The sequence below is a fragment of the Rhizobium sp. CIAT894 genome (assembly GCF_000172795.2).
Taxonomy (GTDB): Bacteria; Pseudomonadota; Alphaproteobacteria; order Rhizobiales; family Rhizobiaceae; genus Rhizobium.
This window is the reverse complement of the sequence record NZ_CP020950.1, coordinates 115,344-346,029: the sequence shown is the minus strand read 5'-3', so window position 1 is coordinate 346,029 and position 230,686 is coordinate 115,344. Positions and strand designations below refer to the sequence as shown.

Here is a 230,686-nt window from a genome sequence, read left to right as displayed (position 1 = left end):
AGTCGCGTTGCAACTGGAGTCGGCATAGGCTGGTGGTCGGATGCGATTCACCGATGGTGTCGAGAGATTGATTAAGATGATATGGCGCTGGGCCCCCTCCATGAACACGCATGGGCGGTGAACCGGCGATCTATGTGACTGAGAGCCCCGGCTTTTACCTGATCGTTCATACGATGCCGGTGCCGTCATGCAGGTCGTATCGGTGAAAAGGAATTGCCGTTTCATGAGCGTGCCTGCTCCTACTCCCCAGAACGAACCCGGCTGCTCGTGTCGGCCACGTGGCCGGAACGGGATTGGCTCCGGAGCCTTTCAACGATGCCCGGTAAAACTTCGAGCACCCGGTCGACATCCTCGTCACAGTTATCGCGCGAGAACGAGAAGCGGATTGTTCCGTGCGCCATAGCATGAGGGATATCCATTGCCCTCAAGACATGGCTCGGCTCCAGCGAACCGGAGGAGCAAGCAGAGCCGGAAGAGCAGGCGATGCCATAGCGGTTGAGAAGAAGGAGCATACTGTCTCCTTCGACACGTTGAAAGGCGATGTTCGCCGTGTTCGGCAACCTCTTAAGCCTATCGCCGGTTACGAAGGCGCCTGGAACACGCTGGACAATGCCGTTCTCCAATCGATCTCGGAGCGACTTTATTCGGGTCCTCTCGTCGTCTATTGATTTCAGGGCGAGTTCGGCGGCCTTGCCTAGACCGACAATCCCGGCCGTATTTTCTGTCCCCGCGCGTCGGTCGCGCTCCTGATGACCTCCCTTGATCAGTGAGGAGAAAGATAAGCCCCGCCTAAGATAGAGTGCACCGATGCCTTTTGGTCCATGGAATTTGTGTCCGGACAACGAAAGCATGTCGATTGCAGTAGGTTGGAGGTCCATTGGAACCTTGCCGACCGCCTGGACCGCGTCGGTGTGGAAAAGTGCACCGATTCTCTTGGCCATCTGGGCAAGCTTAGCGACCGGGAAAATGGTTCCCGTCTCGTTGTTCGCCCACATGATCGAAGCAATCGCTACACGATGAGTGAGGGCGGTCTCATAGGCGTCAAGATCGAGACGTCCATGTCGATCCACTGGGATCCTGTGTACCTTAATGCCGCGCGTCTTCTCCAGATGGCCGCAGAGTGTCAGCACCGCTGAATGCTCGACTGCGGAAGTCACGATCTCTGTGCGCTCAGGCATCACCTCCAGCGCCGAAAGGATCGCCGCATTGTCGCTTTCCGTCCCCCCCGAGGTGAACACGATCTCATGATCGAACTCGGCGCCGATCAGCGCTTGCAATTGCCGGCGCGCCTTCCTCACCGCCTCGCGGATGGAGGAGCCAAAAGCGTGCGTCGACGAAGGGTTTCCAAACTGATCCGCAAAGAACGGCAGCATGGCTTCAACCACTTCAGGATCGACTCTGGTCGTTGCATTATTGTCGAGATAGATCGCTCTCATGGGTGGATCTCGACTGAGGGGAAGCGGTGACAATGCTGCGGCGTCTTGCACATGCTGTTGTTTGCTAGCCTCGGGCAAGCAGCGCGGGGTGGAGTCGTGCGATGGCGCGTCACGCGATCTTGTTGGCATCGATAACGTCGCATCGCCGCCATCAGCAGGAAGGGAAGAACGTTGTGCGCTCGCGCCTTTTCCAACGGTTGGATTCGCCGCGGCTGCTTAACTAGATGGCTCGCCAGCTTAGCTTGTCGCTGAGAACTGAACTGTTGCAGGCTGCGGCGATTTTTAGACCCTGTCCTACGCGATTGCCGGCTACAACATCGATTTCGACCCTGCCAATTTCTCCAGGCCTCAGATTTCTGTTGTGACGGTCTGATCGTCCTCCTCTGCCGGAGCGAGGCTTTCGACGACCAGTACTGTATAAACCGCTGACACGTCTTCGACGGCTTGAACGAGTGTCGTCCGTCTACTGCCAGATCTAGCGAAGTGAGCGACTTGGTCATAAAATCAAGCCTCTTGACACGCACGCGTCTTCGCTCACCTTTCCTCGGCGCGGAACTGCTTGCAGAGGGGGCGTCTCCTTTGGAATCCTGGCCCGGATGCCCGCCAAAATATTTTGCTGCCTCAGGATAATCCGTTGATGAGCAGACCTTTTTCTCCGGCAGCAAACCGCTTAAAAAGCCTGCTGTCTCCTGACGGACGGTTTGAGGCGCTTCGGCGGGCTTTAGGGTTATGAGTTCGGCCAGCGCTGGCGAGAAGGCGGTCGCTGGGTTGGAACGCAAGGACGACGGCGTCACCAGAAACGCTTCCACCGTTGGATCGACTCCAATTATCAATTCAGGCCCTCTACTGTAGGAAACTGCCCCGGTCTCGCTGAGGGGATTTTCCTGCACGCCGTCGTTCTCCGGATTGAAAAAGGAAACCATGACCTTTTCGCAATAATTCCGCATGGCTCTCTCGCTTTCTCGGTGATCAGCCGAAGGATTTGCCGCAAGTGCAGTTCTGGTGCGCATTGGGATTGTCGAAGACAAAACCGGAGGTTTCTGGTCCCGTCACGAAGTCGATCGTCATGCCGTTGATGTGTGCTTGGGAGTCTGCGTCAACGAACACCTTGACCCCATTTGTTTCGATCACCGCGTCGCCCTGGCCCTGGACGCTTTCTAGCCCCACCAGGTATTTGTAGCCGGCGCATCCACCTGCCTCGACCGCGATGCGAAAGCCTTCCGCCTGCTCGGCTCGGGAAAGCGTTACGTTCATGATGGCGGCGGCATTCTCTGTGAGCTTGATCATGGGATGATTCCTTTTTGTTCGATGGCGCATTTTCGGATTACCGTGCATGCGTCGTGCCAAGCGGTGAGGAAGGCCAAGAGTTCGATCAGCCCGCGTGTTGTATTCCTGCGTCGTCGAACATCGGAGATCTCGAAAGCGCGCCAACTCCAGAACGTCTGCCCGCGTATCTCCGTCTATCATTTTCGGTTGAGGCTCTCGTTGCCGCCGCACCGAAATCCCAGCGGTTCGGCGAAAATGAATGGGAGGCGACAACTGCTTCTAGATTTGTCGCTTGCGCGACATAAAAATTCTGCACGAGTTTCGTGATTAACCGCTTAGCCCCTAAGCGCTTGGGCTATGGAACAGACATCTAATCTTTTCTAGCGTCAGCGGGAGACCCCCCGGCTTTGCCGGGGAGGCAGTAGCAGTTTGACAGTTCCGGCAGTCCATCGATGAAGGTTTGCAGTGTCGCCACCACGCAGACACAAGGACCAACACCGATGGACGCTTATGAAAGCCTAAGCCACAGCGTATTTGAGTGCAAATATCACGTTGTGTTCATACCGAAATACCGGCGCAAGACGCTCTATGGAACATTGAGGCCGCACCTTGGAAAGGTATTCCGCCAACTTGCGCAGCAGAAGGAGTGCCGAGTTGAGGAAGGGCACCTGATGCCTGACCACGTGCACATGCTTTTGTCGATCCCGCCGAAATATGCGGTGAGCCAGGTTGTTGGCTACATGAAGGGCAAGAGTGCGATCCACCTTGCCAGGACCTATGCCGAGCGTAAACGAAACCACGCTGGGCAGCACTTTTGGGCGCGGGGCTATTTTGTCTCGACCGTTGGGAGAGACGAGGAAGCGATCAGGCAATACATTCGCAACCAGGAGAAAGAGGATTTGAGGCTGGAGCAACTTGAAATGTGGAAATGATCCGCCTTTAGGCGGTTCCAGCCCGTCGGGACGCAATTGCGTCCCGCTCAAGCCGCTTTGAGCGGCTCATATACTAAAGCCCCCGGCTTTGCCGGGGGATATTTACAACGTCAGCTTAAGCGGCCGGAACAACTTTTGAAGCTCCCGTGACGAGGCTGCGGTCGCCAGCCCATATGAAGTCGATCCTCCATGGAGAGGAGCACAATGTCACATGTGCCTCAGTTCCGCGGTTTTTGGGAAAAGGGCATCACCTACGGTACAAAGGACTTATCCCTCCGCGGCCGCCAGTACAAACCGTTTCTCCCGCCGGCGTTGCGCGGACGAGGGGATGTTCATCGCCTCGCGATATTTGGCGACTGTGCGGCGAGCAATGTCGACGCCTGTTTCCTTGAGCCTGGCAACGATGCCATCGTCGGACAGCACATCATGGAGCGTCTCTGCGGCAATAAGTGCCCTTATCTGATGGCGCACAGCTTCGGCCGAGTGCGCGTCACCGCCTTGTGAGGACGGGATCGCGACGGTGAAAAAATACTTGAGCTCGAACACGCCGCGGGGCGTGAGAATGTATTTGTTCGACGTTACCCGACTTACAGTGGACTCGTGCATGTCGATCGCGTCAGCGATGGTCTTAAGATTGAGTGGGCGAAGATGAGCAATGCCATCTTCCAAAAAGACATCCTGGTGGCGCACGATTTCGGTCGCCACCTTAAGGATCGTCGTGGCGCGCTGATCGAGACTCCGAACCAACCAGCTCGCGTTTTGGAAGCATTTGTTGAGGAATGACTGATCTTTCGAGCTTTGGGCGGTTAGGCGAGTAACTTGCGCAAAATAGGTTTGGTTGATCAGTACCTTGGGCAAAATCTCCCGATTAAGCTCGACGTGCCATCCGCCTCCCGGCGAGGGTAGGACGAAGACGTCGGGTATTATGGATTCCGACCTCGCGGACTGGAACTGGTTTCCAGGCTTTGGGTCAAGTGCACGGATTTCGTTCAACATATCGAGAAGGTCGTCTTCATCGACCCGGCAACGTCGCTTCAGTGCTCGAAAATCGCGTCGCGCAAGCAACTCGAGATTTGCGACCAGAGCTGCCATGGCCGGGTCGAACCGGTCTCGTTGGCGCAACTGAATCTCGAGGCATTCGCCCAGACTTCGCGCAAATATGCCCGGCGGGTCAAATAGCTGCAAAGCCTCAAGAACCCGCTTCACTCCAGCCTCAGGGCTATTTAGCCTCTCTGCTAGCTCCAGAAGGTTCACTTGCAGATACCCAGTGTCATCCAGATGGTCGGCAAGCGCGCCAGCAATCAGCCGCTCCTGGGGTGTGAAGGCAGTGAGGGCGATCTGATGGGCGACATGTTCGTGCAATGTCTCAGTTGAGGCGGCGAACTCATCCAGGGAAGGCCTTTCCCCCGGCGAAAGGTTGCCTGTGTCACGGATTGATTTCCAGGGACTAGACAGCTCAGGCATGTCCGTCCTGGCCGGTCCATCAACGTGGTCTTCGCGTGCGCTGATATTTGGATCATCTGCCGCAGTTGGCGATACGCCAGGAGCCCCGCCGTCATTCGACGCCAGGTCGAGAAATGGGTTCTTCTCGATTTCCTGTTCCACGAACTGATTCAGTTCGGTGTGCGCCAGCTGCAGCAAGCGAATAGACGCGATGAGCTGGGGCGTAATAACCAGCGATTGCTGCTGACGCTGATGAAGGCTTGTAAAGGACTTCATGGTTCGAGCAAAACTCCTATCGTTCGGCGCAGGTGTGCACGACAAGTCGTAGCTCCTGGTCGTTGGCTTCAATGCTCATGCGAAGGCTGGGGCCTTAAGGCATTTCAAAATGTTTTGCGGCGAAGAAACGCCATACGGATCGGTTGCGCAGTTGTCGCCAAAGCCTTCTTCCTCGAACCACCCCTCCACGACGCCATTATTGATCACGGCAGCGTAGCGCCAGGAGCGCAGACCGAAACCGAGATTGTCCTTGGCGACGAGCATACCCATTTTGCGAGTGAATTCTCCCGAACCGTCCGGGATAAGCTTGACATTTTTCAACCCCTGAGACTTGCCCCAAGCATTCATGACGAAGGCATCGTTGACGGAGAGACAGTAGATGTCGTCAATGCCATTCTTCTTAAACTCGACATAAAGACTTTCGAAATCAGGCAGTTGGAATGTGGAGCAGATTGGCGTGAAGGCGCCCGGCAGCGAAAAAAGGATTACCCGCTTACCGCTGAAATAGTCGTCGGTCGTCTTGTCTTCCCAGCGGTAGGGGTTGGGACCGGATATAGACTCGTCGCGAACCCGCGTGCGAAAGGTGACAATAGGGACCTGCTTTTCCATGGTCATCAATGAAGCTCCTCTAGGAAAATTTATTTGCGGCCTCTCAGTCACGGCTAACACGAATCCGACCTCGGCCCACACGCCGGGGCATGCAAGCGTCATGCCATTTGGCCTGAAGGAGATGGACTTGCGGTCAGCACAGGGCCTTCGTCGCCGCACTCGTGCGCTGCTTGTGCGGGCGAGCGAATTGTGAAGCCGTTGTGCCGCGCTGACCGGGCGCTGTTTCGGCTACTTCCGACCGCATCTCGATCAAGGTTTCTCTGCCGCCGTTTAGAACCTTAGCATGCTGCCCGCCAGTCCGGTTGCGGCGGGAAGGCGCGGGTCACAGGGTTTGAGGTTCTGCTCGTGCGTATGTCTACCCGCGCACGTTTTCTTGTTTGAAACTGCACAAGAAAGTTTGAGGTCCGACAAAAAGGGGGCGCCAGGCTCGGACCGCGCATCGAAAAATGGTGAAACGCAAACATAATTTCGTCACAGAAGACGACGATGATGGATATCCGCAGGTTGGGGGCGTGAAGAGCTCGCAGCCGCCAATATCGATCGGCTGATGCCGACCGGCACCCGGGTCGCGCTATGTAGCCTTTGGCCTACGAGCATTTGTTGCTCGGCTGACGTCGCCGCGGAGCTGATATTTTGTTCCTCTCACCGCTCAGCTCGCTGGCGACGTGCTGGGCGCCCGGCGCCGATGGCGACGCCACCCACCTGCCCGGCGGCTCCCGAGCTGCAAGCCGGCGGCTCCGGGACTAGAAGTTTTCTCGCCCGGAATGCTCGATTGGTAGCGCCCGACACGTCCGTCTGCATCCCGACAATGCCGCCTAGTTCTTTACGCTGGCGCGCCAGGCCGGCCTTTCCAATACGCGGGTGGTAATTACCCGCTGATTTTCTTTGCGAGCGCATCCATGTCGGGCACGGTGATATGCCGGATGTTCTCGATGCGGATGACGCCCTCTTTGCGAAGCCGGGTCAACTGGCGGCTGACGGTTTCGATAGTCAGCCCGAGAAAGTCGGCAATCTCGGCACGCGATAGCGGCAGATCGAAGGCAGTGCTCGTCGCCGTCTCGGCGTGGGCGGCAATGAGGTGGAGCAGGCTTGCGACCTTCTCCTCGGCGGTCCGCCGGCCGAGCGTCAGCATCCATTCGCGCGCGGCATCCAGCTCGTTCAACGCCTGAGCGTGCAGGCTAAGCTGCAATTCCCTAGTCTCCAATATCATGCGTTCGAGCAAATTGCGGGGGAACACGCAGATCTCCGCATCGGTCGCGGCCTCGGCCGACAGCGTGCTTTCGCGCACGAAGGGCCGGCCGACGAAATCGGGGGCGAATTGCAGGCCAACGATCTGCTGGCGCCCGTCCGACATCACCTTGCAGAGCTTCACCACGCCGCGCGTGATGTTCGAATAGAAAGAGTTTTCCGATCCTTGTGCAATGATCTCGCAGCCTGCGTCGACCTTGCGGCGCAGCGAGTGGCGGCCAAGTTCGCTAAGCTGGCCAGCCGACAAGGCGCCGCAAACGACGCCGTGCCGCGCCTGGCAGGAACGGCAAGCAACGGAAGTGCCAATCACGAGAACCTGACTGCGTGCGACGTCCATGTCCTGATACCTTCGAAAACCGCCTACGCCGGACATGCCCGAGACGACTACGCGGCCGTTGCGACTTCGGCTATCCCTATTTCTTCCAGCGCGTCTTTGATGGCTATCAATTTCATCGGGATTGCGATTTGATCCAGATCAAATCTTCGTACCCACGCTCTTGCCGTGCCAGCAGGGCAGTTTGTGGATTTGTTTCGGACGGCATTTTCGGCCCGCCGCTTGAGCGGGCTTTCTGCGGCCATCGCCTTCCGTCTCGGCGGACGGCAGGCCACCATATCCATTGCTGTCAGGCAACACCCAATCGGCAGATTGCCGCCGCGATGACTCTTAGGGTGGTGTCGTCGGGCTGGTAGAACTGACATTCAGGACAAAGGAGTTGCACGCTTCGAGCTGTTCCCGGAATTCGACCGCTAGCTCGATGCCACAATTCAAAGCTACCCACCCTCAAGCTATCCCACTGCATCGCAGTACATCAGGACATTCGTTACTCGTCGCGCTGTCTCTGGCCCCCGGCTGTGGTGGCTGGAAAAAGTCGCACCTGAATAGATGGCATCCGGCACCTGATGTCGGGTTTTGTTAGATACGCGACACGGCCCTGATCAGCCAATCTTTGTTCTGCCTCGAGCCAAAGCGCTGAAAGGCAATTGAAAAATTTCTTTCCGGCCAAATCAATCAAGTTGGCATGAACTTTGGAAGTTCTTCTTGCGGGGCGGCAAGGACTGTCGGCCGGTACTCATTTCTTTGGTGACCGCCATGGAGCGGAGGAAATCAATATGCATCTGTGCTCAGAACGCATTTACCGGAAGAGAGGAACCCGTGAAAATCCGATGTCGACCGGAAGGGCGGGCGAGGCATCCAAGAAATTTCGACTTCGGCCAACAAAGCAGCGTGGATTTCGAGCCGCACGGCGATCTGATCGCTGCATCGCATGTCATTGGCGCCTCGCGCTGCTGAGATTGGAAATCTGGCGCTCAACGATTTTGCTCGTTCCCTCTCCGAGGGGAATTCGTTCTCGGCGAAGGGGCTTTGATGACAGGCGAAAAGCAGTGGCTACCATTAGGGTTCCAGAACATGTCCCTCCCGAAATGGTGAAGGACTTCAGCCTGTTCACGTCGCCGGGCATGGAGCGCATGCCAAACGGGGATCCGCACGCAGCTGTCGCTTGCCTCCATAATGGACCGAGAATCTTTTATTCTCTCTGCAATACGCGCGATGGCCGAGGTACCTGGGTCATCGTTCGCGCTCAGGACCAACGCAAATTGCTGCAGGACACCGGAACCTTTTCCAGCCATCGGAGCCTTTTCGCCTCGGCGCTTGGCGAAAACTGGCCGCTAATCCCGCTTGAACTCGACCCCCCGGCTCACAGCGTGTTTCGCTCACTTCTCAATCCGCTGCTTTCGCCCAGGCGGATAATGGAGCTTGAACCGGCGGTCCGTGATCGGGCGATTGCGTTTATTTCCAAGATTTCCGCGTCGAGCACAAGCTGCGACATCTTGACGGACTTCGCCTTTCCTTTTGCGGTTAGTATCTTCCTCCGTTTGCTCGGCTTATCCGATGAGCGCCTCAATACATTCGTGGGCTGGGGGAAGGACCTGCTCGACGGCGACGGCATCAGACGAACCGCAGCCGCCCGAACAATTTTGGCGTTCATCGATGAACTTGCAGCGATGCGCCGCAAAGAATCGGCCGACGATTTCATGACCTTCGTCGTGCAGGCAAAGGTCGACGGCCGCCTGCTGAGAGACCAGGAAATCCATGGAATAGGCGTGCTTCTATTCGTCGCGGGACTGGACACTGTGGCAACGGCGATCTGCTTTGACCTGGCCTATCTCGCGCGCAATCCGACAGAACAGGAATTGCTGCGGAGCAAACCGGATCGAATTGTGCTCGCAGCCGAAGAACTGCTTCGCGCCTATTCGACCGTGCAGATGATCCGTGTGGCGACGAAAGATATCAATTTCGAAGGCGCGCCGATCCGTAAGGGGGACTACATTTCCTGCGCCACGATGATTGCCAATCGTGATCCGGTGGAATTCGAAAATCCGAACACGATCGATTTGGCACGAGAAGACAATCGCCACACCGCTTTTGCGTACGGTCCCCATCGCTGTCTTGGATCACACCTTGCCCGGAGAGAGATCGTCATCGGCCTGGAGGAGTGGCTGTCGCGCATCCCTGACTTCCGTATCAAGGATGGTACGGCGCCCATCACCTATGGGGGCCACGTGTTTGGAATGGAGAATCTGATCCTGGACTGGTCCTGATAATTGAGAGGAGGAAAGACATGGAGTACCGTATGCGCGTCATAGTGCACACTTCCAAATGCCAAGGTCATGCAAGATGCTGGGCCCAAGCGCCCGAAATATTCAATCTTGACGACGAGGGATACATACTGCCCGGTGCAATCGATGTCGAGGAGAGGGACGAACTTTTCGCGTCGCGAGGCGCTCGATCCTGCCCTGAACGTGCGCTGGAGATAGATTGCGTTTCGGATGCGTTGCTCGATCGCCTTTTGTTCAACCAACATTGTGGGGGTTGAAACGCAACGCAACTGGTGCATGACGGCGCCGTCGCTGTCCAAACACCTTACCCGCAGCTCTCCCATTGGTGTCTACTTCTAACGGCAGTTGTTTACATGCATGCCTAAGCAGAGGGAGGGTTTTTCCTTACGTCAGCCGAGCAGTTGAAAGCTGGGTGCGTCACTGGATGGGTAAGCGCCCCGATATCAGATGTGCGACAAGCGATGAAACACAAAAAAAATTACCGAATTGCTCGACCGCGAGGCGCTCCGCGACTGCCTCTATCGGTGTTGCCGCAGGATAGACCGCGCCGATGAAAGGGCGCTGCGCAGTTCCTACTGGCCCGATGCACGTGACAATCACGGGACCTATTCCGGTTCGGCCGAGGGCTTCATCGAGTTCGCCCTTGGTGTCTTCAAGACGGGACCGCGCAACATCCATCAAATCACGAACATTCTGATTGAGTTCAGCAGCCCGGAAAAAGCCGCCGTCGAAAGTTACTTCGCCGCACTGCAACGCGCACCGGACAAGGCCGGAACGCTAAGTCAGGCCCTGATCTGCGGCCGCTATTGCGATCTGTTCCTGAAAAAGGGAGGGGATTGGAGAATTGCCGAACGGACGGTGGTCTATGATCTAGTCGAGGAGCAGATCTTGGCCGCGGCATCCGAGACTGAGCAGTTCGGCCACCGGCAGCCGATCGGAGCATCATGTCCCGATGACCCCGTCTACGCATTTAGGAAGACTGCATTCCTTCAAGAGGATGAAAGTGAGACTTGATCGATCAGGATTCAGCCTCGAGATCGTCAACGTTGGTCAGGGTACTTTTACGTGCGCATGCCGATGGTTTCGGAACTTGAACGCGCGGGCAAGATAGACCTCACCGCGGTGCGCAGCCGGGTGCCAATGGGTCGCGTGGCGCGTCCAGACGAAATTGCCCGAGCGGTGCGCTTTCTCGCCAGCGCGCAAGCGTCTGTGGTGACCGTCGACGGTGGCTGGAGATCGTTTAATAACCGGGGTAGGCGCACCCGGCATGCCCGGGACGCCACGAGCCGAACTCTTCCCTCCTGCCGAGCACTCCACCGCGCGAATTGCGCTTGTCATGGCGGGGCGGACTGCATAGGCGCTGCCGTTGTGCGCCGCTTTGCGGAAAACGGCGACGCGCTTACCAGAACACTGCCGGAGCTGCTCGGAGTTTTCTCCCTCGTCTGCGGTTGATTGGCGCGCATGCGGCGCTGCCGATTTGTTGAAACGCGACGCGATATTGTTCGGGCGCTGTTGATGCAGTTGCATTTAGGCTCCGAGCAAATAGGAAAACTTTTCCTAGGCTCTTTTTGCAGCTGGCACGATTTTTGGATCTACCACATGCCGAGAGATTGAGTTTTGTTTATCAGCAATGGGCGCCGAGTCGACCGTAATGGTGAAGTGGGGCTTCATACGACCGTATGGGCCTCCCGAAGCCGCCTTATACTTCTTGACAAGCTGGAAAATCGCCAGCGATGGGTTGGGCCAAATGAAAGGCTCGAAGAGGAGGAAAAGAGCATGAACGGCGTTATGTTTCGGACCGTCCACCGCGGTCTGCCATTGGCGAAGAAGACGTCAAACTGCAACAAGTGCGACGTGTGTCTGTCCCGGCTGCAAATTCAGGTGCGATGTCGCCCCTCGTACCGAGTGATGTCGCTCGTGCACTACTTTAAGCCGTTATTAAAGCGTTCTCATCAGGTGTTTGTAGCCGACGACGGGAGTATCTGGATCGGGAAGGAATCCCAGAAATCAAGAAAGATCATCCAATCTCCTCCGCCTTGGGTCGCCGGTTTGGTTTCGAAACTGGACGGCGAGCATACACTACCAAGGATACTGAGCGAGCTTAAATCAGAACGGTATGACGTCACCAAATGCGACGTTCACGATTTCGTCTCTGCCCTTGCTAGCTGTGGCCTCATTGAAGAGAGCTGAGCCACTTAAGTTGGAGACTGGGGTCAATCGGGCAATGGTTGCCCCATGTCCGGCCGCGGCGTTGGAACTGGCTAAAAGGGTTTCTCATCAAGGGCGATCACGCAACGAGCGTTCGACGACAAAATGGGGTTTCGATGAAAGAGATCATGCGGAAGATTGTCGAACAGCCCTTTGATGTCGAATTCCAGAACCCAATCGTACTTCCAGCACCGCTGACGCGTTACCCCAACGGCATCCAAAGCCGACTTCATCGGCCTGTAGCCATAGGAGTCTGGCAAGAAGAGCGGCTCTAAATCCGGCTCAATCATCTGCTTGACCACCATCTGCGCGATCCGATCACTGACCGTCGGCACACCCAAAACCCTTTCGCCTCCGGTCTTCTTTGGAATGGAGACGACGCGCACCGGCGGCGGAAAGTAAGCCCCAGCCACCACGGCTCTTTATCGCAGCAGTTCGGACTGGTTTGAGACCCGCTCCTGAAAGCCGATCCCGGAGGGCCATCCTCCATCATTCACGCAGCTTCACGTTACGGGGTTAGCTCATACTGAACTCCTTCCGTGCCTCTGCAGCACACTTTCGTCGATGAAGATCAGCTGTTCTGGATCGAGATTCAGTTGGCCGTCGAACCAGACACGCCGGCGCTTTAGGACATCCGGCTGGTTCCGCAAAGCCAATTTTTTCGCCGATACCAAGCTCGACGAATACCTCAAAGCCCTTCTCTGTGTAGTACCGCACTTCATTCGGCACGATCATAGTGCGGAATTCAGAAGAGTATTTTTCGCGCACGAAAACGATTTGTCTAGACATGTTCCGCCTCGATTTCGGAGAATACTTTCGGTTAAAGCGCTTCCACAATATTTGGATGCGTTATTCTTGTTCCAAGAAGACGCTTGTGCTCGCTAATATCGATCCGGGATGGACGAAATACGTCGCGCAACGCGGTGATACTCGCGTACGGGTCTAGCGAACCACAAAAAAATACGTCTATCGCGACCATGCGTTCTTCGTGCCAGGTATTTACGCAAATGTGCGATTCAGCGAGAATTGCGAAACCCGTGACGCCCCCATCTTCGCTATATTTTCTATAACTCGATTCCAACATCGTTGCGCGGCAGTCATGAACGGCTTGCGCTACCGCCGCCTCAATCGCTTCAGCATTTCCCGTATTTTCTGCATCCCACATATCGATAAAGAGATGGGTTCAGGCGCATACTCGGTCTGAGCTAGGGTAATTTATTCCGCCTTTAGGCGCTCCGTTCAGCATATATATGCTCCGCTTCTTGATCGTGTCCAATGGAGTGGTGTAGCTGGATTTCATAGCCATCGGTGATTTCCGGTAGGGTCGGGTTGCTTAAAGCCAACCTGACACCACCGATGACCGACGACATGATGAACCTGCGCTCACTCGTTGAGAAGAGCGCCGATGCCGATTTGCTGCGCGAGATGATCGGCTTTGCTGCCGAGAAGCTGATGGCGCTGGAGGTCGGCACGAAGACCGGCGCGGGCTATGGCGAGAAGAATGGCTTCCGACTGGCCCAGCGTAACGGCTTTCGCGACCGGGATTGGGAGACACGGGCGGGCACCGTCGAGCTGCGCATTCCCAAGCTTCGCACAGGCAGCTATTTCCCGAGCTTTCTCGAACAACGCCGGATGGCCGAGAAGGCCCTGACGGCGGTCATCGAAGAAGCCAATATCCAAGGCGTTTCGACCCGATCCGTCGATGACCTCGTCAAGGCCATGGGCATGAGCGGCATCTCCAAAAGCCAGGTATCCCGGCTGTGCGTGAGCGTCCGGCGAATGCATTTTTGCGGTCTACGAGGCGCGTTTTAGAACTTGCGGCTTAGCTCATCGGCCATGATGCGCTCGATCATTTCGGGATCGCATTGTTCATCGACAAGGAACTGGCGGATTCCACCATCCCACGTCCGTATGTCGGCCAAGAGATCTCGAAGGTCGTCAATTCCATTTTCGGTCAGGCCTTTTGTGCCATCTTCACTGCCATCGCGGACATATATCAATTCGCCCTCGGCGATATTGTCCGAGTTGGCGGTCACCTCCTCGATTAATTCGAGGTTCTCGCCGATCATGCCGGCGACTTCTTTCAGCGTATAGATGAACCTCGAGCGTGCCATCACGCAGCCTCGTATCGGTCTTTCGCTGGCGCCCACTGCGACGGCAGCAGTTCCTCAAAGCGATCTTTGGGGTGATCCTGGATCCTGGTCAGGACGTCTGTGAGGTAGGTCTCGGGATTGTGGCCATGGAGTTTGGCCGTTTCTATAATGGTCAGGATGTTGGCGATGCGCTCGCCGCCTTTATCCGAGCCGGCAAATAGCCAGTTTTTTCTTCCGATTCCAAGCGGACGCATGGCTCGTTCAGCTATGTTGTTATCGATTTCGACACGGCCATCGTCGATGTAAACGCTCAACGCTGTCCATCGCGAGAGGGCATATCGCATCGCTTCAGCCAGCTTCTGCTTCTGTGGCAGCGCCGAAAGCGTCTCTTCTATCCAGCGCTTGAGGTCCGCCAGAAGGGGCCTGGCGTGTTGCTGGCGCAGTGTACGCCGCTGGTCAGCCGACATGCCGCGGATACGATCCTCGATATCGTAGAGCGCACCGATGCGCGACAGCGCTTCGTCAGCGATCGGGGATGGCTTCAGCTTGATCACATCATGGAACTTGCGGCGCACATGCGCCATGCAGGCGGCCTCGACGATCTGGTTGCCGTAGAGCTTCTTATAGCCACCATAGCCATCCGCGTGCATCACGCCGCTGAAGGCAGCGAGATGGTCGGCCGGATGCGCGCCCTTGCGGTCGGGGCTATAGTAGTAGGCAATGGCCCTTGGAGTGGGGTCTCGATAGCCGCTGCCATCGAAGACATAGACCCACACCCTGCCGGTTTTGGTCTTTCCTCGCCCAGGGTCGAGAACATCGACCGGGGTATCGTCCGTATGTATTCGGTCGACCGCCGCAATATGGGCCCTGATCAGCAAGACGAGTGGCGTCAGCAGAACGGACACACGGCCGACCCAGTCCGCCATGACAGAGCGGGAGATGTCTATTCCCAGCCGGTCGTACATCTCGGATAGGCGGTAGAGCGGGATGTGATCGTCGAATTTGGCGACCATGATATGAGCGAGCAATCCCGGTCCGGGCTTGCCTCGCTCGATCGGCAAGGTCGGCATTTCGCCAGACACCGTCGTATCGCAGTCCCTGCAGATCATGCGCTTTTCGATATGGCGGACAATCTTTACGGACGCCGGCACGTGCTCCATCACCTGGACCATCTTGTCAGCAGCCTTCAGGAACGATGTGCCACCACAGGTCGGACAATTGCAGGGTGCTGCATAGACCAGCTCTTCGGTTGGAAGACCATCCGGCAATGGTTTGCGCTTCGGCTTGTCTAGTGCGTCATCCAACTCCGGCAAAGGAGCTTTCCCGGAGCGCATCTCAGCCTCGGCACGGGAGGCCTCGATCTCCTCCAGCATCAGTTCAAATTGCTCGATCTTCCGGTCGATCTTTTCCGAAGAAGCGCCATGCTGCCGATGTCGGAGCAACTCCAGCTGCGCGCGCAGAAGCCCGATAATGGAGTCGCGCTTGCAGACTTCGGCTTCTTGGCTCTCAAGTTTCCCCGCCTGTTCAGCAACGAGCGCGCGCAATACAGATAGCTCGTCCTGACTGTCCAGCGGCGTTGTTTCCATGCCCGCATACATAGCCGATTTGCGCCGGAAACGCTAGCATCATGCCCCGGATGTCCTTGCAAAATATAGCTTTTAACCCGTTCGACCGGGCGCGGAAGTCCACGCAGGTCGGCGCCAGTCGATCCCCTCCACAAGCATCGAAAGCTGAGCCTGCGTCAGGGGCGCAACGCCATCTTTCGCCGTCGGCCAGGGAAAGTATCCGCGTTCCAAAATTTTGTAAAACAGGCAGAACCCTTGGCCATCCCACCATAAAAGTTTGATCCGATCAGCGCGTTTTCCGCGGAAGCCGAAGATCGCGCCAGAACCCGGCGCCTCCTTTATGACCGCCTCAACCAACGCCGACAGTCCATCAATGCCACGCCGCATGTCGGTCACTCCGCAGGCCAGATAAACCCGCACATTTCCAGAAGGCCCGATCATGCTGCCTCCACACAAGCAACAAGCGACGATAGCACTTCGAGATCCATGTCCGCTGCAATTCTCAGTAAGCGGCCATTCCTCAGGACGATTTCAACGTCTTTGCATCTCGACCGAGCATCGCTCCTCTTGGAACCGTCACTCACGCTCTCCGATGCTCCGATAAGCGACACCGGGATGAACGATGGGGTCTGTGGAGGGTTCAATTCGGGTCGCGAGAACTTCTTTCGCCAAGCGTATATCTGTTGCGGAAGAACGTCGTGCCGGCGCGCTACATCCGAAACGCTGCCATCCACGCCGAACGCTTCTTGCAATATCAAAAGCTTCAGTTCAGTGGACCATCGACGTTGTCGCTCGGCACCCGTCAGGATCTCAACCTTGGCCATTCATACCCTGTTACGTCACAAATGAATCATCTGTGTCGTAACTTGCGCCAATTCCGCGCCGAACCAAAATCCGCTCACCGGACGCTCACGGCTGTGCGAGGAGATCGATGCGAAGGTGAAGGTCTTCCTCGACAGGCCCATCGAAGGAGAATGGCCCTACCTGTGGATCGATGCGACCTACCTCAAGGTTCGGCGCGATGGTCGTATTGTCTCCGTCGCCGTAATCATCGCCGTCGGCGTCAACACCGACGGTCGACGCGAGGTGCTCGGCATGGAGATCGGCACGTCCGAGGCCGAGGCGACCTGGACCGAGTTTCTTCGAAAGCTGACCAGGCGGGGTCTGCGTGGCGTGAAGCTCGTTGTCTCCGATGCGCATGAGGGCATCAACGCCGCAGTATCGAAGGTGCTCTCCGCCACCTGGCAGCGCTGCAGGGTCCACTTCATGCGCAATGCCTTGGCTCATGCTGGAAAGAGCGGACGCCGAGTTGTCTCCGCCTTCATTGCCACGGCCTTCGCTCAGGACACGCCGGAGGCGGCAAGCGCTCAGTGGCGCAACGTCGCCGACCAGATCAGGCCAAAGGTACCGAAGCTCGCTAGTCTTATGGACAGCGCCGAGCAAGACGTGCTCGCCTACATGACCTTTCCCAAGCAGCATTGGGCCAAACTTCACTCGACCAACCCGATTGAGCGATTGAACGGCGAGATCAAGCGGCGGACAGAGGTCGTCGGCATCTTCCCCAACGACGACGCCATCGTGCGCCTGGTCGGTGCGCTGCTGCTCGAACAGAACGATGAATGGGCCGTCCAGCGATCCCGCTACATGACACTTGAGACAATCGCCACAATGAGCGATGATCCCCTCATCAGCCTGCCAGCAGCAAGCTGACACTCATCCGGCCCTCTGGGATGAGCCGTGGTCGTCTAAGCTACACCACGTCCTGGGACATGATCCGCTTCTTGCTTTTGCATTGGGTGTGCAGGCGGCATAGCCATGATCTCCGTGGTGGCTTGGAGAATATCCTTTACGGCGGATTCGTCTGGGTTTGTACCGCCGGCAATTGGATAGATCTCAGAGGCTTCGCCAAAATTCCTTAACAACGACAGCATGGGACCGGGCGACACCGCCCAATCCAAATAGGTATATTCATTCCCCTGAACCGTGTTTCTCAAAGGGTGTTGGACGGCCCAGTTCATGCTGATTGTGATCAGAGCGCCCGTTTTCCGCCAGCTTTCTAAGGCCGAAAACAATTGCTGCCTTTCAGCAGCTCCCTCGCCCATGCCAAATAGGAGGGATACCCCAACCTTGATTCCGGCTTCGGACAATATCTCAACTGCTTTGTCCGCGCGTTCCATCCACGAACCCTTCTTGGTGGCGATGTTCTTGTGAAGACCTCCAACAAGTTCTGGGCGCGGTGTCTCGACCCCGATGAAAAGATATTCCAGGCCCATGCGGCCTAGTCTTCGTGCAAGGGCTGGGTTATTAACGATTTGGTCAATGGTCGCTTGTCCGCCAAGCCGCACAGGATTTTCGATTGGGTCGAATACCTTTTCAAACTGGGCTACGAGGGCCGAATTCCATCCAAGAAGAGTTGAGTCTTCAATGAACGCCGAGACAGGAAAGTTTTCGCCGTAATCTGCCTTGACTACGCGGCGGGCTGCTGCGAGTTGGCCGCATAACCGGTGGGGGCTTGTCTTGAACTGTCGAGGAGGCCCGACAACGCTGATCCTCTCACTGCAGAAGATACAATCATAGATACATCCACGCCCGATGTCGCTGAAGACGTGCGCGGTAGGCGCGCCACCAAACACGTCAAACCTAGTTGTAACTCCGAACATTTCGGCTGGGGATGGCATCCCATTACAATCGAGCGGCATGCCCGAAGAGCACACAGTGTGGACCTGATCGTCCATGATTGTGCCGGCGATCCAGTGCCCCGGGGTGGTCGTCAGGTGGCCCAATAAGAATTTCGCCTCCCTTGGCGAAAAACCTCTTGCTTCCAAGGAAGCTACGACGCACCCAATTTCCGCGATAAAGTGTTCACCATCTCCGGAGAGCACGATGTCGAAACAGTTGGAAACTTTTCCGTCAGCAATTAGCCGCAGAGGGGACGCCAGATGATGTCTTACACGATTTTCGTCATCCCGATATATTGTTTCGGTGGCGTGGCGACCGCCAAGAACGATACAAACGTCATCGCCTAGAAACTCTCTGATGTATTTCGCTGTCTCAATCGCACCACGGAAGCATATCGACATCGCTCCTATGAGAACTAAATTGGGCCGGACCCGGACTAATAGCGGCGTTAGCCTTCGCTGCACATCGTCCATGTCAGATAGCAGAAGCGTTGATTGTCGCCTGTCACTCCTGGTGCCGCGCCAATTGCTTTCGCCCCATGCACCTTTCGCCTTGGATGCCAGTGACGCAGCATATCTGCAGGCATTGTAGAGGCTTGCCGGATCGGCGCTTGATAATGCCATTTCGCCCGCCTCGCCGTGAGAAAACTGGGGAGCAGAACACGCGATTATACGTAAGCCCACGGGCTTCCTCCACTATCTGTAATATTTTTTTAAATGATTCGGGCGGTTAAGCGATCTTTTCTCCGGTATTAGACTCGGTCGTATCCGATGGAATAAGTATTGATACAGCAAATATGGCTAGTATAGCCGCGAAGCACGCAGAATACACCAAGTGGTAATGCCCGGTATATTTGATAATCTGTCCTCCGCCGAAATTGCCTAAGAGCCCGATTTAAAAGAAGTTAAGGATAACAGGCAGTTGTGATTCCCTATTGGTGCTAAATCAAATGGGGTTTCGATGAGCTGGACTGCTATCGCTCGCCCTGAGCATAACCGAGACGTGCTTCGTTTTCCAAGTGATTTTAAGGACCGGGAATGGGCGTTGATCAAACCGCTGATCCCGCCAGCGCGTCGTGGCGGGCGGCGTCGGACGACGAATATGCGCTCGGTCGTGGAGGCGATCCTCTGTATCGCCTCGAGCGGCTGCCAATGGCGCATGCTGCCGGGCGATTTTCCGCCGGTTTCGACAGTGCGCGGTTATTTTTACGCTTGGCGCGCGATCGGACTGTGGCAGAGCATCAACCAGCTTCTGGTGATGGCGGCGCGGGAAATCGAGGGGAGGCGCAACCGACGGCAGGGATTATCGACAGCCAAAGCGTAGCGACGGCGCACCCCATGTCCGCAAGGCGATCCGCCGCCGTTTTCCGTGGCTGCGCCACATCTTCGCAGATGGTGGCTACGCCGGAGCCAAGTTGAGGCGAGCAATGTGCGGCCATGGTGACTGGACGATCGAAATGGTCAAGCGTTCGGATCACGCCAAGGGCTTCGTCGTCCTGCCCAAGAGATGGGTGGTGGAAAGAACTTTCGCCTGGCTTGGACGCTGCCGCCGTCTCGCCAAGGATTGGGAGAAATCGATCGAAAGCGCAACCGCATGGGCGCAAATCGCTTCAATCAGAATGCTCACAAGGCGCATCGCAAGATATTGGATATACGAATGAACTTTTGAATCGGGCTCTGAGACGCGGGTGCGCTACGACTATCGTCGCGTGCATGTGCTTTTGAACGCGAGGGTTGGGGCACCAATATCAAGCGAACCTATCGCATTTACAGAAACTTGGGACTGCAGCTGCGGAATAAGACTGATCTGAACCTGATCTGAACCCTTCAAACTGGACCAGTTTTGGTTAGAGTTTTCCGGTGCATTTTCCTGGCTGGGAAAGGACCAGAAGACGATGAAAGCATCGCAGTTTTCGGACGCTCAGAAGGGGTTCATTCTGAAGCAAGGTGATGAAGGGGTGTCTGTTGCTGAAATCTGCAGGAAGGCGGGGATCAGCCAAGCGACTTATTTCAACTGGAAGAAAAAATACGCGGGCATGCTGCCACCGGAGATGAAACCGTTGAAGCAGCTCGAGGACGAGAATTCGCGCCTGAAGAAGATCGTCGCGGATCTAACGCTGGACCGCGAGATGTTGCAGGATGTCATCCGCCGAAAGCTCTAAGGCCTGCTCGGAAGCGGGAGATGGTGAAAGGCATGTGCCGCGATTGGGCGATCTCGATCCGGCGTGCTTGTGGAGCGTTGAACTTCGATCGATCAACTCACCACTATACCTCTCGCCGTGCTGATCAGGCCGGTCTGGAACGTCGTATTCGCGAGATCTGCGAGATCCGTGTGCGGTACGGCTATCGCCGCGTGCATGTGCTGTTGGAACGCGTGGGTTGGGGCACCAACATCAAGCGAACCTACCGCATTTACAGGGACTTGGGGCTACAGTTGCGGAACAAGACACCGAAGCGGGGGGTAAAAGCCAAGCTTCGCGAGGATCGGCACATGGCCGTCGGACCCAACGACGTCTGGGCGATGGACTTCGTCCATGACCAACTCGCAACGGGTAAGAAACTGCGCGTGCTGACGGTGGTCGACACCTTCTCGCGCTACGTGCCGGTGCTTGATCCACGTCATAGCTATAGAGGCGAAGACGTTGTGCAAACCCTTGAACGGGTGTGCCAAAAAGCCGGCTATCCGAAAACGATCCGTGTCGACCAAGGGACGGAATTCGTGTCGCGCGACTTGGACCTGTGGGCCTATTCCAAGGGCGTGACGTTGGACTTCTCACGCCCCGGCAAGCCAACTGATAATGCCTTCATCGAAGCGTTCAATGGCCCTTCCGTGCAGAATGCCTGAACCAGCATTGGTTCCTGACCCTTGCGGATGCCCGCGAAAAGATGGAGGATTGGCGTAGATACTACAATGAGGAAAGACCTCATGGTGCGATCGGCAACAAGGTGCCGATCTCGTTGGTGAATTCAGGGTGCGCAACCAGCCCGCCTCCCTGAATGAAGCCGGAAAACTCTAGCATCCGGTGGTCCAACGTTTGGGAGCGGTTCAAAAACCGCCGAGGCTCTAATCGCCGTCAGTGGCAGGTCAGGATCGAAAGCTTCAACATTTTTCGATTGGGAGCTGGGTGCGATTGTCTCCAGTTTTCGGATCCGTTGTCCTGCTGATAGTCGCGGTCGACCTAGCGGTGCAAGTGATGCCATCACGACACCGTCTGTCAGCTTTGTCTGATCGGCGACATTAGGTTTTGTTTGGCAGTTTCCTGTGGTGGTTCGGAGTAACTTTCTGAAACCCAACAAAAAGATCTTTCCTTTGGCTCGATCGGCCCACATGGCACGGGTTTTGAAGATTGCCATGCGAGGCGGCGCGAGCTGCCTGCCTTTTACGCAGCGATGGATGGAACGAAAGAAGGAAGGCGATATGTCAGATTTGCGTCAAATCGCATTTTACGGCAAAGGGGGGATCGGCAAGTCCACCACCTCCCAAAATACGCTCGCAGCGCTTGTCGACCTCGGGCAGAAGATCCTGATCGTCGGATGCGACCCGAAAGCCGACTCCACCCGGCTGATCCTGAACGCCAAAGCACAGGACACGGTTCTGCATCTGGCAGCGCAGGAAGGTTCGGTGGAAGACCTTGAGCTCGAGGACGTGCTCAAGGCCGGCTACAAAGGCATCAAGTGCGTGGAGTCCGGCGGTCCGGAACCGGGCGTCGGCTGCGCCGGGCGCGGCGTCATCACCTCGATCAATTTCCTTGAAGAGAACGGTGCATATGACGATGTCGACTACGTCTCCTATGACGTGCTCGGCGATGTGGTGTGCGGTGGCTTTGCGATGCCGATCCGTGAGAACAAGGCCCAGGAGATCTACATCGTGATGTCCGGCGAGATGATGGCGCTCTATGCCGCCAACAACATCGCCAAGGGCATCCTGAAATATGCCCATTCCGGCGGCGTGCGGCTCGGCGGCCTGATCTGTAACGAGCGCCAGACGGACCGCGAGCTCGACCTCTCCGAGGCGCTGGCTGCCAGGCTCAATTCCAAGCTCATCCACTTTGTGCCGCGTGACAACATCGTCCAGCACGCCGAGCTCAGGAAGATGACGGTGATCCAGTACGCGCCGGACTCCAAGCAGGCCGGGGAATATCGGGCGCTAGCCGAGAAGATCCATGCCAATTCGGGCCAAGGGACCATTCCGACCCCGATTACCATGGAAGAGCTCGAAGACATGCTGCTCGACTTCGGCATCATGAAGAGCGACGAGCAGATGCTGGCCGAACTACAGGCCAAGGAGTCAGCGGTGGTTGCGGCTCAATAACTGCCGCTGTCGACAGGACGCGCTGGCCCTTGCGCCAGCGCGTCCTTCCAAGAAAGCCGCTTCGGCGACGACGACCTAACCCGAACCTTGAAAGGGGGCAGGGGCCCATGAGCCTTGATTACGAGAATGACAGCGTTTTGCATGAACAGCTCATTGCGGAAGTATTAGCGCAATATCCAGACAAGGCGGCGAAGCGCCGCAAGAAGCACCTCAGCGTCGCAACGAGCGGCGACGAGCCTGGCGATGAGCCGAAGGCCCTTTCCGAATGCGACGTCAAATCGAACATCAAGTCCATTCCGGGCGTGATGACGATCCGCGGCTGCGCCTATGCCGGTTCCAAAGGCGTGGTATGGGGGCCGGTCAAGGACATGGTCCACATCTCGCACGGGCCGGTCGGTTGCGGTCATTATTCCTGGTCGCAACGCCGCAACTACTACGTCGGCCTGACGGGCATCGACACGTTCGTGACGCTGCAGTTCACCTCAGACTTCCAGGAAAAGGACATCGTGTTCGGCGGCGACAAGAAGCTTGAACAGGTCATCGACGAGATCGAGGAGCTTTTCCCCCTCAACAACGGCATCAGCGTGCAGTCGGAATGCCCGATCGGGCTGATTGGCGACGACATTGAGGCGGTGTCGCGCAAGAAGGCCAAGGAGCACGAAAAGACGATCGTGCCGGTGCGCTGCGAGGGCTTCCGCGGCGTCTCGCAATCGCTCGGCCACCACATCGCCAACGACGCCATCCGTGACTGGGTTTTCGACAAGAACGAAGTCGAGTTTGAGACCGGCCCTTACGATGTCAACGTCGTCGGCGACTACAATATCGGTGGCGACGCGTGGGCTACGCGCATTCTATTGGAGGAGGTGGGGCTGCGCGTGGTCGGCAACTGGTCGGGTGATGCCACGCTCGCTGAGGTCGAGCGCGCGCCAAAGGCCAAGCTGAACCTCATCCACTGCTACCGCTCGATGAACTACATCTGTCGGCACATGGAGGAAAAATACGGCATCCCGTGGATGGAATACAATTTCTTTGGTCCGTCCCAGATCGAAACCTCCCTGCGCGAAATAGCCAAGCACTTCGGTCCGGAAATCGTCGACAAGACCGAGGCTGTCATCACCAAGTACCGGCCCCTGGTCGATGCTGTCGTCGACAAGTACCGGCCGCGCCTCGAAGGCAAGACGGTGATGCTCTATGTCGGCGGCCTGCGTCCTCGCCACGTCATCACGGCCTATGAGGACCTCGGCATGCGGATCGTCGGCACCGGCTACGAGTTCGCCCACAACGACGACTATCAGCGCACCGGCCATTATGTGAACAAGGGTACGCTGATCTATGACGACGTGACCGGTTACGAGCTGGAAAAGTTCATCGAAGGCATCCGCCCCGACCTTGTTGGGTCCGGCATTAAAGAGAAGTATCCGGTGCAGAAGATGGGCATCCCCTTCCGCCAGATGCACTCCTGGGATTATTCCGGCCCGTATCACGGCTATGACGGCTTCGCCATATTCGCCCGCGACATGGATCTGGCCATCAATAATCCGGTGTGGGATCTCTACGACGTCCCCTGGAAAAAAGAGGCCGCGCCAGCTGAGGCGGTTGCGGCCGAATGAGAGCCTGGCCTGTCTTGGGAAGGGGCAGGCCAGGCTCTTCCCATCGGACTTGATCCGCACTCGTGACAGATGACATCCCATTGCCGCCACCGGTGCGGCGCGATGAAAAGAAAGGTGCTTACTATGCCGCAGTCGGCGGAAAAAGTTCTCGACCATGCTCCCCTGTTCCGCGAGCCGGAATACAGGCAGATGCTCGCCGAGAAGAAAGCCAATTTCGAATGCCCCCACCCGGATCAGGTCGTTGCCGATCAAAACGACTTCACGAAGACCTGGGAGTATCGCGAAAAGAACCTGGGCCGCGAAGCCCTGGTCGTGAACCCGGCCAAAGCCTGCCAGCCGCTCGGTGCCGTCTTCGCAGCCGCAGGCTTTGAGCAAACGATGTCCTTCGTCCACGGCAGCCAGGGCTGCGTCGCCTATTACCGTTCGCATCTGTCGCGTCACTTCAAGGAGCCTTCATCGGCGGTCTCGTCCTCGATGACGGAGGACGCGGCGGTGTTCGGCGGGTTGAAGAACATGGTCGACGGGCTCGCCAATACATACAAGCTCTACGATCCGAAGATGATCGCCGTCTCGACCACCTGCATGGCCGAAGTCATTGGAGACGACCTCCACGGCTTCATCGAAAACGCAAAGAACGAAGGGTCGGTCCCGCACGACTTCGATGTTCCTTTCGCCCACACGCCTGCCTTCGTCGGCAGCCACGTCGATGGCTATGACGGCATGATCAAGGGCATTCTAGAGAACTTCTGGAAAGGCAACGAGCGGAAGGAGGTTGCTCAAGCCATCAACATCATTCCCGGCTTCGACGGCTTCTGCGTCGGCAACAACCGCGAACTGAAGCGCCTGCTCGACATGATGGGCGTATCCTACATCTTCATCCAGGATGCCTCCGACCAGTTCGACACGCCGTCTGACGGTACGTACCGCATGTATGACGGCGGCACGAAGATCGAGGACTTGAAAACGGCGTTGAATGCCGAAGCGACCCTGTCGCTGCAGCACTATAACACGCGCAAAACGCTGGAATATTGCAAGGAGGTCGGTCAGGTTACGGCTTCGTTCCATTATCCGCTGGGTGTTCAGGCGACCGACGAATTCCTGATGAAGGTCTCGGAGATTACCGGCAAGGAAATTCCTCCGACAATCGGCCTGGAACGCGGCCGTCTCGTCGACGCTATGGCAGATAGCCAAGCCTGGCTGCACGGGAAGAAATACGCGATCTACGGCGATCCTGACTTCGTCTACGCCGTTGCCCGGTTCGTCTTGGAAACCGGCGGTGAGCCGACCCACTGCCTTGCTACCAACGGCACGTCGGCCTGGGAAGCCGAGATGAAGGCGTTGCTCGCATCCTCGCCCTTCGGCAAGGATGCCCAGGTCTGGGCGGGCAAGGACCTGTGGGCGTTGCGCTCGCTGCTCTTTACCGAGCCGGTTGATCTGATGATCGGCAATTCCTATGGCAAGTATCTCGAGCGCGACACCGGCACCCCATTGATCCGGCTGACCTTTCCGATATTCGACCGGCACCATCACCACCGTTTCCCGCTCATGGGCTACCAGGGCGGCCTGCGCGTCCTGACGACGATCCTCGACAAGATCTTCGACAAGCTCGATCGCGAGACGAGCGAGCCGGGTGTGACGGACTATTCTTACGACCTGACCCGCTAGGAGCGGCGGCGGTCGGCCTTGTGAGGCCGGCCGCCTTCATCTGAACTTGGAGACCGCAATGCCCTTGCTCAATGCTAAAGTCCAGGATGTCTTTGACGAGCCTGCCTGCGAGAAGAACCGCAGCAAGGATTCCAAGGCGCGCAAAAATGGCTGTTCGAAGCCGCTGATCCCCGGGGCGGCAGCCGGCGGATGCGCTTTCGATGGCGCCAAGATCGTGCTGCAGCCGATCACCGACGTCGCGCACCTGATCCATGGGCCTCTCGGCTGTGAGGGCAATTCCTGGGACAACCGCGGATCGGCTTCTTCAGGTCCAACGCTCTGGCGCACAAGTTTCACGACCGACCTCACTGAAACCGAAGTGGTGATGGGGCACGGCGAGCGGAAACTTTTTAAAGCAATCCGCGAGATCAAGGAGGCCTATGCTCCACCGGCGGTTTTCGTCTATTCGACCTGTGTGACAGCATTGATCGGCGACGACATCGAGGCCGTCTGCAAGCGGGCCGCGGAAAAATTCGGCCTTCCGGTGGTGCCGGTCAACGCACCGGGCTTTGCCGGCTCCAAGAACCTTGGCAATAAGCTCGCCGGTGAAGCGTTGCTCGATCATGTGATCGGCAGCGTAGAGCCGAACGACGTGACCGCCTACGACATCAATATCATTGGTGAGTTCAACCTATCCGGCGAGTTTTGGCTGGTGAAGCCGCTTCTTGACCGGCTGGGGATCAGAGTAAGGGCCTGCATTCCAGGAGACGCCCGATATCTTGACATTGCTTCTGCGCATCGCGCCAAGGCGTCCATGTTGGTGTGCTCGACAGCACTCATCAACCTCGCCCGCAAAATGGAGGAGCTCTGGGATATCCCGTTCTTCGAAGGCTCCTTTTACGGAATTACCGACACCTCGGAAGCACTCAGACAGATCGCCAAGCTGCTCGTGATGCAGGGGGCGGATCCCGAAATCCTCGAGCGCACCGAGGCATTGATCGCGGAGGAGGAGGCGATTGCCTGGATGAAACTCGCAGCATATCGACCAAGGCTTGAAGGCAAGCGCGTGTTGCTCAACACCGGCGGCGTCAAGTCCTGGTCGGTTGTCCATGCGCTGATGGAGGTGGGCATCGAGATCGTGGGCACCTCGGTCAAGAAATCCACGCCTAAAGACAAGGAACGTATCAAGCAACTCCTGAAAGACGAAAACCACCTGTTCGAGTCGATGGCGCCGCGCGAGCTTTATAACATGCTCGCCGACGGTAAAGCCGACATCATGTTGTCTGGCGGGCGCACGCAATTCATCGCGCTGAAGGCCAAGACACCTTGGCTCGATATCAACCAGGAACGCCACCACCCCTATGCCGGCTATGACGGCATGGTGGAGCTCGTTCGCCAGATCGATCTTGCTATTTACAATCCGATCTGGATGGAGGTGCGGGAGCCGGCACCGTGGGAATGCCAGCATGCGGTGGAAGAAGAACTGACGAATACCAAGAGCGAGAACGAGACTGGGTACGCCATGCAAAACTTTGTCGGCGCGGTCGCCGGCAGCTTCGGCAAGCGTTGAGGAAAGCCGATGGTTCAAGTCTTTCCCCAGACCAAATCAGCTGCGGTCAATCCGCTGAAATCGTCGCAGCCGCTCGGCGCCGCGCTCGCCTTTCTTGGCGTCGAGCGTGCCGTGCCGCTGTTCCACGGCAGCCAGGGCTGCACCAGCTTGGCGCTGGTACTTTTAGTCCGGCACTTCAAGGAAGCCATTCCCTTGCAGACAACGGCATTGGACGCAGTGGCGACGATCCTTGGCGGCGCAGGCAATCTGGAAGAGGCGATCCTCAATCTCAAGAGGCGCGCAAAACCCAAGCTGATCGGAATTTGCACGACAGCCCTGGTGGAAACCCGCGGCGAAGATTTCGCAGGCGATCTCGCCAACATCAAGCGGGATCGTGCCGATGAGCTCGCGGGTACGGAGGTTGTGCTGGCGAATACCCCGGATTTCGAGGGAGCGATCGAAGAGGGATGGGCGAAGGCCGTCTTCTCTATGGTCGAGCGCATCACCACTCCAGGCGAGCAGAGCCGCCACCAAAAGAAGATTGCGATCCTACCAGGATGGCATCTGACAGTCGCTGACATCGAGCTTCTGCGCGAAACGGTCGAAAGCTTCGGTCTGAAGCCGGTGATCCTGCCGGACATTTCCGGCTCTCTCGACGGCACGGTGCCCGACGATCGTTGGGTTCCGACCACCTATGGCGGTACTCCCGTCGACGAGATACAAGAGCTTGGCACGGCGGCGCAATGTATCGCGATCGGCGAGCATATGCGCCGCCCCGCAGAGCTACTGCGGACCCGGACGGGAGTCCCTTACGCATTGTTCCAGTCGCTGACAGGATTGAAACGAGCCGACCGGTTCGTCTCGTTTCTTTCTGAGATTTCTGGTGCACCGGTGCCAGCAAACATCCGCCGTCGCCGAGCACAGCTGCAGGACGCCCTGCTCGACGGACATTTCCATTTCGGAGGCAAGAAGATCGCAATTGCTGTGGAGCCGGACCAGCTCTACCAATTCGCTACCTTCTTCACTGGCATGGGCGCCGAAATCGCGGCAGCGGTCACCACGACCGGCACCTCAAAAATACTCGCGGAAATGCCGGCCGAATCGCTCCAGGTCGGTGATCTTGGCGATCTCGAAGAACTTGCCGTCGGCGCTGATCTTCTCGTCACGCATTCGCATGGACGACAAGCGGCGGAGCGCCTTGGGATTCCGCTCATGCGGGTGGGCTTCCCGATATTCGACCGACTCGGCGGCCAGCATAAGCTCACAAGTCTCTATCAGGGAACGCGCGACCTGATCTTCGATGTTTCCAACATCTTCCAGGCCAATCAGCGCGCGCCGTGTCCGGGATCGCTTGATCCCTCCCGCAAAGGAGAACTGCCTAGATGATCGCCGCTCGTCGCCTTTCCCTCGTCCCTGACGGGGTTCACTCGTCAGCTCCAAAACGGAAGGCTGGCGCGTTGCGCGTCGCAATCGCCACTCAAGATATGAAATCTCTCGACGCCCATTTCGGATCGGCAAAACGTTTCGTCGTCTATGATGTGAGTCCCGACGACTGGAAACTGGTGGAAGTCCTGGACTTCGAAGACGTTTCCGACCAGAGCGGAAAGCATCGGAACGAGGACGTCGATCGTATTAACCCGAAGGTGAAGGCGTTGGAAGGTTGTCACCTATTGTTCTGTCTGGCGATCGGTGGGCCATCGGCAGCCCGAGTTGTTTCGGCCAAAATCCACCCAATTAAAGTATCCGATCCTCAACCGATCGAAGATGTTTTGTCGCGAACTCGGGCGATGCTCAGGACTACTCCGCCACCCTGGTTACGCAAGGTGCTAACCGAAGCAGGCGCCATTGAAAAGAAGCCTTTCGATGAGGAGGACTAAGAAATGGGTACATTGACAGGAAGTACGGATGGCCCTGCTGTCAACGAGGATGGGGATCTCGCCACCCCTTTTCTCAGATGCCTGATAAGGCTCATTCGCGCTCAGGATGCCCATGGGGCGTGGGAAGGCAAATCGGACACTGACCTGCTGGCCGACTTCATCCTCACCAAGGAGCAGCGCCGTAAGATCCCGATCATAGGCGATCCGGATCCTGATGTGCTGTGGAGGCTACAGAATTTTTACAGTTGCGTGGGGCTTGTGATCGAAGAGTGCACAGGCCTGTTGGCATCGCCGATCATGACGATCGGCCATGAGGGCTTCGGCCGCTTGCTTTTGACGACCGGACGGTTGGTCGTTCTGTCGAAGACCCTGCGCGATGTCCACCGGTTCGGCTTTGAGACGCTAGGCAAGCTCGCCGAGACCGGCACGAAAATGGTCGATGACGCGATTGAAGTTATCGAAACCTATCCCGACGTGGCGCGGGCATCATGAAATCAATTTTCGCGGAAAGAGATCATGTCAGACATTGTGGAGCAGCTGAAGAAGGTCCGCAAGCTGCAGTCCCGCGCCGCCGCTGCGAAAATCTCAGCATTTGCAATGGCCAGAACGAGAGTTCGATGGTGAGCTCACTGGCATGATCATGGCTCTCAACCACGCGGCGGTTGCCGCCTGAAGAACTGCCAGACTCTCGTTGCCGCAGACGACATTGCTTCGCAATCTCGCGAACAAATCAGGAGAACGGTGTTGCGTTTCACAATCTTTTGCGGCCTCCTGCTGCTCGTCGTCTGGGCGAAGGCACTAACGAGTTACTTCGTCTGGCATTCCATCCACGAAGTCATCGTTGCAATGGTGGCTAGTTTGTTGCTTCTTCAGTGGGCGTATATCGCAAGCCTGCTCTTTTCCATCTGGCAATCCAGCCGTAATTACAGGAGTCGCCAAAGGGCTAGACGATCCGATCATCGCTAGAACGTGGTGTCAGCCACAGCCTATCATGAGGGCGAAAACCTCGGCGTTCTTTGGAACGCCTCTCATCAAATCAGATCCAACCATGAGTCAACGGAATTCGAACCTGCCGGATGACGTGGATGCGTCGAGAGCCCTATCGCCGCGCAAGCTCTGCAACCTCGGCCGTGCCATGATGACGTGTAACAGGTGCCCTGCTCATGCCCTATCTGTGGTGGCTCCGACTTCATTCGCGGCGGCGAGACCGCAGCGAAGTGCTGGACTTATGTTCCTGCGTCCTTCCGTGTCGTGCATCATGTCCAGCCCCGCTTACCTGCAGAGCAAAATTGGCCCTTGTTTAGATAGTCGAGGCCGCACTGCCAGAACACAGCGAGGCGATTTTGTCTTGTGGCCAGGTATGTGAAAGACGCTCATGCGAGCCAGCAGCACTGGACAGGAAAGGTCAGCATTTGAATTTAAAAAGGTACCTTGATCCAAAAGTGGATGTGCTCGCTTCAGTAGCTGAATTGGATGGTCTGTACCGCGTCCAGAGGACCATAAAAGAAACGTGAGTTATAAGGCTGAGCCTATGAATTTCATGAGAACGGAGCAGGGGCTTCTCTGCGTTTCAATAGCCGTTACCATCCTCCTTGCCTGCATCGGCATTTTGTTCGGGATTATTTCAGGATCGTTCGCAATCATATTCGATGGTGTCTACGCATTGACGGACGCTGCCATGACTATCGTAGCTCTGCTTGTTACAAAGCTTATCGCGTCATCCGAAGCGCGCTCCAGCAAAGGAAAAATTACCGAGCATTTCACGATGGGGTTCTGGCATCTTGAGCCCATAGTCTTGGCTCTCAACGGCATTCTCATAACCGGGTCGGCTGTTTACGCACTTGTCAACTCAATCGGCAGCATTTTGCATGGGGGACGTCCGCTCAACTTTAGTCAAGCGATCGTCTACGCCGTCGTAACACTCGGTGTGACAGCCACCATGGCGGTTATTGGTGATCGAGCTAATCGTAAGATCAAATCTGATTTCGTTGCCCTGGATACGAAAGCTTGGCTGATGTCCGCCGGGCTAACGATCGGGTTACTCGTCGCGTTTGCCATCGGATATTTCATTCAGGGGTCTTCTTACGAATGGATCTCGCCGTTTATTGACCCGGTCGCGCTGGCATTAATCTGCATTGTGATCATTCCCATTCCGGCGGGCACGGTTCGGCGAGCGCTCGCCGACATACTGCTTGTTACGCCATTAGATCTCAAACAACAAGTTGACGCGGTCGCCAAAACAATCATCGAACGACATGGATTCATATCCCACCGGGCTTATGTGGCCCGGGTCGGCCGAGGTCGGCAAATCGAGCTACATTTCGTTGTCTCAGAGGACTTCCCGGCGAGGAAATTGCAGGAATGGGATAAGATCCGTGACGAAATCGGGCTCGCGATTGGTAACGAGGGTCCGAGTCGTCGGCTCACCATCGCCTTTACAACCGATCCTGAGTGGGCAGATTAGGATTTTGAACCGAATTTGGAGCCCTGTACACGCAGGCATTCCATAACGGGCGTGATCCTCGAACCGGATGCATAGCTCGGCGTTTTTTCCAGCCACCATGCGTCAATTTCAGGGTTCGTACCAATCTTCGGTCAATGCGGCCAGTTTCGATGCCGAAGTTTTCCGTTATGCCTCCAGGCGCGATACTCGATTCAGCGAATAGGGTTGGCTGAACCCAGATCGCGCCTTTGCGTTTAAGCTCCACAGGCGGTTTCGCCGTCTTGATCTTGTTGAGATCCTGCCGGAGGCCGATTGTCTCGCGTTCTTTGAAACGAGCGACGCCTATGTCCTTGTACTGGCTCAGGAGGGCGCGGCCCAGCTGCCCAGGTTCTGATAGATGTCATCGCGCAGCTGTCGGACCTGTCGATTGAGCTCACCAAGTTGCGCAGGCGTATGGTCGGAAATTTCCAGAAGAGCGTCGCCCAGGCAGCCAGCTCGCGACCTCAGCTCCGGCCCGCGTAACCCGCCGGGTGATGCTGCGGGCGGCAAGGGTCATCAGCGACTATGGTTCCGCGAACGCGACGAGGCGCCCGCGGATAGCCGTCGGCAACATGAAGTCGCCTCGTAGGTCAGACCTTGTGCAGAAAATCGACCACGCCGGTATCGAGATCATAATAGGCGGGCACGATCTTCACCTTGCCTTCCTCGACCAGGCAAGAAACAATCGCACTTTCGGTGAGGATGCGCTCGGCGCCGTTGAAGGCATTGGCATGGACGGTCTTGTCGACAAAATTGTCGCCGCGATCGGTCTCCGCCAAAGCCACGGGCAGGATCGGCTGGGTCATCTTGCCGATTGAGCCATCGAGCTTGGTACCCTTGGACACGACCTCGCAGGCGGCGGAGACCGCCCCGCAACGCTTGTGGCCCATGACGACGATCAGCGGCGCATGCAGATGTTCGGTGCCATATTCGATCGTGCCGAGCACATCGGTGTCGACCACGTTTCCGGCATTGCGGGCGACGAAGAGTTCGCCGAGCGTCACGCCGCCGAATACAAGTTCCGGCACGACACGGCTGTCGGAACAGGTCAGCACGATCGCCCAAGGTGCCTGGCTCTTGGCGACCTCCTGCCGGCGCTTGGAAATATTGGCGGCGCAGGCTTCCGTGTCGGCGATGAATTTCTTGTTGCCTTCCTGGAGTTTTGCCAGTGCTTCATCCGGCAGGAGGGCGGGAGCGTTCGAGGCGAATGCCGGCATGGTCATGTCAAAGCCTGCAGTCATGACGGCCACGCCTCCGATGCCGGCAAATTTCAGCAGGGAGCGACGGCTGAGTGGGGAGGAATTGCATTCAAAGCACATGGTATCGGTCCTTTTGCAATATCCGGGATGGCTGCGGAGAAATGGGACCTGCTCCAAGTCATGTTCGGCAATTCTCCGGGAATCGGAGAATGGCCGATTGGTTATGCCTTGATATGGCACTCATCAAGCGGAATTTTGACGCATCGGAGGAGCTAAGCCAATCCTGGAGTATCGCCCCGGCCGTACGGTAGATCAACCCGGCCCTGACGGGTTCTGGCGAGGGATGCTCATGCGCGGCATATTGGGTTGCAAGGGACCCTTTGGGCGCTGCCTTCTGCTTTCTTTAGTGGCTCCGCTGCCGCCGGCGGGATCGCATTCATTAACTCACTCGGGAACCTAGGAGCATTTGTGGGGCCGTTCGTTATAGGGTATCTCCGTAGTCAGCCCGGAGGTTTTTCCACAGGCCTATACGCTTTGGCAATTATGGGCCTAGTTGCGACAGTCATGTCGATTTTCCTCCTGCGCCTCCTGCGCCAAACTCGATAGAAACAACCAGATGTTCTTGTGTTTGTTGTCACGTGAGCCGAGCCGGTTAGCTGCACAACGAGATGCGGCTCGGGTCAGCGAGGAAACCAACAGCAAGAGCTCGCAAAATTCCTCAGCGTCACCGGCCGCCGTCTTCGCACCCAAGGCCGAAACCGGCAATGCCGCTCATGTCGGCCCACCGATGCCGGGCGCCATCTCGCGCGTCTTTGTGTCGCCCGGACAGGCGATCAATGCCGACGATGTGCTGGTGTCGACCGAAGCGATGAAGGTGGAAACGGCAATTCACGCCGAGGAGAACGGCACGATCGCCGAAGTTCTCGTCAAAGCCGGCGACCAGATCAATGCCAAGGACCTGCTTGTAACTATCGCGGCCGGTTCAGCGTAAAGTTCCATAACGTTGATTATGCTATTTGGTGTTGTAGCGGCTATTTAGTAATGCGACAGTTGGGCCAGTTAGAGATGCGACAATCTCGCCTCTCGACGACTGGTCAATGCCAATGTCGGGAGCAAGGATGACGACCTTCAGCCTGGTCGAGACCATGAGCGGTCGGAGTCGTCATGTCCTTTATGATCACCATGTCGCAGAAAGAATTGCATCGCCTCGAACTCATCCAGAAGATCCGTGACGAACGCCTGAGCGTTGTGCAGGCCGCCGAACGGCTCGACCTCAGTCGAAGTCAGGTCCATCGGCTGCTGCAGGCCTATGACCGGGATGGTCCGGCCGGGCTTGTTTCCAAGAAGCGATCGCGACCGAGCAACCGGCGCCATAGCGAGGAGTTTCGCAATGCGGCGCTGAATCTGATCCGTGAACGCTATCTGGATTTCGGTCCGACGCTGGCGCGTGAGAAGCTGATCGAGCTGCACCGGATCTCGGTCGCCAAGGAGACCCTGCGGCAATGGATGACCGAGGCCGGCATCTGGGTCTCGCGTCGGGAACGCAAGAAGCGGGTTTTCCAGCCACGCGGCCGACGTGATTGCTTTGGCGAACTGGTACAGATCGATGGCTCGCATCACTGGTGGTTCGAGAACCGTGGGCCCAAATGCGGCCTGCTCGTCTATATCGACGACGCCACCGGCAAGCTGCTGCATCTACGGTTTGCCGGCTCGGAGAACACCTTCGACTATCTGCACGCGACCAAGGCCTATCTGCAGCAATGGGGCAAACCGCTGGCCTTCTACAGTGACAAGCACGGCGTCTTTCGTTCGACCCATGCGTCGGAGAAGGACCGGACGAGCGGCCTGACACAATTCGGCCGCGCGCTTTATGAGCTGAACATCGACATCATCTGTGCCAATACCCCGCAGGCCAAAGGCCGCGTCGAACGTGCGAACCAGACACTGCAGGATCGGCTGGTCAAGGAAATGCGGCTGCGCGGCATCGACACGATCGAGGAAGCCAACGCCTATGCGCCTGAGTTCATTGCGGATTTCAACGCGCGTTTTGGCAAACAGCCGCGTAATCCGAAGGACATGCACCGGCCGTTGGCCGACCACGAGAACCTCGATGGCGCCATGTGCCGCAAGGAAGTTCGCACGCTGTCGCAGGCTTTGACGCTGCGCTATGACAAGGTGCTGTTCATCCTTGATCCGACAGATCTTTCCAGGTCCCTGGCGGGTAAGAAGGTCGTCGTTTGCGACTATCCGGACGGGCGCCTCGAGATCATGCACGAGAGCTTTGCCCTGCCCTACCGAACCTTTGACACGTTACGCTCCGTGCATCGCGCCGAGGTCGTCGATAACAAGCGGTTGGACGACATGCTGTCTGTTGTCGCCGAGCTGCAGGCTGGGCGGGAGCAGCAGCGCAGCAAGGGCGGACCACGGCGAACTGGGCAGACGGACCATATGTTCGGCATTCGCGATGGCAGCACGGGGAACGGCTACCAGAAACGTGGACGCAAGCCGAGAACGGATTACATGAACGATCCGGCGGTGATCGCACGGCGGGAGAAAGCGTTATTGAGGCAGCCGGCTGCGGAATAAAGGGCGTCAATGCACGCCGATATCGCTTTGCGTATCTGACTCCAATTGCAGGCAGGCGGACCAAAGCGGCGTCTTGTGGAAGGCTCCGTCTTGAAGAAGCGTGAGCCCTTCTCGTGCCTCATAAAGCAGGCCCAGCCAGCACAGGCGCCGCAGGACGCCATATTGGAGATCGGATTTGAGCTCCCAGGCTTCCAGGGTCATTTCGGTGGCGGACAGAGGTGCCGTGTCTGGATAGAGGATCTTCACGACGTCCAAAGGCGTACAGCCTTCTCTCGCCTTGATATTGAGAAGATTGAGGAACATGCGCCACCAGCGTAGGCGCGCTTGCACCTCAGCTTCCCGCTCGGTGGCATGGACATACGAGTAGAGATAGTCTGTGGCCACGAGATCGAAGAAGGCTTGCGGGTTCACCAGAAACTCCCGGCCGCGTCTGGTTGGCAGCAGCACATCCTTTTTCCGGCGAAGAAGCTTCAGATGGCGGGTCGTGTCCCGCACGACCCAGAGCGGCGGCATGTCGCTTTCGTTCAGCACTTTGTTCATGCTGTAAAGGTCTTCAGCTGTGAAGTCGGGCCACAGGAAGTTCACAGCGGCCCAATGTACGAATTTGCGGTTCATAGCACCGGTCGCGGTCAATCCTATGCCACCCTCACCGTCAGCATAGGCAACGGACAGAAGCATGCCGCGGAAGAGGTGACAGCGCGGCGACATCGACGTCACCCTGCAGCTTGATTTCCGGAAGCATCGTGCAGCTTTGATCCCTACCCGCTCAATTCAGATAAAAGCGAGTATCAGCCGGCGACTGAACAATTGCTATTGAGAAAGCTAAAGCCGAAGAGGTGTTCTTTCACCCGCCCCCGCTCCGCCCTTTCAACCCGGCCCAGCCGGTCGGATCGGGGGCTGATCATCGGTGCCAGTGTCGCGTTTCTAACTGGCCGACAGCGTCGCAGCCCTATTCGGCTTTGACAGGTGTTGTAGCCGCAAAGTTGAAGTGTCCTGATTCTGCAAAGTTGGAATGTCACACTCTCCCCGTTTTGATGACGGCGGAGATTGCAGATGGGATTGATAGCGATGAGCGAGCGTGATCTGCAGCGGATCGCGGTTTTGTCGAAGGTTGCCGACGGCCGCATGACGATGGTGTCGGCGTCGCATGTGCTTGCTCTCAGCGAGCGCCAGGTGCGGCGGCTGTTGGATCGCATCAGAACGACCGGTGCGGCATCGATCCGGCACAAGGCGATCGGCCGGCCGTCGAACAACCGGATCAGCGATGGTGTTCGCGATTATGCGGTGACGCTGGTTCGTGAACGTTATGCGGATTTCGGTCCGACGCTGGCGGCCGAGAAGCTTGCCGAGCGCGATGGATTGCGTGTGTCGCGCGAGACGTTGCGCGGCTGGATGACGCAGGCCGGATTGTGGCTGTCACGCAAGCAGCGGCGGACGTTTCATCAGCCGCGCTTGCGGCGCGAAGCCTATGGCGGGCTGGTGCAGATCGACGGGTCCGAGCATCGCTGGTTCGAGGATCGTGGAGATCCGTGCTCGCTCCTGGTGTTTGTCGACGATGCGACGGGCCGGTTGATGCAGTTGCGGTTCGTGCGCTCTGCCTTTTATTCCGACAAGCACTCGGTCTTCCGGGTGACGAAGAAGGAGGCCAAGGGTGGTCAGGGCATGACCCAGTTCGGGCACTCTCGGAGCTAAATATCGAGATTCTCTGTGCAAACTCCAGCCAGGCCAAAGGCCGTGTCGAGCGGATGAACCGGACGCTGCAGGATCGTCTGGTCAAGGAATTGCGACTGGCAGGCATCGACAGCATGGAGGCAGGCAATGCATTTCTGCCGGGCTTCATGGTGGACTACAATGGGCGGTTTGCGATTGTCCCTGCCCGATCCGATGACCTGCACCGGCCGGTAAATCTTGCACCGGATCGGTTGAAAGAGATCCTGTGCAAACGCGAGCAGCGCTATGTCGGATCGCAGCTGACGTTTTCGTTCGAGCGTAAGCGGATCATGCTGGAGGAGAGCGACGTGACGCGCGGATTGGCCGGCCGCTATGTCGAGACCTATGCCTATGCCGACGGCCGCCTCGATGTACGATGGAAGGGACATTCCCTGCCCTACAAAACCTTCGACAAGGACCAGCGGGTGACGCATGCGGCGATCACCGAGAACAAACGGCTCGGCGACGTTCTGTCTTATATCAAGGAGCGTCAGGAGCAGCCGTCGAAGCCGGTGGTGATGACCAACAGCGAGATGAACGGCTATGTGCGACGTGCTCACGGTCCGGGACGGCGGAAGGATTTTACGAACGATCCGGCCGTCATCGAACGCCATAAAGCTGCGCTGGCAAAGCGCGATGCTGCCGAGTGAGGCGTCGATCGCATCGTCTTAAAGCTAAAGCCGATGGGCGCCCCTCACCCGCCCCCGCTCCGCCCTTTCAACCCGGCCCAGCCGGTCGGATCGGGGCTGATCATCAGAGCCAGCGTCGCGTTTCTAACTGGCTGACAATGTCGCCCCTCTAATCAGCTTTGACAGCAATTGTAACCGCAAAGTTAGAATGTAAGAACGACTGGCATCTATTGCTCGATCCATCTCCACCCTATTGCAGGAAAAGGTAAATGTCGCTCTGCATGCCTGATGGCCCCAGAGTGGCCGTGTAGGGCACACCATGGATACTGAAGTTGGTGGGTTTGTCCGCGCTCGGCAGCAAGTCAAACAAGTACATTGCAGGCAGAAGGTCATCTGGTACCGGTTGATTGCCGTGTTGCCAGCTCGGAGGGACAAATCCTCCCAAGTCGTCCACAGGCAGCGTGTACTGTGGGGTGCCGAAGATCGATGCCCCCAAGCTTTGCTCCCATGGTGCGTCTGGCGGATTGACGCTTTGCACCGGTGAATAGGCAGCTGACGGCAAATCCTGCCGGAAGGTCGCTGTATTCCAGCTATCGGGAAGCTGGCCGGGTTGACCCACTCCATGCCAAAACTCTGCGGGATCGGCGATCTGTGTGGAGGACTCCGGTTCAGCCGCCGCAGCCCCCGCTCGAGCACTGTTGGTCGCGGTGCTCAGACGTCGTTGGAGTTGCTCCCGATCGGCGACGAGGTTGTCGAGGTGCAGCACGGCTGGCCGGTCTCTTCGCGCCAGACGTCTAACGAGCGCCCGCGTGCCGTCAACCACGAAGACTCCGCAATCATAGTCGTTCCGCTGTTGGGTCATGCGGACGGGCTCCAGACGGGTACCCAACCTTTGTGCGAGCATTGCTGCAAACTCGTCGTTCTGGCCCCGGAAGGAGTCATAGTGATAGGCAGCCGGCCCCTCGCGGTTGCGACGGTCAACGAGTAGCAGCGACCAATGGGTGCCGCGGTGATCAGGATCCGAAGCACTGGCATCGCTCACTGGAAGGAACAGGAAGTCGGCTGTATCTCTTCCATTCTGATCATTAACGATGCGCTGGAAAGCGCTCAGCGCGGTGCTCTCATCGCCCAGGCGCAGATGATAATGGGCTATCAGGGGATCGATAAGCCGCGTCCTGGCTGCGAGATCCGGATCGTTTCGCTGCAAGTCCTGCATTAGCAGCTCATAATCCGTCTGGATATGCTGGTCGCCCAGCCATTCGGTATGGTCGAGCGACAATCCGCTGCGGCTTTCGATCGGTGGATCAACCTGCTGCAGCGGCGAAGTTGATCTGAACTCGGCACGTGAATCCGAACGGCCGTCCAGACCGGCCGGTTCGCGGCCACTTGCCGGCTCAGGGGACAACCCCGACGCTGCGTTCGCCTCAACGACTTGCTGGTACTGCCGAAGCCGCTTGAAAGAGATAGTGTGTTTTCCCATGTCTTCGGTGAAGTCTTGGTAATCTTTTTTCAACGACCATTGCTGCTGATCACTGCCGTTGAGCCGGCTCGCTATGCTCTCCCTACCCCTGGTTTGCAGCCAATCACTAAACTTTCGTTGAGTGCTGGCCAGTCTCCAGACGACTCTCCTCTGCGAAGTCGAGTCCGGTCCGAGCTTACTCAGCTCTTCGTTGGCGAAGCTATCAATCATGAGGGCGTCGTCGGGATAAGGATTATGCTGTTTCAACTGCGACTCAGCGCCTAGATACTGCCGCAGCCGATCGAAACTCACGCTTATTCTTTTTCCTTCAGCGTTGGTAAAGTTACTGTAATCGTCCTTTAACGACTGTTGCTGCTGATCACTGCCAGTCAAGCGACTGCCTATGCTCCCCCGACCCTTCTTTCGGAGCCAATCACTAAACCTCCGTTGATTGCTGGCCAGATTCAAGACTACTTTCCTCTGCGAAGTCGAGTTCGATCCGAGCTTGCTCAGCGCTTCCTTGGCTAGGTCATCAATGATGCGGGCGTCATCGGGATAAGGATCATGCTGTTTCAACTGCGACTCGGCGCCTAGATACTGCCGCAGCCGATTGAAACTCACGACCACTTTTTTTCCTTCCTCCTTGGTAAAGGCCCTAAAATCCTCCTGCAACGACCGTTGCTGCTCATCAGTACCGGTGAGTCGGCTGACCATGCTCTCCCTGCCCTCCCTTTTGAGCCAATCGCTAAATTTTCGTTGGTTACTGGCATTTTTCCGGGAAGTCGAGACCGGTCCGAGCTTACTCTGCTCTTCGTTGGCCAAGGCCTCAATAATGAGGGCGTCGTCGGGATAAGGATCATGCTGCTTCAACTGGGACTCGGCGCCTAGATACTGCCGCAGCCGATCAAAACCCACGTTTATTCTTCCTTCAGCCTTGGTAAAGCCCCTAAAATCGTCCTTCAACGACCCTTGCTGCTGATCACTGCCAGTCAGGCGACTGGCTATGCTCCCCCTACCATTCTTTTGGAGCCAATTACTAAACCTCCGTTGATTTATGGCCGTAATCCGGACAACATTCCTCTTGGAAGTCGAGTCCGATCCGAGCTTGCTCAGCTCTTCGTTGGCTAGGTCATCAATGATGCGGGCGTCGTCGGGATAAGGATGATGCTGTTTCAACTGGGACTCGGCGCCTAGATACTGCCGCAGCCGATCTAAACTCACGACCACTTTTCCCTCGGCCTCGGTAAATTTCCTAAAATCCTCCTGCAACGACCGTTGCTGCTCATCAGTACCCGTGAGTCGGCTGACTATGCTCTCCCTGCCCTCCCTTTTGAGCCAAGCGCTAAATTTTCGTTGGTTACTGGCATTTTTCCGGGAAGTCGAGACCGGTCGGAGCTTACTCCGCTCTTCGTTGGCCAAGGCCTCAATAATGAGGGCGTCGTCGGGATAAGGATCATGAATTCGGCGGCCCATCAGGCGCGGCCCAGGTCCAACGGCTTGGAGTTCTTGCCCCTCAGGCGAGAGCCTCCTGAAATGAGACAGTGCTGAGTTAAGACGCTTACGATCGTCCCCACCGTTTGCCCAGTAATCCGCGATATCACCGGCTAGCGAATCTGGATCGTTTAAAAGCCGAGAAGCCATCGAATCTCTGTTTTCTGCTCGGAGCCAACGAGCGAACCTCCTAAGAATCCCTAAATTGTTCTCGACGGTAGCCTCGGGAACCCTTCCGTCCCCTCGGCCGACGCTACCGTCGGGTAGAATTTCGTAGTTTCGGACTGCTTCCGCGAACTGGTTGATGCGGGTCTCGTCATCAGGATGCATGTCTCGGTCGGCGGGGCGACCACGCTTGGCGCCGACGCGAACCTTGGTTGAGGCCACGTGAGTCTCCGTTGCGGCATCGACGTCTTGCTGCCCGCGCAAGTCGCTCGGATCCTGTTCCAGGTCTCGGCTCTCTGAATAGTAGTCGTCGATCCAGGCGTCCGTCTCGAAAGCTCCGGTCACGCCTTCGATCCACCCACTTACTTCGCGAGAATCGTCATCGCGCGGCTGGTTCCGTCTTGGGTACATCGATGCCGGTCCTCCGGAAATTCAAATTTGGAACCTCGATCCTAATGCCTGCCGACCGCCGCCCAGCATGCTAAAGCCAGATCCAATCATGCCCTCAAGGCATGGCCGAACACCATATGGCGACGGCTTGCCGACAATCGTCTGCACTCGACCATCAGGCCGACACAGAGGCTCGCCAGCTTGCCGCTTGCCATGCGGAGCCCGCTAAAATTGGCCTTCATTTAAGCAGTTCGAGTGATGTGTTGGACATGCAGCGTGAAGGGTGCCGTCAGAATTTCCGATTCCAACCAATCTTTCCGCCGGCCTTTCTGATTTCGCCGCCTCAGGCAACGGAACCATTGCGGTGTAGCTGCTTGCAGAACCCGTTGCACGCCTGATAGTTATGCGACCTATGGGGCGGCGATCAGGATGAGACGCCGTATTGCCTCACCCAAGAGTGTTCCCGGAGAATAATGTCGTTGGCTCACTCGATGTTTTCGAATGCCTCACGGGTTGTTCCGATCGTATCCCCGCACCTGGTGCAGGTGACGGAGGTAGCGAAGCCGCTCGCGAGCGCGCCTCTCAATAGCGCTGTAGCGAGCGGGCGGCTTCGCGGGCGGTCATCATGTTTTCCGGTGGGGTCGGTTGTCGAAGGCCAACCTGGCGGTAAGAGCGCGGATGACGATCCTGTATTGTTCGGTAATGATCTCACTGCCCGACCTCTATACTTTCCGTCTGCCGCGCGGCATCGGCGAATGGCCCGAACACCAGCGCATGGCCTGTGTACTGCGCCAGATTTTCATTCGGCGCTGCACGGTCCGAATGAGGCCGTCGGGATACACGCCGGGGCATTTGACCTGCAAGCGTTCAAGCAACTCTCGCGAAGTTCGCCAAGGCTCCGCCTCGAACCATTCCTCGAGTTCGGCAGTGACGGCGAGTAGAGGATCGGGCCTCCGCCGCTCTCGCTTGGCCGCTGGCTTGGAGCTGGCAGTCGGTTTCACTTCACCACCACGCCAAGCAATCCGTAAGCCAGAAAGAAAGTCTTCGAGCGTCAGGTACATCGCCTTGAGCCAAAGGCATGTATCCTCCGGCGTGCGTGGGTCGTCAAGCAGCCGCTGGAAGAGTGTGGCAGGACGATGATAGCGCTTGATCACCTTGGCTCCGTCACGGTGCTTTTCTTTCAGCTTGAATGATGGCTGAAAGAAATTCACGAACAACCGCATTGACGAATAAAGCTTGGCCAGCTCCCGAGTGGCTCGCAGCCCCTCGAAGCGTCGGTATCCAACGATCTTGCGCACGATTGCGCCATTCTTCTGCTCGACAAATGCCTGATCATTCTTTCGGTAAGGGCGGCAACGGGTAAGTTCGATATTATCGCGCAAGCAATACTCATGAACACTCTCGTTCATGAACACACTGTCGTTATCGGTGTCGAAGCCCAGCAGCGGGAACGGCAGCAACTTGCGCAGTTCGGCCAACGCAGTGATCAGTACCGTTTGCTCGCGAACCATCCTTGAGGACCCGATCAATCGTCGCTGGGCTCATCGTCAAGAGTCGCCGGCGCGTCTCGCTATTCATATCGCCGTGTCCATGACGTTCCATCGCTTCGATTAGTGTTGGCAACAGGGGGTGTAGTCGCTTGCCGCAAATTCGATCCGACGCCTCCCAAACAACGACGAGCGCTGCCCGCACGTCGTCGCCGTAAACCCGGCGCCCTGGCCGAGGACCACCCTTCGCCGGTTTGCGTTCTCCTCGCAGCAGTCGCATCGCATGCTTGCGATGAAAGCCCGTGAGCGCCACGAACTCGTCTAACATCCTCGCCTTCTCGGCCCGCCCGCCTAACACATAGCGACAACTGATCGCTGCCACCAATTCCGCACGTGTCGCCATGCTGACCTTCCTCATCACAGCTCCCGAGGTTGATTCGGCGGGAGCAATTTAGATGAGGCAATAACCCATTCTCAGGGAGCAGTTCAGGCGAGGCAATGCGCGCGACAAACTGGCGGTGCCTTTGATTGTCGCGAATGAGGCTGGCCTGCCGCGCCGGCGTTTGACCCCCATGGGTGGAACGTCGTCGATAGCTTTCAACGTTCATTTCGAATGATCGTTGCGTGATGAACAAGTCGGTCCACCGCGGCACCCGCCCGCAGGCATTAGTTGCAGGATACGGGTCGGCATCGAGCACCCAACTCACACGTTGGCTCATGATCGCTGTATGAAATGCATCCGGCGCCATGGGCGGGTTTCGTCCTGGCCTGAAGCCATAGTAGAACCCGCAAAGGGTAGGCCGTCATAGACGGCACTAAGCACTTCAGCGACCGCGCCAGCATCCTTCGCACCCGAGGCTCTTCCCGCATCCGTATCTGTCTACACCTCAGATGCGACAGCCGTCGCCTCTTGGGATGCTGGCCAAACGTCACGTTTTGAAGGAAGACTGGCGACGTGCACATTCGATGTCGCCCCCGGCACTGGGGATCGTCTCATCTGGGTTGGCGCGCTGCACGTGGCCGCGTAAAAACGGATTCTCTCTCAACGGTTTGGTGCTTTTCAAGAACGACTGGCATCTATTGCTCGATCCATCTCCACCCTATTGCAGGAAAAGGTAAATGTCGCTCTGCATGCCTGATGGCCCCAGAGTGGCCGTGTAGGGCACACCATGGATACTGAAGTTGGTGGGTTTGTCCGCGCTCGGCAGCAAGTCAAACAAGTACATTGCAGGCAGAAGGTCATCTGGTACCGGTTGATTGCCGTGTCGCCAGCTCGGAGGGACAAATCCTCCCAAGTCGTCCACAGGCAGCGTGTACTGTGGGGTGCCGAAGATCGATGCCCCCAAGCTTTGCTCCCATGGTGCGTCTGGCGGATTGACGCTTTGCACCGGTGAATAGGCGGCTGACGGCAAATCCTGCCGGAAGGTCGCTGTATTCCAGCTATCGGGAAGCTGGCCGGGTTGAGCCACTCCATGCCAAAACTCTGCGGGATCGGCGATCTGTGTGGAGGACTCCGGTTCAGCCGCCGCAGCCCCCGCTCGAGCACTGTTGGGCGCGGGGCTCAGACGTCGTTGGAGTTGCTCCCGATCGGCGACGAGGTTGTCGAGGTGCAGCACGGCTGGCCGGCCTCTTCGTGCCAGTCGTCTAACGAGCGCCCGCGTGCCGTCAACCACGAAGACTCCGCAATCATAGTCGTTGCGCTGTTGGGTCATGCGGACGGGCTCCAGACGGGTACCCAACCTTTGTGCGAGCATTGCTGCAAACTCGTTGTTCTGGCCCCGGAAGGAGTCATAGTGATAGGCAGCCGGCCCCTCGCGGTTGCGACGGTCAACGAGTAGCAGCGACCAATGGGTGCCGCGGTGATCAGGATCCGAAGCACTGGCATCGCTCACTGGAAGGAACAGGAAGTCGGCTGTATCTCTTCCATTCTGATCATTAACGATGCGCTGGAAAGCGCTCAGCGCGGTGCTCTCATCGCCCAGGCGCAGATGATAATGGGCTATCAGGGGATCGATAAGCCGCGTCCTGGCTGCGAGATCCGGATCGTTTCGCTGCAAGTCCTGCATTAGCAGCTCATAATCCGTCTGGATATGCTGGTCGCCCAGCCATTCGGTATGGTCGAGCGACAATCCGCTGCGGCTTTCGATCGGTGGATCAACCTGCTGCAGCGGCGAAGTTGATCTGAACTCGGCACGTGAATCCGAACGGCCGTCCAGACCGGCCGGTTCGCGGCCACTTGCCGGCTCAGGGGACAACCCCGACGCTGCGTTCGCCTCAACGACTTGCTGGTACTGCCGAAGCCGCTTGAAAGAGATAGTGTGTTTTCCCATGTCTTCGGTGAAGTCTTGGTAATCTTTTTTCAACGACCATTGCTGCTGATCACTGCCGTTGAGCCGGCTCGCTATGCTCTCCCTACCCCTGGTTTGCAGCCAATCACTAAACTTTCGTTGATTGCTGGCCAGTCTCCAGACGACTCTCCTCTTGGAAGTCGAGGCCGATCCGAGCTTGCTCAGCTCTTCGTTGGCCAAGGCATCAATCATGAGGGCGTCGTCGGGATAAGGATGATGCTGTTTCAACTGCGACTCAGCGCCTAGATACTGCCGCAGCCGATCGAGACTCACGTTTATTTTTACTTCAACGTTAGTAGTAAATTCCCTAAAATCGTCCTTCAACGACCGTTGCTGCTCATCACTGCCAGTCAGGCGACTGCTTATGCTCCCCCGACCATTCTTTCGGAGCCAATTACTAAACCTCCGTTGATTGCTGGCCAGATTCAAGACGCCTTTCCTCTTGGAAGTCGAGTCCGGTCCGAGCTTGCTCAGCTCTTCATTGGCGAAGCCATCAATCATGCGGGTGTCGTCGGGATAAGGATCATGCTGTTTCAACTGCGACTCGGCGCCTAGATACTGTCGCAGCCGATCGAAACCCACGCTTATTTTTACTTCAACGTTAGTAGTAAATTCCCTAAAATCGTCCTTCAACGACCGTTGCTGCTCATCACTGCCAGTCAGGCGACTGCTTATGCTCCCCCGACCATTCTTTTGGAGCCAATCACTAAACCTCCGTTGATTTATCGCCATATTCTGGACAACTTTCCTCTTGGAAGTCGAGTCCGGTCCGAGCTTGCTCAGCTCTTCGTTGGCCAAGCCATCAATCATGAGGGCGTCGTCGGGATAAGGATTATGCTGTTTCAACTGGGACTCGGCGCCTAGATACTGCCGCAGCCGATCTAAACTCACGACCACTTTTCCCTCGGCCTCGGTAAATTTCCTAAAATCCTCCTGCAACGACCGTTGCTGCTGATCAGTACCCGTGAGTCGGCTGACTATGCTCCCCCTACCCTCCCTTTTGAGCCAATCGCTAAACTTTCGTTGGTTACTGGCATTTTTCTGAGAAATCGAGACCGGTCCGAACTTACTCAGCTCTTCCTTGGCCAAGCTATCAATGACGCGGGCGTCATCGGGATAGGGATCATGAATTCGGCGGCCCATCAGGCGCGGCCCAGCTCCAACGGCTTGGAGTTCTTGCCCCTCAGGTCCGAGCCTCCTGAAATGAGACAGCGCTGAGTTAAGACGGTTCTGATCGTCCTCACCGCTTGCCCAATAATCCGCGATATCAACGGCTAGTGAATCTGGATCGTTTAAAAACCGAGAAGCCATCGAATCTCTGTTTGCTGCTCGGAGCCAACGAGCGAACCTCCTAAGAATCCCTAAATTGTTCTCGACGGTAGCCTCGGGAACCCTTCCGTCCCCTCGGCCGATGCTACCGTCGGGTAGAATTTCATAGCCTCGGACTGCTTCCGCGAACTGGTTGATGCGGGTCTCGTCATCGGGATGCATGTCCCGGTCGGCGGGGCGACCACGCTTGGCGCCGACGCGAACCTTGGTTGAGGCCACGTGAGTCTCCGTTGCGGCATCGACGTCTTGCTGCCCCGAACCCCTCTCCGGCGCCAGCGACTGCGGCGTCACTCGCATCGAACCGCCCACGGATCTGCGACGCGGCACACGGTCGCCGGCGTCACTATCGTGCGAACCGAGGCGTAAGTCGCTCGGATCCTGTTCCATGTCTCGGCTCTCTGAATAGTAGTCCTCGATCCAGGCGTCCGTATCGAAAGCTCCGGTCACGCCTTCGATCCACCCACTTACTTCGCGAGAATCGTCATCGCGCGGCTGGTTCCGTCTTGGGTACATCGATGCCGGTCCTCCGGAAATTCAAATTTGGAACCTCGATCCTAATGCCTGCCGACCGCCGCCCAGCATGCTAAAGCCAGATCCAATCATGCCCTCAAGGCATGGCCGAACACCATATGGCGACGGCTTGCCGACAATCGTCTGCACTCGACCATCAGGCCGGCACATGGCTTGAGAGGCTCGCCAGCAGTTTCGGGTGATGTGTGGAACATGCAGCGCGAAGGGTGCCGTCAGAATTTCCGATTCCAACCAATCTTTCCGCCGGCCTTTCTGATTTCGCCGCCTCAGGCAACGGAACCATTGCGGTGTAGCTGCTGACAGAACCCGTTGCGCGCCTGATAGTTATGCGACCTATGGGGCGGCGATCAGGATGAGACGCGCGCGACAATCTGGATGAGATTCTTATGTCGCGGTCGGGATGAAGTTATCATGTTGATTGTCGCTGGCAAGAGCTTCATCGTGGTCTGATTGCCGCTCCGCGACAAACTGTGCGGTGCCTTTGATTGTCGCGAATGAGGCTGGCCTGCCGCGCTGGCGTTTGGCCTCCATGGCGGAACGTCGTCGACAGCTTTCGACGTTCATTTCGAATGATCGTTGCGTGATGAACAAGTCGGTCCACCGCGGCACCCGCCCGCAGGTGTCAGGCGAAATGAGAAACTGACCCCCTAACGAAATGAAGAACTGCCCCCTCGTGTGACAACGAGGAGAGATGGATGACAAGTGCGATTTCAGCGCATCCTGCATCGTGGGGAACGATGCAGGGCGAAGATATGCTTGAGGCAGATGAGGTGGTGGCAATGTTGCGGCTGCACGAGCTTGGTTGGGGTGCCAAGCGTCTATCGAAGGAATTTGGATGTGCTCGCAACACTGTCCGTCGATATCTTCGTGAGGGTGGAGCGGTACCCTTCAAGAAGCCGGTTCGGAGGAGTGCTTTTGATGGCCTTGATGATTGGCTTCGTGAACGCTTCTTTCGCCATGATGGCAATGCCGATGTGATCCGGCAGGAGCTGGCGAGCGAGCATGGAATTATCATCGGTTTGCGTTCGGTAGAGCTTCGAGTCCGGGAATGGCGGCGGGAACTCAAGGCGCAAAAGCGTGCGACAGTGCGGTTTGAAACGCCGCCTGGTCGTCAGTTGCAGATCGACTTCGGGCAGACGCGTGTCTGGATCGGTGACGAGCGGCTTCGGGTAAACGTCTTTGTCGCCACGCTAAGCTATTCCAGACGCATTCATATCCGTGCCTCATTGAGAGAAGGGCAGACAGATTGGTTCGAGGGGATGGAAGGCGCGTTTCTTCGGTTTGGCGGCGTTCCCGTTGAGGTTTTGCTGGATAATGCGAAGGCACTTGTCGAACATCACGACGCGGTTAGCCGGGAGGTTCGCTTCAATGCGCGACTCTGGGCGTTTGCCCGTTACTGGGGCTTCGCGCCACGCGCTTGCGCTCCCTACCGGGCGCGAACAAAGGGGAAGGACGAGCGCGGGGTCGGGTACGTCAAGAAGAATGCTATCGCTGGTCGCCGGTTTGAGAACTGGGCTTCGTTCGAGGCGCACCTTGACCGATGGATACGAGAGATCGCAGACCGACGAGAACACGGCACGACTGGTGAAGCACCAATTGAACGCTTTGCTGCGGAGGCCGAAGCCCTTCGGCCGCTATCCGGCCGCGTACCGTTTGGACAACTACGCGACCTCGTGCGCAAAGTGCAGGCGGACTGCGCCATCGATCTCGACACAAACAGCTATTCCGTACCCTGGCGTCTCATCGGCGAGAGCGTCCAAGTCGTTGTATTGGCTGGCCGTGTAATTATCCGTCACGCTGGCCAGGTTGTGGCCGATCATCCTCTCTGCCAGGGACGGCGACAACGGATCGTCGACCGGGATCACTTTGTTGGCTTCGCGGGTAGCGAAGGACTGGTTCGCACCGCTCCAGTCGAGCTGGCACCAGCCGCCTTGCTGCGACCTCTTGCGGAATACGAGGCCGTTGTTGGAGGTGGCTGGTGATGACGACCGTCGATCACGATTTACTCATCGCGACACTCGATCGGCTAAAGCTGACGGCGATCCGCGATCAACTCGACACGTTGCTGGACGAGGCGCTCGAAGATGACGTTGCGCGAAGCTCTGGCGTTCCTGGTCTCACGAGAGATTGCCCGGCGCGATGAACGGCGCATCTCGATGTCGAGCAAGTTGGCGCAGTTCCCCTTCGTACGCGAACTCGATGGCTTCGACTTCGAGGCACAGCCCTCGCTGGATCGAGGACAGATCAGGGAGCTGTCAACCTGCCGCTGGATTGCTCACGGCGACACCGTCCTATTCCTCGGACCTCCGGGCACCGGTAAGACGCACCTTGCTGTCAGTCTTGGCCGAGAAGCAATCCGCCAGAACTACAACGTTCAATTCGTCACGGCGGCCACTCTGGTTGCGATGCTCGCCAAGGCCCATAACGATGGCTCATTGGACAAGCAGTTGACAATCCTATCGCGGCCGAAACTGCTGATCATCGACGAGCTGGGATATCTGCCCTTCGAAGCTAACGCCGCCCACCTGTTCTTCCAACTGGTCTCTCGCCGCTATGAAAGGGGATCGATCCTGATTACCTCCAATCGATCGGTCGGAGAGTGGGGGAGCGTCTTTGGAGACCCTGTCGTCGCCACCGCGATATTGGACCGCCTGCTGCACCATTCGACGGTGATCACCATCCGAGGTGATAGCTACAGGCTTCGCGAAAAGCGCCGTTCCGGCCTTCTGCAGAAGGCCGGAACAGCGCTTGAGACAAACGAAACAGCAAATCAATGAAGGGGTCAGTTCTTCGTTTCGCCTACGGGGTCAAATCTTCACTTCGCTTGACAGCAGGCATAGTTTGATAGTTGCAGGATACGGGGTCGGCATCGAGCACCCAACTCACACGTTGGCTCATGATCGCTGTATGAAATGCATCCGGCGCCATGGGCGGGTTTCGTCCTGGCCTGAAGCCATAGTAGAACCCGCAAAGGGTAGGCCGTCATAGACGGCACTAAGCACTTCAGCGACCGCGCCAGCATCCTTCGCACCCGAGGCTCTTCCCGCATCCGTATCTGTCTACACCTCAGATGCGACAGCCGTCGCCTCTTGGGATGCTGGCCAAACGTCACGTTTTGAAGGAAGACTGGCGACGTGCACATTCGATGTCGCCCCCGGCACTGGGGATCGTCTCATCTGGGTTGGCGCGCTGCACGTGGCCGCGTAAAAACGGATTCTCTCTCAACGGTTTGGTGCTTTTCAAGAACGACTGGCATCTATTGCTCGATCCATCTCCACCCTATTGCAGGAAAAGGTAAATGTCGCTCTGCATGCCTGATGGCCCCAGAGTGGCCGTGTAGGGCACACCATGGATACTGAAGTTGGTGGGTTTGTCCGCGCTCGGCAGCAAGTCAAACAAGTACATTGCAGGCAGAAGGTCATCTGGTACCGGTTGATTGCCGTGTCGCCAGCTCGGAGGGACAAATCCTCCCAAGTCGTCCACAGGCAGCGTGTACTGTGGGGTGCCGAAGATCGATGCCCCCAAGCTTTGCTCCCATGGTGCGTCTGGCGGATTGACGCTTTGCACCGGTGAATAGGCGGCTGACGGCAAATCCTGCCGGAAGGTCGCTGTATTCCAGCTATCGGGAAGCTGGCCGGGTTGAGCCACTCCATGCCAAAACTCTGCGGGATCGGCGATCTGTGTGGAGGACTCCGGTTCAGCCGCCGCAGCCCCCGCTCGAGCACTGTTGGGCGCGGGGCTCAGACGTCGTTGGAGTTGCTCCCGATCGGCGACGAGGTTGTCGAGGTGCAGCACGGCTGGCCGGCCTCTTCGTGCCAGTCGTCTAACGAGCGCCCGCGTGCCGTCAACCACGAAGACTCCGCAATCATAGTCGTTGCGCTGTTGGGTCATGCGGACGGGCTCCAGACGGGTACCCAACCTTTGTGCGAGCATTGCTGCAAACTCGTTGTTCTGGCCCCGGAAGGAGTCATAGTGATAGGCAGCCGGCCCCTCGCGGTTGCGACGGTCAACGAGTAGCAGCGACCAATGGGTGCCGCGGTGATCAGGATCCGAAGCACTGGCATCGCTCACTGGAAGGAACAGGAAGTCGGCTGTATCTCTTCCATTCTGATCATTAACGATGCGCTGGAAAGCGCTCAGCGCGGTGCTCTCATCGCCCAGGCGCAGATGATAATGGGCTATCAGGGGATCGATAAGCCGCGTCCTGGCTGCGAGATCCGGATCGTTTCGCTGCAAGTCCTGCATTAGCAGCTCATAATCCGTCTGGATATGCTGGTCGCCCAGCCATTCGGTATGGTCGAGCGACAATCCGCTGCGGCTTTCGATCGGTGGATCAACCTGCTGCAGCGGCGAAGTTGATCTGAACTCGGCACGTGAATCCGAACGGCCGTCCAGACCGGCCGGTTCGCGGCCACTTGCCGGCTCAGGGGACAACCCCGACGCTGCGTTCGCCTCAACGACTTGCTGGTACTGCCGAAGCCGCTTGAAAGAGATAGTGTGTTTTCCCATGTCTTCGGTGAAGTCTTGGTAATCTTTTTGCAACGACTGTTGCTGCTGATCAGTACCGGTGAGTCGGCTGACTATGCTCTCCCTGCCCTCCCTTTGGAGCCAAGCGCTAAACTTTCGTTGATTGCTGGCCATATTCCAGACAACATTCCTCTTGGAAGTCGAGTTCGATCCGAGCTTGCTCAGCGCTTCCTTGGCTAGGTCATCAATGATGCGGGCGTCGTCGGGATAAGGATGATGCTGTTTCAACTGCGACTCGGCGCCTAGATACTGCCGCAGCCGATCGAAACTCACGACCACTTTTTTTCCTTCCTCCTTGGTAAAGGCCCTAAAATCCTCCTTCAACGACTGTTGCTGCTCATCACTGCCGGTGAGCCGGCTGACTATGCTCTCCCTGCCCTCCCTTTTGAGCCAAGCGCTAAACTTTCGTTGGTGACTGGTATTATTCCGGGAAGTCGAGACCGGTCCGAACTTACTCAGCTCTTCCTTGGCCAAGCTATCAATGACGCGGGCGTCGTCGGGATAAGGATCATGTATCTGGCGCCCCATCAGGCGCGGCCCAGGTCCAACGGCTTGGAGTTCTTGCCCCTCAGGCGCGAGCCTCCTGAAATGAGACAGTGCTGACTTAAGACGGTTCCGACCATCCCCACCGCTTGCCAAATAATAATCCGCGATATCAACGGCTAGTGAATCTGGATCGTTTAAAAGCCGAGAAGCCATCGAATCTCTGTTTTCTGCTCGGAGCCAACGAGCGAACCTCCTAAGAATCCCTAAATTGTTCTCGACGGTAGCCTCGGGAACCCTTCCGTCCCCTCGGCCGACGCTACCGTCGGGTAGAATTTCGTAGTTTCGGACTGCTTCCGCGAACTGGTTGATGCGGGTCTCGTCATCGGGATGCATGTCCCGGTCGGCGGGGCGACCACGCTTGGCGCCGACGCGAGCCTTGGTTGAGACCACGTGAGTCTCCGTTGCGGCATCGACGTCTTGCTGCCCCGAACCCCTCTCCGGCGCCAGCGACTGCGGCGTCACTCGCATCGAACCGCCCACGGATCTGCGACGCGGCACACGGTCGCCGGCGTCACTATCGTGCGAACCGAGGCGTAAGTCGCTCGGATCCTGTTCCATGTCTCGGCTCTCTGAATAGTAGTCCTCGATCCAGGCGTCCGTATCGAAAGCTCCGGTCACGCCTTCGATCCACCCACTTACTTCGCGAGAATCGTCATCGCGCGGCTGGTTCCGTCTTGGGTACATCGATGCCGGTCCTCCGGAAATTCAAATTTGGAACCTCGATCCTAATGCCTTCCGACCGCCGCCCAGCATGCTAAAGCCAGATCCAATCATGCCCTCAAGGCATGGCCGAACACCATATGGCGACGGCTTGCCGACAATCGTCTGCACTCGACCATCAGGCCGGCACATGGCTTGAGAGGCTCGCCAGCAGTTTCGGGTGATGTGTGGAACATGCAGCGCGAAGGGTGCCGTCAGAATTTCCGATTCCAACCAATCTTTCCGCCGGCCTTTCTGATTTCGCCGCCTCAGGCAACGGAACCATTGCGGTGTAGCTGCTGACAGAACCCGTTGCGCGCCTGATAGTTATGCGACCTATGGGGCGGCGATCAGGATGAGACGCGCGCGACAATCTGGATGAGATTCTTATGTCGCGGTCGGGATGAAGTTATCATGTTGATTGTCGCTGGCAAGAGCTTCATCGTGGTCTGATTGCCGCTCCGCGACAAACTGTGCGGTGCCTTTGATTGTCGCGAATGAGGCTGGCCTGCCGCGCCGGCGTTTGACCCCCATGGGTGGAACGTCGTCGATAGCTTTCAACGTTCATTTCGAATGATCGTTGCGTGATGAACAAGTCGGTCCACCGCGGCACCCGCCCGCAGGCATTAGTTGCAGGATACGGGGTCGGCATCGAGTACCCAACTCACACGTTGGCTCATGATCGCCGCATGAAATGCATCCGGCGCCATGGGGGGGTCGTCCGGGCCTGAAGCCATAGTAGAACCCGCAAAGGATAGGCCGTCATCGACGGCACTAAGCACTTCAGCGACCGCGCCAGCATCCTTCGCACCCGAGGCTCTTCCCGCATCCGTATCTGTCTACACTTCAGATGCGACAGCCGTCGCCTCTTGGGATGCTGGCCAAACGTCACGTTTTGAAGGAAGACGGACGACGTGCACATTCGATGTTGCCCCGGCACTGGGGATCGTCTCATCTGGGTTGGCGCGCTGCACGTGGCCGCGTAAAAACGGATTCTCTCTCAACGGTTTGGTGCTTTTTCAAGAACCACTGGCATCTATTGCTCGATCCATCTCCACCCTATTGCAGGAAAAGGTAAATGTCGTTCTCCATGCCTGATGGCCCCAGAGTGGCCGTGTAGGGCACACCATGGATAGTGATGCTGGTCTGGGGTTTGTCCGCGCTCGGCAGCAACTCAAGCCAGGACATCGCAAGCCGAAGGCCAGCCTGTGCCGGTTGATTGCGGTGTTGCCAGCTCGGAGGGACAGCTCCTCCCAAGTCGTCCACAGGCAGCGTGTACTGTGGGGTGCCGAAGATCGATGCCCCCAAGCTTTGCTCCCATGGTGCGTCTGGCGGATTGACGCTTTGCACCGGTGAATAGGCGGCTGACGGCAAATCCTGCCGGAAGGTCGCTGTATTCCAGCTATCGGGAAGCTGGCCGGGTTGACCCACTCCATGCCAAAACTCTGCGGGATCGGCGATCTGTGTGGAGGACTCCGGTTCAGCCGCCGCAGCCCCCGCTCGAGCACTGTTGGGCGCGGGGCTCAGACGTCGTTGGAGTTGCTCCCGATCGGCGACGAGGTTGTCGAGGTGCAGCACGGCTGGCCGGCCTCTTCGTGCCAGTCGTCTAACGAGCGCCCGCGTGCCGTCAACCACGAAGACTCCGCAATCATAGTCGTTGCGCTGTTGGGTCATGCGGACGGGCTCCAGACGGGTACCCAACCTTTGTGCGAGCATTGCTGCAAACTCGTTGTTCTGGCCCCGGAAGGAGTCATAGTGATAGGCAGCCGGCCCCTCGCGGTTGCGACGGTCAACGAGTAGCAGCGACCAATGGGTGCCGCGGTGATCAGGATCCGAAGCACTGGCATCGCTCACTGGAAGGAACAGGAAGTCGGCTGTATCTCTTCCATTCTGATCATTAACGATGCGCTGGAAAGCGCTCAGCGCGGTGCTCTCATCGCCCAGGCGCAGATGATAATGGGCTATCAGGGGATCGATAAGCCGCGTCCTGGCTGCGAGATCCGGATCGTTTCGCTGCAAGTCCTGCATTAGCAGCTCATAATCCGTCTGGATATGCTGGTCGCCCAGCCATTCGGTATGGTCGAGCGACAATCCGCTGCGGCTTTCGATCGGTGGATCAACCTGCTGCAGCGGCGAAGTTGATCTGAACTCGGCACGTGAATCCGAACGGCCGTCCAGACCGGCCGGTTCGCGGCCACTTGCCGGCTCAGGGGACAACCCCGACGCTGCGTTCGCCTCAACGACTTGCTGGTACTGCCGAAGCCGCTTGAAAGAGATAGTGTGTTTTCCCATGTCTTCGGTGAAGTCTTGGTAATCTTTTTTCAACGACCATTGCTGCTGATCACTGCCGTTGAGCCGGCTCGCTATGCTCTCCCTACCCCTGGTTTGCAGCCAATCACCAAACTTTCGCTGATTGCTGACCAGCTTCGAGACGACTATCCTCTGCGAAGTCGAGTCCGATCCGAGCTTGCTCAGCTCTTCGTTGGCGAAGCTATCAATCATGAGGGCGTCGTCGGGATAAGGATTATGCTGTTTCAACTGCGACTCAGCGCCTAGATACTGCCGCAGCCGATCGAGACTCACGTTTATTCTTTTTCCTTCAGCCTTGGTAAAGGCCCTCAAATCGTCCTTTAACGACCGTTGCTGCTGATCACTGCCAGTCAGGCGACTGGCTATGCTCCCCCGACCCTTCTTTCGGAGCCAATCACTAAACCTCCGTTTATTGCTGGCCAGATTCAAAACGCTTTTCCGCTTGGAACTCGAGTCCGATCCGAGCTTGCTCAGCTCTTCCTTGGTGAAGCTATCAATCATGAGGGCGTCGTCGGGATAAGGATTATGCTGTTTCAACTGGGACTCGGCGCCTAGATACTGCCGCAGCCGATCTAAACTCACGACCACTTTTTTTCCTTCCTCCTTGGTAAAGGCCCTAAAATCCTCCTGCAACGACCGTTGCTGCTCATCAGTACCCGTGAGTCGGCTGACTATGCTCTCCCTGCCCTCCCTTTTGAGCCAAGCGCTAAATTTTCGTTGGTTACTGGCATTTTTCCGGGAAGTCGCGGCCGGTCGGAGCTTACTCCGCTCTTCGTTGGCCAAGGCATCAATAATGAGGGCGTCGTCGGGATGGGGATCATGCTGTTTCAACTGCGACTCAGCGCCTAGATACTGCCGCAGCCGATCGAAACTCACGCTTATTTTTTTTCCTTCAGCGTTGGTAAAGTTACTGTAATCGTCCTTTAACGACTGTTGCTGCTGATCACTGCCAGTCAGGCGACTGGCGATGCTCTCCCTGCCCTCCCTTTGGAGCCAATCGCTAAACCTCCGTTGATTGCTGGCCATATTCCAGACAACATTCCTCTTGGAAGTCGAGACCGGTCGGAGCTTACTCCGCTCTTCGTTGGCCAAGGCATCAATAATGAGGGCGTCGTCGGGATAGGGAACATGAATTCGGCGCCCCATCAGGCGCGGCCCAGGTCCAACGGCTTGGAGTTCTTGCCCCTCAGGCGAGAGCCTCCTGAAATGAGACAGTGCTGAGTTAAGACGCTTACGATCGTCCCCACCGTTTGCCCAGTAATCCGCGATATCACCGGCTAGCGAATCTGGATCGTTTAAAAACCGAGAAGCCATCGAATCTCTGTTTTCTGCTCGGAGCCAACGAGCGAACCTCCTAAGAATCCCTAAATTGTTCTCGACGGTAGCCTCGGGAACCCTTCCGTCCCCTCGGCCGACGCTACCGTCGGGTAGAATTTCGTAGTTTCGGACTGCTTCCGCGAACTGGTTGATGCGGGTCTCGTCATCGGGATGCATGTCCCGGTCGGCGGGGCGACCACGCTTGGCGCCGACGCGAGCCTTGGTTGAGACCACGTGAGTCTCCGTTGCGGCATCGACGTCTTGCTGCCCCGAACTCCGCGACGACGTCTTGCCGCTGCTCAATCCGAACGCCTTCTTGAACCCTGACGCCATGCGCGACGTAAATCCGCGGCGTTTGCCCTGCGGCGCCGCGGCGACTTCGCCCGCCTCCGCCATATTGCTCGATGTCTTGCTCCCCGAGCCGCCGAATCGCAAGCTGCTGGAGCCCGCCCGAGAGACGTCTATGCTGTGGCGGGCGCCGCTCAACGAGTTCTCCGGCGCCAACGACTGCGGCGTCACTCGCATCGAACCGCCCACGGATCTGCGACGCGGCACACGGTCGCCGGCGTCACTGTCGTGCGAACCGAGGCGCAAGTCGCTCAGATCCTGTTCCACATCTCGTCTCTGTGAATTGTACTCCCGGATCCAGGCGTCCGTATCGAAAGCTCCGGTCACGCCTTCGATCCACTCACTTACTTCGCGAGAATCGTCATCGCGCGGCTGGTTCCGTCTTGGGTACATCGATGCCGGTCCTCCGGAAATCAAATTTGGAACCTCGATCCTATTGACGCCGGACGGCTCTCCTTCCCGTCGAAGCAGGACGAACAGTCGCCGATAGCCGAAACGCCGACGCTCGTTTGCAAGGTCACGCAGCTTTGCCCGCAGCGCCACCTCCGGCGGTCGGCAGGACCGATAACGCACCGTCTTGCGGTCGGCGGATATGATCTGGCAGGCCCGCCGCTCCGAAAGACCCATCACGGCCTTCAGATGCGTGACGGCTTCACGCTTGGCGGCAGGCCCTACCATTTTTTTTTGCAAGAAGCTCGCGGAGCGCGGCCGCATCCAGCATCTGTTCGGCCAGCAGCTTTTTCAGCCTGGCGTTCTCGTCCTCAAGCGCCTTCAGCCGCTTGGCCTCGGACACTTCCATACCACCGTATTTGGCTTTCCAGTTGTAAAACGTCGCTTCCGAAATCCCGTGCTTACGGCAGAGGTCGGCCGCCTTCGCGCCTGCCTCCTGCTCCTTCAGTACCGCAATTATCTGCTCTTCGGTAAACCTCTGCTTCTTCATTCGTCCGTCCTTTGATGGGCCGGACTCTAATCAATTCTGGAGGAAATTCGCAGTGGCAGGTCACCTTCACCACCTAAGGGGTCACGTGGCTCCGCTTTTCCAAAGCATCTTAGAATATCGATTTTGCATGATGGCGACCAGTCCGGTTGCACTAGCATATGCGTAATCTGCAATTGGAGACCAACAACGGTGAAAACAGAACAGGCCCGCGGGGCGGTAAATTTTCCGAGACGCCTCTAACATTCAAGCTAATCTTAGCCCTGCCGCGGCGCAGACACCTCCGACGGACTGTCAGCCGATTCGACGATGGTCTGGCGAAGGGAGCCACGCTTTCGCGGATCCTCGAGGCTTGGGCTGAGGTAAAGGGATCAGGAGCGGCGCATGCAACGCGCACCGCCCGCTTCATCGAGTCTAGCAGTCACGTATCCGCTTTATAGGCCGGACATGTGAGCGCACCGTTCCCATGTGAAGCGACTGAAAAGAATGCGCTTCATCACACCTTTCACTCTCAGGAGAGACCGCCATGGATAACTCAGAACGATCGCTGCGCTACAACATTTCCGAGGAAGATGATCGCACCCGGGCCATGGCGGGGTGGATCGAGAATATGACCGGGGCACAAACGCTTACGGGCATGCCGTCCCGATCAACGCCAGATCCCCATGCTCTTTCGCCTTCGTCGCCAACGCGACCATACTCGCTCTCTTCCGAACCTCCAATTAAGGTGCTCGACAGATCGACATTTGCCAGAAAAGTAAGGGAATTTTACGGTGATGAAATCAAGCACATTTCCGTCAATCCACAAGAGTACTCGCCCTTCGTGTCCTCTAAAGCCCTGCGTACGGCTACCATCGCTCGACTCTACGGCGGCACCGACAATGATACGCCCAGCGCGCGATATTTCAGCTATGATCTGGGAGAACGAAGCGTTGGGCTTTTAAGAACAGAGGATGGATTTAGCATCGAAAACGAGCCGTGGCGGGAACTATTTCCCGGTCGAAGAAGAATCACGTCGATTGTAGACCTTCGCGTTACTCATCCGCTTGTCGAGAACGCAGGCGATATTCTGCTCGAACATCAACTTCAACTCGACGGCGAACAGCCGTTGATCATGTCACGTCCCGCTACGCCGGAGATGGGAACCCGTCTAGAGCAGATGGGTTTCGTTAATGTGGGTGAAAATCGCTGGGTGCTCGACCCTACGCAACATCCCGACAAGTGGACAAAGAATAGCAAGGGTGGATGGCAGCGCGCCGACAAACCTTGGAGTTATCTCTCTAAAACCGTGGAGTATCTTAGCGACGATGAAGCAGGTGTCGAGGAGCATTCGAGTGACGCCAGTGTCGAGACAGATTCATCCGATGATGACCCGTCTTGGTACTTCGAACACCTCAATTTGAACCGCGGCTAAAAGCTTGCCTCATCGTGAGGACTTTTTGCGCCGCCGGCTGAGTTGATACGCCCTTGTATTACGGGAGGACGCAGGCGAAGATTAGAGACTGCAATAATTGCTGCGACTCTCTGCGACGGCCCGCCTCATGCTGCACTCCGATCCTGCCGCGATGCAGATTGGCGGGGCTGGCTTCTGGGTGGTCCGCAACGATATCGCCGTTGGGGGTATCTTCTGATAATGGCCGTCGGGTTCGAAAACCTTCTGGTTGAGCCCCTAAAAGATCACCCAGGTACTCCCCAGGCGCCTCATGAATAACGACACCGAAGCGCTTGAACTCGAATCGCTCGTATCCGGACCCGTCGCCAAGCCCAAGGCGACCGTCCGACACGATGTCGATGAATGATCGACGTGCGAGCTGACCGGAAACCGCAAGGTCCGGTCGACATCATCGGGACGCGCCCATGGGCCCCATCGGCACGCGTCGGCGAATAGCGGCGAGATCCGTCTCGTCGGCGCGTTCCAGTTCTCGACCATCGGCGTGCGCACATAGCCGAGCTCTTATGGCCGTCAGGCCCACTCGACGCGACGCCAACTCGCATGCCAAACTTTTCGTGATCAAGATCAGGCCCCTTCCAGGCAGCGTAGCCGTTGCGTCTGGGGCGCCCAGCAACCCGCCCAGCGAGGCCACATTGAAGATCGCAGGGCCGCGCGGCAACGCCGCACCGCACCGTTCCGCTTCCAGGAAGATCCACGGCAACGACAATGTCGCCGTTTGTCGCAAAGGCATCGACCAGAGCGCGGCCAATCCCGCCTGCAGCGCGTGTAATGACGGCGGGTGTCTGCTTGCTTCATGGATTAGCTTCTCCTGCTCCGGCGTATGCGATCTAACGCTAAAGGAGCCAGATGACAGCAAGTTAGCACCACGTCCCGGAAAAGAAGAGTTCGGCACCAGCTGAACGCGCCGCTATTCCGCCTCGGCTTTTCATGCTCTTTGCCGCTTCCGAGCGTATAGACCGGGTCGTTAGAATGCGATGTTCCGATCGGCTGCCTGAAACCGAACCGCTCAAACTCTGGCGACGCCGCCTGCTGTGTCTGCTCCTCGAGCCAATCATAGACCACTGTGCGGTCGGCAATTCTCCACTCCCCTTCCCTTTTCAGAAAATGGTCGCAATATCGACCACATAGGAGAAACCTGGCAACGTTTGATCCGGCCGCAGTCCGGCCCTCGTTGGAGCGCAGTGAAGTAGCTCTCGACAGGTGCTTCAGCCGGGCTGATAAACTCAATCAGAACGTTGGTGATCTGGTGGATGTTGCGCGGTTCGGTCTTGAAGACACCAAGCGTGAACTCAATGAATCCCTCGGCGGAGCCCGTGTACGCTCCGTGAACGTCCTGCGCATCAGGCCAGAAGGAGCTGCGCAGCCCCGCCTCGTCCGCCCGTCTATCCCGCGGCAATACCGATAGGACAGTCGCGGATCGTTTCGCGATCATGCAATTCGACCCATTTTCGTGGTCCATGGCCCGTCGCAAGTCTGGTCTTGAGTTGAAAATGGCGTTCTATGCATCTGCGAACGGACATTCGCGCCGTCGGCGCTTGACTTGGCCTCGCAATGCCACTTCCCAGGGAACGTCTGTGAACTCAAACAGCGTGCGTAGGACAGCAACTCCCGCGCAATCAAGGACCATTGGTGCGTTGGATTTTGTCTGCAAGAACAGCCAGGGCCTCTCTGCGCTTGTGTGGAAGGTAGCTAACGGTCCATTCGGCGACAATGCGATCGACGAGTTCGCCAGAAAGAGCCCAATGTCGACTGGATCCCCGTTTGCGGCCGCCGGGGCTGCCGGTGCCTGTCTCGGCGAAGTCTCCTCCAAAGCCTGTATCCGAACGATCCTGCCTGGCTCCCAATCGGGCTCGTCTGACCGAGCGGGAGCGGCTGATCGACGCGAGGGAGAAATCTGGGGCCAGGCGGCTCGCCTCTCGGCGTCACCCCACGTTAGGCTGGTTATGCCATCCGCGGGCATCAAATCGGGGTGAAAGAAAGTTCTAAGCCTGGTGTGGTCGAGCGGCCCGACCTGCCCTCCTCAACTCAAGCACTCGAGGCGAGCCGCCATTTTACCGGTGTAGGTCTATTGTCGAATGCCTGACAACCCTATGTCGGGTCGCAAATGGAGGGAACCGGACAAAAAACTCTAACCAATTGAAAACTAACGCAATTTTCATTGGCATGGCCCTTGCTTCTTGAACCGCGACGTTAAGCAGCAACGGAGCCTTTAATGCCCCCACCAATGATTTCGCTCAAGAACCTGACCAGCACGACAACTATGAACCAACTGCTGGCCACAGCGAAGTCCACTGCTTGCGCCGCGTCATTGTGCGGTTCGTCCGCAAAGCCGCACCACGTCGAGCCGGCTGTCTGGGAGAAAATCACGGACCTTTCCTGCTATTTAGAAAAAGCGCACTACTATTTCGCGCGCATGCACGTCGTAGCCGCACCAGCTTGCAATATCCAGTGCAACTACTGCAATAGTAAATACTGCGCCAACGAAAGCCGGCCTACGCCTGACCAGGCGCTGCGAAAGGTCGTTGCGGTCGCCAATGAAGTCCCTCAGCTTTCCGTGCTCTTTATCGCCGGACCAAGCGATGCCTGTTATGACCGGAAGAAGACAAAGGCGACATTTGCACGCGGAGCCACAGAGGTCCCCGATATCAAGCTGTGTCTTTCAACCAACGGTCCGGCAGTGCCAGACCGTGTCGGCGAGCCTGCTGACATAAATGTTGATCACTTGACGATCACCATCAAAATGGTCGATCCGAGAGCCGGCGCGAAGATATCCGCGCCACTGCAGGGCCGAGCCGCAGCTCAGCAGAAGCCCGGATACAAGCAGACCCCGCGAGCACATAGGCATCCAAGTCTCGATATTCGTCCAACATGCCTGGCACTCTCGGGCGCAGCAGCGCTGAGCTCTTGGTCATCTCCCCGCGCAAAATCCCCGTTTGCTCTCTTTGATGCTTCGGGAGCATCCCGATCACCGCTTCTGTGTCAGTCTGCTCCCGTCTCCAACGCTGCGGCGACCTCCTTGCGCAGCCATTTATGCTGCGGGTCGTGATGGCACCGCTCGTGCCAGATGAGCATGACCTTGTACGGTGCCGGCTCGAGGGGTGGATCAACAACCCTAAGCGGCAGCATCGCGGAAACTTGGGTCGCAACGCGGCGCGGGACGAGCAATACCAAATCCGTCCCCGAAGCCACCACCGCTGCCGTGAGAACGCTGGAAAAAAGTATGGGACTACGATCCTCTCGCAGGTTGGGCAAGTGGTCGTAGATCGGGCCGAAATGGTCGGGGGAGTCCGTACTGATGGCAGCGTGACGCAAGGTCGCGAAGTTGTCGATCGTCCATTCCTGCGCCAGCGCGGGATGGTCGTGGCGCAACAAACACGCGAAGCGGTCTGTATAGAGACTGCGCCGAAAATAGCCAGGCAGTTGCACGTCAATATGCCCAACGGCCAAATCAATATCACCTTGCTCAAGCCCCCGCACGGCACGATCAAACGGCAAACAGGCGAGTGTGTCGAGATGAGGGGCACGCTCGCGTAACCACGGCAGGAGGCGCGGTAGTACAGCCAAAGCTTGATGATCGGGGATCGCCAGCGTTGCCCCCCTCCCCCATTCTTTTGAGATTACGCTGCGGCTTGTCACCATCTCTCGGATCGTACGCAGTGCCGACGGCAGCCTTTGAGCCAAGTGTTCGCCTTGCGGCGTTGGGATCAAACCCGTTGAAGACCGCACCAGCAGGTCATCATTGAACATGCCGCGCAGCCTTCCCAGTGCCCGGCTCATCGCCGGTTGACTCCGCCCGATGTGCTGGCCCGCGTGCGTCACGTTCCGGTATTCGAGCAGAGCCTCGAGCGCGACCAGGAGGTTGAGGTCTATTGATGCCAAGTTTATCTGGTGTCCAGTGAGGCGCTCTCCTCTCCAATCTTGCAACATCTTTCGCCTATAAGCGAGTTGATCCGTCACCTCTTTTTCTACATAGCGTTTCATGACGTTCATTCCTCAACAATCAATTCCGGGTCCAACGTTTTCGAGTTCATCTCGGCGGTGGAGCGCGGGTGACAACCTCATGGCATTGTGCCATCACGCGTCCAAGGGGCGGCCAGATCTGTGTGACGATGGCGATCACATGGAACATCGGGGTGTCCCACAGGAATATAGCGCCCGTGTCGACTTCCCCGAGCCCGTTGCAACAGTCTCGGATCCGATGCTGGGGTGCTTGGGTGAAAGAGGCGCACGCGCTCGAGCACAGCGTTGCAATAGGCCTCGGTCGCATAATACGCGATGCGGTCGATGTCGCTCAGGTGAACACCTGCAGATGCGAGGCAATATTGAATCGAACGCATTGGTAACTTGTTGGAGTGCTTGATCCGGTTAAGGCGCTCCTCCTCGACCGCCGCTATCACTCGCCCGTCGCGAACGGGAACCGCAGCCCCATCGTGCATAAAGGTGCTCGGTAGATCGGACGAATTTTCGTAATCTTTGCTTAGACCGCCACTGAGCCCTAGACACAGCATGTTGCTCTCCAGTTCGTTTCGGAAGGTAGGTCGCTCTGGCCTGGCCACCGGCCTTCGTAGTTTCATAGGGTGGCGCTTGACAGTGCAGCTAGAGCTCACGGGGTCGAAGCCGATACCATTAGTGACCGGCGCGGCGACATTGCCGACAACCGATCCTGCGCAACCTTCTTGATCATTGTTGCGACGCCGCACAGAAACCCGGGCCGAAGCGCTTGCAGCAGAACTGCCTAACCTATCCACATCACTCAATCCTTCATATTTCGGCCCGACAGCCGCAAGAAAACATCACGAGGTTTGGTGGCCCTGCAAAAGGCGCAGACCAAGTCCTCGCGGCTGCGAGCGCGCCTGCTCTGGCTTCTAGTGATTGTGGGAGATGCACTCACAGGTTAGTCGACCAGGGAACAGTGCTTCTTGTGAGAGCCCTATCAGCACTGAAACGGGAGAAGCAACGGTGAAGATTCTGCCCGATCACGACCAGCGTAAGATAACAATCGAGGCCAGGCAACTGACAGAGGGCTCCAGGTCGAATTTCCAGCATCGTCTCCGCACCTGAGGACCCATTTTTTTAGAACTCCACATAATCTACACAGCGCTCTTCAGCGTTTTCTAAGGGCAATCGTTTTGAGCAGTAAAATCGTTTTTGTGGATGGAATGCGTGCAAAAAGGAATGGGTGGATTCATAGCAAGGCGAGCGGCACTTTCAAACAGCGGCCGTGATGATCAACGTTTACGGCAAATCCGCCTCCGACGTCGGTGCCGACGACCGATCTCCGAAATCCTCGTGTATCGTCGTACCCGCAACACTCCTTCTCTACTCTGGTTTTCAGCCGATAAACCTAGCCGCAGCTTCGCCAGTCGGCACGTCGATAAGCGTGATCGGGCTTGCTGCAAGGAAACGGCGTTGGTTGTTGGTCGGCGCTGCCGCATCCAGCACCGCAAAACGTGGTGCGTTGGATCGCGTCATGATCCGTCGGGCGTAGGTGCGCAGCATCTGGTCGTTGAAGCGGCAGCCGATGAAGAAGAGCCTCTGTTGGTGCGCCGCTCCTTCACCGCTTCGCTGACCCACCTGAGCGGCGGAACTCCTTCCGTCGCTGATGAGGCCGTTGATGGCCTGCTCGCCCGGCCTTCCGGTGGGTCGGCCGGCATCGAGACAGGCGATTATTACGCGGCGGGCGCGGCGCGCGAGGTTTCGATGCGCTTCAGTCCATCGGTGATGGCCGCGAGCCCTTCCCGCAGCGTCTGCCCTATAGTGCCCGGACCGATGTCGATTGGAGGATTGTCAAGCATGGCTACAATGTCGCTGCCGTTGAGATAATCGAGCTTCTTCTGGACTGTGGTTCGGACACGCTCGGTCGCGCTCGACAGTGCCTCACCGTTGCGTTCGGTGATGGCGGAGAGCTGATCTGAAAGCTCTCCTCCGAACTGCAGGAAGATGTCGTCGACATACCTCCACGTTCCGCCGCGGGCTTCCACATCGACCATCTGGTTGATCTTGCTCTTTACCTCATCCCGCAGCGTCAAGGCAGTGTCGAGATGAGCCTGCCATATAGCTATGATACTTTCGACCGAGTTCTCGATGGATTTGGTCCTTTCGGGCTGGTCTGCGATGCCAAGAAGGACCAGAAGTTGATCATCGTTACCGAGCCGCGGGACCACCGCTGCGATCAGACGCTCCACAACCGCGCGCCTACGGGCTGCATCGCCTAGTTCCTTCGGCCATTGCGACGACACTATCTTCGCAATCCTCTCAGAATTCGCGTTCTCTAGCGGATAAGAAAGCTGTCGCTCCTGAGCCTTTGCCTTGATCAGACGGAACAAGGACTCTACTACCTCGTCTTGATCGAGAGCGCCCGTTGGAACTCTGTTCAGATCGATCCCATTCACCACGACCTCTTCGCGGCGGTCGCCGTTTGTCTCGCCCTGCCCCGCCCCATCGGGCATGTCATCCACATATTGAAGATTTCGCAGATTCTCAGGATAGGCCAGCATCAACAGAAGTCGGCCGGCGAAGTTGTGCAGCGTTGCCTCCTGCTCTTCCGGAGGCGTCGCAGCCAGCACACGTTGCAGCCAATCCGCGATCTTCGTGGTCAGATGGGACAACTCTGCGGTCTGTCCCGCGCCAATTTGCGCGCTGAGACTTACTGCGTGATTGGAAATGGTCGCGGCCGCGGCGGCAATGCCCTCCTTCACTTCCGGGAGAAGCTGCTCCAGGAGCTCAGCCCCGCCTTCACGCTTGCTTCTCTCTTCAGTTTCTTCAACACTCCCTGCAGAGTTCCCTTCCGCGCTATCGAGCGCCGTCATCGGCCGATTGAATTCTTCAGAGTCGTCGGGTGGAAGAAATTGGGAGTTCTCCTCGGCGTTCATCTCAAACTGCTGAATGTCTTCTTCAGTTAAGATTCCTGCTTCCTGCATGTCAGGCAACCTCATGCGGAAGTTCACGAAATACTTCTTCATCACCTTTTGGACCTGCGGGAACCCGGCCTTTCCACCATCAGCCAACTTGACGAGGATAACGCCGTTTTCGTTCATCCTGCCCGTGCCTCTCCGCAGAAGCGAAAAGTTCTCCTTACTACTATCCTCATCATCTTCAAAAGGCATGTTTTTCAAAGTTTGTGCCAATCCATTGAGCTTTTTCTTACTCACCAGGACAGCAGGCTTCCGCAGATCGCCAACCGTGCCGACCGCAAAGCAGAACTCCAAATCCGCTCTGTTCTTCGTCTGGTCGATCAACTGCAGAAATTTCTTCGCTCTTGTCCTATTGTGCTTCATTCCGGCCATTATATCTCTCCAGTTTCCTGTTCTAGATCAGTGTACGTCGGTTGATAGGGTGGGACAGGATCTGATCACCCAACTTCCCGAAGATCTGCCTGATGGAGGTGACCGCGCTCTCCAGCGGTCTAGTCGAGCGGGAAAGCGGCGCGCCGAGATCAAGCGACGATCGCCGCCAGTCGCAGCCGTGACCGCCTCCGATCCGGCCGGCAACCGACATGCCGACCTCTCCCGCCGCAGACCTGCGTGGGCGTCTCGTGACCCCATAGGGCTTTCCCAGCGCCAGTCGGATGCTATCCCGGCGTTCATAAGAAATCTGGACATCGGAATTCTGACAGCAGATTGCGGGACAACGGGCTCATCACGCTGTCAGGCTGGAGGTTAAAAACCGCCCAATGGCGACCGGACACCAGTCGTACCTGAATAAGGTCCCCTCCTCCCAATGGCTGCTTATCCGCCTCATTTAAGAGGCGAAACAGCGCCCAATGGCCGCTCTTGGAGAGGGTGGCGCCTTGAAAACCGATGAAAGCGACGGAAGCGCCGCCGACGCCGCCGGCCGTAGGCCAATGGAAATGCATGGCCGCGGCGGCCGTTCCTCGTCGATGTTCGAGGCGCTGGCCGTCGATGTCTACCACCACCTGGTCTGTCAACGGATCGGTCTCGGCGACGGTGAGCAGGAATCCAACTGACACCTGGCCGGCATCATCGAACATGGTGTCGCGGATCGTGGCTGCCCGTTGGAACTGGGCCAAGGTATTGCGGCCGATAGGGAAATCGACACCGCTCGTTGGCCGAAACTGCCACGAACCTTTGGATTTGTCGACGAATGGGGAAAGGTTCTCGGCGAAGAAAGTGTCGATCTCCGCCTTGCGGCCGAACAGCCGGGCGAAATCGCTCAAAGGGATATCCCGGCGGGATCCGCTCGCGAAGGGATACCGTCCTTCGGTAGCCCGTCGGCACAAATCGCCGGGGCCGCCCGCCCAACCGCTCGCCAACCCGCGCCTCATGCCGCTGACGGTTAGGTCCGAGCTGTGGCGGCTGAGGCCGAGGATCCATTGCCGGATGGGTTCGGGCAGATCGGCCGCCCCCGCCTCGATCTGTTGGATGGCGACGCCCGCCTGCCCGTTGTGTTCCAAGATGTTCGAACCCGCCAGCCCCTGCGCCTGGCTGAGGGAGCGATACAGTTCGCCGAGATCCCGGAGAGCACTGTCGATCGGCGCCTGCGCGCCCGCTTGGCTGTTCGACGGCACTTCGACCAGCTGGTGCAGCCACCGGAAATGATCGCCCATATAGAGCTGGACGTGAGCTTCAGGCGTGTCCGCGGCCGGTTGAGACCGGAACAGTGCCTCGAGCTCGCTTGGCAACACCTCGCCCTGGGGGACACTGTCACCTTTCGTCAAGCCGTCCTCGGGAGCCGGTGGTTGCTTGAGCTTTAGCTCCTGCGCCGCCGCGAAAAGGAACAGGCGCATTGGTGACGTCGGCGCGGACAGCGTGTTCAAGGTGCGCAGCGCGTCATCGATACCCCCAGACGGGCGGATGGACATATCGCCAATGAGCTGGTCCCAGCGCAACGCGAACTCCTGAGCGTAGAGATCCGCCGCCGAACGCCGCAGCTTCTGGCTCACATCACCGGCTGCAATCGGCGCGACTACCTGTGAGTCGAGAACCCAGCCTTCTGCAGCGACAGCGTCAGCCACTTGCGGCAGCAATCGCAGGAAGGTTCCGTAAAACCCCGCCCTCGTGTAGATGCCAGGAACCCCCTCGCTGAGCGGCTGTCCCGATTTGCGAGCCAGGACGCCCTGCGCCAGCGGCCCGGCATGGTCGGCCAGACGCCAGGTTGGCGCCCGCGAGGCTTCGGGACTGGTCGCGATGATGTCGAGGACGCGGCGCGCCATCGAGACGGTCTGGAGCTTCGCGCGGCTCCTCTCGATCAGTTCGCCATTAAGCTCACTATGGGGCAGCGGCCCTTCCATGAGTGCATCCAGGTGATCAGCGAGCGCGCTGCGCAGGCCGGCATCGGCTTCGGCCGGAAACATCACTCGCCAGTCGGCAGCCATCCAGTTTTTGACGACCGCGCGCTGGAGCGGACCCTGCTGACCCAGCATCAGGTAAACCTTTAACGCCTGGTAGACGAACTGATCATCGTCGTGCCGCTCGACCAATAAGGTTTCCAACCGGAACATCAGCCGCGGCAGCAGGATGGTGTTCACGGCGCGGCGGTACGCCGCGAGCGTCTGAACCTTGATTTTCTTACTTTGGTCGAGACCCGAACTTGATAGGCGGCCGCCCGCGCTGTCGCCGTTGGCATCACGCAGCCGCTGAAGCAGTGGCAGGATGGGTCGAAGATCGCCACTCTCAACCCGGTCGAGCTTCAGCTTTTCAGCCCCTCTGGCATAGCTGCCAGCCATTAGGCGAACGCTCTCGATCAGCTGAACATTCCGAATATAGCTGAACGTCCATAAGACGCTGGCGGTAACAATGACCGCCGCTATCATCGTGTAGGCGCCATACCGGATCCGCCGCTGGCGCCGATCGAAGCGGTGATTGGCATCGACGAGCCCAGCTTCGGCGAAAACGACTTCGCGCAGCAGCCGGCTGATGAAATAATTACGGCCCGGGCCACGAAGCGCTGTACAGGGCGGCTGAGCGATCTCGAAGGTCTGAGATCTGGCGTTCGCAACTCGATCGAAGGGCATGCCAATTTGCGTGCCGCTTAAGAAGTAGACGCCGCGGAGCATAAGCGGTTCCTGGAACGAATTCCCGCCAAAGGCTTCCTTCAAGAACTGTTGCGTCAGGTGCTTGAGGCTAGCGACCTGCTGTGGGAAGCCGAACATGAGCGCACGACGCTGGAGGTTGCTTTCGTGCTGCATTCGTTCAAGCAGCCTTTCGTTTAGGCGGCCAACAAGCGCATCGTATGCTGCGGCAAACGCCATCGGATCGCCTTCGTCCTCCGACGCCTCTTGCGCAAAGGTGAACCCCCACACCGCCTCCCGCCCCTCGCGACCCAGATCGTCGAAGAATTCAACAAATCCCGCCAGCAGATCGCTCTTAGTGAAAAGCACATAAATCGGCAGTTGCAGGCGAAGCTCCCTGTACACTTCGAGGAGCCGCTCACGGATACAGCGCGCGCGATCGGCGAGCACTTCCTCGGATGTAGAATTCAGCTCGCTGATTGCGATCGTGACTAAGACACCGTTCAGCGGCTGCCGTGGCCGGGAGCGTCTGAGCATACGAAGCAAGCCACGCCAAACCGCTTTGTCCCGGTCTGCATCACCCTCCTGTACCGTGTAGCGCCCAGCAGTGTCGACGAACACCGCGTCATCGGTGATCCACCAGTCGCAGTTTTCCGTACCCGCTAACCCACCGGCGGCTCTCAGACCGGACCTCGCCGCCATCGGAAAGCTGAGCCCGGAATTGACTATTGCTGTGGTCTTCCCCGAGTTGGGCGGACCGATCATCACATACCAGGGCCGCTGATAGAGCCACCGCCTGCTGATACCTCCTGCGTAGCGGCGCCCCTTGAGTGTGGTAAGGGTCTCGCGGAAACGATGACGAATCGCCTCCAGCTCTCTTTCAGCAAGCGTGCTGGCTTGCCCCACACTTCGGTCGGAAGGCCTTGGGTCTCCCTTCTTCTGCTCGGCCCCACCCGCGTCCAGCGCTCCCGACACTCGTGATTGGACGAGGTCTTCAAAATAGGCCTGAACCTTGTAAAGCTGGGACTGGATCAAGTAGATCACGGTGTATCCGACCGGAATCAGCATCGATGCCGCGATCTGGCTGCGAAGGCTGTCAAGCGGCGCAAATCCTCCGACCGAGATATGCGGTCCGAGCGTGAAGATTAAGGCACATACGATCGCCGCCCCGCCGACACGGAGCCATTGCCACCTAAGCGCTTTCTTGATTGACTGCATGGCTTGTCTTCATTGTGTCTTTGTGATGATGATTTGAATCCGACGGTTCCGCGCGCGGCCCTCGGGCGTGTGGTTCGAAGCGACCGGTTCTCCGCTCCCTCTGCCCTCTTCTCGCACGCGGCCTGGGTCATCCATCATGGATTTGATAATCTCGGCAGCTGCGCGCGCACGCGCGAGCGAAAGGGAATCGTTTGAAGGGAAGGCGAGTGATTGCACCGGAATGGCGTCGGTGTGCCCGGTCAGGAGGACCGATCCCGACTCACCGTTCAGAGAACGACCAATTCGTAAAAGAAGCGGCAGGAACATTTTCTTCACTTCCGGACTAGCAGAATCGAACATCCCGGAGGCGCGAATGATAACGACGATCTGCTGTGGGTCCTCGGACACAGTGACAAGCCCTTCGCGGATTTCGGGCTCGAGGAAGTTACGCAGTCGGTCGCTGCTCATAACAACCTTTGGTGGCAATGCGATTCTCGCCGATCTGACAACGCCGTTCGGCGGCAATGTCGCGATATCGTTGAAGACAGCGTCGGCGCGGGCATTTAATGCATGCAGGAGTCCGGTATAGATCGAGAGGAGTAATCCTGCCCCAAACGCTACGACGGCCCAGATTGGAACGATTGTGCGGCGTGGCTTCGGATTATTTGAGTTCCTCCGCCAGTGCGGGGATAGTTCGCGCTCGAAGTCACCACGGGCTGCTCGGATCAGGCGGTAGACGTCTTCGCACAGCACACTGAGCTCTGCGGCTCCTCCCGCAGTGACGCGGTAGCGGCCTTCGAAGCCCAACCTCATGCAGTAGTAGAGCAGCTCCAGCAGTTCTATATTGATGGCCGGTTCATTTTTCAATTGCGTCAGCAGATCGAAGAAGCGCTCGCCGCCCCAGGTATCGCTGAACAGCGATCCCACCAAGCTGCGCGTCGTCCAGACGCTGTTGCTGCCCCAGGCTGTGTTCAGAACGATGTCATCGATGGTCGCGCAGAGGGCGTATTTGCAGACCTTGATCGCTCGCGAGGGCAATCCGAGCGGCGTGATCCGACGCTCAAAAGCATCGATCTCCCGCAGCACCCTAAGGCGCAGTGCTTCAACGTCGATATGGCTAGCACTGCTCTTGAGCTGAGCGCTGAGACCCAGCAGCGCCGCCGCGGCCGCGACCAGTGGATTAAGTCGGTCGAGCGCAAGCATCTCCCAGGTAAGTTCGTCCGCCACTGGCGATGACGGCGAAGGGACAGCCAACTGCTCCTCGGCGTGAAGGAGGACGAGTGGCTGGGATTTTGGCATCGTTTCCTCAATCACCATCATCAACCCGCCCACTTCCCTTCGGAGCGGACGCTCTCATCGTGGGATCGGCGGGCGGGTCGACTACGCTCTCGCACTGGGCGCGCGAAGTCGGCGCCGAAGCTCCGGAGCAAATCGGTTTCGATGCTCGATACGACGTCATTGAAGACGCGCACGTACGCACTCCGGTTTCGCGCCTTATGGTTGCGGTGCAAAAGGGAACGGGGCCGCCCCATCGCCTTCTCGATCCCTGCTAGGGACAAGCGTGCACGGACGCTGGACAGAGCCTTCTGCACAGCCGCGAATGACACGTCATGCGTCCCACGGTCGGTGAAGGCTTGCTCAACGGCCGGGTCTCCGCGGAGGGACCCGCTGGAGTCATTGCACAGAACTGCGCGCAACGCCTCACCGACATCGGGAACGAGACTCAGGGTTTTTTCGTCGGAACTCTTATTTCTGAATAATTGTTCGCCAGCTCTCGCTCGGAGAGTATGCTGTGCAGCGCGGCGGAATACAGAAGCATTTTCCCTGCACGATCCAGCACGCTTACGATGCCGGCATTCCGGACATCTGCCAATGATAAGCCGCAGGCGGCAAGGAAAGCCGTGACCGCCGCTCGATGATTCTTGGCGAGATGATTGCTCCACCTTGGGTTGCGTCAAGATGGGGGCCCGATCTGGCACACTGTCTGCGTAGATATCCCACGGACTTCTCATCATGCCCGCCAGCGCGTCTAAACGAGTGCCTAAGAACGGCAATGGTAGGAACTCGCCGTCCCTCAGGTCCAGCAGCGCTTCTTCACCCCGGGTGCAATTGCCCGCCAGGAGCGACGAGGCCGTTTCGAGGGGGCCAAGAAGACTCAACTCCTCACTTGTCGCTGCAAGTTGTCCCTCCGGTTCGGCGGCACTCTCCGCAATGGATATCGAAGGCGACACCGCGACGACATCGGTCATATAGGCGCCGATCTGAATAACATCGCTGGTTTTCCGGGCGACCGGCGCCTCTGACGGAAGCGGCATCGCCTCGTCATTTTGACATGTGTCGTCGCGGCCTCGGTCGATCAGTACGTATCGCCGTGCCATGCACTCGATTGAGCAGTGGGATTTCGAGACCATCTGCTGATCATCCGGCAGAACCAGGCTGTTGCCTGCTCGGCTGGTAGTCAGTCCACCAGCCGCGTCGCCCGGCACGAGATATTCCGGAAAACTACATCTATTGCTGTGTACACGTAGCGTGAGGGGCATTGGTGGGCTAACTCAAATGTGGGTTCTGTCCGGCTCGGATGGCCCAGAGAGCCATTTCGAGATTTGGGAAGTCGCCAGCAACGTGCAGCGCCAAGCCGGCGGATTGGGGCATATCCTTCCAGAAGCGGCTATTTTGATCGATCTCGAAATAGCTGAATCCAACATGGAACGGGATCTGACGCGGCGCGACCGGTAGGGGATTGATGATAATGCCGGGCAGTGCGACATTGACGAGTTCCGTGATTTTCTCCGCCGGGCCGATCTTAATCTGAGACGGGAACTCGCGCCGGAGGCGCTCGACCTCAATATCAGCCCGAGCAGCCAGCACGAAGCTCGAGGTCGTAAAGAGAGAGCGGTCGGCCACCTCGGCCACATGGACACCGTATTTTTGCCGCTGCAGCGGTACGGGGACCGCAGTCTGCTCAATCACTGCACCCAGCGAAGCCCGGATCGACTGCATCACTGGCAAAAACGCCTCCGCGAGAGAGTCGTGCTTGTAAACACCAAGGGTCGGGGCACGTTTATCGACGCGGGCGAACGTGGCTAGTTCACCCGCCAACTGGAGCATGAGAACATACAGCGATTCCGGATTTACAACGGCGGCCTTGGATAGGTGGCAGAAGTACGGCTCGTACCGATTGATCGCCTGCAGCAGAAGGAAGTCCGCGAGCTCTGCAACCCGGTTCGTTCCCGACTGGGAGACCCGAGTGGCCAGAGCTTCACCACGATGGTGAAGCAGGCCGGTGATCTCAGTGATGTAGTTCGAGAGGACCCGGGAGCTGGCGCAGTCGGGGGTTGGCGGCACGTGCGTTTCGTCCAGAATGATCTGTCGGTCGGCCCGGACCTCTATGATACGGGCGATTGGGATGCAAGTGTAGCCAGACCGGTCTGCCGCGTCCGGCAGCAGTCGAAAATCCAGCCTCGCTACGTCGATGGAGGCGCTGCCTCGCTCGCCAGCGTTGGTGTCGACAACATCCTCAGTGGAGACTGCGAAGCGGATAGGTACGTCAATTCCCGCTTGCGCGTCGGTTTCAAGAGCGCCGGGTTGATAAAACGGTACCGCCAAGTGAATAAGCGAATCTCGAAAATCCGGCGGAACGTCGTAGGGAGTTGGCTGGTTGGCTTCGTCAGGAATACTGAAGGGCATCCCGTCCTCCAAGACGCCGCGAGCCGCTTCGATGGCGATCTTACCGAGACCAAGCAGCTCTCGATTGAGCCGCAGCTCGCTGATACCCCACCCGTACCCATGCAAAACCGCCGTCCTGCTGCGCACCAGCTGTTCGACGTGACGATCGGCCTGCTGAAAATGCTGCGGGCGGAGGAACAAGCCCTCCGACCAGACGACCCTATTATTCCACGACATTCAAGACTCGCCTCGCGTCCACCTGACAGAACGGCTTTCTCCGTAAAAGTAGCAGAGCTTCACTGCCCCCTTGCATGCACATCTGATATCCAACAATGCGCTGGTAGAAGGGCATCGCGTGTCGGGACAGCTCAGATATGCAAGCGCCGAAGCTCATCAGGATTGGTCATGAGCCCCCTTGCAGCGCGACAAGCAAGGGGTCTCATCTAGACTGTCGCTCAGTAGCCCGTTGCCCTCAGAGCCTTATTGGTCGTTCATGTTCACACTGACCTACAACGCGCCAATTCGCCTGTCCTGTCACTCGTACGGGATGAATCTCGCAAATGACCGCCCGGAAGCCTTGAGACCCGGCGCCGCAAGTACGGGGCCAAAAGAGCAGCGCAACAGGCAAGGTGACACGTGATGCGCATTGCCTCGTCGAAAATGTTCCTGAATACGCTGAGGCAGTGCCGCCGCCAACATCGTCTTCACGCGCCGCCGCCCCTAAAGCACCTTGACGACCAGTTTAGCGATTAGACAACCACCTCCTGGACACGATCCACGAACCGGTTGCAGTCCCGGTTCGCGCCAGGTGCGGGATAGCAGCCCTGGCGGCATGGATCATTCATGCGGCGAAGATAGGCATTTCCACATTTGGTGATGCCCAATAGCTAGCGAATGGGATATGCGCTGCGCCTCATGTTGGCGCGCGAGCACATGCAAGATGGCACGGTGGAGATCGACCGTTTTCATCTCGGTGAGCGACCGAGAATGGATCCGGACGGTCTACCGCCTGGACGGGGCCGAAAAGGCCTTTCGATACATGCAGGGCGCGCGACGGCGAAAGGGATCGAACCGCAACCTGCCTGATGGGCGGTGAGGCGTTCATGGCGATTGGCAAGAGCTTTGCTACGCATGAGAACGTAAAGCATTCGAGCCGCGAATTCGTCCAAGTCGCCGTCCACTCGGTGGGAGGTTTCAAGTCCCGGGTCCGCCGCACCATTGCCGGCGTCTTTCATCATATCAGCCCGCAGCATGCCTTGTCTTTCCACGAGATCGGCTTCCGCTGGTCACAGCGCATTGTTACGGGCCAGGCAGTGCGGATACTAGTCACGGGTGCCGCCGGCGCTGCGATTGCTGCAAGTCTTTCGCGCTATTACCGGCCGGCAATGCGCAGAAGTCCGGATGCCGGGATCATCGTTAAATCTCCCAGCCTTTTGTGATAAGGCCGCGTTGTTTAGCGGAAGCCAGCAAGGAGTTCGAAGACGAAGGCCGACCTCACTGGCGCCGCAATTGGCGACAGTTGCCACTACCCTGGTATCGTTGGGCCAATCCCACCATAGAAGAGATCATGTCGATGTTTCGTCGTAACCGGCTTGCGCGGCACCGGCGGCCGTCAGCGTTGATAGCAATCCGTGCCGATCGCCACATCAAGCACGGACCTCCGGTCTGGAGAACGGGTCGTCGCTGCATCTCTCGAAGGATCGCCGCTGTCGTTATGGGTTCACGCAGGAGCTGCGCCATAGCCGCTCACTAACCGGATGCGAGCATATCACCTGTGCATGCAATCCAATACCGGGACTGCGCTAGTTTGAATCGCGGGCTCTTCTCCGTGGTTTTTGAGGTTCTGCTGCAATGATGCGTTTACGCTACCAGTTATCAACGGCCTGGCCATGTCTTCGGGATCTGCCGGCCTCCCGTCACCTGAGCTCGATTCCGCAGAGCCGCCCCATGCCACAACAGCAAAAAACGGGACCCACGGTGATTGAGCGGCGTCCGAACGAGGCTCGGCAAGCTGGAGCGGTCGATGGTCGCAGTCGCGCCCCTTGCACTCTGGTTAAGTCGCTTGAGCCCCTGATAAATTCTGACCTTCCGTCAGCAGTCGGTGCCCGACAGCTGACCCCTTGTTTCCTGAAGGCCATATCCCAGGGGGGTGAGCATGGTTGACAGGGACCCTCGGACTAAGGGGCAGGGCTCTTCGCGGCCGGATGAGGGCCGGCACCCAGCGGATCAAAGAGCGCAGTCTTCAGTGGCGCGTGTCGATCAAGTGGCCGACAACTTCAATTCGGACGACATCTGGCAAGAGAATTCGGTATTGCGTTACGTGGAAAGGCTAAGCGTCGACCAGCCAAGCCCGCCGACCGAGCTTCAAAGCCCTGAAGAACAAACCCCGCAAATGATGGCTGACATGACGGAACTGACGAGAGTTCCGGTCGTCCCGGCAGAGACCGCGTTCAACCTCACGAGGACAACAGATGAATACAATAATGCCGATCGCACTATTCACCTCGTCGAGGGCCAGCCGCTGGAGACTGGCCCTCAGCGCGGGGGGCTGCATGGCCTTGGGAATTTAGAAGCCTCAGCGGTTGCCGGGCCCACCGAGGTGCCGGGTGGAAGAGAGGAGCATTCGGCCATGTCCGAGGTGCCCGCGGAGCCCAGCGATCCGACCGGTGGCGGGCGCAAGAGGCGGACTACTGAGAAGGACGCAGATCCCAGGCCCAGCCGCAGGCAGACGTTATATGCTCAAAGGCCGCTGGCGTTGGCGCCTGATCTCAGCGCCGCGAATGCCGGCATAATCGTGGGGGCCTCAACGGGCGATCTCGTCAATCGAGCGGCGTTCCGGACGGTGTCGGCCCAGGACCAGGCGAGGCTGGACGAAATCGCCAGGCAGACACCGCGGCAGTCGAGGCAGAGCAAGGGGGCGTGGGCGGACGCGCTGAAGGCGGCCCATCCCAATCTCAGCGCCGCCGATGCCGCCGTAATCGTGGGCGTCGTAAAGCGGGTTATCGCCAGGAGGGCGGCGTATCGAACGGTGTCGGCCCAGGACCGGGCGAGGCTTGACGAGATCAAGGCGGCGACACCGCAGCTGTCGGGGCAGAGCAAGGGGGCGTGGGCGGACGCGCTGAAGGCGGCCCATCCCGATCTCAGCGCCGCCGATGCCGCCATAACCGTGGGCTCTTTTAAGGACGATATTGCAAGGAGGACGGCGTTCCGGACGGTGTCGGCCCAGGACCAGGCGAGGCTGGACGAAATCGCCAGGCAGACACCGCAGCTACCGGGGCAGAGCAAGGGGGCGTGGGCGGACGCGCTGAAGGCGGCCCATCCCGATCTCAGCGCCGCCGATGCCGCCATAATCGTGGGTGCCGTAAAGCAGGATATTGCTAAAAGGGCCGCGTTCCAGACGGTGTCGGCCCAGGACCAGGCGAGACTGGACGAAATCGCGGCGGTGACACCGCGGCTGCCGGGGCAGAGCAAGGGGGCGTGGGCGGACGCGCTGAAGGCGGCCCATCCCGATCTCAGCGCCGCCGATGCCGCCATAATCGTGAATGCCGTAAAGCAGGATATTGCTAAAAGGACAGCGTTCCAGACGGTGTCGGCCCAGGACCACGCGAGGCTGGACGAAATCGCCAGGCAGACACCGCAGCTACAGGGGCAGAGCAAGGGGGCGTGGGCGGACGCACTGAAGGCGGCCCATCCCGATCTCAGCGCCGCCGATGCCGCCGCCATCGTGGGCGCCGTAAAGCGAGTTATCGCCAGGAGGGCGGCTTTTCAGACGGTGTCGGCCCAGGATCAGGCGAGGCTGGACGAAATCGCTAGGCAGACACCGCGGCTGCCGGGGCAGAGCAAGGGGGCGTGGGCGGACGCGCTGAAGGCGGCCCATCCCGATCTCAGCGCCTCCGATGCCGCCATAATTGTGGGTTCCGTAAAGCATAATATTGTAAAAAGGGCGGCGTTCCGGACGGTGTCGGCTCAGGACCAGGCGAGGCTGGACGAAATCGCCAGGCAAACACCGCGACAGTCGAGGCAGAGCAAGGGGGCGTGGGCGGACGCGCTGAAGGCGGCCCATCCCGATCTCAGCGTCGCCGATGCCGCCACAATCGTGGGCGCCTTAAAGGACGATATCGCCGTGAGGGCAGCGTTCCGGACGGTGTCGGCCCAGGACCAGGCGAGGCTGGACGAAATCGCGGCGGTGACACCGCGGCAGGGGCGGAGCAATGCGGCCTGGGCGGACGCGCTGAAGGCGGCCCATCCCGATCTCAGCGCCGCCGATGCCGCCACCATCGTGGGCGCCGCAAAGGACGAAATCGCCAGGAGGGCGGCGTTCCGGACGGTGTCGGCCCAGGACCAGGCGAGGCTGGACGAACTCGCTAGGCAGACACCGCAGCTGCCGGGGCAGAGCAATGCGGCCTGGGCGGACGCGCTGAAGGCGGCCCATCCCGATCTCAGCGCCGCCGATGCCGCCGTAATCGTGGGTGCCATAAAGCAGGATATTGCTAAAAGGGCGGCGTTCCGGACGGTGTCGGCCCAGGACCAGGCGAGGCTGGACGAAATCGCGGCGGCAACACCGCGGCAGGGGGGGAGCAATGCGGCCTGGGCCGATGCGCTGAAGGCGGCCCATCCCGATCTCAGCGCCGCCGATGCCGCCACCATCCTGGGCACCTTTAGGGACGATATCGCCAGGAGGGCGGCGTTCCGGACGGTGTCGGCCCAGGATCAGGCGAGGCTGGACGAGATCAAGGCGGCGACACCGCAGCTGCCGGGGCAGAGCAAGGGGGCGTGGGCGGACGCGCTGAAGGCGGCCCATCCCGATCTCAGCGCCGCCGATGCCGCCATAGTCGTGGGTGCCGTAAGGCGCGATATCGCCGTGAGGACGGCGTTCCAGACGGTGTCGGCCCAGGACCAGGCGAGGCTGGACGAAATCGCTAGGCAGACACCGCAGCTGCCGGGGCAGAGTAAGGGGGCGTGGGCAGACGCACTGAAGGCGGCCCATCCCGATCTCAGCGCCGCCGATGCCGCCATAATCGTGGGTGCCTCGAAGAAACGGATAGCCAGGAGGGCAGCGTTCAAGGTGATATAGGACGGCTCATGACTCATCACCACATTCCCTAGGAACTGCACCATCATGTGCGTTGGTTGTCCACCACGGGATTGCATGAGCATGTGAGAGCGCCGAATTTTTCTTCAGTCTGGAGGCCAATACCTGGCTCGAGATCGATATTTAGGGGCACGACGGCCGGCGCATTCCGGCTGACTAACACGCCGAGAGCGACCTCGTCTTCGACGGTCGGGAGCGCAGAATGTCGGCTCGCATGCCGCTGCGACCATCAGCCCGCTCCTCGCAAGATTGGCGCCAAGGCCGCCGTCGAACGATGGCGACGAGGCAAGTTTTTCCAAAACTTTCTTTAGCATAGAGGTAGAAGGATCGCTACAGCGGGGTTGCAGTGCGCGGGCGGCTAGGGTGACTAAGTGCGTGCACTCCACGACCGTCAAACGGGGTCGGTGTCCGTCAATTCGAAATCGCAGGGATCTGCACGAGAGACCGCGTGGTTGCCCTGCACGACTAAAGGAAGCAGGGTCGACAGTCACGTTGGGATGCGGTAGGTGCGCGATAGAACGGGGGATTGGCGGCGGGACTCGATTCTTTTTAGAAGATCACGCAAAGCCGCATCACACCCATTGTCAAAAGTAAATACCGCGACGATGGTTATTAAACTTCGACTTCCGTCGAAAACGGCAATGGCGCTCACGAAGGAGGCCGGCCGCTGCGAAACCCCGCCATCTCCGCACCCCACTCCTTCGCTCCAACTGGGAGCAAAATGAATGAGGCAACGTGCGAATCTCGGGGAGCATCGTTACATGCGGTCAATACGGATCTCATCCAGATTGTCGCCCTATATGCCTCGTGCGGCGGTCCGGCGGAGCGCAGGAGATATAATGCCGTTGAAGTGCTCGAGCCGTTCTACCACTGACGCCGGGTCGCTGCACGCGCGATGGACCCGCCGGCTGGCCGCTCGTTCGATGAGGGTCCGCGCGCCGACACCCCCAAGAGCGATCGCCGAGGACGCCATCCACCTTATGCAGCAACTGGCGCGGAGGCGGCCGCGCGAAGACTTCGTAGTTGGAGGCCTTCAGGCTCACGTTTGCAACGGTACTCCGCAGGTTGCCCTTTGCAACGACTGCCCGACGATGTCAATTCAATCTGGCTGAGCTTGTACCGTCAAGTTTATCCAGTTTGGGGTTCGCTCCAGCGGTGGGTTGCGCATCCGCGGCGGCATCGGCGGGTTTAGGTGCGGAGACCATTCCGGCTGCGCAGCACTGCATCACGTCGCGGGTTGCCGATCTGGGCGAACTCTGCAGGGTTAGTCAGCCGAGGCCAGAGTGCTTGGCTTGCCACGCTCCTCGATAACCCGATCCAGTCCACAGGCGACCGCAGGCCGGAGAGCGAAGTATCGGCGACGAGAGTCCGGCTTTCCTCACGACCATCAGAAGCCTGAACCCGCGCCAACGATCATTGGCAGCCAGCGGGATCAACACCAACGCTTGCCTTTCGCTCGTTTCCGGCCACGGCGCTTGCGCATCGTGAGCTTCTCCTCCCGATGGACCCGGAAGAGCTTCTTGTTGTTCACAAGGGTGTCCCTCGCGCCTGAGCAGCACATAGCTGCGTCAAGATCCGAAGCGGCGGCATTCACGCCCCAAGCATTCACGACATATACGAATGTCGATTGTGCATGAGCAATCGCGTCTGCTCATTGCTAAACATTGAGAAACAGAGGCGCGACGATCTTTTATGTCGGGAAAACTGGGATTTGGGTCATGCTCGATGCAGATCATCTATTAAAACCGATCAGCGACGGCAACGCATGCGGGGATGCTCTCGATTACGATTTGAGCTTCCTGGAGCTGGAGATAGCGTCGCATGGCAAGCCGCACCAGCAGATAGGCGACTCCATCGCCACCGAGGAGGCTCCCGATTGGACAGAGGTGTGGCGGCTTGGCCTCGACCTTTCTGCCCGCACTAAGGATCTAAGAGTCGGCATCTTGCTCACACGATCCGCCCTCAGTCAGTTCGGCTTCTCTGGTCTAAGTCGGGGGCTTGAGCTGCTCGCGGCCTATGTCGAGCTCTACTGGTCAGAGCTACATCCGCGACCGGATCCAGAAGATGACGAAGATCAGACCGTTCGCCTCAACGCTCTAGCGAGCCTCTGCGATCTCTCCGGGCTCTTGGCAGAAATACGCCAAGTCCCACTCACCTCCTCCAGGCAATTCGGGACTTTTACGCTCCGCGATTGGGCTGGTGCGCTACGGTCCCAATCTACGGAAATTGATCGTTCGACCATCGAGCACGCCTTCATCGACACCGACCCACTGCAGCTCGAGCAGATCAGCACTGGTCTCCACGCCAGCCTGGCAGCCGCCACCCATCTAGACGCGAGTGTTCGGCAGCACGTCGCGAGTGACGAGGCCGTTCGATTCGACCCTCTGATAGTGCTACTCACCCAGGCCAAGGATCTGGTCGACGCCCATCGGAAAAGGGCCCAGCCTGCAGCCCCGGCATCTCCATTGCCAGACTCTAGCAAGGCCTCTTACCCCGAAGTGATCCGCAACCGCGATGACGTTGTCGAAATTCTTGGCCGCATTTGCCACTGGTACCAGGTGAATGAGCCCGCGAGCCCACTGCCAGCCCTCCTGGAGCGCGCGCAGCGACTTGTCTCGAAGGACTTCATGGCTCTTATCAAAGAGTTGGCGCCAGAAGGGGTTGCCCAATACCGTTCGATTGCCGGTCTGGCGGTCGGCGAGGGCACGTGACGTGCGCAATCTTCCCTATCAGGAGAGTGGAACACATGACAAAGGCGAGTAGTCAAAAGTTCATCGCGCGGGTTCGTCCGCCTCGCGTACAGATCGAATACGACGTCGAGACCTATGGCTCTCAGAAGAAGGTTCAGCTTCCCTTCGTGGTCGGCGTGATGTCCGACCTCGCCGGCAATGCTGCCGAGCCGCTTGCCCCTGTCGCGGAGCGCAAGATGATGGAGATCGATATCGACAATTTCGATGATCGGCTCAGATCGCTGAGGCCCAGGGTGGTGATGCGGGTGCCGAACCTATTGACCGGAGAAGGCCAACTCGCTGTCGACTTGACGTTCGAGCGGCTCGAAGATTTCTCGCCGGCGGCCGTGGCGCGCAAGGTCGACAGCCTTAGCAGGCTGCTCGAGGCGCGAACGGAGCTCTCCAATCTGCTGGCCTATATGGACGGGAAGAACGGTGCCGAAGAGTTGCTCACCCACTTCCTCGCGGATTCGGCACTGCTAAGCGCCCTCGGCAATGGCATCGAGACTGAGAAGCCTGATGCAGTGGTTGCCGCTCCGCCATTGGCATCCCCAGACACAGAGGAGAACTGATCATGATGCCTGCAGATGCCACAGATGTACAGGTCGCCACCGTTGATCTCGGCGATTTCACCCGCATGCTTCGATTCGAGTTCAAGATCCGCTCGGACCACTCCCGTGACTTGGTGGAGAGTGCCGTCCGAACACTGGCCGAGCAGGCACTTCAAAACACGTCGCTGATCAGCGACGATGTCGTCACGACTATCCAAGCAATGATTGCTTCGATCGACCAGAAGCTTTCTGCACAACTCAACGAGATCCTCCATCACGAAAATTTCCAGCGCGTGGAATCAGCTTGGCGGGGCTTGCATCACCTTGCCATCAACACCGAAACCGATGAAACGTTGAAGATTCGCGTTCTCCCAGTTTCAAAGGTGGAGATGTCCCGAACTCTGCGGAAATATAAGGGTGTCACCTGGGATCAGAGTCCGCTATTCAAAAAAATTTACGAAGACGAATACGGCCAAATCGGCGGTGAACCCTATGGCTGCCTGATTGCCGACTACTATTTCGACCATACCCCACCGGACGTAGAGTTGCTTTCGGGACTGGCGCAGATCGCGGCGGCGAGCCACTCACCGCTTATATCTGCCGTCTCACCACATCTGCTGCAGATGGATTCTTGGCGTGAGCTTGCGAACCCGCGTGACATCACAAAAATCTTCCTCACGCCCGAACATGCCCCTTGGCGGGCGTTCCGCGAGAGCGAGAACTCTCGGTACGTGGCCCTGACCTTACCACGCACCCTTGGCCGGCTGCCCTACGGGGCCAAAACCAACCCGGTCGATGAATTCGCCTTCGAGGAGGACACAGACGGCGGCGACAGCGAGAAATACCTTTGGACGAACGCAGCCTACGCCATGGGCGTAAATATCACGCGCTCGTTCAAGCTCTATGGCTGGCTCTCCAGAATTCGTGGCGTCGAATCCGGCGGCCTGGTCGAGGGTCTGCCGGTACATACCTTCCGCAGCGACGACGGTGGCGTCGACCTAAAATGCCCCACTGAGATCGCGATCAGCGACCGCCGTGAGGCCGAACTGTCCAAAAACGGTCTTCTACCGCTGTTGCACCGCAAAAACACGGACCTCGGCGTATTTATTGGCGCTCAAACTATTAACAAGCCGGTCAAATACGAAGACCCCGACGCGTCAGCGAACGCCGAACTCAGTGCCCGGCTACCCTACATCTTCGCAACCTGCCGCTTCGCACATTATTTGAAGTGTATGGTCCGGGACAAGATTGGCACGTTCAAGGAGCGCCACGAGGTCGAGGAGTGGCTCAACCAATGGATTCAGGGCTATGTCCACCCCTCGCCCGAGCTTGGGAGCGAAGAGAGTAAGGCACAGCAGCCGCTCTCCTCAGCCGAGGTCAAGGTGGAAGAGGTCGAAGATAATCCCGGATATTACGTTGCGAGATTTTACATGCGGCCACACTACCAGCTCGAAGGCCTAACCATCTCTTTGAGACTTGTCTCGCGCCTGCCATCCGCCCGCAAGGACTGAGAAAACCCGCAGATGATTGTGCTCCGTTCTCGGCGCCAAAACTCCGGAATAGCTGCCCCGGGCTGGCCGATGCAATCCAGGCCCAATCAGATCAACGAGAAAAGGAAAGTCCATCATGGCGTTCGACGCGGTTATAAAATTCACGCAAGCGTCCAAGGACGGCATTTTGCCCAAGGGCGAATCTATCATTCTAAAGGACGGTATCACCCTAGCGGACGAATGGAGCTTTTCACTCGAAAACAAGCTGAACATTGGGCCTCATACCGCCGGGGCGGGCGCGGGCAAGGCCGAATTCGAGGTCTTCACTATCAAGAAGCAGGTGGATACGTCATCGCCCTCTCTGTACGTTGCCTGTGGTCGCGGCGCCCACTTCAATAGCGTCGAACTGAAACTTTTCAAAGCGACGGGGAGCGGACAAGCTACATCAGAATCGAACCTGTTCTTGCACTGGAGTTTCAACATGCTGGTAGTCGAGAAGGTCGAGTGGTCCTATGCGGAAGAGGCCCCCGAGGAGACGATCACATTCCGGTTCGGCGCCTGCAAGGTCATTTATTACAGGCAGGATGAAAAAGGCGCTCTTACCAAAGCTGGCGAGGGCATCTGGAACCAAATCGCGAACAGCACCGACTTCAATAGGCTCGTCGGCTGATGGGGCCATCGGCAACCCGGGAATATTCGGGGCTGCGCGCGAAAACGACAGATCGACTCGTCGCCATTGCACCTGGAGATTGTAACATGGGCAGAGATGTTAAGCGGGATCTCGTGCAACCATCCCTCCTGGACCGGCTTACGGACGATGAGCCGCGCAGCTCGTGTGAAGCGCAGGACAAGCGCAGCTTCTCTGTTCGCCAACTGGAAGAGGTGATTCTACGCGATGTTTCCTGGTTGTTGAACACCAATCAATTGGGTGCAACCGTAGATCTACAAGCGTACCCTCACGTAGCGGCCAGTGCACTTAATTATGGTGCCTGGCCTCTCAGCGGACAAATTCGCGAAGGCATGGATAAGAGCGCATTGCGCGAAGCGATAATCGAGAGCCTTCAGCGCTTTGAGCCGCGTCTCTTACCGGACACCCTGAAGGTCACGGTCCTGGACGATGGTCAGGGTTGCGGCACTTTTCGCTTTAGGATCGAAGCCGATCTGTGGGCGCAGCCATTGCCGGTGCGAATGGTGATGCGTACGGAGGTAGATTCCGAGCTCGAATCCGCCCGCGTTCATCTCGGTACAGAGATAAGCTGATGGATCCCCGGCTCCTGCGACTGTACAACGACGAACTTGCTTATATGCGCGAGATGGGGGCCGAGTTCGCCCGTGCATTCCCGAAGGTCGCCGCCCGGCTCGGGATGGAATCAGCGGAGGTCGCCGACCCCTACGTCGAGCGGCTTCTGGAAGGCTTCGCTTTCATGGCGGCGCGGGTGCAATTGAAGCTTCAGTCTCGCTTTCCGGAATTCACCCAGCACCTCCTGGAGATGGTCTATCCGCATTTTCTACCGCCGCTCCCCTCGATGACGATCGTCCGTTTCGAGCCCGACCAGGATGCCGGACGACTTGAAAATGGATACCTCGTGCCGCGGGGAACCAAGCTTTTGGGCCGTCTTGCTCCGGGCGCCGTCACACATTGCGAGTTCCGCACGGCCCATGATGTGCATCTCTGGCCAATTGTGGTGAGCGCTGCCGATTATTTTTCGACGCCGGGGCAGATCGCCGCACTGGATCTTCCGGCCCGGCAAGATGCGAAGGCTGCTTTGCGACTACGCCTTCGCACCACCAATGGCATGCCGTTCAATAAACTCGGACTAGAGGCTCTCACACTGCACCTAACAGGCCCCGGTGGCATCGGCGCCGCACTCGCCGAACAGCTTCTCGGTGACGCATGCAATATCATAGCCCGTCCGGTCGGCCGGCCTATCCCTTGGCAGGAAAAGATTCCGGTTCATGCGCTGCAGCAACGCGGTTTGGAGCCGAGCTGTGCTCTCCTGCCCGAGGTGCCACGCTCTTTCGACGGGTACCGTCTCCTACAGGAGTATTTCGCCCTCGCGGAGCGGACGTTGTTCGTCGAGGTTAGCGGGCTGGCAGACGCAGTAGCCCTGTCAACTGCCGAGACCCTTGAGATCGTCTTCGCACTCAGACGTGTCGAGCCACGGCTGGAACGACAGCTCGGGCCCCAAAATATCGTTCTCTTCGCAACGCCCGCGATTAATCTCTTCGAACGCCAGGCAGATCTCGTCCACGTGAGCGACAAGAACACCGAGCATCATGTGATTGTTGACAGGATGAGGCCGCTCGACTTTGAGGTCCACTCGATCCTCGAGATGAGCGGAGACGGGGCGAAAAACGAAGCGGCTCCCGTGAGGTTCTACCCGTTCTATAGCATCAGCGCGCACGGTCAGGAGGAGCAGCATTCCAGATACTACGCGATCCGCCGGGAGCAGCGCCTCATGTCGGAGCACCAGCGTCTAAATGGCGCGCGGACTGGCTACATCGGCAGCGAAACGTTCGTTTCTCTAGTTGATCGCCAGGCGGCTCCCTATTCGGCGGAACTCCGGCATTTGTCTGTAAACTGCCTGTGCTCGAACCGGGATCTGGCGCTGCTGCTGCCGATCGGCCGGGACGAGACAGACTTCACCCTGGAAATCGGCGCTCCAGTTACCGCCACCCGGTGCGTATCGCCCCCGAGCCGACCGCGCCACTCCTTCGCCAATGGCGATATCACTTGGCGATTAATTAGCCATCTTTCACTGAACTACCTCTCGATCAGCAATTCCGATAGGAACGACCACCGGGGCGCAGAAGCGCTACGTGAACTCCTCCGCCTCTACGTCGATCCAGTCAATGCCTTCGCCTCACGGCAGATCGACGGGATCCGGGAGATTCGGTCCAGGCCTGCGGTCAGGCGATTGTCCAGCGGTGGACAAGCCGCCGTAGCACGTGGGATTGAGGTTGGTATCATCCTGGACGAAGCGGCCTTCGAAGGCGTTGGCATCTTTCCGCTCGCCTCCGTGCTCAACCAGTTCTTCGCGAAATACGTATCCATCAACAGCTTCACCGAGATGGTCGTCTCGACGCTACAGCGCGGGGAGGTAATGCGATGGCCGACGATGGCCGGCCGCCGGGCGATCCTTTGATTTCGGGGGCACTCGGCGACTTCCTAAGCTCGCTCAGGGCCGAACCGCATGCCTGCGACTTCTTCCAGGCTCTGCGGCGGATCGATGCAATCTGCTCAGATCGGCCTCGGCTGGGAGAATCGAGCGGTCCCAGCCTGGATCGCGTGCGGATCGCCCAGCAGCCCTCCCTTGCATTTCCGACTCGATCGATCGCGGGCGTGACTGCGCACGAGGAGAACGACCCCGTAATCTCCACCTACGCCTTCGGCTTGTTTGGACCCCACGGTCCCCTCCCATTGCATCTGACGGAGTACGCCCTTCTCCGGCAGCACAACGCCGCGGATGAGACGCTGATCCGATTTGCTGATACCTTTCATCATCGAATGGCCTCGTTCTTCTTCCGCGCATGGGCGGAGGGCGAACCGACCGTGAGCTATGACAGGCCACAAGAAGATCGATTTGCCCTTCAGCTCGGCGCGCTAGCCGGCTTCGGGATGACCTCCCTGCGCGCGCGGGATGCTATGCCTGATCTGGCCAAACTCCACTTCACCGGCCGTCTCGCCTCACACACCCGCAACGCCGAGGGGCTCGCTGCCATCCTCGCCAGCTTCGTCGAGGCGCCGGTTGATATCCGTGAATTTGTCCCAAAGTGGGTGGATCTGCCCCGCATATCGCTCTGCCTCCTGGGCCGCGACCCGGCCACGGGCACGCTGAACAGCAACGCTATTGCAGGTGCGAGGGTCAGAGTGTGGCACCATCGGTTCCGACTCATTGTGGGTCCCCTCAGCCTGGCTCATTACGAATCGCTTCTGCCCGCAGCTCCCGGCCTTAAGTCGATAGCGGAGATCATCTGCAACTACCTTGGAGATGAACTTGACTGGGAGATTAACCTCGTTCTCCGTCAGGAGCAGGTCCCGGAAGTGCAGTTGGGTCGCTGCGGCAGACTCGGATGGTCCAGTTGGATGGGCAAGAGGAAAACGCGCCAGCACGCCGATGACTTGACAACTACCCCGACTGACCGGGACCCACCGGCTGCCGCATGGCGCTCTCCTGAAACGGACATCCATGATGCGGCGGGCCCGCTCGACCTTCTTTTCGGGCGGGGAGAAGATCTCCTTGGCGAGATCGATCTGGAACGGGTGAATGGCCCACGTAACCTCGATACCAAGTGCGGCGGCACGGCGGGCGGCGGCTTGGAAGGCCCGTTATGACAAGCATCGGAAGCTCGACTCTCTTCAGTAAGCTCAACGCAAACTGCAATGGGACCGCCAAGGCCCTTTGCAAAATTCGCCGTGACGCCTCTTTGGAACGTTATCGCCATTTTGACGCCCTTGAGGCTTCAGCAGCGGAGAGGCCTATCGAGCCGACGATCGCGGCGAAACTCGACCACCGTGGTTGTCCGCTCGGGCGCTGCGCCCTGGGCCTGGTTGAATCTTCCAGGAGACACGTCGTCGCTAGCACCGCCGGAATCCGCCAACTCATCGATGTTACAAGGCCGCATGGCGAGATTTGGGTGGGACTTAGCGTGGGTGAGTTCCAAGAGACCCACACGCTTTCTTCACCCCGCCCTCCCCCGCTTGGCTCTGACGATGCGGGCCAGCAAGACATCTTGGCTGAGCAACGGTCGGCGATTTCGATGCACGAAATAAACGCTTTTCGGCATCTTCGCCGATGGCTTCGGCAGCATCCTACTCACGCCATCGGGCGCAACCGCGCCTTCTCATCAAATCTGCGGAACACACACCACCATGGTCGAGTCAAGAATCGAGAGTCTCTTAAGGCACAATCGTTTTGTTGCGGTCACTTCGGCCGCGTCCGAGTTGAATGAAATCTCTCTCCGGCGGCTCAGTGGCACCGAGCGGCTGGGGGAACCTTTCCTCTACGAGGTGAAGCTCGCCAGCCGCAATCCAGTTCAGAACTTTGCTACGATCCCCGGTCAAAACCTGACAATCGGCCTTAAGCTCAAGGACTCGCAAACGCGCTTCTTCAACGGTGTTGTTACGCGCTTCCAATATCTCGGCCTCGACGATACCGAGCACCTCAACTACGTGGCGCAGGTGCGGCCGTGGATTTCATTGCTCGAGCATCGCTCTAACAGTCGGGTCTTTCAGAACAAGACGAGCATCGAGATCATCACCACGATTTTTCGAGAACATAAAGGCAATTTCAAGAATCAGACCGCCCGACGGTTCCCACAGCGCCCATATTGCGTCCAGTACGATGAAACGGATCTGGCCTTCGTCAGCCGCCTCATGGAGCAGGACGGCATCTACTACTATTTTGAACATGCTGAGGACCAACATGACCTGGTGCTGGTCGACAACGCCGCGAGTCACATGGCCTGCACGCCTGAGATCGTAGAGACCCACCACAATCTCAGGCCTGCCCGAAGTCTTTACCAAGAAGATGTCATCCTGCATTGGGACGAGGTCGTATCGCTACAGCCGAACAAGGTCGTTCTCAGGGACTATGACCATGAGAAGCCGATGGCAGAACTGACGTCTGTCGCGCGTGTTCCTCCCGTGAGGACAGGCGGCATTCCGCCATGCAAGCTCACGGGAAGCGCCATCACCCGACCGCGGGAGAGCGTGGCGGTCAGAACGGGCGAGACCTCGTCGGCAAGCAGCGGCTGCACGGCAATGCGGGAGGTCTTCGAGTATCCAGGCCAGTATACAAAAAAAAGCGATGGCGATTTCTACGCCACCATCCGTGCCGAGGAACTCGCCTGCAACGCTTATCGCGCGCGGATCGAAAGCACTGCGCGCCAGATAACGACCGGGTCATTATTCAAGGCGGCAAATCCCTTCTACTACGGCCAGGTCGGTTCCCGCCCGAAACCCACCGATCGCTTTCTGGCAGTCGGACAGGACTTCACTGTCATCGGTGAGGTGGGGGACGATCTCACTGCGGACACCGTGGGGGGGAAGGGCGAGCGGTTCCTCTATCACAGCAACGTAGAGATTATCCCCGCGACAACCCAGTACCGACCGAGGCGCCGCACACCGGCGCGGTTGATTCACGGACCGCAGACGGCCGTCGTCGTGGGCCCCGAGGGCGAGTCGATCGCGACGGATAAGTACGGCCGTGTGAAGGTTCAGTTCTTCTGGGACCGAGAAGGCGGAAAGAACGAGAACAGCTCCTGCTGGATTCGGGTGGCCCAGAACTTCGCTGGTAAGGGTTTTGGCAACCTGGTCGTCCCACGGATCGGCCATGAGGTCGTGGTTGATTTCATCCACGGCAATCCCGACACGCCCCTGGTGACCGGCGTCGTATACAATGGCTCAAATCTGCCGCCTGAAACCCTGCCGACCGACAAAACGCGGTCGACCTTCCGGACGCATACCGATGGCGGCGCCGCTAATGCCTACAATGAACTGCGCTTTGAGGACAAGCAGGGCCGTGAGGAGGTCTATTTGAAGGCCCAGAAGAATCATACCGTCGAGGTCGGGAATATCTACAGCATCGACGTCAAGAGACACTTCCTCCTGACCTCGGGCGGCGCCGCGCCCGACTCCCCTGCCGCAGCGGCCTTAGGTAGCCGCGTCGAGGTAACACCCGACAAGATCCGCCTTGTAGTATCGGGCAGAACCGGCCCGCAGGCCATCGAAATCAGCGGCGATGGGATCGCCATTATCGGCACGATGATTGGCGTTATGGCAACACCTCCGCGGCTCGGGTCCATCGTCTCCATGCCGCCGCCGACACCGGGTCCACCCACGCCGTCGATAATGAAGCTTATTGCGACACTCGGGCTGCCGCCTGTTACGCCCGAGTGACACGATGTCAAGGTGAACTGGTTCTGGGCCTCGGCTGTCCGGAAGTCGTTGCCTTTAAGTCGGCAGGGCCCTGCAGGCGTAGAGAAAAAGCGTAACGGCTTCGGCGTCGTAAGCTGACCTACCAAATCAACGTGACACTGCGAGATTGCCCGAAAATGAGGAAAGGTTATCGCGCGTGAGCGTTTGTTCCGGGAACTTGCGCCTCAGTTAGATGGAGTTGCCACGCGAAATCGGCCGCAAGCGGCTCCAAATGCGTCTGGTTTAGGTCTCCACCAAGCTGGAACTGGTGGATGAAATACCTTTATCACTCGGCGTCACGAAATTGCGATCAGGGCGCGGGCGGCGCAAAAATCAGCGTTCTCGATCTGGGCGTTACAGCGCTGCTTTGCAGGGCGGGCTCTCGCCTCGAAGCGCTTCTGGCGGAGCGTGGCCGCCTCGAGCAGCAGTCGAAGCCTTTCACCATGCTCGAAGGTGTCTCGCTTCTATTTGCGTTTCGAGTTCCTGATAGGCGCTGGCCATGCCTGTCAGGCCGAGTTTGCGCAGCATGTCAATGGTGGGATTGTTCAACGTCGCGATAAAAATCATGCGCTGTCCAGCTCGAGGGAGGACGCTGGCCATGCCCCCGAAGCATAACGGGATACGAATTTGGTATTGGAAGGAAAGGTCGCGACGGAAGTAACATCAGCAGTGACGCAATGACCTAAGGAACGACGCAATGTACGGCAGAAGGCAGGGGGGTGTTGGCAATAGTTCCGAACAAGGCGGTGAAGACACCTTTAACTGGGTTGAAGGCTTGACTGGCTCCTCGTCCGGCGAAGCGGCACTGAAAGAAATTTTACTGGCCTGGGCGGAAGACGGGCAGCAGGAGCAGGACGAGGACCGGCACGAGGCAATGGCACGGATCGAGGCCTGGACGGAAACCCGCAATTTTCGTGCCCCCCTGAACTTAACATCGCTGTCCCTAACGGCACTGCCCCCCACCTTACCGGCCGGCCTCCAGCGGCTCAACGCCAATGACAACCGGTTGGGCAGGCTGCCCAACAACCTCCCGCCCGGTCTGCGAAAGCTCTCTGCCTGCGACAACCAGCTGACCACGCTGCCTGAGGTTCTTCCGGACATGCTCGAGACGCTCTACGTCGACGGCAACCGGCTGACCAGATTGCCGAACGAGCTTCCTTCCGGACTAAAGTATCTCTACGTCAACCACAACCGGCTGACCAGTTTGCCCGATAACCTGCCGCCTGAGCTCAGGGAGCTTCATGTCACCCGCAACGAAATCGCGCACCTGCCGGAGAATCTCCCCCTCGAATTGACGGATCTCCGCGCCGAACTCAATAATATAATTCGCCTGCCCGAGCGCCTTCCTGCAAAGCTCACGAGGCTCGAAGTCCCTCACAATGAACTGACTAGCCTACCCGAGGACCTCCCGGCCACCCTAAAGTGGCTCAGCACCGACAGTAATGAACTGACCCACCTGCCCCCTAACCTGCCGAGGGGGCTGGAGGAGCTTAGCGTTCGTGGAAACAACCTGAGAGGACTTGGCGACGGGCGAACTGCACTGCCGTACATTCTGTCGCAGCTTCCGCCTCATTGCAAAGTGTACCTGAATAACAATCCGCTGCCAGATCGACTGCGGGCGCACCTGAGCGCGCAAAGCGGGACGAGCCTTCCGCAGATCTTTTTGTGATGCTGCCTGACAAACGGGCCAAACTAGGTCCCTGCGTTTTGAGTAAAAGGCCTTTTGCCGAAGCCATGGCGGTGGGGTGCAGGCCAGGTATGACGCGTGCGGATCAAAAACAATGAGTTTGCAGGTTTATGCCGCTCGCCGGAATGTGTTGAGTTGTGGAAGCAACAGACGTCTCACTGAAGACTATGGCCGGAAAGCCCAGGCTCGGCACTTGTGTCCTTCGGGCGACCTTGCATGCGAGCCAGTTCGTACAAAGGATTACCCGCTATCGCGTACCAGGAGGTGCGACGCTTACGGCCTAGAGGCATTGCCGCCGGTTGGAACGTTCGGAAGCTGGACCCAGATTTCAACAGGCCTCAAGCGCATCCACCATTTCCACATGGTCCACCCCCAGCATCGCGTATTCGTTGATCTAACTACCCGAGACTCCAGCCTACGGGCCTATTTGCATTCGTCGGCGATCGACGACTCTGTCGCCTATTAGTTGAAATAGGGTTTCGTGGCGAGCCAGCAGAGGAACAGCCCATGGATGAGAAAAACAGCCCCATTGTTTGCATCTCGGGTGTAGACGAACGAAAGCTCGGCGCCGCTCTAATCGCGGTCCAATCGGCATTTAGTGTCGCGATTGCGGAACTATCGAAGCTTCACAAAGGGAACAGTCCTCAGTGGTTCGAAGACCTGGAGGAGGTGGTAATCGCTAACGCAAAAGGCACAGTCACCGAGGGCATCTCGCTGGATGTCGAGGTGGAAAGCCTCAAATTCGGCATCGACGTCCTTCGGGCGATCTTAGATGTCAGCCGCGTTGAGCTAGGCTTTGCAGCAAAGGAATAACCTTTCGCCCAAACGAGGTCTCGATGCTATTTGGCGCCGGAGATGTTCGATGCACACTCGAACCTTCGCATGAGTACCGCGCTCGTCGCCAAAGTCGCCCGCATCGTCACCAAATGGTACGGTCGTCCGACAAACCAGGAGGTCTTGCCGCAGATGATCGACGATACGACCTATGCATGGCGCACCGGCGTTTTTGAGGCAACGCGCGTTTTCCATGCGGAAGACCCGGGCGGACCAACCTTCATCGGGGGCAATTTGCGCAAGCCGGACTCCCATGGAAGACAATAACTTGTCGGACGCTGGGCGCACGAGACTGAGGGACTCAGCGTTGAAGATGTGCCGACAAGCTCGGCATTAGCGATGCACCCTGTATAGCGGGCAGCGACCGCCTTGCCATGCTTGAAGATGCCCTGAGCCGACACGCCCACAGTTGATAAAGATGTCGACTCAGTACCGCCGGCCGCTCCTCACCTTCTACCTTGCTGAGCCGCCAGCCATTGCGGCTCGTGGCAAGGATTTTTCGGACTCTTCCCGAGAATATGCACAACGCGACGCAGCGCTTGTCGACCCGCTGTTTCGTGAAGTTCGCGCTCGCCAGGAAATGGTGCGTGATGAGCCCTTTGTAAGAGTCACCCTTGCGCCGGCAGTCCGAGACCTCCCCGTTCATCTGGTTCGTCGTCTGGAATCGCAATCGATCGATGATCGACCTCCGCCCCTTCGTCGCAGGGATACACATCAAGTGGCATTGACCTGGACAGCGACCGCTCGCGCTGGAGCGCCGAATACCGGCGGCGCATTTCACCGGACGCAATCGACCCTGCCGTCCAAAGAGCGACCAGTTCCATGAAACCCGGGTCTTCATCGATCCGGATTCCTCGCGCCTTCCAACGCGCGATGACCCGCTCGGCTATGTCCCTGCGTGAATCCATTACCACTTCCCTGCCCCCTGCCCCCTGCCGCCTACGCGGTTAGATACCAAGATGGTGGGTTCTTCGCCAGTTCAAACCGTCCAATATGTCACGCCGGCCGCCCGCGATCCGTTTTCAGGAGCTTGTTAGCTGGAGCTATCGAGATCGCAGGACACACTTTCCAGCTCTCTCCCGACCTGATGGTCCCCGTCACCATCTTTTCCGTCCATGAATAAGGTAGGCCGCCCCCGATCAGTCCAGGCGATTTAAGTGCGAGTCCGCTTTTACGTCGCCTTGAGGTCCGTCAGCACCTTGTCAAAAGCATCCTTGACCGGCTTTGAGATTTCCTCCACCGCCCTGCTTGAGAGCACCCGGACTTCCTTGGCGTGCTGCAAACTTGTCTCAACCCGCTTGCTAAGGAAGGTCGACTGCAGTTCGAGGATCTGCGACGGCGAATTCGCGCCCAGCAAAGCTTGCAAATGTGAGAAGCTGGCTTCGGCGTCGGCCTGCAGTGCAGCAATCGTCTTCCCCCACAATTCGTTGCCGAACAGACTTGTCGTTTCGAGGATCGGAGGCAGCATTTTCTGTGTCGCTTCAGCGCCGGACGCAAATTTCAAAAAAGCCTCTGTCACCTTCTTGTTCCCCTTTTCAACAGATGCGCCGAACTGATCTGGCACCTTGAGCGACGATGACCCCGGGTTTTCGATCGTTTCAAAGGATCTTTCGGAAATCTTGGTCATTGCATTTTCCTTCTCTTTGAGTTGGTTGCAAGCTGTGACATCGGGATTGACCCTTCCGCCGGCGGATGCATGGCCGCTTGGTAGAACGCGGATCCGATGACGAACGGTCAGGTGGCCTCCGTTCCGTTCGTTTCATGAACCGGCATAATGCAGACTGCTTTCTGCCGCTTGTAACCAGGGATCAGCAAACACCATGCCAACTGCTCCGACGCGCCAAGAAGATCATTTTCTTTTATCAATGGGCGGGTTGAGGGCAGGTTGATGTGTATTTGACGGAGAGACCGGCGAACCCGCTTGCTAAGGAAGGTCGACTGCAGTTCGAGGATCTGCGACGGCGAATTCGCGCCCAGCAAAGCTTGCAAATGTGAGAAGCTGGCTTCGGCGTCGGCCTGCAGTGCAGCAATCGTCTTCCCCCACAATTCGTTGCCGAACAGACTTGTCGTTTCGAGGATCGGAGGCAGCATTTTCTGTGTCGCTTCAGCGCCGGACGCAAATTTCAAAAAAGCCTCTGTCACCTTCTTGTTCCCCTTTTCAACAGATGCGCCGAACTGATCTGGCACCTTGAGCGACGATGACCCCGGGTTTTCGATCGTTTCAAAGGATCTTTCGGAAATCTTGGTCATTGCATTTTCCTTCTCTTTGAGTTGGTTGCAAGCTGTGACATCGGGATTGACCCTTCCGCCGGCGGATGCATGGCCGCTTGGTAGAACGCGGATCCGATGACGAACGGTCAGGTGGCCTCCGTTCCGTTCGTTTCATGAACCGGCATAATGCAGACTGCTTTCTGCCGCTTGTAACCAGGGATCAGCAAACACCATGCCAACTGCTCCGACGCGCCAAGAAGATCATTTTCTTTTATCAATGGGCGGGTTGAGGGCAGGTTGATGTGTATTTGACGGAGAGACCGGCGAACAAAACGTTCCAATCACGACAAACCTGACAAAAGTGGCGGATGCCCGACATTTGCGAGAAATGTCGACGGTTGCGCTGGGGACAAGGGAATTCACGTGGACTTCAAATCGCGCCAAGGATCATGTGCCTGTTCGTGGCTAAGGGGCGTTACCCGGAAAATCAAAACTCGCGGAGCTCTCCGCTATTCCATATCGCGCCGCGATATCTTCGAGCGCTTCCTGAAAGACGGCCGCGTCGAAGTGGACTCCACATGTTGAGCGGGCAATCAAGCCCCAGGCGTTAAGAAAAAATAGCCTGTTTGCTGAAGGTGACGAGGGCGCGACATACTCCTCATCTGATGATGTCTATAAAAGAGGATTTTGAACCGGATCCTGAGATATCGGACGCCGGGATCGCCTGGCATCGGCTTCGCGGCGCACGGTTTCGTGTTGAAGGTCGGAAAGCTGGATGATCCACGGCGCTCCGGTGCATAACTGGCGAGCGGGAAGGACACCGCTGCTGACCATCCGGTAGGCGGTAGCTCGACTCACCTTTAGAATGTCGGCGGCCTCGTCGAGGGTTCTCTCACCGCGTTCGGCCCGTTCACCTTCTCGATAGACGGAGATGCCGTGGATGTTGCGAAGACTGCAGACGTGGCTTCGCGTCCAGCTGGCGCCATGCCCTGTCCGCTTGCCGGATCGATTCAAGATCGCTGCGATCGACAAATCGGGCAACTGCCTCGCCAAGTTGCGAACGAGATCGACAACATCAGCCTTAACTGCCCAGCGGGTCTGGCCGATCTTGTTTTTCTTCCCCGTCATCCGGGTGTGATCGCCACCCTGCCAATGAATGACGAGCGCCAATGTGTCGTCAACGGTATCGACAATGATTTCTTTGATCAGCAGCCGAATGATCTTTTCGCGTGTCTCGATAGACGCGTCGGGACCTGTCCCATGCCTTACTATAGATCGCTACCGAGCATCATCAATCTTGTACGGTCGTCGGCCGATAAAGCAGGCGTGTTACGGTCGGTCGAGAGCATCTCGAACTGGACCTCGAGATCACGCAATAGGATCAGCTTCTCATTCCAGCGCCGCTCCAGTTCGCCGGCGACCAACCGATTGCCCGGATCGACAGCATCATACTGGCGGGGCGCCCTGGCAGCCTCGTATTGTGCTTGCTTGATTAAGTTCTCGAGTTGCTGTTGATTGTCGCTATGACGCTGCGTGTGCGCCTCCATTGCCCGCAAGGCCGCCTCGATTCCCAGAGGTTGCAATCGCTCGAGCACCTCCTGCGCCACGGCCCGATCGACCCGCATGCCGCCGAACCCGATACAGTTGCCGACCGCCATGGCGCCGAACGTGCCGCGACAAACATATCGCTGCGTATTGCCGCCTTTCCCGGAGTATTGAATGTGCAATCGGCGACCGCAGCGACCGCAACGGAATAGTCAGGCAACAAAGCTTGGCGCGCAGTTCAACGAGTTTGGTTGCCGAAAGGCGCGGCGCAGCTACGATCTCGATCGAACTTGCCGCAGGATCAAACATCCATGCCGGAATTTGAAATGAACCACCGTGTGCCAGAATGAGCAGATAGTGAACGCCTTCGTGCTCATGGCTGCCGGTTACCAAGACGGTTTGGTCAACCAGTGGATGGAAGGGATAGGTGACCCTTGCTTCAAACGTCGGAAATCCGGCATTATGAACCCGGCTCGGAAGGCGGCGGCAGGACTTGGGCGACGATCGCGACGCTGCTTCAAACTGCATTTTGCCGCGCGCGGCAAAAGCACGTTTATACTGACCAGCAAACTATGCCGATTAACCGACTTTGCCAACGTTTCCGGCACCATAGCAGCCGCCTAGTCGGCATAGCTTAGGGTCTCTCCGTCGCCAAGGAGAGGACACATGAACGCAACTCAGGATCGCATCGCCCTATGCAGGAAGCTAGTCTACAGTCCACATCGGGACGACGATGCACGTGGCACTCGCTAAGCCTGTTTCGGGATCTGATCGACTGGCATGTCGGCAATGGAATACTCCGCAGGATTTAAGCGAGGTTCAGGTCGACCGCTTCCCTGAGCATCGTTTCAAACACTGGAGACCCGACTCGGGCGATTGATCGGCGCTCCGCCGCTCGCCTTTGGCGTTACGGGAGAATGGCTAATACCGACCGCGCTTCCTATTCAGCGCAGTGAGCACGAGAAGATCGACGATGCTGGCCGGTCCCAAAAACGGGATGGCAGCTTCTAGAAGTCGATTGAACGGACCGGTCGGGACCGGCGTCCGCACGCGGTGCCCCACGGTCTGTGGGCCTCTGAATTCTGTTCTGCAGGTAAAGTCAGCCGACGCCGTCGCGTATCGCGACTTTGGAGCTCGTTGGGTTCGCTCGCCAGCCCCTTCCTCATGCGATGCGGCTCCGCCCCTTGCAAGAAACGCTCCGGCGTCCCAATACTTTTGGCTTTGCTCGACGGCGCTGTATCCCGCAGCTTCGATAGCCTTGCTCCGAAACGCTTCCTGCGGGGTCGTCAACTCCTGCAGTCAGGCGCCTTCCGCCGCTGCGTTATGATCCGTCGGAGCCAGACTTTCAGCGGCTGTTTCCGCCGCTGACTTTATGGCTGCGGACCCTCACGGTTGAACTCTCCAACCCGGATTAGTGCCGGTCGAGTTCGGCTTCGACCTTCTTGCGACTGTTGCCTACGTTCTTCACGGTCTTCTTCACCGCTTCCTTGGAAATGCCTTCCTTCCGGGCTTCGTACTTCACCTCGTGATCCTGACCACCTGCGACGCGAGCACGATCCTGGCTGCGGGCTTTGGATGTGGTTGCCATGGTGAGATCCTCCTAATGTCGGTCCTTACGAACGGGCGCCGATTCAATAAGTTCCGGCCTCCGTTATGGTGAGGCGCGCTTCGGCGATGTCGCGGACGCGCTGCACATGGCCTCGGGCGAGATGGTTCACTTCGACGATGAGATCGCGCAAGGCATATCTGCGACCGCAGTTAATCAGTAGCGGACAATTCTTCCCAGGCAGTTGGTACGGCTCATCGTGTGCCTATGAGCAAACCCATGGATTGATTGTCATAGAAAGCAGGACTAGAACAACAGCGCTAATGCAGGAGCGCTCGGCATCCGAACGCAGAACAAGATCGCGGCGGAAGCCACGCAAGAGCGTCGTCTGCGAAGAGAAACCAAGCGGCTCGGCAGGTTGCGGCTAACCTCTGACCGAGTCGGCACCACGAAGGAGCCAACCCATCGGGGACAGATCCCCCTCAGCCGCTACATCAACGTGATTTGGAGTTTGGAATGGATCAATTTGCTACCGCCGACAACACCTCCGCAGCCGCTCGTCGCCGCGAAGCCAGGATTGCGAAGGGCTACAGCCTTGAGGACCTGGCCATCGCCACCGGACTTACGGTCGAGGAAATCGCAGCGGCCGAGGAACCCCTTCAGATCGTGCCTCAGCACCACCTCGAGCGCATTGAGCATGTGATCTCATAGCTTCCGTCGCCACCGGCACGCGGTCCCGGTTTAGGGGCCGCAGTCAACCACGGAGGGCGCGGAACGAAAGATCGATGCTCTATGGGACGTCCTAGGCGCATTGATGCTCCGCTTCACGCCGACAGAATGCGCAAACTACTTCAGGGCTGCTGGATATGAGCCGGATTGAACAGGATTTGCTCTAGTCGATATTGCGTCCAATTGAAGTGTCATCCGCCATTTTAAGATAACTGCAGAATCACTTAAAGAGAACATGGCACCAATGATCGCACAAACAACCGGTCCGCTTCTGCCAACCGACGCAGTTCCGATTGTCGCGATGTTCTTCTACGATATGGCGCAACTATCTGCTCGGTGGCTTAGGTAAGCCACCGCCGTTCGCGGCTTGTGGCTACTCATCCTGCCGGGCTGCGCTGTCCGTCGCGTCACGCGCCGCACCCAATCGATCGCGATGCTGATGCCAATGCGGAAGCGCTTGGACGCCGCCCGGCACCACACCCCTCCTGTATCACCGCTTCTACAACTTCTCGCGGTTATTCGAAACAGGTCTCGCCATCCAGCTCAGCCTCCTGACCGGCCAGAAGGATGAATCTGATTTGCGTCATAGGGAATCCTTCTCACGGGTCTACCTAAAATCATCCCGCTCTAAGCTTACGCGCACAACTCGCGGTTCAGCATGAACTCGCAACATCTGTTTTACGGTGCGAGGGTCATACCTCGATGCGATCGTCAAGCAGCCCGATCTGTCAAAGCCGCGACTATCTCTTCCAATGCAAATCTTAGGCTATCACTCAGCTTTCGATCTTTTGACCAAACGACGACGTAGTGATATATTGCCCCTGGATGAAATCGGCGGAACGCGACGCCGAAGTCAGCATATTCTCTCGCGATGATCTCGTTCGTAATCGAAACGCCGATCCCTGCCATAACATAGCCAATGTCGTGGCCATTGGCGTCATATTCCACGGCGATGTCAGGAGCGGTTCCCATATATCGAAGGGCATTGACGCTCATTTGGTGAGAGGCAAATTGCGGGTCGATATCAATGATCGCCTCACCGGCAAGATCTTCGGCAGTGACAAGCTGCTGTGCCGCAAATCGGTGGTTGACCGGAAAAAGACATACGTTGGTGGCCGAGCCGACCGGCACCCAATCAAGAATGCGCTCATCAATAGGCAATCGGGAGATGCCAAGATCCGAGCGGCCGTTTAACACATGATCTGCAATCTGCTCATACGTGCCTGTTTTCACCTGAACGGCGTAAGAGCGGCTTCTCTCCCGAATCCTTTTGACCACTTTCGGCAAGGTCGCGAAGGAAAAAGTGCTTGGCGCCGCGATGCCGATCATTCGCGTATCGTTGTTCCGCAGGAAGTCGATTGACGGTCCGATCCGATCAAGTCCGGCAAACGCCGCGTCGATTGTGCGTAGAAATTCCCATGCCTTGACGGTGGGGATCAACCTGTTGTTTTCCCGGCGGAAGAGCGCGAAGCCGACAGTCTCCTCTAGCTGCTTGATGTTTTGGCTGACCGCCGGCTGGGTTATTCGCAACATCTGCGCTGCGAGCCTTTCCGAGCCGGCGCGCATAACCTCCCGCAATATTTGAAGGTGGCGGATCTTCACTCCGGAGTCGGTGATTTCCATGGCCGGGAATCTCAATCGTGGTCGAGCGACGCGCCTCATAAGTTGCGCTTATTAAAACTTCCTGAATCTTATAAATTGACGGCGGCAAGTCAAAGTATATTTTTGACGTACGCCAAACTTAGAGCGCTGGTTAAGCTAATAAATCCAATCTACCCTCGGTTAAATCTCGGCAAGCTCTTAGTATATGTCGGGAGAATACCTTTCCGATTTCGGTGCGCTCGCAAGATATTGGAGACTTGCATTGTACGCATTTGTAGATCAATTTTTATCTGGATTGAAGAACACACTTTTAGTGTTTGCCTTGAGCTGCGCTTTCGGGACCCTATTAGGTTTGCTTATTGCCGTTCTCCGCAACTCGACCCGCAAGTCGGTTTCATCGTGCATGCGGGCCTACACGGGCATCATCCGGGGTGTTCCGGAACTTCTGATCATCCTCCTAACGTATTTCGGCGGAACCGCCCTTTTGAGCGCGATTGCCGGTGGCTACATCGAGATTAATGCATTTGCGGCCGGTGTCGCGGCACTGACCGTCGTGTTCAGTGGGTACGCCGCGGAAATATTCCGTGGTGCGATCAACGCGGTTGCACCAGGCCAACGAGAGGCTGCAGCAGCGCTCGGGCTTTCGAACTCGCAGATTTGGTTTCTGATCATCATTCCCCAGATGATCCCGATCGCTCTGCCGGCATTCTGTAACCTCTGCATCTCCTTGATAAAGGATACATCGCTGATTTCCGTCGTCGGGCTGACGGATGTCATGCGCGTCGCCTATATAGGCGCAGGCTCACTGCGCGCTCCACTCCCCTTCTATCTCGCAGCGTCTGCAATCTACCTCGCCCTCACAAGCCTGTCCCTTCTTTCGTTCCGGTTATTGGAGCGCCGCTATTCGCTCCCGGCGATGAAAGGTTGAGGCAATGAGCATGACCATCGCGCTTGAAGCGTTTCTCACCCTTCCCCGCGGCCTTCTTCTCACTCTGGTTCTGACATTCGCATCGCTTGCCGCAGGCTTCGCCGTCTCGGTCCCGCTCGCCTTCCTACGGGCATCATCAAATCCGTGGGCTTCCGCGCCCGTGCTGGCATATACCTATGCGTTCCGCGGCACGCCACTTCTGGTTCAGCTTTTCCTGATTTACTATGGGATTGGCCAGCTTCCCCTCGTCCGCCAAAGCTTTCTATGGGCCGTGATGCGAGAGCCGTTCTGGTGCGCCTTCATTGCTTTCACCCTGAACAGCGCCGCCCATACGACAGAAGTTCTGCGCGGCGGGATCCAGGCGGTCCCGCGTGGGCAGATTGAAGCGGCCAAAGCCTTGGGCCTTTCCCGTTTCCACACTGCCCGTCTTATCGTGTTCCCTTTGACCCTCAGGATCGCTCTTCCCGCCTATGCAAATGAGGTGGTTGGAATGCTGAAGGCAAGCTCCCTTGCAAGCACCATCACGCTGCTTGAGGTGACCGGGCTCGCCCGACAGCTGGTGTCGGAGACATTCGCCCCATACGAGGTCTTCATTGCCGCGGGGGCTTTCTATCTGCTGCTTACCCTCTTGATCACGCAAGGTTTCCAGATGCTGGAGACGCGTTGGACGCCGACGGCAAACCGTCCACCGCCGACGCAACCTGTACCTCGAAGAGCGAACGGAAAGCCGCCTCTCGCCTCGGCTGAAACTTGACGCCAGCCCACATCCCGGACGCCAACAATCAAACTCAGCAATGAAAGGAACATCGTCGTGAAACGAACACTTCTGCTTGCCCTGTCTCTTGTCGTCTGCGCCAACAACGCGGGAGCAATGGACAGGAAGACACTGACAATCGCCTCTGAAGGTGCTTCGCCGCCCTGGAATGCCATCACCCCCCAAGGGGAGCTCGCCGGCTTTGACATCGACGTCGGCCGCGATCTTTGCCGGAGGATGAAGTTCGAGTGCACTTTCGTGCCTCAGGACTGGGACGGAATCATACCGGCGCTCACCGTTGGAAAGTTCGATGCCATCATGTCGGGGATGGCGATAACTGAGAAGCGGAAGAAATCGATCGCTTTTTCCAAGCCCTACGCCGGAGGTTTCAACCAACTCGTCATACGCAAAGATCTCGATCTTCCGCCCACGGATACGTCGGCCGAGCTCGACCTCACAACTATCGACCCTGAAAAGCAGGCAAAGATTGAGGAGCTTCGAGCCGCTCTCAACGGCAGAACTCTAGGCGTATTGCGATCATCGAATTCGGAAGCGGTGCTCAATGAACTGTTCGGAAAGGTCGCGACGATCAGGAGCTACGATTCCCAGGACAACATGCATCTCGATCTCGTAGCTGAGCGCATCGATGGCGGCCTTGCCGACTATTTCACCTGGAAAGCCTTCCTCGACAGCACGGATGGCGGGATTGCAACGCTCTACGGCCCGCGGCTCTCCGGTGGCCTGTGGGGCCCGGGTGTCGGCGTCGGGCTTCGGCAAGACGACGGCGAACTGGTTGCGGCATTCGATAGCGCCATCGAGGCCGCCACGAGCGACGGAACCCTGAAGCGGCTGAGCGAGCAATGGTTCAAGATCGATGTTTCGCCGCAGACATCGAACTAGACACTGGCTCTACGACACGCATTTCCCCCGAAGCCATAGCGCGTGAGCAGTCGGCAGTCCCAAAGATCGAAGGTAAACCATATGTCCGCACCCTTTTCCATTGCTGTCACCGGCCAGTCGCTCATCCGTCATGATCTTCGAGCGATCGGCGATCCACGGCTCGCTGAGATCGCCGAGATCCTCAAAGCAAGCGATGTTGCCTTCACCAATCTCGAGACGACTATCTATGGTCGTCATGGTGGATGGCCGCTCAAAGGCAGCTATTTCGGCGCTGCAGCGCCGGATGTCTTGGCCGCGTTGAAGGAGCTCGGTTTCAATAGCCTGGCTCTGGCGAACAACCATGCTTTCGATCTTGGACCGCCGGGGATCCTCTCGACGCTGGAGGAGGTTGCGGCACACAATTTCCTGCATGCCGGCATCGGCCACAACAAGCATCACGCTTCCACGGCACAGAAAATGACGTTCGGATCCCGAAATGTTGCGCTGATTGCCATGGACGCTGGGCCAGGCCCGTCTTTCATGTACGCTGAGGACGCAACTGAGGGCAGGATAGCAAGGCCCGGCATCAATAGGCTGAAGGTCTCCAGGGTATTCGACCTGGAAACGGGAACATTCAACCTGCTTCGCTCCATTCAAGAGCGTCTTCTAAGTTCGCCCTTGGAGCGCGCGAACTATGCCCAGCCGGAGAATCCGCCTGATCTTCATGGCCAAGACGAAATTGATTTCTATGGAACCGTGTTTCGCAGATCAGATGAGACGGCTCGCCGCATCGTCGTGGACCGGCACAGCGCCTGGGCTCACCTTTCGGCGATCGCGGAAGAAGCGGGCCGCGACACACTCGTCATCGTGTATTTGCATCATCACCATTGGGAGCCGAACTGGCAGCAAGTCCCCGCCTGGGTGCGAGAATTTGCGCACGATTGCGTGAACGCGGGCGCAGGCCTCTTTGTCAGCCATGGCGCTCCGGTCCTTCAAGCGGTCGAGATATATCGGAATACGCCAATTTTCTACGGCCTTGGCAACTTCCTCTTCCATACGGAAAAGGACGAACAGGAATGGAGCCCGCCGGAGGTGTGGAGAAGCGTCATCGCGACCTGCAATTTTGAATCTAGCGGACGGCTGGAGAATATCCGCTTGCGCCCGATTGTGATCGGGGGAACCGAGGCATTATCCAATCCTGCACGCGATCGCCTCCCCTTCCCTGTGCTTGCCGATGGCAGAACGGCGGCAGATATCCTTGACGATCTTGCCGACCGCAGTACCGGTTTTGGCACTGTGCTTGACCGAGAGAAGAACGTCGGCCAGATCGTTTTTTAGATGCGGAATAAACCTGCAGTGCGCGACGAGAACTTTACGAACCGCTGACCAATTTGCGGCCGCGCTCTTGTTGGTCTTTTCATGGGGAAACGTCCTTGTGTTCTTCCATCTCTTCATCGACAATCGAGCTGACGAGGGCAACGACCCGGCTGCGCACACGCGGAGAAAGGAGCAAAACGTCGTCTATCAGACGCCGTCCCTCCGCCGTGGAAATGTAGGCAATCTTCTCATCGATCTCTGTTATGATTTGCTGGCCCTGAGTGGTTTCGGGATCTGGAAGACCTTCGAAAAACCTCGAAACAGGGATCTTGAGGCAATTGGCAAGCTCGTAGAGCATCGAAGCGCTGACGCGGTTCTTACCGCTTTCATATTTTTGTACCTGCTGCAAACTGACCCCGATGCCGGCGCCGAGATCCCCTAGGGATACATTCGACTGCATTCGGCGGATACGGATTTGCTGTCCGACATGCCGATCAACTGGATGCACCAACTCGCGCGCTACATTCGACTGTTCGGCTTGCGCAGGCCTCGAAGTCCGGACCTGTGCTGCTGCATAGCGCTTCATGGTGGACACCCCGATGGAGAGTTTCACGCGGTGCGCCCCCGCGGAATAACTCGCTCAACCCACTGATCGGGGAGTTAGAACACCGTGCTAGACGGCCCTGTGGCCTTTAGTTCCGAGGAACCTGGACATACGCCACAGGCTCCTCGACCGAAGGTCAAGGAGTGTGGTGCCGAATCGGCCGACACCAACCGCTAACAGGGGGTTCTAATCCCCAAGGCAGCGCGTACTGCCTCGCTGCCAAAGTTAGTTGAAATCCGCCCGCCGCGCAACCGAATTCTTTACAAGATTCAATAGCTTCGCTTTACGCGCGGACACTTGTCTCAAAAGCGAGAGGTCACGCTTCGGGCGGTAAAGTGGTCAGAAAACCAAAGGAGGTGCGATCAGCGGAACGCCCATTGCGAGGATTGTCTGCCCACTCTCCCGGAGGAATAGGCTACCGCAAGCTCCGCCCATAGGGGGTCCTGGGTGAAGCTGGAAAGGGGCCCGCAAGCGTCGATAATGCTCATCTTGCCGAACTGCCCGAGAAGCGTTTCAATTCCCCCACGGCTAAAAGCATTCAACAGCGAAAATGGCTCGCACGGCGAGGAGATGATGCGATGGCCCCAAACCCCCGGCCGTTCGTCCTTTGACAGTGCGTTGAGAAGCTGTGTGTCACGATGGTTGTTCCTCAACGCCTCGCAGAATGCCCAGCGCATCAACGGATAATAGATCGTATGCCGACTTCCACCCAGGACACGCACGCCAGGCAGGATCGACGTTACGATGAACATCAGCAGAAGGTTCGGAACGATCCGGCCAGTTCTCAGGGCCTCCACAAGACTTGGCGGCGAGAATTCAACACAGACATCATCTGTCTCCTTCGACCGGAGGACCCTGCCATCCAGCCAAAGTGGAAAAAGCCGCCCTTCAATGCAGCCCCAGAAAAAATGCGTCGAGTTTTTCAGCCAGCCTCGCCAAGCCGTGTCAGCGAGTTGATCGATGAAATGGATGAGGCGCATCGCGAATGCTCGGTCCTCGATCAACGAGGCTCGCAGCCAGGACCGGCCATCGGAAAGGTGGTCCGCGACCAGATCGGCAACGTCGCTATCATCAAGCTGAAGAAAGTCCACCTGGCTCTCAGAATACCGCTTCCAGAGGCAAAGATTTGCCGCTTTGATCGCCTCTGCCGCCGACTGGAATTCGCCAAGAGGCAAAAGGTCTCGCAAGTAGGAAATTGCCTCCGAGTCATCACCGGGCCTGTCGACGTTTTGAAGATGGAATCTGTAGCAGCCGTTTCTGCCAAGAATGCTGTAGGGGATCATTTTGCTGCGCGACAGGCCGAAGACATTGACTGCATCGCCATCGACGTGGAGCCAGGCCGGACCCTTGCGACCGCGTTCTACGAACTTCACTGTCGAGCAAGCGTAGGAGATATAGGATGTCCTGCCATGCGCGCGAAGTCCCATCAGGGAGAACAGATGGGTGTAAAATGCGTCAGGCTCGATCAACAGGTGGAGGTGGGGGCCACACTGCAGCACCGGAGCGACTTCGATTTCGGCTTGAAAGCGCGTCACGGCCCCTGCTGAATAACCCTGACGTTGCGCGACGGCCGCCACGCGTGACCGCAATAGAGACATTGCCTGGCTTCGCGCGACGCACCCCGATTGATCCGATCCAACCGAGAAAGCCGCCTTTGCGTAGTCGTTCAGCGATGCCTGCTCAAACTGACGCAACCAAGGGAATAATTCAAAAATGAGGGCCAACACCTCACCTTTTGAAACCAGGTCACTATTGGGCGACGTCTCCATCCTCAGACGAACCGCCTTTCCACCGGCGCTCCCCGATCCATGTTAAAGTGAAAGAAGAGCGCGACGGTCACCATCAGCGCCCCGAAGAGGCCGAAAATCCCCGAAGGTGGAATTGCGTCTCCGATCGTCCCGATGATGCCATACGCAAGAAGCCCTATCGAAACACAGATCGTGTGGATCTGGCTTCGCGCCCGCCCCAACATGTCAATCGAAACAGTCGATTGAACCCGTACATCGATCAGGATTCGCGTGACATTGTAGCAGAAGCCAAGCAACACCAGTTGAACGAGCGCGGACAAAAAGCTCTGGAAAACAGGAAAGCCCAACAGAACAATGCCAGCGAGCGCCGACTGGAAGAGGATGCTTTGTCGTCGCGAACGCGCCCTTCTGAGAAGAAGGGTTGAACAGCCCGCAATCGAACCGAGGGCCCAACCTGCCTCGAGATAACCGAACTCTAGCGCCGACCCCATGAGTTCACGGGTGACATATGCGGCGCCCAATACACTCACAAGCATGCCCATCGCATAGGTCAACGCATACATGACGGCGGTGGTCTTCAGTGAGTGAACGACGAAGGTCATCGGCAACAGATCCATCCGACGAATGCTCTTTGCCTGCAAATCCGATCGAGAACGAGAAAGCGGCAGTCGGCCGAGTGCCAGCAGCCCCAACAGTGATAGGCCGAAAAAGGCGCCAGGGAGGATCGACGTCAGATTCATCCCGATGGCGGTTAAGCTGTACCCGGTGACGATGGCGGCGATGAGATTGCCCGCCTGCATCGCAATATAAGACGCCGAATTGAATGAAGTGAGGTTTTTAGGACGAACGATGTCTGGAATGATGGCCTGCAGCGCAGTCGAATAGGTTCTGTCGAGGAACGCGAAGATGGTCCACGATAGGCAAAGAACATCAAGTGGGTGACCGAACGAGAGACCAATGCCCGTTGAAAATATGAGGATCAACCTGGATAAATCGCAAGCGATACAGACGAAGCGACGATCAAATCGATCAACTAGAACCCCACCAACATTGCTGGTGAGCAACTCGGCGGCACTGCCGAGCGCCAAAAGGATGGCGAGAGCGCTCGTGCTCTTGCTGACATCTGTCGCAACCCATGCCGCCAGCACGAAGTAGACATTGCGGCCGGTGGCCGACGCCAGAACACAGAAGAGATAGATGCCGCGAGAGGCATAATACCCCATGCCGCTGCTTTCTGTCGCGCCCACTTCATCCACACTCCCTACTGGCAGGTTCATGGGGACATGCTATTCTTCTGAATAGCTGGCGGCTTTCATGAATTTGATATTATCTCTCGTCCAGAACCAGCTATTCTTTCCAGAGCGCCCGGTACTCGGCAGGGGAAAATCCCGTCTCTCGGCGAAATCTGGTCGAGAGGTGGCTCCCGCTGGAGTAGCCACAGGCGATTGCGATCTCGGTCACGCTGATCGCAGTTGTGCGGAGAAGGTCGGTCACGCGTTCAAGCCGGCGCTGGTTATAGAAGCCATAGGGCGTCGAGCCTTGCGACTGCTTGAAAGCGCGGGAAAAATGCTCGTAGGTCAATCCCGCCTCTTCAGCCAGAGCGCGCACGCTCGGAGGTCGATCGATGTGAGCTTCAATTCGCCCTATCACCCGCTTGAGAACCGTAGGAGACAATCCTCCTCGAGACAATCTGCCAGATGTGCCGGAGCGGCGCTGCAGAAGTCCGAAGATAGCCGCTAGGTGCCCTTCAACGATCAGACTCCCTACGGAATCGTCGTGTGAAAGTTCTCCGGCAATCTGCCGCGCCAAGCATTGGATTGGCAGATCTCTAAATCCAAGCTCCGGACGTAAGGTGCCTACGCGCGGGAGCTTGGTCGTGAGGTTGGAAAAAAAATCCTGCGTCACGGTTATCATAAGATAACAACCCTCAGCATCGCCTTCATCCCAACCGCTCCAATGGCAACCGGGCGGAATGTAAACAAGCGAGCCGTCTGGACGCGGACTGAACTCGACTCTTCGTCCGTCCACAAAATTTTCGCCGGATGCCGCCGTACCCCTTATGTTGAGGAAGATCAGGTGGTCATCCGCGACAACGTCGATAACCTGTCGCCCGAGACTGCGCCGGCGAACGACATCTGCGCGGGCATGGCTCCAAAGGCCTTGCTGGTGAAGAATGATCTCCCCTTGTGACTTTTTCATCCTCTCGGGGTGAATTGATGGAATGATCCCCACTCGAAAGCTGCTCCCCTGAAAAACCGGTGTGGTAGCGACCCTACCTCACCCCAAGTTGTCAACAAGCCAGGCTTTAACCTCAGGTCGAATTTCATGTCAATTTCATGAAAACCAATCAAAATCGTGGATGCGAAAACATGACGTTCGCGATCATCTTCTGCCGACATCATCGCTGACGGCACAATCTTTTCGGGATGCGCGATTTCCCTCCTGAATCCCAAAAACGCGATGGTGCGAGAGAAAGGCAGGCTTTCGCATGCGTGAATTTGCCGACTTCATTGAGGAGTGCGACCGCGCCCCTCGCCTTAACGAGCTTTCTGAGTTTTTTTCGACCACCGCATCCGGTGAGGCCGGAATGCCTATCCGTCCGCCCGAGCTCGATCGCCGCTTGTTTCCAGTGGACATGACGTTCAGGCGCTTTTCAGCCCTTCATCCGCTGCGCCGAGGTCCATTCGATAAGCACTACTTGAGCAGCATACCCTACCGCCTCGAAGAGGAGTGCCGCATAGGCGGCACGATCCTCAAATACGCGCGGGCCAGAAAGGGTCAACTGCAACTCTACACGCTAGGTACAGCCGAGGGGACGATGGCTCGTGTGATCGGCGAACTTGGCAAGGGCAGGATAGAAACGCTGTCATGCAGTCCCAACGTCGAAAACCTTAGAAGCTTCTATGCCTATGGCGTTCCTCCTCATGCCATGTTTTTTCACGGACCATTTCATCATTTGACATCGCAAAGGGTCCAAGAAGACGTGAAGCTCCGAAAGTTTGGCAGCGGTTTCGATATCATCCTCGAGGACACGACTTTCCAGATGTATTCGCCAAATCGCTTCGATCAGATCCGTTTCGTCTCGCAGCATCTCAAGACCAACGGGCTCTTCATGTTCGTCGAGAAGTTCAGGCATGAAGACGACGAGGAATATCGGCGGCGGGAACGCCAGAAGGACCATAGCTTCAAAGCTCGCTTCTTCAGCGCGTCAGATATTCGCGCGAAGGAAGAGACGGTGCTGACGCGAATGGATCGAAACGAAGTCACCCTTTCGGAGATGAGCGAAACACTACGCCGGTTCTTTGGACACTCATTCGTCACCTGGAACAGCGGCAATTTCTACACGCTTGTCTCCAGCAACAGTCAGCAGAATCTCGACCTATTCCTATCGAAGCTGTCCCCACCCGCGATTCCGGCAGAATATGTCTATGCGGACCTTCCCTACCGCCTTTATCCGGAATCCGAGGCAAGGCGGCTATCGGGGCGATCCTGGACCCTTTAGCGATTCCTCATCTTCACCGTCGCGTGAGCGCAACTGCGTCACGTCTTCACGAACAGGCAGGAACAGCATGAAGAAATCAATTGGCGAAGTCCGTCACTTCGTTGAGCTGAGCCCGCCGTGCAACGCGCATCTGGTCCTGCCACGAGCGCCATCATTCGCGGGTGAGGAAGATGTTCCAAAGTGCGTGCACGTCGCCGAGGCGTGTGTCGCAATCTCGCGCACGCAGCACGTTGCCGACAAGATCTGCACGCAAATCGAGGACTTCTACCAATCCCTCGTCTCCGTGGGACCTGACAGACTTCTAGCTTTCGAAGGTGGAGGCGCGATCATAAGGCCGACCAGTGAAAGCCTGTTCTTCACAGTTTCAGCGCGAGACCTCGTCACTTTCTGTGGCATCCGCGCGCTGCTGGAAGCAGGCTTGTTTCTGGCCACGTCCGTGTCCGAGGGGGCTATAGAGTGGCTTCACGCAGACAGCACGCGATCTGGTGAAACCTGCAATCGCCTCTACAACGACCGTTGCGGAACGGATGCACAATAATTTCGTCCGCTTCGCCACCCAAAGAAAGATCGATCTTCGGACAATCGGGTGATAGTGCTTTTTCAATCAACCATACATTTGTCCGCTCTCTTTTTCCCGACCCTCAGAGGTTGATGCCGCGACTGCGGTTGGCGGTCTGTTGGCGCCGCTCCACTATGATCTGCTCGCTGCTCTGCAGGCGGACAGTCTGCTGCAGGACCTTCAGCCGCTCCTGCATCGCCGCGAAAGCTCCGCGCTGCGCCGGTGGCACTACGTTGGCGATATCCTTATCGCCTCGGACGAGGGCATTGCGACCAAAGCGCTCGTCGAGCGCTCGGCTGACAGCGGCAAACTCCCGGCCAATGCCCGGATCGAGGGAAGCGGCGGAAACACTCAGCTTCCTGCTGTCCTTGCTCACCTCGACCGTCAGGTGCGCCAACGCCTCTTCCGCAGCTTTCGAAAGAGCTGGAATGGCAACCGCCATGCGCCGCCGTTCGTCCGTGATAGCCTGGCGTTGTGCATCGAGGGCATTGAGGTGGGCCGCACCGAGCGCGCGCAGGCGCGCTGCAGCTTCCGGCACGGCCGCCACAGCCTCTTTCCGCTCTCGGCCAGAGGTCAGCATCCGGTCCATCAGGCGATCCGAACCACGCAAGGCACCATAGGCGGCAGGATTGTTGGTCACCGCGGCTCCAATGCGCTCGGCGGCAAAACCTTTCTGGAGAAGTTCCTCGATCTTGCCGACGACTTCAGCCGGATCGCGCCAGATTGTCGTTGCCGCGTTCGCCAGTGCCGCACGCTGCTGGCGATAGACAGGCGAAGCAAGAGCCCGAGATCGCGCCTCGTCGTCGATCGGAACCTTGAACTCGGTGACGGCGGCAAACATGGGCGGCATGATGATTTTCTCCGTCCCTGGCTCTTTGCTCAAATCGGCACTCGCGCCGGCGACGACCTTCGAACGATCCCGACGTTCGGCGAGGTGCTGCTCGTCGGCAAAGCGTCGCACGGCGTCGAACAAGCGGGTCAGCTTTCCGCGCCATTCATCCGTCAGGTCCTCCGGCATGCGCTCGACAATGTTGCGTTCAGCGATCGCATCCGCCTTCGCGCTAAATGCGCTCCAGCCAAAGCGGGCCGTCAAAGCTTCGCTCACCGCCTTGATCTCCCGCACCACCGATCGATCTTTGGCGGCGAGCGCAAAGGCCGTCTTATAAGCATCGTCCCCGCCCTGGCTGCGCACCGCCTCGATTTCCATCAGACGTGCCATGGCGCGTTCGGAGAGCGCCGGGATCGACAATGACATATGCGCGCGGCGCGTCTGCTCGCGCAGTTCGAACCGTTCGGCGTTCCTGCGGAACTCGGTCGCATGGGCACGGGCCATCGGAAGCAGTTCCTTCACGGCCGCGACAGCGAGATTGCGCTCTTCACGCGCCGCGCGTCCGTCGACGATCAGCTCGGAGCCACGCAGCCGGCCAAGCCGACCAGGGGCTGCCGCAAGGTCGTCGGCGAGCCTGCGGGGTGCGACCCCGATATCCGACGCCAGTGCATTCAGGGAGACGAGCGCTGCATCCGGATCCCGGTAGATCTTCTGCAGCAGCGGCCGCAGGATCACCTCCCGCTCCGTCCAGGCCGGCGACGCAAGCTGCGCCAACCGCGCATCCTCCTCGACGCTGCTGACAAAGGACGTGGCCGGCGGGATCAGATAGCGTGTTTCAGCAGCACTTGCGCCCGAGACGGAGTGGGATGCAGTTCGCGCGTCACTGGACGTCGCTTCGACCATCGTCTGGCTCCGCTCTTCATTGTAGGCGACCCGCCGTTCCCGCTCGATGGCAAAGCCGAGCGCCACGCTTGCCCTCTCCCAGAGCTTTTCCACCTGCTCCCGCTTTGCGGCAATCCACGCCCAGCGCCGGGTAAGGCTTTGCTCCATCTCGGCGGCGGCAAGCGAGAGATGATCAAGCCCGCGGCGCCGGGCGAAGTCGTTAGCGTGTGCGCGGTAACTGGCCTCGCTCTCAAAATCGAGCGTCGTCGTCTTGGCACCGGAGCGCGACAAGCGTTCGACGAGCGGATTGAAGAGTTCCGGCCGATGACTTTCCCGCTCGATGCGCTCCTGTCGTGCGCTAGCGGTCTCGACCTGGCTGGCCGTCCAGACGTTGCGATCGACCTCCCTCTCCTCGTAATGCTTGTGACCTGTCTTCTCGTCGACTACGGCAATCTGGACCTTGACCCGCTCGACACCATCCTTTCTGAGCGTCACGGTGTCGCCTTCCTGGATGCCGGCCTCCTCGAGTGCCTTCGGCAGGCTCACGCCCCAAAGCCGATGGACGGTTCCGTCGTCCGCCCTGACGTCGGCATAAGGGCTGTCGTCGGCATCCTCGTCATCAGGCCGGAATTTGGCTTCGCCGGTTTCGACAAGCTCGCCGGTCACACCCGTGGCATGATCGACACGCGGCTTGCGTCCCCATTCAGGTTTTGCCGCAAAATCTTCTTTGGCCGCATAAAGATCGACGCGGTCGCGATGCCTCGTCATCGACACATAGGTCAGATGCTGGTCCATCATCCCGGTTGCCAGCACGAAGGTGCGATCGACGGTAGCGCCCTGCGATTTGTGGATCGTTGCGGCATAGCCGTGATCGACATGTCGATAGCTGTCTTCGCTGAAGACGAGCTTGCGGCCGTTGTCGAGCAGAACCGAAAGCAGCGGATCTCCACGCTTGTCGCCGGTGGAGACGACGGTGCCGAGCATGCCGTTCTTCACATACTGTGGCCCGGAGTGCTTGGCGCGCGGCTCAAGGAAGCGAGCGTTCTCCAGGAAGATGATCCGATCGCCGGCGGCAAATTCCCGTACGCCCCGCTCGCTCCGGAAGCTGCGGCTTTCACTGAGCGCTCCCTCCTGCGTCATCACCGATCGCAGCGCCTCGTTCAACTTGCGAACATCGTCGTTGGTGTGGGCGAGCACCAGCAGTTCATCACCGCGAAGGCGGCCATCCCCGCCCTCAGACGTTGATCGCTCTATTGCCTCTCTGCGCGCAGCAGCCCAGTCGGAGACGATGCGATCGATCGTTTCCTCGCGTGACCCTGCCTCGACCAGATGGCCATGCCGGGCATAGGCGTCGAGGCCCTTCTCGACCTCGCCGCGGGCAAACAGCCGCGAGGCATTACGTGCCCAGGCCTCACGCTGGCGGCGCACGCCGACAAGCTCTGCAAAGCCGATGCGTTCGGTAATTGCCCGGAAGGCAGCACCGGCCTGGATCGGCTGCAGCTGCATCGCATCGCCGACCAGCACGACCTTTACCTCAGCCTCCTCGGCAATCTTCAGCACACGGGCCATCTGCTGCGAGGCCACCATGCCGGCCTCGTCGATCACCAGCACATCACCGCGATGGAGCGTATCGCGCCCATTGCCCCAGGCCAGTTCCCAGGAGGCAAGCGTCCGCGACTTGATGCCGGAACTGTCTTGCAGCCCTTCCGCGGCCTTGCCGGCAAGGGCTGCACCGATCACCCGGTGTCCCTCGCTCTCCCAGGCAAGACGTGCGGCAGCAAGCAGCGTCGATTTGCCGGCGCCGGCAAGGCCTACAATAGCGGCAATGCCACCATCACCGGTGACATGACGGACAGCATCGACCTGCTCTGCATCGAGCCGAAACGGATTCTTTGGATCGCCGCTCTCCACGCGTTCGATCGCCACCGTCACATTCCGCTCGGAAACACCGAAGCCGCGACGCTCCGACAAAACCCGCGCCGACTGCGCCATGTCGTATTCGATGCGCAGCATCTCCCGCGTCGTAAACACCGCGGGCTCCGACACCTTTCCTGTCTCTGCCTCGATCTCCTGCGGCTTCAGTATGACCAATTGGTCCGACGCCATCAGCCTGGCGCGGATGTTGGCAAAATCGGTGGGATCGTCGACGTAACGGTGCAGCGCCCTGGCGATATCCCTCTCGTCGAAGGTAGAGCGTTCATTGCCGAGCTGCTTCAGCAAAAGCTCCGGCTCTGAAAGCAGCCGATCGGCCATCTCCTGGCGGCGGGCGAGATCGGCCGGCGCGAAGTGGAGCTCCCTGCCCTTCCTCGCCAGCGCCGCCTTCTCCGGCCCGAGATGTTTTTGCGCGATCCCGTCGAGGCCCTGTTCGGCATAGGAGCGACCGTCGAGGCGGATGTCATGTCCGGCCAGCGCCAGATGCCGGTTGGCCGTTTCCGCCCAGGCGATCTTCCACGCTCTCATCGTTTCCTTGTCGCCCGCCCAGACTTTGTAGACGATCTTGCCGTTCGGGCGGTCCGGCGTGACGACACGCAGCGGCTTGCCACCCTCACCAAGCACTGGAACCTTCTTTGCCCCGAACCCCTCCTCCGTCGCCGGCCGGAGCGTCGTCATCAGGTGGATGTGCGGGTTGCCGTCCTTGTCGTGATAGACCCAGTCGGCGATCATTCCTTTCGAGGTGAGATTGTCGCGGACGAATTCGCGCACCAGCGTGATATTCTCGGCCCGCGTCAGCTCCTCCGGCAGCGCGATGATCAGTTCGCGGGCGAGCTGCGCATCTGCCCGCGTCTCGAAGGCGTCAACGGCATTCCAAAACACTTCGCTGGCCTTGCTGACGGACTGACCTGATATCGCCGACCGCAGCCAATCCGGGATCTCATCCGGCAGCGCCAGTTCCTCATACATCAGTTCGCCCGCCCCACCGCGATAGCTGAACGACGTTCCCGCCTGCTCGTCCATCATCCGGGCGCGGTGGCGATAGGCGGCAGCCGAGACGATGCTGCGTCCCGATCCCCTGCTGATCACCTGCGCTCTGACGAACATGATCGCCACTGGCGTCTCCAGACTGGCCCAAGCACGTCGCGACAGCGACGTATATTGCGCCCTCAAACAGATCGGACCGAAGGGCCGATGCCGCTTTTCTGGTTGCACGGTAGCGCATTTTACTGTTTTATTCTAGTTAGTATAATCGCCCCTTCGACATCAAAGCAGAAAAGGAACCAGGAATGGCGACAAAATCATCGATTTCCGATCTCGACGCCCAGATCGAAAAGCTGCGCGAACGCAAACGATTGTTGATAGTTAAATCGGCCGAGCGGTTTGCCCGCGCCGCGACCAGAACCGGGCTGGCGGAGATGGAGATCGCCGACGAGGAGATCGATCGGATCATCGAGGAAATCGCCGCGCGATTTCGGAAGGGGGAAAGGAAAGGCGCCGCTGGCCCCACTCCTCAAACGCGTCGACCAGCAGATAGCGGCGCTGGAGCGCAGGGGCAGGTTCCAAATGACGGCTGACCGCAAGCGCGACACGCGCGAAAAGATCCTGCTCGGCGGGATCGTCGTCAAAGCCGGGCTATCGAAGGCGGATCGGGCGTTCCTGCTCGGCGGCCTCATAGAAATGGCAAGGCTCGTCCCAGGCTCCATCGAGCATCGGCGGCTGCGCGATATCGGCGAAGAGGCTTTCAAGGTCTCCTCTCTGAGGAACGGTTCATCGCATCTCGAGGAGAAAGTAAGATGGGCCTAAGAGGGAAACCGCATCCGAGCCTGTTACTCGTTTTGGTACCGATCGCCGTCACCACGATCACAATCTACATTGTTGGCTGGCGATGGCCGGGACTCGCCGCCGGCATGTCCGGGAAGATAGAACACTGGTTCCTGCGCGCAGCACCTGTGCCGCCTCTACTGTTCGGACCTCTTGCCGGACTTCTGACAGTTTGGGCCTTGCCGCTGCATCGGCGAAGGCCGGTCGCCATGGCAAGCCTTTTGTATTTTCTCGGTGTTGCCGCGTTCTATGCGCTGCGCGAATTCGGCCGGCTTGCACCTGCTGTGCAGGCCGAAGTGATCACATGGGATCGAGCGCTGTCCTATCTTGATATGGTCGCAGTCATCGCCGCCGTCGCCGGCTTCATGGCAGTGGCGATGTCGGCCCGCATCTCCGTCGTCGTCCCAGATGAAATAAAACGTGCCCGGCGTGGAATATTTGGAGATGCCGATTGGCTGCCCATGACGGCAGCAGGAAAACTGTTTCCGCCGGAAGGGGAAATCGTCGTCGGTGAGCGCTATCGGGTCGACAAGGAAATCGTCCATGCGCTTCCCTTCGATGCAAACGATCGTAGCACCTGGGGACAGGGCGGGAAGGCGCCATTGCTCACCTACAGACAGGACTTCGATTCCACCCATATGCTGTTTTTCGCGGGATCGGGCGGATACAAGACCACCAGCAACGTCGTCCCGACGGCGCTGCGCTATAGCGGGCCGTTGATCTGCCTCGATCCCTCCACCGAGGTCGCACCAATGGTGGCCGGACACCGAGCCCGCGCCCTCAAGCGCGAGGTCATGGTGCTCGATCCGACGAACCCGATCATGGGCTTCAACGTGCTCGACGGGATCGAAGCATCCAAGCAAAAGGAAGAGGACATCGTCGGCATTGCCCATATGCTGCTGTCGGAAAGCCTTCGCTTCGAAAGCTCGACGGGATCCTACTTCCAGAACCAGGCGCACAACCTCCTGACCGGTCTGCTCGCCCATGTGATGCTCTCGCCCGAATATGAGGGCCGGCGAAGCTTGCGCAGTCTCCGCCAGATCGTTTCCGAACCGGAGCCCTCGGTGCTCGCTATGCTGCGCGACATTCAGGAGCATTCCGGTTCGGCCTTCATCCGCGAAACGCTCGGCGTCTTCACCAACATGACCGAGCAGACGTTTTCGGGCGTCTATTCCACAGCATCGAAGGATACCCAGTGGCTGTCGCTCGACAGCTATGCCGCGCTCGTCTGCGGCAATGCCTTCAAATCGAGTGATATCGTTTCGGGCAAGAAGGACGTCTTCCTCAACATCTCCGCATCGATCCTGCGCTCCTATCCGGGCATCGCTCGTGTGATCATCGGCTCGCTCATCAACGCCATGGTGCAGGCCGACGGCGCCTTCCAGCGCCGGGCGCTGTTCATGCTCGATGAGGTCGATCTGCTCGGCTACATGAGGGTGCTCGAGGAGGCGCGCGACCGCGGCCGCAAGTACGGCATCTCGATGATGTTGATGTACCAGTCGGTCGGGCAGTTGGAGCGGCATTTCGGGAAGGATGGCGCGACGTCATGGATCGATGGCTGCGCTTTCGCCTCTTACGCAGCGATCAAGGCGCTCGACACGGCGCGCAACGTCTCTGCGCAATGTGGCGAGATGACGGTGGAAGTGAAGGGCAGTTCCCGCAACATCGGCTGGGACACGAAGAACAATGCATCCAGGAGATCCGAGAACGTCAACTTCCAGCGCCGGCCGCTGATCATGCCGCACGAGATCACCCAGTCTATGAGGAAGGACGAGCAGATCATCATCGTCCAGGGGCATAGTCCGATCCGCTGCGGCCGGGCGATCTACTTCCGGCGAAAGGAGATGGATCAGGCAGCTAAGGTCAATCGTTTCGTCAAACCGGTGCTATGATCGTGGTTTTATGAGCGGCCCACCTCGTCCTCGCCGGCATAGGCGTCGACGGCGTTTTCGAGTTCGGCAAAAAGCTCGTCGGGCATCGTTTCGATAGTGCCGACGGTGCGTCGGTCTGCCTGCCTGATCAGTTGCTGATAATCTTCGATATTGAGGAGAACCAGCCGGGGTTTGTTCCGCTGGGTGATCGTCACCGGATGGCGCAGCGCCTCGACGATGATGTCGCCGGATTTACGTGAGAGGTCACTGGTTGAATACGTCCCGCTTGGCTTCGGCATATGGGCTTCCTTGTTGCTATCGCTGGGATTTACAGCATTTACAACATTACTGTGATTGTTGTGAAACTTCGCAGCCGTCCTTCCTCGGCTCACTTGAGGGCCATCGGCAACTGAGAGGCAACCTCGTCTGTCGCCTCTCAATATGTGAGATGGTGCTGCTACCACCATGACCAAACGGCGCGCCCCGCATAGACCGGGATGCGAGTTGCCAACGTGATATCCTTGATGATCGGCGCCAGCGAGCCGAGTTCGTCCGCAATCAGCGCAACGAGCTCAGGATAGTTGATATCGACGCCAGTGTCGTCGGCAGCCCAAGCGCTCATCCAATCGCCGCCGTTGACGCGGAATTCACGCGTGTCGTAATCAAATTCGAGTTCGTCCAGCAGATTGATAGTGAAGCGCCCGAAAATCTCGATCTCGCCCTCCAGCTGATATTCGGCGAATTCATCCTCCCCGATGAGAACACTTCTTTCCAATTCCATGATGACGCGGATCCGATCGATTGCCGCGTCGAGCCCCTCAACCAGGCGATCGTGAAGCTCTCGTGAAAAATCGCTGTCGCAGCCGAAGCGGTTTGCCAGGACGACGAGCCGGAAGCCGGCAAGCTTGGTGTAGAGCATGAGGTTCTGATCGGTTGTCACAATGTGATTTCCTTCATCTTGATGACGGAGATCGGCCACTCTGTTGCAAAGAGGGGTCAAGGACCGCGGAACGCGGCTCGCAAGCGGGGGAACCGATTTTTCCAGAGCGCAGTGAAACGCAGCAGCGGAAAAATTGGGGGAGACGCGCCGTCCTTGACGCCGGATTTGCTGGAGTAAAATTGGACGTCAGAGAGAGAAGAGACCCGCGGACCCGAAGGGGACGCGACCGTTTCCGGCGTGAGCCGGCAGCAGGTGTCGAGGATAGAACCCCGCCCTGCGGCTAGGCAATTCGCTCACGTCATTCCGCGAGAGGGGGCGTGACCGGAGGCGCAGACGGTGTTCGGGCTCCGTGAGCGGAGCGAATAGCACCCGGCAGGCGATTGGCCGGCTCGCCCAAATCCATGATCTTCGGCTTCGACGATCATCACAAAAATGAATCGGTGTGGGCCGATCGATTCATAAGTGTCGTTAGACGCAAAAGCTGGAAGAGGCGACTCTCCGTCATGCTCACTCAACCCTATCAGCTCTACATCGAACGCACGGACGCGACGAAAAACATGGCGCGCTTCTACGCGCTCGCAATCGAACCGACGTTGTTCGGCACACCTTGCCTGACGCGGCGATGGGGACGCATCGGAACGATCGGACAAGCCATGGTGCATCACTTCGACAGAGAGGAGGATGCAGTCCGTATGTTCCTCGAACTTCTCCGATCAAAACGGGCGCGCGGCTATAGGCCGAACACAAATGCCGGACGGGAACCCATGGTCCGGGCTGTCCGCGGAAGTCTTCCTGGTCCTTGCCGGTGATTATCGGCGTGAAGCGCAGCTTCGGGTCGACGCGCCGGTCGATCCGGCGCGCCGGCCCAGGCGAGGAGGCAAACGCCGCGCCTCAGAAGGGTGGCGCGGCGTCGATGGCGCCCTCCTGCTCGGCGATAGCCACCCTCAGTTCGGCCCGAGCGATCTCCAGCTCCGCTTCGATCTGGCGGCGCTCAGCCGGATCGGCGTTCCTGAGCTCGGCCCGCAGTTCCTCAACCTGAATTTCGAGTGCAATCGTCATCGTCGTCATCTCCTGAAATGTGAAAGATGACGCCCGGGGTCGTGAGGATCGGGCCGGGTCAAGGATCGCGTCAGCGACCGGCGGAGCCGGCGAGCGGAGGAACCGATTTTCTGACGGTGCCCTTCAGGGCGCCGGCTGAAAATTGGAGGGGCCGCGAAGTCCTTGAGGCGGCACGAGCCTCACGGCAGACTTCAAGTATCTGGGCAGACAGGGTCCTTGGTCTCGTGTGGCACGACAGGAGGATTGAAAGCGGGCTCGATGCCCGCTTTCAATCCCGCTATTGCGCGCAAAACTTGAGATACGACGAAGCCGGCCCCGATTGCTCGGGGCCGCTCGCTTTGTTCTTCAGTTCGGGCTGTTCCAGAGGATCACCTTCTTGCTCGGATCGCCGCCGGGTGCCGGTGCGAGATTGCCGAAGATCACACCGATCTCGGGGGCCTCAAGCTTCACTGAGAGGTATTCCTCGCCGGTCTGCCGCGCGATGCGGTTCCAGGCGGCGCCGATCTCGAAGCCCGTCTTGCGGTGAATGACGCGGTAGTCGGGCGCTTCTTCGCTTGCCTTGCTGGCATTTGGGACGATGGCGATCGGGGCGTTGACCCGGATCGTGGCGAAGACGCCTTCGAGGATGCCGTCGGTCTTCTGCGTGAGCGTTGCGATCGTGGTGGCCATGGTTGTTGTCTCCGGTTGCTCGGGACCATTCCCGATGGCGCACGAAGAGACGGCCGACCTGCTGCGGTCAGCTCGCCTGAAAATTTTGCAAAATTCTATTTTCCACCAGGACAAGCGAACCGAAATCGAATTTTGCAAAAATTTCGGGCGAGTCTTACCCCTTCAGGGGTTGGCCGCAAAAGCAGGCGGTCGTCTATATGAGCGACATAAAACGGGAATGGTTCGGGGCAATCGAAGGCTGCGACAAACCATCATGGCCCCCTGGTCCAAGCACTGGGGGATATTGCCGCGCACTCCACGGACGCTTCGCCCGCATGTCGATCAACATAATCCCTCGCCCACTCCCGGCTGCGGCAGGCTGTGAGCACCTCGATAGCATTTCTGCTGATCGGCGAGGTCGCCGCGGCACCGCATTGCCGTCTGCAGACCGTGCTCCAATCCCGGGTGAAGCTGTTCACGCGGGTGTCGAATGAGTGATCTTCCCCAAACGTGCCCGCTCCCAAGCACCTGAGCCGCCGATGGGTCGCCAGGTACATCGCCATTGGCAAACACGCACCCGGAACAATCTGAGCCGGCTTCATCCGCGGAGCCAAGCTCGGTGAGATCACAAGGCAACAGGATCGGAGCAAGTCACAAACGGAATGCCATAAAGCGCGACATTTTGATCGTCCGAAACCAAATACGCTCCCTCCGCCACGGCTTGCGCCATGAGCAGATGATCGAAAGGATCGCGGTGATGAAGTGGAAGAGCAGCGAGAGCGATAAGATGCGCGTCCGAGATATCCAGCCGGTCGAAACCTTGATCCGGCAAAATCGCAACAATCTCTTCGATATCGGCATCAAGTTTGCCGATGCGCAGCTTCACAGTGATTTCCCAAAGGGAGACAGCACTGACGAGGACATCATTCTCGGGATCGCCGATAAGGCGACGCGCATGGTTCCCTAGCTTCTCGTCGTCGTTCAGCCACCACAGCAAGGCATGTGTATCGAGCAGCAGCCTCACGTCCCGTCTTCCATGGACTTCAGAACATCCGCCGGCAGACCATCGAAGTCATCGGCAACTTTGATCTTTCCGCGCAACGCGCCTGGTTTCCGCATGACGACGCCGGCTGACGGCGGGCCGATTTCGGCGACAACCTTGTGATGGGACGTCAGGACGAACCGCTGGCCGTCTTCGACCTGCTTGAGGAAAGACGTCAGGTTGCCGCGAAATTCCCGCACGCCGACACGGCGGGGAGATGGTATCTGCTGCCGAGATTGGGTCATGGCGAAGCTCCGTTTCAACGGCAAATGTGTACACAATTTTTACGAAATGCAAGCATCTCCTTCAGCCGTATGGACAGATGGCGCTTACGCGCCATCTCCCGCCGCTTGCCAAACGGAGATGCCAAGTCGGCGAGCCTTGTCGGCCAGATTGCCGGTAATGCCGGAGCCGGGGAAGATGACGACGCCAGCCGGCATGACCGAGAGCATGTCGTCATTGCGGCGGGAAGCCAGGGGAAGAAACCTGAGCGACCCGCTGAAGGCCCGCCCGCCGCATGGTAAGGGTCGCCTCTCGGCAGGCCCGCGGGGCGGGCGCCTACCCGTGCGGCGACCGGCAGAGACCGGCCATCCTGTAGGCCCTCACGCCCTCACCTTCCCCGTCCGGCTCGATCATGCGGGCAGAAAGGCCAGAGCGTTTTCCAGAACGAGCTGCGCCCTGAGATTAGCGATGAGCCGTTCCGGGCTGAGCCGGCGCAGATCCTCGTTGAAGTCGCCGAGCTCCGGGGCAAGCACTAGCGGCAGGATCCCCAGCGCCTGGGCGCGGCAGCTCAATCCCTCGATACGTGCCGGCCGGCCGCATCGACGTCAGCTGCGATGTAGAGACGCCGGCAGCCATCGGGCAGTCGGAAGGCGGCAAGGTGATTGGCGGTTCAGCGCCGGCCGGCTCGAAGGGCTGGGTAGCCCGCGATTAGAACTCACTTTATGCTGGCGCAGCCTCTACATTTTGACGGGCTGACGTCTAATCAACGCACCGTTGACTTCTAATTATCATGATCGTTAATTTTAATTTTTGGAGGCTGGAATGCACGTATCTTCTTTCCTGCCTATGGCGTTGAAATCGGCCCCAGCGGCCGTAACATTTACATACTAACTAATTTGCGCTAGTAAAGTCCGCGAAGCTCATGCTACGCCTTCCTTTTACGGCTCGATCAGCCTTTGGTCAGGCAAGGGAGGAACGACGTGCGACAGTTTTTGATCGGCAACCAGGCGTTCGACGACAGTTCTCCAGAGTTTCTGCCGCAGCTCGAACGCGCTTACGAACAGAAGCTCAGGCCATTTTGCCCGTGTCGGCAACCGCCGGTGCCGATGTACATTGCCCGGATGGATGGCCAATTCCTGATCAAACGCATGCCGCTCTCAGGCCGGCAGCATGATCCCGGCTGCTCGTCTTACGACCCGCCGTATGAGCTATCCGGCCTCGGGCCGTTGATCGGCAACGCCATCCAAATCGACGCGGCGACCGGTGCGGCAACGCTGAAACTCGATTTTTCGCTGTCGAAACGAGGGGGCCGATCGACGTCGACATCGCCTTCGGAGCCGTCGGAGACTGTGCGAAGCGAGCCCAAGAAGCTCTCGCTCAGGGCGATGCTCCATTATCTCTGGGACATGGGGGAGCTGACGGAATGGACCTCGCTATGGGCCGGGAAACGCGGCTGGGGGCGCGTGCGCAGCAGTCTGGTGAACGCGGCAAAGCAGATGATCGTCCGCGGCGGCCCTCTCAGCGATATCTTGTTTGTCCCGGAAGTGTTTCATCAGGACGACAAAGAGGGGATTTCAGCGCGGCGTGCGGCTATGTTGGCCGGTGCCCAGTTAACCGGTCCCGGTCCGCGGAAACTGATGATGACCGTCGGAGAGGTAAAGGAATTTTCCTCAGCGCGCGATGGCCAGAAGATGCTGGTGCGCCACCTGCCTTTCCCCTTCATGCTCGATGAGGGTGCGTGGAAACGGTTGAATGCCCGATATGAAACCGAACTGGAACTGTGGCGATCCAACGAGGGGTTTCATCTCATCGTCATCGCCACGTTCGGCATTTCGGGAGCGGGGATAGCTTCGGTCGAGGAAGTGGCGCTGATGGTGGTCAACGAGAACTGGATCCCGTTCGAAACCATCCATGAACAGCGTCTCCTGGAGCGGCTCTCAAGCCTGAAGCGAAGAAGCGTGAAAGGACTCCGGTTCGATCTTTCGCGCGACCAGCCGATTGCCTCCGTGACCTTACCGGAGGCAAAGCCAGCGCCGATCGCCATGTTCATCGTTCCGACGAAGGCCGACGAAGACTATGACGTTGCACTGAATGAGATGATCGCCGCGAGAGCCGAGATGACGCCGTGGATCTGGCGTGTGGCCGACGGCGAAATGCCGCGGCTGCCATGATCCACACCAGCCTCCTTGGTCAGCGACGTAGGCGCCCTAAAAGGAAGCCATCGCCCGGGCGATTTCGAATGCGTGAAGCTATATCCCGGTCAAATCGGCCCAGAGAACTCTCTGCCATTTCTGCATAGCTGCACTGCACAAAAAATGTTTTACCAAGCGGTCAAAATATGAGCATATTGTCTCCAGTTGATGCAGTCGATGGTTTTCCTCCCAGTGCCATCGTATCAGCTGTTCCCCTCTGGAGGTTATTGACCTTCACACCTTAAAGGGCCCTGGTTTTCCAGCGGCCCTATTTTTCTGCATAGTTGGTGAGGCGGCCCCTTTGCATTGCACGATCACATCGGAAGCGGAGCGCTTGCCGTTGGCGGTAACCCACGCTTCAAGTTGGCGGGTCGAGCTCGTTCGCCGCGCGCTCCTATGGCACCCGGAAATCGGAGATGGAAAGGGGAAGACATTTCAGTTATTGCAGTTATGAGCGACTTGCCCTATATTCATGGTCAGAGGTGTTCGCCATGACCAGCCATGTTCTTCAATTTACCAAGTTGTCTGATCGCGACCGCAAGGCCGTCGCGCCTATGCCAAATCTGGCGGAGGGCGACCAACTGGAACTACGGATTCGCCGTGAAGGTGGACAACTTCAAACCCTTTTTCTCCCTGCCTCGGCTCTCGCGCCTGTCGAGGCACTCCTCGATCATCTGTTGCGCGGTAAGCGCGTTGCCGTGCTCACGGAAGATCAGGAATTGAGTCCGACCGACGCCTCCACCATCCTCGGCATCTCACGTCCTCTCGTGGTGCTGCGCATGGATCGCGGCGATCTGCCCTTCCGCTATGTCGGCAAGCACCGCCGAGCCAAGTTGAAGGATGTTCTCGCGCTCAAGGCCAAGCTCGATGCTCGCCAGGAAAGCCTCGACGCGCTGGCCGAGGACACAGAGGATCTGATCGTCAATCATGGCCTCTAAGCCGCCTGTTGCGGTCTATGATGCCTGCGTCCTCTACCCTTTCCATTTGCGTAATGTCTTGGTCCAGTGTGCTTTCGACGGTCTCGTCGACGCACGCCGGACCGACGACATCCACGCCGAGTGGATTCGCAATCTGGCCATTCGGCTCACCCGAGATACCCTTCTGGAAGCGACCCGTGATCGGATCAAGGACGTTTTGCCCGATGCCGATGTCGGCAACCATCGAATTCTCATCCCCGACCTCTCGCTACCGGGTCCGGATGATCGTCATGGTTTGGCTGTAGCCATCGCCGGAAAGGCTTCTGTGATTGTCACGGGGAATCTCAAGGATTTCCCAGCCGCGGACCTTCGGCCTCATGGGGTGACCTGCGTATCGCCAGACAATTTCCTCGTGGGCCTCCATTCCACCTTTTCGAGCGCATTGATCGACAGCATCAGGCGCGCCCGTTTGAATTTACGCAAGACGGTGCCGGCGGTTCACGAATTCATTGATGCACTGGACCATCAGGGGCTCCGCGCGTTTTCAGTGGTCCTGCATGACAAGGCCGCACAATTGGACTGACGGTCGAGACCGACAGAATTGTTAGAGGCCCGGACGCAACCCGTTAAGCTCGATCCGACGAAGAGCGGCCGAGGTCAGTCGCGACGTCTCGATAGTAGATCTCGCTCACCCGAAACCGGCCGTCGATCCGCTTGCATTGGATGATGATGTCGACCGCGATCGTCAGCATCTCGCGGATGTCGTGCCGTTCGAGGTCCCCACCACCCTCCGACTCCTTGACCAGCAAAGTCAGCTGCTCAAAAGCGAGGCGGGCCGAGTCGGCATGGACCGTGGTGATGGAGCCAGGATGGCCGGAGTTGACATTGCGGATGTAGTAGAATGCCGTCCCGTCCCGCAGCTCCTGCAGCAAAATGCGGTCGGGCCGCATGCGCAGGCAGGATTCGAGCAGGTCCTTCGCGCCGACCTTGGCGAGCCCCTGCCCGCCTTTGGAGTAAAGGAGCCGAACATGGTTGGGCTGCGGGACCACCAGCTCGGGAGTGTCTTCGATCGAAATAATCCGCTCGCTTTGCGGAATGTGGCGGATCAGCGCTTTCGATAGAGTTGTTTTTCCCGACCCGGTGGCGCCGGAGATGATGATGTTCTTTCTTGCAAACACCGCCTCCCGGAGAAACGCCTTGTAGGCACCGATGCGATAGTATTCCAACAGCCTATGGTCTGATCGTCGCCCGTCGTCTTGGGCCGGCACAACATCGGCGAACAATCCCCCATGATCGAGATCCTCCAGGGTCAACGACACGGAGGATGGCTTACGGATGGTGATGCTGACGGTTCCCTTCGTCGTTGCCGGCGGGATGACGATCTGAATTCGCTCATCATCCGGCAAGGTCGCCGACAGGATCGGTCGCGTCTCGTCGATCGACTGATTGGAGAAGCTCGCGACCGAGCGGGCGAGACGCATCAACCTGTCGAAAGAGAGTTCGGGCATCTCATAAGTCTGCCATCCCTCCCTACCCTCCGTGACGACCTGCCCCGGCCGGTTGACGATGACCTCATAGAGCGTCTTGTCGCGCAGGAAGCGTGATAGCGGCGAAAGCAGTTCTCGCACGACGCCGGAGTCGGCAGCTTCAGTCATTGCCGAACCTATTTTGTCACGAGCTTCGAGGAGGGGCCGAAATCCCCAAGCACGGCGCGGTCATAGACGCGATTGCGGGGCTCCGTCACGCGAAGCCGATAGACGCTGGAGAAATCGAGATCGCGCGCCACGAAGATCGAAACGAGCTCGCCCTGATGTTTCATGAGCGTCGGCGGAATGTTGATCGACTGCTCGACGGCGATCGCCGCTGCCTGCTGACCGGCGCTGGCGGTGTTTTGCGCGTTGACATCACCGTCCTGCAGCCGGCTGCTTGCGTAGGAGCTGGCATCGCCGACAATCGACAGGAGCATTGCGCTGCCAAACCGCTCCCACCAATGGGTGTCGACATAGCCGTCGATGCCGGCGCGGCCGAGCGCATCGGTTGCAGGCGACGCCAAAGTGATGATCACGCCTTTCGGTGTCTTCGCCCGGCTCCAGAGGACGAACAGACGCTTTTGTCCACGCCGAATTCCGCCGCGATATTCACCGACAATCTGCGTGCCTTTTTCCATCAGCACAACGCGGCCGTTATCTGAAAGAACGTCCCGGTTGATGACGCAGCTCGTGAACCCCGGCTGATCGGAGGAGAGCGCGGTCTCGAGAACGCAGGGAATGGATGTCCCCATGGCGACGATGAAATCACGATTGCCCAACGTGCCGGCACGCGATCCCTGCAGTTGCGTCGGCGTCAGCAAGCGGTTGAAGTGCTGGTCCTCGTTTTCGCCCTGCGAGCCGAGGTCTGCTTGATTGTTGCCGAGCGGCACATAATTCGAGGCCTGATCCGACGCCTCGCCCTGATCCTGCCGCCGCGTTGCCGGCGATTTCTCGCCGCCATAGGCGATGACCGGCGCACGGCGGGCCGCATCGAGCAGCTTGTCGCCGTCGGTCGGCGCCTGCTCGGCGGCGACAGGCGTCGGGAGCTGGACCTGCGGCGGTGTCGCCACCGGCTGTGGCTCCTTCGCCGGTTCGAAATCCGATGTCTGCCGGATGACAACGCGCTGCTGCTCGGCACCGTCTGACGGCTTGTCCTGCCCTCGCATCGACCAGAGAGCGAACGCGACAAAGACGACGATCGCCAAGGCGACAGCGCCGCGTTTGAGGATCGGGTTATTGTCGAGCCGGCCGCCGGCCGACGTCTCGGCGCGCTCGCCCGGAATCTGGGTAATCTCTTCCTCGGCCATGTTACCTCCTATTGCGCCGCGCCGGGCGGCACTTTGACGACGCGCTCGACCGATGGTGACGTCGTGTTGGTCTCGGGATTGGTGCCGACGCGATCGTAGGCTTCGTTGAAGACGCAAAGCACGTCGCCGCCACGGCGCAGTATGAACTTGCGGCTGATCGCGTGAACGAGGACGAGATTGCCGTCGACTGACTTCGGAACCAGGCTTTCGCTGCCGTCGGAGTTTTCCATATAGATCGCCGGCATTTCCTGGTTGCCGGCAAAGGCGAAGGTGGTGACCTTGCCGTTGTCATAGACCGCTTGCGGTTCGAGCGCCTGGGACCCTTGCGCCGAATAACGCCAGTTGCGCGGTCCATAAGCTTCGTGAAGGGCAAGCACGCGATCTGCCTCGCCGGCCTGTGCCGCCTGCGCGCGCGCAGCTGCTTCCTGCCGGCGCCGCTCCGCCTCATCAGCGGGATAGCGGTATTTTACATAGAAATAGGTGTTCTGACCGGCTTCGACGCTGCCGTCGCGGACGGTGAGTTCCATCTGATAGCTGCGGGTCGAGCCGTCCCGTCGTGTCGTCACGACCGAGATATTCGTCACCGGCTGATTTTCCCTGGGCTTCAGGAACAGGATGTTGCCGGCCGGCGCCACTTCCCAAGCAACGCTGTTGCCAAGCGCCACATGAGCGATTTCCTCGTCGGCGGCGAATTCGATTTGCACCGAAGACCGCAGCGTGCCGACGACTTTGGTGATGTTATAGGGCTGGTAGTCGACGAAACGGATGCGGCTGTCCTGCGCGGCGCCGCGCGGCGTCTCGAGGGCGAGCGCTGCAGACGAAAACCCGGTGGCCAGGATGAGCGGAAGGAGAAAGTGCGGTCTCAATTGATGGCCTCCGGATCGGCGCGATATTCGCTGACGACGAAGCCGAGCGGATTGGTCAGCCGGTCGGTCGAGGACATCGGAGCGTTGGCATAGGAGAAGGTCAGGGTCGCAACCCAGTGCGTGGTGCGCACCTCGTCACCGCGGGTCACGGTCCTCATATAGCGGACGGATGCCACATTGGCGTTGATCAGCGAGATGGAAACAATGTTGATCCGCGACGTGGCGCTGCGGCCATAAATGTTCTGCGGGGAATCGGGATTGCTGCCGCGGTAGACTGTGGCAAATCGAGTCTGCTCCGGCTGCGTCGATAGCAACGCGACAGTGCGAAAGTTCTCCTCGCCTTCACTCCAGACATAGCCTTCGCGGGCGCGGACATATTTGGCCGCGAAATATTTGGTGACGGCCTCGTCGTAGGTGCCGGCGGTGGATGTCAGCGCCGAGACCACATCGACGATGCCGGTGGAATTGTCGACCCGCACGACGAAGGGCTCGACGGTTTTCAAAGGCGTGAGGCCGGCAACAGCAAAGACTGAAACGGCAGCAAGGATGCTCGCGCAAACAGCGACGAACCAGGCAATGCGGGCGGAACGCTCGACCTGGATCATCCGGTCCTGATCGAACCGGCGGGCCTTGTCGAAGTAACTTTTGAGGTTATCCGTGGTCACCATGTCACTCGCCCTCGCATGGACGGTAGGAGCCCGCGACATCGAAATGCGCGAAAGCGGCCGGCGTAACTGAGGACGGCTCCTGCACATAGGCAGCGGCGTGACTGGTCGGCTCAGCGGGAACGGCCCGGGTCGCCGGCTGCTCGCCTCCACTGTCCTGCCATTGCCACATGGCGCGGTTCAACGGCCGGCGGGAATAACCATCACATTTGGGTAGCGGGTGGGACATCGAACCGCAGCCTACGAGACCGGCGGTCAGCAAAAACGACAAAACGATTCGGAGCATCCAAAAAACCTGTTCAATTGTCTGAAGCGTTGGTGACCGTCATTCGGTCCGGCCTGGAGTCAGGCGGCGGCCGACGGAACGCGCGCCGCGGCCGGCCGCTCTCACTGTGCGGGATGTCGCCCAGGCGAGCGTGCTTTCATGCGCATCGCGGGCGGCGCCGTAGCCGTAGGTGAGCGACGCCCCGCCCGCCGCAAGAGCCGAAGCAATGCCGGGCAGTTGGTAGAAGACGTAGAGGGCGGCAACGCAAATGGCGCAGAGCGCGATCGGCCGCATCAGCACGTCGCTATAGCTTTCGATCGCCGTAAACGTCGTATCGATGCAGGTGATCAGCAGCGAGCCGATGGCAACGACCAAGACCTGAAGGATGACGAAATTGACGAGCTGGCCGATCCAGGATTCCGTGAATCGGCGGGTCGACTGGAACATGGCGAGCGCGATGAAGATCGGACCTATTGCCAGCACGATGGCAAGCGCCAGCCGGGCATAGAGCGAAACTATATAACCGATCGCCGCGACAAGAAAGCTTGCGCCGATAACCAGTAGGCCGCCCACGCCGGTGACGATATCGATAGGCCAGGAGCCCCGCGACCATATCTCTTTGGCGCATTTCTGGCCCTTATCGAGCAGGCTGTCGAAGGTCGACGCGCTCGGCGCCGTGCCCGAATTCAGCGCCTGCGAGATTTCGCGCGGCAGCGCATCGAAAAAGATATTGGTGACGTAGGTCTGATAGTCGCCGGCGTTCCTCACCAGCATGACGATGATGGCGAGCTTCATCGCCCGGAAGGCGAATTCGAGGATCGGTTCCTGCACGGAGCCGCGCAGAACGAGATAACCGTAGAGCACGACATAGAGGGTGAGTGCCGCCGTCAGCGGGCCGCTGACCCAGCTGGCGATATTTGAGGTGCCGGAGGAAATGAAATTTTCGAGCGGTGTCTTGAACTGTCCGTCGACGAAGCTGAAGACCTGATACATCGTCAGCCTCCCAACGATTTGCCCATCCGCTCCAGCCGCAGCTTGCCGTCGGCTGCCTCGGCGTTGCGGCAATTGGGCGTATCGCGGAGTTCTCCGGGATTGTTACGGCATTCGCCGATAATCCTAGCGAGCAGAGCATCGTCCGCCATGAGCTCATCGACGGTGTAAATCTTATCCGCCTGTGGGGAGCAGGCCGCCAGTAAAAGCATGGCCGTGCCGGAAAGAAACCACCTCATTTGAGCGCCGCTCCCATCGTGTCCATGCGCTTGCGCCAGTCCTCGGCCTTGCGTTGGTCGTCGACCTGCACCTGGGCCTGCTGGACCATCTGCAGGCCCTGCATGCGCAGGACGTCGGTTTGCAGGAAGGCGGTCTCGGCCTGGAGGCGGGCCTGCAGATCGGCGATGTCCTTGGCGTCGGCAGCACTGGAGATTTTCTGGCGAAGCTCATCGATGCCGTCGATGCGCTTGGTCGCTGCATCGTAGATCTGCTGGCCGAGGCTCATCTGCCCGGCGTTCTGGTTCTGGATGCGCGACAACTCCTGCGCATAGAAATCGTCGGCATCGGTGCGATAGCTGGAGTTGTCCTGGCGGAATTTCGAAGCGGAACTGCCGAAGACGCCGCTGCCGGAACCTTTGAGCAGCCCCTCGATCGCGTTAAACTCCTGTGGAAGCGCCTTGCGGATCGACGGATCGTTCAGCAGATTGGCGACGTCGGCCATGTTGGTGATCTTGTTCAGCGAGCCGTAGAGCTGCTGGGCCTGCTGGAGCTGCTGGTTCAAGGTGTCGAGCTGGGACTTCAGCTGCGTGATGCTCTCGATCTGCTTAGCGATCGATGTCTGATCGATGACGGGGATGCCTTGGGCCGATGCCAGCATCGCCGACGCCAAAAGAGCGGCCGATACAAACAACGGCCGCATCGTTCCTGTTCGGATCATGCTGTCTTCCTCCTCTGGTGAAACACGGCAAGCCAGTCCTCCCGTCCCTCGCCGATCTCCAATCGGATGGCATCGGCAAGCTCGACATTGGCCGTCCGGCCGGAGAGGATGGCGAGTTCGTCGTCGAAGCCGTTGAGGTTCAGCTCGGCGACGACGCTGTTGTGCCCCTGCTTGACGATGAAGCGGCGGCTCTCGACGGAGAGCTCGCGCGAGACGAGCTCGAATTCGCGCTCGGTCAGCTTGAAGCCGTCGACATAGTCGGCGCGGTCGCCGCGCGGGTTCGGAAGAAAGATCTGGGTCGGGCACTGCTCGATGATCGTGTGGGCGATCGGCGAGACGATGGCATCGCGCGGGCTCTGGGTCGCAAACAACATGAGACCGTTCTGCTTGCGGATCGTCTTGAGCTTGTTCTGGGCGAGATCACGAAAGCCTTCATCCTGCAGCGCCTTCCAGAACTCGTCGATGACAATGATGATGCGACGCCCGTCGATCAGCTGCTCGATGCGATAGAACAGGTAGGCCATCAACGGGGTGCGGATCTCCTCATTGTCGAGGAAATCGGTCATGTCGTAGCCGATGAACCTGGCGCCGATACCGATATCGTCAGCCTCGTTGTCGAAGACCCAACCAAGCGGCCCGCCCCTCTCCCACCGTCGCAGACGTGCGGCAATGCCCTCGGGATCGGTATTGTTGAGGAAGGTGCGCAGGGCGCCGATGGAGCGACGCTCCACCGGCAGGTCCGCCACCCCGTCGATCGCCGAGGTGATGTCGCGCAACTCGGTGATCGACAATTCGCCAGATCCGGATCGGACCAGCTTGGTGATCCAACCGGTTAGGAATACTTTGTTTTCCGCAGTGAATTCCAGTGCTTTCAACGGCGCGCAGCCGGTGGCGACACCATTCCTCAGCGGCAGATAAGTACCGCCGGCTGCGCGTACGAAGAGATCGGCGCCGCGGTCCTTGTCGAAGAAGACCATATGAGGATCGTGCTTTTCGAGCTGCGACAGCATGAAGTTCGACAGCACCGTCTTGCCCGCACCCGACGGGCCGCAGACGAAAGTGTTGCCGAGGTCGCCGTGGTGGAAATTGAAATAGAAGGGTGAGCCGGACGCGGTCTTGAGCATGGCGACGGCCGGTCCCCACTCGTTGCCGTCCTTCTTGCCCGCCGGATAGGAATGATAGGGCGCCAGGGCTGCGAAGTTGCGCGACGTGATCGCTCCCGAGCGCGCGCGATAGCGGAAATTGCCCGGCAATTGCGCCCACCAGGCGGCCTCGAGCCCGAGATCCTCGCGGGCGACGACCGCGCCGCCGCTGGTGAGATAGGCGCGCGCCTTCGCCATGTGATCGGTCAGCTCCTTGACCGAAGGCGCGAAGACGGCAAGCGCAAGGTGATGTTCCCCGAAAACGAAGCGATTGGATTCGAGATCGTCCATCGCCTCGCCGAGTTCCTCGATCTGCGAAGCCGCCTTGTCGCCGGCGCTGACCATCTGGTTCTGCTTGCGGCCCATGATCGTTCGGGCATCTGCCTTTGAGGTGAAGGCGAAGGACTGCGTCAGGATGAGCTCGAAAGGTGCGGTCAGGATAGCGTCGAGCATGCCGCTGCGCGTCGTCGCCGGATATTCCTTGAAGCCGAACATGCCGGCATAGCGGCTGTCGGCCTCGTGACGGATCTCGACGGTCTCACGCCCGAAAATGACCCGGTCGGAATAGATTGCCGAGGAAATTCGTCCCTCCGTCAATGGGATCGGCTCCCGCCGGCCGCCGACGATCTGGTGGAGCACTTCGCTCGGCTCGGAGAAAAGGATCCCGTCCTGTTCGTGGAGGGTGAGCAGCCGCGGCTCGAAGCGCTGCAGGCCGGCGACGACATCCGCCACGCGGTCACGCAGATGCTTCAGAGCCTGCCCGTCGAGCTCGGTATCGGATCGGCGGGCCTTGCGCAGCCGGGAGAGAAGCCTGGCCGCCTTTTCGGCAGGATCCCGGCCGGGATGCCAGACAAGGGTGAGGTAAAGATCGTTGCGAAACAGGTCTTCCCTCACCATGCGCTCGCGGTATCGCGCGTTCAGACCGTCGGAGAAGGGATTGGCGAAGCGTCCCTCGGGATAAGCATTGTCGCGGCGGCGCACCACATGCGTCCAGAGCGCCAGCCGCTCGTCAGCGATATTGCGATAGAGCGTGTTCAGGCTGCGGTGCAGGCCGTTGAGGTCCCTGACGTCTGATGTCTCGAAGGAAACGCCGTCGAGAGCGATCATCGTCATCAACGCTCGGGATTCGAGCGCAATGGTCGTCTCGTCGACATGCCTGACATAGGGGATGAAGGTTTCCGGCCCGAGCTCGCGCGACCGGAGCGTTGCAATGTTAGACAAAGCTGAGATCCCTTTCGTCATAACGTCGGATGAGCGCCAGGGGCGAGAGCGTGGCCCCGCCCCAATAGGCGGCATTGCGGGAGCGGCCGCGGGTTTCAATCCACGCAATCAGGATCCGAAACATGTTGTGGTCGTGTTTGACGAGCGCGCGAAACAGGACATGGAAGACGATCCCGACCAGCGCGTAGGCGATTGATCCCGCGGTGATGTAAAGGATGGTCGTCAGCATGATGTTGACGCCCATCGCCTCCATCGTCACGCCGGCGATCATTGCCGGGCGCGTGCAGGCGAGAAACAGCGTGTCGTCTTCGAGGATCGGAATGCTCGCCATGGCGCTCAATTCCCGACGATGGTGTTGACCAGTTCGGTGGCGCCAAAGATGCCGCCGATCCCGATAATCCAGAAGCCGGCCCGCCTCAAATCCATGTAGCCGAACATCCAGGCGATGCAGATGATGATGACGGCGATGACCGCCAGCAGACGGGCGATATTGCCTGTCAGCATGTCGACGATGTTCTGCAGCACGGTTTCGATGCCGGCGGCCTGGGCGAAAGCTGGCTCGACCAAGCAGATGACAATGGCGGCCGCCATGAGCGTGGATGCGGCAAGGGGGCGAAGACTGGCTTTGGAGATCATTCACTTTGCTCCGATCAATCATTCTGGAAAACGAGAACCGTGGATCGCCGCCCTGAGCTGAAAACATCCCAGGATGCGGCCTCAGCGGTTTGGGAGGATTGTTTCGCAAGCGCCGGCGGCGCCTCATCTTGCGTCGGCACGCCAGACCCGGCCTGGTCACCTCGTTCGCCAATCGTGAGCGAGGCAAGCGTCGGCAATAACTGCTTTGCTTCCTGGCGTACCTGCTCGTCATATTTGACCATGGCGCCGAGGGATCGATCATCGCGGCCATAATAGGACTGGAGCATCACCCTTTCGGCCTGAGCCGGATCCCCCGCGCGTAATGCGGCGCGGTAGTATCCGTCGAGAAGCGTAGCCGTGGCCTTGAGGTTCATGCAGGGATCGAAGGCGTCGACGACGGATAGCTTCAGTTTTTGGAGCGCCTCGATGCCAATACCGCCAAGGCCGATCTGAATATCCTGGCGATCGGCAATCAGAGACGTGGCAACCTCGATCGCTTCGGCCTTCGATGCGGGTTGAGCGGCGAGTGGCGGGGCGCTGTTGATGCGGATGGCGAAGGGCTGAAACCGGCTCTCAAGGCTGACAATGCCGGCCAGCGTCTCGACCTGAACCATCGGCGCACAGGTTTGCGCGATTTCGACGAATGCAGCACCCATCGGTCAGTACCAAACGCGCTGTTTACCGGCGCCGTCGATGGTGACATCGACATAGTGCGGCTGCGATCGCACATTCGGGCGCGTTATCGGATAGCCCATGCACTGGCGGTGCCCGTCCACGCGCTGCCAATGTGGCGACAGGACCGAATTGTCCCGGGAAGCATAGTCGTTCCCATCCCAGCAGAGGCTGTTGCTGACCGGCTGCGGCGATGTCGACACGCAGCTTGCTTGCCGACCGCCGCGACCGCTATCAGTCGTGAGCTTGTACCCCGCATCGCAATAATAGGGTTCATAGACCGGCCGCGAACTCTGAAAACCGACGCCGCTACAGGTCGGGAATGAGTGGCCCTCGGCAAGCTCCCGCCACAGCTTCTGGATCGGCGGCCGGCATTCTGCATATTGCGTCGGCCCGCCGGGATTGGAAAGGCATAGGATAACCTGGCATCCCCAATCCTCGGCCCGCGCTTTACTGCCGAAAATAAGATAGGGTGGCGCAACGAAGCAGACCGTAAGCAGTGAATTCAGGAGAAGGCTTTTCATGAACAGGATCCTTCGAGACGATGGCGCCGTATCGCGTTTCGGGAGACCCAATCCGCCTGCCCGCATTCATACTGCCGTATATAACATAGTTAAATGACATGACAAGCGCGATTAAAACGCAATGGCACAACCTTGCCTTCTCGGGACTTATTCTCCATGAGATCCTCGACCATCCGCTGGAGGACGAGACCCCGCAGGCGAGGCTGAAGCAGATCGGCATGATGACGATCCTCTACACCATGACTCAGGCCCACCAGAAGCTAACACTCTCTAATATCATTGAGATTACCGAGCTAACACGCAGCGGTGTGAAGGAGACGGTCGACCTTTTGGTAAAGCGGGGAATGCTGGTGGAGACGATGGGGAAGAACTCCATGGGCCGCGGGACGGCGCGGCAATTCGAGATCTCTGAGGACCTCCTGAGCAAGCTGAGCTCTTTCCGCACCAGCCAGGAGGCGGGGTTAAACTGACTGATTTTCGGCTTTAATGGAGTGAGATGCGAATCATCTGGCAGTCCCGATCGTATGGTTGCCGGCAGCGATCCGGGGGCAACCCGCCCGCAGGCGGGTTCCACTCAAACAATGAAGAGTATCGGAGAAATCAGCATAGCGGCGCCGTCAGGCGGATTTCGGGAATTCTCGACACGCTAAGGGCGGAACAAGGGCAGCCGCAGGAGCCTCAGCATAGCGGCCGTCAGGGAGGCGGGACCGACTGCCCCCGCCCGTGCGTTCCCTATCTCCGTCGCCGCTCAGCATATGGAGCGCGTTGCGCACCGGCGAACTCGGCTGGAACATGACCTACCGGTGAGGGCGCCGATGGTTGGCTCTCCAGTGTCTATCCGGCATTACGCGCCAAGCGAAAACAGATTTCATGAACGGGTCCAACGCGTTTGGACGGAGAGATCGCTAATCCCAGGCAGGATCTGACGAAACAGGAAAGACGTTGTTTGCAGCTTTTATCCGACGGCGATAGTGACGGTGCTATCCATAGGAGACTGAAACTTATCCATTCAAACCGTCCGCCTCCATCTTTCCAATGCGCGCCAGCGGCTGCAGGCACCCGCTCGTGTTGAGGCCGCGGCCAAAGCTGTCAGCGCAAATTTATCAAAGCAATATTTTTTGCTAGTTCCAAATAGATCATCCGACGACCCGCTGTCATCAACGCTTCTCTCGATGCTACGCACGACGACTCGTTCGCGCGGGACATCGTTCTCGTTCGCCCTCGGCGGACGATGGCTTCCGCCATCGCGATGCTAAGGGAGGATCTGCCGGAGGAGGTTGTAAGCCTGCACAGTCGCGTGATTTTCAGCATCGACGGTCGAGGGGATGCGCTGGTTCTCACCACGGGCCGCATGACGACGCCGTCGGAATACTTCGCGCGTCACTTCAATATGCCGGTGAACACGCCCCACTAGCTGCGCGAGGTCAATGCCTGACGATTTTAGACGCCGGTTCGCGGGATAGGAGCTTCCGGCCGTCGGGTCGCGGCAGTGGGCGGCGTCCGGGTGGCGAAGAAGGAGACGGCTCACGCCGCCTCCTCCTCGTTGAGGTCCGGCTGCAAGTCATGCAGATAGTCGACCGCGCGCTGGGCATGAGCTGCCGCTGAAAAGATGGCACGCTTGTCGCTGCCGAGAACCTTGAGCCAGTCATCGAGATAGCTTGCATGGTCGGGGCGTGGTTCGAGCTCGGGGACGATACCAAGATCGGCGCAGAGAAAGCAGCTGCCGAGTTCGGCAATGAGCTCTTCGCGGGCGCGTTCGCTCCTGTCTTTCGCATAGCGGCTGAGATCCCGATCGAGCCTTCGCGGTGCAGCGGTCCAGTGCGTCATCTCGTGACTGAGAACGGCGACATAGGATGCATCGTCCCGGAAAGCGTCGAAGCACGGCATCTGGATGTAGTCACGGGCAGCAGCATAATAGGCCGCCGATCCTCCATGGCGGATCAGGGCGCCGGTATTGGCAAAGAAGCGGCCGGCAGCACCGATGCGGCTCATCCAATCCTGGTCAGGCGCGATGGAATGGGCAAGGCCATCAAGGCCGGTGATCTGGTCGGTGTTGAACACGGTGTAGGTTTTGAGGAAGGGGATGTCGCGTTCGATTTCGGCGCCTGTCTCCGTCGTCTCGGCGCGGATGAAAGAGCTGGCGAAGACGACGGTCGTGCCGGTTTCGCCCCTGCGGACGGCGCCGCCGAGCTCGATTGCCTGGCGAAACGTCATCCACCTTGGTGATGCAAAGCCGCGGGCGATGGCTTCAGACCAGAGGAGCAGAGCATTGATGCCGGTGTAGGGTTGGCCATTGTGGCGCAGTGGCCGGCTGACCTCGGCTGTCCAGCCTCCCGTCGTCCATGGCTTGGTCCATGGACGGACGCCCTGTTTGAGATCGGCGATGATCTTGGTGGTGATGCGGCGGTAGATATCGGATCGTTGATTGGATTGCTGCCTGTTCATCTCTGAACCTCCGTTCGAGGTCGCGGCCATCGCGACCTGCTACGGCGGTCCAAAAGCCAGGCTGCAAGTGCGGCCAGCACCCGCAGGGCCGCAACGAAGTGAAGGACGGCAAAGCCGTTGCGGGCAGCGCGAGCCTGGCAGGACCAAAAGCCGGGGCAGGACGGGATGCAGCAACACCACGGCGAGACAGGTTTGAAACCCAGGCAGAAATGAAAAATCCAGTCTATTACGCAAGGCGGGAGCGTCCGGGATGAATCGATGGACCCGAAGCGTGGCATCGACCTTGCGCGGCCGTTCCTCGTCGACGCAATGGAGAAGGTTAGCAACGAGAGTGCCATTTCGTCGAGGAAGCCAAGACCGCCGAGACCAAACTCGTAGTCTTCGCGCGCATGCAATTCGACCCGTACCTCAGCCCCTACTTCGTCGCCAACCAGGACAAGATGCGGGTAGAGTTCGAGGATCCGTATATCCTCATCCACGAAAAGAAGCTATCGAACCTGCAGTCCTTGCTGCCGGTAAGTTGAGGTCTGATGGAGCATTCCAATCGGCCGACCGCCTTCAGCAAATAGGCAGAACCATTACGAAATCACGGCGCAATCACTGGCGTTTTTTTTCCGCCACCCGTTCAAATGGCCGAAAGTTTCGAGTTGATCGAATTGAAGCTCCCGTGTTCGGGAAGTGGTGGGATCCGGGAACGTTTGGCAAGATTCAACGAACCACTGGCCGCCACGCCCAGAGAGGGTCATAGGGAATACGATGACAAGCGCGGACGCTCAGTCGTTCAGTCAGGTTGCGAGCACGTATCAGCTTGGGATCGGTATGACTCACATAGCGCCTCCAACTGATTTACGGCACTAGCCAAATCGTGAAGTTCCGATTTCAGCGATTGGATGATGTCGAAATGTCCGGAGCCATTCGAATTCGCAGTTGAACTTTTCAAATCCGCAGAATTTCTATTCGGATGGGGAAATGGGATGAGCTTTTGCACGGTTATGCTTTTGACGATATTGACTCAGAATAGTAGATTGTACTGGGCAAGTCTTTGCAATGGCAATCGAAAGCGAAAACACGTCAACGTATGTTTCGTCGCGCAATTCGGTACAGGGCCTGCATATTTCGGAACATCAAAGCACCTGAAGTTTTCAGTAGTTCCTATTGGTCCGCGTTTTATCCAATCGCCCAGAGTAGTTTGGGCTTCCGTTGGATGAGTGCGGTATAAACAGCGCCGCAGGTGGCGTGGATCCTGCGCGCTGTTAGCCGTAGGCTTCACGCGGTTCGGGTCCCAACAGATGCGGGAGGCAAGCGCATGAGTGCCACCCCTTCCTCTGCGGGCATCGGCGTAAGATGGGAATCAGCGCGAGAGAACTCGGGCACTGCGTTTGCAGCGAGAAGTTCGGACTTCGGGATGGGCTTGCTATAGTAGAACCCCTGTGCCACAGCGCAGCCGCTTTCAGCCAAGAATTTTTCTTGATCGACCGTCTCCACGCCCTCAGCGACTACATTTTGCCCTAGGCAGCGCGCAATTGAGAGAATTGCCTTGACCAGTTCTCTACTTCGCTTGTCGGATCGATTGATGAATGACCGGTCAATTTTGAGGGTATCAATGGGAAAGTTAGCCAAATAGCTCAGAGATGAGTAGCCGGTGCCGAAATCATCGATCGCTATGGAAATTCCGCTCGCATGCAATTGAGAGAGTGTCGTCGAAACGCCCTCGCAGTTATGGAGCAGGAGACTCTCAGTTATTTCAACCTCGATCCACTCCGCACGACAACCGGTTTCCTGCAATACGTCCGCCACCGTTTGCGACAAACGCGGGCATTGAAACTGCTTAGGAGACAAATTTATCGCAATCTTGTGCGGGGGCAGTCCATCTGCATTCATGACGGCAGCCGTGCAACACGCCTCATGCAGCACCCATCGTCCAAGATCGATGATCAATCCCGTTTCCTCGGCGACACCTATGAATTCTCCCGGAGGGATCATTCCCATCTTCGGATGATGCCATCGTAGCAGTGCTTCTGAACCGATCACCTTTCCGTTGTCCAATAGGACCTTTGGCTGATAATGGAGTTCAAGTTGCTCATGTTTCAAAGCTAGGCGTAGGTCTGATTCTAGCGCTAGGCGCTTTTCAGCCCCAATCGTGAGATCCTTTGAGTAGAAGCGGAAGTTGCTACGCCCCGAGCGCTTCGCCAAATACATCGCAGAATCCGCATATTTCACCAAATCGTCGGGAGCGTCGCCGTCATTTGGAAATACCGATATCCCGATGCTGCAGGATACAAAGATCTCCCTGTCGGAAAGCATGAAGCGTTCGCCGAATGCGGCAAGCATTCTGCTGGCAATTTGAGCCAAATCGTCATTGTCCTGAACATTGGGCAGCAAGACTGCAAATTCATCTCCACCGAGTCTCGCCACGGTGTCGCTGGCACGGACGCCTTTTTTCATGCGTGTCGCCACCTGCCGCAGCAACTCGTCACCGACGGGATGTCCCATAGTGTCATTGATCGCTTTGAAATGGTCCATGTCGATCAGCATCACCCCGGCTCGCTGGCCCGCCGAAGCCGCGTCCCCGATCATCTCGCGTAGCCGTTCATTGAAAAGTGTCCGGTTAGGCAGGCCGGTCAGAGAATCGTAGAATGCCATCTGATGGATTTTCTTACGGGACGTGTCCAGTTCGGTGATATCGCGGGCGACGCCGAGGATCCCCATCAGCTTTCCCCCCGTGAATACCGGAACCTTACGAGTCTCCAAAAGCGTTGATCGACCGTCCTCGTGAGCGGTAAACCGTTCCTCATTGATGAGAATACGGCCGGCTTGCATGGCCTCCTCATCCTTGTCACGAAAAAACTGGGCGAGTTCGGGAGTAAACAGGTCATAATCCGTTTTCCCGACGATTTCCGCTTCTGCCTTGCCGACCAATTCTTCGAAGGCATGATTGCACAACAGATATTTGCCTGTTACGTCTTTCAGCCATACCATATCCGGAATGGTCTGCAGGACACTTAGGAGGCGAGCCCGAGCTTCAATAGTCGTGCCCTCGGCGTGCTTTCGTTCGGTAATATCGCGAGATAACACCAGAAAAGTGACGGTTGAGTGATTGCTGCTTGGTCGCCTTGCGACCGACAGTTCAAACCAACGGGATTCGCCGTTTGGTAGGGCTATACGGACACAACGACCGTAGGAGGCGCCGGTTTCATCGGCTTCTTCAAGAGCCAGCATAGCGATGTCGGCCTGATCTGGAGGGAGCACATCGCGGACAAGCTTGCCGAGCAGCACTTCTTTTCGCTGCGCCAGGATCTCCTGATTCCTTGCCCAGACCTGCAGGTAGCGACCGTCGGCATTTACCTCGAACAGAACGTCAGGAATGGCGGCAATAATTCCCTCTGCGAATTCAAGAGCCTCTTTGAGATCATGCTCCGCACGTTTTCGCTCTGTGATGTCCAACATCGCGCCAACCAAGCCGATCCTGTTACCAGCGATATCAGTGATTGCGGTCTTGCTGAGTAAAAGATCAACGACACCACCATTCTCGGTGGTGGCCTTTGCTTCATATTGCTGAACACCGCCATTTGCAAAAAGCGCCTCGTCCAACGCGGCATACGTCTCGGCTATGGGTGCGGGCACCAAATCGAAAACGGTTTTTCCGATAATATCTCCCTTTGAGCGGCCGGAGAAGCTTTCGAAGGCCCTGTTGCAACCAAGGTGTATCCCATCTCTGTTTTTGAAGAAGACGGGTAACGGGATCGCGTCGAGTACGACGGCACTGGACATCTCTTCGGCGTTGAATGGCAAGTCGACGTTTGTCGCAGGATGCCGGGGATTCGCCCGGAAAGCCTTCTCAAACGGTTGCTTCAGACTTGCGACATCTGCGTCGTGACCGTGCGATGGCCGGACAACGGAGGCTTCCGAAAATGGCGGGGCCGTGCCCGTGGCAAGCGGAGGGCTGGCATTGACCGCGTTGCGGAAGGCTCCACGCCCCTGGTCGATTTGAGCATCAGTCGCCATCTGCACTTCCACAGGCTGTTCGGGGCGGGATGTGCGTTCCGATTGACGTACGTGTTTCATGTGCCTGTCCTGCTTTGTCACGTGGCTGAGCAATCATGCGTCAAGCCAGCATTTTGTTAGGACCGCACAAGTCATTTGGCGGAGTACCATGCCGCTACCCCACCGGGATATCGCTCTCATTCAGAATCATCAGAGACGTGTATTTGCATGTGGTCGGCGACGCCGCCCATATCATTTAGAACGCTTGCCAATCATCATTCGAAGGCGCGAGCACCAGGTTACCACGGCGCATCGGATAGTCTCCGCGGTCAACCATTGTCTGACCGGGCGGGAAGCTCTTCCCAAGTTCGCCCGTGACCTTCTGTGGCTTCCCGCTCTCGTCTTTGAAGTGGAAATGTTTCAACAGTGCGGCTAGGCTTTGGCTCTCTTGAGCGAGGTGCGATCCTGCAGTATTCATCTCCGCGACCATGCTCGCATTTTCTTGAGTGGCATGGTCCATATGGTTGACCGCGCCGTTGATCTCGCGCAGGCCCGACGATTGTTCCTGGGAGGCCGTTGCGATTGCGTCCATATGAAGATTTACATCCTGCACAAGCTCTTCAATCGTTCTCAGGCCCGATCCGGTTTCACTCACGAGCCTTACGCCTTCGTCGACGGCAAGAGCTGAATTGCCGATGAGATCCTTGATTTCTTTTGCCGCTGTCGCTGAGCGCTGTGCAAGCTCCCTGACCTCCTGGGCAACAACCGCAAAGCCTTTTCCCGCGTCGCCAGCACGCGCTGCTTCGACGCCGGCGTTCAGCGCCAGGAGGTTCGTTTGGAAGGCGATCGCGTCGATGACGCTGATGATCTGGGAAATCTGCTTGGAGGAGTTTTCAATGCGATTCATGGCGCCGATAGCATCGCGTACAACCCGACCGGACATTTCCGCATGATCTCGCATCTGTTGGACGGCTCCGCGCGCCTCAGCCGTCCTCTTCGTGGTCGATGCAACGTTGACGGTTATCTCCTCCAACGCCGCTGCAGTTTCCTCGAGCGAAGCCGCCTGCTGCTCCGTGCGTCTTGAAAGATTTTCAGATGCGGCCGAGACGCCCGAGCTGCCATTCGTGACCGTTTCGACTGAATGGCCGACGGTAACAAGCACGTCCCGGAGCTGACGAATGGAAGCGTTGAAATCCCTGCGCAAACTTTCAAACTGTGGCGCTAACGGCTCCTCAATTTCATAAATCAAGTCTCCATCCGCCATCCGCTTCAACCCGGTTGCCAATGCCGTCGTCGCTCGGATGAGGCGCTCTTCTGCTTCTTTTTCCGCCCTTACCTGAATATCCAGCTTCTCTTGGTCAGAACGAATGCGCTCAGCTTCCGCGGATGTCTCCAGGTTACTTTTCTGTATGGCCGCGCCGCGGAAAAACTCAAGGCAACGCGCCATGTCCCCGATCTCGTCGCGTCGGATCGTCAAGGGCACCGGCGCCGACGTATCGCCTTCTGCGAGTGCCTTCATTCGGCTTGTCAGAGTCCGAATGGAGCTTGAAATTCTCCGAACGACCGAAATGCACAAAATGAGTACCGTAGACATGATCAGAAGCGTGGCGCCGGAGTAGCCGATAAAGGCATTGCGAAGATCGGCGTAACGCTGAAATGCCATCTCGTCCAACTCGTCGCCGGTGCGCATAATGAGTGCGGTCAACAAAGCAGCCCGCTGTTGGGTGATTTCATTCCATCGATCCAACGTCTCGGGGGGGAAGGAAACGCCCGGCTGGTTTGCATACATCTGATCGCGAACGCCCGCGATGAACTTGCCTGCGGCGCTGGCCTCGAAGTCGTCATAAGATTTGACGAGATCGGCGGGGAGAAATTCCTGCATCGCAGGCACATAAAGCTGCTTTAGATTTTTTGACTGTAAGAGGGACGAAAATAGATCGACGGACATGGCTGAATTTTTGACGTAGGCTCGGCCGGGCCTGATCTCCAGCAAACTAGCTTCCGTGATCTGCATGAGCGCGTGAAAACCGGTAATTTGGCGTGCTAAATCCAAATCATTGACAGTCGCCCCAGTGCGACGGACGAGCTCCAAGCCCGCAAGGGCAGCTGGGCGCAAAGCAACAGCTCCCTCCGCCTCGCTAGCCGTTCCGTCATCGACGCGCCGGCGGAAGCTATCGATATTGTCCCGCCTTTCACGAATGATCTGTACCGCCCGTTCTATGGCCGGATCGTCGAATGCCTTTTTCCAAGAGTCGTAAGCGGAAAAGACCGCTGTAAAAGCCCTGTCCGATGCAGCTTGCTTTGCCCGACGCACGTCGGCGCCTGCAAACGCTTCCGCCGCTATAGCTTGGGCGAGGAATCCGCCTTCCCGCCCAAGTCGCTGCGTTGTTTGTGCGCTGCGGAAGGTAGAGTATTCTCGGTAATATCCCAGTGATGTTGATACTCCGATGATTACGAACGCCGTCAACGGGATAATTGCCAAAATCATTAAAAGTAGAGATAGCGGCAGTCTCGACATATGTTCCTCATAGACGACTATAAATTACACCGGCTTCCATTAGCGACGCGGTCCAGAACATTGCGACATTGACCGCTATGTGTGAGATGACCTCGGCATAATTACTATAAGATTAACCCCTGTAGTGGTCTTGAACTGCGTTGCGCAGATCGGAACATCGTCGCGTTCAGGGGATCATCTGCAAGACAGATCTTGGGCCGAGGCAGTCGGCTTTTCTGGAGAGTGCTGTTGCTGCAAGCCTTGAGGACGGTCGAGCGTGCCGGCTGATCGTAGCTCGGTCGGCGCAATCTGCTTATGATATACGCAATGTTTCCGAGGGAAGTACCCCATAGCGCTTGCGATAGTCCGCAGAAAATCTGCCTCTATGCACGAAGCCCCATTTCAGAGCGACCTGCGTGACCGAGAGGCCAGGTTCGCCTGTCATCAGTTCCTGATGCACTAATTCCAACCGTAGGTGCTGCAGGAATGCCAGAGGGGTCGTATTCCGAAAGTTGCGAAAACCGCTTTGAAGAGTGCGTCGGCTTACGCCACAAGCCGTTGCGATTTCCTCAAGAGATAGCGGCCGAGTAATATTGGCACGCATATAGTCGACCGCCCGCTTAACGGCCTTGGGTAAGGGTGATTCAGCAACGCGGCATAACTCAGATGAGTAGCGATGCTGCGCAGCTTCGATCAAAAGCTCCATCGTCGTTTCAGTGAGGTGATGAAGTGCTATCGGTGATTGAAGGAGGGTTCCGTCTCGTAATCCAGCATACAGCACTGGTACCAGTTGAACCAAAAGGGAGCCGAACCCGACCGATAGGTCGATTTCTGGCGAAAAATCGAGGCTGCCTCTTATTGGCGTATTGAGCCGACATCCCAAACGGCGCGTCAGCTCATCATGGGCGATCCTAAGCCCCAAATGTTTCCTGGGCCCAATGAATTGGGTCGTACTCGCCGACATACTGTTCACGAAAACGCCCCGCGTTCCCTCTGACGGGATTTGTCTGCCGTCAACGGTAACGACCGATCGCCCATGTAGTGGAAGCATGATGATGTTTGCCTCCGCCGGTCCCCGGTGCTGGACGGTTAGGTCGCCCTCGTAGTGCGCGGCAATAACTGCAATCGGACCATTGGTAATCGCATGTACATCGTAGGCGATCGTCTTATCGCCATGTACATGCGCTTCAGATTGCGGGGAAAGCCTCGAAAGCGCTGCCGCGAGTTCCTCGCTGCAGGTACCTTTGAGCGAGAAATGGTCAATCTTAGAGGGGGACACTCTCAACTCTCCACATCATCACTTCCTTCCCGAAACGGTATTCAAGCATGAGGCCCGCCTATCGCTAACGACAGGCGGACAGGGCAATTGACTTGTCGCGGCCAGTCCTCGCCGTGAATTCGACGCAGTCGAAGTCGCCTAAGTTGATAGTGCGAAGATCAATCATTGTTATATATGGAACTCCGACAGAATTGTTACCTGCTGCCAACCATCGCTTCGCAACCGATTCCCAAATGTCTGGCCTTTGATGGTCTCCATTCACGGCCCAGCAGACTCGGGCGTGCTCGCGCTAGCGACTAAACCTCATCCTTTAAGGTTTCTTTTTGCGTGATCAAACGTGCGGAGTGATGGCCGGAAACAAAGATCCATAGCCAGCTTAGTCCCACTGCCAATCTGCTCCTCGTACCTATCAGGAAGTAGATATGGGCAAGCCCCCAAATCCACCATGCAATTCCGCCCTTGAGCCGGATCTTCCCAAAGTCGATAACAGCCGAATTCGGCCCGATGGTAGCCAGGTTTCCCAGATGCCTATATCTGAACGCACTTGGAGTGGGTATACCCAGACGTCGTGCTTCAATTACCGAAGCGACATATTTGCCTTGCTGTTTGGCGGCGGGAGCCACTCCGGGGACGGGTGTTCCATCAGCGGCCTTCACGGAGGCAGTATCTCCAATAATAAAAATCTCGGGCTTACCGCCAACAGTCAGATCTGGCTGCACGACCGCCCTACCCGCCCTGTCCTTTTCAGCACCGACCCAGGCGGCGGCGTTCGACGCTTGCACCCCCGCAGCCCAGATGACGGTCCGGCTTGAAACGAACTCATCTCCGATCGCGATGCCGTTCTCGTTGCATGCCGTCACGGGAATGCCTGTTCTCACTTCGACGCCCATCTTGATTAGCGACTGCTCGGCATATCTCGAAAGTGCCTCCGGGAACACGGGTAGGACACGTGGACCTGCCTCGATGAGAAGGATGCGCGCCGATCTGGTGTCGATGCTACGGAACTCCTCAACAAGGGTTCGTTGGGCCAGTTGCGCTATAATCCCAGCCATCTCCACGCCTGTCGGGCCTGCTCCGATTATGCTGAACGTGAGCATTGCCTTCCGCCGTTCGGGATCAGCCTCCAATTCGGCCTTCTCAAACGCGAGAAGAAGCCGCCGCCGGATGGTCGTCGCGTCTTCGAGTGCCTTTAGCCCGGGCGCAAACGGCTCCCACTCGTCCCGGCCAAAATAGGCGTGCCTTGCACCTGTCGCGAGAACGAGCGTGTCATAGGGAATAGCATTCCCATCCTTGAGCGATACTACGCGTGCCTCGGTATCAACGCCAACAACCTCGCCCAGCAGCGTCGATACATCCTTTCGTCCTCTGAACAATGCTCTGATGGGCCAGGCTATCTCCGAGGTTGCCAATACAGTCGTGGCAACTTGGTAGAGGAGCGGTTGAAAGAGGTGATGGTTGCGCCTGTCGACGATCGTTATGGAAGTGTCGGGACACTTGAGGTCCTTCGCTAACTGGAGTCCGGCAAAGCCACCGCCGACTACGACAACTCGATGCGTATCCATTTCGTCTCCCTCAAACCTGCGCGCTCGGGGCGCGCGCCTCGTAGAAATGGCCATTGCGCCCGATCAGTCGCTGATACGGGTATTTACATTAATCGACGGTGGACTCACCAACAGTGGAAGAAGAGGCTCCAGCACCCGCTTGACATTAGGATGTTCGCCATGGCCAACGACAGCCGCCTCATTCTGCCAGCCGTCTAAGATGATGAAAGTGTTCGGATCGTCCGACCGCTGGTAGAGGTCGTAGTAGAGACAACCAGACTCTTCGCGGGCGGGTCCAATGAATTCCTGAAGGAGTTCTTTTACGCGATTTCGATTTTGGGACGTGGTTTTGAATTCCACGACAAGGTGCTGTTCCTCTGACTTCTTCGATGTCATTTGCGCTGGCTCCTAATTGAAAACGACGACCGGCTTGATCACTCGCCCGGCTTCGGCGTCCGCGATCGCTTCGTTGATCTTCTCGAAGGGATACTTGGTGATCAATTTTTGGAAGGGGAAAAGCCCAGCCTGATTAAGATCCATCATCTGCGGAATGAACAGCTGTGGAATCTGATCACCAAGGATCGCACCCTGGATCTTGCGATTGAACACCATTAGATCGAGGGGGATGGGAATGTCGTTCCCGAGCGCGTCGAGGCCAAGCAAGACAACGTGCCCGCCGGCACGGGTGCACTTGATCGAGTTCAGAATAACCGGAATGATGCCAACTGCGTCGATCGCGAAGTCGGCACCGCCGCCCGTCAGCGCATGGATCTGGTTGACTACGTCGGGATCTTTGCCGTTGATCGCATGTGTGGCACCAAGCCCCATGGCCATGTCTAGCCTCTGCTGATTCAGATCTATGATGATAATCTTGCTGCACCGACGAACTTTGGCGGCCATCACGGCGGCCATGCCGACAGCACCTGCGCCGAAAACGGCTATCGTCGACCCTATTTCCGGTTTCATCGCGTTTATCACTGTTCCTGCACCCGTTGCCATGCCGCACCCGAGTGGCGCAGCGTCGGTAAGGTCGAGGTCTGTTTTCGGCAAAAGCGCTGCATTGTTTTCAGTCGCAAGGATATGCGTCGCAAAGGACGACTGGCCCACGAAATTGCTGCCAATGCCAACTTCATCGCAGAGCAATGCCTTCTTACCATTCGGACGAAGCCCCGTAAGATTGTACTGGGTATAGTTTTGGCAGTTCATTGGGTGAGAACGGCGGCAGTCGGCGCAGAATCCGCATGAGCTCTGGCTCAGTGCGACGTGATCACCCACTTTGAGGCTCTGAACGTCTGGTCCGACCGCCTCGACGACGCCGACGCCTTCGTGCCCCGGGATCACCGGTGCCGGCGGGCCAAAAATACCGTCGCGAAGCAGCAAGTCCGTGTGGCAGATCCCGCTCGCAACCGTGCGAACCAAGATCTCGTTGCCTTCGGGGTCAGCCAGTTCGAGTTCACGGAATTCCAGCGGGCTCTTTGGCTTCACGGCGACAGCCGCAGTGATCTTCACCATTATATTCTCCTGCGTTCTCCCGCAATTGCTACGGGAATGACTTGATCGGCCCGACGGACTAGACGCGACCCGCGCGCGCACCGTAGATGATTGCGGCAAATGCAATGATCACGCCCTGGACGATAAGCTTGCCCGGCTCCTGGATGCCGAAGACGGTCAGCATCGCGAACAGGAAGCTGAAGGCAACGACGGCAACGAACGGCCCGGCGACGCCGCCCCGGTCGACGCCGAACGTCACACCGCCGAGGATCGTGGCGGCGAGCGCATTCATGAAGGTGTCGAAGCCTGGCTTGATGGTGCCGACCGCCAACGCGGATAATTGGACCAGGGCCGCGATGCCTGTCAGGGCGCCCGCGAGCGTGTGCGAGACAAAAATCGTACGTGCCAACGGAATTCCTGTAGTTTCCGCCGCCCTCGGATTGTCGCCGACGGCCCTGAAGTAACGCCCGACGATGAGAAAACGAAATGCGATAGAAATCACGGCGGCGATGACGATCCACAGGACCACGGAATAGGAAAGGCCGTGGATAGTGCCGCTCGTAAGTATTCGAAGCCAGCTTGGCGTTGAACCGGGCGCGCGGCCGGCGCTCATGTATTGGACGATCCCAATCAGAATGGCCGAAACACTTAGTGTGGAGATAACGGCAGAAGCGCGCACGTATGCTACGAGTATTCCGTTTACACCCCCCACAGCTAGCCCAATCACAACAGGCATGAGGACGGTCATTAGCGGTGGATAGTTGTTGAGCTGGCCCGAGCTGGCCAGATAAATCGCGAACGCGAAAATACCGCTGACAGAGAGATCGATGGATCGCACCCGCATGACAAGCGACTGGGCGAGCACCGCGATCCCGAGCGGCGCTGACTGCTTGAGGATTACAAACCAGTAGTTGGGATTTATGAGCGTGGCGCTCACTGCTGGAGCAACCGCAACCAGGATTGCGAGCACATAGTATGCGGGCGGTAGCCCGAGTATCCACGAAATGGCGCTCTTACCCCTCAATGAGCGAGATGGTGCTTCAGTTTTCGAGTCTGATGTGGTCATCGAGAAGTCCATCTCTTTCAAAGTCCGATTGTTTTGCGTCGCTGCGAAACGACGAGTACGAGAAGCAACACACCCTTGACGACCGACTGAAGAAATGCAGAGACGTTGGCCAGATTCATCACATTATTCACTGTCCCGAGGATCGCCGCGCCAACGACGGTTCCCACAATGCTTCCGATGCCCCCGGCGAGGTGGACCCCACCCAATGCTGCAGCCGTTACAGACTCAATCCCGAATGAAGCGCCGCCCTTAGGATCACCCGATGCAAGGCGGCCTGCAAGAAACATCCCCGCAGCGCATGCGAATAGAGCGGAAAGAACATACGCTTTGATGATGGTGCGCTCGACGGGAACACCGTTCATCCGTGCGTTGAAGTCATTGCCGCCGGAAGCGAAGAGGTAGAGGCCGAAGGGACGACGATAGAGAATCCAGGATGCGAAGAGCGATGCCGTGATCAACCAAAACAACGAGTTAGGTACGGGGCCGATGGATCCGGCTACCGAGCCGGAAAGCCACTCCGGAACGCGCCCACCTGGGATTGGCAAAATGATCAACGCGATACCTTGGCCGATGCCCATTGTTGTCAGCGTCATGATGATTGGATGTACATTGAGGCGCGCGACACCGTAACCGTTCGCTACTCCGAACCCCATCGCCACCGCGATGCAGATAAGCACGCGGGTTATCTCAGGAAGATCAAGCGTCATGATCGTCGTCGTTAGACTGATGACGGACCCAACCGACACGTCGAGGCCGCCAGTGAGAATGACGAACGTCTGACCGAGAGCCGAGATGACGAGCACCGTCGATTGCGCCAGGAGATTAGACAAATTCTCCGGATCCATGAAGTCCGGCAATAATATTACCGAGGCGACAACCATCACCAGGAGCGTTCCAATGGAAAGCCCTATCGCTCCCGCGCGATAAGGGAGCTTCAGGCGACTGGCAAATGAATTCATAAGTTATCCTCCTCAATGCACCGCAGCACGGGGATCCGGTGACGCACTCGCCCCCAGCGCAGTCTCGAGGATTCTTTCCTCGGTCGCCCCCTCTGCGGACATCTGCCCGACGATCTTCCTGTCATGAACGACCAAAATGCTGTCGCAGAGCCCTATAAGCTCAGCGTGCTCGCGCGACGAAACCACGACCGCACCGCCACGATCACTGAAGTCCCGCAGCAATCTGTAAATCTCTGCCTTTGCACCGACGTCGACGCCGCGCGTGGGCTCCTCAATAACGAGGATGTCCACTCCGGAGAGCAACCAGCGGCCCAGCAGCACCTTCTGCTGATTCCCGCCCGAGAGTTTACCTACGGGCGCATTGGGATCGGCGGCCGCAACTCGTAACGACTTGATCACCTCGCGGACCCTCGACACCGATCGCCACGCAACGCTTGCCATATTCCGATTGAGCTGTTTTCCCAGCGCGATGTTGTCGTAGATAGGCAGGCGCAGGAACAGCCCTTCCTGCTTCCTGTCCTCAGGGATAAAACCGATTCCTGATGCGACCGCGCGAGCGAACCCTGACCCTACATTCACCACGTGCATGCTGTTGTCGGGGCCGGCACGCCACACGGCGATGGCCTTTGGCGATTCAACGCCCACAACGGCACGCATTATCTCTCGCTGGCCCTGTCCTTCGAGCCCTGCCAGCCCGATGATTTCACCTTTTCTGACAACGAAAGTGACTGTCGAGCTGCTGTCGTCGAGGCGCAAGTCCGAAACCTCCAGCATTGCCGCTCCGGTGGCCTGCGAGCGCGGCGGAAAGAAGTTCTGAAGTTCGCGACCAACCATTGTCGCTACCAGCGTTTGCAAGTTGAAGTCCTGCGCTCTTGCAGTCCTTACCCAAGCGCCATCTTTCATGACGGTGATGGTGTCGCATAGTTCGAAGACTTCATTCATGCGATGAGAGATGTAGACGACAGCCTTATGTTGAGCCTTAAGGTCGCGGATAACCTTGAAAAGATGCGCGACATCGGTCGAGTTCAACGCCGCCGTTGGCTCGTCGAAGATGAATACGTCCGCGTTCGACGTAAGTCCCTTCGCGATCTCTACTGCCTGCTGCTGCGCGACAGTCAGTGTCTCGACGACCGCGGTTGCGTCGAGCTGCGGAAATACGTCAGCCAGCAAAGCGCGAGCGCGTTTCACTACCTCGACGCTATCGATCGAACCGTCAATGCGACGAGGTTCGTGGCCCAGGAACATGTTCTCAGCAACGGTGAGATTAGGGATCAGGGTAAACTCCTGAAACACCGTCGACACTCCCGCCAACCGTGCCTCCTTAGGGGAACGGAAATTGACTTCCTCCCCGCGGAGCCGAACACTTCCTGCGCCCGGCTGATATACCCCCGCCAGAATACGCATCAGGGTGGACTTCCCCGCGCCGTTTTCCCCCATCAGAGCGTGCACGGAGCCACGTTCCAGGGAAAAGCGAACGTCCGAAAGGACTTTCGTGAAACCAAACGATTTGTTGATGCCGACCATCTCGACAAGCGTGCTCATGGGAATTTCCATCTTCGACAGGGATACGGGCACGAGTGATCGTGCCCGTAGTTCATCAAGCCTTGAAATAATCAAGGAGCTTTTCGTTCGGCATTTCGGTCGGCGCCCAGTACGCATCAGTGAGATCTGCGCGATAGAACTGGGAGAGCGTCTCGTCGGTGATCGGCTTGGGGCGGTTCGTCCAGTTACGCTGAATCGGCTTCCCATCCAGCAAGGCGAAGGCGGCCCGTAGCGCGGCAGTAGACAGAGCGGGTGGGCAAATCGGACCGATCGAGGAAAGTTTTTCGTCATTCCAACGACGCATCCAGCCGTTAAGTGCTTCGCCCGTGATTGGCGGGATCGTTGAGGCGCCAGCCTCCTGCAAGGCATCCAAAACGCCAAGAGACATGTTGGCTCCATCGGTCCAGATGCCCGCGACATCGGGGTCGGAGAGATACAAGCTTTCGGCGATCTTCTTTGAGTCCTCATAAGACCAGCTTCCGTGCTGGGTCGACGTGATCTGAAGTCCAGACTTGCTGAAGACTTCCATGGCGCCTGCATAACGATCTGCATCGATGGGATGCCCGGCGACGCCACGCAGAACCCATACCTTGCCCTTGTTGCCAAGCTTGTCGACGAGGAACTGAGCCATCACGCGCCCGAAATAGAAGTCGTCGCCCTGGACCTGAACCGTAAACTCCTCGGTGTCGACGCGTCCGAGATAGACTACGGTTGGAATGCCAGCAGCCTTTGCCTTCTTGATGCCCTCGACGGCGGAACCGGTGGTTAGCGGTGCGATGATGATCGCATCGACCTTCTGGGCGATCAGATCCTCGATATCGGCAACTTGTTTGGAGGCATTGAGATCAGCGCTCCGGAACTGGTAATCAGCGATCCGATCCTTGTTCTTTTTTATTTCATATTCGGCTTCAAACGCCGTCTGGTAGGTATGCGTTGAACCAGCGAGGCCGTAGTGGCTGTGTCCGATCTTCCACGGGCCTGACTTCTTGAACTTACCCGCGTCGACAATTGGGTTGGCGCCTTCGGAGGGCCAAGTGTCAGGTAGGAGACTGATCGCGTCGTCGGCGCGAAGAATCCCCGGCATTCCGAACGTGCCGGCTACAGCAATTGCCCCGCTCGCTTGTAGAAATGTACGTCTCTTCATGAAAATTCCTCCTCCGGCCGCTCTGGGCGGCATTGTCTGTTAAGGCGAGAGCCTTGCCTTCCCAAGCCGTGCCGGACTCTCCTCAATACGGCGGAGTGCATTGGTATGAGCTATCAGACAATCTGTCAATAAATATAAACTTCGACGTTTGTTTTTTTGACATCGTTCTGTTTTCACTTGCACATAGTCGCACTTGACTGATTGTCCGATAGTGCGACAATATTCGTGTTCGCTAAATCGATGGGAGGGTTATGAATGTCCACTCTGGTGATTGTCCGGCATGGCCAAAGCGAAGGGAACGCGCGCGGGGAGTTCACGGGTACGAGCGACGTTCCGCTCACACAGGAGGGCTGGTCTGAGAGCAGGCGAGCCGGCTCACTGCTCGCGAACCTCGGCATCTCGTTCGATATCGCGTTTAGCTCTGCCCTCTTGCGCACAGTCGACACTTGCAGAGCGATTTTGAACGAAACCAACGGCGATCTGCTGGAGCCAATCAGGAGAACCGAGTTGAACGAACGCGACTACGGACAGCTCACCGGCATCAACAAGAACGTGGCACGTGAGCGGTGGGGCCAGGATGTTGTCCAGGTTTGGCGCCGCTCGTACAGCACTCCACCACCTGGGGGAGAAAGCATACGGGACATAAGCGCGAGGGTTCTGCCCTTTTTGATAAGCGAAGTGTTCCCCGCCTTGCTGAGAGGGAAATCGGTTCTTGTGGTGGCCCACGGGAATACGATCAGGTCACTAAAGCAGGGCATCGAACGCCTCACGATCCAGGATACGCTCGCTATTGAGTCACCGACCGCCGCGCCAACTGTATACCGGATTGCGTCGGACCTCTCGATCATCGAGAAGACTAACGTCCTGGTTGGTACTGTCTGTTAAGCCTGGCTGGCAGTAGCATCGTTTGTAGTCGGTTGAACTTGGCAATAGCGGTGTCTCGAAGCTGTCGATAGCCTTCAGAACCGGCTCGACGTCGGCAAGCGACGCCATCCGGCTCGCCTCACACGTTGCTACTAAATTTTCGTCTGCCGATCTTTCAGCCCAAAGCGGGACAAGACGCATGCTCCCTTTCGAACATGCATCGGAACCCTTTGATCACTTCAAATCGGCGTTCACTCGTGACTTTGCAAAAATGCAGCCCTGCTCCGGTTGAACTGATCTAATTTATTAGAGTAATTATTGACTGATTGTCTGATGATGAGTACGTTCGCGCGAATTGCGTTGTGAGCCTTGGAGGAACAGTTACATGAAGCAGGCATATGCGGCGGTTTCGCGCGAAAAGGCGAAGCCCTTGATCTTGGAATGCATAGGGATTGAGGAACCTCGTGCAGACGAGATTTTGGTCCGCATCGTCGCATCGGGGGTATGTCATACCGACCTGGTGGTCAGGGACCAGGGATATGACGTACCTCAACCTGTTGTGTTGGGACACGAAGGCTCTGGCGTCGTCGAGGCCGTCGGGAGCGCAGTTAAAGATCTTGTGCCCGGTGATCACGTTGCTTTGAGCTACGCCTATTGCGGCAAGTGCGAAAAGTGCCTTTCCGGTACACCTTTCTACTGCGAGGACTTCTTCGGTCGCAATTTCCGCGGCACTCGTCCGGATGGCACCTGTCCGATCCATGATTCTCACGGGAAACAGATTAGTGGCTGCTTCTTCGAGCAGTCGTCATTTGCAACCTACGCCATCGCCAGCGAACGAAACGCCGTGAAGGTTGCAAAGGATGTTCCACTCGAGTTGATCGGACCGCTCGGGTGCGGGCTTCAGACCGGTGCTGGCGCGGTACTGAATTGCCTCAAGCCGAAGCCCGGCTCGTCAATAGCAGTGTTCGGTGCTGGTGCGGTTGGCATGGCGGCTACGATGGCCGCGAAAATCGCCGGATGCGCGACCATCATCGTGATCGACTTGAACGATGAACGGCTGGAACTTTCGCGCGAACTCGGCGCGACGCACACGATAAATGCCCGCAAATTGGACAGCGTTGCCGCGATCAGGAAGATCGTCCCCGCAGGCGTTGATTTCAGCTTGGAATGCACGAGTTCGCCGCGAGTTTTCCGTCAGGCAGTCGACTGCCTTGGTACGCCGGGAACATGCGGTCTCGTTGGCTCGTCCGCGCTCGGCACTGAAGGCACGATCGATATCGGGAACTTCCTTTTCGGCCGCACATTGATCGGCGTTGTCGAAGGACAAAGCATTCCGTCCGAGTTCGTCCCGCAGTTGATCGAGTATTGGCAGCAGGGACTTTTCCCGTTCGACAAACTGGTTCAGTTCTATGACCTCGACCAGATCAACGAGGCGATGGCTGATTCCGAGAGCGGCAAAGTCATTAAGCCGATCCTTCGCATGAAGCATTAGTTTTGCGAGACTTTTCGAAAGACAAGACGGACCGCGATTAAATGCGATCCGTCGGAACAGCCGTGCTCAAGACGAGATATGGTCGAACGCTGCTTTCGATGCAATCGCGGGCCACATCACTCCGATACGCCTGCACGAATGATGTGCTGGCAGGGCCCACGCAAAAGCTCTAGGACTCTGCCGGTCAAAGGCGGCCCCCTACGATCACCGGCAGGTAAGTGGCGAGGGCGGCTCCGTTACCCAAGGGGTCCAGAGAACACCTGCGCGCCAAACACTGAAAAGACGTTGTTCCGGCCGACGTGTTCAGCTGACGTGTCCTGGTCCAACAGGTGGCCAAACCGATCGCGCTTTGTCTTAAGATAAGTGATGTTGGACGCGCTAGATGCGGCGATCAGACTCTGGCGAGACGACACGATGACGCCTGACGTTCGCAGCGCCTCTATTTTTGTAGGATTGTTGGTCAGAAGCCGAACGCTGCCGATACCGAGGTCGCGGATGATATCCGCCGCTGCGTTATATTCGCGGGAATCAGATGCGAAGCCGAGTTCCCGATTTGCCTCAAGAGTATCACGACCATGATCCTGCAGGCTGTAAGCCGCAATTTTGTTTCCTAAGCCGATGCCACGCCCCTCTTGCCCACGCATGTAGATCACGCAACCAGCGCCCGCTAACTGGACCGCCCGAAGAGCCATTTCGAGCTGTTGACCGCAGTCGCATCGCATGGACCGGAACGCCTCACCTGTCAGACATTCAGAATGCACCCGTACCAGAACGTCTTCCTTCTCGCACAACTCGCCAAGTGTCAAAGCTAAGTGTTCCGTTCCCGTCAAACTATCGCGATAAGCAATTGCCTTGAAATCCCCAAACCGCGTTGGCATAAAGGACTGCGCGTAACGCTTTACCCTCGTATCACGACTCCTGCAGTATTCAATCAAAGCGTCGATCGTTACTATGTGCAGGCCATGTTCGATTGCGAACTTCTCGAGATCTGGCAGTCGAGACATGGTTCCGTCGTCATTGGCGATCTCGCAGATTACGCCAGCCGGCGCCAGACCGGCCAGTCGTGCAAGATCCACGGCAGCTTCGGTGTGGCCAGGACGGCCCAGGACACCGAGACGATTTGCACGCAAAGGAAAAATGTGACCCGGTCGCGATAGGTCTTCCGGCCGCGTCTGCGGATCGATGAGCGACTTGACGGTTGCTGCTCGATCTTCGGCTGAAATCCCTGTCGTTGTGCCGTGTTTGCAATCGACGGAAACGGTAAATGCCGTCTGCAGTGAGTCCGAATTACGTGTGACCATCAGGGGGATCTCGAGTTTGTCGAGACGTTCGGCTGGAAGTGGCACGCAGATAAGGCCTCTCGCATATTTCATCATGAAAGCGATGTGCTCAGCTGTTATTTTTTCGGCAGCAACGACTAGGTCGCCTTCATTCTCCCGGTTTTCGTCGTCGACCACGATAACCATCTCGCCCGCTTCGATCGCCTCGATCGCCTCATCTATGCTCGAAAAAGACATGGAATCCTCCTCCTTATTATGGGCTGACGGCGCGACGCGCGGCATCGAGCTCTCTGTCGACAAGCGCGCGCAGGTTCTCAGAAAGAGCACCGTTCTGAAAATCTTCATCGAGAGCGAAAATGAAACGGCTATGTATTTGCGCTTCGAAAAAGTCGAATAAGGCTTCCATCGAGGCTTCGACGAGCGGCTTGTGACTCGATGCTTTACCGGTTGCAAAAGGGATCACATAGCGGCCCTTAAGCGCTTTCATGTCGACAAGGTCGAATAAATGCTTCAGCAACCCAGTGTAAGATGCTTTGTAAACCGGACTACCAACAACTAGCACGTCACTAGCCAAAATATCGTTGAGTGCCGCTTTAACAATCTCAGCGGCGCTGGAGGGCAACACTGTTGCCCCAAGGTGCGGATGAAGGTCGACAAGGTCCCAGCAGCTTGCTTCGTTGCCGGACGCGCGCACCCGATCCACCATGAAGTCTGCTACGGCCCGGGTTTTCGAGGGGCGCGATAAATTCCCCGTTATTACAACAACTTTCATGTCGCAGGACTCCCAACATTCTCGCATAAGACAATCTTACAATTTTCACTCACATCGCAATGGAGGTCGTTGAGGACCCGTGGGGGCAAAAATAGTCCTGCGGTGTCCTGAGCCTTCACAACCCGTAATTTCCGAACCTCGAAGGCTGGATTGCTTCGCAGAAGTCTTCTGTCTCGTACGACTTTATTCTCTCAATGGGTGGGCTCGCCGTGCAAGCGAACCTATTGTCTGCAATCCCTGCCGCTTTTACCGACCCAGCACGTTTGCGTTAGAACCTCCTGGACACGGAATGAGGCGTTGCCGCTTGATATACGGTCGCCGTGGCTCCACCTCAGTTACGACAGGTAGTATCCCGGTCACTTACGGGAACTCTGGTGAGCTTGCCTTCGATGGATCATGGGCGAGCCAAGGTTTCGCATGCGATACCCATACGTTTGACATCGGCACACTTCCAGGATCGGTATCGAACGTGCCGGCTCTAACGACTTTGAGCTCCGGGCTGGCCGGCCGCTCCGCATAAACGTGCGAGCCACATACCGAACAAAACCACCGCAGCTTTCCAGGCGTCGATTCGAAGCTATGAAGCGTATCTTGGCCTGTAAGGATCTTGAAGTGCTCGCTTTTCACCTTCGCAGCGGTATTGTGATCAGCGGCGTGTGACTTCCGGCATGTTTGACAGAAGCAATTCCACATGGGTCCATCAATTTCCTGAACCTGGTACGTAACGGCTTTGCATTGGCATGATCCGAAGATTGGCATCGGGTATCCTTTCACTGATTCATTACGTTGATTTCAAATTTCTCGTCGCCGCTAAGCCAGCGTTTGATGTTGCGCGCAGCCTGGCGGATGCGGTGTTCGTTCTCGACGAGCGCCAGACGGACGTAGTCGTCGCCCATTTCGCCGAAGCCGATACCCGGTGCAACGGCGACGTCGGCCTTCTCGACCAAGAGCTTGGAAAACTCAAGCGAACCGAGATGACGGAACTTTTCAGGGATCTTCGCCCAGGCGAACATCGTCGCAGCCGGCGGCGGCACATCGAAGCCGGCCTTGCCGAAGCTTTCGACCATGACGTCGCGGCGGCGTTTATAGACGTTGCGAACCTCAGCAATGTCGGAGCCGTCGCCGTTCAGCGCATGCGTCGCCGCCACCTGGATCGGCGTGAAAGCACCGTAATCGAGGTAGGACTTGACGCGGGTGAGCGCCGCGATCAGCCGCTCGTTGCCGACGGCAAAACCCATGCGCCAGCCGGGCATGGAGAAGGTCTTCGACATCGAGGTGAACTCGACCGTCACGTCGATTGCGCCGGGCACTTCGAGAACCGACGGCGGCGGGGCGCCGTCGAAATAGATTTCCGAATAGGCAAGGTCGGAAAGCACGATGATGTCGTGCTTCTTGGCGAAGGCAATGACGTCCTTGTAGAAATCGAGCGTCGCGACAAGGGCCGTCGGGTTCGAGGGGTAGTTGAGGATCAGCGCCAGGGGCTTCGGGATCGAATGCCGGACCGCCCGCTCAAGCGGCGGGAAAAAGCTTTCGTCCGGCTCCACCGACATCGAGCGGATCACGCCGCCCGCCATCAGGAAACCGAAGGCGTGGATCGGATAGGTCGGGTTCGGGCAGAGGATGACGTCGCCGGGCGCGGTGATTGCCTGCGCCATGTTGGCAAAGCCTTCCTTGGAGCCCAAGGTGGCGACCACCTGGGTATCCGGGTTGAGCTTGACGCCGAAACGGCGGGCATAATAGGCGGCCTGGGCGCGGCGCAGCCCCGGAATGCCCTTGGAGGAGGAATAACGGTGGGTGCGCGGATCCTGGACGACCTCGCACAGCTTGTCGACGATCGACTGGGGAGTGGGAAGGTCGGGGTTTCCCATGCCGAGATCGATGATATCGGCGCCGCCCGCTCGCGCGCTTGCTTTCAAACGGTTGACCTGTTCGAAAACATAAGGCGGCAAACGTTGAATTCTATGAAAGTCCAGCACACTATTTCCAATCAAATCGCAGATACCTCCCGCGCCGATTATAGAAACCGACGCGGGAGGCTGGGAGGTCTCCTTCCGGAGAACATTCATTACTTCTTCGGCCGCCAAGCTAACGGATCTTCAGGACGTTCGAAGTAGTTTGCAGCGACGTCTGCAGGCCACCAGCCGTTGTTCTTCGGCTCGATCCAATCCGTAGAATTGGGATCGCAATCTTCCTTCAGCACTTCCTTCACGTCATCAATGGTGTAAGGAAGCGCAGGACGAAGAATCGACTGGATCTTTGGTCCCTGGCCTTCGAGCGTTCGCATCATGACGTCCCACACAAGGCGGGCATCAGACCGCGGCGGCCAGAAATGGAAGCTCTTGCTTATGAAATCAGGGTTCTTACGCCAGTAGCAGGCTGCGGAAGCCTCACCCCCGAGCACGATAGGCATCATGTCGCGGCCGGATTGCTGTACTGCGTTCACGACACCGTTTTCTGAAGCGGACTGAACGAGAATGCCATTAACCTCAGCAAGATTGGTGGCAAGAAACTTCTGAACCTCAACCTGGGCGACCTGGTCGGTCCATTTGCCAGCTATCGTGCCTACAATTTTGATACCGGGGAATTTATCGAACGCGTTCTTCGCGCCGATGTCGAAGCTGTCCGATGATGCGAAACCGGGGATGCCCGATACCATCAGGACGTTGCCTTTTTCACCGATTTCCTTGGCAAGCCATTCAGCAGCCTTGTAGCCACCGTCGGTGTTATTCTCTGTGGCATTGATTGCGTAGGGTGATGTGACATAGCCCGAGACTGAGAAGACTGGCACGCCTTTCGAATGAGCATACTCTATGGTCTTGTTAAGTGCGGTAATGTTCGAGCAGCAAATGACGATCGCATCAACACCGTCGTCAACCATCTGCCGCATCTGCTGGATTTGGACAGCGTCTTTGAGGTCAGACTGCGTGACGATAAGATCAGAGACTAGGCCTGCTTCCTTATATTTCGGAAGCAATACGTTGGTGAATTCGTCCAGGATGTTCGCGCGCCAGGTATTACCGGCATATGTGGATGCATAACCAATTTTCCACGGCGGTGGACGTTTTGGAACAAAATCCTTGTACACCGTCCCCCCGAGCGGAATGGCGGGATCGATATTCTCGTAAAGCGCCTTTTGGTCCGGCGGCAACGAATCGAGGCCGTCAGCCTTCGCCACGCCGTTCATGTGATAAAGGCTCGACAGCGTAAAAAGCGCTGCAACGATTTTCTTCAGCATTCAGGGCCTCCTCCCCTTGTGGTTCCGCTCAACCGCCGGCCCCTTTGGCCGCCAGCCGCGAAAATCCTGCCAGAATCTGGCAGAGTTCGTGTCGGGACGGCAATCGCCGTCCCGAGGACTGGTTCAGTTGCGCAGACCGGCTTGCTTGAGCAGCGGCATGACACGGTCGTTAAAGAAGGGAAGTTCCTCGTTGTAATCGACCATTGTCAGCAAGGCGCCGTTGACGCCTGTATTGCTGAGATCCACGAGCTTGTCGGCGACTTGTTCTGGATTGCCGACGATCGGGTATCCACCCCAGCCAGCGACGAAGCGTTCCTTGAATTTTTGATACATTTCGGCAGAATGGTTTTGAGATTGCACCTGCAGAACTTCACAGATGTTCTCGCATGCCTCCCAGTCACCCTTCTGGTTGACGTAGTAGTCGTAGTATTCCTTTGCTTCCTTCTCCGTTTCGCGAACGATAACGGGGCAAGCTGTGAATGTGCCAAGATCACGGTTATATTCAGTACGCGCCAGGTCCTTCACCTTTTTGACCCAGGCAGCGCCGGATTCCATGTCTTGCATGAAGCCGAAGTTGAAGTCGCAGAACTTGGCGGTGAAATGCAGTCCCTTGCCCGAGGCGCCGGCGCAGATCAGGAGCGGGCGACCCGCCTTGTTGTAGGGTTTGGGTTCACTGAAGGCGTCTTTGACTTTGAGGAACTCGCCTTCGAAGGTAACGCCATTGCGTTTCCAGAGCGTCTCGACGATATCCATCCATTCGGTGGCGTATTCATAGCGGGTGTCGTGCTCCATCATAGGAACTCCGAACATTTCCATTTCGGGAGTGAACCAGCCGGTAACGAGATTGAGGCCGTATCGACCCTTCGAGATGTGATCGATTGTTGTCGCCATCTTGGTTGCAACAATCGGGTTTAGCGTCGGAATGTGGGTCGTTGAGAAGAACTGGAGCTTCGTGGTGACCGCCGCGAGAGCGGCCGCCCAGGTGAACGTATCCATGTTCACGCCATTGAAGTTTGAAGGACCGCCAAAACCACGCCAGCGTGCAATCGGCACCATGCATTCCCAACCGGCTGCCTCAAGCTTCTTTGCAATCTCGACGTTGTGGTCGAAGGTAGGTTCGAACGTTGTCTCAGCGAGCGTAATCGCGCATGCATTCGAGCAATTCGTGCCAAATACGCCGAGCTTGAGCTTGTTATCATTGAACATTGGGTTTCCGGCAGCGCGGAAATCGTCTTGTGCGGTCACTGTAGTCCCTCCTCGGGCTGGCAACGGATGATGCTCAGCCCACTCAAATGCGTTGAATAACTAGATGCCCATCTCGTCGAAAACTTCCGCTGCCACGCGGAAGCTGTCGATGGCCGCAGGAACACCGCAGTAAATCGAAACCTGGAGGAAAACCTCCCGAATTTCCTCTTTGGTAAGACCGTTGTTGATTGCTCCGCGAACATGCAGTTTCAGCTCATGCGGACGATTGAGGGCCGAAATCATCCCGAGATTGAGGATGCTGCGCTGCTTGCGCTCCAGGCCCGGCCGATTCCAAATCGCGTCCCAGCAGTATTCCGTGACGAGGGTTTGCATCGGCCAATTGAAGTCGGTGGCTTTGCTGACCGACGCATCAACATAGGCCCCCCCCAAGACTTCGCGCCGGGTCTTTAGTCCGCGCTCAAAGCGCTCTGTGACTTCACGTCCATGAATTTCTCTTGCGGGTGCCATATTGCTCACGCTTTTCTCCTTGCCGCCCTTGGGCTTTCGATGAGTGATGTGATTGGTGGTTAAAGCCACCTACTATGCGGCCGATCCACTGATGGACGACGACCTGACGAGTTGACCGTTTTCGTAGAGAAGCGGCGCGATTGACTCGATGAACCGTGCTTCGAGCACTTCTCCGAGCACAACATCATGCGTTCCAACGTGAACGACATCTTTTAGCTTGCAGACAAACGCCGCCTGCGCATCGGACAGGACCGGCATGCCGTCGAGAGACAGCCACTCGCCGTAATGAAAGCGCTCTTCACCCTTCAATTGCCCACTGAACAGCGGCACAAGACCGGCATGTGAAAGATGCAGCATGTTCACGGCGAACTTCCCGGAGATCTTCAAAGGCTGATTCACCGAAGCCGATTGGTTGATGCAGACAAGAACAGTTGGTGGGTCCGCGGTAACCGACTGGACCGCGGTGGCGGCCATGCCATGACGGACCCCGTTGAGTTCGGTCGTGATCAAGCAGATGGTTGATGTGAACCGACGCATAGCTGCCTTAAAAGCCAACTGCGCCTCAGTGCTGGTATCGGCCATATTGTCCTCCCACGGCCAAATTCGATCGAGCTTAGATAAACAGATCAGCAGACAATCTGTCAACCGGATTTTCACAATTGACAGATTGTCTGCTAAAATGTCTTCTAAGGCACCCAAAAATGAGGAGATGGTCGATGGATCTGGATCAAAGGGTTTGTATCGTCACAGGGGGCGGCAGCGGCATTGGTCGTGCGACCGCCGAGCTTTTCGCAAAGAACGGCGCCTATGTGGTTGTTGCTGATGTCAATGAAGACGCCGCGATTCGTGTGGCGAACGAGATCGGCTCGAAGGCTTTCGGTGTTCGCGTCGACGTCTCGTCCGCCAAGGACGCGGAAAGCATGGTTGAGAAGACGACCGCAAAGTGGGGCCGGGTCGACGTGCTCGTCAATAATGCCGGGTTCGGAACGACGGGGAATGTGGTGACCATTCCTGAAGAAACTTGGGACCGGATTATGTCCGTAAACGTCAAAGGGATCTTCCTTTGCTCAAAGTACGTCATTCCTGTTATGCGACGGAACGGCGGAGGTTCGATCATCAATACGACTTCCTACACCGCAACCTCAGCAATCGCGGACAGGACTGCCTACGTAGCATCGAAAGGAGCAATATCTTCGCTGACGCGCGCGATGGCCATGGATCATGCGAAAGAGGGAATTCGTGTCAACGCGGTCGCTCCAGGGACCATCGACTCTCCTTACTTCACGAAAATCTTCGCCGAAGCGAAGGACCCCGCGAAGCTTCGCAGCGATTTCAACGCCCGTGCCGTCATGGATCGGATGGGGACAGCTGAAGAGATTGCTGAAGCAATGCTTTTTCTTGCGTCCGATCGTTCGAGGTTCGCGACCGGTAGCATTCTGACGGTCGATGGCGGCTCCTCGATCGGAAACCACCTGGTCAAGTGAAGGAAAGGGCGGCACTCGTCATGCCCTTACATTTGAGGCAGGAACACCGGGTATAAGGCTCCAGCCTCGTTGATCATTGACGTGTTCGCAACCCGTCAATGACAGCACAGAGCTGTTGGCCTAGGCGCAGCTCTTGTCGGACTTGCGGCACGCTCCAGCAAATATGATAGAGAAGGAGAAGGACTGCCGGCGACAACTAGATCTAACAGCGGAAACTGGATCAAGGACAATTCGCAATTTTTGTCGAATAACCCCACGATGTCGGTCAGATGACGTCATGCGAGTGCCGACCTTCCGGAATAGCCGCATGCTGGTTCCGAATGCCCTCTATCGCAACGCTGTCGGCATAAGTTTAGTCCGGAATACAAGGTGATACGATCGTGTCCCGGGAGGTGGTGTAGGTCGCGGCTGATGGCCGTGCTTTCCCGACATGGGTCGGAGGGGATATCAGCGTGCCACAGCGGGCAGGCTGATTTGGGGATCATCTCATTTGGGCCATGGTCTCAAGTGTCAGATACCTGGCACGCTGGACGGCCCATTCGTCATTCTGTTCGAGCAGCAGTGCGCCGACGAGACGGACGATGGCTTCGTCGTTCGGAAAGATGCCGACGACCTCGGTGCGTCGCTTGATTTCGCCGTTGAGACGCTCAATTGGATTCGTCGAGTGCAGCTTTGCCCGGTGCTCTTTCGGGAAGGTCATGTAGGCGAGCACGTCCTCTTCAGCGTCGTCCATGATGGTGGCAAGCTTCGGCACTTTCGGCCTGATTTGATCGGCGACACTGCGCCATTGTGCGGCTTGCTGCCTCCGGGGTCTCCTGGGCAAAGGCCGTCGCGATGAAGGCGGATACGACCCGCCTGCCGCTCTTTCCAGCATGCGCGAGCACGTTCCTCATGAAGTGAACCCGAACCTTTGCCAAGTGGCATTGAGAACCTTGGAAACGGCAGCCTTGATGCCCTCATGTGCATCAGAGACAACCAACTTCACCCCGCGTAGACCGCGGCGCGTTAGCCTGCGAAGGAATTCCGCCCAGATCGGTTCGGCCTCCGAGGTGCCAACTTCCATACCCGGGACCTCGCGCCGACCGTCGGCGCGGTGCAAAGAAGCTCGGAAAGTAGCTGCCTGTGCGCAGCTTCGGAATGCGAAGCTCGACCGTTCCAGCTCGCGTCTCCCAATCGCGGTCACGGTAGCCATTGCGTTGTGCGAGCCGCATCGAGTTCTTCACACCGAAGTCTGCACCCGTAGCCGAGCCGACCTCCAACTCCATCAGCCGCTCGGCGGCAAAGCCAATCATCTCACGCAATAAATCTGCATCGGCACTCTTCTCAACAAGGGAGCGCACGTTCATCATGTCATTGGTCATCGGTGATCTTTCCGTCAGGTTGGTCTTGAACAACCCGACCCTAGCGGAAAACACTGATGGCCGCCCGCAAAGCCGATCACCCGCTACAGCGCAGCGAGAAGCGCGTGGGCACTCGGCTTTGCTACCTCCCGTCAGCTACACCAGGTGCTGGGACACGATCGGTAGACTGGCCAACGCGGTTGCTTTGTGATCAGCCGTTATCTTCGACGAACCGAATCGCGTCTTGCAAGAAGCTCCGGAAATAGTCAGGATTTTCGCACATCGGAAAGTGCCCAAGCCCCTCCATAACGACATGACGGCTGCCGGGAATGAGGGCCGCTAGCGCTGCTCCGTCTGCAGGCGTCGCAGAGTAGTCATAGGTCCCGGAGAGAAGAACGGTCGGTGTTCGCTTGGCATCAATCTTCGGACCGACGACGGCACCGTCGAACTCGTCGCTGTAGAACGAAAGATCGCCGGGATAAACTCCCGGAGCACCCTGCGAGTAGATCCAACTGGCGCGGCGTCGCTCTTCTTGCGGGCTGAGCGGGCTCATGATTCCGCGGACATAGGCTGAGTTATGAAGCGACCCATGAACGTTGACGTTGTGTTGAAAGGGGTTGCGACGGCCCTTTGACTTCAACGGCGGCTCGACCGCAATTACACCCATTAGACGTTCCGGTCGCTCCGCCGCCAGCACCATGGACATCGCCGCGCCCATAGATCCTCCAACGACGATAGCTCTGTCTCCGACGAGCTGGTCGAGTATCGCCGTGCACCAGGTCAGGTAGAGATCCGTTGTGAGTTGATAGGGCGAGCCGTCCCAAGTTAAAGGAGGCATCGAACGTCCGTGAAACGGCAGATCAACTGAGATCAATCGGTTCGTACGCGCAAACCCAGTGTCGGAGAGTTGCGGTAGAAACTGACGGCCGTCTGCGCCAGCCGTATGGAGGAAAAGGATAGGAGTTCCTGCACCGGCTTCCTCGTAAAAGATATCGTGTTCTACGCCGCCGACCTCTACCCGCTTATAGCGTCCGGTGACCTGTTCAATATTTCGATCGACCTTCGGCGCAACTAGGGGCGGAGACGCTACGACGATCTCGAACAGTCGCTCCAGAGCGGGACGCGCTTGAGCGATTGCTACGGGCGAACCAGATAACGTGAACTCAGGGTTAGCGAGTTGAAAGGCGGTGAACGAATGGTAGGTTGCCGGCGGCGGCACCTGCATAACCTTTTCCCAAGCTCCTTCTGGGGCACTCAGTATGACGTCAGCATTTTCGTCCGCGCCATCCAGTGCGACTATCCCGCCTCCCACAGCAAGTGATGACTTTTCTGGTCCAACTTGCAACGAGATCCGTGTTGTAAGACCTGGGGTCAGTCGCGGTAGCTCCGGATCTTCGATCGCCAGGGTTACGCGTTTAATCAGCTCGGCATGGGCGCCCATACGTCCTCCCTAACAAAATGATGTTGTTGGGAAGCCGCACTTCGTGTGTCTCACCTCCCATAAAAGAGGTAAGCAGATTTTCAGACAATCTGTCAACCTTAGCCGTCACCTGAACTTGGTTTTGTGGAACTACTCGGAGGTTTCGACGGGGTTCTTGCTCAAGTAGTCCAACGCCACCTTAGCCGCGATTTCGATATGGCGCTTGCAAAGTGCGGCTGCCCTGTCGCCATCACGCAACGCAATAGCGGCCGCAATCTCTCTTATCTCGAAAACGCTGTTCTGCAGCCGCCCTGGCTGGGTCATCGATGTCATCCGCAACAATGTGACCCGGTTGTGCAACGACGTGAGCATTTGCTTCACAAACACGTTCTTGCTGCCGGTCATCAAACAATCGTAAAAAGCGGTCTTGGCTTCGATGATCCGCGTTCCGGAACCGCTCTTGGCTGCGGCTTCGAACGCTTCCACGGTCTCGAGGAGAGCAACGATCTCTTCATTCGAACCGTTCTCGGCGAACTCCTGCCCGGCAAAGCTTTCAAGCAGCGCGCGTACACTATAAAGCTGCCTAGCCTCCTCGTAGCTGATAGTGCTGACAACCGGCCCCCGATGCGGATAGCTAGTAATAAGCCCTTCAGCTTCTAACTGGCGTAGCGCCTCGCGAACTGAAGTTCGGCCAACCCCGATGAGTTCGCACAACTCGCGCTCCACCAGCCGCTGCCCGGGCTTGAAACGGCCACTTGAAATAGCCTGCCGGAGCTTATCCTCAACAAGGATTCGAAGGGAGGCGTTTTGACGTGTAATCTGGAGGTCGATCGTTCCCATTCACAACAAACCTTCGATGAAATTTCTAGTGACGCACAGAATCAATATACTGCCGGAGCGTTTCGTAGGACAACCCGATTGTCTGCAAACAGCAAAAAATTTCAATCGGTTTATTGTGGGTCACAGGAGAACTCTAGCGAACTGGAGGTCTGGCGCAAGGGGAGAAAATTTCTGTAGCACCTCAGGGTCATGACCCGGAATGATGAGTCCGTTTGATCCGGCAAGGACGCGGAGCTTTTTGTAACCCTCGATGACCTCTAGGTAATCTGCAAACAGGGGAAACGCGCCGTTATTTTCAAGATAGTGCTGGAAATGAAGCGCGTCGGAAGCGATAACCAGCAAAGCGCCGCCTGTTGCCACCGTAACAACTTGCAAACCTTTCGAGTGACCGCCAACCAGATGCACCCTGCATCCAGGAACAATTTCCCCATCCCCATCATGGAACCGTACCCGTGACTGAAAAACGAGCCGGACCGCGTCGACGACACCTTCTGTAGCAAAAGGCCGACGCATTCGCTCATGGCACATACACCGCCCCGTTCCATACGCCATCTCCCGATCCTGAATGTGAAAAGTGGCGTTAGGAAAGGCCGGGAGGTTTCCGGCGTGATCGTAGTGCAGGTGTGTCACAACGACATCAGTAATATCGCTGGATTTGATGCCAAGGCTGCTCAGTGCTGCCACCGGATGGATCAAGAGGGTCCGCCCTCTGGCCGCGCCCTCTCCGGCTTCGAAACCAGTGTCAACAAGAATTAATCGGTCCTCGAGACGGATCAGCCACACGAAGTAGTCGATTTGTGATGGACGATCATGAATGTCATCCGTCTCTAGTATCAGGTCACTTACTGGTCTTTGCGCGGTGCCGTAATGGATGGCGAGCACTGTCCACTCGTTCAAGAGAATTCTCCCCGCCATCAGTCCATCAAGACTAGGTGTCGATTGATCTCGGCCCTGTCAAGACGGTCGAAAACCTCATTGATCTCATCAAGGGGGCCAGTGCTCGACAGCAATTTGTCCACTGGCAGCTTACCTTTGAGGTAAAGGTCGATATAGCGGGGTATGTCGCGCGATGGCACGCAGGAACCCATATAGCTGCCCTTGATCGTTCTCTCCTCTCCGACCAACGGCAAGGGCGAAACCTCGAAACGGGAATTTGCGCTGGCCAGTCCGGCCGTAGCGGTCATCCCTCCGCGCCGGGTAATCTCATATGCAAGCTCGAATGCCTTTTTGGATCCAGCCATCTCTATCGCGTAGTCTACCCCGCCGCTTGTCGCGCCTTTTACTTGGGCAACAATATCCGGCGAGGTGGCCAAAAAAGTCTTCGTCGCTCCCAGCTCCTTGGCAAGATCCAGCTTCGCTTGGATTAGGTCGATCGCCACGATATCGCTTGCACCGCTCGCAACAGCGCCAAGTATCGCCGAAAGGCCTACGCCGCCGAGCCCGATTACCGCCACACTACGGCCTGGGCGGACCCCACACGTGTTCATCACAGCACCAACGCCGGTCATAACGGCACAGCCGAAGAGAGCAGCTGTCGCCAAATCGATATCTTTGGTCACTTTGACTACCGAGCTCGCCGACACGACAGCATATTCGGAAAACGCAGAAACGCCGCTATGGTGGTTAATTTCGTATCCTCTCAAACGGATGTGCTTGCCGCCGGATAGAAGCGTTCCTGCAGCATTGGCCTGGTAGCCCGGTTCGCAGAGGCTGGCGCGGCCTTCAGCGCAATATGAGCAATGGCCACAAACCGGCAGAAATGACATGACTACATGGTCACCAACCTCAACCTTCTCGACACTCGGTCCGATGGCTGCGACGACGCCAGATGCCTCATGGCCTAGAGCGACTGGAAGCGGGCGCGGTCTGTCCCCATTGATTGCGGACAGGTCAGAGTGACAGACACCGGCAGCCTTGATCTTGACCAACACCTCCATGGGGCCAGGCGGCGTCAGTTCCACAAGCTCAATCTTAAGAGGTTTCGAATTTGAATAGGGCTTCGGCAGACCCGACTCCCTGAGGATTACCGAACGTATCTGCATCTTTGAAATTCCTTATCGATGTGCAAGCAACTGCATTGGAGCGGGGATGTAGCGGAATCCGTCTCCGTTTCGCACCACATGCCCGGCACCTGGCCATGCGAAGTGATAGGACATTACCGCAATGCGATCTGTCGCCAGCATATCAAGCACGCGCGTGCGGGATCTAGCTGACAGCTTCGGGTCCGTGTCGTATCGGAATTCCATCATCGGCCTCTCCATCAACAGGATATGATGATGCGTAAGGTCGCCGAGAAAACAGAGGCGATCGTTTCCCGACTGCAGCATAAAACAATGATGACCGAGCGTGTGGCCGGGGGCCGAAATCGCGTGAACGCCCGGCAAGAACTCCTCGCCGTCTTTGAAAAAGAAGGTCCGATCCTTGTGGGGAAGCAGGTTTCGCCGAGCGTTATCGATTTGAAATTGAAATGAAGAATCGATCGACGACCCGTCCGTCCAGTCCGTGAAGTCTCGCTCACTGATGAAGATGTCGGCGTTCGGGAAATTTAACCTTCCATTGGCATCGCACAGACCGCCGATATGATCGATATGGGCGTGCGACAGAACCACCGCATCGATCTCCGTCGGATCTCGACCTGCCTCTCTCAGGCTGGCTAGGAGTCGACCTGTGGTGGGCCCGAAAGCTTTTGAAGACCCCATCCCGGTATCAAATAGAATTGTTCTTCCATTTATCTCAACAAGCGGCACGTTTTGCTCGAGTACAACTTTGTTCGTTGGCAGGAAATTGTCCTCTAGCATCAGGCTGACCGTGCGTGGCTCTACCCCCAAGAAGTTCAGGCGAGGATCTCCTAGCTCTAACGGCCCGTCGGACAGTACCGTGATTTTTCCATCGCCAAATTCGAACGGATAAAAATACGGAAGCTTGGCCAGGTGATGCATACTAAGAGACACTGATTTTCCTCCCATCAGGTGCTTGGCGACATTTTTGGCAGATTGTATGATAATCTGTCAAATATTTTTGAAGAAAGCCATATCGAGAACGACTGCCTTGCTTTAGGAGCCGGTGTACCGCGTTTTCCGCGGCCTACCGAATGCCGCGCAGTAGGAGCAGAGCATTCGAGAATGCGGCTCGCGGGGCCGCACAACGCATGGTCGTTGACCCAGCGTTGCCCCCTGTTCCGCGAAAAACCGCAGACATTCAGAGATTGACGAGGCTCAAGTTGCGTTGTCTCACAGCGCGCACCGCATCACCGTCCATCAGACAGGTGCATTTTCCCTTATTCGCGCTCATCATCGCGAAGCGGCGTAACGATCTGAAACGAAGCCGGTGGCGGACGCGCGCACCCAAAGAGCGATCAATTCCATCTTCGGCAGGGCCTTGCTGTAAAAGAAGCCTTGCGCCGAACCGCATCCGTTCGCTGCGAGAAATGCTGCCTGCTCGGCGGTCTCAACACCTTCCGCCACCACGTCCTGTCCAAGACATTGTGCAATGGACAGAATCGCTTTGACCAATTCTTCGTTCCTTTTGTCCGAGCTATTTATGAATGACCGATCGATCTTCAGCGTGTCGATCGGGAAGCGGGCTAGATAGTTGAGCGCCGAGTAACCGGTGCCAAAATCATCGATAGCAATCGAAAATCCCATTTGACGCAGCTTAAGAAGCGTCTGCAGGGTCTCGCCCTTCCGATCGAGAAGCAGACTCTCCGTGATTTCGATTTCGATCCATTCCGCGCGGCAACCGGTTTCACCGAGGATTTCAGCGATCTCGTTTACCAACCGTGAGCATTGGAATTGCTTACCCGAAAGGTTGACTGCAATCTTGTGCAGGTGGTGGCAATCGGCGTTCAGCTCCTTCGCCGTCTTGCACGCTTCACGCAGCACCCATCGCCCGAGTTCAACGATCAGCCCGGTATCCTCAGCGACCGGAATGAATCGAACCGGCGGAATCATGCCCATCTCGGGATGAGGCCATCTCAACAACGCTTCCGATCCTATCATAACGCCGCTGTCCAGAAGCACCTTGGGCTGGTAGTGCAGCTCCAATTCTTCGCGCTCGATAGCGCGGCGCAATTCAGATTCCAACTGCATGCGCTCCTCCACGCCAACAGTCAAATCCTTCGAATAAAAGCGAAAACTGTTTCTCCCCGAGCGTTTGGCAAGATACATCGCAGAGTCGGCGTATTTCACCAGATCGTTGACATCTGTGCTGTCGTCGGGCGAGATCGCGATGCCTACACTGCATGACACGTAGACTTCCTTGCTATCCAATAGGAAAGATTCCTTGAATCTCTCGAGGATCGAGCACGCAACCCAATCGAGATCGTCGGTTGTCTGGATTTCCGGCAACAGAATCGCGAACTCGTCGCCGCCGAGACGCGCAACCGTGTCGAGATCGCGGACAGATTTCTTAAGCCGGATAGCGACCTGGCAGAGTAGTTGATCACCCACAGGGTGACCCATCGTATCGTTCACGACTTTGAAATGGTCGATGTCAATCAGCATTACCCCTGTCCGCCGACGTTGAGACGACGCGTCACTGACGACCTGTTGCAATCGCTCGTTAAACAGCAAGCGGTTCGGCAAAGAAGTCACCGGATCGTAAAAGGCCATTTGCCTGATTTTTTCCCGCGAGGCGTTCAGTTCCGTGACATCGCGAGAGACCCCGAGGACTCCTGTAACCTCTCCCCCGGCGCCGAGGACCGCAAGTTTACGTGTTTCGAGAAGAATGGACTGACCGTTCTCCGGGGAAACCACCCAATTCTCGTCGATAAGTATGCCACCGGCTTCGATCGTGGCCTCATCAGATTTTCCGGAAATGTGAGCTCTCTCAGCCCCGAACAATTCAAGGTCCGTTTTTCCAACGACCTCCGCCTCCGATTTCCCGGTCAGCCGCTCAAATGCGTGATTGCACAACAGGTGTACGCCATCCACATTCTTTACCCAAACCATGTCAGGAATGGTTTGCAGCACACTTAGCAATTGCGTCCGCACGGAGTTGATGGCGTCTTCCGCCTGCCTTCGTTCCGTGACATCACGCGAAAATGCCAGGAGCGTGGTGGCGGCGTCAGGATCGGCGCTTGGTCGTCTAGCCACCGACAACTCGAACCATCGGGTCTCGCCGTTTGGCAAGGATACGCTAATGCATCGACCGTAGGCAACTCCTTCACTGCTTGCAGTTCGAAGCGCCTCCATTGCAATAGCCGCTTGATCAGGCGCAAGAACTTGGTCGACCGTCCTACCCAGTAGCATTTCCCGCTGCTGGGCTAGTAGTTCGGGATTTCTGGTCCAGACCTGAAGATATCGCCCATCCTCGTCGACCTCAAACAGAACGTCTGGAATAGCGGTGACGATCCCTTGGGCTAGTTCGAGAGCGTTTTTGAGTTCCTGCTCCGCCAACTTGTGTTCGGTTATGTCGATGATAACGCCAATCAGACCCGCGGGCTCGTCGTCGTGACCTCTGAAAACTGCCTTGTTGCAGACAACATCCAGGATGGCGCCGTTTGCGAGAGCGATCTTACGCTCGGAGACTTGGGCTCCACCCCTTTCAAGAAGGCCTTTCTCTTCAATAGAATAAATTTCCGCCAGTTGCGTTGAACTGAGATCAAAATCTGTATTCCCGATGATCTCGTCGCGCGAGCGACCGAGGAGATCTTCGAAAACCTTGTTGCAACCGACATAGCGACCGCGCAGATCTTTGAAGAAAATTGGGAGGGGCAACACGCCGATCAATGCTTCAAGCAGCGCTCCTCGGTCGGCTGAGGTATCATGATGCAGCGCTTCGTCTCTCCGGCGATTGCGCCTTTTCTGAAAAAAGGAGCGTTGCCAAAGCGGTTGTAAAGTCGAATTCATCGTGAAGCTCCTTACCGAGGGCCAAGACAGGATGCATCATCCATCCGATCAGGAATTCCGGGAACGCCACCCAAATCATTCGAGCAACAAATTGATGCAGATATGTCAGTAAGGCGTCGAACCGCGCGTCGGCCTGAGCCGGATAGTGCGGTCGGAAATGAACTTTGCTTTCACATTCGAAGCAACAACCTTCGCGGCAGCACGTAGATTGATTGGCGCAATGAGTATGTTGTCCCGTTTGGCGAGAGGAGGGCCGGAGGAAGAATGCTACCGCGGAGCAAATATGTTCGTTGGAACCGGATCGCTTGTCTCATGTCTCCTGAGGCGACCCGGGCACTTCCCAATTTGAACTGTCATTCCTTAGCGCAGCCTACCTTGCACGAGAGCCGATCATGAAGGCACCGCATTCCACACAGACCCCGCATGCGATCTTCAATCGGCCGGCTTCCAGGAGAGCGGATCCGCTGGGTTATCGAAATATTTAGCAGCAGCGCTGGCAGACCACCAAGCTGTATTCTTCGGCTCGATCCAATCCTCAGAGTTAGGATCGCAATCAGCTGGCAAATCCGCCATTACATCCTCTATGGTACTGGGAATTGCTGGCCGCAGGATTGTCTGAATTTTGGGGCCCTGTCCCTCAAGAGTTCGCATCATTACGTCCCATACGAAACCCGCCTCAGAGCGCGGCGGCCAGAAATGAAAACTCTTGCTTACGAAGTCGGGGTTCCGTCGCCAGTAACAGGCTGCCGAAGCTTCGCCCCCTAGAACGATTGGGATCATGTCGCGCCCGGACTGGCGCACCGCGTTGATAACACCATTCTCAGCTCCCGACTGAACGATAATACCATCAATTCGACCGGGATTCGCTGCAAGGAATTTTTGCACCTCGGCCTGCGCGACCTTGTCTGTCCATTTCCCGTCGACATGACCTACGATCTTTATCTCGGGATAATACTCCAGAGCCTTCTTTGCGCCGACGTCAAAGCTGTCCGAGGAGGCAAAGCCGGAGATCCCCGAAACGAGAAGCACATTGCCACTTCCTTCGATTTCTTCAGCGAGCCACTTCGCCGCCTCAAACCCGCCTTGCATGTTGTTCTCAGTTGCGTTGACGGCGAACGGCGATGTTACGTAACCAGAGTACGAGAACACAGGCACTCCTTTTGAATACGCATACTCTATCGTAGGATTAAGCGCCGTGAGATTCGAACAGCAGATAATAATTGCATCGACGCCGTCGTCTACCATCTGCCGCATCTGCCTGATCTGGACAGCGTCTTCAAGATTTGACTGGGTGACGATGAACTCGGAGACTAGCCCCGCTTTCTTGAAAGCTGGAACAATCTTGTTTGTGAACTCATCAAGAATACTCGCACGCCAAGAATTGTCAGCATATGTCGATGCGTACCCAATTTTCCACGGCGGTGCTCGCTGTGCCTTAAACGTGCGGAAGACAGATTCACCTGTAGGCAACTTTGGATCGAGCAACTCGTAGGTTTTTCGTTCCTCCCGCGGCAATTCCGTAAGGCCACCGGCGGCCGCTACAGAAGGGATCACCAAGCCGGTGATTAGAATAATGGCTCTTGTAATTTCACGTATGCGCACGGATTTGATACCTCTCGTGTCTCTGAGCATTGCAAAGCAGTTGATCTCTTGAAGGTTGATCGGCTCTAAGTGGGTTTTTTACAGTCAGACGGGCGGCGAAAGGGAGACCAAGCGCCTAAGGCCGGATTTCGCTTCCGTAAGCGGATTTCCCTTCAGTAGAACGCCGCTATCACAGTGGCCATCCGACGCGTGGCAGTCTCGTTCGATGCGCAGCTTACGCCACTAACCTAACCCGACGCGTCGACTTATCTTCGGTCAATTTGAATGAAGCGAGCCGCTCGCTGAGTTCGTTAGTCTGATCCGAGAGAGTCTTTGCCGCGGCATTTGTCTGCTCGGCCATGGCAGCGTTTTGTTGTGTTCCCTGGTCAAGTACATTGACGTTATTGTTGATCTCGGCGAGGGACGCCGCTTGCTCGCGGCTCGAATTGACGATTTGATCAATCCGATCGGAAATCTTCAAGATCGACGCCGTTATGTTGTGTAACGCCTCACCTGCTTTCCCCACGTAATCTGAGCCGATCGCCACCTCCGAAGAGGATTCCGAAATCAGGTGGCGAATCTCGCGGGCTGCAGCTGATGATTTCTGGGCAAGTTCGCGCACTTCCTGGGCTACGACTGCAAAACCCTTTCCGGCATCTCCAGCACGAGCCGCCTCGACACCAGCATTTAGTGCCAAAAGATTCGTCTGGAACGCAATCGTATCGATCAAACCAATGATTTGGCCGATCTTGTGGGACGCGTCTTCTATTCTGCCCATTGCGTTGATCGCATCGGTCACAATGGTTGCCGCACCCTCGGCGTGTTCTTTAACAACAGACACGAAAGCCTGGGTTTCATAGGCATTTTCGGATGATTTTCTGACCGTGACCGTCACCTGTTCGACGGCGGCCGCAGCCTCCTCCAGTGAGGCGGCTTGCAATTCAGTTCGCCGCGACAGATCATCTGAGGCTTTGAAAAGCTCGCTGGTTCCCCATTGAATTTGATTGGTATTCTCGTCGATATGAGACACTGTCTCTCTCAGGATCGAAAGCGAGTGATTGAAATCGCGCCTCAGCGGCTCAAGATTGGGATGGAATTGGCGGTCAATTTCTTGAGAGATGTCGCCACGCGCCAATCGAGATAACGCCTCTCCTAGAATGGTGACGGCAGTTGCGACCTCCTCCTCCATCTGAGCGCGTTCGCGTTCACGATCCATCCGCTCCTGTTCAACGGTTTTCCTATCGGCTTCCGTTCGTGTCTCGATGTCCATCTTCGAGACAGCATTTTCACGGAAAACCTCGAGTGCGCGAGCCATTTCACCTATTTCGTCTCTCCGGTCACGCCCGACAATCTGCGATCGAAGATCGCCCTTTGCAAGCTCTTGCATGCGCTTCGCGATCCGTTCGATCGGGGCGCGAAGCGTCGCCATCAGGCCGGCGCCAGCCGCCAAGGCTACCAAGACGCCGGACACTGTGGCGATAGTTGACAGCAAGCGGGCAAGATTGCTTTCATTGCGAGCATCGTTTTCCTGAGTTGCTGCAAAGGTTACGAGGTTTTTCCAGATCTCCTGGCCGGTTTTGTCCGCCTCAGAATATTGCGCTTGGCGGGCTTCCGCTATCTTGACCAGCTTCTCTGTGTTCTCTTGGATAGAATCCACCTGGGCGAATAGATCTTCCTGCATTTTATCGAAGCCAGATATCGAGCTGGCAACGCCTCCAACTGCAACGGTGTCACGCGCCAATTTTGTAAGTTGCTCAACGAGGCGCTGCTGATTCTCTGCGTTGGCTGTACGGAACAGGTTATTGATTTCGATTTCGATCGAATCGGCGTCCTGCCCGATCGTTGTCGCCGTCGCAACAAGCATTTCGGAATCCGTCAACGCTTTATCCAACGCCCGGATCGCATTTGTTCCTTCAATCATGTGCTGGATCGCATCCACTCGCAGGTTCGTCGCAAAGCTCTGTAGGTCAGAGCCGGCAAGCCGTGTGGAAGGGTCGACAAATTCGGGGTTGGCGATTAGCTTGGCGATAGTCCTCTCAATTTTAGTAACGGCCTGCTCGTCAGCAGTCGAGACTACCCGCTTTACTGTTTTTAGCGACTTTTTGATCACAAGCCCTTGCTGGGCGACAGTCGGAGGCTGCTTCGCTCCGTCCGGCAAGCTCACCAAGTCTTGCGCCATGTGTTGCATAACTGATGCCGTATCGAGTGAGCGGGTAGCCTCCCGGAGCATGGTTTTCCCGGAGTTCTCCTGATTGCGTACTTGTGAGCGCACATCAACCGCAGCCAATTTAAGGGCGCCTCCGACCTCCTTGATCTTGGACAAGTTGGAAACAATGTCGCTGCGAACGGATTCCTCGTCATTATGCAAAGACCACATGCGGCCGATGCTGCCCGAGATAACGGACATTGCCGATACACTGTTTTCGAGCGCACCAGTTTCGCTCCCGCTACCTGCCGCCGCTTCCTGGAGCGACTGCATGGTTGCGCTCTGCCCGTTTAAACTTGTCAGCGCCTCATCTCGGTACTCCGTTGAGCTTTGCGCCAAAAAGCGGTTCATGCTTTCCGCGACACTTCGAAACCCGCTCAAGGTCTGAAGAACCTCATTTGAAAGCCGAAGACGAGACTGAAGCAAGCCAGTTGCTTTTAAGCCGACCCCACCAACTGCCGCCAATATCAGGATCAAGGGTACAAGTACCAATAACACCTTTGCTCTTATGGTAAAGGTGGACAACAGGCGATCGACGAACATACTTACCTCCAAAGGGCTCAAACGGTGCTGGGGCCTCGCTTTTGGAATAGTAATGTTTGAGCCTGAACGAACATGGATAAGAGTTTCACTAAAACAATCGAAACTCTTTTACGTGTTGTTAGGATTTGACCTCTTACCCATTGCGTCTTTCGAGAAACTTAACGGAAGGTTAATACCTGCAGATTTGCCGGATCAGAACGTGGGAGTGGATCTATCTGCACCGAGGATCGATCTCCAGCACGTTCCCTGTCAGCTTTCCGGACAGTTGCGAATTCGCCAGGAATTGCACGGCGTGGATCACTGTTCGAAGCACGTCATTTTCGCTTGAAGACGTAGAGTTCACATCGCTGGCGTGTACAGCATTTATCCTCAGCCCGGAACCGAAATATTGCCTAGCAATTGCGGAGGTAGTAGTGCGCAACGCCGCTTGAAGGACGGCTTCTGCTTCCAGCGAGGTCGTCTCTTCGAACCATGCGACGTCCACTACGGCAAGCTCCGCGCCCTGAAGTCGAGAGCTAAAGGCACCTGTAACTCTGATTAGATTGGATACGGCATCAAGCCCCAGATTCGCGCTGGATAGTGATCCCGTTACAGTTTGGGTTGTTTCATTTCTGCGGAAAACTATGTTCACCAGAACGTCGACCCGTCTCCAGCGCAAATACACCTGGTCAGCCATTGAGTTGACGTAAACGTCTCTGTTCGGGTTGACTTTGACCGGTAAAAAATTGTTTCCCTGGCCTTCAGCCAGGGAGGCGAAGTCGGCGGGATTGGCGTCGCCTACGGCGACCCGATAGCCTTTTTCTATAAATGAGCGCGCCAAACAAAGACCAACAGGATTTGACGCGCCTATCAAGACACAGACTTTTTCCCCAGGAGACATGTTGGCGTCACTGTCACGTTCAACCAATACCTCGGTCGATGGAGTATGACACGCCTTGTGAGTCAGAGACGCTTGTATCACGCGCCGGTCGCCGCTTCCGGCAGATTAAGAAGGTCGACAATTTGTGCATTTTTGGCCAAGTTTAGCACTTATAACTCCCGGTCCGTCGCTGCGTCTCCCGCGAACAAGCAATGCGCGGGCGATATAGTAAAATTTTTGTCCGACAATCTGTCAATTCCTTTTTGCGATTTTCGGCGGACACATGTCGAGACCGGCGTCATTTTGAGGCCTCATGCCCGCAATGCCGTAAGCATCGGTATTCCGACACCCGGTTGAGTTTGATGTGGTCTTTCCTGTTAGTTTTCTCCCGCCGCCACGTTCCGATTTGATCGCGCTTTTCGCGTTCGCGCGGCACAGACAACAGCACGCCTATGGCAGCACAAGCTGTTTGACCATCATCAGGTTTCGTCCTTAAGCTCTTCTTTTGCCCAATCAGATCGCCCGGAGTGCGTACCCGCTAAGAAGAGCCTAAAGTCAACTCAATGCGACGAGGCGCGGCTTACGCATTGATATTTGCCGCGACCGCCTCGCTTAGTAGGCCAAAAGAACTCGTCGACGTCTTTGCGTCTCCGAGTGTTGAGCCTGGAGCGTGCCTCTATTATACGCCATAACCGAAGTATGCTGATGCGCAGGTTAAGAGGACCAGCGTGTGGCGAAATCGTGGGGCCATCCTACAGCACAATCATTTTTCTCCGTGTCGACTCAACGGCCTCCAAGGTCGGTTGGCGTAGGTTCTCTCCCACTCATAGCACTCCCACCCTTCCCGTGACGGGCTGCGATCGAAAGCAGCCCGTCACCCCTCGCCTTGGGAGGCATCTTTAGATTGATTTCCCGTGCGGGAACTCCACTAGAACCGTGGCAGATTTCCCTGATGCTGCCTTGCCTTTGATCAGGAATAGCATTAACGTATATCAGACAATCTGTCAATCTGTTCGGGGGCTTGTGAAAGCCAGTCATCGCAACATTAGAGGCTTCCCAACTGCAGCGCTGAAAAACTAGGAGGCCATCTCGAGCGGGAGAACGTGGATGTCGGTGCTGGTGATGATCCGCCATCACGAAAGCCTAGGGAATGAGAGATTCAACCGGCCTCCACAAAGGTCCGAATCGGTCATGTACGCGATCAAAATCGCTCGCACGCCATCCGGTCTCGAGCTTTGAATGTTTGGAAAACTAGTCCCGGCATGTGCGAGTTGGTGTTCATAGATAGGTTTATATTGGATGACCGAAAGTTTGTTCAGCAAGCCCGATGAAGGGACCTTAGTGAAAGACAGCTTTATCGAGGGCTCCGATCCCGAACGTCTTTTGCCTTTGATATCATCGCCCCTGGCGTCCTCTGACCTTGCTCAACACGACAGTAGATCGCTTAACTCTCGCTGCAGTCGAATTTCCCTTGATGGTTTTGGCGTTGCGGATGCCCATCATGAAGAGGCGTTCTCGGTCATGATAGATTCCCCAGTTGACGTCGTAACGGTCTTCCTGCCGGCGTCCGGGAATGCAGTCTTTCATTGGTCTGGGCAACAGGTAGAGTCGCCGCATGTTGCAAATGCTCCGCTGAATGCCCGACAAGATGGCATAAGATCTCAACTGTCATTGACGATCGATACGCAATCCTTGCGTGACAAGCTTTCTCGCATGCTCGATCGGACGATCAGCGGAAATCTGCAAATTCAGCCGACCCTTGATCTTGCATCGAGCGCGGGAACGCTCATGCGAGAACTAGCCCTGTCTGCCCATCGCGGCCTCAGTGCCGGGGGGGCTCTGCGACAATGCCCGTCGGCCTATAGCTCGCTCCTCGACGCGATAGAGTACCTTTTGATCGAAAGCTGTATGCATCGCTATACCGATGAACTTCGTCGTCCGGCTCCGTCTCCCACGCCTCGCCACGTGAAACGGGCAATGGAGTTTATGGAAGAGCATATGGCTCAACCCATTTCCCTTAACGATATCGCCGCTGCGGCCAAGGTCAGCGTGCGGACTTTGCAGCACGGCTTCCGACAATTTCGCAATACCAGCCCCACAATGCACCTCCGAGACTTGCGTATGTGCGCAGCTCGACAGGAACTGCTGCAAAACGGCGCTAAAATCAGCGTTTCGGAAATAGCGCTTAAGTGGGGCTTCACACACCTCGGCCGTTTTGCTGCAGAGTACAAGAGACGTTACGGCGAACTGCCATCTAAAACAGTGCATATGAGCGATGTTCTGCCGCTTAGGCGATCTATGTGTGCTTCGCAGGCCTCTCCGCCCGAAAGCTGACCCGGAAATAGCCCTTCGCGATGGCGCTGTGGTTCGCAGCGCTCCACCGGGCTATACCATCGCTGCGCCCTTAATTTTTCGGTCTGTCGCCACAGACGGTCAGCAGCCGAGCGTACAGTGCTTCAAGGTGATTGGTGATTTGGATCATTTGCAGCCGCTCTTGCTCCAGGCGCTGCGACTGTGCATCTTCGTGGCTTTCTAAGTGGGTATCTGTCTTAGCCTGTTGCCCGAAATTGATTGCGATAACTTTGGACATCTTCGAACTCTCCTTGAATTTCGTTAATACTCCGCGTCTTGAAGGAAGACAGTCGCGGAAGGTGAAAAAGCAAAAGTCTGCTAGGCAGCTGCGATGCGTCCTGATTGGTGCCAAACCTTTGCTCAAAACTAAGGAAGCATTCCATCCCTTGTTCAAGCGCAGTGATTTCGTAGCTGAAGGTTGGGTCGACGTCGCGCCTAAGTCCGAACCGGTTGGATCCGATCGCCGTTGATCGATAGAATGCCAGAGACCTGATCGACGACCGGGCCGATGATACCATCTGCTACCTCAACGACGACAATGGCGCTGTGGCTAGACCGATGGCATTGGTTATCTCGGCAGCAAGCTCTATCACCGGAATGACAGAACCGGCAGATCCCTGAACCGAGAACATGCGTTAGGGGCAGCGGCGTCGCCTCTGCTAACCCCCGGATTTCCGGGATCAACGTCGTCTTCATGCAGAACTGCTGGCTGCCAGATGGAAACCGATAATATCCTGCGGTGAATTATGACATAATTCATTAAAACTCTTCCCATTCCTTAGTCGCGACAGCGGCTGTAGTACGTCCGCCGAAGGCGCCGGCAAGCTTCTGGGAGAGGGCACGCGCTGGCGAGGCGGCCGGCTTACCGTTCTGGTGGGCAACACGCCGTACAGAAGTCGAACCGTCGAGCCTGAAGCGCGCAATAAGCCGCGCCAGATTGGAAGCCTCATCCGCCAACCGGTTGGTGGCCGCCGTCGATTCTTCCACCATCGCCGCATTCTGCTGGGTTGTCTGATCCATCTGGTTGACCGCAGTGCTGACTTCCGCCAGCCCGGTCGATTGCTCTCGAGCCGCTGTCGAGATCGTATGAACGTGCTCGTTCACCTTGATCACGTGGCCTCGGATTAGACCAAGGGCATCGCCTGTGGCCGTTACCAGCCTGACCCCAGTTTTGACCTCGTCGCCGGACCGGTTGATCAGCGCCTTGATATCCTTGGCGGCAGTGGCGGAGCGCTGTGCCAGTTCACGCACCTCCTGAGCCACAACGGCGAAACCCTTTCCAGCGTCACCCGCACGCGCCGCCTCGACGCCGGCGTTAAGGGCCAAAAGATTGGTCTGGAAGGCGATCTCGTCAATGACGTTAATGATCTGGCCGATTTCATCCGAGGCCTGCTCGATGCGGCCCATGGCGGCGACCGCGTCTTTGACAACCGCGCTCGACTGCTCGGTGCTTCTGCGTGCCTCATCGACCATATGGCTGGCTTCCGTGGCTCTTTCTGTCGAGCTTTTTACCGCCACCGTGATTTCCTCAAGCGCCGAAGAGGTCTCCTCCAGAGCCGCGGCTTGCTGTTCCGTGCGCTTTGAAAGGTCGCCTGAGGCGATGCGCATCTCGCCGGCTCCGCCGTTGATCGTGTCGACGGCGGAGCGAACCTCGCCTAATACGGATCGAAGGGCTGCCATGGTGGCGTTGACATTACTCTTCAGTTCACCAAAGGCTCCCTGAAACTCGCCGCACATGTTTTCCGTCAGATCCCCATCGGCAAGCGCTGAGATAACTCGGCGAGTTTCGGCGATGCCCCGGTCAACAGAGGTGACCAGCTCGTTGACGCTTCCTGCAAAACGGTCGAGAGCCGCATCGCCGTATTTCTTGGTGATGCGATGGGTGAAGTCACCGGCTACGGCGGCTGACACCACCTCGGCAATGCTCGACTGCAAGTCGGCGCTCTTGGCCTGCAACGCGGCCTCCTGCGCGTTCAGATCGCGGGCCTTGATGCTGTTTTTCTTGAATACCTCAACGGCTCTCGACATCTTGCCGATTTCGTCGGCGCGCATTGCGAAAGGAACCTCAGTGTCGAGATTACCATCTGCCAGTACGCCCATCGTGGTAGTCAACCGCGAGATCGGATCGGTAATCTTCCGGATGCAGTAAAGCAGGGCTATAATGCCCGTCGTAGTTGCCAGCGCCATGGCAAGAATGGTGACCAAAACCGTCGATGAAACGGCGCCCATCGTGTTTCCGACGGCCGCAACTCCACCACGCTTGTTAACTGCGACATCCTGGTCAAGGAGCGCTCCACTATCATTATACAGTTTCGTCGTGGCGTCACTCGTTAGAAGAGCAAATGCTTCATCCTTCTTGCCTGCCTGCATTAGTTTAACAATCCGCTCGCCATCCTCCTGATATTGCGTCCACAAAGCGGAGAACGCGTCATAGGCCTGACGCTCCTCGCCGGATGTCACCATCGGCTCATATTCACCACGGGCATTCGCCAGATCCTCCATCTTCTGGCGGAAGGTGGTGATATTATGCGCAAGGCTCGTCGAATCTGATGATTTTGTCACCAGCCTGAACTGCAGGATGCGGTAGTCCCCGGTGATCGTATTGATCCGATTTATCACATCGATCGATGGCAGCCAGTTGCTGGCAACTTCGGATATATTGCTCCTAATGGACAGCAGCTTGACGATACTCACGATGCCCTGGCCCGCCGCGAGAAGAGAGAGTAGAACAAATATCAAAGATAAAGCGAGTCTAATGGACTTGGGCATAAAGGCAAACCTTTTAGGTGAGGTGGACGATCGACTTGTCTACTCAAATCTTCCAATTGCCGTTTCATTCATTCGAACGGCAGATCAATCTTGTGGGTCTGTGACATAGCTGAGAATACCTATTGGTTGCGTTGGTTAATGAAGCCTTTCCTGCCCGTCTCGAATGCAAAAAGACGACGTTTTAAGGATAGTCAGGCGTCCAATGGATCGTCCGCGCTTACAAGGAGGATGCAGCCGGCAAATTTTCATTTGGCGCCGTTCGAAGAGCATCATCGTTTTCAGCAACCGAGTTTCGCCCCGCCACGAGCCCCCTAGAGCAAGTCCTGCGATCGATGAATCGATTGTGATGTGACGGCGTCCATCGAAGCTGATTCAACATCCACAGAGAAGAGGTGGATGATGGGACAAGCACTGAGCGATGATCTTGGAATACGGGTTTTGAAAGCGTCTGCGGCGGGCATGTCGGCTCGACAGGCCGCAGCTCGGTTCGGAGTTGGGATTTCGACGGCGATCCGCTGGATTGCAAGAGCGAAAGAGGGTGAGTTAACTGCTCGGCCACAGGGCTGGAGACGACCTTCGGCAGTGGATGCACACGAGGAATTCGTGTCGCGTTGATCAACGAGCGTAGGGATGTGACGCTCGATGAGATGGTTGAGCGCTTGTCCGTCGAGCGGCAGGTGAAGATCAGCCGCAGCGCACTTGGCGCCTGGCTCCGAGGCCGTGGGTGGACCTTTAAAAAAAGACCGCACACGCACTGGAGCAGGACCGACCGGACGTCCTGAAGCGCCGGCGCGCCTGGTTCGACGGCCAACTGGATCTCGATCCGGAGAAACTGATCTTCATCGACGAAAGTGTGCTGCAGAGGCACGGAAGGAGTTCAGTATGAGCTAACCCCGTAACGTGAAGCTGCGTGAATGATGGAGGATGGCCCTCCGGGATCGGCTTTCAGGAGCGGTTCAAAACCCGCCGAGGCTCTAATCGCAGTCGGATGAAAATTCAGTGGCAGGTCAGCGGGTCTCAAACCAGTCCGAGCTGCTGCGGCAAAGAGCCGTGGTGGTGCGCGTCGGATGAAAAGTTCGGACGAGATCCGAGCAGGTGCGTGTCCGAAAGACGAACGAAAGTGAACCCTCCGAAGACGCGCCGTTATGAATATAAGCGTCGTCGAAACCAGGACTGCTTCGTCATCCTGGGACAAGTCCGCCGGGTGCCTGATGATTGGGCGGGCGGCGACCGGCGTAGAGGGGCGTGAGTTGGACACAGGCTTTCACGCGGAACTGCAGGAACCAGGCTCCTGATGCCAAGGGAGAAGCCCAAGCGGAGAAACCGTAAGGCGAGAGCGGACCGATCCGTATGAGCGTTGAGGGCCCTGTAATGGGGCCGGAGCAAAGGGATCAGGTGGTCGTATTGTTTGGAACAACTGGAAACAGGATGACTTCGATAGGTACGACAGACAAGCCGTTTCGGATTGAGAAGCGGCAAGTGTACGAAGCTTACAAAGCGGTCAAAGCCAACCGTGGTGCAGCCGGGGTGGACGGTGAGACCCTGGAGATGTTTGACAAAGACCTTGCGAGAAATCTCTACAAGATCTGGAATCGGATGTCTTCTGGGGCTTACTTTCCGCCGCCGGTGCGCGCCGTCTCCATTCCAAAGAAGACTGGAGGCGAAAGGGTTTTGGGTGTGCCGACGGTCAGTGATCGGATCGCGCAGATGGTGGTCAAGCAGATGATTGAGCCGGATTTAGAGCCGCTCTTCTTGCCAGACTCCTATGGCTACAGGCCGATGAAGTCGGCGTTGGATGCCGTTGGGGTAACGCGTCAGCGGTGCTGGAAGTACGATTGGGTTCTGGAATTCGACATCAAAGGGCTGTTCGACAATCTTCCGCATGATCTCTTGCTGAAGGCGGTCAAAAAAGACGTCAAATGCAACTGGGCTCTGCTCTACATCGAAAGATGGTTGACCGCGCCTATGGAAAAGAACGGAGAAGTCATTGAGCGGACGCGTGGTACCCCGCAAGGGGGCGTGGTCAGCCCGATCCTATCGAATCTCTTCCTGCATTACGCGTTTGACGTCTGGATGACCCGGACGCATCCGGATCTACCATAAAGGCCTGGCGCCGGCGAAGATCGGCGGCTACGTCAAACCGACACTGAGGGTGCGGCCGCCGACAACTACACCTTGACGCGTCGCTGGTTGACGCGAATGGCTTTCGCTTGACCCTCCACGCTCGCACGTGCAGCATCGTCGGCCTGATCGATTTCAGGACGAACGCGTGCATCGATCGGGTGGTGATCATGCTCCTGCTCAGGACTTTGATACGTTGAAACGACAACGCCACGGTGCAACAGCTCGTTCATGTCGTGTTACCTCTTCGAAGGCTACAAGCTATCTGGGAAAGACTTACCTTGTAGGGCATTGGCGGAAGGATCGACAATCGAAAAGACAGGCAGAAATCTCGTCTGCAAGGCCGGCCCCAGAAGGGGTCGGAAGGGAAGATCCGTAGGACAGCTCCCGCGAAACCTCTAGAAAAGTCCAGCCTTTTGGGACCTCGCAACCGGCGGAGAGGATGTTGCTGTCCTGCCTCTATTCAACAGACCTCTCCCCCTTTAAGTTCAGTCGGCGAGCGACCCTTGGGCGATCGCTATGCGCCGATCCCGCCCATGCAGACGTATTTCATGGATAAGAAGTCATCCATTCCGTACTTTGAGCCCTCTCGGCCGAAGCCGGATTGCTTGACGCCGCCGAATGGCGCTAATTCGGTGGAAATCAGACCCGTGTTCACGCCAACCATGCCGTATTCCAGCGCCTCTGTGACCTTCCAAACGTTCCTGAGGTCGTTGGCGAAAAAGTAGGCTGCCAAGCCGAATTCCGTATCGTTCGCGAGTTCGATGACTTCCTCGACAGTATCGAACTTGAACACCGGAGCTAGAGGCGCGAAGGTTTCCTCACGCGCAACCTTCATATCCTTTGTCGCACCCGAGAGAAGCGTTGGTTGAACGAACGTGCCTCCGCGAGCATCGCGGTCACCACCAACCACGACAGTCGCACCCTTGGTCACAGCGTCATCGATATGACCATAGAGCTTTGCTACCGCTTCATCGTTGATCAACGGGCCGATCGTCGCCCCGCTCTCAAACCCGTCAAGAACCTGCAAGGCACTCACGCGCATTGCCAGCTTCTCGACGAACCTGTCATGGATCCCGCTCTGTACGTAAATACGGTTCGCGCACACGCAGGTCTGACCCGCGTTACGAAACTTAGAAAGCATAGCCCCCTCGACCGCCTGGTCGAGATCTGCATCGTCGAAAACGATAAACGGCGCATTGCCGCCGAGTTCCAAGCTCAGCTTCATGATCTTCTGGGCGCCTTGCGCCATCAAGATACGGCCAACTTCGGTCGAACCGGTGAAGGTCAGTTTCTTGACGACCGGGTTGGAGCAGACCTCCTCGCCAAACATTCTTGCATTATCCGTCGGGAGGACGCTGAACAAGCCATCGGGTATTCCGGCACGCTCCGCGAGGATCGCCAATGCAAGCGCCGATAACGGAGTCTCGGCAGCAGGCTTGAATACGATCGCGCAGCCGGACGCGAGCGCCGGCGCGATCTTGCGGCACACCATCGCCGACGGAAAGTTCCAAGGAGCGATGGCGGCCACAACGCCAACCGGCTGCTTGATGACAAGCAGTCGCTTGTCGGCCTGGTGACCTGGAATGGTGTCACCATAGACACGCTTGGCTTCCTCACCGAACCATTCGATGTAGGAAGCGCCGTAAGCAATCTCGCCACGCGCTTCCGCCAGTGGCTTGCCCATTTCCGATGTCAGAATTACGGCCAGGTCTTCAGCGTTAGCTACCACCTCTTCGTAGAACTTCCGCATGATCAGCGAGCGTTCCTTCGCCGAAACCTTAGCCCACTTCTTCTGTGCAGCCTTTGCAGCATCGATAGAGGCTCGCACTTCAGCAAGGCCAGCGCTAGGCAGAGAGGCAAGGACGTCCATCGTGGAGGGGTTTAGCACGTTGATGCGTGTGCCGTTTACCCCTTCGCTCGACCACTTTCCTCCAACCAGCATCTGCTCGCGAACGAGAGTCTGGTCCTTTAAACGGCCTAGCAGGGTGCTGGAGATTGCCATGGATCTTCCTTTCTATGCATTGATCATATCTGATTTCGAATGTGTGGTGACCGTGCGTATATCGCTACCATCGGAACGATGAGCAGACCGACGACAGCCTGCTGCGCCGGAAAGTTCAGTCCGAGGCCAACTAGAAGCGAGGTCAGTACAGTCAGGACAAGAACACCGAGCACTGTCGCGCCATAGCCGCCCGCCCCACCAAGAAGCGACGTCCCTCCAATCACCACCGCTGCTACGGTGGTGAAAAGATAAGGGTCGCCCACGCCGACGAAGCCACCACCGGAAAACCCTAGTAGCAGCATGCCCGTGATTGCAGACATGGCACCGCTGACGCTATGGATGACGGTCCAGACCTTGAACTCGGAGATCCCGAGGCGGGCGGCCGCCGTCCGGCTTCCGCCGACGGCGTAAATGCTGCGGCCAAACCAGGTGTTGTACATGAACCATCCAAGCGCGATGGCGACGATAGCCCAGATCACGATGACCGGAGGCAGCGACAGGCCGAAAAACTTTCCGTTGAACGCCGAAATGTTCCTCAGCCATTCGGGTACCGGAGCAAACACTGTACCACCAAACGCCGAGCCGAGTGAGGTGTAGATCTGGACCGCACCGACGGCCGCGAAGCCAACTCCGAGCGACATGATCAGCGCTTGCCCTTGGAGACGGAAGCTCAGGGCGCCATTGGCGGCCCCGACAAGCGCACCGAGGAGCATGACAACCAGCATCGCGAGGGGAGCGGGAATACCTGCGACCATAAGGCTGGGAAGGAGGATGTTCGCGCCTCCAATAATATATGGTATCGAAAGATCGAGCGCACCGACCAGAGCGCACAGCGTCTGGCCAATGGAGGCAAGCCCCAGAAACGCTGCGAGAAGAAGGATTGAACGCGCGTTTTGGGATGATACGAAGCCGGGGACCAGCAATGCACCGAGTGCTAAGAGAGAGGCCAGAAGAACAAAGCCAATGACGATGCTCCGATGAGCCTTGAGCGGGTTAGACTTCTGAGCCGATTTGATTTCGGAATTCATAACTGTCGCGACCATTATCTTGCTCCTTACACAACCGCGCGGCGACTGATGACAAAGACGTTCACGAGAAGTGATCCGACGAGGATTAAGCCGAATGCCATCTGGGTAACGAACCCCGAAACCGTGCCGAAGTTGAAGGTGGAGAGGAGATAGGAGATGAGGAACATGTTGATCGCGCCAAGCGTAGATCCAAGTGCTCCACCACGACCACCGGAGAGGCTCGCACCTCCGAGAACCAGGGCCGTAACAGCCTGAAGGGTGTAGGTGCTGCCCTGCGTCGGATCACCAGAGGAGATCAGCGCCGTGTAGCTGAGGGCGGCAAGTCCAGCGAATGCTCCACCAACAACGTGGGCGATGATGCGGACTGCGTCCACTCGAACGCCGCTCGTATACGCCATGCGCTCATCCGCACCCGTCATGCGAAGGTTGCGGTAAAACATAGTCCCCCTGAGAAGGAGCCATAATGCATACGCTGCAACCAGCAACAGCAAAACAGGTGACATGATGTCGGTCCCCGCCCCCCAGCTAAGCATCCAGTCGGGCGCGACTCCACCCGGTCGGGACATCACCATCAGGTTCAACCCGGAGAGGACAAGAAAACCCGACAGCGTAACGATTATCGGAGCGACACGCACATAAATGATAACCAGCGCCTGGAGTAGCTGGAATGCCGCTCCCAGGCCGACTGCCCATACTATCACTGCGATAGGGTTGGTAATTCCGTTACCCACAAGCCAGGTAATAAGGGTAACGTTGATGAACCCCATCAAGGGGCCAACTGAAAGGTCCACTGCTCCACGACCCGCCATGACAATGGGGGTGAGGGCAAGCGCCGTTAGAATCAAGGGCGTGGCGACAAGGATTGCACCTGCGAGGCCGTTGTTCGTGAATAGCCCGTGTCCGCGTAGGGCAACGGCGACCAAAAGGACAATGAAGAGGCCGGCCGGCACGAAGAGGGAACGGTCCTGGGTGATTTGACGGAATGCGATTCCAGACATCATGCAGTCCTTTCCAGATCGAACTCGATGGAGGCGTTTGGCGATTTTCCAAACATTGCGGCCAAGATTGGCTCTTCCGCTATGTCCTCGCCCGCTAGCGACCGGAAAAGCCTTCCAGCAAAGAAGACGTCGACGCGGTCCGCAAAGCCGATGAACTCTTCGATTTCGCTTGATAGATAAATCACGCTGCCACCCTTCTCCGTGAACAGGCGCAGTTCGCGGTAGAGATCGCGCTTCGTTCCGAGGTCGACACCGCGAGCGGGATCGTTAAGGACGATGACGGACGGTTCGTTTGCAAAGGCACGGCCGATCAAAACTTTTTGCTGATTTCCGCCCGACAGTGAGGTGATCTTGTTCGCCGGACTTCCAATCTTAATCCGGAGCCGATCCACCTCGCGTTTGAACATGGGTTTGAGGCCGGCCTTATTGATTATACCAAGAGGACCGAGGTTCTTGCGATAGACGCCGATGGCAAGATTTTCGAAGATGCTCTGCTGAGGGAAGATACCTTCACGCTTGCGGTCGCCGGAAATATACGAGATTCCTGCTTTGGCAGCGTCTTCGAGCGATGCGACCTTTTTCATTCTCTCGGTGCTGGATGACCAGACTTGGACATTACCACCAAAAGGCTGGATGATACCCGCAACGGCGCGTACGAAAGCGTCCTGCCCCTGCCCGTCGAGTCCTGCAACACCGATGATCGCTCCTTTCGGTAGATCGAAATCGAAGGGCGCTGCCGCGCTGTGAGTAACGAGGTCTCTTACCGCTACCACGGCCGGCGCGGCGGCGCCTACTTGCTTTGATTCGTACGCCTTCGCGTCGCTTGCGTTTCGGTCCGCGGGCGTCATCATTGAAAGCAGGTTCTCTTCAGTTATTTCATGCTTCTCGAGCGTACCAATGGTGACGCCGTCGCGAAGGATCGTGGCTCGATCGGCGATGCGGACAAGTTCAGCGATCCGATGCGTTACGATCAGCACGGTCGCACCTTCCCTACGGAGACGATCAATTTCCTCGTGGAGGCGGATCGTGGAATCGAGGTCTAATGCCGCAGACGATTCATCGAGGATGAGGACCTTCGGCCTGCGCAAGACCGCTCGCGCAATAACTATCCATTGCTTGACGCTCAGAGGCAATGCCCCAACGTTCTGATCGAGATCCACGGGCTTGCCGACGAGGCGTTTCAGGATCTCCTCAGCCTCGGTACGCCGACCACTGCCGCCCTGCGAGCGGAAGATGCCGTCGCGCCCGACATACAGGTTTTCCAATACACTGGCCTCGTCGGCCACCAGCACTTCCTGGAAGATCGTTGTCAGCCCGATGCGCTTGGCGTCAGTCGGAGTCGAAATCTCTTCTCCAAGGACCGAAACGCTCCCGGAATCTGGGTGCAACACTCCAGACATGATCTTCGCCATCGTGCTTTTGCCACTTCCATTCTCTCCGACGATGGCGTGCACTTCTCCGGCCCGGGCTTCAAAATCACACTTCTTTAAGGCCTTAGTCTCGCCGAAAGACTTGGCAACATTGATCAACTTGATCGTAGTTTGGTTTTGCATCGGAGATCCTCTAATCCCAACGGCCGCGCGAGGCGGTCCTCCCACAAGAGAAACTTCTGTCCGGTGGCAAGACCCACCGGGCAGAACAGTTTCACTTCGACACAGGCTTCCAGGGATCAGCCGGGCGTTCGAAGTAGTCTGCAGCAATCGCAGCAGGAAACCACCCGTCCGCCTTGGGCTCCACGAAGTCTGTCGAGTTCAAGTCGCAATCTTCTGGTATTGCCGCGCGGACTTCATCGATGGTGTAAGGCAAGACGGGTCGAAGGAAGGACTGAACCTTAGGGCCTTGTCCCTCCAATGTGCGGAGCATGATCTCCCACATCTGTTGCATCTCGCGACGCGGCGGCCAAATATGGAAACTCCTGTCCACAAACTCGGGGTTCTTGCGCCAGTAGCACGCGGCGGAAGCTTCCCCCCCGAGAGTAATCGGGATCATGTCTCGACCTGACTGCAGCATTGCGTTGAGAACGCCGTTCTCTTGGGCCCCCTGCGTGAGGATCCCATCAATCTTCGTCGGGTTCGTCGCAAGAAACTTCTGAACTTCGACCTGGGCCACCTGGTCGGTCCACTTCCCTGCAACTTCACCGACGATCTTTATGTCTGGGTACTTAGCAAGTGCTTCCTTAGCCGCTTTGTCAAAGCTGTCCGAAGAAGCGAAACCGGGAATACCAGAAACGAGAAGGATATTGCCCTTCTTTCCTATTTTTTCCGCCAGCCACGTCGCCATCTCGGCGCCGCCCTGCGCGTGATTGGCCGCGCCATTGATGGCGTATGGCGACGTCACGTAGCCCGAAAATGAGAACACCGGCACACCGGCTTTGTAGGCATATTCGATCGTCTGATTAAGAGCCGTGACGTTCGAGCAGCAGATGATGATTGCATCGACGCCTTCGTCCACCATCTGACGCATCTGCTGGATCTGAACGGCGTCTTTAAGATCCGACTGGGTGACCACGACATCAGACACCAGGCCCGCAGCCTTTGATCGCGGTAAAAGATCGCTCATGACCGCATCGAGAGCTGCGGCTCGCCAGGTGTTGCCAGCGTAGCTGCTTGCATAGCCGATCTTCCACGGAGGAAGCTTTTTGGGCTTGAAGTCTTTGTAGGCGCTCGCCCCCAATGGAATCTGCGGATCTACAGTTTCATAGATCTTCTTTTCTGTAGCCGGTAGCTGATCGACACCATCCGCGTAAGCGGTTGTCGCCAGGGCGCTAACCGAGATCAGCGCCCCAAGTGTGACATTCAGAATGCACCTCATTGAAGTTCTCCTCCCGAGAAAAGGATCAGGCAACCTTAGACCGGGCTGCTGATGACTGCTGGATCTCCTCAAGAATCGGCAACAGATACTTCCGGAACTCGCTATAGTCCTCAGTAACGGGAAAATGTCCGAGCTTTTCCATTGTCCAAAACTTGGAGCCTTTGACCAGGTCTGCAGCAATCTTGGTATCGGCCGGGGACGTGTTTGGATCGTATTCGCCCGTGAGGAAGTATAGCATACATTTCGACGTATCGATTTTGCTGGCTTCTTCTGGCGACACATCGTGGTCGTAGTAGTAGTAATAAAGATCACCCGCGAAGATTCCCGGTCCACCGCAGCTGTATTCCCACTGGATTTCACGGACATTCGCTTCTGGCGAGTACGGTGAGATATTCAGCATCATCGCCGCACCGATGGAGGTGCGATTGACGTTCGGATTGTCGAACTCCCTGCGGATGCCAGCCATACCGACGTCGACGTACTCCGCCGCCGAGCGCAACGCACCTTCGACCGAGATCGTGGCGCGGAAGTTGTCCGGATAGTTCGATGCCAGGTCGATCGCGAGATGGCCGCCCATGGAGCTGCCCAAATAAACGGGGCGGTCTAGGTCGAGCGCTTTTGAGAGTTCGAGCTGGAAGTCCATCATGAACTTCTTGGTCATGTTGTATTCTTTCTCCCACCAGCGAACGCCGTAGGGGGGAAGGGACTTGCCGTGATACGGCAGATCGAACGCGATGACGCGAAAATTTTTCGTCACGTCGGAATCGCAAAGCATATGACGGTATTGGCGACCGTCGGACCCTGCCGTATGACCGACGAGAAGCGGAATCCCCTGGCCCGCTTCTTCGTAATAGACGCGGTACTCGATACCTTCTACGGTGAGATAGAGATAACGGCCGATAATGGGGTCAAACTTGGTCATGCTGCTGCTCCTTCAGAACGGGCATTGCGCATCAGGGTGGTCATGCGGTTGAGAGCAGGCAGATACGCGAAGGTTTCGTTGTTACTGCTAAGGTAGAGGCCATGCTTGATGTTTGATGACTGCAAGCACTGATAAAACGGCAAGGGTTTGTGCTGAAGCAGCGCCTCCCACTGTGAACCGGTCCCGCGTATGACGATAGTGCACTTGTCGTCGTCGTATTCGGCCTCTTCCACCTTTAGCAGCGTACCGTCCTCGAAATGAAGCGCTACACTGCGGGTAGGGAAATCGCATTTTAATATACCGTTAAGATAACGAGTTTCGCGCTTGAACTCGAAATCCTCCCGCACGAATTCTATGAATTTCTTGAGATCTATCGCCATTTTAGGCTCCTCCCTTGTTGATAAGCGCTGAGAACTCCGCGCATGTTGTACATGCCCCCTCACGGGACAGCACATTCTCAAATGCCCATTTCGGTGAATACTTCCTGGGCATGCCTGAAACTGTCGATGCCTGCTGGCACACCAACGTAGATAGCCACCTGAAGGAAGATCTCCTGGATCTCCTGTTTCGTAACACCGTTGTTGATGGCGCCGCGGATGTGGCCTCTGAGCTCGTGCGGTCGGTTTAAAACCGCTATCATTCCAAGGTTGAGGATCGATCGAGCGCGACGGTCGAGGCCAGGTCGGTTCCAGATATTGTCCCAACAATACTCGGTGACGAGTTCCTGCATCGGCCAGGTGAAGTCGGTCGCCTTTCCGAGGGCCGCATCAACGTAAGCGTCCCCCATCACCTGCCGACGAGTAGCAAGTCCGCGCTTGAACTGCTCCGATGGAGCTGTTCGCTCGCCGGCCTTAGACCCCTTATCTTTCCTGTCCAAAGTGGCCATTGGGTTTCGCTCCCTTCATCATATTTGACAGATTATCAGACAATTTTCAACTGTCAGTTTGGCGTAGTTTTTCGCGGTCAGGCCTGATCTTTCACGAACTGCGCAATTTTCGTATGGTCGACATCGGGGCCTAAAGCATGCCGAGCAGCATCCCAGGCATCAGCGGTACCGGCCAATGTCGGCAGATGGAGATTGAGCGCCTTCGACAAGTCCGCTGCAATCCTAATGTCTTTCGCCATAAGCCCCAAAGCAAAACCAGAGCCAAAAGTCTCCGAGAGGATGAACTGCTTCATCTTCACTTCTGTTGCGTTGTTCTTGCCAGACGACGAGTTGAGAATATCGACGATCGTTCTAGGATCGAGACCAAACGTTCGGCCAAGAAGAACGCCTTCGATAGCTGCCAGAACCCCGGCTCCCGATACGAAATTGTTGATGGCTTTCATGGCGTGCCCTGAGCCGATCGGGCCTGTCCTAAAAATCTGGCCGCCCATGGCGCACAGGATGGGATCAGCTTGATCGATATCGTCAGAAGCACCGCCTGCCATGATAGTAAGAGAGCCTTCGACGGCTCGCTTCACTCCGCCTGACACGGGAGCATCGACCAGCCGCAAGCCCTTCTGATGCAAGCGCTCTGCGAGCTCACGAGTATCATTGGGCGCCGATGAGCTCATGTCGATGACAAGCGCGTCAGCACTCAGGGATTGCCAGGCCCCATCCTTGAAGAGCGCGTCTTGAACAATCTTGCCGTTGGGAAGCATGGTAACCGCAACATCGGCGCCATTGAATGCTTCCGCTACCGTCTCTGCCGGAACGCCGCCGACGGCCGCGAACCTTTCCCTAGCCTCGGCCGATAGATCAAAGCCAGTGACTTCGAATTGAGCCGACAACAGATGTTGTGCCATCGGCCCGCCCATTGCGCCGAGACCAATAAAGGCGACGCGCAGATTTTTTCGTGGTGACAACGTCCCGCTCCCGAATGTGAGGCAAGCACAATCAGCTACCTCCGTTAGTGAGGAGTAGTTAACGACCTATCAGACAATCTGTCAATCGGAAAATTCATGCTTGGGCCGGCGCGCCCTCGCTACGACGCCAATTTTGCTGTCGCTTCTTCAATCACCTCACTTAAAATGACCGTGCAAGCAGCACCCATCTTATCGTCCGATGGACACCAGAGAGGTTGTTGCGTTGTCAAAAGCACCGTGCCGGAAGGATTTGATTACACCCGGCCACCTACAGCATCAGACAATCTGTCAATTTTCGGAAAATCTTATGGCATCAGCCTGAGGTGTTGTTGCGCAGGTACTCGAGTGCGACTTTCGCAGCCATATCAATGTGGTGCTTACAAGCGGCCGCAGCCCTGGGTCCGTTGCGATTTTGGATCGCTTCGGCAATCTCTTTGATTTCTGCAATGCTATGTTTGAGGCGCCCCGGTTGTGTCATCGAAGTCATGCGCAGAAGATTGATCCGGTTGTGCAGCGATGTTAGCATTTGCCTGACGAAGACGTTTTTGCTGCCATCCATCAAGCAGTCATAGAAGGCGTTTTTGGCAGCGATGAGCCTGTGTCCCACGCCGCTTTCCGCCGACGCTTCGAATTCTCTAACGGCATCTTGCAAAGTGGCAATATCTTCCGCCGTTCCATTTTCGGCGAACTGCTGACCAGCAAACCCCTCGAGCAGCGCGCGGACGGTGTAGAGCTGAGCGGCCTCCTCATAGGTTATGATACTGACAACTGGACCCTTGTGGGGGAAGCTTGTGATCAATCCCTCTGCCTCAAGCTGCCGAAGCGCTTCACGGACGGACGTGCGACCCACGCCGATCATTTCGCAAAGCTCGCGCTCGACGAGCCTTTGCCCCGGCTTGAACTTGCCCGTCGCAATAGCCTGTCTGAGCCTTTCTTCGACTTGCACTCGAAGAGAGGCATTTTGCCGAGCGACCTGCAGCTCCACATCTACCATGATCAATGTCCTACGTAGCACTAATGAATTTGAGCTAAATATATGGCTGCTTCGCGGGGAACTTTCAATCAGATTGTCTGATGAGCGGTCATTAGCAACTATTCTCGAGGATTGAGCCCGCTGTGTAGAGGTCGGCTTCCCGATCCATGAGGAACCGATCGGTTGGCGCGCCATAAGTGGAAATTCTAGTCCAAATGGCCTAGTTCAATTGGTGTCCTGATGGCCGACAATGTCCGCCCGCCGATTTCTCAAAACCAGCCACGGTTGCGACCCTGATCGACGAGGTGTCCACGGTCACCGACACCACCGCATCTTCCAGGAGCACCCGTTCGACTAAGGGCCGGGTGCAGCTTGGCAATCGGCAAAAGCCGCATCAGCAGACGATAGTGGTTCCGATCGCGCCTCCAGTCCGGAGGCGGCATCGATCTTGAGCGCCTCAAGATCCGCCATCTTTCTTCGCCTGCCAGCCTGGCTCGTACTTGCGCTATCGCTCCCGCAATTCCCATTCTAACCACTTTTCTCTCTGACCATCTCTCTTGAAAAATTGTAACCTTCGTGCTACATATCTAGGGCAATCTGTAGTGCGAAGGTGACAAATTCCGACACCTCACAACCCTCCGGCCGCTGTGCGGCGCGCGCTGCGCAAACTGGGCGCAGACATCCACGACGCACGTCGACGTCGCCGCCTGCCTATGGCGGTAGTAGCCGAACGTGCCTTCACCTCACGCTCAACGCTTCAAAAGATCGAGGCCGGCGACACCAATGTCAGCATCGGCATCTATGCAGGCGTCCTCCAGGCACTCGGCCTGCTAGATGGGCTGAGCCAAGTCGCCGACATCGGTAACGACAGCGTCGGCCAGTCTCTGGCCAATGCAGAGTTGCCCAAGCACGCTCACCCAAGGCGATCACCGGGATCGTCACGCGATGGCTGATTTCGAAGTTCATCTCGACCCTCACGGCCGCACACGTCCCATCTGGCCCGGAGCAATCGCGCCCGTGGTGCCGAAACAATCGTGTTTGAGTATGATCGTGCCTGGCTCGAGGACCCCGGCCGCTTCTCGCTGCAGCCCGCTCTAGCTCTGAGCTGGGGAGAAAAATCGTAAGCATCCGGCGAAGGCCGCTTTCCTGGCCACTTAGTTCTCCGTGACCAATGGAGAAGGCAGGCACAATGCTGTATGCATTGGGTAGGCGAATAATTTTCTTGTCGCGGTAAGGGGTGCGCAATGACCTACAGGACTGGCTCCATTGCCACTGTCTGCCCACGATGCGGCAAACCCGCCCTACAATCCCCAAGCAAGGGGATTTGGTGCGTTCAAATCTGCGCTTTTACCTCGTCCGGCCAGTGCCGGTGAACCTCACGGCCAGACTTCCTGGTCGTGAGAACCTCCAATGTATTCTCCATGGAGAAACTCCCGTTGCTCGTCCATGGTAAGGCGATCACAGATCAATGCGGCGAGGACAACGTGGGAGCGGCACACCGGTTACGCTTGTATTTCAGCATGATATGACCTTTCGATGAGCTCATTAGGAACTGCCGTCTCGACGGTTCGTGCCTTACTTGCGCAGAGCGAAATTTCGCGCCCATGATCCTCTCGGCGTCGATCCGCCGGAAATGGTCGACGATGGGTTGATCGTCATAGACCATGGCCGCGCTCTTGACGCAGCCGAACATCATGGCCTTCAAAGACGCGACCGGGCCCTCGCCCGCAGCCGGCGCTGGAGATAGGAAAACTTGGTTGCTTGCCAAACGCGTCCTGTCGATCTTATAAAAACGCAACGTTAGCCGAAGCGGGATCCATTTGGGATCCACGGCAACCAGCCGCCGGTCTCCCGCTCGAAACAGCAGCACATCGGCGCGCATGTCCGGCGTGAACCGTTTGCCGAACCAGCCAAGATCTTCGAGCACACCATCGAACGATGCCCCGTCGATTGGCGACTGTCTATCCATTCAAGCGGCCAGTGCGGCTGCTCGGCGTCACGCTTTCAACGCTGACGACCTCCGATCGGCAATGCACGACCCCAGTCCCAACTTGATCTCGGGCTCTGACGGCCCATCGCCCCGAAATAGAAAAGCCTGCCGCGGGAGGAGGTGCGGCAGGCTTTCCTAAAAGAACCGAACGGCGACCTGGGAGGAGGAGTGCCGCTGTTCCCACAGACGTCCCTTTGGGAGGAGGAGTGGGCCGTCTAAACTTCGAAGCGTTGCGGGAGGGAGCATCGCTTCGATGAAAATAGCAATACTCGGGCCAGCGCCATGAAGCCAGCGTCTATGTTGCACTGCAGCTATGCACCCGCCGCAACAATCGGCAAGGCATCGAGCATTCCTACCCCTGATTTTGTCGGCGGCTCTGCCGCTGTTACAGAGTGGAACCGCTACAACGTCAAGTTCGATATCGAAAGCCCCAAGAAGGCCGTGACAGTTCGCGGCGGCCCTGCCGTCATGGAAAGTAGCGCCGCTGGAGACGGTGGCCGGCAGCTAAGCTGGATCGGTGCGGTTCGCGACAGTCATTAGGGGACACCCGGTGACAGACAGTATGAAGTGGCAGTCGCTCCCAGAAGCGCAAGATGTTCTGCGGGTATGTTTTCACCGTTAAGACCCGGCTGTACAATCCCGATCCGGTACTCGATGAACTTGCGTCGGGCAGCCTTTCGAAGCGTGGCCAAGTCATTCAGGCTGCCTCGAATGAAACGGGCCCGGCCCTTAAGATGCGATGTTTCTCTCACGGTCAGGTGGTTGATGAGGTTCTTCAAGCTCCATGTCCCCTTCACCCCCTTCTGTGCTTGACCGCAAACGAGGTAAAGATCGTCCGCCCGGCGCCCCATTACTGCCTGCGAGTATTTCAGATGCCAGAGAAGTACGGTGACGGTATCGTCCGTCTCCTCGATCGCCACGACGTCCGCGCTCTCCAAGGTGTCATCGTCATCTCTTCCGGGAGAGTGGGCAGACAATCCTCGCAATGGGCGTTCCGCTGATCGCACCTCCTTTGGTTTTCTGACCACTTTACCGCCCGAAGCGTGACCTCTCGCTTTTGAGGCAAGTGTCCGAGCGTAAAGCGAAGCTATTGAATCTTGTAAAGAATTCGGTTGCGCAGCAGGCGGATTCCCGCTATCTTTTTCGATAGGGCAGTACGCGCTGCCCTGGGGTGTGGAAACCCCTACACGTGGTTGATGCCGGCCGTAACGGCATCACACTCCTTGACCTTCGGTCGAGGAGCCTGTGGCGTATGTCCAGGTTCCTCGGAACTAAAGGCCACAGGACCGTCGTGTACGGTTTCCAACTCCCCGATCAGTGGGTTTAGCGAGTTTTCAGCGGGGGCGCACCGCGTGAAACTCTCCATCGGGGTGTCCACCATGAAGCGCTATGCAGCAGCACAGGTCCGGACTTCGAGGCCTGCGCAAGCCGAACAGTCGAATGTAGCGCGCGAGTTGGTGCATCCAGTTGATCGGCATGTCGGACAGCAAATCCGTATGCGCCGAATGCAGTCGAATGTATCCCTAGGGGATCTCGGCGCCGGCATCGGGGTCAGTTTGCAGCAGGTACAAAAATATGAAAGCGGTAAGAACCGCGTCAGCGCTTCGATGCTCTACGAGCTTGCCAATTGCCTCAAGATCCCTGTTTCGAGGTTTTTCGAAGGTCTTCCAGATCCCGAAACCACTCAGGGCCAGCAAATCATAACAGAGATCGATGAGAAGATTGCCTACATTTCCACGGCGGAGGGACGGCGTCTGATAGACGACGTTTTGCTCCTTTCTCCGCGTGTGCGCAGCCGGGTCGTTGCCCTCGTCAGCTCGATTGTCGATGAAGAGATGGAAGAACAGAAGCCGGTTGGTTCATCTGCTGGTTCTTAGCTCCCTACCGGTCGATTTTCTCCGCTGCTTCCAGCGAAAATTCGACGCGCAATACCGCCTTCTGTGCTCGCGAAAAATCGGCGGCGACGTGTTCTGCCCGCTCTTGCGCGGCGCGCCGGGCGGCTTTGTGTTGCGCAAGCGATAGGCCGGCATCGGCTTCATGGCTGCGCAATACGGATTGTCGCATCAGCGCGTCCTGAAGCTCGGCGGCGGCGATGACACCACTCTCGCGTAATACGTCGACGACAGGATTGCCGGCGGCCCGGCTTGCCGCGATGTCGAGCGCTTCGGAGGCTTTCGTTTCCCGCTCCCGCGCGCTTTCGGCATCCGCCCGCGCCTCGGAGAGGCTGCGGGAAAGATTGTCCGCCCGCAGGCTGCGGATCTGCAGCAACTGCCTGAGAGATTTCAACGCCTTCATATCAGCCGCTCAGGCACCGTTGTTCGTCGTCAGGATTTCCAGCTGGCCGCCCTTGATGACCTTGATGCTGTCGGCTTGCTGCCGGCTCAGCACGTCTTCGACGGCCTTGGTGAAGACGGCGGGCCCGCGCACCAGCACCAAGCCGCTGGCGGGATCTTCACGCAGCGCATCGTCCGGCAGCAGCGGGAACAGCGCGCGAATGGCGTTTTGCTCGGTCTTCCAGCTGCGGCCGCCGCGATCGAGGACAACGGTGGAGACCTCCTGCTTCGGCGCGATGATGATGCGGCTGCCGTCATAGGCGACGAAGAGATTGCTGGCATCGCCAAGCTTGACAAAGGCCTTGGCTCCGCTTTCCCGGACGGACCAATGCTCGACCTTGCCGCTCAGCGTCCCGACTGTCGTGACCGGGATGCCGGACATGAAGGACAGCGTCTGGACGACATCGCCAAGCGGCAGGGAGACGACATCCAGGCGCACCTCCCGCTCGCTGGCGCCGGCCGGTGGAGGAAAGGAGGCCAGCAGTCCGATAGCGGCCATGTAAACAAAACGCGCAAACATCTGAGTTTACCTCACGATCCGGATATCGCCCGACAACTAATGAACGAATGAAGGCAGGGGCTGCGAAATCCAATCTATTAATAATTATCTGATCTACTGTTGCAGATCATCGGTCCGCTGGGAACAGGACGGATATCCATTTCGCGCATTTGTTGTACATATCGCGAATTAATAACTTTTTAACATAAGCTATTGAATTCGATCTTGAATTCTGCAAGGCTCTGGCCGCCAAAACCATGCAAGGAGTTCAAGACATGGCTAGTACTTCGACACTTGATGCGGGCATCGGCTCGGCGATTTCCGCCTTCAAGTCGGCCCAGAACGAAGCGACCGAGCAGAGCCTGAAGGTTGCAACCGAAATCACCAAGATCAACGGCGTCGCAAACGCCATCAAGAAGATCGGCCCAGGCTGATTGAAACAATGGCGAGACGGGTTCGCCCGTCTCGCTTCCCCGCTCTCGAAGACAATAAAAGCCGCTCGACGGACGGTTCGGGAACAAGATGGTTATGGATCTAGATTCCTCTTCGCCGACATTCAGAGGTAACGCCGGCAACGCTGCGTCAGGCAGCGGCGGACCGGTCTTGCGCATCACGCGTGCCGGGCGCAGCTCCGTTCTGCCGTTGACGGCGGAGCGGCAGGTGGTCGGCGGCAGCGCCGATTGCGACCTGATCATCCTCGGCGCCAAACCAGAACCCGCCTTTGCCATCAGTTTGCAGCGCTCCCGCGGCTCCGACACGGTGTCGTTGACCGCGCTGCGGGATGACGTCGTGATCGACGGTCGTTCCATCCCACGCGATCGGACGATGAGCCTTACGAAGAGGCAGACCATCTCCTTCGACGGCACGGCCTGCGAACTCGAAGCTCTCGGCGCCGGGCGCGTGCGGTTCGCGCCACGCCGGATTGCGGCTGCCGGCCTTCTCGGGCTGGCGGCGTTGCTTTTGCTGGCCGGGCTTTACAACAGCGATGCGCCGGCTCACGAAGCCCCGCTCGTCAGGGTTTCCGCCGCGCCGGAACCGGCGCCGTCATCGGCGGCAATTGCTGCCGAAATCCGCCAGGTCATTCGTATGGCTCAGCTTCCCCAAGATCTGAGCATCGTCGCCACCGCCGACGAAATTCGCATCGGCGAAGGATCGCGCCCTCTCGGCCTGCCCGACAAGGCCAAGCTGCGCAGCATCATCGCCTCGATGAGCCGGCGCGGTTCCGTTTCCATCGTCGATCTCACCGCCCTCTCTTCCGGTCTCGACGGCTTCGTCGCCGCCGCCGGCTATACGCCCGTCAGATTCATCATCGGCTCCGACGGCCGCCGCTACGAGGAAGGCGATGTCGTTTCGAGCGGCTGGCGGATCAAGGAGATCGGCAAAGACCAGATGACCGTTTCCCGCGACAATGAGGACGATACGGTCAATTTCGCCCCCGCCGGCAGTGCCGAGCCGAAGCTCGCCGAAATTTCCAGCAGCGAACAAGAATAGGCGATGGCGTCGGAAGCCGGATCATGAAGGTAAGGTCATCCGCCATCGCCATGCTTGCGCAACGCACCGATATGCTGCTTGCGGTGTTTTTCGCCTCCGTCGTGACGATGCTGGTGCTGCCGCTTCCGACAATCGTTCTGGACGTGCTGATCGCTTTCAATCTCTCCTTCGCTTTCGTGGTGCTGATCACCACGACCTATCTGAAGAGCGTGCTTGAAATCTCGACCTTTCCCGCGGTCATTCTGATCGGCACGCTGTTCCGCCTGGCCTTGACGATTTCCTCGACCCGGCTCGTGCTGGCGGACGCCGATGCCGGCGAGATCATCATGGCCTTCGGCGATTTCGTCGTTGCGGGAAATGTCGTCGTCGGGCTGATCATTTTCCTGATCGTGGCGCTGGTGCAGTTCATCGTGGTGACGAAGGGCGCCGAGCGCATCGCCGAGGTCGGCGCCCGTTTCACGCTCGACGCCATGCCGGGCAAGCAGCTCGCCATCGACAGCGACCTGCGTAACGGCCATATCACCACGGAAGCCGCGCAGAAGCGCCGGTCGCGCCTCGAACAGGAGAGCCAGTTCTTCGGGGCGATGGACGGCGCGATGCGCTTCGTCAAGGGCGATGCGGTCGCAGGATTGGTGATCGTCGCCGTCAATCTCATCGGCGGCCTGGCGATCGGTATCTTCCAGAAGGGCCTGAGCTTTGCCGAGGCCGCCCATCTCTATACGCTGCTGTCGATCGGCGACGGTCTGGTGTCGCAGATTCCGTCCATTCTGATGGCAGTCTCGGCCGGTATCGTCGTGACCCGCGTGTCCGATGACGGCAACGGCAGTCTCGGCAGCGATATCGGCCGCGAACTCTTCCGGGAGCCCCGTGCATTGGCGATTGCGGCGGCGCTGACGATCTGCGCGGGCTTCGTGCCGGGATTTCCCACAGGCGTGCTCGGCGCGATCGGCCTGTGTCTGGCGGGCCTTGCCTTCATGGTGCATCGCCGGCGCGCCGGCCCGGCCGCGGCCGGATCGGCGAATGCCGTGGAAGGCGCCAATTCCTATCCGCTCGACAGGACGAAATATGGCGATCCCGTCATCGCCACCGTCGCGGTGGAAACGCTGGCGCGGCTTGAGGCGATGCGGCTCGGCGAAATGCTGGACGGGCGGATCCGCATGGCGGCGCGCGCCGTCGGCGTCTCCGTGACGGTGCCGACGTTCAACGCCGATCCCCGCATGGCCGAGGATCTGATCCATCTTCAGGTCGAAAACGTGCCCGCCGGTCTCGTCAGCTGCGATCCTGAACGGACGGCCGAACAGATTGCCGACGACATCGTGCGCATCGTCCGCCGCCATATCGGCGCCCTGTTCAGCGTCGACGACGCGGCACAATGGCTGGGCAGCCTTGAACCGCGTCTCGGCAAACTGGCGATCGACGTCGCCAGCCAGGTGCCGCTGATGCTGACGGTCGCGGTCGTCAGACGCCTGCTGGATTCCGGCGTGACGCTTTCCCAGCCGCGCGGACTGCTGGAAGTGATGCTGCACGCCGGCACCGATCACGCGCCGGATACTCTGGCCGAAATGGCGCGCGCCGCGCTGGTCAAGCAGATCGCCTTCGGGCTTCTCGACCGGCGCGGATTGCTGCCGGCGCTGGTGCTTCCCGCCGAATGGAACCACTTCATCCGGTCCTATGACGCCGCTGGAGCGACCGAGAAGATCGAAATAGCCGAAAGACTGCGCCTGCTGGCCGAGAAAGCCAGACAGGCTCTCGAGGATGCCAACGAGCGGGGATACGATCCCGTCATCATCGTGCCGGGCGAATGGCGCCTGCTCACCCAGACGCTGATGATCCACCACAACTGCCGCATTCCGGTGCTGGCGGCGGAGGAGATCGACAGGGACATAACGATCGAAACCATCGGAGAGATCGGGCAAATCCGGAACGCTGCCGGCTCCAAACAGAGGCCGGGCTAATAGAGCAAGTGAAGTAGACGAGACCAACTGGGGATGAATGCAATGTGTGGCGTAGATGGACAAAGGCCCATAGACTTCGACAGAACCTCCCGTTTCGACCTTGAGTCCGGTTGCCTTGGCGGCAGCAATAGTGCCGACACGGATTTCACCGCCATCCGAACCCGCAAGGTCTCGCCCTTCGAAGATTTCTCCGGCAACCCGCCGACGCTGACCTCCTATGTGCCGAAGTCGCGGGAAACGTCGGAAAACGGCATGGATTCCGACCCCAAGGATCTGCTGCGCAAGCACATCAACTGGCAATCCGACTCCAAGAAGGTGGATCCATCCGACGAGAAACAGGCCACGACTTTGCAGACCACGACGGAAAAACCCGACCTCTCGAAAGAGGGCAGCGTCATCGTCGTCAACGAGCCGATCGTCGTGGATGGCGGCGTGTTCGACGGCAAGGGGGCGACCTATACGGCCTCTTCCAAGCTCGGCGATGGCGGCCAGTCCGAAACCCAATCGCCGCTGTTCATTCTCAAGAACGGCGCGACGCTCAAGAATGTCAATCTCGGCGAGAATGGCGCCGACGGAATCCACGTCTATGGCGGCGCGACGCTCGAAAACGTCAATTGGCAGAATGTCGGCGAGGATGCGCTGACGGTAAAAAGCGCCGGCGACGTCACTATTATCGGTGGCTCCGCCAAGGGCGCGACCGACAAGATCTTCCAGATCAATGCCGACACGAGGTTCTATCTGAAGGATTTCGTCGCTGACGGCTTTACCACGCTCGTGCGCACCAACGGCGGCAAGCAGATCGACGCCGACGTCACCATCGATGGCGGGGCGTTCTCCCACGGCAGCAACGTCTTCCGCACCGATAGCTCACTTGCCAGCGTGACGTTCCTCTCCGATATCACGCTGGACGATGTGAAGAACTGGACGCGTGTAGGTGACAACCAATCGGGCGTCTGAGACGCCCGACCACCGGAACCGCAAAGCGAAGATCAAGCGGGCGGCTTAGGCTCCCGCTTTTCATCGCCGGCCTGGTCCTTGCCTGCGCGGCGGGCTGCTGCGCATTTCCGCGCCGATTTGCCGGCGCGCCGATTTCAGCTTCGGATCGCCCTGGGTATCCTTGTATTCGCGCCGCGCCTCGGTCTTGGTCATGCGGTGTTCGTGCCTGAACAACGCGCGCGAAATGCGGATATCGAAAAACGCCGCCGCCACCATGATGCCGGCGGCAATGACGAGGATCGAGCCGAGGAGATGGGCTGTCGTGGAGAGCGTGCATGCTTCTCCGCAAAGAGGCGACCAGAAGATGCTGTTGAGGAAATAGAGGATCGCACCGCCGCCGGCGGTGGCGAGCAGGACAAACTTGACGAGCCCCTTGACGAACTCGGCGATGCTCGCGAGCGAAAAAAGCCTCTTGATGCCCTCGAACGGATTGAGCCGGGTGAAATCGAAGCTCATATGTTTGAACGATACGGGAAACCCCTGCCCGTCGAGGATCGACACCAGGATGGTCGCGGCAAGACCCATGGCAAGCGGCAGCCAGATGAGATCGAGCAGCGCCACGCCGGTTTCGCTCAAGCCGACAGTGACGGCGTCGGAGAGGTCGGCCCGCGCGGCGGACTGCAGGCCGCTATCGAAACTGCGGGTGAAATCCTCGAGGATATCAGGCAAGCCCCAGGTGACGTAGACGGCGATGGCAAGAACGGAGATCGCAACCGGGATTTCCTTCGAGCGGGGAACCTGGCCCTCGCGCCGGAGCCGATCGAGCTTCACCCGGCTCGGCGGCAGGGTTTTTTCCTCGGTATCGTCATTTTTGGCCATGGGTCACCTCCAGCATGGCTTTCACCTCGTTGAATCCATCGATCCAGAGATCGTGGAAATAGCTGGAGATGAAGGCCGTGTAGATGACGAGAATGACCACGACCGCGAAGTTCTTGATGGCCGGCAGGCTATCGTTCAGCGGGAATTGTTTCGACGAGCGGCCAACGAAGGCCAGCGACAATTCGAGCGCGCAGGTGACGATCATGAACGGGGCGGCAAGCAATCCGGCCGCTTTGAACAGCCGGCCGAATACACCGAGGATCATGTCGAGCGGATCGTCGGGCATGGCGGGCATGAGCTTGAAGAGCGGCCAGAACTCGAACGACTTGTAGAAAATCGCGACCAGATCGATGATGCCGCCGGCGCTGACGAAAATCACCAGGGCGATCGACATCATCAGCGAGCCGAGCGGCGCGGTTTCCAGCGCGTTGATCTGGTCGAAGAGATTGGCGGCATTGGCGCCGCGATAGACATCGGTCATATCACCCGCCGCCTGGGCCGCCCAGAAGGGAATGCCGAGCCCCATGCCGATGAGCGCCCCGAAGCAAAGTTCCTTCATCGAAAGGGCGGCCAGATCGAACCAGGACGTATCTCCGATAGCCAGCACCGAATAGGCGAAGGCGACGGAGGGCGCCGAAAGGCCGATTGCCAGGCCGAAACGTAAGATACCGACGATGCTGAACAGCGAGAAGATCGGGAAGATCAGCAGGATCCCGAGCGCGCGGGCGGCGCCGAGCATCGCCGCGGCCGGTGCCGCGACCTCGATGCCGACGAGCGGAAGATGATCCGGCCCCATCCGCCCCGCCTCACTGAACCATGGTCGGGAAGTCGTTGAGGATATGAACGGAATGTTCGATCAGCGGCGTTGCCAGCACCCGGCCGAACAGCAGCAGGGTGATGGAGATCACGAAAATCTTGACGATCTGCGCGATGGTCTGCTCCTGGATTTGCGTTGCCGCCTGGAAAATGGCGATGATCAGCCCGAGAAGCGCGGCCAGGCCCAGAATGGGGCCGGCCAAGGCGAAGGTCGCCATGACGGACATGCCGATTTCGGCTGCGACCTGGTCTTCACCCATGACGGCAGGCCTTTCGCGTGGGCGCGGCAGGCGCTCGAACCGGGGCTTTCGTGAAGGCGCGATGCTCACTGCGCATAGGACAGCACCAGACCTTCCAGCAATCGCCGCCAGCCGTCGATCGAGACGAACAGCAGCAGCTTCAGCGGTGTCGACACCACGGTCGGGGACATCATCTGCATGCCGAGCGCCACCAGAATGGCGGAGACGGCGAAGTCGATCATCAGGAAGGGCAGATAGATCAGAAATCCGATTTCAAAGGCCCGCGTCAGTTCCGAAACGAGGAAGCTCGGCGTCAGCACGGTTATGTCGTCGGAGGCAATGGGAGTTGCCGGCGCGTTTGCCCAGATCTTCTGCGACGCCTGCACGAAAAAGTCGCGCACCTCGGCGTCGGAAAATTTCAGCATGAAATCCTTCAGCGGCGCCGCCACTTTGATCATGCCGTCCGCCATGCCACTGACCGTGCCGAAATCGCCGCTATGGGCGAGCAGCAATTGCCAGCTGTTTTGCAGCACCGGGTTCATCACGAAGGCCGAGAGCACGATGGCAATCGCAAAGACCAGGAGATTCGGCGGCGTCTGCTGGATGCCGATCGCATTGCGCACGATCAGCAGGACGACTGAAATCTTGGTGAAGGAGGTTGCGATCACGGCAATGACCGGCAGCATCGAGATCGCCGCCATTGCCGCGAGGCTCTGGGCAAGAGGAAAGCTCTGTTCCATCAGTCGTGCAGCGCCGTGACGCGAACGGCGCTCCACCCATCCACGGAAATGATTTCGCCCCGTCCGATAATGCGACCCTGGGCGATGATATCGACGGCGTCCGACAATGGCCTGTCGAGGTTGAACACATAGCCCTCGCCGATCGTCTCGAGTGTGCGCAGCGGCAACTCCAGCCGTCCGGCATCGAAGACCAGCTTGATCGGGATGCTGTCGACAGGCGATGGACGCGGCTCGCCCTGCAATTCCTGATCGACGGTGTCATTCGTCATGAAATGCCTCATTGGTCCGGTTGGCGTCGACAGGAGCGGCTCGGTGAGGACCGCGCCTTTGTCCGAGCGCATGCAGGTTGCAAGGTAACGTTCACCCGTGATCGCGATCACGGTTTCCGGCGTCCCCCCATCGATGACGATGCCGTCCCCCAATCGCAGGGATTGGATCTCACCGACCGACAGCACGGCATAACCGCGCCGGATGCTAACGGTCGTCGTCAGGGCATTGAGCGTGCGGCGCGGCAGGCGGCTTGCCCAGCCGACGAGGCCGGCAAGGAAGGTTTCATCGAAATGGCCGCTCAAGGGCAGGCTCATGCCGCTCCAGCCGATTTCGAAGCCGAAATTGCCGCTGAAATCCGGCTGCGGCTCTGCACCGATCTGCAGCAGCGACAGGCTGATGCCGATCTTGTTCTCGATTGCCTCGAAGGCCTCGGTGAACTGATGTTCGACCACCGCCGCCTGTTCATGCGGCGACAGTTTTTCCCAGAGGATCAGCGGTTCAAGCCTTTCGGCCAGCAACCGCAATGCTCCGGCCGAAGCAATCAGCATCTGATCCCGCTCGCCGACGCGGCAGAGAAGACCGACCGGATCGGCGATCCGCGCAGCTGCGATATCGGGGGACAGCGGGCGAACGGAAAGCGTCTGCTCCCGGACCAGAACTTGCCAGGCGGCGCGCATCGTCGTGCCGGAACGGGAAAAGAAGCTCTCGGCCATCGATGAGCGGGGCCATGCGGGCGCGGCGATGTTCATCGGACAAGCTCCTCGAGCGCTTCGACGATCGCGCCGAATGGCTGCGGCTTGCGCTGGCCGTCAAACAAGAAGCGCTGGATGAGCCCGTGTTTGGCGACGGCCTCGTCGACGGCGGCATCGCGCCCCTGGCGATATTCGCCGACGCGGATCAGCAGTTCCACTTCGTCATAGAGGGCCAGCAGGGCGCGCAGCCTGTCGGCTGCCTGGCGATGGCTCTCGCTCACCACTGCGCTCATCGTCCGGCTTCGGCTGGCCAGCACATCGATCGCCGGAAAATTGCCCGCCCTGGCAATCTTGTCGGAGAGCACGATATGGCCGTCCAGCAGCGATCTGGTTTCTTCGGCAATCGGATCGTCTTGCTCTTCGCCTTCGACGAGCACCGTATAGAAAGCCGTCATCATGCCGTTTGCGCTGTTGCCGGCGCGCTCGAAGATTTGCGGCAGGACGGCGAATACGGAAGGCGGAAAGCCGCGCCGCACCGGCGGTTCACCGGCGGCAAGCCCGACTTCGCGCAAGGCGCGGGCCATGCGGGTGACGCTGTCGATGACGAGCAGCACGTGTTTTCCCTGCTCGCGAAAATATTCGGCGATCGCCGTTGCCGTCATCACCGCCTTGAACCGCTCCAGCGCCGGGCGATCGGATGTGGCGACAACCAGCGCCACATTCGAGGGGACGCCTTCCGGCATGTTGCCGGCAACGAATTCGCCGACCTCGCGTCCGCGTTCGCCCACCAGGGCGCAGACGATCACATCGGCCTTGTTGTTGGCGACGATCTGGGACACCAGCGTCGACTTGCCGGCGCCAGGCGCGCCGAAAATACCGATGCGCTGGCCCTGGCCGCAGGTCAGCAATCCGTCCAGGGCGGCAATCCCCGAGGTAAACGGCTGGCGGATGGGGCGCCGCGACAGAGGATCGACCGGCTGGCCATAGAGCGGTTGCAGGAAACGCGCGTCCTCGCCGGCGGGGTTGGCGGAGGGACGCAGGATATTGCCGTGTGCGTCGACGATCGCGCCGAGCAGGAAATTGCCGACGGAGACGGCCGGTTCCCGGCCGGTCGGGACGATTTCCGTGCGCTGGGAGATGCCGCGGGTTTCGCCGTGAAGCGAGAGAAGCGCCGTCTCGCCGTCGATGCCGACGACATCGGCAAGGCCGATGCGACCTCGGCCCGGCTCATGCAGTTCACAAAGCTCGCCGATCCTGACCGAGGGGATGAGCGCCCGCACCAGCAGGCCCGAAACACTCTTTACGCGGCCGCTCTGCCGCCGCACGTCCGTTTGTTCGAGTCTCCGCTCCATCCGAAGCAACGCGTCAACCATGGACGAGGGCCTCGATCACGGTGGCGAGCTGGTCTTTCAAGCCGATCTGGCTGCGTCCCGCCGACGTCTCCAGAATGATCTCGCCGGCAGACATCAGCGGATCCGTCGCGATAGTGATGCGGTGATCGATATCCGCAATTGCCCGGGCGATCATGGCGGCATCGTCGGGGGCGACATGCAGGGCGATCTCCTGGGCCTCAGCGGTCTGGGATATGGCGTGGCGGACCAATCGCCTCGTGCGCTCGTCGGCCTCCATCGATCCGAGGATCAATCCGACCGATTTCAGAACCACCGCCTCGACCCAGCTGTCGAGATTGGCAATTTCCTGTTCGGCTTTTCCGAGTGAGGCGGCAAGCCGTGCGGCGGCATCGCGAACGCCCTGTTCGAACCCGTCGCGATAGCCGTTTTGGGCGGCCTGCTCGCTGGCGGCGGCAAGTGTCGCCTGCGATTGGGCGGCGTCGTGGCGGGCAGCCTCCAGAATTTGCGCCGCCTCTCTGATCTGGCCGAAACTCTCCGCCGGAATGATGCGGTCGTGGCGTGCAAATCCGGAGCTCATCGTCCGGCGCCTTCCTGTGTGGAGGCGACCTCGTCGACGGCGGCCGTCGCCAGGGCGAGCGCTGGGCTCTTCAAGAGGGAAGCCGAGCCGTTTTCGGCCATGTCGCGCCAGCCCGCCCACCGCCATGCCGCAGAGATCCGGTATTCGTCTGCCAGAAGCGCCAGCATCGACCAGCCGTCGGCCTCAACGACATGCCTTGCCTGCTCGCTCAACAGATCGAGCGGCGGCGTTGCCGCGGAAAGATTGATGTGGCCGAGAGCGAATGCGACCGCTTCCTCGCCGTAGGCGGCCCTGAGCCTCGCAAGGGTCGGGCGATCGACCGCGGGGCAGAAGGCTGCGAGATGATAGGCGAAGCCCGCCCGGAGCGCGGCCTTTGCGAGTCCGTCCGCGTCCATGGAAATCAGGCGGCGCGCGCCGTCGGCAAATGTGGCGGGGTCGCCATGGGCTTCTGCGATCTCCGTGAAAAGCCGCCGGTGCAGCCGCGACGACAGGGTAGACCCATCGGCAAGGAGCGGCGCGGTCCCATCCCATCGGGCGGCCGTCAGCATATCCGCGGAAAGCAGCGCTGCCTTGCGGATCCTCGCCGCATCCGAGATCGCCTCGCCGTCCGAACGCGGCGTGCGCATGCTCAGCGCTCCTTCCGCTGCGGCAACAGCAGCAGCAGGCATGCCCCGATGGCGAGGATAATTGCGCCGATCATGGCCAGATTGGGGGCCTTGAAAGCCGAGAGAGCGCTTTGCACCATCGAGAATGGCGCTGCGGCGGGTGCCGGCGTCACGGTTGCCGCCGGGGCCGCCGGCGCGCCGACCTCCGACCAGGGGCTGACCACCACCGAAACATCTTCATATGAGAGGTCGCGGATGCTGTTGACCAGAACGGATCGGCTCTTCATGTCGATCTCGTTGAGATTGGCGCCGGGGCGATATTGCAGCACGGCCGCCGCCCTCGCCTTTTCCTTGATGAGCCCGCGGCCGTTTTCCTCCGGCAGCACCACATGGACGCGCGCCGTCGCCACGCCGTCAAGCCCCGAAAGCGTTTCGGCAAGCTGCTGCTCGATGGCGTAGCTCATCCGGGCTTTTTGTTCGTAAGGCGTCACAAGGAAGCCGTTGCCGGGAAAGAGTTCGGCGACATTTCCGAACGACTGACGCGGCAGACCGGCGCCCGCCAGCAACTCGATCGCCCGGGCATGATCGGCTGTTTCAGCGGCGATCGCATAGGTCCCGCCCTTTTCGCTCTTCATGGTGACGGAGATGCCGGCGCGTTCGAGCAGGACCTGAGCATCCAGCGCATCGCGCTGATCGAGTCCCGTCAGCACGTCCTGGCTGCAGGCGGCGAGGAACAGGCAGAGGGCGAGCATGGCGGCCTTCGGAAGGACTTTGCGCGCGGGCGAAGTGATCGGTGATCTCGCAAGGGCCGATGTGATCATGATATTCACTGGCCCTGCGTCAGCCGTTTGGACGACGACATCACCGACTGGGTGAGCGACGACAGCAGCGTCGTGCCGGTCGCGAATTGCTGTGATTTCTCCAGCCGGTCGATCGATGTCGTGATGTCTTCGATCTTCGGGCCGCTGTGATCCTTGTCCGCGGCAAATCGCACCAGCGGCGTCTCCGGCTGGCCGTTCCCGGCCACCGGCATGAAGAATGCCGACAGCCGGTCGAGAATGCTGGAGGGCCTGGTATTGCCTTCCGGTGAATAGGAGGGCGGGACGGCGTCGGACTCAGGCGCGATCTTGCGGCCCTGGATGTTGGGAATGGAGGTGAGTTCGGTTGGCCGAAGGCCGGCGAAATCCGCCGGCTGCAGCCCGATCCGCTCCGCCACGATCTCCGAGGTCTTCAGCACATTGCCTGTCGATACGCCGTCGACGGGCGGCGTAAAGGCGCGGCCGGTAAGTTCTTCTCCACTCATTGCAATTCCTCAACTCGGTACACGTCAACTGCAAACGATGAACGGGAACCTACTCGTCGCTGCCTTCGTCGATCGCCTCCTTGGCGAAATTGAAAAGCGAATTGTTCAGCATCAGGGTGTTGGAAATCATGCCTGGCAGAAACGCGTCCACGGCAGCGGAGAGAATCTCGCTCTCGCTGTTCGGATCGACCTTTTTCGTCGTGCTGCCTGTGGTGTCCTTGGAACCTGTCTTATCAATCGTCAGTTCCACCGAGACAGGGTTTGCAGGCGCCAGGTTCAGGTCGGAATTCACTGCATCTACGGCCATATGAGCACTTCCATCAAGGAGTTATCAAAATGAATGCATGATTTGATATGGATAAAAAAACGGCCGGTCAATTGTTTAAACTTAACCGATGGTTAATTTTCGGAAATTACAATCGGCTTTGACAACTTTCTCGACCTTTATATTAAAATTGAACGTTTTTATCCATAAAGCGCAGCAGATATCCAGATTGCGCATGAAATTCATACTTAAATTTATTGCTATCAAATATTCACAGGCCCGACCGCCTCTACGCCAACCGGGCCTGTGAGTACCCAGATATTTGGTGTTGCGAAAGCGTCCCGGATCAGCCCACCGCCGTACCGCGGCGCTTCTCGATATCGGCGATGATCGCGTCCCAGTTCTCAGGGGTCAGCTCGCGCTGTTCCGGGTCGCGGGGCGCGGGGGCGACGCCGCCCTTGGCGCCGACGCGCTGACCTGTTTTGGCGTAGATGCCGACCGTGTCGTTGACAGTGCGCTTAAGCATGTCGTTCATCATGTCGGTCTGCTTGTGGAAGGCTTTTTCCTGCTTGATGCTCTGGTAGATGGCAAAGCCCGCCCAGGCCGCCCAGGACACCGCGCCGGCGATCGCGAAGGCGAGCGAGAAGCCGCCGGAGACGAGCGCTACCGTTGCGCCCGTGCGCCCGAGGAAGGTGGAATTCACCAGCATATTGGCAACGCCTGCGATGCCCTCGATCGCGCCGACCGTGTCCGCCGCGGTTCCGATACCCATGAAGATGAGATCGACCGGATCGCCCTTGCCACTGGTGAGCCCCTGCAGGAACTGGTAATATTCCACCGGCAGCCAAGCGACGCCGGCAACGGCGCCAACCGTCGTCGCACCATTCTTGAAAAAGGCGGAGAGCACGCTGCGCTGCGCCCGCGCCAGCTCGTCGGAAACGCCGACGAGTGAACTGATCCCATCCAGCAGCGAAAAATTCGAGGCTTTGATCGCCGAGCCGAGCGCACTGCCCATGTGCGCGAGAGCGCCAAGGGCGTGCAGAACCACGATGCCGATGCTGTCCCAGGTCGGGCTCGTCATGTTGAGGCCGGCATAGATGGAGCGGGATGCGGTAAGCACCGACATCACGCCGGAAGAGAGCGCCGCCTTGTATTTGACAGGATCGACCCCTGCCGGCGCCGCCGTCGCGGTCTTGTCGATCAGCTTGGCAAGGTCGGCCTTGATCGTTTCGACGCTGCCGCCCGGTCGCATCGTCGCCCAAAGCGCGGTGAAGATCGTCGTGAAATTGGTCTTGTATTGCGCCATGGCATCGGCATTGCCCTTGAACAGGGTTTCCGCCAGCGCGTCGAGGCTCGGGGCGATGATCTTCTTGATCGCCTCTTCGGCGGTCTTGCCGTCGACGATGATTGGATCGATCACATCCGTGCCGGGCATCAGCGTCTTCATCAGGCCTGACATGGAAAGTCCCATGTCCTTGAGGCTCGATGTCAGATATTCGCTGTCGATATAGGGCAGATCGAGACTTTGGATGGTCTTGCTCCAGCCATTGTCCTTGGTGGCGAACATGCGCTCGGCGATCCAGGCGTCGCCCCCGCTGCCGGCGAAGAAGCGCCCGCCGTCTGAGCCGTTGGCGGCAATGCCCTTGCCGGCCAGCCCGGTGCCGATCATGATTGCCGCCATGACGTCGTTGAACGAATAGCTGGCGAGATTGCTGGAGGGCAGCGGCGAGACGCTCTTGTCCCACTCGGCATTGGCCGGCAACTTCGAGACCAGGCTGGCGCCCATGACGAGCCCTTCCAGCGCGGTCTGCACCGCATGGCGGTAGCCCAAGACCTCCTTGCCGCCGGGTGCGCTCAGGCGCGACGTCAGGCGCTCCAGATTGCCGGCGAGATCGCCGATGCCGATTTCTCCGGCGCCTACCTTGTCGAGCAGCGGACCGAGAAGCGCCTTGACGTCGGCCTTGAACTGATCGCGCACCTCGGGGCTGTCTGACCCGTAAAACTGGTTGGCCATCGCCTGGATGGTCGGGTTGAACAGGTGGGTGATATTGTTGGGCACGGTGCTGCCGAATTCGGAAGCGGCAACCTTTTTCAAACCGTCGAGGTCGATCTTGAGATCGGGGAACAGGCTCCCGCCGAGCCCGAGCGACTGGTCGAAATCCACAACCGGCAGGATGGAGCCGAGCCCCTTCAGTTCCCGCTCGGTCTTGTTGCCGGCCAGTCCCATGCGGATCAGGCCATCGAGCGCCGTCGTCGGATCGGAGATCGTCGGCAGCACGTTCTTGTCGAAGAATTCGGCATAGGTCTTGTCGGCAATCGCCGAGCGCTGCTTTACGAAATCGTCGGGAAGCACCATGGAATAGAAGCCGAGGGCGGCATTATATTCCTTGAGAATGGTGGTGACGTCCTTGCCGGATTTGAGACCGTCATTCAGCAGGCCGCCATTGACGATGTCGCGCTCAAAGGCATCCTCGACCTTCGTACGCAGGTCCTTCATCTTCTCGTCACGCGTTATCGTGTCGTTGATGATCTCGGAAGCGTCCTTGTTCGTATCGGCCGGCGCCACGCGATAACCGGAGAAGATCAGCTTGAAGGCCTTCAGCGCCTTCTCCGTCATCAGCGAGTTGACGTCGGGGTCCGAGCCCAGGATGGCGATTGACTTGTCGAGATCCTTCAGGATCTCCTGGTCGTTGTAGATGCCGCGCTGGTTGTCGCCGAGGCTGTCCTTGTATTGGCCGAAGGTCGCCTTGGTCTGAAGCAGATCGAGATACATGATCAGTTTCTGCTCGGCAGTGTAATTGTGAGGGTTTTTGACGACGTCGATGCTCTCGAAGGATTTGTCCTTGTCCTTCAGCCCTTCCATGAAGCCCTGATTGATCTCGCTCATGAAATCGGAATTGAACAGGAGATCGATGACCGGCTGGATCGGCGCGGTAGGGCGGGACGTGCCATTCGACGTGGCGGCCAGCGAAACGAACTTCGGACTGCTCGTCTGCGCCGATATAGAGGAGAAAATCGTCAGGGCTGCCGTCGTGGTCCCGTCAGAGGCAAAAGGCGATGCCTTCTTGACCGTGGTGCTCGTGGTTTTGCCCTGGCTCGTGGAATTTTCGGACTTCGGATCGGAATTGGCGTTTAGCCGGAGAAATGAAACCGTATCGATATCCGAAGATGCTGGTGCGATCGATGACATGCGTTCCCTTTGATTTTCTTTTTCCGCTTTTCGCGGATGACGTCGTTTACCTTACGTTAGGCATAAGATCGACCTTTGCGTGATAATTCAAGCCCGATCGCGACATCGCGGTTGCATAAAATGCAGCGGCCTCGCGCCTGGAGATCAAAAATCACATTTTTACCGAGGGGTCGCAGGGTATTTCCCAGGCTGTGGCGGTCATCGTTGCCGCCCCTCTGCCTCTACCAGATGAATGACGGGTCTGGCCAAAATTCGAGATGCACGGACTCGCCGGTGTAGCGTTCAAGCTTCTCGTTCAGCTGCTTTTCCATTTTGTCGAGCTTCTTCACGCCATTGGCCATATCCCACAGACCAAGCGCCAGCCCGACGGCCGAGGCAACGAGGCCGGTGACCAGTCCGGCCGCGGCAAGGCCGGTTTTGGCGGCGCTGCTGAAGATGGTCACGACTTCCGGCGCCACCGTTCCGAGTCCGGAAAAGGCACGGGACATGGCATTGGTCAGATAAAGCATCGCCTCGGAGAAACCGATCAGCGCGTTGCCGGTACCGGCAATGCCGCCGATTATTTCGAGCGCGCCCTTGGCGCGGTCGCCGGCCTTCATCGACCGCGACGCCGAATAGAAGCCGAGGCCGGCCATGGCGAGGCCGCCGGCCGCGCCGAGGATCTTGCCTGCCGCTTCCATCGTCTTCGGCGAGAAGTTCATCGAGATCCCCTTGCCCCAGCTGCCAGGCTGATTGCCGAAGGCGCTGAACGGTTTGCCGGCAACGTCGAGGTTCTTGCCGAGACCTTCCATCGTCATGCCGACGATCTGCGTCGCCGAGCCGACCGCGGCGGCGATATCGGCCGGCGTCCACTTGCCGCCGACGCCGAGGCCGCGCGCCACCAGCACGCTCGACATCGTCAGCATCTGCACGGCGTGCACCAGACCGGCCTTGTACACCTCGGCATCGATGCCGGCAGGTGTCCGGGTCTGGCGCGGCAGATCGAGCGAATCCTTGAAGGAGGCGAGCGCATCGTCGAGCTTCATACCGCCGCGCACCATCCGCAGAACGCCGTCGACGTCGCGCGCTATATCCTGCGCCAGGTTCTGTTTCAGCGTTTCGCCGCCATCGGCCGGGCCGTTTTTGCTGATGAAATCCCCGGCGAACGTAGTTGCCAACTGGCTGATGGCGTCATTCGTCGCCCCGGGCTCGAAGGTGTCATCCGGCCCCGACAGCAGCGGCTCGAGATCGACACCCTGGCCGTCGCCGATATAATGTTCCTTGACGATATTGGCGAAGGTGACGTTCGCGGCGTCGAGATGCGCATCGATATAATCCTGGGGCAGGAGATCGACGAGGGTGTTGAGTTCGGAATAATAATCCTTCAGGGCATCTTCGAAGCTCTTGCCGGCGCTCAGCGCCCGGTCGATCGCCTTGCCGCCGCCGATGTCGATCAGATAGGCGTCCTCGATGTTGGTGAGCAGATCGGAATTCTCCGGTCGCTGCAGATATTCCTTCATGCCGCTCGCGAAGATATCCGAGAGATGCTGCTGCGTCGCCGGATCGGCCGTCAGCTTTTCGATCCGCGCATCGAGGTCCTTGCCGACGCGCTCGCCATCGGGCACGCTGTCGCCATACTGGTTCATATAGCCATTGAACTGCTGTTTGATCTCGATGAGATCGTAGAGCAGCGTCGCCTTCTGTTCCGGCGTCAGCTGGTCGAGGTGGTCCATGTTGTCGGGCGCGACGAAATCCCGGTTCACGTCCTTCACGGCGTCGCCGAGAATGCCGTATTTGAGTTCGTCGAGCTTCTTCAGCGTCGGCTCATAGGCGGTCGACGGAGCGTAGCCGCGCAGCACCTTGCTTTCCAGGATGTCGTTCTCGTCGATCGGGCGCTCCACGACCGGCTCGATGGCATCCGAGCCCGACATGACAAGGTCCATCTTCTTGAGGCTGGATGTCAGATAGTCGCTGTCGATATAGGGCAGATCGAGACTTTGGATGGTCTTGCTCCAGCCATTGTCCTTGGTGGCGAACATGCGCTCGGCGATCCAGGCGTCGCCGCCGCTGCCGGCGAAGAAGCGCCCGCCGTCTGAGCCGTTGGCGGCAATGCCCTTGCCGGCCAGCCCGGTGCCGATCATGATCGCCGCCATGACGTCGTTGAACGAATAGCTGGCGAGATTGTTGGAGGGCAGCGGCGAGACGCTCTTGTCCCACTCGGCATTGGCCGGCAACTTCGAGACCAGGCTGGCGCCCATGACGAGCCCTTCGAGCGCGGTCTGCACCGCGTGGCGGTAACCCCAGACTTCCTTGCCGCCGGGAGCCGCCAACTGCGACGTCAGGCGCTCCAGAAGGCCGCCAAGATCAGCCTGACTGACCTCTCCGGCACCGACCTTGTCGAGCAGCGGACCGAGAAGCGCCTTGACGTCGGCCTTGAACTGATCGCGCACCTCGGGGCTGTCTCCCCCGTAAAGCTGGTTGGCCATCGCCTGGATGGTCGGGTTGAACAGGTGGGTGATATTGTTGGGCACGGTGCTGCCGAATTCGGAAGCGGCAACCTTCTTCAAGCCGTCCAGGTCGATCTTGAGATCGTTGCCCGGGTCGGTTTCGGGCGTGCTCACCTTTGCATCGACCAGGATCGCGGTGGCGCCGCTTTTGCTCTGGGTAAACCCGACGAAGCCCCGCGCAGCGGAGATGTCGAGTGCCTGCCCGTTACCGCTCGGCGCGATCTTTCGTATTTCGCCGGCGTCGATGGTTTTTGTCGATGCAGAACGGCCAGTCACGTCTTTCTGGCCGAGGTCCACGACCAGGGTTTCGACCTCTTTCGATCCGCTGCCAACACGTTCCAACATGATTTCGTCACTCCTGATCGACGGCCGCACCCTGAACGGAGGCCCGGAAAGCCTCGTTAGGTCAGAAGTTTTTCAGTGATATGACAAATGGGTGCTATCGGAGCGGCAAAATTGAACCATTGACCCCCACATAGCGCTTCCAAATTATACCGCAGTACAAATGCTGGTGACACCGCAGTCGCCAAGGTGCGGCGCAATAGAGCACGGTCCCGTAGGGAATGCGCTCACGAGACAGATCGAAGTCGGTCCTCGGGCTCGGTTTTCAGACTGCATTGTCCGGCAAATCGGTATAAGCCGTCCTCTCGAACAAATCAGGAGACAACATGGAAACCGTGGAAATCAGCAGCCGCAGCGACTTCGGCCTTTGGGCAATTGAGCGGGCGCGGGAAATCGTAACGTCCGAGGGAACTGCTTTTGCGATGGCCGCTCGCGATATGGACGACGAGGCGCTTGCAAACGCTGCAGCCGCGCTAGGCAAGGCCATCAGCGATGCGATGGTGGAAGTGTTTGACGGCCTGATAGATGAATCGTGATTGTGAAGAGACAGCGGGTCACTGACCGATAAAAATTGGTCAGCACCGTCCGGGCTCGCCGTCTTCCCCTCTCATTGCAAACTGTCAGAAACTTGCATATATTTCTGACAAGAGAAATGCCATGCAAAAGCTGACATCGCAAATCATGGGACATGCTGAACGACTGCCGGAAGGATCCGCGCTTTCGGCAAAGAGCTTTTTGCATCTCGGAAATCGAGCCGCCCTGGATCGGGCTCTGTCGCGCCTGGCCGAGCGTGGCGAGCTCGTCCGGGCGGGCCGTGGTATCTATATGCGGCCCGTCAAAAGTCGCTTTGGCAGTCGGCCGCCGACGGTCGAACAGGCCGTAGAGGCGGTGGCGCAGCAGCGCGGTGAGGTCATCGTCTCGAATGGCGCCGCCGCGGCAAATGCCCTGGGCCTGACCTCCCAGGTCCCGGTCCGCTCCGTCTACCTGACATCCGGCCGTAGCCGGACGATGACCCTTGGACAGCAGACGGTCGAGCTCAAGCACGTGCCGCGCTGGCAATTGGCCTTGGCAGCCTGCTGGCGTGGCGGTCCGCGCACTTGCATGGCTTGGGCCGGAGAGGGTCGATGAAGCACTGTCGCGGATCAAGCGAAAGCTGCCGCCAGACGCGTTCGGCGAGCTGGTGGCGGCGGCTCCGCAGTTTCCGACCTGGCTTGCAAGAAGCGTAGGAAAGGCTGCGCATCGCTGATCTGTTTCTGACCTTGTCAAAGGATAACCGACGCGAAGCCTTGGCGGTGGCGGCCGACCGCACCGGACGGCCCATTCATCTCCTCGAAAAGGATGTCTGGGTCGTCTGGACGCTGCAGACGCTCTTTTCGTCCAAGCTCGGTGAGCATCTCGTCTTCAAGGGCGGCACTTCGCTTTCGAAAGCCTACGGTGTCATCAAAAGGTTCTCCGAGGATGTCGACCTGACCTACGATATCCGCGCCCTGGCGCCGGACTTGGTTGGCGGCAATGACGAAGCACTGCCGAAACCCGCAGCGAGGAGAAACACTGGACCAGCGAGGTGCGAAAGCGGCTTCCGGTCTGGGTGGCGGGCTCGGTGGAGCCGGTTATGGCGCGTTGCGCGTTCAATCTCTTCCGGCGGCAATCCGCCTCGAGGACGATACGCTCTACCTCGACTATGAAGCGGTGAGCAGCGGATCCGGCTATGTCGCCCCGAGCGTCATGCTCGAATTCGGAGCGCGGTCGACCGGCGAGCCGGCCAGTATCCGCGATATCGACTGTGACGCGTCGGGCCAGGTTGATGGTGTCGAATTTCCGAAAGCGAGTCCCCGCGTCATGCACGCGGAGCGGACGTTCTGGGAGAAAGCGACCGCCATCCATGTCTTCTGCCTGCAGGAGCGCCTTCGCGGCGATCGTTTTGCCCGCCACTGGCATGATGTCGTCCGGCTGGACGATGCTGGTTTCGCCGACAAAGCATCCGCGGATCGGCAACTCGCCAATGCCGTGGCGAAACACAAATCCATGTTTTTTGCGGAAAAGGCGGCCGACCGCTCGCCCATCGACTACGCCGCAGCCGTCAACGGCAATCTGGTTCTGACGCCATCCGGAGAAGGTGTGCGTGCGCTCGGCGAGGATTACGCGCGCATGGTCGACGACGGCCTGCTGCTCGGCGATTCCGAGCCGTTCGAGCACCTGATCGAGCGATGCACGCAAATTCAGGCGCATGCCAACAAAAGCGACGCGTCAAAATAAGCAATTGCCGGCCCACAGCCGCACCTGCCCATTACTGTGAGTGCCCTGTCACCGACGCGGTTTGGCTTCGCGCCAATTATTAGGCGTTTGCTCGTGGCAGGCACCCTTGATGTGATGAGAGTGAAGCTCGGACCCGGTTATTCCGGCTCCGGCCTCGGCGAGGATGTGGCCAAATACCGCACGGGTGCGGGTTCGTTTGAGGAAAGTTGCGCCACGTAAAATGAAGATCCGGTGTGTTTGTAGTGAACGCATTCTAATTCCCAATTTCAATCTCGCCGGAAGCCCGAGCAAGCTCAAAATCGCTGACGCGAGAATCGACGCGGATGTTCCACTTGCCGCAACGGCACGTTCTCGCGCCAAGTGCCGTCCTCCCACTGGCGCGCCGCACGCTTGATTGGCTCTATTCCCGCAGGGGGGTCGACAAGACGAAGGTCACTTCCTTGGCGTCCAGCGGATCGACGTCGCCTTTCATCAGGAAGGCCGCAATCTCGACAGGGCCAGCCCGGGCGTGACGATGATTTTTGCCATCGCCTTGTCTGAATGAAGATGTGTCGAAGCCGGCTGTGCTGCCGCAGCGATAGGCGCGCGGTGGCGGCGTGAATCGCCAAGTTGCCGCAACGGCCAGCACGAGGAACTCGACCAACGTCTCGGCGGCGAGATAGCGGAAGGTGCATTCCGGTAAACCACGGCGATCGAAACTTAAATCCGTCGCAATCTTCTCGACACTCACGTAGCATGAGCCTCGCGAACAAACGCCGCCACGCCACTATGGCAATTTCACTTCTCCTCCTCGGGATGAAATGGGACCATTCCTGAGGCGCTCTATTCCATCTCGAATACGGAGGATCCGGCATGCCTACGGTGTTGTTCAGACACGACCTCGCTTAACGATGTACTGAAGAGTGCAGTCTACACGAAGCATGTTGCAGGCAGTGCTATGAAGTGTTCGCGGAAGATGGTTCGAGGTCTCGTCGGACGCTCTGTCGCGGCGAGCGCGGGACGTGTCTGATGCCCTCGATTTCAGTGAAGAACCATATTTCACGTGTTGCCCACCTGCCGACAACTTCCACCATCGCAAAAATGTACGTCCGCCTACCGAAGCTGAACGCTAACGATCCCCAAATGAGCTCAAAGATCACCTGTCGGCGGCAGCGGCGGAATTGGACTGATGAGGTGAGGGCACAGATTCTTGCCCACAACGTTCTTCAACTCGGCCCAATCCGGCGATATGTTCCCTCATCCTGGTTTCAGGCATGCCTTCAAGGCCCTGTCGGCTCGACACTTGGATTTTACAGGCGCCTGGCTGCTGGCCGACTGCCGCGCCCATTCCGTGATGATAAAAGTATTGTGCCGTGTTGGGTTCTTCACAAATATGTCCAGCACCCGACGTAGTTCTCTGCTCGGAAGCGGTTGAGGTCTGCGCCTTGACGCCGAAGATGGCCCTCTACAAGTTGGGTGACAATGTCCCGAGAGTTCTGCTCGCATTGGTTAGACGGGCAGGCTGGCTCTTTTATGCGTAGCGGCGATCTCGATGAGATTCAGCGTCAATCAGGATGAGACTCGCGCCGGGGTGTGACGGAGTGAGGGCGTAGCCCGATCGTAGTCATACCCCGGCGTGGCGCAGATTTTCGGCGTCTCATGATCGCGGTCGGTCCGGTACATTTGCGGTTTTCTGGATTGGAGAACCAGTTTGTGCCGGGTCGCCATTTAACCGATCATCAGATGAGACTCTTCATGAAGTACCGACAAACGCATTCCGTAGAGGTCGCCGCGTCAAAAGCGTCGATCAGCCGAGCCACGGCATACCGCCTCGACAAGGAGGTACAACTGCCTTCTCAGAGCAAAGCGCCGCGCGGACGCCGCCGCCCTGATCCCTTAGAGCTGATATTCGAGACCGAAGTCGTCCCGCTCCTGAAGGCCGCACCCGGTATCCGTGCCGTCGCTGTCTACAACGAGATGCTGCGCCGACATCCAGAACTCTCTGAAGGTATCCGCCGCACGCTTGAACGACGCATTCGGTCGTGGCGTGCTGTCCATGGCGAAGCGCAGGGGGTCATCTTCCGCCAAACGCACGAGCCAGGCCGGTTGGGCCTTTCGGATTTTACCGACGCCAGCGGTCTTGGTGTGACCATCGCCGGCCAGCCGCTTGATCACCTGTTCTATCACTTCCGGCTTGTCTGGTCGGGCTTCGAACATGCCCATGTCATTCTCGGCGGCGAAAGCTTTGTCGCGCTGGCTGAAGGGCTTCAAAATGCCCTGTGGTCCGTGGGAGGTACGCCGCTTTATCATCGAAGCGACAGCCTGTCGGCGGCATTCCGCAACCTCGACGCCGATGCCAAGGTCGATCTCACCCACCGATACGATCAGCTTTGCTCCCATTATCGAATGACGCCGACGCGCAACAACAAAGGCGTCGCGCATGAGTACGGCTCTATCGAAAGCTCCCATGGCCATCTCAAGAACTCTGTTCATGACGCCCTGCTGATGCGGGGGGCCAAGGAATTCGACGACCTCAGTTCTTACCGCGCCTTTGTCGATGACATCGTCAGCCGTCGCAACGCTGCCCATGGCAAGCGCATTGATGCTGAGCGATCCCATCTGCAGGCGCTGCCCGAGCGCCGGACCACGGACTTCGAAGAGATTGTCGTTACGGTGTCCCGGACGGGCGGCTTCACCTTGCGCAAGATCTTCTACACCGTGCCATCCCGCCTGATCGGCCACAGGTTAAGAGTTCGCCTGTTCGACGATCGGGTGGATGTCTTTGTCGGCGGTACGCATCTGATGACGTTGCGCCGAGGACGCGGCCATCCCGACGGCCGACACGACCAGGTCGTCAACTACCACCACGTCATCCATTCCCTGCGCAAAAAGCCGATGGCGCTCCGCGGCCTCGTTTATCGCGACAAGCTCTTCCCGCGTCAGGAATATCGCAAGGCCTTCGAAGCCCTCATCGAGCATCTTCCCGACAAGCAGGCTTGCAAGATCACCGTCGAACTCCTGGCGCTCGCGCATGACCGTGGTTGCGAACGCGAACTTGCCGAAGAATTGGCCAGGATACTCGATGCTGGTGACTTACCCAATCTGGCTACCATGCGAGCGCTCTTCGGTCCGGATCCAGCCAAGCTGCCGACCGTTCATGTGCAACTCGCATCGCTCAACGGTTATGAGGCCCTGATCGGGACGGGAGAAGCGGCATGAAGAACGCCCACGTTATCGATGAAGCACGCCTCGGCATCATGCTCAACGAGCTCCGGCTGCCGACGATCAAAATGCTGTGGCCACGATTTGCCGAAGAGGCGGACCGGGAAGGATGGCCGGCAGCTCGCTTCCTGTCGGCTATTGCCGAGCACGAGCTGGCAGAGCGTGCCAATCGCAGGATTGAACGGCATCTCGCCGAAGCGCACCTGCCGCCCGGAAAGACCTTAGACAGCTTCGCCTTTGACGCCGGACCCATGATCTCGAAGGCGCAGGTCATGGCAATCACCGCCGGCGACAGCTGGCTTGCCAAGGGAGCTAACATCCTCATGTTCGGTCCGCCCGGCGGAGGAAAGAGCCATCTTGCTGCTGCCATCGGCCTTGCGCTGATCGAGAACGGATGGCGGGTCCTGTTCACCCGGACCACCGATCTTGTGCAGAAGCTTCAGGTCGCCCGAAGGGAACTGCAGCTTGAGTCTGCCATCGACAAACTCAACAAGTACGACTTGCTCATCCTCGATGACCTCGCCTACGTCACCAAGGACCAGGCGGAAACAAGCGTGCTATTCGAGCTGATCTCGGCACGATACGAGCACCGGTCGATCCTGATCACCGCCAACCAGCCGTTCGGAGAGTGGAACCGGGTCTTTCCCGACCCTGCCATGACACTCGCAGCAGTCGACCGGCTCGTGCACCATGCCACGATCTTCGAGATGAACGTCGAAAGCTATCGCCGCAGAACTGCGCTTGAGGAAAAACGCCAGCGCGGCCGACCGGCCTCGTTTGCGACAATCAGGACATCAACGCTGTCTGTCGCGGAGCGGCAATCAGAAAACGACGAAGACTTGTCAGCGGCAATCAGCATGATAATTTGATCCCGACCGCGACCTAAGAATCTCATCCAGATTGTCGCAAGCGTCTCATCCTGATTGCCGCGCTATACTTTTAGCTATTTTGCATCGATGGGCAGGCTCAAGGTTCTCTTGGAAGTCAGCATTTAGCTGCCTCACCATGGCGTTGAATAGGCTGAGTCGACCAAAGTGCTGCGCCCATTACAGAAGATTGCGATGAGGCATCAGCGTCCTTCAGCAATCTTGCCAAAGAATGCAGGCTTGCGAGATCGACGTGCGGGACCGCCAGGCTGCGCCAACAACCACTCATTGATCGGTCGAACATCCACGATGGGACCTCAAGAAGTCGACCAGAAGAAGAACCAGAAAGGCTGCAGCGGAAATATGCTTCCCTTTGGACACCGCCTCATGCACGTGAACGGGTTGCCCGGACCAGGGATGCGATACAAAAGCTCGCGAACCTCGGTCCCGTGGGTGTTCTGTCGTCGTGTTGTACAACCATTTCCGGCCGCACTCATCGCTCGGATACCAGACCCCGGCCGAGGCTCTAATCGCCGCCGGATGAAAATTCAGTGGCAGGTCACTTCTTCCATCCCTTGGTGTCCACCTATTTTGGTGGACACCTCATGCCAAAGCTCACTCAATTGCAGAAGGTGCGGGGAAAATCGCGCTTACGATCGTTCAGAAAACATTGCCTGTTTTTGGAGGCGCAGGCGGTGTTTCGCCATGCCATTAACCAAGTACCGGTTTTGAGGCATTCTCTCACTCAACTCACCCAGCTTCACCGCCAAAACCGCATACGTTGGAACTCAACCACTGCCCAATGTGGTCATTGATTTGCGGCCCATTCAGAGCGCCAAGACAGCGCCCTTTTGCGTGACAGTTAAACTCAAACGGATGTCGGTGGCCGAGAACCCAGCCATCACTGCAAATTCCCCCGCCTCTATCCGCCAACGCCGCTCGGTCGTGTCGAAGAAGGCAAATGTTCGGGCGTCAAGTATGAAACGCAACCTTCGTTTCTCACCGGGTTCCAGGGCAATTTTCGAGAAGGCTTTCAGCTCTTTAACCGGTCTGGGTATAGATGCTTCAACATCGCCGACATAGATTTGCACCACTGCCGAACCTGGCCGCTCGCTGATGTTGGTCAATTCCAGTGTCACTGTCACCGCGCCGGCAGCGTCTGGTAGCCCTACCGTCAGGTCCGACATCGCAAAGCTTGAATAACCGAGACCATGACCGAACGGGAACAGCGGCTTAATGCCGTGGCGGTCGTAGTGCCGATAACCGACGAACACACCTTCGTCATATCGCACATGGCCGTCCTTACCTGGATAGACCGCGTCATCCTCAGTATGTGTGGGGTTGTCAGCCCAGCGCACGGGGAAGGTCTGTGCCAGTCGGCCCGAGGGCTCGGCCTTGCCGAGGAGCACATCGGCGATCGCGTTGCCAGCCTCCTGTCCGGGATACCAGCATTGCAGTACTGCACGAGCACCGGAAAGCCAGGGCATTTCCACCGGTCCACCGGTTTGTAGTACGACGATCGTGTTCGGATTGGCCGCAATTACCGCCTCAACAAGCTGGTTCTGCAGACCGGGAAGTGCAATACCGCGAAGATCGGAGCCCTCGGTATCCCAGTCGCCCGTTCTGCCCACGAAGACTACCGCATGATCAGCCTTTGCCGCGACGGCTGCTGCCTCGGCAATCTCCGCTTCGGCCGAAAATCTGCCTATTCCTACCCGAATTGCGGCGATATAGAGGTTGACGTGGTCGTGCCGGGCGTACTCGGCGACGACCTCGTATGTACGGCCGGCTTCGAGCGTGATTTCACCCACGACCTCTTCGCAGCCTTCTTCAAAGAATGTGGTACCACGTATCCAGGAAGCCCAAGCGTCCACCACAAGTCTGCCGTCCACATAGACCCGGCCAAGCCCGGCCGAGGTTAGTCCGACGCGATAGACGCCGGCTTCCGAGGCTGTGAAGATGGTGCGCATTCTAGCCGAAAAGCGAAGGGGATCGACAAAGCCCTCGGCCACGGGGGGCAACCATACACCAAGGCTCGACGGTTCCTCGACGACCTTCACCGGTTCGCCAGCTAGCTCCCTTCCTTGGAAAAACTCGAAGGTTGTGGGGTTTTCGATTAGCGGCTGAAACCGATAATTGTTGCAACCCTGAGCGTAGCACAGATTCTCCTCACCCAGCGCGTCCACCAGCCCCTGCCACGGACTGATGACATAGTGAGGGTTCAACTGCGCCGAGCCGCCTCCCATCACCTGCGCGACCTTGGCATTGGGTCCAATGATGGCGACCATACCTTGCTGAGCCAATGGCAGGATCCCGTCATTCTGTAGCAGAACTGCGCTTTCCGCTCCCGCGCGCCTGATCAATGCCCTATGTTTCGGTTGATCAATGGCGTACTCCTTAAACTCGCGATGATCGTTGATAGCGCCGGTGCGTTCCATCAAAGTCAGGATATTGCGCACACAGGCGCGGATCGTCTCGACACTAACCTCGCCGCCTTCGACCGCAGCCAGTAGCTTGGAGCCGCGATCGCGAGTCGGGCCCGGCATCTCCAGATCCAGCCCGGCATTCACGGTGGGTGCGGTCGAACGCGAGCCGAACCAGTCCGACATCACCACGCCGTTAAAACCCCAGTCACCGCGCAGAACCTCGTTCAACAGCCAATGGCTTTCCGCCGTGTAAGTACCGTTTAGCTTGTTATACGAAGACATCACGGCCCAGACCTTTGCCCGCTTCACCGCCGTCTCAAAGGGTATCAGGTAGACTTCGCGCAGCGTGCGTTCATCGATATCTGAAGAGATGGTTGTACGTTCAATCTCGGACTCGTTGCCGACGAAATGTTTTATCGTGGCACCGACTTTCGTGGACTGCAGACCTTCGATATAGCCGACTGCAAGTTCCGCCGTCAGGATCGGATCCTCAGAGAAGCACTCAAAGTTGCGGCCGTTTGTGACGCTACGCTGGATGTTAACGGTGGGGGCTAACGAGACGTGGGCACCTTTTGAAAGAACCTCGTCACCTAGGGCACTGCCGATTTCCTTGGCTAGATCCGGGTTCCAACTCGCTCCGATGGCGATGCCCACCGGGAAAGCCGCTGCAGTCACACCTCCTACAAAAGACCCCGCCCCGCGGGCGCCGTTGGGGCCGTCGGTCAAGCGCAATCTCCCTATCCCTAGGCGGTCGATGGGCGGTAAAGACCAGAACGTATCGCCGGAAAGTAGCGAGACCTGCTCCGCCAAGGTCATATTATCGAGCAATGCTTTCTTATCAATCATCTTCTCTGCTTCTTGAATCTCAATACTTACCTGTCCCAGATCAACATCTCGAGATGCATATCGGGGAAGCTGGTGATCTCGGCGCCATGGAGCCGTCCATCCATAAAAAGGACGCCCGTTTGTTCATCAAGGCGTCGCGTCCCGCCGTCGCGAGGACGACGACATGTTCGAAGCCTTCACATAGCCGAGATGCGGTCACCGCTTTCCATTGAAAACAAGGAACATCGCGGCAATCGATTTCAGCAGTGAAAGTTGTGCCGGCTGCGGCAGCGCCGGTTCTGTTACGGAGTTATTCCTCCGCAAGTTTGTGAGACAGTTTGAACCTTAGCAAGCTTTATCAGACAATCTGTTGACAGACAACCTCGGTCGCGCAGCTTTCGTGTCGTCATTGATGATTCG

General features: G+C 57.9%; 174 protein-coding genes and 37 pseudogenes. 81 read left to right on the top strand and 130 right to left on the bottom strand.

What is annotated here, in order from left to right; translation table 11 throughout:
- Positions 1–239: 239 nt before the first annotated feature.
- Together nifS and RHEC894_RS25650 are read right to left on the bottom strand one after the other, a co-directional pair.
- The gene (gene nifS, locus RHEC894_RS25660; RefSeq protein WP_010067891.1) at positions 240–1,436 is read right to left on the bottom strand and encodes a cysteine desulfurase NifS; all 1,197 of its coding nucleotides are present in this window, start codon (positions 1,434–1,436) and stop codon (positions 240–242) included.
- Between the two features lie 969 nt (positions 1,437–2,405).
- Complete coding sequence (locus RHEC894_RS25650) at positions 2,406–2,723, bottom strand: iron-sulfur cluster assembly accessory protein (RefSeq protein WP_009995752.1); 318 nt, start codon at positions 2,721–2,723, stop codon at positions 2,406–2,408.
- A gap of 479 nt (positions 2,724–3,202) precedes the next feature.
- On the opposite strand from RHEC894_RS25650, the gene tnpA reads away from it, so the two are divergent.
- The gene (gene tnpA, locus RHEC894_RS25640) at positions 3,203–3,634 is read left to right on the top strand and encodes an IS200/IS605 family transposase (protein WP_085739698.1); all 432 of its coding nucleotides are present in this window, start codon (positions 3,203–3,205) and stop codon (positions 3,632–3,634) included.
- Between the two features lie 267 nt (positions 3,635–3,901).
- Here tnpA and rpoN read toward each other — a convergent pair whose 3' ends face one another.
- Positions 3,902–5,353, bottom strand: a complete 1,452-nt coding sequence (gene rpoN, locus RHEC894_RS25635) for an RNA polymerase factor sigma-54 (RefSeq protein ID WP_085739640.1) — start codon at positions 5,351–5,353, stop codon at positions 3,902–3,904.
- A 75-nt stretch (positions 5,354–5,428) separates the two neighbouring features.
- On the bottom strand, positions 5,429–5,968 hold the full coding sequence (locus RHEC894_RS25630) for a peroxiredoxin (protein ID WP_010068882.1): 540 nt from the start codon (positions 5,966–5,968) through the stop codon (positions 5,429–5,431).
- Between the two features lie 783 nt (positions 5,969–6,751).
- On the opposite strand from RHEC894_RS25630, the pseudogene RHEC894_RS32680 reads away from it, so the two are divergent.
- Positions 6,752–6,841 (top strand): annotated as a pseudogene (locus tag RHEC894_RS32680) (L,D-transpeptidase); the annotation flags it as partial.
- On the opposite strand, the gene RHEC894_RS25625 reads toward RHEC894_RS32680, so the two are convergent.
- Positions 6,831–7,547: a Crp/Fnr family transcriptional regulator gene (locus RHEC894_RS25625; RefSeq protein ID WP_085739639.1), complete on the bottom strand. Its 717-nt coding sequence runs from the start codon at positions 7,545–7,547 to the stop codon at positions 6,831–6,833. The pseudogene RHEC894_RS32680 and the gene RHEC894_RS25625 sit on opposite strands and share 11 nt — an antisense overlap.
- A gap of 1,085 nt (positions 7,548–8,632) precedes the next feature.
- Here RHEC894_RS25625 and RHEC894_RS25615 point away from each other — a divergent pair.
- From RHEC894_RS25615 to RHEC894_RS33955, 5 genes and pseudogenes are all read left to right on the top strand, one after another.
- Positions 8,633–9,811 carry a cytochrome P450 gene (locus RHEC894_RS25615; RefSeq protein ID WP_085739637.1) on the top strand — a complete coding sequence of 393 codons (1,179 nt, stop codon included), beginning with the start codon at positions 8,633–8,635 and terminating at the stop codon, positions 9,809–9,811.
- 20 nt (positions 9,812–9,831) lie between these two features.
- Positions 9,832–10,086 carry a ferredoxin gene (locus RHEC894_RS25610; protein WP_004678571.1) on the top strand — a complete coding sequence of 85 codons (255 nt, stop codon included), beginning with the start codon at positions 9,832–9,834 and terminating at the stop codon, positions 10,084–10,086.
- Between the two features lie 229 nt (positions 10,087–10,315).
- Positions 10,316–10,843, top strand: a complete 528-nt coding sequence (locus RHEC894_RS25605; protein ID WP_010066919.1) for a nuclear transport factor 2 family protein — start codon at positions 10,316–10,318, stop codon at positions 10,841–10,843.
- A 48-nt stretch (positions 10,844–10,891) separates the two neighbouring features.
- Positions 10,892–11,230, top strand: a pseudogene (locus RHEC894_RS25600) (SDR family oxidoreductase); the annotation flags it as partial.
- A 375-nt stretch (positions 11,231–11,605) separates the two neighbouring features.
- Positions 11,606–12,019 (top strand): hypothetical protein, encoded by a 414-nt coding sequence (locus RHEC894_RS33955; protein WP_010068560.1) that lies wholly within the window; start codon positions 11,606–11,608, stop codon positions 12,017–12,019.
- 140 nt (positions 12,020–12,159) lie between these two features.
- Here RHEC894_RS33955 and RHEC894_RS25590 read toward each other — a convergent pair.
- Positions 12,160–12,447 (bottom strand): annotated as a pseudogene (locus tag RHEC894_RS25590) (reverse transcriptase domain-containing protein); the annotation flags it as partial.
- A 410-nt stretch (positions 12,448–12,857) separates the two neighbouring features.
- Positions 12,858–13,208, bottom strand: a complete 351-nt coding sequence (gene speD / locus RHEC894_RS25585) for an adenosylmethionine decarboxylase (RefSeq protein WP_281069167.1) — start codon at positions 13,206–13,208, stop codon at positions 12,858–12,860.
- 185 nt (positions 13,209–13,393) lie between these two features.
- On the opposite strand from speD, the pseudogene RHEC894_RS25580 reads away from it, so the two are divergent.
- Positions 13,394–13,801: pseudogene (locus RHEC894_RS25580) on the top strand (transposase); the annotation flags it as partial.
- A gap of 44 nt (positions 13,802–13,845) precedes the next feature.
- Here the strand turns inward: RHEC894_RS25580 and RHEC894_RS25575 are convergent.
- The 3 genes from RHEC894_RS25575 to tnpB all read right to left on the bottom strand — a co-directional run bounded on the left by RHEC894_RS25575 (position 13,846) and on the right by tnpB (position 16,136).
- Positions 13,846–14,151, bottom strand: coding sequence for a hypothetical protein (locus tag RHEC894_RS25575; RefSeq protein ID WP_010069757.1), 306 nt, complete (start codon positions 14,149–14,151; stop codon positions 13,846–13,848).
- The gene (locus tag RHEC894_RS25570; RefSeq protein ID WP_010069756.1) at positions 14,151–15,716 is read right to left on the bottom strand and encodes an IS66 family transposase; all 1,566 of its coding nucleotides are present in this window, start codon (positions 15,714–15,716) and stop codon (positions 14,151–14,153) included. The genes RHEC894_RS25575 and RHEC894_RS25570 overlap by 1 nt, the downstream gene beginning before the upstream one ends.
- Before the next feature lie 72 nt (positions 15,717–15,788).
- On the bottom strand, positions 15,789–16,136 hold the full coding sequence (gene tnpB / locus RHEC894_RS25565) for an IS66 family insertion sequence element accessory protein TnpB (RefSeq protein WP_010069755.1): 348 nt from the start codon (positions 16,134–16,136) through the stop codon (positions 15,789–15,791).
- A 444-nt stretch (positions 16,137–16,580) separates the two neighbouring features.
- Here tnpB and RHEC894_RS25555 point away from each other — a divergent pair.
- Positions 16,581–17,405, top strand: a pseudogene (locus tag RHEC894_RS25555) (IS256 family transposase); the annotation flags it as partial.
- A gap of 35 nt (positions 17,406–17,440) precedes the next feature.
- Here RHEC894_RS25555 and RHEC894_RS25550 read toward each other — a convergent pair.
- The gene (locus tag RHEC894_RS25550) at positions 17,441–18,847 is read right to left on the bottom strand and encodes a radical SAM protein (RefSeq protein WP_085739636.1); all 1,407 of its coding nucleotides are present in this window, start codon (positions 18,845–18,847) and stop codon (positions 17,441–17,443) included.
- Between the two features lie 487 nt (positions 18,848–19,334).
- Here RHEC894_RS25550 and RHEC894_RS25545 point away from each other — a divergent pair.
- The 12 genes and pseudogenes from RHEC894_RS25545 (at position 19,335) to RHEC894_RS25490 (ending at position 31,829) form a co-directional block, all read left to right on the top strand.
- Positions 19,335–20,034 (top strand): annotated as a pseudogene (locus RHEC894_RS25545) (transposase).
- 18 nt (positions 20,035–20,052) lie between these two features.
- A pseudogene (locus RHEC894_RS32670) lies at positions 20,053–20,177 on the top strand (IS3 family transposase); the annotation flags it as partial.
- 91 nt (positions 20,178–20,268) lie between these two features.
- Positions 20,269–21,370, top strand: a pseudogene (locus RHEC894_RS25540) (IS3 family transposase).
- A gap of 421 nt (positions 21,371–21,791) precedes the next feature.
- On the top strand, positions 21,792–22,685 hold the full coding sequence (gene nifH / locus RHEC894_RS25535; protein WP_004675840.1) for a nitrogenase iron protein: 894 nt from the start codon (positions 21,792–21,794) through the stop codon (positions 22,683–22,685).
- Positions 22,686–22,792: 107 nt separating this feature from the next.
- The gene (gene nifD, locus RHEC894_RS25530) at positions 22,793–24,295 is read left to right on the top strand and encodes a nitrogenase molybdenum-iron protein alpha chain (RefSeq protein WP_010023084.1); all 1,503 of its coding nucleotides are present in this window, start codon (positions 22,793–22,795) and stop codon (positions 24,293–24,295) included.
- Between the two features lie 123 nt (positions 24,296–24,418).
- Complete coding sequence (nifK, locus tag RHEC894_RS25525; protein WP_018247184.1) at positions 24,419–25,960, top strand: nitrogenase molybdenum-iron protein subunit beta; 1,542 nt, start codon at positions 24,419–24,421, stop codon at positions 25,958–25,960.
- 58 nt (positions 25,961–26,018) lie between these two features.
- Positions 26,019–27,509, top strand: a complete 1,491-nt coding sequence (gene nifE / locus RHEC894_RS25520) for a nitrogenase iron-molybdenum cofactor biosynthesis protein NifE (RefSeq protein WP_125460994.1) — start codon at positions 26,019–26,021, stop codon at positions 27,507–27,509.
- A gap of 9 nt (positions 27,510–27,518) precedes the next feature.
- Positions 27,519–28,874 (top strand): nitrogenase iron-molybdenum cofactor biosynthesis protein NifN, encoded by a 1,356-nt coding sequence (nifN, locus tag RHEC894_RS25515; RefSeq protein WP_085739635.1) that lies wholly within the window; start codon positions 27,519–27,521, stop codon positions 28,872–28,874.
- Complete coding sequence (gene nifX / locus RHEC894_RS25510; protein ID WP_085739634.1) at positions 28,871–29,365, top strand: nitrogen fixation protein NifX; 495 nt, start codon at positions 28,871–28,873, stop codon at positions 29,363–29,365. The genes nifN and nifX overlap by 4 nt, the downstream gene beginning before the upstream one ends.
- 3 nt (positions 29,366–29,368) lie before the next feature.
- A complete protein-coding gene (locus RHEC894_RS25505; protein WP_085739633.1) occupies positions 29,369–29,857 on the top strand; it encodes a NifX-associated nitrogen fixation protein in 489 nt (162 codons plus the stop codon).
- Positions 29,858–30,517: 660 nt separating this feature from the next.
- Positions 30,518–30,673 carry an IS66 family transposase zinc-finger binding domain-containing protein gene (locus tag RHEC894_RS33950; RefSeq protein WP_348630164.1) on the top strand — a complete coding sequence of 52 codons (156 nt, stop codon included), beginning with the start codon at positions 30,518–30,520 and terminating at the stop codon, positions 30,671–30,673.
- Positions 30,674–30,896: 223 nt separating this feature from the next.
- Positions 30,897–31,829, top strand: a complete 933-nt coding sequence (locus tag RHEC894_RS25490; RefSeq protein WP_085739632.1) for a cation transporter — start codon at positions 30,897–30,899, stop codon at positions 31,827–31,829.
- 608 nt (positions 31,830–32,437) lie between these two features.
- Here the strand turns inward: RHEC894_RS25490 and RHEC894_RS25485 are convergent.
- On the bottom strand, positions 32,438–33,166 hold the full coding sequence (locus tag RHEC894_RS25485; RefSeq protein ID WP_085739696.1) for a carbonic anhydrase: 729 nt from the start codon (positions 33,164–33,166) through the stop codon (positions 32,438–32,440).
- 628 nt (positions 33,167–33,794) lie between these two features.
- Here RHEC894_RS25485 and RHEC894_RS25480 point away from each other — a divergent pair.
- Positions 33,795–34,037: pseudogene (locus tag RHEC894_RS25480) on the top strand (biotin/lipoyl-containing protein); the annotation flags it as partial.
- Between the two features lie 173 nt (positions 34,038–34,210).
- On the top strand, positions 34,211–35,632 hold the full coding sequence (locus RHEC894_RS25475; RefSeq protein ID WP_041684032.1) for an ISNCY-like element ISRel10 family transposase: 1,422 nt from the start codon (positions 34,211–34,213) through the stop codon (positions 35,630–35,632).
- A gap of 6 nt (positions 35,633–35,638) precedes the next feature.
- Here the strand turns inward: RHEC894_RS25475 and RHEC894_RS25470 are convergent.
- Positions 35,639–36,374 (bottom strand): annotated as a pseudogene (locus RHEC894_RS25470) (hypothetical protein).
- A 311-nt stretch (positions 36,375–36,685) separates the two neighbouring features.
- Here RHEC894_RS25470 and RHEC894_RS25465 point away from each other — a divergent pair.
- Positions 36,686–37,992 (top strand): annotated as a pseudogene (locus RHEC894_RS25465) (helix-turn-helix domain-containing protein).
- A 229-nt stretch (positions 37,993–38,221) separates the two neighbouring features.
- Here the strand turns inward: RHEC894_RS25465 and RHEC894_RS25460 are convergent.
- The 5 genes and pseudogenes from RHEC894_RS25460 to RHEC894_RS32195 form a co-directional block, all read right to left on the bottom strand.
- Positions 38,222–41,497, bottom strand: a complete 3,276-nt coding sequence (locus tag RHEC894_RS25460) for a Ulp1 family isopeptidase (RefSeq protein ID WP_085739630.1) — start codon at positions 41,495–41,497, stop codon at positions 38,222–38,224.
- Between the two features lie 701 nt (positions 41,498–42,198).
- Positions 42,199–43,381: pseudogene (locus RHEC894_RS25455) on the bottom strand (transposase).
- Between the two features lie 265 nt (positions 43,382–43,646).
- Positions 43,647–43,801: pseudogene (locus RHEC894_RS33945) on the bottom strand (group II intron reverse transcriptase/maturase); the annotation flags it as partial.
- 262 nt (positions 43,802–44,063) lie between these two features.
- Entirely contained in the window at positions 44,064–47,153 is a 3,090-nt protein-coding gene (locus RHEC894_RS25445; RefSeq protein WP_085739629.1) for a Ulp1 family isopeptidase, read from the bottom strand.
- 402 nt (positions 47,154–47,555) lie between these two features.
- Entirely contained in the window at positions 47,556–47,735 is a 180-nt protein-coding gene (locus tag RHEC894_RS32195) for a hypothetical protein (RefSeq protein ID WP_046977201.1), read from the bottom strand.
- A gap of 131 nt (positions 47,736–47,866) precedes the next feature.
- Here RHEC894_RS32195 and istA (RHEC894_RS25440) point away from each other — a divergent pair, with 131 nt between their 5' ends.
- On the top strand, positions 47,867–49,153 hold the full coding sequence (istA, locus tag RHEC894_RS25440; protein WP_016737538.1) for an IS21 family transposase: 1,287 nt from the start codon (positions 47,867–47,869) through the stop codon (positions 49,151–49,153).
- Positions 49,153–49,948: pseudogene (gene istB, locus RHEC894_RS25435) on the top strand (IS21-like element ISSme2 family helper ATPase IstB). Before istA (RHEC894_RS25440) ends, istB (RHEC894_RS25435) begins: the two are co-directional and overlap by 1 nt.
- 502 nt (positions 49,949–50,450) lie before the next feature.
- Here the strand turns inward: istB (RHEC894_RS25435) and RHEC894_RS25425 are convergent.
- The 3 genes and pseudogenes from RHEC894_RS25425 to RHEC894_RS25410 all read right to left on the bottom strand — a co-directional run.
- Complete coding sequence (locus RHEC894_RS25425; protein WP_085739628.1) at positions 50,451–52,928, bottom strand: Ulp1 family isopeptidase; 2,478 nt, start codon at positions 52,926–52,928, stop codon at positions 50,451–50,453.
- 1,074 nt (positions 52,929–54,002) lie between these two features.
- A complete protein-coding gene (locus RHEC894_RS25415) occupies positions 54,003–57,311 on the bottom strand; it encodes a Ulp1 family isopeptidase (protein WP_085739695.1) in 3,309 nt (1,102 codons plus the stop codon).
- 36 nt (positions 57,312–57,347) lie between these two features.
- Positions 57,348–57,858: pseudogene (locus RHEC894_RS25410) on the bottom strand (transposase); the annotation flags it as partial.
- A gap of 523 nt (positions 57,859–58,381) precedes the next feature.
- Between RHEC894_RS25410 and RHEC894_RS25405 the strand changes: the two are divergent.
- A complete protein-coding gene (locus RHEC894_RS25405; protein WP_008536079.1) occupies positions 58,382–59,269 on the top strand; it encodes a hypothetical protein in 888 nt (295 codons plus the stop codon).
- Between the two features lie 117 nt (positions 59,270–59,386).
- On the opposite strand, the pseudogene RHEC894_RS33580 reads toward RHEC894_RS25405, so the two are convergent.
- Both RHEC894_RS33580 and RHEC894_RS33575 read right to left on the bottom strand, forming a co-directional pair.
- Positions 59,387–59,651: pseudogene (locus tag RHEC894_RS33580) on the bottom strand (LLM class flavin-dependent oxidoreductase); the annotation flags it as partial.
- 455 nt (positions 59,652–60,106) lie between these two features.
- Positions 60,107–60,744, bottom strand: a pseudogene (locus tag RHEC894_RS33575) (nuclear transport factor 2 family protein).
- 776 nt (positions 60,745–61,520) lie between these two features.
- On the opposite strand from RHEC894_RS33575, the pseudogene RHEC894_RS25380 reads away from it, so the two are divergent.
- Positions 61,521–62,078, top strand: a pseudogene (locus RHEC894_RS25380) (radical SAM protein); the annotation flags it as partial.
- 209 nt (positions 62,079–62,287) lie between these two features.
- On the opposite strand, the gene RHEC894_RS25375 reads toward RHEC894_RS25380, so the two are convergent.
- The 8 genes and pseudogenes from RHEC894_RS25375 to tssK all read right to left on the bottom strand — a co-directional run bounded on the left by RHEC894_RS25375 (position 62,288) and on the right by tssK (position 74,378).
- Complete coding sequence (locus tag RHEC894_RS25375; RefSeq protein ID WP_012489527.1) at positions 62,288–63,298, bottom strand: LysR substrate-binding domain-containing protein; 1,011 nt, start codon at positions 63,296–63,298, stop codon at positions 62,288–62,290.
- Positions 63,299–63,537: 239 nt separating this feature from the next.
- Positions 63,538–63,816, bottom strand: a pseudogene (locus RHEC894_RS32645) (carbamoyltransferase N-terminal domain-containing protein); the annotation flags it as partial.
- An 823-nt stretch (positions 63,817–64,639) separates the two neighbouring features.
- A pseudogene (locus tag RHEC894_RS25365) lies at positions 64,640–64,834 on the bottom strand (hypothetical protein); the annotation flags it as partial.
- Positions 64,835–64,977: 143 nt separating this feature from the next.
- Complete coding sequence (locus tag RHEC894_RS25360; protein WP_012489526.1) at positions 64,978–66,594, bottom strand: hypothetical protein; 1,617 nt, start codon at positions 66,592–66,594, stop codon at positions 64,978–64,980.
- Positions 66,595–66,890: 296 nt separating this feature from the next.
- Positions 66,891–70,496: a type VI secretion system membrane subunit TssM gene (tssM, locus tag RHEC894_RS25350; RefSeq protein ID WP_012489525.1), complete on the bottom strand. Its 3,606-nt coding sequence runs from the start codon at positions 70,494–70,496 to the stop codon at positions 66,891–66,893.
- A gap of 9 nt (positions 70,497–70,505) precedes the next feature.
- Positions 70,506–71,795 carry a type IVB secretion system protein IcmH/DotU gene (gene icmH / locus RHEC894_RS25345; protein WP_071089834.1) on the bottom strand — a complete coding sequence of 430 codons (1,290 nt, stop codon included), beginning with the start codon at positions 71,793–71,795 and terminating at the stop codon, positions 70,506–70,508.
- Positions 71,795–73,015, bottom strand: a complete 1,221-nt coding sequence (locus RHEC894_RS25340; RefSeq protein ID WP_012489523.1) for a type VI secretion system-associated FHA domain protein — start codon at positions 73,013–73,015, stop codon at positions 71,795–71,797. The genes icmH and RHEC894_RS25340 overlap by 1 nt, the downstream gene beginning before the upstream one ends.
- Before the next feature lie 7 nt (positions 73,016–73,022).
- On the bottom strand, positions 73,023–74,378 hold the full coding sequence (gene tssK, locus RHEC894_RS25335) for a type VI secretion system baseplate subunit TssK (RefSeq protein WP_010069402.1): 1,356 nt from the start codon (positions 74,376–74,378) through the stop codon (positions 73,023–73,025).
- Positions 74,379–75,020: 642 nt separating this feature from the next.
- Here tssK and RHEC894_RS25325 point away from each other — a divergent pair.
- Both RHEC894_RS25325 and RHEC894_RS25320 read left to right on the top strand, forming a co-directional pair.
- A pseudogene (locus RHEC894_RS25325) lies at positions 75,021–75,580 on the top strand (transposase); the annotation flags it as partial.
- Positions 75,581–76,545: 965 nt separating this feature from the next.
- A complete protein-coding gene (locus RHEC894_RS25320) occupies positions 76,546–79,215 on the top strand; it encodes a hypothetical protein (protein ID WP_225882935.1) in 2,670 nt (889 codons plus the stop codon).
- 1,218 nt (positions 79,216–80,433) lie between these two features.
- Here RHEC894_RS25320 and RHEC894_RS32185 read toward each other — a convergent pair.
- Positions 80,434–80,825: pseudogene (locus RHEC894_RS32185) on the bottom strand (IS3 family transposase); the annotation flags it as partial.
- A 126-nt stretch (positions 80,826–80,951) separates the two neighbouring features.
- Between RHEC894_RS32185 and tssA the strand changes: the two are divergent.
- From tssA to tssG, 7 genes and pseudogenes are all read left to right on the top strand, one after another.
- Positions 80,952–81,944: a type VI secretion system protein TssA gene (tssA, locus tag RHEC894_RS25305; protein ID WP_004680423.1), complete on the top strand. Its 993-nt coding sequence runs from the start codon at positions 80,952–80,954 to the stop codon at positions 81,942–81,944.
- A gap of 35 nt (positions 81,945–81,979) precedes the next feature.
- Positions 81,980–82,534 carry a type VI secretion system contractile sheath small subunit gene (tssB, locus tag RHEC894_RS25300; protein ID WP_004680424.1) on the top strand — a complete coding sequence of 185 codons (555 nt, stop codon included), beginning with the start codon at positions 81,980–81,982 and terminating at the stop codon, positions 82,532–82,534.
- Positions 82,535–82,536: 2 nt separating this feature from the next.
- Positions 82,537–84,024, top strand: coding sequence for a type VI secretion system contractile sheath large subunit (gene tssC / locus RHEC894_RS25295; RefSeq protein WP_004680425.1), 1,488 nt, complete (start codon positions 82,537–82,539; stop codon positions 84,022–84,024).
- A 115-nt stretch (positions 84,025–84,139) separates the two neighbouring features.
- Complete coding sequence (locus RHEC894_RS25290) at positions 84,140–84,673, top strand: type VI secretion system tube protein Hcp (protein ID WP_004680426.1); 534 nt, start codon at positions 84,140–84,142, stop codon at positions 84,671–84,673.
- A gap of 86 nt (positions 84,674–84,759) precedes the next feature.
- A complete protein-coding gene (gene tssE, locus RHEC894_RS25285; RefSeq protein WP_004680427.1) occupies positions 84,760–85,263 on the top strand; it encodes a type VI secretion system baseplate subunit TssE in 504 nt (167 codons plus the stop codon).
- The gene (tssF, locus tag RHEC894_RS25280) at positions 85,263–87,149 is read left to right on the top strand and encodes a type VI secretion system baseplate subunit TssF (RefSeq protein WP_008536039.1); all 1,887 of its coding nucleotides are present in this window, start codon (positions 85,263–85,265) and stop codon (positions 87,147–87,149) included. Before tssE ends, tssF begins: the two co-directional genes overlap by 1 nt.
- Positions 87,113–88,084 (top strand): annotated as a pseudogene (gene tssG, locus RHEC894_RS25275) (type VI secretion system baseplate subunit TssG); the annotation flags it as partial. The gene tssF and the pseudogene tssG, both read left to right, overlap by 37 nt.
- Before the next feature lie 105 nt (positions 88,085–88,189).
- Here the strand turns inward: tssG and RHEC894_RS33570 are convergent.
- Positions 88,190–88,327: pseudogene (locus tag RHEC894_RS33570) on the bottom strand (CoA ester lyase); the annotation flags it as partial.
- A gap of 549 nt (positions 88,328–88,876) precedes the next feature.
- Here RHEC894_RS33570 and tssI point away from each other — a divergent pair.
- Positions 88,877–90,904 (top strand): type VI secretion system tip protein TssI/VgrG, encoded by a 2,028-nt coding sequence (tssI, locus tag RHEC894_RS25270; protein WP_004680430.1) that lies wholly within the window; start codon positions 88,877–88,879, stop codon positions 90,902–90,904.
- 456 nt (positions 90,905–91,360) lie between these two features.
- Here tssI and RHEC894_RS33815 read toward each other — a convergent pair whose 3' ends face one another.
- Positions 91,361–91,489 carry a hypothetical protein gene (locus tag RHEC894_RS33815; RefSeq protein ID WP_010068000.1) on the bottom strand — a complete coding sequence of 43 codons (129 nt, stop codon included), beginning with the start codon at positions 91,487–91,489 and terminating at the stop codon, positions 91,361–91,363.
- Between the two features lie 130 nt (positions 91,490–91,619).
- On the opposite strand from RHEC894_RS33815, the gene RHEC894_RS25265 reads away from it, so the two are divergent.
- The 3 genes from RHEC894_RS25265 (at position 91,620) to RHEC894_RS25255 (ending at position 93,710) form a co-directional block, all read left to right on the top strand.
- Positions 91,620–92,591 carry a hypothetical protein gene (locus tag RHEC894_RS25265; RefSeq protein ID WP_004680431.1) on the top strand — a complete coding sequence of 324 codons (972 nt, stop codon included), beginning with the start codon at positions 91,620–91,622 and terminating at the stop codon, positions 92,589–92,591.
- Positions 92,592–93,116: 525 nt separating this feature from the next.
- A complete protein-coding gene (locus RHEC894_RS25260; protein ID WP_004680432.1) occupies positions 93,117–93,422 on the top strand; it encodes a hypothetical protein in 306 nt (101 codons plus the stop codon).
- A 30-nt stretch (positions 93,423–93,452) separates the two neighbouring features.
- Positions 93,453–93,710: a hypothetical protein gene (locus tag RHEC894_RS25255; RefSeq protein WP_040111814.1), complete on the top strand. Its 258-nt coding sequence runs from the start codon at positions 93,453–93,455 to the stop codon at positions 93,708–93,710.
- A gap of 341 nt (positions 93,711–94,051) precedes the next feature.
- Here the strand turns inward: RHEC894_RS25255 and RHEC894_RS25245 are convergent, their stop codons facing one another.
- The 3 genes from RHEC894_RS25245 to RHEC894_RS25235 all read right to left on the bottom strand — a co-directional run bounded on the left by RHEC894_RS25245 (position 94,052) and on the right by RHEC894_RS25235 (position 95,693).
- On the bottom strand, positions 94,052–94,351 hold the full coding sequence (locus RHEC894_RS25245) for a hypothetical protein (RefSeq protein WP_004680434.1): 300 nt from the start codon (positions 94,349–94,351) through the stop codon (positions 94,052–94,054).
- Positions 94,352–94,614: 263 nt separating this feature from the next.
- Positions 94,615–95,070: a phasin gene (locus RHEC894_RS25240; protein WP_085739626.1), complete on the bottom strand. Its 456-nt coding sequence runs from the start codon at positions 95,068–95,070 to the stop codon at positions 94,615–94,617.
- 107 nt (positions 95,071–95,177) lie between these two features.
- Positions 95,178–95,693: a phasin gene (locus RHEC894_RS25235; protein ID WP_245339547.1), complete on the bottom strand. Its 516-nt coding sequence runs from the start codon at positions 95,691–95,693 to the stop codon at positions 95,178–95,180.
- Positions 95,694–96,155: 462 nt separating this feature from the next.
- Here RHEC894_RS25235 and RHEC894_RS33130 point away from each other — a divergent pair.
- Positions 96,156–96,345, top strand: a pseudogene (locus RHEC894_RS33130) (transposase); the annotation flags it as partial.
- Here the strand turns inward: RHEC894_RS33130 and RHEC894_RS25230 are convergent.
- The 4 genes and pseudogenes from RHEC894_RS25230 to RHEC894_RS25205 all read right to left on the bottom strand — a co-directional run bounded on the left by RHEC894_RS25230 (position 96,327) and on the right by RHEC894_RS25205 (position 98,787).
- Positions 96,327–96,824, bottom strand: coding sequence for a helix-turn-helix domain-containing protein (locus RHEC894_RS25230; protein ID WP_225880307.1), 498 nt, complete (start codon positions 96,822–96,824; stop codon positions 96,327–96,329). The pseudogene RHEC894_RS33130 and the gene RHEC894_RS25230 sit on opposite strands and share 19 nt — an antisense overlap.
- 98 nt (positions 96,825–96,922) lie before the next feature.
- Entirely contained in the window at positions 96,923–97,381 is a 459-nt protein-coding gene (locus RHEC894_RS25225; protein ID WP_032984995.1) for a hypothetical protein, read from the bottom strand.
- Between the two features lie 112 nt (positions 97,382–97,493).
- Positions 97,494–97,727 (bottom strand): annotated as a pseudogene (locus tag RHEC894_RS33940) (DUF5372 family protein); the annotation flags it as partial.
- 883 nt (positions 97,728–98,610) lie between these two features.
- On the bottom strand, positions 98,611–98,787 hold the full coding sequence (locus RHEC894_RS25205) for a DUF3606 domain-containing protein (protein ID WP_004668584.1): 177 nt from the start codon (positions 98,785–98,787) through the stop codon (positions 98,611–98,613).
- A 474-nt stretch (positions 98,788–99,261) separates the two neighbouring features.
- On the opposite strand from RHEC894_RS25205, the gene RHEC894_RS25200 reads away from it, so the two are divergent.
- Both RHEC894_RS25200 and RHEC894_RS32640 read left to right on the top strand, forming a co-directional pair.
- A complete protein-coding gene (locus tag RHEC894_RS25200; RefSeq protein ID WP_010068053.1) occupies positions 99,262–99,456 on the top strand; it encodes a hypothetical protein in 195 nt (64 codons plus the stop codon).
- A gap of 58 nt (positions 99,457–99,514) precedes the next feature.
- Positions 99,515–99,625, top strand: a pseudogene (locus tag RHEC894_RS32640) (IS630 family transposase); the annotation flags it as partial.
- A gap of 209 nt (positions 99,626–99,834) precedes the next feature.
- On the opposite strand, the pseudogene RHEC894_RS33560 reads toward RHEC894_RS32640, so the two are convergent.
- Together RHEC894_RS33560 and RHEC894_RS25195 are read right to left on the bottom strand one after the other, a co-directional pair.
- A pseudogene (locus RHEC894_RS33560) lies at positions 99,835–100,012 on the bottom strand (IS630 family transposase); the annotation flags it as partial.
- A gap of 173 nt (positions 100,013–100,185) precedes the next feature.
- A complete protein-coding gene (locus RHEC894_RS25195) occupies positions 100,186–101,097 on the bottom strand; it encodes a LysR family transcriptional regulator (protein WP_010066917.1) in 912 nt (303 codons plus the stop codon).
- 241 nt (positions 101,098–101,338) lie between these two features.
- Here RHEC894_RS25195 and RHEC894_RS25190 point away from each other — a divergent pair, with 241 nt between their 5' ends.
- The 4 genes from RHEC894_RS25190 (at position 101,339) to RHEC894_RS25175 (ending at position 104,975) form a co-directional block, all read left to right on the top strand.
- Positions 101,339–102,004 carry an ABC transporter permease subunit gene (locus RHEC894_RS25190; protein WP_029875813.1) on the top strand — a complete coding sequence of 222 codons (666 nt, stop codon included), beginning with the start codon at positions 101,339–101,341 and terminating at the stop codon, positions 102,002–102,004.
- Positions 102,005–102,008: 4 nt separating this feature from the next.
- Positions 102,009–102,758: an ABC transporter permease gene (locus RHEC894_RS25185; RefSeq protein WP_012489511.1), complete on the top strand. Its 750-nt coding sequence runs from the start codon at positions 102,009–102,011 to the stop codon at positions 102,756–102,758.
- 57 nt (positions 102,759–102,815) lie between these two features.
- A complete protein-coding gene (locus tag RHEC894_RS25180) occupies positions 102,816–103,658 on the top strand; it encodes a transporter substrate-binding domain-containing protein (protein ID WP_012489510.1) in 843 nt (280 codons plus the stop codon).
- Positions 103,659–103,739: 81 nt separating this feature from the next.
- On the top strand, positions 103,740–104,975 hold the full coding sequence (locus RHEC894_RS25175; RefSeq protein WP_012489509.1) for a CapA family protein: 1,236 nt from the start codon (positions 103,740–103,742) through the stop codon (positions 104,973–104,975).
- A 79-nt stretch (positions 104,976–105,054) separates the two neighbouring features.
- Here the strand turns inward: RHEC894_RS25175 and RHEC894_RS25170 are convergent, their stop codons facing one another.
- From RHEC894_RS25170 to RHEC894_RS25155, 4 genes are all read right to left on the bottom strand, one after another.
- Positions 105,055–105,540, bottom strand: a complete 486-nt coding sequence (locus tag RHEC894_RS25170; protein WP_029875812.1) for a helix-turn-helix transcriptional regulator — start codon at positions 105,538–105,540, stop codon at positions 105,055–105,057.
- A gap of 380 nt (positions 105,541–105,920) precedes the next feature.
- Positions 105,921–107,327, bottom strand: a complete 1,407-nt coding sequence (locus RHEC894_RS25165; RefSeq protein ID WP_012489507.1) for a hypothetical protein — start codon at positions 107,325–107,327, stop codon at positions 105,921–105,923.
- A 2-nt stretch (positions 107,328–107,329) separates the two neighbouring features.
- Positions 107,330–108,583, bottom strand: a complete 1,254-nt coding sequence (locus RHEC894_RS25160) for an MFS transporter (RefSeq protein ID WP_029875465.1) — start codon at positions 108,581–108,583, stop codon at positions 107,330–107,332.
- A gap of 70 nt (positions 108,584–108,653) precedes the next feature.
- A complete protein-coding gene (locus tag RHEC894_RS25155) occupies positions 108,654–109,505 on the bottom strand; it encodes an AraC family transcriptional regulator (protein ID WP_157214064.1) in 852 nt (283 codons plus the stop codon).
- Positions 109,506–109,794: 289 nt separating this feature from the next.
- Between RHEC894_RS25155 and RHEC894_RS25145 the strand changes: the two genes are divergently transcribed.
- Positions 109,795–110,808 carry a class I SAM-dependent methyltransferase gene (locus tag RHEC894_RS25145; protein ID WP_049735250.1) on the top strand — a complete coding sequence of 338 codons (1,014 nt, stop codon included), beginning with the start codon at positions 109,795–109,797 and terminating at the stop codon, positions 110,806–110,808.
- 67 nt (positions 110,809–110,875) lie between these two features.
- Positions 110,876–111,346, top strand: coding sequence for a hypothetical protein (locus RHEC894_RS25140; protein ID WP_012489503.1), 471 nt, complete (start codon positions 110,876–110,878; stop codon positions 111,344–111,346).
- A gap of 103 nt (positions 111,347–111,449) precedes the next feature.
- On the opposite strand, the gene traA is transcribed toward RHEC894_RS25140, so the two are convergent.
- Positions 111,450–116,126, bottom strand: a complete 4,677-nt coding sequence (gene traA, locus RHEC894_RS25135) for a Ti-type conjugative transfer relaxase TraA (RefSeq protein WP_071088540.1) — start codon at positions 116,124–116,126, stop codon at positions 111,450–111,452.
- A gap of 173 nt (positions 116,127–116,299) precedes the next feature.
- On the opposite strand from traA, the gene RHEC894_RS25130 reads away from it, so the two are divergent.
- From RHEC894_RS25130 to traG, 3 genes are read left to right on the top strand one after another with little or no spacing between them, the layout of a single operon-like run.
- On the top strand, positions 116,300–116,587 hold the full coding sequence (locus RHEC894_RS25130; protein ID WP_012489501.1) for a TraC family protein: 288 nt from the start codon (positions 116,300–116,302) through the stop codon (positions 116,585–116,587).
- Positions 116,577–116,816, top strand: a complete 240-nt coding sequence (locus RHEC894_RS25125) for a conjugal transfer protein TraD (RefSeq protein ID WP_009983795.1) — start codon at positions 116,577–116,579, stop codon at positions 116,814–116,816. The genes RHEC894_RS25130 and RHEC894_RS25125 overlap by 11 nt, the downstream gene beginning before the upstream one ends.
- The gene (gene traG / locus RHEC894_RS25120; protein WP_012489500.1) at positions 116,807–118,726 is read left to right on the top strand and encodes a Ti-type conjugative transfer system protein TraG; all 1,920 of its coding nucleotides are present in this window, start codon (positions 116,807–116,809) and stop codon (positions 118,724–118,726) included. Before RHEC894_RS25125 ends, traG begins: the two co-directional genes overlap by 10 nt.
- A gap of 8 nt (positions 118,727–118,734) precedes the next feature.
- Here the strand turns inward: traG and RHEC894_RS25115 are convergent, their stop codons facing one another.
- On the bottom strand, positions 118,735–119,004 hold the full coding sequence (locus RHEC894_RS25115) for a type II toxin-antitoxin system prevent-host-death family antitoxin (RefSeq protein WP_009990963.1): 270 nt from the start codon (positions 119,002–119,004) through the stop codon (positions 118,735–118,737).
- Between the two features lie 158 nt (positions 119,005–119,162).
- Positions 119,163–119,645: a hypothetical protein gene (locus RHEC894_RS25110; protein ID WP_010066437.1), complete on the bottom strand. Its 483-nt coding sequence runs from the start codon at positions 119,643–119,645 to the stop codon at positions 119,163–119,165.
- 503 nt (positions 119,646–120,148) lie between these two features.
- Between RHEC894_RS25110 and RHEC894_RS25100 the strand changes: the two genes are divergently transcribed.
- Positions 120,149–120,454, top strand: coding sequence for a WGR domain-containing protein (locus RHEC894_RS25100; RefSeq protein WP_012489498.1), 306 nt, complete (start codon positions 120,149–120,151; stop codon positions 120,452–120,454).
- An 82-nt stretch (positions 120,455–120,536) separates the two neighbouring features.
- Here the strand turns inward: RHEC894_RS25100 and RHEC894_RS33125 are convergent, their stop codons facing one another.
- The 5 genes and pseudogenes from RHEC894_RS33125 to RHEC894_RS33555 form a co-directional block, all read right to left on the bottom strand.
- Positions 120,537–120,704 (bottom strand): hypothetical protein, encoded by a 168-nt coding sequence (locus RHEC894_RS33125; RefSeq protein WP_004676096.1) that lies wholly within the window; start codon positions 120,702–120,704, stop codon positions 120,537–120,539.
- Between the two features lie 345 nt (positions 120,705–121,049).
- Positions 121,050–121,373 (bottom strand): DUF736 family protein, encoded by a 324-nt coding sequence (locus RHEC894_RS25095; RefSeq protein ID WP_004676095.1) that lies wholly within the window; start codon positions 121,371–121,373, stop codon positions 121,050–121,052.
- Between the two features lie 604 nt (positions 121,374–121,977).
- Entirely contained in the window at positions 121,978–122,376 is a 399-nt protein-coding gene (locus RHEC894_RS25085; RefSeq protein ID WP_008536014.1) for a type II toxin-antitoxin system VapC family toxin, read from the bottom strand.
- The gene (locus RHEC894_RS25080) at positions 122,373–122,639 is read right to left on the bottom strand and encodes a hypothetical protein (protein ID WP_004676093.1); all 267 of its coding nucleotides are present in this window, start codon (positions 122,637–122,639) and stop codon (positions 122,373–122,375) included. The genes RHEC894_RS25085 and RHEC894_RS25080 overlap by 4 nt, the downstream gene beginning before the upstream one ends.
- A 387-nt stretch (positions 122,640–123,026) precedes the next feature.
- Positions 123,027–123,286, bottom strand: a pseudogene (locus RHEC894_RS33555) (toprim domain-containing protein); the annotation flags it as partial.
- 310 nt (positions 123,287–123,596) lie between these two features.
- Here RHEC894_RS33555 and RHEC894_RS25075 point away from each other — a divergent pair.
- The 3 genes from RHEC894_RS25075 to RHEC894_RS25065 all read left to right on the top strand — a co-directional run bounded on the left by RHEC894_RS25075 (position 123,597) and on the right by RHEC894_RS25065 (position 126,308).
- A complete protein-coding gene (locus tag RHEC894_RS25075; protein WP_012489493.1) occupies positions 123,597–124,787 on the top strand; it encodes a DUF1173 domain-containing protein in 1,191 nt (396 codons plus the stop codon).
- Between the two features lie 512 nt (positions 124,788–125,299).
- Entirely contained in the window at positions 125,300–125,746 is a 447-nt protein-coding gene (locus RHEC894_RS25070) for a hypothetical protein (protein ID WP_029875463.1), read from the top strand.
- Positions 125,736–126,308, top strand: coding sequence for a PIN domain-containing protein (locus RHEC894_RS25065; RefSeq protein WP_010067915.1), 573 nt, complete (start codon positions 125,736–125,738; stop codon positions 126,306–126,308). Before RHEC894_RS25070 ends, RHEC894_RS25065 begins: the two co-directional genes overlap by 11 nt.
- A 43-nt stretch (positions 126,309–126,351) precedes the next feature.
- On the opposite strand, the gene virB11 is transcribed toward RHEC894_RS25065, so the two are convergent.
- From virB11 to RHEC894_RS25000, 13 genes are read right to left on the bottom strand one after another with little or no spacing between them, the layout of a single operon-like run.
- Positions 126,352–127,380: a P-type DNA transfer ATPase VirB11 gene (virB11, locus tag RHEC894_RS25060; protein ID WP_012489491.1), complete on the bottom strand. Its 1,029-nt coding sequence runs from the start codon at positions 127,378–127,380 to the stop codon at positions 126,352–126,354.
- Between the two features lie 8 nt (positions 127,381–127,388).
- On the bottom strand, positions 127,389–128,561 hold the full coding sequence (gene virB10, locus RHEC894_RS25055; RefSeq protein ID WP_012489490.1) for a type IV secretion system protein VirB10: 1,173 nt from the start codon (positions 128,559–128,561) through the stop codon (positions 127,389–127,391).
- Between the two features lie 8 nt (positions 128,562–128,569).
- Positions 128,570–129,427, bottom strand: a complete 858-nt coding sequence (virB9, locus tag RHEC894_RS25050; protein ID WP_009996879.1) for a P-type conjugative transfer protein VirB9 — start codon at positions 129,425–129,427, stop codon at positions 128,570–128,572.
- Positions 129,424–130,095: a virB8 family protein gene (locus tag RHEC894_RS25045; protein ID WP_029875461.1), complete on the bottom strand. Its 672-nt coding sequence runs from the start codon at positions 130,093–130,095 to the stop codon at positions 129,424–129,426. The genes virB9 and RHEC894_RS25045 overlap by 4 nt, the downstream gene beginning before the upstream one ends.
- 1 nt (position 130,096) lies before the next feature.
- Positions 130,097–130,378 carry a hypothetical protein gene (locus tag RHEC894_RS33550; protein WP_012489488.1) on the bottom strand — a complete coding sequence of 94 codons (282 nt, stop codon included), beginning with the start codon at positions 130,376–130,378 and terminating at the stop codon, positions 130,097–130,099.
- Between the two features lie 39 nt (positions 130,379–130,417).
- Positions 130,418–131,350: a type IV secretion system protein gene (locus RHEC894_RS25035; protein ID WP_009996881.1), complete on the bottom strand. Its 933-nt coding sequence runs from the start codon at positions 131,348–131,350 to the stop codon at positions 130,418–130,420.
- A gap of 2 nt (positions 131,351–131,352) precedes the next feature.
- Positions 131,353–131,586: an EexN family lipoprotein gene (locus tag RHEC894_RS25030; RefSeq protein WP_009996882.1), complete on the bottom strand. Its 234-nt coding sequence runs from the start codon at positions 131,584–131,586 to the stop codon at positions 131,353–131,355.
- Entirely contained in the window at positions 131,583–132,284 is a 702-nt protein-coding gene (virB5, locus tag RHEC894_RS25025) for a P-type DNA transfer protein VirB5 (protein ID WP_012489487.1), read from the bottom strand. The genes RHEC894_RS25030 and virB5 overlap by 4 nt, the downstream gene beginning before the upstream one ends.
- Positions 132,281–134,647: a VirB4 family type IV secretion system protein gene (locus RHEC894_RS25020; RefSeq protein WP_029875460.1), complete on the bottom strand. Its 2,367-nt coding sequence runs from the start codon at positions 134,645–134,647 to the stop codon at positions 132,281–132,283. Before RHEC894_RS25020 ends, virB5 begins: the two co-directional genes overlap by 4 nt.
- A complete protein-coding gene (locus RHEC894_RS25015) occupies positions 134,640–134,978 on the bottom strand; it encodes a type IV secretion system protein VirB3 (RefSeq protein ID WP_010068249.1) in 339 nt (112 codons plus the stop codon). The genes RHEC894_RS25020 and RHEC894_RS25015 overlap by 8 nt, the downstream gene beginning before the upstream one ends.
- 5 nt (positions 134,979–134,983) lie before the next feature.
- Positions 134,984–135,283, bottom strand: a complete 300-nt coding sequence (locus RHEC894_RS25010) for a TrbC/VirB2 family protein (RefSeq protein ID WP_009991942.1) — start codon at positions 135,281–135,283, stop codon at positions 134,984–134,986.
- A gap of 14 nt (positions 135,284–135,297) precedes the next feature.
- A complete protein-coding gene (locus RHEC894_RS25005) occupies positions 135,298–135,939 on the bottom strand; it encodes a transglycosylase SLT domain-containing protein (RefSeq protein ID WP_012489485.1) in 642 nt (213 codons plus the stop codon).
- Positions 135,940–135,942: 3 nt separating this feature from the next.
- The gene (locus RHEC894_RS25000; RefSeq protein WP_012489484.1) at positions 135,943–136,479 is read right to left on the bottom strand and encodes a hypothetical protein; all 537 of its coding nucleotides are present in this window, start codon (positions 136,477–136,479) and stop codon (positions 135,943–135,945) included.
- A gap of 98 nt (positions 136,480–136,577) precedes the next feature.
- Here RHEC894_RS25000 and RHEC894_RS24995 point away from each other — a divergent pair, with 98 nt between their 5' ends.
- Positions 136,578–136,949: a hypothetical protein gene (locus RHEC894_RS24995; protein ID WP_012489483.1), complete on the top strand. Its 372-nt coding sequence runs from the start codon at positions 136,578–136,580 to the stop codon at positions 136,947–136,949.
- Between the two features lie 761 nt (positions 136,950–137,710).
- A complete protein-coding gene (locus RHEC894_RS24990; RefSeq protein WP_009993909.1) occupies positions 137,711–137,893 on the top strand; it encodes a hypothetical protein in 183 nt (60 codons plus the stop codon).
- Between the two features lie 110 nt (positions 137,894–138,003).
- On the opposite strand, the gene RHEC894_RS24985 is transcribed toward RHEC894_RS24990, so the two are convergent.
- Positions 138,004–138,924, bottom strand: coding sequence for a zincin-like metallopeptidase domain-containing protein (locus tag RHEC894_RS24985; protein ID WP_029875459.1), 921 nt, complete (start codon positions 138,922–138,924; stop codon positions 138,004–138,006).
- Positions 138,925–139,218: 294 nt separating this feature from the next.
- Between RHEC894_RS24985 and groEL the strand changes: the two are divergent.
- Positions 139,219–139,445 (top strand): annotated as a pseudogene (groEL, locus tag RHEC894_RS33545) (chaperonin GroEL); the annotation flags it as partial.
- Positions 139,446–140,190: 745 nt separating this feature from the next.
- Here groEL and RHEC894_RS24975 read toward each other — a convergent pair.
- The 10 genes from RHEC894_RS24975 to RHEC894_RS24930 form a co-directional block, all read right to left on the bottom strand.
- Positions 140,191–142,989, bottom strand: coding sequence for a bifunctional diguanylate cyclase/phosphodiesterase (locus RHEC894_RS24975; RefSeq protein WP_012489479.1), 2,799 nt, complete (start codon positions 142,987–142,989; stop codon positions 140,191–140,193).
- A 175-nt stretch (positions 142,990–143,164) separates the two neighbouring features.
- Positions 143,165–145,426 (bottom strand): methyl-accepting chemotaxis protein, encoded by a 2,262-nt coding sequence (locus tag RHEC894_RS24970; protein WP_008534399.1) that lies wholly within the window; start codon positions 145,424–145,426, stop codon positions 143,165–143,167.
- A gap of 292 nt (positions 145,427–145,718) precedes the next feature.
- Complete coding sequence (locus RHEC894_RS24965) at positions 145,719–146,684, bottom strand: AraC family transcriptional regulator (RefSeq protein WP_008534397.1); 966 nt, start codon at positions 146,682–146,684, stop codon at positions 145,719–145,721.
- A gap of 296 nt (positions 146,685–146,980) precedes the next feature.
- Entirely contained in the window at positions 146,981–148,246 is a 1,266-nt protein-coding gene (locus RHEC894_RS24960; RefSeq protein WP_012489478.1) for an NAD(P)/FAD-dependent oxidoreductase, read from the bottom strand.
- Positions 148,247–148,309: 63 nt separating this feature from the next.
- Positions 148,310–148,621, bottom strand: coding sequence for an antibiotic biosynthesis monooxygenase (locus RHEC894_RS24955; RefSeq protein WP_004671505.1), 312 nt, complete (start codon positions 148,619–148,621; stop codon positions 148,310–148,312).
- A gap of 12 nt (positions 148,622–148,633) precedes the next feature.
- Positions 148,634–149,737 (bottom strand): NAD(P)-dependent alcohol dehydrogenase, encoded by a 1,104-nt coding sequence (locus RHEC894_RS24950; RefSeq protein ID WP_085739625.1) that lies wholly within the window; start codon positions 149,735–149,737, stop codon positions 148,634–148,636.
- 58 nt (positions 149,738–149,795) lie between these two features.
- Positions 149,796–150,794: an ABC transporter permease gene (locus tag RHEC894_RS24945; RefSeq protein ID WP_085739624.1), complete on the bottom strand. Its 999-nt coding sequence runs from the start codon at positions 150,792–150,794 to the stop codon at positions 149,796–149,798.
- Positions 150,795–150,799: 5 nt separating this feature from the next.
- The gene (locus RHEC894_RS24940; protein WP_004671512.1) at positions 150,800–151,741 is read right to left on the bottom strand and encodes an ABC transporter permease; all 942 of its coding nucleotides are present in this window, start codon (positions 151,739–151,741) and stop codon (positions 150,800–150,802) included.
- Between the two features lie 12 nt (positions 151,742–151,753).
- A complete protein-coding gene (locus RHEC894_RS24935) occupies positions 151,754–153,283 on the bottom strand; it encodes a sugar ABC transporter ATP-binding protein (protein ID WP_206427941.1) in 1,530 nt (509 codons plus the stop codon).
- A 55-nt stretch (positions 153,284–153,338) separates the two neighbouring features.
- Positions 153,339–154,427, bottom strand: coding sequence for a substrate-binding domain-containing protein (locus RHEC894_RS24930; RefSeq protein WP_004671515.1), 1,089 nt, complete (start codon positions 154,425–154,427; stop codon positions 153,339–153,341).
- A gap of 255 nt (positions 154,428–154,682) precedes the next feature.
- Between RHEC894_RS24930 and RHEC894_RS24925 the strand changes: the two genes are divergently transcribed.
- Positions 154,683–155,312, top strand: coding sequence for a 2,3-bisphosphoglycerate-dependent phosphoglycerate mutase (locus tag RHEC894_RS24925; RefSeq protein ID WP_085739622.1), 630 nt, complete (start codon positions 154,683–154,685; stop codon positions 155,310–155,312).
- A 364-nt stretch (positions 155,313–155,676) separates the two neighbouring features.
- Positions 155,677–156,783: an NAD(P)-dependent alcohol dehydrogenase gene (locus RHEC894_RS24920; RefSeq protein WP_037145482.1), complete on the top strand. Its 1,107-nt coding sequence runs from the start codon at positions 155,677–155,679 to the stop codon at positions 156,781–156,783.
- Positions 156,784–157,019: 236 nt separating this feature from the next.
- Here RHEC894_RS24920 and RHEC894_RS24915 read toward each other — a convergent pair whose 3' ends face one another.
- From RHEC894_RS24915 to RHEC894_RS24880, 8 genes are all read right to left on the bottom strand, one after another.
- Positions 157,020–158,300, bottom strand: coding sequence for a bifunctional 3,4-dihydroxy-2-butanone-4-phosphate synthase/GTP cyclohydrolase II (locus RHEC894_RS24915; protein WP_037145498.1), 1,281 nt, complete (start codon positions 158,298–158,300; stop codon positions 157,020–157,022).
- Between the two features lie 16 nt (positions 158,301–158,316).
- Positions 158,317–158,835, bottom strand: a complete 519-nt coding sequence (locus RHEC894_RS24910) for an NAD(P)H-dependent oxidoreductase (protein ID WP_085739693.1) — start codon at positions 158,833–158,835, stop codon at positions 158,317–158,319.
- 360 nt (positions 158,836–159,195) lie between these two features.
- Positions 159,196–159,594: a GFA family protein gene (locus tag RHEC894_RS24905; RefSeq protein WP_008534386.1), complete on the bottom strand. Its 399-nt coding sequence runs from the start codon at positions 159,592–159,594 to the stop codon at positions 159,196–159,198.
- 11 nt (positions 159,595–159,605) lie between these two features.
- Positions 159,606–160,823: an LL-diaminopimelate aminotransferase gene (locus RHEC894_RS24900; RefSeq protein WP_085739692.1), complete on the bottom strand. Its 1,218-nt coding sequence runs from the start codon at positions 160,821–160,823 to the stop codon at positions 159,606–159,608.
- A 77-nt stretch (positions 160,824–160,900) separates the two neighbouring features.
- Complete coding sequence (locus tag RHEC894_RS24895; protein ID WP_008534383.1) at positions 160,901–162,070, bottom strand: ABC transporter substrate-binding protein; 1,170 nt, start codon at positions 162,068–162,070, stop codon at positions 160,901–160,903.
- Positions 162,071–162,193: 123 nt separating this feature from the next.
- Positions 162,194–163,315, bottom strand: a complete 1,122-nt coding sequence (locus RHEC894_RS24890) for an LLM class flavin-dependent oxidoreductase (RefSeq protein ID WP_011053356.1) — start codon at positions 163,313–163,315, stop codon at positions 162,194–162,196.
- 60 nt (positions 163,316–163,375) lie between these two features.
- On the bottom strand, positions 163,376–163,783 hold the full coding sequence (locus RHEC894_RS24885; protein WP_008534380.1) for a carboxymuconolactone decarboxylase family protein: 408 nt from the start codon (positions 163,781–163,783) through the stop codon (positions 163,376–163,378).
- A 72-nt stretch (positions 163,784–163,855) separates the two neighbouring features.
- Positions 163,856–164,365: a flavin reductase family protein gene (locus RHEC894_RS24880; protein ID WP_085739621.1), complete on the bottom strand. Its 510-nt coding sequence runs from the start codon at positions 164,363–164,365 to the stop codon at positions 163,856–163,858.
- Positions 164,366–164,499: 134 nt separating this feature from the next.
- Here RHEC894_RS24880 and RHEC894_RS24875 point away from each other — a divergent pair, with 134 nt between their 5' ends.
- Entirely contained in the window at positions 164,500–165,267 is a 768-nt protein-coding gene (locus RHEC894_RS24875; RefSeq protein WP_064842546.1) for an SDR family oxidoreductase, read from the top strand.
- A 481-nt stretch (positions 165,268–165,748) separates the two neighbouring features.
- Here RHEC894_RS24875 and RHEC894_RS24870 read toward each other — a convergent pair.
- The 11 genes and pseudogenes from RHEC894_RS24870 to RHEC894_RS24820 form a co-directional block, all read right to left on the bottom strand.
- Positions 165,749–166,330, bottom strand: a pseudogene (locus tag RHEC894_RS24870) (transposase).
- Positions 166,233–166,628: a transposase gene (locus RHEC894_RS33540; protein WP_245339562.1), complete on the bottom strand. Its 396-nt coding sequence runs from the start codon at positions 166,626–166,628 to the stop codon at positions 166,233–166,235. The pseudogene RHEC894_RS24870 and the gene RHEC894_RS33540 overlap by 98 nt, the downstream one beginning before the upstream one ends.
- A gap of 190 nt (positions 166,629–166,818) precedes the next feature.
- A complete protein-coding gene (locus tag RHEC894_RS24865) occupies positions 166,819–168,048 on the bottom strand; it encodes an alpha/beta hydrolase (protein ID WP_085739620.1) in 1,230 nt (409 codons plus the stop codon).
- Between the two features lie 129 nt (positions 168,049–168,177).
- On the bottom strand, positions 168,178–168,867 hold the full coding sequence (locus RHEC894_RS24860; protein ID WP_016737430.1) for a GntR family transcriptional regulator: 690 nt from the start codon (positions 168,865–168,867) through the stop codon (positions 168,178–168,180).
- Between the two features lie 120 nt (positions 168,868–168,987).
- On the bottom strand, positions 168,988–169,782 hold the full coding sequence (locus RHEC894_RS24855; protein WP_085739619.1) for an N-acyl homoserine lactonase family protein: 795 nt from the start codon (positions 169,780–169,782) through the stop codon (positions 168,988–168,990).
- Positions 169,782–170,909 carry a zinc-dependent alcohol dehydrogenase family protein gene (locus RHEC894_RS24850; protein WP_064842540.1) on the bottom strand — a complete coding sequence of 376 codons (1,128 nt, stop codon included), beginning with the start codon at positions 170,907–170,909 and terminating at the stop codon, positions 169,782–169,784. Before RHEC894_RS24850 ends, RHEC894_RS24855 begins: the two co-directional genes overlap by 1 nt.
- Positions 170,910–170,921: 12 nt before the next feature.
- Positions 170,922–171,818, bottom strand: a complete 897-nt coding sequence (locus RHEC894_RS24845; RefSeq protein ID WP_245339561.1) for an MBL fold metallo-hydrolase — start codon at positions 171,816–171,818, stop codon at positions 170,922–170,924.
- A 339-nt stretch (positions 171,819–172,157) separates the two neighbouring features.
- Entirely contained in the window at positions 172,158–174,716 is a 2,559-nt protein-coding gene (locus RHEC894_RS24835; RefSeq protein ID WP_085739616.1) for an EAL domain-containing protein, read from the bottom strand.
- Positions 174,717–175,148: 432 nt separating this feature from the next.
- Positions 175,149–176,348 carry an ABC transporter substrate-binding protein gene (locus RHEC894_RS24830; RefSeq protein ID WP_008534366.1) on the bottom strand — a complete coding sequence of 400 codons (1,200 nt, stop codon included), beginning with the start codon at positions 176,346–176,348 and terminating at the stop codon, positions 175,149–175,151.
- A gap of 184 nt (positions 176,349–176,532) precedes the next feature.
- Positions 176,533–179,046, bottom strand: coding sequence for a HAMP domain-containing methyl-accepting chemotaxis protein (locus RHEC894_RS24825; RefSeq protein WP_085739615.1), 2,514 nt, complete (start codon positions 179,044–179,046; stop codon positions 176,533–176,535).
- A gap of 211 nt (positions 179,047–179,257) precedes the next feature.
- On the bottom strand, positions 179,258–179,953 hold the full coding sequence (locus tag RHEC894_RS24820) for an SDR family oxidoreductase (protein ID WP_245339560.1): 696 nt from the start codon (positions 179,951–179,953) through the stop codon (positions 179,258–179,260).
- A gap of 1,251 nt (positions 179,954–181,204) precedes the next feature.
- Here RHEC894_RS24820 and RHEC894_RS24815 point away from each other — a divergent pair.
- Positions 181,205–182,239 (top strand): AraC family transcriptional regulator, encoded by a 1,035-nt coding sequence (locus RHEC894_RS24815; protein WP_085739613.1) that lies wholly within the window; start codon positions 181,205–181,207, stop codon positions 182,237–182,239.
- 70 nt (positions 182,240–182,309) lie between these two features.
- Here the strand turns inward: RHEC894_RS24815 and RHEC894_RS24810 are convergent, their stop codons facing one another.
- A complete protein-coding gene (locus RHEC894_RS24810) occupies positions 182,310–182,495 on the bottom strand; it encodes a hypothetical protein (RefSeq protein ID WP_004673279.1) in 186 nt (61 codons plus the stop codon).
- Between the two features lie 521 nt (positions 182,496–183,016).
- Complete coding sequence (locus RHEC894_RS24800) at positions 183,017–185,026, bottom strand: methyl-accepting chemotaxis protein (protein ID WP_085739611.1); 2,010 nt, start codon at positions 185,024–185,026, stop codon at positions 183,017–183,019.
- A gap of 399 nt (positions 185,027–185,425) precedes the next feature.
- On the opposite strand from RHEC894_RS24800, the pseudogene RHEC894_RS24795 reads away from it, so the two are divergent.
- Together RHEC894_RS24795 and RHEC894_RS24790 are read left to right on the top strand one after the other, a co-directional pair.
- A pseudogene (locus RHEC894_RS24795) lies at positions 185,426–185,879 on the top strand (transposase); the annotation flags it as partial.
- A 575-nt stretch (positions 185,880–186,454) separates the two neighbouring features.
- Positions 186,455–187,126: pseudogene (locus RHEC894_RS24790) on the top strand (group II intron reverse transcriptase/maturase); the annotation flags it as partial.
- Positions 187,127–187,194: 68 nt separating this feature from the next.
- Here the strand turns inward: RHEC894_RS24790 and RHEC894_RS24785 are convergent.
- The 11 genes from RHEC894_RS24785 to RHEC894_RS24735 all read right to left on the bottom strand — a co-directional run bounded on the left by RHEC894_RS24785 (position 187,195) and on the right by RHEC894_RS24735 (position 197,753).
- Positions 187,195–187,380, bottom strand: a complete 186-nt coding sequence (locus RHEC894_RS24785) for a hypothetical protein (protein WP_010065684.1) — start codon at positions 187,378–187,380, stop codon at positions 187,195–187,197.
- A gap of 284 nt (positions 187,381–187,664) precedes the next feature.
- Positions 187,665–189,152: an NAD-dependent succinate-semialdehyde dehydrogenase gene (locus tag RHEC894_RS24780; RefSeq protein ID WP_008534338.1), complete on the bottom strand. Its 1,488-nt coding sequence runs from the start codon at positions 189,150–189,152 to the stop codon at positions 187,665–187,667.
- A gap of 23 nt (positions 189,153–189,175) precedes the next feature.
- Positions 189,176–190,195 (bottom strand): ABC transporter permease, encoded by a 1,020-nt coding sequence (locus tag RHEC894_RS24775; RefSeq protein WP_004668632.1) that lies wholly within the window; start codon positions 190,193–190,195, stop codon positions 189,176–189,178.
- Positions 190,196–190,206: 11 nt separating this feature from the next.
- Positions 190,207–191,181 carry an ABC transporter permease gene (locus RHEC894_RS24770; protein WP_008534336.1) on the bottom strand — a complete coding sequence of 325 codons (975 nt, stop codon included), beginning with the start codon at positions 191,179–191,181 and terminating at the stop codon, positions 190,207–190,209.
- A complete protein-coding gene (locus RHEC894_RS24765) occupies positions 191,178–192,731 on the bottom strand; it encodes a sugar ABC transporter ATP-binding protein (protein ID WP_064842514.1) in 1,554 nt (517 codons plus the stop codon). Before RHEC894_RS24765 ends, RHEC894_RS24770 begins: the two co-directional genes overlap by 4 nt.
- A 91-nt stretch (positions 192,732–192,822) precedes the next feature.
- Complete coding sequence (locus RHEC894_RS24760) at positions 192,823–193,989, bottom strand: ABC transporter substrate-binding protein (protein WP_064842512.1); 1,167 nt, start codon at positions 193,987–193,989, stop codon at positions 192,823–192,825.
- A gap of 25 nt (positions 193,990–194,014) precedes the next feature.
- A complete protein-coding gene (locus tag RHEC894_RS24755) occupies positions 194,015–194,911 on the bottom strand; it encodes an alpha/beta hydrolase (RefSeq protein WP_004668623.1) in 897 nt (298 codons plus the stop codon).
- Positions 194,908–195,291 (bottom strand): hypothetical protein, encoded by a 384-nt coding sequence (locus tag RHEC894_RS24750; RefSeq protein WP_004668622.1) that lies wholly within the window; start codon positions 195,289–195,291, stop codon positions 194,908–194,910. Before RHEC894_RS24750 ends, RHEC894_RS24755 begins: the two co-directional genes overlap by 4 nt.
- Positions 195,292–195,368: 77 nt before the next feature.
- On the bottom strand, positions 195,369–195,797 hold the full coding sequence (locus RHEC894_RS24745) for a carboxymuconolactone decarboxylase family protein (RefSeq protein WP_004668619.1): 429 nt from the start codon (positions 195,795–195,797) through the stop codon (positions 195,369–195,371).
- Between the two features lie 77 nt (positions 195,798–195,874).
- A complete protein-coding gene (locus RHEC894_RS24740; RefSeq protein ID WP_085739610.1) occupies positions 195,875–196,759 on the bottom strand; it encodes an NAD(P)-dependent oxidoreductase in 885 nt (294 codons plus the stop codon).
- Between the two features lie 313 nt (positions 196,760–197,072).
- A complete protein-coding gene (locus tag RHEC894_RS24735) occupies positions 197,073–197,753 on the bottom strand; it encodes a GntR family transcriptional regulator (RefSeq protein ID WP_004668612.1) in 681 nt (226 codons plus the stop codon).
- Between the two features lie 596 nt (positions 197,754–198,349).
- Between RHEC894_RS24735 and RHEC894_RS24730 the strand changes: the two genes are divergently transcribed.
- The gene (locus tag RHEC894_RS24730) at positions 198,350–198,685 is read left to right on the top strand and encodes a helix-turn-helix transcriptional regulator (RefSeq protein WP_085739609.1); all 336 of its coding nucleotides are present in this window, start codon (positions 198,350–198,352) and stop codon (positions 198,683–198,685) included.
- Positions 198,678–198,844, top strand: a pseudogene (locus tag RHEC894_RS33535) (type II toxin-antitoxin system HipA family toxin); the annotation flags it as partial. The gene RHEC894_RS24730 and the pseudogene RHEC894_RS33535, both read left to right, overlap by 8 nt.
- A gap of 353 nt (positions 198,845–199,197) precedes the next feature.
- On the opposite strand, the gene RHEC894_RS24725 reads toward RHEC894_RS33535, so the two are convergent.
- The gene (locus tag RHEC894_RS24725; RefSeq protein WP_225881754.1) at positions 199,198–199,701 is read right to left on the bottom strand and encodes a DUF4334 domain-containing protein; all 504 of its coding nucleotides are present in this window, start codon (positions 199,699–199,701) and stop codon (positions 199,198–199,200) included.
- On the opposite strand from RHEC894_RS24725, the pseudogene RHEC894_RS33530 reads away from it, so the two are divergent.
- Positions 199,683–199,800 (top strand): annotated as a pseudogene (locus RHEC894_RS33530) (DNA polymerase IV); the annotation flags it as partial. The gene RHEC894_RS24725 and the pseudogene RHEC894_RS33530 overlap by 19 nt on opposite strands.
- Before the next feature lie 204 nt (positions 199,801–200,004).
- Positions 200,005–200,262 carry a hypothetical protein gene (locus RHEC894_RS24720; RefSeq protein WP_245339559.1) on the top strand — a complete coding sequence of 86 codons (258 nt, stop codon included), beginning with the start codon at positions 200,005–200,007 and terminating at the stop codon, positions 200,260–200,262.
- On the opposite strand, the gene RHEC894_RS24715 is transcribed toward RHEC894_RS24720, so the two are convergent.
- Positions 200,259–200,642: a hypothetical protein gene (locus tag RHEC894_RS24715; protein ID WP_008534295.1), complete on the bottom strand. Its 384-nt coding sequence runs from the start codon at positions 200,640–200,642 to the stop codon at positions 200,259–200,261. The two genes, RHEC894_RS24720 and RHEC894_RS24715, sit on opposite strands and share 4 nt — an antisense overlap.
- A gap of 459 nt (positions 200,643–201,101) precedes the next feature.
- On the opposite strand from RHEC894_RS24715, the gene RHEC894_RS24710 reads away from it, so the two are divergent.
- Positions 201,102–201,599, top strand: coding sequence for a helix-turn-helix transcriptional regulator (locus RHEC894_RS24710; protein WP_085739607.1), 498 nt, complete (start codon positions 201,102–201,104; stop codon positions 201,597–201,599).
- A gap of 4 nt (positions 201,600–201,603) precedes the next feature.
- Here RHEC894_RS24710 and RHEC894_RS24705 read toward each other — a convergent pair whose 3' ends face one another.
- Both RHEC894_RS24705 and RHEC894_RS24700 read right to left on the bottom strand, forming a co-directional pair.
- The gene (locus RHEC894_RS24705; protein WP_010004503.1) at positions 201,604–202,017 is read right to left on the bottom strand and encodes a hypothetical protein; all 414 of its coding nucleotides are present in this window, start codon (positions 202,015–202,017) and stop codon (positions 201,604–201,606) included.
- A gap of 9 nt (positions 202,018–202,026) precedes the next feature.
- The gene (locus RHEC894_RS24700; RefSeq protein WP_008534289.1) at positions 202,027–202,575 is read right to left on the bottom strand and encodes a hypothetical protein; all 549 of its coding nucleotides are present in this window, start codon (positions 202,573–202,575) and stop codon (positions 202,027–202,029) included.
- A gap of 254 nt (positions 202,576–202,829) precedes the next feature.
- Between RHEC894_RS24700 and RHEC894_RS33115 the strand changes: the two genes are divergently transcribed.
- The 4 genes from RHEC894_RS33115 (at position 202,830) to RHEC894_RS24685 (ending at position 206,957) form a co-directional block, all read left to right on the top strand.
- The gene (locus RHEC894_RS33115; protein ID WP_004672595.1) at positions 202,830–202,988 is read left to right on the top strand and encodes a hypothetical protein; all 159 of its coding nucleotides are present in this window, start codon (positions 202,830–202,832) and stop codon (positions 202,986–202,988) included.
- A 169-nt stretch (positions 202,989–203,157) separates the two neighbouring features.
- Positions 203,158–204,045 carry a hypothetical protein gene (locus RHEC894_RS24695; RefSeq protein WP_225881756.1) on the top strand — a complete coding sequence of 296 codons (888 nt, stop codon included), beginning with the start codon at positions 203,158–203,160 and terminating at the stop codon, positions 204,043–204,045.
- A gap of 23 nt (positions 204,046–204,068) precedes the next feature.
- Positions 204,069–206,000, top strand: coding sequence for a flagellar biosynthesis protein FlhA (locus RHEC894_RS24690; RefSeq protein WP_085739605.1), 1,932 nt, complete (start codon positions 204,069–204,071; stop codon positions 205,998–206,000).
- A 42-nt stretch (positions 206,001–206,042) separates the two neighbouring features.
- Positions 206,043–206,957, top strand: a complete 915-nt coding sequence (locus tag RHEC894_RS24685) for a pectate lyase (protein WP_085739604.1) — start codon at positions 206,043–206,045, stop codon at positions 206,955–206,957.
- A 60-nt stretch (positions 206,958–207,017) separates the two neighbouring features.
- On the opposite strand, the gene RHEC894_RS24680 is transcribed toward RHEC894_RS24685, so the two are convergent.
- The 12 genes from RHEC894_RS24680 to RHEC894_RS24625 all read right to left on the bottom strand — a co-directional run bounded on the left by RHEC894_RS24680 (position 207,018) and on the right by RHEC894_RS24625 (position 217,561).
- Complete coding sequence (locus RHEC894_RS24680; protein WP_085739603.1) at positions 207,018–207,815, bottom strand: EscU/YscU/HrcU family type III secretion system export apparatus switch protein; 798 nt, start codon at positions 207,813–207,815, stop codon at positions 207,018–207,020.
- Entirely contained in the window at positions 207,802–208,611 is an 810-nt protein-coding gene (locus RHEC894_RS24675; protein WP_004672591.1) for a flagellar biosynthetic protein FliR, read from the bottom strand. The genes RHEC894_RS24680 and RHEC894_RS24675 overlap by 14 nt, the downstream gene beginning before the upstream one ends.
- Positions 208,612–208,621: 10 nt before the next feature.
- Positions 208,622–208,891, bottom strand: a complete 270-nt coding sequence (locus tag RHEC894_RS24670; protein ID WP_004672590.1) for a flagellar biosynthetic protein FliQ — start codon at positions 208,889–208,891, stop codon at positions 208,622–208,624.
- A gap of 65 nt (positions 208,892–208,956) precedes the next feature.
- Positions 208,957–209,610 (bottom strand): type III secretion system export apparatus subunit SctR, encoded by a 654-nt coding sequence (gene sctR, locus RHEC894_RS24665; RefSeq protein ID WP_008534263.1) that lies wholly within the window; start codon positions 209,608–209,610, stop codon positions 208,957–208,959.
- Entirely contained in the window at positions 209,610–210,629 is a 1,020-nt protein-coding gene (sctQ, locus tag RHEC894_RS24660; RefSeq protein ID WP_085739602.1) for a type III secretion system cytoplasmic ring protein SctQ, read from the bottom strand. The genes sctR and sctQ overlap by 1 nt, the downstream gene beginning before the upstream one ends.
- Positions 210,626–211,945, bottom strand: coding sequence for a FliI/YscN family ATPase (locus RHEC894_RS24655; protein WP_085739601.1), 1,320 nt, complete (start codon positions 211,943–211,945; stop codon positions 210,626–210,628). The genes sctQ and RHEC894_RS24655 overlap by 4 nt, the downstream gene beginning before the upstream one ends.
- Positions 211,938–212,501, bottom strand: coding sequence for a type III secretion system stator protein SctL (sctL, locus tag RHEC894_RS24650; RefSeq protein ID WP_085739600.1), 564 nt, complete (start codon positions 212,499–212,501; stop codon positions 211,938–211,940). The genes RHEC894_RS24655 and sctL overlap by 8 nt, the downstream gene beginning before the upstream one ends.
- Positions 212,498–213,127 carry a hypothetical protein gene (locus RHEC894_RS24645; RefSeq protein WP_085739599.1) on the bottom strand — a complete coding sequence of 210 codons (630 nt, stop codon included), beginning with the start codon at positions 213,125–213,127 and terminating at the stop codon, positions 212,498–212,500. Before RHEC894_RS24645 ends, sctL begins: the two co-directional genes overlap by 4 nt.
- A 2-nt stretch (positions 213,128–213,129) precedes the next feature.
- On the bottom strand, positions 213,130–213,936 hold the full coding sequence (gene sctJ / locus RHEC894_RS24640; RefSeq protein ID WP_010068576.1) for a type III secretion inner membrane ring lipoprotein SctJ: 807 nt from the start codon (positions 213,934–213,936) through the stop codon (positions 213,130–213,132).
- Positions 213,933–214,409 (bottom strand): hypothetical protein, encoded by a 477-nt coding sequence (locus RHEC894_RS24635; protein ID WP_004672583.1) that lies wholly within the window; start codon positions 214,407–214,409, stop codon positions 213,933–213,935. Before RHEC894_RS24635 ends, sctJ begins: the two co-directional genes overlap by 4 nt.
- 49 nt (positions 214,410–214,458) lie before the next feature.
- The gene (locus RHEC894_RS24630; RefSeq protein ID WP_010068575.1) at positions 214,459–214,716 is read right to left on the bottom strand and encodes a hypothetical protein; all 258 of its coding nucleotides are present in this window, start codon (positions 214,714–214,716) and stop codon (positions 214,459–214,461) included.
- A gap of 304 nt (positions 214,717–215,020) precedes the next feature.
- Positions 215,021–217,561 (bottom strand): hypothetical protein, encoded by a 2,541-nt coding sequence (locus RHEC894_RS24625; protein ID WP_225881757.1) that lies wholly within the window; start codon positions 217,559–217,561, stop codon positions 215,021–215,023.
- Between the two features lie 25 nt (positions 217,562–217,586).
- On the opposite strand from RHEC894_RS24625, the gene RHEC894_RS33525 reads away from it, so the two are divergent.
- Positions 217,587–217,877 (top strand): hypothetical protein, encoded by a 291-nt coding sequence (locus RHEC894_RS33525; protein ID WP_004672580.1) that lies wholly within the window; start codon positions 217,587–217,589, stop codon positions 217,875–217,877.
- 208 nt (positions 217,878–218,085) lie between these two features.
- Here the strand turns inward: RHEC894_RS33525 and RHEC894_RS24620 are convergent, their stop codons facing one another.
- Positions 218,086–220,695: a hypothetical protein gene (locus RHEC894_RS24620; RefSeq protein WP_085739597.1), complete on the bottom strand. Its 2,610-nt coding sequence runs from the start codon at positions 220,693–220,695 to the stop codon at positions 218,086–218,088.
- 323 nt (positions 220,696–221,018) lie between these two features.
- On the opposite strand from RHEC894_RS24620, the gene RHEC894_RS24615 reads away from it, so the two are divergent.
- From RHEC894_RS24615 to RHEC894_RS24605, 3 genes and pseudogenes are all read left to right on the top strand, one after another.
- On the top strand, positions 221,019–221,228 hold the full coding sequence (locus RHEC894_RS24615) for a hypothetical protein (protein ID WP_004672578.1): 210 nt from the start codon (positions 221,019–221,021) through the stop codon (positions 221,226–221,228).
- A 121-nt stretch (positions 221,229–221,349) separates the two neighbouring features.
- Positions 221,350–221,938: pseudogene (locus tag RHEC894_RS24610) on the top strand (DUF6088 family protein).
- Positions 221,931–222,948 (top strand): annotated as a pseudogene (locus RHEC894_RS24605) (nucleotidyl transferase AbiEii/AbiGii toxin family protein). The pseudogenes RHEC894_RS24610 and RHEC894_RS24605 overlap by 8 nt, the downstream one beginning before the upstream one ends.
- A gap of 400 nt (positions 222,949–223,348) precedes the next feature.
- Here RHEC894_RS24605 and RHEC894_RS24600 read toward each other — a convergent pair.
- Positions 223,349–223,678, bottom strand: a complete 330-nt coding sequence (locus RHEC894_RS24600) for a hypothetical protein (RefSeq protein WP_010068837.1) — start codon at positions 223,676–223,678, stop codon at positions 223,349–223,351.
- A gap of 992 nt (positions 223,679–224,670) precedes the next feature.
- Between RHEC894_RS24600 and istA (RHEC894_RS24590) the strand changes: the two genes are divergently transcribed.
- Both istA (RHEC894_RS24590) and istB (RHEC894_RS24585) read left to right on the top strand, forming a co-directional pair.
- Complete coding sequence (istA, locus tag RHEC894_RS24590) at positions 224,671–226,146, top strand: IS21-like element ISRel5 family transposase (RefSeq protein ID WP_085739690.1); 1,476 nt, start codon at positions 224,671–224,673, stop codon at positions 226,144–226,146.
- Positions 226,143–227,018 (top strand): IS21-like element ISRel5 family helper ATPase IstB, encoded by an 876-nt coding sequence (gene istB, locus RHEC894_RS24585; protein WP_164517716.1) that lies wholly within the window; start codon positions 226,143–226,145, stop codon positions 227,016–227,018. Before istA (RHEC894_RS24590) ends, istB (RHEC894_RS24585) begins: the two co-directional genes overlap by 4 nt.
- 824 nt (positions 227,019–227,842) lie before the next feature.
- On the opposite strand, the gene RHEC894_RS24575 is transcribed toward istB (RHEC894_RS24585), so the two are convergent.
- Positions 227,843–230,287: a glycoside hydrolase family 3 C-terminal domain-containing protein gene (locus tag RHEC894_RS24575; RefSeq protein ID WP_004674391.1), complete on the bottom strand. Its 2,445-nt coding sequence runs from the start codon at positions 230,285–230,287 to the stop codon at positions 227,843–227,845.
- Positions 230,288–230,686 lie beyond the last annotated feature (399 nt).

Excerpts from the sequence above, each read along its gene's own strand:
- nifS (WP_010067891.1), bottom strand. The coding sequence starts at position 1,436 with ATGAGAGCGATCTATCTCGACAATAATGCAACGACCAGAGTCGATCCT.
- RHEC894_RS25650 (WP_009995752.1), bottom strand. The coding sequence starts at position 2,723 with ATGATCAAGCTCACAGAGAATGCCGCCGCCATCATGAACGTAACGCTT.
- tnpA (WP_085739698.1), top strand. The coding sequence starts at position 3,203 with ATGGACGCTTATGAAAGCCTAAGCCACAGCGTATTTGAGTGCAAATAT.
- rpoN (WP_085739640.1), bottom strand. The coding sequence starts at position 5,353 with ATGAAGTCCTTTACAAGCCTTCATCAGCGTCAGCAGCAATCGCTGGTT.
- RHEC894_RS25630 (WP_010068882.1), bottom strand. The coding sequence starts at position 5,968 with ATGACCATGGAAAAGCAGGTCCCTATTGTCACCTTTCGCACGCGGGTT.
- RHEC894_RS25625 (WP_085739639.1), bottom strand. The coding sequence starts at position 7,547 with ATGGACGTCGCACGCAGTCAGGTTCTCGTGATTGGCACTTCCGTTGCT.
- RHEC894_RS25615 (WP_085739637.1), top strand. The coding sequence starts at position 8,633 with ATGGTGAAGGACTTCAGCCTGTTCACGTCGCCGGGCATGGAGCGCATG.
- RHEC894_RS25610 (WP_004678571.1), top strand. The coding sequence starts at position 9,832 with ATGGAGTACCGTATGCGCGTCATAGTGCACACTTCCAAATGCCAAGGT.
- RHEC894_RS33955 (WP_010068560.1), top strand. The coding sequence starts at position 11,606 with ATGAACGGCGTTATGTTTCGGACCGTCCACCGCGGTCTGCCATTGGCG.
- RHEC894_RS25575 (WP_010069757.1), bottom strand. The coding sequence starts at position 14,151 with ATGGCACGCTCGAGGTTCATCTATACGCTGAAAGAAGTCGCCGGCATG.
- RHEC894_RS25570 (WP_010069756.1), bottom strand. The coding sequence starts at position 15,716 with ATGGAAACAACGCCGCTGGACAGTCAGGACGAGCTATCTGTATTGCGC.
- tnpB (WP_010069755.1), bottom strand. The coding sequence starts at position 16,136 with ATGATCGGGCCTTCTGGAAATGTGCGGGTTTATCTGGCCTGCGGAGTG.
- RHEC894_RS25550 (WP_085739636.1), bottom strand. The coding sequence starts at position 18,847 with ATGGACGATGTGCAGCGAAGGCTAACGCCGCTATTAGTCCGGGTCCGG.
- nifH (WP_004675840.1), top strand. The coding sequence starts at position 21,792 with ATGTCAGATTTGCGTCAAATCGCATTTTACGGCAAAGGGGGGATCGGC.
- nifD (WP_010023084.1), top strand. The coding sequence starts at position 22,793 with ATGAGCCTTGATTACGAGAATGACAGCGTTTTGCATGAACAGCTCATT.
- nifK (WP_018247184.1), top strand. The coding sequence starts at position 24,419 with ATGCCGCAGTCGGCGGAAAAAGTTCTCGACCATGCTCCCCTGTTCCGC.
- nifE (WP_125460994.1), top strand. The coding sequence starts at position 26,019 with ATGCCCTTGCTCAATGCTAAAGTCCAGGATGTCTTTGACGAGCCTGCC.
- nifN (WP_085739635.1), top strand. The coding sequence starts at position 27,519 with ATGGTTCAAGTCTTTCCCCAGACCAAATCAGCTGCGGTCAATCCGCTG.
- nifX (WP_085739634.1), top strand. The coding sequence starts at position 28,871 with ATGATCGCCGCTCGTCGCCTTTCCCTCGTCCCTGACGGGGTTCACTCG.
- RHEC894_RS25505 (WP_085739633.1), top strand. The coding sequence starts at position 29,369 with ATGGGTACATTGACAGGAAGTACGGATGGCCCTGCTGTCAACGAGGAT.
- RHEC894_RS25490 (WP_085739632.1), top strand. The coding sequence starts at position 30,897 with ATGAATTTCATGAGAACGGAGCAGGGGCTTCTCTGCGTTTCAATAGCC.
- RHEC894_RS25485 (WP_085739696.1), bottom strand. The coding sequence starts at position 33,166 with ATGTGCTTTGAATGCAATTCCTCCCCACTCAGCCGTCGCTCCCTGCTG.
- RHEC894_RS25475 (WP_041684032.1), top strand. The coding sequence starts at position 34,211 with ATGTCCTTTATGATCACCATGTCGCAGAAAGAATTGCATCGCCTCGAA.
- RHEC894_RS25460 (WP_085739630.1), bottom strand. The coding sequence starts at position 41,497 with ATGTACCCAAGACGGAACCAGCCGCGCGATGACGATTCTCGCGAAGTA.
- RHEC894_RS25445 (WP_085739629.1), bottom strand. The coding sequence starts at position 47,153 with ATGTACCCAAGACGGAACCAGCCGCGCGATGACGATTCTCGCGAAGTA.
- RHEC894_RS32195 (WP_046977201.1), bottom strand. The coding sequence starts at position 47,735 with ATGAACGTCGAAAGCTGTCGACGACGTTCCGCCATGGAGGCCAAACGC.
- istA (WP_016737538.1), top strand. The coding sequence starts at position 47,867 with ATGACAAGTGCGATTTCAGCGCATCCTGCATCGTGGGGAACGATGCAG.
- RHEC894_RS25425 (WP_085739628.1), bottom strand. The coding sequence starts at position 52,928 with ATGTACCCAAGACGGAACCAGCCGCGCGATGACGATTCTCGCGAAGTA.
- RHEC894_RS25415 (WP_085739695.1), bottom strand. The coding sequence starts at position 57,311 with ATGTACCCAAGACGGAACCAGCCGCGCGATGACGATTCTCGCGAAGTA.
- RHEC894_RS25405 (WP_008536079.1), top strand. The coding sequence starts at position 58,382 with ATGGATAACTCAGAACGATCGCTGCGCTACAACATTTCCGAGGAAGAT.
- RHEC894_RS25375 (WP_012489527.1), bottom strand. The coding sequence starts at position 63,298 with ATGAACGTCATGAAACGCTATGTAGAAAAAGAGGTGACGGATCAACTC.
- RHEC894_RS25360 (WP_012489526.1), bottom strand. The coding sequence starts at position 66,594 with ATGGCCGGAATGAAGCACAATAGGACAAGAGCGAAGAAATTTCTGCAG.
- tssM (WP_012489525.1), bottom strand. The coding sequence starts at position 70,496 with ATGCAGTCAATCAAGAAAGCGCTTAGGTGGCAATGGCTCCGTGTCGGC.
- icmH (WP_071089834.1), bottom strand. The coding sequence starts at position 71,795 with ATGATGGTGATTGAGGAAACGATGCCAAAATCCCAGCCACTCGTCCTC.
- RHEC894_RS25340 (WP_012489523.1), bottom strand. The coding sequence starts at position 73,015 with ATGCCCCTCACGCTACGTGTACACAGCAATAGATGTAGTTTTCCGGAA.
- tssK (WP_010069402.1), bottom strand. The coding sequence starts at position 74,378 with ATGTCGTGGAATAATAGGGTCGTCTGGTCGGAGGGCTTGTTCCTCCGC.
- RHEC894_RS25320 (WP_225882935.1), top strand. The coding sequence starts at position 76,546 with ATGACGGAACTGACGAGAGTTCCGGTCGTCCCGGCAGAGACCGCGTTC.
- tssA (WP_004680423.1), top strand. The coding sequence starts at position 80,952 with ATGCTCGATGCAGATCATCTATTAAAACCGATCAGCGACGGCAACGCA.
- tssB (WP_004680424.1), top strand. The coding sequence starts at position 81,980 with ATGACAAAGGCGAGTAGTCAAAAGTTCATCGCGCGGGTTCGTCCGCCT.
- tssC (WP_004680425.1), top strand. The coding sequence starts at position 82,537 with ATGATGCCTGCAGATGCCACAGATGTACAGGTCGCCACCGTTGATCTC.
- RHEC894_RS25290 (WP_004680426.1), top strand. The coding sequence starts at position 84,140 with ATGGCGTTCGACGCGGTTATAAAATTCACGCAAGCGTCCAAGGACGGC.
- tssE (WP_004680427.1), top strand. The coding sequence starts at position 84,760 with ATGGGCAGAGATGTTAAGCGGGATCTCGTGCAACCATCCCTCCTGGAC.
- tssF (WP_008536039.1), top strand. The coding sequence starts at position 85,263 with ATGGATCCCCGGCTCCTGCGACTGTACAACGACGAACTTGCTTATATG.
- tssI (WP_004680430.1), top strand. The coding sequence starts at position 88,877 with ATGGTCGAGTCAAGAATCGAGAGTCTCTTAAGGCACAATCGTTTTGTT.
- RHEC894_RS33815 (WP_010068000.1), bottom strand. The coding sequence starts at position 91,489 with ATGATTTTTATCGCGACGTTGAACAATCCCACCATTGACATGCTGCGC.
- RHEC894_RS25265 (WP_004680431.1), top strand. The coding sequence starts at position 91,620 with ATGTACGGCAGAAGGCAGGGGGGTGTTGGCAATAGTTCCGAACAAGGC.
- RHEC894_RS25260 (WP_004680432.1), top strand. The coding sequence starts at position 93,117 with ATGGATGAGAAAAACAGCCCCATTGTTTGCATCTCGGGTGTAGACGAA.
- RHEC894_RS25245 (WP_004680434.1), bottom strand. The coding sequence starts at position 94,351 with ATGGATTCACGCAGGGACATAGCCGAGCGGGTCATCGCGCGTTGGAAG.
- RHEC894_RS25240 (WP_085739626.1), bottom strand. The coding sequence starts at position 95,070 with ATGACCAAGATTTCCGAAAGATCCTTTGAAACGATCGAAAACCCGGGG.
- RHEC894_RS25235 (WP_245339547.1), bottom strand. The coding sequence starts at position 95,693 with ATGACCAAGATTTCCGAAAGATCCTTTGAAACGATCGAAAACCCGGGG.
- RHEC894_RS25205 (WP_004668584.1), bottom strand. The coding sequence starts at position 98,787 with ATGGCAACCACATCCAAAGCCCGCAGCCAGGATCGTGCTCGCGTCGCA.
- RHEC894_RS25200 (WP_010068053.1), top strand. The coding sequence starts at position 99,262 with ATGGATCAATTTGCTACCGCCGACAACACCTCCGCAGCCGCTCGTCGC.
- RHEC894_RS25195 (WP_010066917.1), bottom strand. The coding sequence starts at position 101,097 with ATGGAAATCACCGACTCCGGAGTGAAGATCCGCCACCTTCAAATATTG.
- RHEC894_RS25185 (WP_012489511.1), top strand. The coding sequence starts at position 102,009 with ATGAGCATGACCATCGCGCTTGAAGCGTTTCTCACCCTTCCCCGCGGC.
- RHEC894_RS25175 (WP_012489509.1), top strand. The coding sequence starts at position 103,740 with ATGTCCGCACCCTTTTCCATTGCTGTCACCGGCCAGTCGCTCATCCGT.
- RHEC894_RS25170 (WP_029875812.1), bottom strand. The coding sequence starts at position 105,540 with ATGAAGCGCTATGCAGCAGCACAGGTCCGGACTTCGAGGCCTGCGCAA.
- RHEC894_RS25165 (WP_012489507.1), bottom strand. The coding sequence starts at position 107,327 with ATGGAGACGTCGCCCAATAGTGACCTGGTTTCAAAAGGTGAGGTGTTG.
- RHEC894_RS25160 (WP_029875465.1), bottom strand. The coding sequence starts at position 108,583 with ATGAACCTGCCAGTAGGGAGTGTGGATGAAGTGGGCGCGACAGAAAGC.
- RHEC894_RS25155 (WP_157214064.1), bottom strand. The coding sequence starts at position 109,505 with ATGAAAAAGTCACAAGGGGAGATCATTCTTCACCAGCAAGGCCTTTGG.
- RHEC894_RS25145 (WP_049735250.1), top strand. The coding sequence starts at position 109,795 with ATGCGTGAATTTGCCGACTTCATTGAGGAGTGCGACCGCGCCCCTCGC.
- RHEC894_RS25140 (WP_012489503.1), top strand. The coding sequence starts at position 110,876 with ATGAAGAAATCAATTGGCGAAGTCCGTCACTTCGTTGAGCTGAGCCCG.
- RHEC894_RS25130 (WP_012489501.1), top strand. The coding sequence starts at position 116,300 with ATGGCGACAAAATCATCGATTTCCGATCTCGACGCCCAGATCGAAAAG.
- RHEC894_RS25125 (WP_009983795.1), top strand. The coding sequence starts at position 116,577 with ATGACGGCTGACCGCAAGCGCGACACGCGCGAAAAGATCCTGCTCGGC.
- traG (WP_012489500.1), top strand. The coding sequence starts at position 116,807 with ATGGGCCTAAGAGGGAAACCGCATCCGAGCCTGTTACTCGTTTTGGTA.
- RHEC894_RS25115 (WP_009990963.1), bottom strand. The coding sequence starts at position 119,004 with ATGCCGAAGCCAAGCGGGACGTATTCAACCAGTGACCTCTCACGTAAA.
- RHEC894_RS25100 (WP_012489498.1), top strand. The coding sequence starts at position 120,149 with ATGCTCACTCAACCCTATCAGCTCTACATCGAACGCACGGACGCGACG.
- RHEC894_RS33125 (WP_004676096.1), bottom strand. The coding sequence starts at position 120,704 with ATGACGATTGCACTCGAAATTCAGGTTGAGGAACTGCGGGCCGAGCTC.
- RHEC894_RS25095 (WP_004676095.1), bottom strand. The coding sequence starts at position 121,373 with ATGGCCACCACGATCGCAACGCTCACGCAGAAGACCGACGGCATCCTC.
- RHEC894_RS25080 (WP_004676093.1), bottom strand. The coding sequence starts at position 122,639 with ATGACCCAATCTCGGCAGCAGATACCATCTCCCCGCCGTGTCGGCGTG.
- RHEC894_RS25070 (WP_029875463.1), top strand. The coding sequence starts at position 125,300 with ATGACCAGCCATGTTCTTCAATTTACCAAGTTGTCTGATCGCGACCGC.
- RHEC894_RS25065 (WP_010067915.1), top strand. The coding sequence starts at position 125,736 with ATGGCCTCTAAGCCGCCTGTTGCGGTCTATGATGCCTGCGTCCTCTAC.
- virB11 (WP_012489491.1), bottom strand. The coding sequence starts at position 127,380 with ATGACTGAAGCTGCCGACTCCGGCGTCGTGCGAGAACTGCTTTCGCCG.
- virB10 (WP_012489490.1), bottom strand. The coding sequence starts at position 128,561 with ATGGCCGAGGAAGAGATTACCCAGATTCCGGGCGAGCGCGCCGAGACG.
- RHEC894_RS25045 (WP_029875461.1), bottom strand. The coding sequence starts at position 130,095 with ATGGTGACCACGGATAACCTCAAAAGTTACTTCGACAAGGCCCGCCGG.
- RHEC894_RS33550 (WP_012489488.1), bottom strand. The coding sequence starts at position 130,378 with ATGCTCCGAATCGTTTTGTCGTTTTTGCTGACCGCCGGTCTCGTAGGC.
- RHEC894_RS25035 (WP_009996881.1), bottom strand. The coding sequence starts at position 131,350 with ATGTATCAGGTCTTCAGCTTCGTCGACGGACAGTTCAAGACACCGCTC.
- RHEC894_RS25030 (WP_009996882.1), bottom strand. The coding sequence starts at position 131,586 with ATGAGGTGGTTTCTTTCCGGCACGGCCATGCTTTTACTGGCGGCCTGC.
- virB5 (WP_012489487.1), bottom strand. The coding sequence starts at position 132,284 with ATGATCCGAACAGGAACGATGCGGCCGTTGTTTGTATCGGCCGCTCTT.
- RHEC894_RS25015 (WP_010068249.1), bottom strand. The coding sequence starts at position 134,978 with ATGGCGAGCATTCCGATCCTCGAAGACGACACGCTGTTTCTCGCCTGC.
- RHEC894_RS25010 (WP_009991942.1), bottom strand. The coding sequence starts at position 135,283 with ATGATCTCCAAAGCCAGTCTTCGCCCCCTTGCCGCATCCACGCTCATG.
- RHEC894_RS25005 (WP_012489485.1), bottom strand. The coding sequence starts at position 135,939 with ATGGGTGCTGCATTCGTCGAAATCGCGCAAACCTGTGCGCCGATGGTT.
- RHEC894_RS25000 (WP_012489484.1), bottom strand. The coding sequence starts at position 136,479 with ATGAAAAGCCTTCTCCTGAATTCACTGCTTACGGTCTGCTTCGTTGCG.
- RHEC894_RS24995 (WP_012489483.1), top strand. The coding sequence starts at position 136,578 with ATGACAAGCGCGATTAAAACGCAATGGCACAACCTTGCCTTCTCGGGA.
- RHEC894_RS24990 (WP_009993909.1), top strand. The coding sequence starts at position 137,711 with ATGGCTTCCGCCATCGCGATGCTAAGGGAGGATCTGCCGGAGGAGGTT.
- RHEC894_RS24985 (WP_029875459.1), bottom strand. The coding sequence starts at position 138,924 with ATGAACAGGCAGCAATCCAATCAACGATCCGATATCTACCGCCGCATC.
- RHEC894_RS24975 (WP_012489479.1), bottom strand. The coding sequence starts at position 142,989 with ATGAAACACGTACGTCAATCGGAACGCACATCCCGCCCCGAACAGCCT.
- RHEC894_RS24970 (WP_008534399.1), bottom strand. The coding sequence starts at position 145,426 with ATGTCGAGACTGCCGCTATCTCTACTTTTAATGATTTTGGCAATTATC.
- RHEC894_RS24960 (WP_012489478.1), bottom strand. The coding sequence starts at position 148,246 with ATGGATACGCATCGAGTTGTCGTAGTCGGCGGTGGCTTTGCCGGACTC.
- RHEC894_RS24955 (WP_004671505.1), bottom strand. The coding sequence starts at position 148,621 with ATGACATCGAAGAAGTCAGAGGAACAGCACCTTGTCGTGGAATTCAAA.
- RHEC894_RS24950 (WP_085739625.1), bottom strand. The coding sequence starts at position 149,737 with ATGGTGAAGATCACTGCGGCTGTCGCCGTGAAGCCAAAGAGCCCGCTG.
- RHEC894_RS24945 (WP_085739624.1), bottom strand. The coding sequence starts at position 150,794 with ATGGACTTCTCGATGACCACATCAGACTCGAAAACTGAAGCACCATCT.
- RHEC894_RS24940 (WP_004671512.1), bottom strand. The coding sequence starts at position 151,741 with ATGAATTCATTTGCCAGTCGCCTGAAGCTCCCTTATCGCGCGGGAGCG.
- RHEC894_RS24935 (WP_206427941.1), bottom strand. The coding sequence starts at position 153,283 with ATGAGCACGCTTGTCGAGATGGTCGGCATCAACAAATCGTTTGGTTTC.
- RHEC894_RS24930 (WP_004671515.1), bottom strand. The coding sequence starts at position 154,427 with ATGAAGAGACGTACATTTCTACAAGCGAGCGGGGCAATTGCTGTAGCC.
- RHEC894_RS24925 (WP_085739622.1), top strand. The coding sequence starts at position 154,683 with ATGTCCACTCTGGTGATTGTCCGGCATGGCCAAAGCGAAGGGAACGCG.
- RHEC894_RS24920 (WP_037145482.1), top strand. The coding sequence starts at position 155,677 with ATGAAGCAGGCATATGCGGCGGTTTCGCGCGAAAAGGCGAAGCCCTTG.
- RHEC894_RS24915 (WP_037145498.1), bottom strand. The coding sequence starts at position 158,300 with ATGTCTTTTTCGAGCATAGATGAGGCGATCGAGGCGATCGAAGCGGGC.
- RHEC894_RS24910 (WP_085739693.1), bottom strand. The coding sequence starts at position 158,835 with ATGAAAGTTGTTGTAATAACGGGGAATTTATCGCGCCCCTCGAAAACC.
- RHEC894_RS24905 (WP_008534386.1), bottom strand. The coding sequence starts at position 159,594 with ATGCCAATCTTCGGATCATGCCAATGCAAAGCCGTTACGTACCAGGTT.
- RHEC894_RS24895 (WP_008534383.1), bottom strand. The coding sequence starts at position 162,070 with ATGCTGAAGAAAATCGTTGCAGCGCTTTTTACGCTGTCGAGCCTTTAT.
- RHEC894_RS24885 (WP_008534380.1), bottom strand. The coding sequence starts at position 163,783 with ATGGCACCCGCAAGAGAAATTCATGGACGTGAAGTCACAGAGCGCTTT.
- RHEC894_RS24880 (WP_085739621.1), bottom strand. The coding sequence starts at position 164,365 with ATGGCCGATACCAGCACTGAGGCGCAGTTGGCTTTTAAGGCAGCTATG.
- RHEC894_RS24875 (WP_064842546.1), top strand. The coding sequence starts at position 164,500 with ATGGATCTGGATCAAAGGGTTTGTATCGTCACAGGGGGCGGCAGCGGC.
- RHEC894_RS33540 (WP_245339562.1), bottom strand. The coding sequence starts at position 166,628 with ATGACCAATGACATGATGAACGTGCGCTCCCTTGTTGAGAAGAGTGCC.
- RHEC894_RS24865 (WP_085739620.1), bottom strand. The coding sequence starts at position 168,048 with ATGGGCGCCCATGCCGAGCTGATTAAACGCGTAACCCTGGCGATCGAA.
- RHEC894_RS24860 (WP_016737430.1), bottom strand. The coding sequence starts at position 168,867 with ATGGGAACGATCGACCTCCAGATTACACGTCAAAACGCCTCCCTTCGA.
- RHEC894_RS24855 (WP_085739619.1), bottom strand. The coding sequence starts at position 169,782 with ATGGCGGGGAGAATTCTCTTGAACGAGTGGACAGTGCTCGCCATCCAT.
- RHEC894_RS24850 (WP_064842540.1), bottom strand. The coding sequence starts at position 170,909 with ATGCAGATACGTTCGGTAATCCTCAGGGAGTCGGGTCTGCCGAAGCCC.
- RHEC894_RS24835 (WP_085739616.1), bottom strand. The coding sequence starts at position 174,716 with ATGAATTCGACTTTACAACCGCTTTGGCAACGCTCCTTTTTTCAGAAA.
- RHEC894_RS24830 (WP_008534366.1), bottom strand. The coding sequence starts at position 176,348 with ATGCTCAGAGACACGAGAGGTATCAAATCCGTGCGCATACGTGAAATT.
- RHEC894_RS24825 (WP_085739615.1), bottom strand. The coding sequence starts at position 179,046 with ATGTTCGTCGATCGCCTGTTGTCCACCTTTACCATAAGAGCAAAGGTG.
- RHEC894_RS24815 (WP_085739613.1), top strand. The coding sequence starts at position 181,205 with ATGACCGAAAGTTTGTTCAGCAAGCCCGATGAAGGGACCTTAGTGAAA.
- RHEC894_RS24810 (WP_004673279.1), bottom strand. The coding sequence starts at position 182,495 with ATGTCCAAAGTTATCGCAATCAATTTCGGGCAACAGGCTAAGACAGAT.
- RHEC894_RS24800 (WP_085739611.1), bottom strand. The coding sequence starts at position 185,026 with ATGCCCAAGTCCATTAGACTCGCTTTATCTTTGATATTTGTTCTACTC.
- RHEC894_RS24785 (WP_010065684.1), bottom strand. The coding sequence starts at position 187,380 with ATGAACGAGCTGTTGCACCGTGGCGTTGTCGTTTCAACGTATCAAAGT.
- RHEC894_RS24780 (WP_008534338.1), bottom strand. The coding sequence starts at position 189,152 with ATGGCAATCTCCAGCACCCTGCTAGGCCGTTTAAAGGACCAGACTCTC.
- RHEC894_RS24775 (WP_004668632.1), bottom strand. The coding sequence starts at position 190,195 with ATGGTCGCGACAGTTATGAATTCCGAAATCAAATCGGCTCAGAAGTCT.
- RHEC894_RS24770 (WP_008534336.1), bottom strand. The coding sequence starts at position 191,181 with ATGATGTCTGGAATCGCATTCCGTCAAATCACCCAGGACCGTTCCCTC.
- RHEC894_RS24765 (WP_064842514.1), bottom strand. The coding sequence starts at position 192,731 with ATGCAAAACCAAACTACGATCAAGTTGATCAATGTTGCCAAGTCTTTC.
- RHEC894_RS24760 (WP_064842512.1), bottom strand. The coding sequence starts at position 193,989 with ATGAGGTGCATTCTGAATGTCACACTTGGGGCGCTGATCTCGGTTAGC.
- RHEC894_RS24755 (WP_004668623.1), bottom strand. The coding sequence starts at position 194,911 with ATGACCAAGTTTGACCCCATTATCGGCCGTTATCTCTATCTCACCGTA.
- RHEC894_RS24750 (WP_004668622.1), bottom strand. The coding sequence starts at position 195,291 with ATGGCGATAGATCTCAAGAAATTCATAGAATTCGTGCGGGAGGATTTC.
- RHEC894_RS24745 (WP_004668619.1), bottom strand. The coding sequence starts at position 195,797 with ATGGCCACTTTGGACAGGAAAGATAAGGGGTCTAAGGCCGGCGAGCGA.
- RHEC894_RS24735 (WP_004668612.1), bottom strand. The coding sequence starts at position 197,753 with ATGGTAGATGTGGAGCTGCAGGTCGCTCGGCAAAATGCCTCTCTTCGA.
- RHEC894_RS24725 (WP_225881754.1), bottom strand. The coding sequence starts at position 199,701 with ATGGATAGACAGTCGCCAATCGACGGGGCATCGTTCGATGGTGTGCTC.
- RHEC894_RS24720 (WP_245339559.1), top strand. The coding sequence starts at position 200,005 with ATGAAGCCAGCGTCTATGTTGCACTGCAGCTATGCACCCGCCGCAACA.
- RHEC894_RS24710 (WP_085739607.1), top strand. The coding sequence starts at position 201,102 with ATGAAGCGCTATGCAGCAGCACAGGTCCGGACTTCGAGGCCTGCGCAA.
- RHEC894_RS24705 (WP_010004503.1), bottom strand. The coding sequence starts at position 202,017 with ATGAAGGCGTTGAAATCTCTCAGGCAGTTGCTGCAGATCCGCAGCCTG.
- RHEC894_RS24700 (WP_008534289.1), bottom strand. The coding sequence starts at position 202,575 with ATGTTTGCGCGTTTTGTTTACATGGCCGCTATCGGACTGCTGGCCTCC.
- RHEC894_RS33115 (WP_004672595.1), top strand. The coding sequence starts at position 202,830 with ATGGCTAGTACTTCGACACTTGATGCGGGCATCGGCTCGGCGATTTCC.
- RHEC894_RS24690 (WP_085739605.1), top strand. The coding sequence starts at position 204,069 with ATGAAGGTAAGGTCATCCGCCATCGCCATGCTTGCGCAACGCACCGAT.
- RHEC894_RS24685 (WP_085739604.1), top strand. The coding sequence starts at position 206,043 with ATGTGTGGCGTAGATGGACAAAGGCCCATAGACTTCGACAGAACCTCC.
- RHEC894_RS24680 (WP_085739603.1), bottom strand. The coding sequence starts at position 207,815 with ATGGCCAAAAATGACGATACCGAGGAAAAAACCCTGCCGCCGAGCCGG.
- RHEC894_RS24675 (WP_004672591.1), bottom strand. The coding sequence starts at position 208,611 with ATGGGGCCGGATCATCTTCCGCTCGTCGGCATCGAGGTCGCGGCACCG.
- RHEC894_RS24670 (WP_004672590.1), bottom strand. The coding sequence starts at position 208,891 with ATGGGTGAAGACCAGGTCGCAGCCGAAATCGGCATGTCCGTCATGGCG.
- sctR (WP_008534263.1), bottom strand. The coding sequence starts at position 209,610 with ATGGAACAGAGCTTTCCTCTTGCCCAGAGCCTCGCGGCAATGGCGGCG.
- sctQ (WP_085739602.1), bottom strand. The coding sequence starts at position 210,629 with ATGAACATCGCCGCGCCCGCATGGCCCCGCTCATCGATGGCCGAGAGC.
- RHEC894_RS24655 (WP_085739601.1), bottom strand. The coding sequence starts at position 211,945 with ATGGTTGACGCGTTGCTTCGGATGGAGCGGAGACTCGAACAAACGGAC.
- sctL (WP_085739600.1), bottom strand. The coding sequence starts at position 212,501 with ATGAGCTCCGGATTTGCACGCCACGACCGCATCATTCCGGCGGAGAGT.
- RHEC894_RS24645 (WP_085739599.1), bottom strand. The coding sequence starts at position 213,127 with ATGCGCACGCCGCGTTCGGACGGCGAGGCGATCTCGGATGCGGCGAGG.
- RHEC894_RS24635 (WP_004672583.1), bottom strand. The coding sequence starts at position 214,409 with ATGAGTGGAGAAGAACTTACCGGCCGCGCCTTTACGCCGCCCGTCGAC.
- RHEC894_RS24630 (WP_010068575.1), bottom strand. The coding sequence starts at position 214,716 with ATGGCCGTAGATGCAGTGAATTCCGACCTGAACCTGGCGCCTGCAAAC.
- RHEC894_RS24625 (WP_225881757.1), bottom strand. The coding sequence starts at position 217,561 with ATGAGCGAGATCAATCAGGGCTTCATGGAAGGGCTGAAGGACAAGGAC.
- RHEC894_RS33525 (WP_004672580.1), top strand. The coding sequence starts at position 217,587 with ATGACCGGCTGGATCGGCGCGGTAGGGCGGGACGTGCCATTCGACGTG.
- RHEC894_RS24620 (WP_085739597.1), bottom strand. The coding sequence starts at position 220,695 with ATGTTGGAACGTGTTGGCAGCGGATCGAAAGAGGTCGAAACCCTGGTC.
- RHEC894_RS24615 (WP_004672578.1), top strand. The coding sequence starts at position 221,019 with ATGGAAACCGTGGAAATCAGCAGCCGCAGCGACTTCGGCCTTTGGGCA.
- istA (WP_085739690.1), top strand. The coding sequence starts at position 224,671 with ATGAGACTCTTCATGAAGTACCGACAAACGCATTCCGTAGAGGTCGCC.
- istB (WP_164517716.1), top strand. The coding sequence starts at position 226,143 with ATGAAGAACGCCCACGTTATCGATGAAGCACGCCTCGGCATCATGCTC.
- RHEC894_RS24575 (WP_004674391.1), bottom strand. The coding sequence starts at position 230,287 with ATGATTGATAAGAAAGCATTGCTCGATAATATGACCTTGGCGGAGCAG.